This window comes from Flavobacterium sp. R1_16 (genome assembly GCF_057652095.1).
On the sequence record NZ_JBYFCG010000003.1, the window covers coordinates 115343 to 346028 of the forward strand.

Here is a 230686-nt window from a genome sequence, read left to right on the forward strand (position 1 = left end):
AACAGGTAAAACAAATAAAGTCAATAATGTAGAGGTTAATAAACCACCTATTACAACGGTTGCTAAAGGTTTTTGTACTTCTGCACCTGCACTGGTTGACAATGCCATTGGCAAAAAACCTAATGATGCTACAGTTGCAGTTGCCAAAATAGGTCTTAACCTAGCAGCACTTCCTTTGTAAATTCGTTTCAATAAATCATCTTCTCCCTCGTCTTTCAGACTGTTATAATAACTGATTAATACAATACCGTTGAGTACTGCCACGCCAAATAATGCAATAAATCCAACTCCTGCTGAAATGCTAAAATTCATTCCACGAACCCATAAAGCCAATATACCGCCAATAGCCGCTAATGGAATAGCCGAAAAGATAATAGTAGCTTCTTTAATGGATTTGAATGTAATAAACAGTAAAAAGAAAATCAGCAATAACGCAACAGGAACAGCCAATTGCAAACGCCCTTTAGCTTCCTGCAAGTTTTGAAACTGCCCTCCATAAGTGATAAAATAGCCTTCGGGAAGTTTTAATTTAGCATCTAACTTTTTTTGAATGTCTAAAACGACACTTTCTACATCACGACCTCTAACATTGGCTTCTATCACAATTCTGCGTTGTGCATCTTCACGGCTTATTTGCGATGGAGATGTTTTAAAAGTTACTTCTGCTACTTCGTTTAAAGGTATTTGATTACCGTTTGGAGTAGGAATCAATAAACTTTTAAGGGCATCAATATCTGTATTTTCATTTTTTGGAATACGAACTACTAAATCAAATTTTCTTTCTCCCTCATAAACAACTCCAGTTGTTCCTCCTGCATAAGCTGTATTTATAATTCGGTTCACATTGGCAATGTTCAAACCATATTGTGCAATTTTGTTACGATTATAACTGACTACCAAATTAGGCATCCCTGTCACTTGTTCAACTTTAATATCAGCTAAACCGTCAATTGATTTTAAGAGAGGAACTGCTTTGTTTGCTTCCGAAAAAAGACGGTCTAAATTGTCTCCAAATATTTTTATCGCAATATCCGATTTAACCCCTGCAATCAGCTCATTAAAACGCATTTGAATAGGTTGCTCAAAAGACAAATTACATCCCGGAATGGCACTCAACTTTTCATTCATTTTTTCTGCCAATTCTTCCTTGTCACTTGCAGTAGTCCATTCTTTTTTGTCTTTTAAAACCATAATTACATCGGCACTTTCAATTGGCATTGGGTCTGTTGGTATTTCACTACTGCCAATTTTACTTACTGCTTCATTAACTTCCGGAAATTGTTTTACAATATTTTCTAATTGTGTAGCTACTTCAATACTTTGTGGTAAACTACTTCCTTGACGAATAGTATAATTCATAGCAAAATCTCCCTCGTCTAATTCGGGGATAAACTCACCACCTAAAGAATTAAATATAAATAGTGATGCGATGAATAGAAAAATAGCACTCCCAACAACTATAAATTTTCGCTCCAAAGCTTTTACTAAATAGGGTTGATACCAGTTGTTCAACTTATTCATAAACCTATCGGTAAAATTAGGTTTGTCGTGGATTTGTTTACTTAAAAATAAACTACTAGCCCACGGCACATAAGTAAGGGAAAGTATTAATGCTCCCAAAATAGCAAAGCTTACAGTTTGCGCCATTGGCATAAACATTTTGCCCTCAACACCACTCAATACAAATAATGGAATGTAAACTATTAAGATTATGATTTGCCCAAAAATGGCACTACTCATAATTTTAGAAGAGTTACTGATTACTTCCTTGTCCATTTGTTTTTGGGACAGCATATTGTTTTTATAATGCTTGGAGAAAATGTGCAATGTGGCTTCAACAATGATAACAGCTCCATCCACTATAAGACCAAAATCCAATGCTCCCATACTCATTAGATTGGCACTTAATCCGAACATATTCATAATAATTATAGCAAAAAGCATCGCTAAAGGAATTACTGAAGCTACTATTAACCCAGCTCGCAAACTTCCTAAAAACAACACCAAAACAAGGATTACAATTAATGCACCCTCAAGCAAATTTGTACTTACCGTGTGAACTGTTCTGTCAATTAGTTTGGTTCTATCAATGAACACATCAATTTTTACTCCTTGAGGTAATGATTTTTCGATTGATTTTATTCTGTCTTTTACTCTTCCAATAACCCTCACAGCGTTTTCGCCTTTTTGCATCAAGACAACACCTCCGACAGTTTCTCCGCCTCCGTTTCTTGTCATTGCACCATAACGAGGTGCTGAACCAAATTTTACTTCGGCAATATCTTTTATTAGAATAGGAACACCAGTATTGTTTTTTACCACAATGTTATTGATGTCTTCCAAGTTTTGAATTAATCCTTCTCCTCGTATAAAGTAGATATTCGGACCTTTATCAATGTAACTTCCACCTGTGTTTTCGTTGTTGTTTTGCAGCGCATCAAAAACATCTATTAGGTTCAAATTATTGGCTGCTAATCGCTCTGGTTTTACCGAAACTTCATATTGCTTGAGTTTACCACCAAAACTACTTACATCTACCACGCCAACAGTTCCTAATAGCTGACGGCGAACAATCCAATCTTGAATAGTTCTTAATTCGGATAGGTCGTATTTTTTTTCATAGCCTTTTTGTGGCACTAACACATATTGGAAAATTTCTCCAAGCCCAGTAGTTGGGGGCAATAATTCGGGAGAACCGTATTGTTTGGGTATGTTTTCTGTGGCTGTTTTAATTTTTTCATCAACACGTTGACGAGCGATATTTACAGGCACGTTGTCCTTAAAAACAATTGTTATTACTGATAATCCCGAACGGCTTGTACTTCGCAATTCTACCATTTCCTGCAATGATTTGAATTCCGTTTCTAATGGATAGGTAATAAATTGTTCTACTTCTTGAGTAGCTAAATTTGGGGAATTTGTAATTACTTGAACTTGATTGTTGGTTACATCGGGTAGCGCATCTACACTCAACTGTGTAAATGAGTAGATTCCAAACGAAACAAAAATAGCAAGTAAAACCCCTGTAATCAGTTTGTTGTTTACTGAAAAGTTTATGATTTTATTTATCATTGTTATAGTATAATGAATGAGTAATTAGGCACGAATGCCCATTAAATACTGTGGAAAGTCCACAACTCTATAACCCAAAATTATTCGGGTTTCATTATGCTATTTGAGGAGGTTGCCATATACTTCCGAAGAAATTGGAAGCAAAAACCGATTTGTATTCGGGTATTTTTTTATCAATAATAGTCTTAATGGAAATCAGACTATATGAGGAAGCATTATTTAGTGAAAACCCTTGACAACCACAACAGCTACAAACACACATTGGAGAACAAACATCGTTATCGTGGTGTGGTGTAGATTGGTTACTTATCGCTACTTTTTTGGAAGTTGAGAAAGCCTCTCCATCTGCACAGGGAATACAGGAAAGTCCAATCAAATAGAATGATAATATGAGAGTTAGTATTTTCACAGGTGTAAAAATAGGATATTTATTTTTATGATTATCAATGTCATTAAAAATCCTTACAGTATTCTTACATAATTCGCAAAATATTAACTAATTTGGTAATCTAAATAAAGTGTTACTAAATGGCGTTATTCCAAGCATCTGTACTCAAAAAATATTTGAGCCAACAAGATACAGACCACATACAAAAAGCATATAAAAAGTATAGCAAGTATTTTCACAATACTGCTATTCAAGAAAACATTCGCAACAGTAAAGAAGAACAATTCCAAGAAGGTTTTTTGAGAGAGTTATTTGTTGACATCTTGGGTTATACACTCAATCCCGCACCAAAATTTAATCTAACCACCGAATTCAAAAACCTAAAAGGAGCTAAAAAAGCGGATGGAGCTATACTAAAAGACGGCAAAGCCATAGGAGTTATTGAACTTAAAGGAACTGATACCAAAGACCTCGAAAGTATTCGGCAACAAGCATTTGATTATAAGGCTAATCACATAGGATGCAATTATGTAATTACTTCCAATTTCGAAAAATTACGGTTCTACATTAATGATGCTGTTGAATATGAAGAGTTCAATTTATTTACACTTACTGTAAAGCAATTTGAATTGTTATATCTATGCTTGGCAAAGGAAAATATACTATCAAATAAACCACTCACAATAAAAGAAACCTCTATACTGGAGGAAAAAGAGATTACAAATAGATTTTATGGCGATTACTCTTTATTTAAGCGTGAGTTGTTTCGTGATTTGGTTAAGCAAAATCAAAATAATGGACTGTTTCGTGATTTAACTGAAAAGAATTTCAAATTGACACTTTTCAAAAAGTCACAAAAGCTTTTAGACCGTTTTCTTTTTATTTTGTTTGCTGAAGACAGAGGTTTATTAGCACCTAATACTATTACAACAATCAACAATGAATGGAAAGCATTGAAAGAGTTGGATGTGGAAATGCCATTATATGACCGTTATAAACAATATTTCAGTTTTCTCGATACTGGACGTAAAGGGACTGACAAGAAAGAAGAAGTCTTTGCTTATAATGGTGGATTGTTCCAACCCGATGCTATTTTAGATGCAATCATTATTGACGATGAACTACTATATCGTCATACAAAGCACTTGACGACTTATCATTTCGAAAGTCAAGTTGATGTGAATATACTTGGTCACATCTTCGAACATTCGTTAAATGAAATTGAAAGCATCAACGCTGAAATTGAAGGAACTGATTTTGACAAACAAAAAACCAAACGAAAAAAAGATGGTGTTTTTTATACGCCAAAATATATTACTAAGTACATAGTCGATAATACGATTGGAAAACTATGTACGGAGAAAAAACAAGAAATCGGTATCGTTGATGAAGAATATGCAAAAGGGCGTAAAAATCGCCACGAAGCCACAATTAAAAAACTAGACCAACAACTTAAAGATTATCGAGAATGGCTACTAGAGCTAACCATTTGTGACCCTGCTTGTGGTTCAGGTGCATTTCTTAACCAAGCATTAGATTTCTTGATAAAAGAACACAATTATTTAGACGAACTCAACAAGCAACTCTTTGGTGGCTTTTTTGTATTTCCCGATATTGAAAACCAAATTTTAGAGCACAATATTTATGGTGTTGACCTCAATGACGAAAGTGTAGAAATTGCAAAACTTTCCTTGTGGTTAAGGACTGCACAACCAAAACGAAAACTAACTAGTTTAAACAATAATATCAAATGTGGTAACTCACTTATAGAAAGTAAAACTATTGCCGGTGACAAAGCTTTCAATTGGAAAGAACAATTCCCAGAGGTATTTGCCAAAGGTGGTTTTGATGTCATTATTGGAAATCCGCCTTATGTTTTTGCAAGAGATAATTTTCGTCAAGAAGAAAAGGATTATTTTGTTTCGAAATATGTATCAGCTAAATATCAAATCAACACTTATTTGTTGTTCATAGAAAAATCAGTTCTTATCCTAAAAGATAGTGGGATATACGGTTTGATTATACCAAATTCTTGGTTAATGATGTATTCGGGAGAAGGATTAAGAAAGTTTTTGTTAGAAACCAATAAGCTAAATCAGATAATAAATTTGGCTGGATTTTCTTTTGAAACGGCAAATGTTGAAACAGTAATTTTATTAGCCGAAAAAGAAATCGTTAAAAAGGAAAACACTGTTGAAATATTATTAAACAATGGAAATGAATTCTATTTTTCGCATTCAAAAAAACAAACTGAATTTTCTAAAAACAAAGGGTATGAATTCAAAGTTTTCTTGGATGATGATAGCGATGAATTGAATGTGAAAATCAATAAAAATTCTGAAATATTAGACAATCTAGTTTTAATAAAAGCTGGTCTAAAAGCTTATGAGAAAGGCAAAGGAGAGCCAAAGCAAACTGCTTCTGATGTAGTAAATAGAATTTATGATTATAATTATAAATTTGATAATGATACTTATAAATATTTAGAAGGGAAAGATGTTGGAAGATATTTTACTAGTTGGGCTGGCTCCTATTTAAAGTATGGGAAACACCTCGCTGCTCCTCGAACTTTTAACTTGTTTAATGGTAAAAAGATTATCATTAGAGAGATTACAGGAAATTATCCAAAGTGCCTAATTGCTACCTATGATGAAGATATTTATTTATTCAATATGAGTAACATAGCTATTGTAGAAAAAGCAAACTCTGACATTTCTTTAAAGTATATTCTAGCAGTTTTAAACAGCAAATTATTATCCTATTACTTTGTAAAGAACACCGCAAAATCAGTTAGAAAATTATTTCCAAAAATCATTTTAAATGATTTAAGAAAGTTTCCAATCAAAAAAATAAATCCAGTTGAACAAGAACCATTTATTGAAAATGCTGATAAAATATTAGCCTTAAATAAAGAATTGCAACGAGTAAATACAAAATTCAACAATTACTTTTCAGGACAATACAAACTAGAAAAACTAACTAAAAAGTTAGAAAACTGGAGCGAATTAGCGTTTACAGAATTCATTGCAGAACTTAACAAAGCCATAAAGGCAACAGGAAAAACACCATTAACCAAAAAGGACGAGTTCGATTGGATAGAGTTGTTTGAGGAAAACAAAGCGAATGCACAAAACTTAATAACCGAGATTAATGAAACTGATGCCACTATTGATAAAATGGTGTTTGAGTTGTATGGGTTGAGTAAGGCGGAAAAAGAAATTATAGATAATAGTTAATGTAACAAAAACATAAATCTCAATAAACCTAATAAAATGGCAAATGCTATAGAGGACTTATCAAGATTATCATTTGATAAAAAAGAATGGATTACGGAACTTAAAAACAAGGTTTGTCAAAATGGTAAACTTGAACTTGAAGACATTCAAACAGCTTTTGATAAAATTCTTTCTGAAACTGAATTAGAAGATATTGAAATATTGAGTTCCGATTCTACTAATGCTGTGGTTGAAAAGACAATTTTAAGTATTTATGAAAATCAAAATATAGGCGGATTATATGATAATAAAAAAATTGATTTTAGTCCATTATTCACTCTAATTTACGGAAAAAATGGTAGTGGAAAATCAACCTATTATCGAGCTTTAAAAGACGCTTTTCACAGTAATCAGCACATCAAAGGGAATATATATAACGGTAGTAGTGCTGCATCAAAAGCAAAGTTTGATTTTACTAAAAAAAGCGAGCATTTAAGACTTCAAAAAAAAGGCATAAATATCAATTCAGGTGATATTGAAACTGTAGATTGGATTGCTGGCACACAACACAATTCAAAGATTAAATTTTGTGATAGTGAAATATTGAAAAGCTCTTTATCTAAAAAAGAAGCAGGGTGGAGCGTTGATAGATATAAGTTAGGATATTTTGATATTTTAAGAGACGCTGTAATAAAAGTTGAAGAAAAAGCAACAGTTAAAATTAACAGTCTATCAACTTCTTATACTTCTAATTTAACAACTATTCTTAATGGCTTGGTTTCCAATGAGCCAAATTCTATAAAAACATATTTTACAGTAAATCAAAATAACTTTGAATTACTGACTACAAAACTACGTGAACTTATTTCACTTGAATTAGAGACGAATCATGCAGAAAAAAAAGAAACTGCACAAAGAAAGTCAACAACATCAATTATTGATTTTACAACAAAAATTGAACTGCTAAAATCTAAAATCACTAGTTTAGATAAAATCGTTTCATTTTGTCATACAAAAAGCCAATTACTAAACGAAATAGAAAGTATAAAAGTAAAAATTGCTCGTTTAAAAGTATTGAAAGAGAGCTTAGATTTTTCAAAATTTGAACAATATCAATTAGTATTTAATCCCAACGAAAATAACGACAAGTTTATTGAATTAGTAAAAAAAATTACAGAAACAGCACTTGCTTTTAATTATGTAAGTTATCCAAATGATGTAGATAAATGTTTTTATTGCAATCAAGAATTACCCGAAGAAAATCTGAAACTTATTCAAGAAATTCATTCTATTGTTGGAAATGAAGTTAATACCGAAATCGAAACATTATCAAACGAAATTGAGTTATTCAAAACTAAAATAGATAGAATTAGTTTTGAATTCTTTGACTATGATTATAAAAGTATTGGAGAAATCCATTCCGTTTTATTAAAAACTATTGTCAATATCAAGGATGTTCACGAAAATGTTTTGGAAAATTCTGATTTAGCTGCTTTAAAAAATGAACTAGATGATTTAAACATTACAACTGACTTTACAGTAAATATAGAACTTACCGAACTGTTATCAATTATTGCATTATCTGATAAAAATAATTTAAAAACAGAGCTGTCAATTACCAGTAAAGAATTAGAAGAGATTGAGCTAACAAAAGCAAAAGCATTAAAAGAATTAAATGAACTTTTAGATGCAGAGTTTTGTTTTAACCAAAAAGAATTACTCAAAAAGATTTTAGACGATTTAGTAAATCACTCGAAGTATAAAACCCAAAGTGGTTTCTTTTCAACTTATAAAACCAAAATATCCCGAGAAAAAGGAAATGTTGAAAAAAGATTAATACAAGCTGATTACTTAGTTACTTTTAATCAAAACTTAGATTTCTTTGAACTTCCAAAACGAGACAAAATCGACAGGACATTTTCAAATCCTGATGGTAAAAGTAAAATAGATGTTAGTATTAAAAGTGGCGGTGATAGTTTTGCAATTAACTCAATTTTAAGTGAGGGAGAAGCAAAAGTTTACTCTTTGTGTGATTGGCTGACTGAATTAAAATACGATGATAATAACATTCTAGTATTTGACGATCCAATTACCAGTCTTGACCAAGTTAACATATATAAAGTAGTAGAAAAAATAATTGAATTAAGTAAAACATATCAAGTTATAGTTTTTACACACAATTTTGAATTCTATCATAGATTAGTTCAACAATCTTTAGGTGGCTCTCCAATTGATAAAGGGAAATGTGAAATATGTGATAATGAAATTATTGCAAATCAATGTATTGGATTTAATACTACAACAAGTAATACACACAAATGTTCGAGCTATTATACAATAAATAGTATTATTCAACCTGGACAAATAGTTGAAGAAGTTTTGTTTCTTACTCTCAATTGGGAAAAAAGGTTTGAGATTATTAGAAACAATCTTTTAGCTGGTGACATATCTGAAGTTGATAAACATTTAAGAACATCCATAAATAATTTTTTTGAAAGATTTGTTTTGAATGATATTAAAAGGCAAGTGTATAAAAACAACGACTTGATAAAAGAATGGAGAGACATGAGGGATATTGATGAAGCTGATTATAATACTTTAATGGATGTTCATAATAAAATATCAGGAGAAGGAACTGTTCACGAGCCATCGCCAGAGGTAAGAACTACTTTAGATGCTCAAGGATATATTATAGAATTTAATAAAGTGGTAAGAGCTGTAAATAATATAAGAAGTTATGGCAATCCTACGCCACCAAGAGCAATAGAAGAAATTCCTATTTGATAAATAATTAATAGCCTTATTTAAAAAGGATTGAGAAATATTGCAATAGTATTGCAATGATTTAGGATGATAATTGCAATGCCATTGCAATGCTTTATTTTTATTGGATAGTATTTATTTTTCTAAACACATCTTCCAAATCATTATTGTAAATACCCTCAAGTTTTAATTGTTCGTCAGTTTTACATTCGGTCATATCCCATATTTTGGTATTTATCCCCAACGAAATAAGAGTTGGTATTTTGTTTAAAATTATACTAACCGCATTTTCGCTCATATCGGGAATGATTAATACATTATGACCAATTAAAGGGCTTACTTTATTTTCTGTTAATCCGTTAATTCCACCATAAGCCACCCAAACATATTGAGGAAATAGAATGTACCCTATAATAGCTGTTTTTTCGCTTTCAGTTAGTACAATTGTTTTCTTTGTTTTGATTTTATCGTAAACCAAATGCTCTCCAAATAAGCAGTTGAAATAGCCATCTTCATTTTTATAGGGAACTTTAAATTTATTGGTTCTCTTACCGTTTGTATCATAGTAAGCTATTTTAGCTTTTTGGACTTTTAAATTACTATTTATGTTCCAAAAGATAATACCTCCGTCATTACTTGTCCCAAGAGCATAAATTTCTTTCGCATCTTCTGTTTTTAAATCTCCATACGTTTTGCGTAAATATTGAAGCAAATTATTTTCGGGAATTACTTTGTAATATTTCCATATTATTGATTCGTTTATGAATTTTTGAGCTGTTGTTTTTTGGGCATTAATGATGCTTTTTTTAGGAAGAATTAAATCTGTTTGAAATTTATTTTCTAATTCATTCCAAATGTATTGTACTCCGTTTTCATCAGTATATATAGTAGGAGGTAAGGAAGCTTTTCCGCAAGAATGACAATAACCGTATTCTTGACCTAGATTTTTATAGTTAATAAATTTTCCGTCTGAATTATTTCTGCCACAACAAGGAGTGATTAATTTATAATCTCTTTTGGAATTGAATGTAAGCTCTAATTTGGTTTTTTGAAGCATAATCGTATTATTTGGGTTTGCAACCTGCAACTTGAAATATTTTAATTAATCCTTGTTAAGTATTGATTTTATTAAGTGTTTAGAGGTTTTGTGTTTTAATCTCAAGTTGCAAGTTGCATCAATTCGTTATTCCATTTTCTTGATATTGATGATTTATTCATTCCGGTAATGGCAACAACATCTTTTTGACTGGCATTGTTTTTTATAGCCAATCTGATAATGTCTTCTGTAGTTGGTAATTTCTCTTTTTGATTGATGTTTTCATCTAAAACAATTTTGAAGTTTACGAAATAAAACTCAAGAATTAATATTGCAATTTCAATGGTTTCAACATTAATTTTACTCTGATATGTTTGCCTTTTTGAATTTAAAATTAAGTGTGTTAAAAGACTTATTTTGTGAATGTTTATCATCATTTTTGAGATATATTCTTTGCTTAAATCATTCACTTTGTTTTGACGATTTATTAATTCTTGGGAATAATCAAACAGCCTATTATTGGCACTTGAATCAAGTTCTATCTGCAAATCATCCATTTCAAAAGTGTTTTCTATTTCGGTGCGATAATTTAAAAGGTTGATTAAGGATTTTGAATAATTTTCTTTTACTTCGGTAGAAATATCATTTATAGATAATAGATTATTCATTGTCAACTTATTAGTAAAAAGAATTCTGTCTATTAATCCGCTTTCTAAATTTCCATCGCCAAATAACTTCGGAACAAATTGACTTTGGATTGAACCTAATAAAGTAGGATATGATTTTTCAATCCTAAAACTTTCTGTTGTTTTACGTGATATATCAATGTGCTTATTAGTATTTCCTTGCAAAAAGAAAGTTCTCCAAGCTGTGCCTTCTGTACTGCTTTTATTTGCCATTTTTTCAATAATGAAATAGAGTTCATCTATAAAAATTCCAATGGAATATTTGTTTTTATAATGCGTATAAATTGCTGATTCAATGGTAGCATCTTGTAGAAATAATTGCTTTCTGTCGCCTTTTTCAGTTTCTTCTAATTCAATATTGTTTTTTTTGAATTCTTTATATTTTTCGTTGTCATATTTTACCAAAGGAAATGTTGCTAAATCCATTGCTGGGGATTTAATGTCTCCACGACTTCCAATTATAGAAAAATATAAATTGGCATAATTTATATATCCCATCGCTTTAATTGAAAAGGCAAGACCACAAGCATTGCTGTAAGCAAACAATATTGAACTTAATAAATATTCTTTTGGAATCCTTTTTAATGCAAACGCATCATTAATTAGTGTTTTGATTTCAATTGGCATCTTGGAAATTATTTGTTCCAATTGATGAATTGCAATTTCTTTGTTTGTTTTAAAAGCATTCCCAATTTTATCATCAATATCTTTAAGATTTTTTACATCCATAATTAAAAAGTTTTAATATAGATGAAATGTTTAGTTTCTGAATCATAGAAAGGTTTTGCTCCATCATGCCTTAAATCCATATTTAAAATTGGATGGTATCTCTGTTTTAGTGATGAAGCTAAATTTTTCAAATCTTTTTTTGTAGCTGGTTTGTTTTCCTCACTTGTAAAAAGGCTAGTTGCTAGATTAACTGCAAGAGTACCAACCGCCGCATTTCCAACTCCTGCTATACTCATTTTTTCAACTTGAATTGGTTTTTTCTCTTGAATTTCTTTTGACGGAAGATTTAACCGTATTTCATTTTTTAGAACAAAAGCTCTTACCCTGCAACTGTTAGTGCAGTACTTTTGTTTCTTACGTCTGTTAGGTTTATATTGTTTTCCACAATACTTACAGGTATAAAAATAACTTTCCATATGCGTAAATGTTACGTTAGATTAACGATTAAACAGTTGATTTTTCATTAAATACTCATTGGCTTTTGTCTCTGTCTCATCTTTAGATTCTTTTTTGCCCGATTTTAGCCAATCAATAATTTGTGATTTTAAGAAGTACAAACGTTTCCCTTTTTTATGAAATGGAATTCTGTTTTGATGGACTAATCCATAAACACTTGGTTTTGCCAAATTGAGAAGTTTTGCAGTTTCATCAATGCTCATAAAGACATCCTCTGTTGAAGAAATAGAGGGATTCATTGCCTTTTTAATGTTTTCTGTAATTTGCTCTGCAAGTACTTTTATTCCTTCCTCCGAGAGCATGTAAATTTGTTGGTTCATTTTTCTGTTTTATGAGACAAACGTAAAATGAAAAAATCCCTAAAGGAATACTTTAGGGATAGCTTATGGATGCTTTATGGATAGATTAATGTATTGAAAAACAGTAATTTATATTGAATTTTGATTTGGTTTTTTTGTGTTATTTTGTTTCTTTTTGTTCAGAAATCAATGATGTTTTATGTTTTTTTAATGTTTGTTTTGTATGTACTAAATCAAATTCATCAATTTTAATTTTTATGCTGTCTATGGTATCTATCATTGTATTTGAACTACCTCTTCTTAAAATTCCTTTATTTACTTTTTGATACACTTTATTATTTGAAGACGATTCATATAAAATGGATTCGTCTTTTATTTCGCCAATAAGTATTATCAATTTTATTTTTTCGGTTAGTGGAATAGAGTTTTTATCTGATAAGCAAAGATTTAAAATCAATAGCTGTTCGTCAATTTCAAATGTTTGTTTTCTTATTTTGTCTTTCCTTTCAGAATTAATTACAGGAACGGTTAATTCTTCGCTTTCTTCAATTATATCATAAACGGTATTAAGATAATCATCAATTCGTTTTACTGCAATAGGGATTTTTTTATTAGGATAATTTTCAGAAAAGATTTTTCTAAATAATGTTGAATTGACTACATGCCCATCAAATTTTTCTAAAGTGAAATCTTCATAATTGTTTACTTCATAAAACAATTTATAAAGCTCAATATTGTCGCCTAATCTGTTATAGGAGTTTTGATAAACATTATATTTTAATAAATGTATAATGAAGCTTTCATAGTTAATATTATCAAAATCTTCATCGTAAGTATAATTTGAAACTTTCTTAATTTTTAATCTCTTTAAAAACTCTTCATGCGCTTCATTTTTTAAAACAGATTTTACAACATCTACTTTGTTTTTATTATAATTAGATAATGACAGCCTATAAATTCGATAGACTTCTTCAAAATGGTCTTTGTACTTATAAATGAAACTGGTTTCAATAAACTCATCCCAAATTCGTCTTCTCGTATCATCAATTGATTTAAGAGCTGTTCTTCCGTCTTCATAATCCGATTTAAAAGAAGTAATAGTATAGTCGAGTATTTTTTTTAATTCTGTATTTGTTATTTCTTGATGATTTTTAAGATATTCCATCTAATTGTATGTTTATTCGATTTGCGGCTTCAATTTTGTTTTTGTCCATTACTTTGGTATAAATCTGTGTTGTAGAAACGTTTTTATGACCTAATAATTTTGATACGGTATATATGTCTGTCCCATTTGCAAGTTGTAAGGTTGCGTAGCTATGTCGGAAATTATGAAATGAAATTTTCTTTTTAATACCGGACTTTGTTATCCATTCTTTTAAAGGTCTGGTTATTTGTGAATATTGAATACCTCCAAATATTAGTCCTGTATTTGTTTCTTGTGTTTTTAGAATATTATAAGCAGTATCCGAAATAGGATGATTTTTTATTGATTTTGTCTTTTCCTCTCTTAATGAAATGTAATATCCTTGATGTTTGTCTTTAAATATGTTTTCCCAGCAAAGATTGTTTATATCTACAAAACGTAAACCACTCAAAGCAGAAAATATTGCCATATATTTTACTTTCTCGATTTTAATTTCAGTTTTCCATAGTAAAGAGATTTCTTCTTCGGTTAAATACTCCCGATGTGTTTCTTCTTCTTTAATGTATTCAGCATCTTCGGCTAAATTCTTTTCAATCAAATTTTGTTTAAATGCAATCTTTAGGACAGATATAAAATTTTTAAAGTATGAAGAAGCAGTATTTTTTGCGAGGTCTTTGGCTATTTTTGAATTTCTTGTACTTTTTGCGTTTAAAAGATAGGCTCTGTATTTTTTAATATAATCGAGCGTCAGATTATTTGATGATATTATGCCACCACTAAAATTTTCCAAATGATTTAATGAAGCTTTCCAAGAGTTGTAATTGGATTCACTACCACTATTAAAATAATCATCAACAACGCTTTTGTATAGCGTTATAAAATTTACATTCAATACTACATTGTCTTTAAAACCAAATTCTTTGTTTTTAAGTTGAACATTTCTTTTGGATCTGATTATTTCAGCAAGCTCAAAATTTTCTGTATTCTGCTTTTTTTCTTCTATTGTTTTCGGGTTACTAAATAAATATAACTTTAAAAATTCTCTACGGGTTTCCGTTCCATTTTTAGGATTAATGATAGGAGGGTAGTAGTCTAAATAAAGACTTATTTTTCCAGTACTCAATTTTTTTTCTCTTAATGTTACTCTGCTCATATTTGGTTATTGAAAAATTCTGTTTAAATCTTCCTTTTTTACTAGTGTATATTTTCCGTGTTTCTCTTTTGGGATGTTGTGCCTTTTGATAATATTGTATAATGCGCCATTTGAAATATTAAATTTTTCAATCGCTTCATTAATGGTATAGGAATTTTTCAAATTTATTTCGCTTTTTCTTTCGGGGTTGATATAATCATCACTTATCAAATTCCTTTCAAAATAGCCATCAATATCTTTTCTTCTGATAAGTATTTTTCTAACCGAAAAATTGTATGCGTTTAAATCCTTTTGTTCAATTAATCTATAAATGGTTTTGGATGACATATTTAATAGTGTAGATGCTTCTTTAACGGTTAAAAAATCTTTTGAATTCACATCCACAACATAATTAGAAACTTTCGATTTTGTTTCAGTATTGCTCGTTTCAATTTTTTTCAATTTTTGATTTAATTTATAACCTCTGCTGTTACAAATATGAGAGCAATATTTAGTCTTTGTTGTTTTAGCATCAAAGGTGTTTTTACAATAATCACATATTCTTTTTACTGTAATATTTGAACTCATATTTAGTGGAATTAAAAGGATTTAAGGCGAAATAAGCAGAATTAAGGGTAAATAAGGGACATAATTTCGCCATTTCATTTCAAAAATAATAAAAATATATTTATGAGGTACAAAAATGGTACAAAAAATAGCAAAAAATAACAAAACAATACGAAGTCAATGTTTTAAATAAAATAAAAAATCCCTTTATTTAAAAGGGATTAGTGTATTTTTGTTTGTTTTAATTTTTGATGATTTGTGAATGCTATTTGCCGATACAGAAATTTGCAAAGATGTTGCCTAAAAGCTCATCATTTGTAACTTGTCCTGTAATCATCCCAAAATGGTACAAAGCCTCCTTGATATCAATCGCAATTAAATCACTAGATAGTTTTGATTGTAGTCCGTGTTTTACTTTTTGAATTTCGTCTAAAGCTTTTAGTAATGAATCGTAATGTCTTGTATTAGTGATAATTGTTTCGTTATTTCGTAATGCACCAGTAGCTACAAAGGACAGTAATTGATTTTCTAAATCTTTGATACCAATGCGCTCTTTAGCAGAAATCAAAATTAGTGTAACGTTTAACGTTTCAAGTTTCAGGTTAATATTCGAAACGTCTTCATCAGATAAAACGTCTTTTTTATTGATTAAAATAAGAAGTGGTTTTAGAGGGTATTTGTTTTTAATTTGCTCAATTTCAACAATAAACTGAGAACTTTGAACTTTAAACTTTGAACCATCGAACAAATAAAGAACAACTTGTGCTTGTTCTATTTTTTCAAAAGTTTTGCGAATTCCTATATTTTCTACTACATCACTAGTTTCCCGTATTCCCGCAGTATCAATAAATCGAAATCCAATACCACCAATAACCAATTCGTCTTCTATTGTATCTCTGGTAGTACCCGCAATTTCAGAAACAATGGCGCGTTCTTCATTAAGCAAAGCATTTAGCAACGTAGATTTCCCCACATTAGGTTCGCCAACGATAGCCACGGGTATTCCGTTTTTAATAACGTTTCCAACAGCAAATGAATCGATTAAACGTTTTAATACAAATTCAATTCTGTTCAGTAATTCGTTAAATTGAGTTCTGTCAGCAAACTCCACATCTTCCTCAGCAAAGTCCAATTCTAACTCTATTAGTGAAGCAAAATTCAAAAGTTCTTCACGCAATTTCGCTATTTCATTAGAGAATCCACCACGCATCTGCTGCATGGCAATTTGATGGCTGGCTTCATTATCTGAGGCAATCAAATCAGCAACAGCTTCTGCTTGTGACAAATCCATTTTACCGTTTAAAAAAGAACGTAAGGTGAATTCACCCGCATTAGCCATTCGACAACCTTTTCTAAACAATAACTGTATGATTTGTTGTTGAATATAAGTAGAACCATGACAAGAAATCTCAATGGTATTTTCACCAGTGTAGGATTGTGATCCCTTGAAAATAGAAACTAAAACTTGATCTATAACTTTGTCTCCATCAACAATATGACCAAGATGGAGTGTGTGCGTTTTTTGTTTGCTAAGGTCTTTACCTGAAACCGATTGAAATACCGATGCAGCAATAGTAATAGCTTGTTCACCTGAAATTCGTATAACAGCAATGGCACCTGCTCCCGAAGGTGAGGCTAAAGCTACTATAGTGTCATGTGAAATCATAGTCAATACATCAAGGTTGCAAAGTTACAAAGATTTTCGTGCTAATTTTTAACTTATTTTTTAGCTCGTACGATAGTGTTAAACTGATAGTTATCATGTTTTTAAACGAAATAGTATCGTAACTTTATGTATCCAAAAAAGACTAGAAATCATGAAAAAGATACTATTTCCCACAGATTTTTCTGAAACTGCAAATAATGCTTTTGTATATGTTTTAGAGATGGCGAAAACCTTTAAAGCAGAGGTTCTAGTATTGCACGTGTACAATTTGCCTATTGTTACCTATGAGGGATATCCAGCTTATGTGGCGGAGGTTTTAGATAGTGTAGAATTAAATACGTTTGAAAATTTTAAAGACCAGATTCCCTATTTAAAAAAAATAGCAGAGGAGCATCATTTTGATTCTGCCAAAATGAGTTACATTTTAGAACAAGGTGATTTGGTTAGCATAGTAAAAAAAATAGCAAAAAAAGAGCATGTCGATTTAATAGTTATGGGAACACATGGTGCATCGGGCTTGAAAGAAACGTTTTTGGGCTCTAACACAGGTTCAGTATTGTCAAACGTTCCTGTAACTTTACTTTGTGTTCCTGATAAAGCCAAATTTAATCCGATACAAAAAATAGTTTTTACTACGCGATTTAAAACTAAAGATTACACCGCATTGCAACAAGTGATAGATTTTGCTAAGGGTAGTAACGCAAAAGTAAAATGTTTGTATGTTCGAACAGCAGATTCTGATGCAGATGAATCGGTTATAGAAAAATGGCGTAAGGATTTTGAGAATGATTCGGTAGCCTTTTTTACCATTCCTGATAATGATGTAGAAACAACTGTGTTTGATTTTATAACGGGTCAAGAGATTGACATTCTCGCAATGTTGACGTATAAACGCAGTTTTTTTCAGGAATTGTTTAGAGAGAGTTTTACGAAAAAAATGTCCTATCATACTGAAATTCCATTATTGGTATTGCATGAAAAATAAATTGAATATTGTGTTTGTTTGACCACATAGACGAAGCTAATGAGTTTTTATACCAATCTAATGTCATTTAAAGTTCTTGAAAAAGATGAGTCTATGTGGTTAAAATTAGGCTTCTTACCATTTATTATTAAACTAAAATAATCGAGTTATGAAAAAGATATTGTTTCCCACAGATTTTTCAGATGTATCTAAAAATGCCTTTCTCTATGCTTTGCGATTGGCTAAGAACATCAATGCTGAAATCATAACCTTGCATGTATACGATATACCACAAATAGATATAATGGATATTCCCGTTCAATTATTTGAAATTTATGAGATTACTGAATGGAGTCAGTTTGAAAATTACAAACATCATATTCCAATGTTAAGAACTATTGCAGAGCAGCATCATCTGGAGCATGTTAAAATAAGCAATGTATTGGTACAAGGTGATTTGATTGCCAACATCGTAAAAATTAGTAAAGACGAACAAATTGACTATGTCGTGATGGGAACCAAAGGAAATACAGGTTTGGCAACTACTTTTTTAGGCTCGGTTACTACAAAAGTAATGAATGAAACACAAGCAGTCGTATTAGCAATTCCAGAAAATTGTAAATACAAACCAATTAAAAAAATTCTTTTCACAACTCAATACAGAACGGAGGATATGGCAATTCTTAATAAAATTTTAGTTTTAGCCAAAGTATTTCATTCCCATATTGATTGTTTATATGTTAAAAAAGACGAGAATGAAAATAGTCAATCAGTGGTTCAAGCTTGGACAAAAATTTTCAAGAACGATGCAATAGATTTTCATACCATCGAAAGTTCCGATGTGGAAGGTATTATTCTTAAATTTATTGAATTACACAAAGTCAATATGCTAGCCATGCACATTCATCACAGAGGATTTTTTGAAAGGCTATTCCATGCCAGTCTTTCTAAGAAATTGGCTTTTCATTCTGATATTCCTGTTGTAGCCATACACTAATAGCTTTGATTATACCATTTAGCCATAAAAAAATCCCGAATAAATCGGGATTTTTGGTTTAGGTTGGTTTATTGGTTGTATTAGTTATTTAGCATAACTGGCATTACTAACATGGTTACTGTTTCTCCGTCTTCAAGACCGTCAACAGGCGTTAAAATTCCTGCGCGATTAGGCAAAGACATTTCAAGCATAATCATATCCGATTGTAAATTGGTCAACATTTCTGTTAAGAAACGTGAATTAAAACCAATTTGCATATCATCACCTTGATAATCACAAGTCAAACGCTCTTCTGCCTTGTTTGAATAGTCTATATCTTCAGCAGAAATATTTAGCTCAGCACCAGCAATTTTTAAACGGATTTGATGTGTGGTTTTGTTAGAGAAAATCGCTACTCGTCGAACAGAGTTCAAGAATTGCGTTCTGTCAATCATTAATTTATTTGGATTCTCTTTTGGAATAACTGCTTCATAATTAGGGTATTTACCATCAATTAATCGACATAAAAGAACATAATTGTCAAATGAGAAGGTAGCGTTAGAATCATTGTATTCAATTTTCACTTCAGCATCTGAGGCTCCAAGAATACTTTTCAAGATATTTAATGGTTTTTTTGGCATAATAAAATCTGCAACTTGAGATGCTTTTACATCTGTTCGTGCATATTTTACCAGTTTGTGAGCGTCTGTGGCTACAAATGTTAAGCCTTCTGGAGAAAATTGAAAGAAAACTCCAGACATAACTGGACGTAAATCATCATTTCCTGCAGCAAATATAGTTTTACTTACCGCTGTTGCTAACACATCAGCAGGAACTAAAGTTGTTGATGGATTGTCTAGACTTACTGATTTAGGGAATTCATCTCCTGGCGCATAGGCTAATGCATATTTACCCGAATTAGAGCTGATTTCTATCGTACTATTTTCTTCTATAGTGAATGTTAGCGGTTGTTCAGGAAATGTTTTTAAAATTTCTAATAATAATTTAGCTGGAACTGCTACGCTTCCTTGACTTGTAGAATCAATTTCTAAGGTAGCTGACATCGTTGTTTCTAAATCTGATGCTGATACGGTTAATGTCTTGTTGTCTAATTCAAACAAGAAATTATCTAAAATAGGTAAGGTATTGCTACTGTTAATAACGCTACCCAATACTTGTAGTTGTTTTAGTAAGTACGAACTAGATACTATAAATTTCATTTTCTCTCTGTTTATTTTTTGTAAACTTTATAAGTAGTCTACGTTTTACAAATATATCTTAAACTCTCAAATATCAAAAAGAATTTTATTAACATTACTTGGCATATTTTCTCTTTCTAATATAGGTAAAGAGTAGTCCAAAAAAACCTAAGATTATAATTGGAAGTCCTACAGTTATGACTTGTGCTAAGGTGTAATTGGAATATACTTTTTCTTTATCGAGTAAGGGTAGGTCAACGGCTTTAGACCGAATGTTAATAAGTCCTGTATCGTCTAATAAATAATTCACACAATTCATCATGAATTCTTTGTTTCCGTAGAGTTTATTGGTCCATTTATCATATCCTAATTCTAGAGGTTGGTAGTTTTTATCCAATTGATTTCTTATGATATCTCCATCAGAAACTACAATCATTTTATTTGTTTTTCCAATACTTTTGAATGTTTTTTCGCTAAATGGCAGCACTCTATTTTCATACACAGAATGGAATTGCCCTTCGAGTAAAACAGCCATTGGAATATTGCCTGAGTTTTTGAATGCACTTTGTTCAGGACGATCGGTTACCATATTCAGAGATACTTCTACAGGAGTTCCAACTGCTTTTGAATAAGGTGATGATTGTAAAAGTACGGTTTTCTTAATTCCATTTTTTAAAGTGTCGATACTATTGGCAAACTGAAATTTTAAGGCATCTACATTACTCACAATAGGATTGCTCGAAGATGGATATACTAATGGAGAATAAAACCAGGGATACTGAGTGTATTGAGTTGCACTGCCTTGTTCACCGGTAGCTAGTGCGATTGGAGCAGCCATTACATCTTTGATAATTGTTGGATTAATACGAAATCCGTATTTAAAAAATAAGTCGTTGAGATTCAAATCGAATGGATAGGCTAAAGTTGCTCCAGCATCATTATACAAACTGTCCATCTCGATATTGACTTGGTCAATCAACCATAGGGTTTTACCACCATGGATAACGAATTGGTCTAAGGCTTCTTTTTCTTCGTCTGAGAATTTCTCTGTAGGCTTGGCAATAACCGCCAAATCGTATTTTTTTAGATAGGAAAGACTTTCATTAGGCTTTTTGGCTACTGAATCTAATGTAAAAGTACCAATGTAATAATTTTCACGCACTTGTTTAATAAAATCAGCCATTAGCAAATCATGGAGTTCGCCATTTCCTTTAATGATGGCAACTTTCTTTTCCTTGGCTTTAGAAATGGTATTAAACGCATTTGCGAAAGCATATTCTAAATGTTGAACCGAACTCACTACTTTTTCAGCAGTTGAAGCTCCCATCAAATTTTTAAGTAACGGAACTTTTACACTTCGACCATTGTAGGTGGCAATCGCCCACGGAAAGACCACTTCCTGAGTTTGTTTTCCTTTGTCTTCAATAGTTACATTGACAGGTGTTAATCCTCTTTCCATAAAAGATTGGATAATAGTGTCACGTTCTTCTTCGTTTTCTAAAGGATTCACAAACTGAAAAGTAATATTCTTGTTATAGGCCTTGAACTCTTCTAACAATTGTTGGGTTTCGGTTTGTAGTTTTTTAAATTCTCCGGGAAATTGCCCTTTTAGAAATACATCAACTATCAATGGTTCCTTTACCTCCTTTATAATGGATAATGAAGTAGGAGATAGGGTATATCTTTTGTCTTGTGTCAAATCAAAACGATGAAAAAATTGACTTCCTATACCGTTAACAAGCACCAAAATAGCGATACTGAATACTAACGATTTCAAGTTCTTATTTTTAGTAGGTATCATTAGGCTTTAGAAGATTTTAATTTGAAAACAGTTAATGAAAGAAATACGATTGTCAAACTAATAAAGTAGAGCATATCTCTAGTATCGATAACACCTCGACTCATACTTTTGAAATGATTATCCATACCCAAGGATGAAATAAAATTTTCTGCACTAGGAAAATAGGTCGATAAACCATCAAAAGCAAAATAGAAAACAAAACATAAAAATACAGATAAAATAAAAGCAACAATTTGATTTTCAGATAGTGTTGAGGTAAAAACACCTATAGAACAATAAGCAGCAATTAAGAATAACAACCCAAAATAAGAACCCATAGTGCTTCCCATATCGATATTTCCTTCAGGCATTCCCAAACTAGAAATAACATAAACATAAATAAAAGTAGGGATGATGGCGATAACAATTAAAAGCATGGCACCAAAAAATTTTCCATTTATAATTTGCCATATACTCAAGGGTTTGGTTAGTAATAATTCCAGTGTTCCTTGTTTTTTTTCATCAGAAAAACTGCGCATGGTTACTGCTGGAATAAGAAAAATTAATATCCACGGGGATAGTGTAAAAAAAGGGCTTAAGTCTGCAAATCCACTATTCAGAATATTGTAATCTCCATTAAACACCCAGAGAAATACCCCGTTGAGTAATAGAAATATGGCTATAACCAAGTATCCTATTGGCGAACCGAAGAAAGATTTTAATTCTCTTACTATAATTGACTTCATTTACTATTTTTTGTTTAAAATATTAAGTTAAAGAAACCAGTTTGTCTACACTCCAGGCTTCTGGTTTTGCATTGAATAATTTTTTTGTAAAAGTCCATACATCATAAAATAGCTCGGACTTTCTATAATTTTCCAAATCATTTTCAGTTTCCCAATAGCTGTAGGTAAAAAACAGACATTTATCGTTCCTATCTTGATACAATTCTAAGAAACGGTTTCCTGGAGCATTTCGTATTTTGTCTTTCATCAAATGAAAATTCTCCAAAAAAGCTGGGATATTCTCTTCGTGAAAACTCATTTTTACTATTCGTATAAACATTATTTCAGATTAATTTTAAAGAAAATTAATAACAATACTATCACGATACCCAAGACCCAATAAACTTGACGCACTTCCTACTGTCATTGGGTTACTTCTGTAAATAGCAATTTCCAGAAACCCTGCTTCATTGAAAATCGCTAATTTGTCGCCTTCATGATGTTTAATTCCGTAATTGCTGGTTGAAATGATATCAGAATATTTTGCCCAAATATTTTTGATTGGTTTGGACTCTTTAACACCTCTTTTTTGTATCATCGGAATTTCATAAGGCCTGCCTTTGGCTATTTCTAGGAATAATTTTTTAGTAATATTTGTGACAACGTTACCAAAGTGATCTATGTAAATGACATATCCTTTAATGGAGTTTTTATCCTCAGAAACTACCGCTTGTAATTCAGTAACTTGCTTTATCGAGTCTATTTCTTTTCCAATAACATTGAGAAGACCACCTTTTGCGATATGATTGGCTACGGTAACAAAAACATCCAAGTCAGTAGCATCAGTAGGTAACCTGTCGTGAATGTTAATTGCTACAATTTTTTCGGGAGCACTATTTTGAGTTAGCAGACCTAATATTCCATTATCGGCACAAATGAAAAATTGGTTGTTCCATTCGATGGCTATGTGTTGGTTTTCTTTATTCAATTCTGCATCCACTCCAATCAAATGTACTGTTCCCTTTGGAAAGCTTTTGTAGGCAGAGCCAATACAATAACTTGCTTCTACAGTATTAAAGGGGTCAATATCGTGTGATATATCAATAATTGTAGCTTCAGGATATTCTGATAGTATTTTCCCTTTCAGCGCTCCTACAAAGTGGTCTTTCAATCCATAATCGGTAGTAAGAGTAATTATTGACATAATTTTGTTTATAACTATTGGTGCAACGTAAACTTAAATTGTATTAAATTTGAGAATTGCAAAGCTAAAGTATTTTAGCCTTTAAATAAAATTTCAATTAAATCAATATATGGTTAAATCTCTTTTGTGTTTTTTGTTCGTTCTTTTTAGTTTTCAATCCTATTCCCAAGAATTGGTGTACAAGTCTAATGGAAATATTACCAATTCTAACGGTGAAAGAATTAGTCCAACTAAAATGAGAGAATTATTAGCAGATAACGAAAGATTATTATCCAATTATAATGTAGGACGCAGTCAGAAAACGGCTGGAAATATATTGATTATTGGCGGATTGGGTTTACTTGTGACTGACATAGCAATTGGAGCAAATGCAGATGTTAAATTTCCTTCAACTTTGACCTATATAGGACTTGGCTCTATTGCAATAGCTATTCCCATAAAAGTTGGTTTTTCAAAGAAAATAGCTAATGTTGTCTCAGATTACAACGCTCAAAAATCTGTTGGTTACTCTGAATCTAATCACAATAAATTTGAATTGATTACTAATTACAATGGTTTTGGTTTGAGATTGACACTAAATTAAAAATAGTAATACTAAATAAAACAGCTTTTGAACGAAAGAACTATCGAACTTATAGACATTGCTCCAAAAGATTTTTGGGGTGCTCAAGACACTCATCTTGAAACTATTAAAAAATACTATCCAAAGTTGAAAATCGTCGCACGTGGAACTACCATAAAGGCTTTTGGAGAAAAAGAGGTCTTAGACGAATTTGAAAATCGTTTCAACAGGCTCATGCTTCACTTTTCTAGATACAACAACATCGATGATAATGTTATTGAACGTGTCATTGAAAGTGATTTGCAAGAAGACAGAAAAGCCTTTGAGCATGATAAAATACTTGTTCATGGAGTAGGAGGGAAAATCATTAAACCAATGACGCCCAATCAGCAGATTTTGGTGGATATGATGAATAAAAACGATATGGTTTTTGCTGTTGGACCAGCTGGTACAGGAAAAACCTACACTGGTGTAGCCATGGCAGTCAAAGCTCTGAAAGAGAAACAAGTAAAACGAATCATTCTAACACGACCAGCTGTTGAGGCTGGAGAAAATCTGGGTTTCCTTCCTGGTGATATGAAGGAAAAATTAGATCCCTACATGCAACCTTTGTATGATGCCTTGCGCGATATGTTGCCAAATGAAAAATTGGAAGATTATATTTTAAAAGGAATAATTCAGATTGCTCCTTTGGCCTTTATGCGCGGAAGAACTTTGGATAATGCCTTTGTAATTCTTGACGAGGCTCAAAATACAACACATTCTCAAATGAAAATGTTTTTGACTCGTATGGGCAAGAACGCCAAGTTTATGATTACCGGCGACCCCGGTCAGGTAGATTTACCAAGACGAACTATTTCAGGACTAAAAGAAGCTATTCTAGTTTTAAAAGATATCGAGGGTATTGGGATTGTTTATCTCGATGATAAAGATATTGTTCGTCACCGTTTGGTCAAAAAAGTAATAGACGCCTACAAGCAAATCGAAAATCATGATTAAAAATTGTTTTTAATCACTAACAAAGATTTGAATGGCAAGAGAAAATAAATTTAAGGTTGTGATTTGCGATCTTGATGGGACTTTATTAAACAACGAACATAAGATATCGCCCTATACCAAAGCTGTTTTTCAAGAATTGTATCGTCAAAATTATACACTAATTGTTGCTACTGGAAGACATCATCTTGACGCATTACCAGTTATAGAAACAATCGGAGTACCTATCTATTTGGTAACCTCAAATGGAGCTAGAATACATTCACCAGAAAAGGAATTACTTTTTTCATTTGATATCAGTAATGAAAGTATTCAATCAATTCTGTCATTAGAGATTGATTCAGAAATTACCATTGTATTATTCAAAGAACATTTTTGGTTGACCAATAAACACAATGAGAAATTAAACAGTTTTCAAACAGAACTGAATTATGTCCCCCAGATAGTCGATTTTAAAACCGTTGAAGACCTCACTGCCATAAAATTATTATTTGTTGACGAAAATCATCACAAATTGGTAACTTTAAAAGATGATATCTTGATAAATCATTCAGATAATTTTAGTTATGCTTTCAGTCTTCCAATTTGTCTAGAAATCATGGATAAATCTGTGGATAAAAGTATTGCTATTGCTAAAATTTTAGAAAGAGAAAACTTGACTTATGACGAAGCTATATGTTTTGGAGATGGCTTTAATGATGAAAAAATGCTTTTAGCTGCGGCCAAGGGATTAATTATGGGAAATGCAGTTGAGAGTTTTAAAGAGAAGCTTTCACATTTAGAAATAATAGCAATAAATGACGAAGATGGTGTTGCAAAATACTTATCGAAAGAAATAATTCGTCAGGAATTTCATGTTTAAAAAAATAAATTAGTGGCAGATTAAAATTAATTGAACTTTTGATACCACCAATTTTCAAAATCGATGTAATTCATTTTCAAAGCTCCTTTAATATTCCATATTTTTTCATTGTTTTCTAACCGATTTCCGTCATAAACGTAGTAGTAGCTATTTCCAATTTTTTGTATATCAAGCTGATGCATTCCTGCATTAAATAGTTTAATGTTAGTATGTTTTTTTAGAAAGAAAGGTTTTTCTCTTTGAATTTTATAATTTCCATTTTTGAATGTTAATCGATAGAGTGATATGCCAAAACCGTAACCATTACTTGAGTTTTGAATCGGAACAAGTAATCCTTTAGTGTCAGCAAAAATACGTCCTCCACAGCGCGATTCACTACCAGAAATAACTTTGGGTTTTTTATGTAATTTCCATTTTCCAAAAAGGGAATCGGCTTGATACATGTGCATTGTTAGTTTGTTATCTGTGGCTAATAAAATAGTTAAGGTATCTGATAAATAAATTGTTGGGTCTTTTAATTTGATGTTTTTTAATAAGGTATCGCAAATTTTCCAATCATAGGGAAATCGATTGGCTTTGTACAATAATACTTGATTAGAACCCTGGCCTTCAGGAATCATATAATAGTTTTTTTTGTATTCAAAAACCTGAGGATAAGACAGATGAAATTTTTCTTTCAGAACGGTGCCTCTGTAGCTATATTTTTCCCCATCAATTGAAGTTAGCAAACCTATTTCTGCATAATCTTTATTTATTTTTTTATGTTCAAAAAACAAATAGAAAGTGTCTCTTACTTTTACAAAAAATGGATCGGCTAGAAATTGAGTACTGTCATTGTATGATTTAAGCTGTTCAAGTGAATAATTTGTATTTGTACTTACAGCAATACTATCAGGAAACACATTAGATTTGCCAAATCCAATAGACCAAGGTCCAGCATTTTGTTTTAAAATAGGAGTTCTATAATTGATTACAGTCAATAGAACAAGTATAGCGAATACAGCAAACAAAATATTTTTTTTCATTCAGAAGTAAAATTGAAATACAAATATATTTTAAAATAGTTGGCTTATTTCCTTTTTGATAAACTAAAAAAGTAAATACAATTTCAAGGTTTGTTTGTGCTCTGTTTACTATGAAGACGTCTCATTTTTATTTATATTTGCCACCAACACAACTACACAACAATGAACAACACAATTACTACTACAAATTTTAATTTTCCTAATCAAAAATCCGTTTATCGCGGAAAAGTACGCGAAGTCTACAACATCAATAATGAACTTTTGGTCATGGTTGCTACTGATAGATTATCTGCATTTGATGTGGTTTTGCCAAAAGGGATTCCTTACAAAGGTCAGATTTTGAATCAGATTGCTACTAAATTCATGGAACTTACAAAAGATATTGTTCCCAATTGGCTTCTTGCTACTCCAGACCCAAATGTTGCTGTTGGTTACTTATGTGAGCCTTTCAAAGTAGAAATGGTTATTAGGGGTTACCTGTCTGGTCACGCAGCTCGTGAATATGCTCTAGGCAAAAGAGAGCTATGTGGTGTTAAACTAGCTGATGGATTAAATGAAAATGATAAACTACCTGAACCCATTATCACGCCAACAACCAAAGCAGATAACGGAGAACATGATGCTGATATTTCTCGTGAAGAAATTCTATCTAAAGGGATTGTTTCTCAAGAAGACTATTTAGTTTTAGAACGCTACACAAGAGCATTATTTCAAAGAGGAACTGAGATTGCTGCAGATAGAGGATTGATTTTGGTAGATACTAAATATGAATTTGGTAAAACCAAAGATGGAAAAATCGTTCTAATAGATGAAATTCACACGCCAGATTCTTCTAGATATTTTTATGTTGAAGGCTATCAAGAAAGACAGGATAGAGGTGAAGAACAAAAACAATTATCGAAAGAGTTCGTTAGACGTTGGTTAATTGAAAACGGTTTTCAAGGAAAAGAAGGGCAACAAATTCCTAACATGACAGATGAATACATCGAATCAGTATCTGAACGATACATCGAATTGTATGAAAATATCCTTGGTGAAAAATTTGTAAAAGCGGATATTGCTAGTATCGAAAAACGAATAGAGAAGAATGTTTTAGAGTATTTGAGTAATAGCAAACTCTATTAACTTGAATTTAAAACGATTTTTTTAATCTGTCCAAATCACGTTTTGTATCTTGTTCTTTTAGGGATTCTCTTTTATCGTAGGTCTTTTTACCTCTACATAAACCAATCTCTAATTTTGCCATTCCCTTTTCATTGGTAAATAATTTTAAAGGAATAATGGTCAATCCTTTTACTTGAACATTTTTAGCTAAACTTTTCAATTCTTTTTTATTAAGCAAAAGCTTTCGTTCACTTCTGGCTTTATGATTAAATTGATTACCAAAAGCATATTCTTCGATATAGGTGTTTATGGCAAATAATTCGTTGTTGTTAAACTCACAAAAGCTCTCTGTAATATTGGCTTTACCTAATCGAATGGATTTAATCTCAGTACCTGTCAATACAATTCCAGCAGTATAGGTTTCGAGAATTTCATAATCGAATCGAGCTCTTTTGTTAAGTATGTTGACCGTTTTTAGCATAGGTTGGCAAATGTAGGAACAAAACAATGAAACAACAATAGTTATTACTATTTTTACATCTATGGAACAAAAACAGTCAAATAATCCGCTCCACGGTATTACTCTTCAAAGAATTGTAGAAACCCTTGTCGACTTTTATGGTTTTGACACTTTGGGTTCACTAATCAGAATCAAATGTTTTAATGAAAATCCAAGTGTGAAATCCAGTCTCACTTTTTTAAGAAAAACAGATTGGGCTCGAAAAAAAGTTGAAGCGTTGTATATAAAAACACTTCCAAAACTGAAATAAATGTTTTTTTAGTGGAGAATAAATTTTCGGGTTTAAGAGAGATATTTAGTGTTTTTCTTGAATTTACAATACTTCAATACTAAAATGACATTCAAATATTTTATCAGTTTCAACAAATTGAATAGCTTCTTTTTCCATAATATTTCCAGAACAATCAACTGCATCAGAATAGCCCAGCCAAGGTTCTAAACAAATAAACGGAGCGTTGTTTTTAGTCCAAATTCCAAAATGCGGAAAATCATTAAATGCAATGCGAAGTAATTCGGAATTATCTTCTAAAATGGTTATTTTTTTGGAATTCAATTTTTTAAAAATTAAGGCATCATGTTCAAAAAGAGAATAGGTAAGAGGCAATGTACCATTTGCTGTATGTATAGCGACTGTTTTATCTGAAAGTAAATCATTCTCCAATTGATGACTTATTAAAAGCTCTGATTCCTCAAATTGTAGATTATATTTTTCAAACGGTTTTGGTAAAGCAAATGCTGGATGGGCCCCTATAGAAAAAGGAATTTTTACAGCATCATTATTTATGACGGTATAGGTTAGTATAATCTTATTTTTTTCGAGGGTGTAGGTTAGTTGCAATTCGAAGTTAAAGGGATATACTTTTTTTGTCTCTTCGTTAGCTTTTAATGAAAAAACAGCTTGATTATCAGTTTGTTTGATTAACTCAAAATTAACATCTCTGGCAAAACCATGTCGCAATAAATGATATTTTTTATCGTTGTAAGAGTACTGATTGTTTTTTAAAGTGCCTACAATTGGAAATAAAATAGGCGAATGCTTTCCCCAAAACTCTGGATTGCCTTCCCAAATGTATTCTCGATTGTCTTTGCTTTTTAAAGAAATCAATTCAGCACCTTTATGATGTATTATGGCATTTAATTCGGAATTTTTTATGGATGTTTTCACGATAAATTTAAAATTTTATAAGTTTTTTATTGTTTTGTAAATATATTTTATTAATTTCACTATCCCAAATGCTATTATTAACTTAAACTTAACCGCTATGATTACCTATTTCGAAATCGTTGAGAAAGAAAAAATTCATTCTCTCAAGTTCCCCAATTCAGATGTTTTGCAAGACAAGAATGCTATTCATCAACGCAACAGTGATTTGCAACGTGCACAGTCATTAGGAAATTTAGAACACTCCAAAATTAGAATTTTCTTTGAAGATAATCAATCTAAAAAGGTAGTAGAGACAACAGTCTGGGCAGTAACTGATACTAGAGTAGTACTCAAACAAGGAATAGCCATACCTATTAATAGAATTTTTAAATCGATGTAAATTAATCAAATTGTAATATATGAGACACCAACTTTTAGTTGGTGTTTTTTTGTATATATCATTCCAAAATACAATGAATTCCTTAATTTTTTGATAAAAAAAATACTTTCTCCGTTTTCTTTTCATAAAATGTAGTTAGTTTGCGTAACTTTTCTCAAGAATAGTAGACTAAACATTAGATTCAAACAAAAAATTATACATGTATGAGAATTAACTATTTTAAAGTCACCTATGTTTTGACTTTTTTCTTTTCTATTACCACTCTTTTTGCTCAACAACCTACTGCAATCTCAAATTATGATTATCACGATGCATTCGCACCTCTTTTTTATACAAAAAATGGTACTGATACTCGTTCTGCTAGTGGGCAACCTGGAGCTAAATATTGGCAAAATAGAGCTGATTATCAATTGACAGCCAGCCTTGATGATAAAAAAAGTGAAATTACAGGTACTGAAATTTTGACTTACACTAATAATAGTCCAGATAAACTTACTTTTTTGTGGATGAATGTTGATCAAAATTTATTCAAATCGGATTCTCGTGGAAACGCTGTAATTCCTATTACAGGAAGTAGAAATGGTGCTCACGGCGAGATTTTTGATGGTGGTCATAAAATAAAATCAGTAAAAATCATCAGCTCCAATAAAGGTAAAATTACTGAAACTGAAGCAAAGTATTTTATCGTAGATACCAGAATGCAAATTCAGTTACCACAAGGTTTAAATCCTAATGGAGGAACGGTTAAAGTTAAAATCGATTTCTCTTATATTTCTCCAAAATATGGTTCTGATAGAACGGGAGTTTTGGAAACCAAAAATGGAAAAATTTTCACCATTGCTCAATGGTATCCTAGAATGTGTGTGTATGACGATGTAAAAGGATGGAATACATTGCCTTATACTGGTGCAGGTGAGTTTTATTTAGAATATGGTGATTTTGATGTTACCATAACAGCTCCGTCAAATCATATCGTTGTATGCTCAGGAGAATTGTTGAATCCAAATGAAGTGTATACTGCTGAACAACAAAAGCGTTGGGCTGCAGCTGCTCAAAGTGATAAAACAGTTGTGATTCGTTCGGCTAACGAAGTTACGAATCCTTCGTCAAGACCTTCTGGAAAATCAACATTGAATTGGCATTTTAAAATTAAAAATGCTAGAGACGTCTCTTGGGCTTCATCAGCTTCTTTCATTATAGATGCAGCAAAAATCAATTTGCCAAGTGGCAAAAAATCAATGGCTATTTCTGCGTATCCAGTAGAATCTGACGGAACTGGAGCTTGGGCACGTTCTACCGAATATACTAAGGCTTCCATAGAACATTATTCTAAACGTTGGTTTGAGTATCCTTATCCTGCCGCTACCAATGTTGCTGGAAATGAAGGTGGAATGGAATATCCAGGAATCGTTTTTTGTGGTTGGGAATCTAAAGGTGAGGATTTGTGGGGAGTTACCGATCATGAATTTGGACACTGCTGGTTTCCAATGATTGTAGGCTCAAATGAGCGTTTATTTGCTTGGATGGATGAAGGATTCAATACTTTTATCAACTCTCTAAGTTCACTAGATTTTAATAAAGGTGAATACAAAGATGCCCCAAAGGATATGCACAAAATGGCTAAACGCTATACCAATGATGAAATTGAACCTATCATGACTGCACCTGATGGTTTAAAAGAAGCCAATCTTGGAATCTTAGCTTACAGTAAACCTTCCTCAGGATTGGTTATGTTGAGAGAGCAAGTGTTGGGTGAAGAACGATTTGATTTAGCATTTAAAACCTATATAGCTCGTTGGGCATTCAAACATCCTACTCCAGATGATTTTTTTAGAACTATCGAAAATGTAGCAGGTGAAGATTTGAATTGGTTTTGGAGAGCTTGGTTTATCAACAAATGGCGTTTGGATCAGGCAGTTACTTCTGTGAAATACATTAAAAACGATCCTAAATTAGGAGCTATAATTTCTATTCAAAATTTAGAAAAAATGGCTATGCCTGTTGTGTTAGATGTTAAAACGACTGATGGTAAAACAACAAGAGTGAAACTACCAGTAGAAATTTGGCAAAGAAACAAAGAGTGGTCATTCATACACAACTCAACGGAATCAATAGAGAGTATCACTATAGACCCTGACCACGTATTGCCGGATGATAATGGAAATAACAATGTATGGACAGCAGCAAAAGGTGTTACGGAGCAAGATGTTATTCTTGATGGCTATCTAGGAACTTATTCTAATAGAAGTCCGATAAAAATTATTTTTACTGAGGAAAATTATAGTCTTACAGCTACCATTACAGATTATCCTTCCTTCACATTAACTCCAATTGGAAAAGATCTTTTCGAATCAGAACAAGCGGGAGTTAAATTCCAGTTTAATGAAGCAAAGAATGGACTTGATATGATTTTAGACAATGGAAAGAAAATCCCATTTACGAAAGAATAAAGAATTCATTTTCTAGATATAAAAAAACTCCAAATTTTAATTTGGAGTTTTTTTATTAACTTTTTTAAATCTTATTCAATATTAAAATTAATAGGATAGTTGTACAAACATCTTACGGTTTTACCGTCTTTAATTGCAGGTGTCCATATTTTCTTAAATAATTTAAGCACTCGAACTGTTTCTGCTTTCATAGTTTCTATTTGATCTAACTCATTTATTTTTTCATCTTCAGTGGCAATTTTTACCACATTGGAAGCGATGTAATCTTTCATGATGATATGAAATGCTTTTTGGTTGGTCATCGTTCCATCAGCTTCGATTACAAAACTTGAAAAGATGGTTATTTTTTTATTTTTAACCGCTTCAGGAAATTTGAAATTCTCACTAATGAATAAAGAAAGGGTGTACATTCCATCTTTTAGTTGTGGCTTAAAATCTACATCTGAGGCACGATATGTTTTTTCCGTACTCGGATTTTCGTTATCTGTAGAAGCTGTTTGGGCAGAGGCTGAGAATGCAACAGCAAGAAAAAGGAGAACTAAATGTTTCATGGAATGGTTGAACTTAATATTATCAAAAATAATGAATGAAGAGTTAAAAGTAGCTTATTTTTATTTTAAAAACAAATAACACTACTAATTATCAGTTTAGTACAAAAAAGCAACAGCAGTAGCTTTTGTCTCAAACAGGTATTACTCTGGAATTTGCTGACTTAAACAATGTAATGTTCCAAAACCCCAAATCAAATCGACAGCGCTAATTCCAATAATTTCTCTATCTGGGAAACAATCGGCGAGAATGTTTAAGGCAATTCTGTCGTTGCTGTCATTGAAAGTAGGAACCAAAACACAGTTATTTAAAATCAAGAAATTCGCATAGCTCAATGGCAAACGCAATCCGTCAAAATCCAAGCGTTTGGGCATAGGCAATTCTACTATTTTGGGAGATTTGCCATTTTCTAATTTAGCATTTTGTAAACGTTTCAAATTATCTTGCAACGGCTTGTAGTTATTATCTTTCGGGTCTGATTCTATTATGGTAACTATGGTGTCTTCATTTACAAATCGGCACAAATCGTCAATATGCCCGTGTGTATCATCGCCTTCAATTCCGTCGCCTAACCAAATGACATTGGTAACACCTAAATATTCTTTAAAAACCGCTTCATAATCTTCTTTGGTAAATCCTTGATTTCTTACTTGAATGGTTGGATGCATCAAACATTCTTCTGAAGTTAAAAGTGTTCCTTTTCCGTTAACATCTATAGCGCCGCCTTCTACAATTACAGGTTTTCCTTTGTAGGTTACTTGGGTAAGTGGAACCGACAGAAATTCGGCTACTTTAGCAGGAACCGACTTGTCTAATTGAAAGTTTTTATATTTTGCCCAACCATTAAAATTGAAATTAAGTGCTTCTCTTTGAGTTCCATTTTTTACAATAATAGGACCCGAGTCACGCATCCAACTTCGGTTGGTTTTATGAATGATAAAAGAAACATTTTTCATTGCAACATGGGCTGTTTGCAACTTGTCAATTACTTTAACTTTCAATTTTTCATCAGCAACAACTAGAAAAACCTGTTCATAGCTAGCAACTTTCTTTATAAATTCTACAAATGCCCATTGAATGGCTTCGTATTTTCCCGGCCAATCGTTACCATTGTGAGGGAAACACAATACAATACCTTGTTGCTTTTCCCATTCGGCGGGAAATCTTCTATTTGTATTCATATTAGTCGATGGCGCGTTTGGTAATATCTCCGAAAGCATCGATGCGTCTGTCTCTAAAGAAAGGCCAGTTCTGACGTACATTTTCTTGCAAATCCAAATCAACTTCGGCAATTAAAATTTCTTCTTTATCGTGTGAGGCTTGTGCTAAAATTTCTCCCTGTGGTCCTGCAATAAAGGAAGAACCCCAAAATTGAATTCCAGCAGTGTTAGGAATGTATTGCTCCAAACCAATTCGGTTAGCAGCGGCTACATATACGCCATTGGCAACAGCATGACCTTTCATCACACTCATCCAAGCGCCGTGTTGGTTTTCGCCATATTGTTCTTTTTCTTGTGGATGCCAACCAATAGCTGTTGGATAAAACAGAACTTCAGCACCTTTTAAGGCTGTTAAACGAGCCGCTTCCGGATACCATTGATCCCAACAAATTAAGGTTCCTATTTTTCCTTTTTGAGTAGGAATGGTTTTGAAACCTAAATCGCCAGGGGTAAAATAGAATTTTTCATAGAAATGAGGATCGTCTGGAATGTGCATCTTGCGGTACAAGCCTGCTTCTGAACCATCAGTATCAATAATATAAGCGCTATTGTGGTAAATTCCTGCCATTCTTTTTTCGAAGAACGGAACGATAATCACCACGCCTAATTCTTTTGCCAAAGCACTGAAAGCAACAAACGAAGTGCTATATAGAGGTTCTGCCAAGGCGAAATTATCTACATCTTCACTCTGACAAAAATAATGACTGCTGTACAATTCCGGTAGCGAAATGACTTCGGCACCTTGACTGGCAGCATCACGCACCCAAGACAAACATTTTTTTAGGTTGTTTTCGGCAACATCATTTAGATTCAATTGAATGACCGCTATTTTGTATTTTTTATTTGGCATGGCTAAAAAATTAGACTGCAAAAATAGTTATTTTTTGTAAAGAGTAGTGGTAAAGGGAAATGGATTTTTTTTATTCAATGTTTGTGAAAGAGTGCAAGACGATATTTCGATTTTGTGGCAAAATTTTTATTCTAAAAAAATGCCACAATTGCTGTATCAAAAAATTCTTTTTGAAAATTTTGCCATAGAACCCCCAAGTGTATATTCTTTGAAAGTTTTCTTGTTTCTAAAAAATAGGGTTGAAGCATTTTCTAGGGGTGGACTATTCAAAAACAACATTGTCAATATAAATATCCTGTGGTGTTCCATTGCTACTCGAGAATACAACCAAACCAGAACGAATACAGCTAAGGTCTAATTTCTTCACATTAATGGTGTATTTTTTCCATTTGGTATTTAATTTAACTTCAATACTTTTTTTGGTTGAATCTGGAAAAGGTTTGTCATTACCTATCAATCCAAAACCAATAGTTGCAGTCATATCCATACTTGCTTTTGCCCAAAAACTAAATGTTTTGGCTCCTATTATTTCGTAACCTCCAGCAACATCACCCCAATCATTTTTGGGATCTACAAAACCGATACCGCACCAATCATGGTCCTCTTTATAGCTGATTTTTATTGCAGCATTTCCTGATTGCACCTCCTCTTTAGAATTGATATTTACCGAAAGGGCTTTGTAGTTTCCCATAAATGCTGTGGGATTATAAGGCGAATCCTCTCCGTCTTTGTAAACATAAAATGGAAGTGCTGTTTTTGCTGCTATATTTTTTTTATTTTTTGCGTTTTCATCTGCAACGAGGATGGAATTAGAAGCAATTCCAACATTGTTATAGGAATCTTTGACATTCACATATACTTTGATGGCGCCATTTTCTTTAGGTAATTGAATCTCAAATCCAGAGGCTAAAGTACCTCTACTATTCAACTTGTTGATTTGGTTTTTTCTTTGCCGACCACCCGTTCGTTGATTGTAGTAGAAACTCACCGCTAAACTATCATTCTCGATATCGGATACTTTTAAAGTGATTGGAATCCAAGTGTCACTTTTTATTTCGGAATCGGGTACTTCAAAAGTTTCAATTTTAGGAACGGTATTGATAGGTTTTTGTCCTGTATAGGCTTCCCGAATAGCCCAATATTGTGGTCGAAGCATGCCGTTGTGGTGCGTCATTAACCAAGGTGTTCCAAAATCATTCCCATTGGAATAATGAAAAACATACACGCCTAAACAGCTGGGTTTGTTTTTAATCCAGTCATGGTAGCCTTTGGCTATAGCATCATATTTTTCGCTATCGGAGGGTTCTATGGCTATTCCGTTTTTTTTATTTTTTATATCCCATTCACCAGTAACGCCAAATTCGGTGACGATGTACGGTTTATCGATGCCTCTTTTGTCTAATTCAGCCGCTAAAAAATTGGCACCCGCTCCGTAACTATTCAAACCATAAATATCTATAGAAGGCACCAACTTTTGCCACCAATCGAGTCCTAAGGTCCAAGCGTCTACTGAGGTTACAGGATGATTGGGGTCTATGGTTTTGATGTTTTTACATACGCGCTCCAATAGTTTAGAATAGGCTTCTTTTTCGGCATCGGTGGCTATGTTTAAATAGACTTCATTACCCACAGCCCAAGTGAGTACGGCGGGATGTTTATAGTATTTTTCGACCGTTTTAATGGCATTGTTGTATTGGTCTTCTATCCCTGCATTGTCTTCCAGATAGTTGAAACTATCATCATCTTCCATGCCGGGTCGACCGTGTCTCATCCAGATGCCCATCATTATTTTGATACCATAGGTTTGGGCAGCGTCCAGAAGTTGTTGGGTATTTTCATTGGTGCCCCATATTCTAATGGTATTTACACCCAGAAATTGGAGGTCTTTAAAATAGGTATCATAGTTTCTTACGTCTTTGTCGTAGCCAAAAGTGACTCCTTTCACTTCAAACGGCTTTCCATCTACTAGTAAGCTCCATCCATTTTCTTTTTTAAGTAGGGTAGTTTGTGCTGTAGTATTCCAACAGAAACCGTAGACAAAAAAGATAGTAATCAATAGGTAGTTGTGTTGTGTTTTCATCTTTGAAGGTTTGTAAATGAATATCAACGTCATGCAACGAATGCCGTTTGCTACTAAAGTACTGTAATTTTTCGGACTAGCTGTTTTGATTGTACTTTTTATCTTGAACTAAATAAAAGAGCGAACCCGCATTTACAATTATTGTTATTAAAAAATACAGAATGGATAAGTAAATTTCCGTCTTCACCCGTGAGAAGCAAGAATAGCATAAAAGCCAAGCTTATCGTAACTAAAATACATACAACACCTTGTACAACTATTTTATAGTTACTGTTATTTTTTAAACGATGAAAAGTTGTGATTGCTATTAAGGTTATGATACTAAATACTAAAGCCCAAAAACCAAAATTATCTTTGTCTTGATTAACCTCAGAAAATAGTGAAGATAAAATTAGAAAAGCTACGATAAACAACCCGAGAATAATTCGGTAGGCTAAGGAAAATATTTTGTACCATTTTGTCATGTTCACGAAATTTAGTGTTGCTTTTTGATTCAAAGTATTTCGATACTAAAGATAGTGAACTACAGGATTGAACATGTTATTTTCTTTTCCAAAACTTTCTTTTTTCGTTAAAATTGGGTTTAAGATTTATTCCTTCTATAATTTCAATCTCGTTTTTTACTAATACATCTCTTATTCTATCTTCTTTATATTCAAATTGTAAGCTTAAATCTTTAATAGTAATACCTTTTAGAAAAGTATTAATAATTGCTTGTTCATCTTCTTTTTTTATAAAGTAATTGTCATTAATTTTTTGATTCAAAGCTATTTCTTCCTTAAAATTAATTAAGGTATCTATGATCCCATCTAAATTATTTGGATTAATTAGGATGGAACTTTTTAATATTTTGGATGATTTTAATGTACTCAATTCCAGTTTCTTGTTTGTAAATCTGAATGAAATAATTACTTTTTTCAAATTGCAATTTCTTTGAGCGAACTAACTCGTCCATATTCTCTTAAATTAATTTTATTAAAAAAATTAGCTTTTCGCGTGGATATACATCTTTATTTTATTTTCAATATCATAATATAAATCAAATAATTCAGATGGAATACCATGATAATTTCCACAATTATGTGGACATTTTTCATTATGGATAGATATATTCTCTTTAAAAGGAGAAAAATTCCCTCTAAGTTTAGATTCAAAAATAAAATCAATTATATTAAATAATTCTTTTTTATTGTTATGTTGGATTATTTCATCTTCAATTATTTCATCAATTGTTAAATTTAAAAATACTAGAAGAGATTTTAGTTCCAATAATTTTGGTTCTATTTCATAAGGAGTTTTTTCAATTTTACCATAAAATAAATTTCTAGATTTTTTCAGTAATATATATATTGCTTGTGGTCCCTTATAATCAAAATTATAAACGCCTCCGGCGGTATCACGATCAACGTATAAATACATAAAATTATTTATTTCATCTTTTACGGTATTAATTCTAAAATTAATCTCATCTATTCTAGTTCTATATATATCATCTTTTTTTTCTTTGCTGAATTGTTTTTGAACAAGCTTATTAGCATCAACTTGTGCTTTTAAAGCTAAATAAACTAATATAGAACCAAAAAAGCCAAGAAAAGGTGCGGTTACTCCACCTATTGTTCCTCCAACATCATCAATTGGGAAAATACCCCATTGCCGTGTAAATAGGTAAGGTATAAAAAAGAGTAGAATCCCAAATCCAATAAAAATAACCCATTCTTTTTTCGATAATTTAATTTTCATTTTTATATTATTTTTAATTTATAGAATTACAACTATCCAAAAATTTAATTATTGTTTTTTTAAAAGCTTATCAAATCCAATAAGATTTGAAAATTCACTCAATTCTTTTTTATTTGGATATTCTCTTATAATTTCGAGGATTGAGTTAATGTAATCATAATATGAATCCGTTGAGATTGAAGTTTGTTCAATTTGATTTTCGATTTTTTAATAGATTTTCAGAGTCTTTTTTTAGTATCTGTTTTTTCCATTCATCAATTGCATTTTTAAGAAGTTCATTTCGATTGGCATTATATTCATGATGATTTTTTGTTTTTTTACCTACTATGTTAAGGTTTTTATCAAACTGATTAATGGTAGGGTCTAAAATTGTATTCTCAAATTCTTTTAGATCTAACCAATAATGAGGAGTATTTTTGTAGAAGCCTATAATTAATGAATTTGGGATACTAATATTAGCGAGATATATTGATAATGGATAACAAACGGTAAAGCACATTTTTTCTACTTTTTTATTATCACCAAGTATTTCAGAATTGAAGTTTTTAACCGACTCCGTAATTTCTAGCTTAATTTTGTTGGTTAAATACTTTCTCATCAGAATTGTTAAAAATGTTATTATTAACTTTTTGCTCTTAAAAAGTCATACAACTAGCCTGATACAAATTAACTACTTTAAATAGAAATTTTGTAACTAAAGATATTAACTTTTACTTTTTCAGATATAAATACTTAACAAATCTTAATACAATATCATTTAAATATCTACCTTTTAATTAATAATTTCAAATTATATACTTCTCTCAAACCCTGTGGCAAAATTTTCATTCTAAAAAAAATGCCACAATAATTGTGGCAAAAAATTCGTTTTAAAAAAAATGCCACACGGTACACCCAAAATAAAAGTTACTTTATATGGAAAAGGATAGAAAAATAAGAGAGCTCTTCGGCATGAAGCAAGAGGACATGGCAATGTTGTTGCAAGTTACACGAACCCAATGGTCGATGTATGAAATAGGAGAGCGGGATTTGCCTCCTGCGGCAGTAAACCAATTGGCAAGCATGCTCGCTTTTATTCACCAAGCAGAAACGGAATCAACAGAAAATTTTCCGCACCTTGCACTTCAGCAAATCAAAATCAAAAAGATGTATGAGGATCAAAAGATGGTCAATACCCACCGCCAAATGATTGTAGCGCGAAAATTAGAGTTGGTCACTAGAAAATATGAGAACGCCATGGTGTGCTTAAAGTTTATTCGCTTTCTCGAACTTCAGGAAGGGCAGCTGTACCAAAAGCATCAAGAGCTATTGACGGTGTTACAGCATAGGGTAGAAGTGGCTGTTCACAAAAACGGTTTGCATGTGCAGGCGAAGTACCAATTGAAATTAAAGGTGTTGCAACAGCAAGAGGTGTTGCTTCATAACGCATTGTGAATGCATTGCTCATTTATTAAATCTAATTTTTTTTCGCCACAGATTTTCACAGATGGAACGGATTTTGGTTTGTGTTGATTTAAGAAATTGGGGTTCATTCGGCAATTTTGAAAACCTTTGTACATTTTGGAATTATCTTTCTATACTTTTCTCCCACATTTTGGTTAATGCTATCGTTTCATTTTTCATGAGGGGTATTTTAAATTTAGTGAAGTATTCTTCTGTTATAAAGACTTCCTTTGTTGTGATGCCTTTCTCGATTAGTGTGGCGTGAATGCGTCCAAAATTAATAATCACCATTTGATTTTCATTGTTTTGGATTATGTACTCGGGGTTATTGGGAATAGTCAAAACATAGGTATCCTTAAATTCTGATTTTGAATTAGGTTCTACTTTTAAAAATAATTTAATACTATCCGCATTTTTGACAATTTCCTTATTGACTATAATCCCTGAATAGGGTACTTTGTCTTTATTTAGTTCAAAACTTACATAATAGCCTGTATAGGATTTCTTAGTTTGTCCTTCGCCAGTTTCAAGATGAATGGTGCTATTGGAAAGAATGTATTCTGTTTGATCTTGGGCTTTTATCGCTGCGAGTTGAAGTAAAAGAAATAAAGTGAATAAAGATTTTACTATTTTCATGGGGTTGTTTTTATAGATTATAGTTTTTGCTACGGATTTTCACAGATGATAAGGATTTTTGTTTGTGCTAATTTAGTGAACTTTTATTGGTAATTGGTGGTATTACATCATTTTGAGGAGTTCCCTTTCTAATCTGTCGAAGTTTTCTTCGTTTTTGGGAGTAGCAAAGCATTTGATTTTGTTACATTCTTCGGCGTTTTCGAAAATCATTCGGAAGGAAATCTCGGTTTGGGTATCGCTGATTTTTTGGAAGCCCACTTCCATGTGGAACAGTGGTTTTGAAATTCGTGTCCAAGCGATTCGTTTATTTGGTTCTACCGTTTTGAAAATAGATTCGTTTTCGTAGTTGCCTTTTTCGGGGCCATGCATGGTGAGCTTCCATTTTCCGCCCGGCTGTAAATCAAACTCATGAATGGTATTAGTGAATCCTTCTGGACCCCACCATTCTTTTAAATACAAAGGATTTGCAAAGGCTTGATAGACTGTTGCTATGGGAGCGTTTAAAATTCGAGAACTGAAAATTTCGCGGTCTGGCTTAGAACTCATACAGGTAAAATTATATTTAGTAATGCAATTTATTGATTTCAAATATAGTTTAAAACTATGCACTTTTAGAATATCTACTTTTCAGGTTCTAAAAATTTTACCACGAATTTCACAAATTTCCACAAATTAATTAGTGCTAATTTGTGAAATTTGTGGCAAATAAATTAAGTTTTACAATTATGCAGATTTTTGTCTGCAAACCAAACTTAATGGACTTGTAGTGCCTAGTGGTTTATTTCTTTTTTAAAATCAGCGCACTAATCACGGAAACGATGATTCCTATGGGTAGAATTTCTGCGTAGGTAAGTAGAATAACCATGATGGGATTTTTGTACCATTCCTTCATTTGATTCATTTCGGCTGTTTTTGAAGCTAGCGCTTCTGGCGGTGTATTTTTTAGAACCATTTCGCTGTATTGTTCCATAAAGTTTGGAAAAAAGTTGTAAAAAATAACCAGCCAAACCAGTACGTAAATGGTTGCAATGACCAATGAAATTCCGAGACCTGTTAGGAATGCTTTTCCAAAACTAATTGTACCATTATTATCTAACCGTTCCCGCTTGATGCCTACTATTACAGTGATAAAAGCCAAGAGCATGCTAACAAATCCTACGATTGGATTGGGTTCTTCATTAGGATGGGTTTTCATGAAATAGGTCATCGCAATCATGACAATAGAAACGATGATACCTCCTATAATTCCATTTTTGAAGATATTTTTTTTCATAATTTATGGTTTTTGGTTACTTATTTTCAAGTACAGTGGTTGATGGTTTTTAGCTTTTTTGAATGTGCTTATAATGATGTTCAGTGTGATAATGGGTAAAATAGCCAAACTCTCGAATGGTAAGTTTCCCTAATAAGGGATGAGGTAGCAGGAGGGTAGAAAGCTCTTTTTCGCTGAATTGAGACAAGCGCTTTTCGAACTTTTGCTGTTGTTTTACATACTTTTTTAGTAGTTTTTCTTTGCTAACTTTTTCTACTTCTTTAATTTGAAACGGATTATTGGGGATAGCTACCAAAGCGAGTTTGTCTAAATATTTCGTAACGACTTGGTCATAGGTTCGTTCAACTCTGTTGTTGGTTCCAAATTTATATTTGATAAAAAACTTCGGCAACAACAAACCTTTGTTGCTTTGTTCTAAAGCATTGATGAGATGTCCTAATTCTTCAGCGATACTCCATTTTCCATTGGCTCTTGGCTCGTTAAGTTGTTGTTCATCACAAGTTGCAACAAATGAATTCACTTCTTGATGGAGCGAATGAAGGTTTTTGAGGAGTTCTTTGGTAGTCATTTCAGTATTTTTTCTCCATCAAAAATACTAAAAAAACTGAGCCAAACGCTTCTGTTCTGGATTATGTGAAGAGGCAAGTAATATCTGGTCGTCTTATCCTTATTTTTTCTTAGCTATTTTCTTAAATAGATTTACGATTAGTAAGGCAACACACCCAAAAAATAATCCCACAGCAAATTCAGTAATAAATGCTGGAATTTGAGGAAACAAATGGTGAAGAAAATCAATATTGTGTACAAATATACCTCCTGCTACAGAGAGTAAAGCAATAGTACCTATTACTGCCAAACTCTTAATGACTTTGGGTAAGGCTTGAACCAGTAGATTCCCAATTGTTTTGGAGAGACTTTTCTCTTTGGTACTCATTTGGATTAATTTTAAACCTACTTCATCCATTCGTACGATAAGTGCAACAATGCCATACACACCAACAGTAGCAATTAATGCAACAATAGAAACGACAACAATTTGTGAAGAAATAGGTTTCCCGATTACGGTTCCGAGTGCAATAATGACTATTTCGACAGAAAGGATAAAATCGGTTACAATGGCGGATTTGATTTTTTCTTTTTCATGAATTAGTATTTCTTCCTCGGTCATAGGTTGGAGGCTAACTTTAGGTTTTGCATGTTCGTGAGGGAAGAAGTATTCGTATATTTTTTCAGCTCCTTCAAAGGCCAAATACAATCCACCAAGTACCAAAATAACAATAATGGCTGACGGTAAAAAAGCACTCAACAAAAAAGCTATAGGTAGAATTATTATTTTATTCACCAATGAGCCTTTGCCAATTGCCCAAAGCACAGGAAGTTCACGCGAAGAGACAAATCCAGAGGCTTTTTCAGCGTTAACAGCTAAGTCGTCTCCTAGTATTCCAGCGGTTTTTTTGGTTGCAATTTTACTCATAGCAGCTACATCATCCATAATTGCTGCAATATCATCTAAGAGTACGAAAAATCCTGAGGCCATTGTATTTTTAAATTTAATTTACAGCTGCGAAACTACTATTTTTTTGCTGAAATGAGTAGTGTCTGTATACCATTTTTCGAGTATAGAGTAGTAAACAATTAAGGAAGTTAAGTTAAAAAATGACTTAATAAACTTAACTTTCTTAATGGTTTATGAAATCAAGTTATTCTATAATTTATGAATTGGTGAAATAGGTTGTTTATTCATAAAAAAAACACCAGCTCATTGGCTGGTGTTTCAATTAATTTTGGCAACGATTTTATAAACTAAGATTAATGAACCAACTCTCCTTGATTTCTAAATACCAATTTTCCATCAAAGGCATCTATCAAGACAATACTGTCGGTAGTGATTTTTCCAGACAGGATTTCTTTGGATAATTCATTGAGAACATCTCTCTGAATTACTCGTTTTACAGGTCTAGCACCAAATTGAGGGTCATATCCTTTTTCAGATAGATATTCGATGGCTTCTGGTGTTGCATCCATGGTAATACCTTGTTGAGCCAGCATTTTGGTGACTGATTTCAATTGTAAGCCTACAATTTGAGCAATATTAGCATTGGTCAAAGGCGTAAACATCACGATTTCGTCAATACGATTGATGAATTCAGGACGAACGGTTTGTTTGAGTAATCCTAAAACTTCCACTTTGGCAGCCTCAGTAGCAGCTTCGATACCACCTTTTAAATTCTCAAATTTCTCTTGAATAATTTGGCTTCCCATATTAGAAGTCATGATGATGATGGTGTTTTTGAAATCGGCTAGTCGTCCTTTGTTGTCTGTCAATCGTCCTTCGTCTAATACTTGAAGTAAAATATTGAAAGTATCAGGATGTGCTTTTTCAATTTCATCTAACAGAATCACAGAATAGGGTTTTCTACGAACGGCTTCTGTCAATTGTCCACCTTCGTCATAGCCCACATATCCTGGAGGCGCACCCACCAATCGGCTCACACTGTGGCGTTCTTGGTATTCGCTCATGTCAATTCGGGTCATGGCATTTTCATCGTCAAACAAATATTCTGCTAAGGCTTTCGCTAATTCCGTTTTACCAACACCAGTGGTTCCTAAGAAAAGAAAAGTCCCAACCGGTTTTTTCATATCTTGTAAGCCTGCACGACTTCTACGAACGGCATCACTTACGGCTTCGATAGCTTCTTCTTGTCCCACAACACGTTTGTGAAGTTCTTCTTCAAGTCTCAACAGTTTTTCTCTTTCTCCCTGAAGCATTTTCATTACTGGAATTCCAGTCCATTTAGCAACTACTTCGGCTATATCCTCTCGAGTTACTTCTTCTTTGATTAGTGAACTTCCAGATTGATTTTCTTGTAATTGTTTGGTTAAAACATCTAAACGCTCTTGCGCTTCTTTGATTTTTCCATATCGGATTTCGGCTACCTTACCGTAGTCGCCTTCTCGCTCGGCACGTTCGGCTTCGTATTTAAAATCTTCAATTTCGGTTTTTACAATTTGGATATTATCTACTACATCTTTTTCGGATTTCCATTTGGCGTAAATTTCGTTACGTTCTTCTTTGAGATTGGCTAAATCTAAACCTAAAACTTTTAGTTTACTTTCATCTTTCTCTCTTTTGATAGCTTCAATCTCGATTTCCAATTGCATGATTTTTCTATCCAAAACATCCAATTCTTCGGGTTTGGAGTTGATTTCCATTCGTAGTTTAGAAGCAGCCTCATCCATTAAGTCAATGGCTTTATCTGGAAGAAAACGATTGGTTATATAGCGTTGCGATAATTCGACAGCGGCAATAATGGCTTCGTCTTTGATTTGTACTTTGTGATGGGTTTCGTATTTTTCTTTGATACCACGCAAAATAGAAACGGCACTTTCAGTATCAGGTTCTTCAACCATAACTTTTTGGAAACGTCTTTCAAGTGCTTTGTCTTTTTCGAAATATTTTTGGTATTCATCTAAAGTAGTTGCTCCAATAGCACGCAACTCTCCTCGAGCCAGAGCTGGTTTTAGAATATTAGCAGCATCCATTGCGCCTTCGCCACCACCTGCACCTACAAGCGTGTGAATTTCGTCAATGAATAATACGATATCTCCTTCTGCAGCAGTTACTTCTTTTACTACTGATTTTAGTCTTTCTTCAAATTCTCCTTTGTATTTGGCACCTGCAATTAAGGCTCCCATATCGAGAGAGAAGACAACTTTATCTTTCAAGTTTTCAGGTACGTCACCATCCACAATACGATGGGCTAATCCTTCTGCAATGGCTGTTTTACCCACACCCGGTTCTCCTACTAACATTGGATTGTTTTTGGTTCTACGGGTTAGAATTTGAAGCACTCTACGAATTTCTTCATCACGACCTATTACTGGGTCGAGTTTGCCAGTTCGTGCTAACTCATTGAGATTTTTAGCATATTTGTTCAATGAATTATAGGTTTCTTCAGCTGAGGCAGATGTTACTCGTTCTCCTTTTCGAAGTTCGTCAATAGCCGCTTTCAATCCTTTTTCAGTTACGCCTTGGTCTTTTAGGATTTGGGTGACTTTGCTTTTAGAATTAAAGATGGCCAGAATTAAATGTTCTATTGAAACAAATTCATCAGTCATTTTTTTGGCGATGATTTCCGCTTCGTTTAGAGTAGTATTGGCTGTTCGCGATAACTGAATATCTCCACCAGATACTTTGGGAAAACTTTGAATGGTACTGTCTAAAATTTGAAGAAACAAAGGCACATTGACGTTTAGTTTTTTCAAAATAAAGGGTGCCACATTTTCATCGACTTCAAATATAGCTTTGAAAATGTGTTCGTTTTCTATTTGTTGTTGACCCAAACTCTGAACCAATTGTTGAGAAAGCTGAATGGCTTCCTGCGATTTAATGGTAAATTTATTAATGTTCATGATTACAGGTTTTATATGTTTTTATATTGTTTAATAATTAACTTTGCAATAAAAGTGTCAAATGCTATTCCACTATAAATTTACGGACAATTTGACGTTTAAACAATGATTTTTAGTAGTTTATAAAGACAAAAAGACATAAATCACGACAGAATGAGTATATTCAATTCCCTATTTGGTAATTCAGAAGAAACACAAAAAATAGAAAGTAATATCAATTGGATTCCAATGACCAACCTTGGTCAGTTGAATGAAATTATAACGCTTTCGGAAACAAAACCCGTTATTATATTCAAACACAGTACTCGTTGTAGTGTGAGCCGAATGGCACTAAGACAGTTTGAAAATGAATTTGATTGGGATGGAAACGTAGATGCTTATTTTCTTGATTTATTAGAGTATAGAGACATTTCTAATGAAATTACTTCTCGTTTTGGAGTATATCATCAATCTCCACAATTGATTTTAATTAAAGAAGGCAAAACCATTTATGATGTTTCACATAGTGGTATCGATGCTGAGGAGTTGAAGGGGAAACTTTAAAATTAATCTTTGTCAAAGTTCAAAACCTTGATAAAGATTAATTAAAAAGAACGGGACATTTTATTTTTTATTTCGTTTAAACAAAGGTTATTAATACTTCCCTCATGAGTATGTTTGGTTTCTTTTGGAGACTGATACGTTCCAGCTTCCAATTGTTCTGCAACAGCTTTATAAGCATCTCTAAAAGGTATTCCAGCGACTACCATTTCATTTAAAGTATCTACAGTAAATAGGTAATCGTATTTTTTATCGCTATGAATATTGTCTTTTACTTTAATGTCTTTAATTGCAAAAATGGCAATATCCAAACAGGCTTTTAAGTTTTGAATCGCAGGAAATAAACCTTCTTTTAATAATTGAAAATCTCTGTGATAACCGCTAGGCAAGTTGTTAGTAATAAGCGTAATCTCATAAGGTAAGGCTTGAATTTTGTTGCATTTTCCGCGAATTAATTCAAAAACATCTGGATTTTTCTTATGAGGCATAATGCTCGAACCCGTTGTAAGATGAGAAGGTAGACTGATAAAATCAAAATTCTGACTCATGTACAAGCATACATCCATCGAAAATTTGGCTAGGGTAGCGGCAACGCTACTCATGGCAAAAGCTACGGTTTTCTCAGATTTGCCACGACTCATTTGTGCAGCAACCGAATTGTATTTTAAGGTTTCAAAACCTAATTCCTCAGTGGTAAAAGTCCGGTTGATAGGGAAGGAGCTTCCATAACCCGCAGCTGAGCCCAATGGATTTTGATCTACAATTTTCAAAGCGGCATTCAACATTGTGATATCGTCAATCAAAGTTTCAGCATAGGCAGAAAACCACATTCCGAAAGAAGAAGGCATGGCAATTTGTAAATGGGTATAGCCTGGTAACAATACATTTTGATGTTTTTCTGCTGATTCCATCAATAAATCAAACAAGGTTTTTATTTGCGATTTAAATTCAGTAACGACATCTTTTAAATACAAATTGACATCAACCAAAACTTGGTCGTTGCGAGAACGAGCGGTGTGGATTTTTTTTCCAGCATCGCCTAATTTTATAGTTAACAAATATTCAATCTTAGAATGTACGTCTTCAAAACTGTCTTCAATTTCGAAATTGTCTTTTTCAATATCGGCTATTATCTCGTTTAAAGTAGCTACTAAGGAATCGGTTTCTGTAACAGTTAATAAACCTATTTGTCCTAACATTTTAGCATGAGCTATAGAACCCAAAGCATCGTATTTGGCTAAAATCAAATCCAATTCTCTGTCGTTTCCTACGGTAAAATGTTCGATTTGTTTATCGGTTGGTATTCCTTTTTCCCAAAGTTTCATAGTTGTATGTTTTTGGTTTATAGTTTATAGTTTGTTGTTTTTAGCCCCGATAGAAGCGTAAATCCTTTTGTTTTTTTCTTTAAAAAATAAAAGATTAAAGTGAATAGCGGAATTAGCTCCTAATTAATTGTAAAAAAATCATTTAATATGTTGATATATAATTGAATTCCTTCTTCTATTTCATGTAAAAATATAAATTCATCAGCGGAGTGCGAACGCAAAGTTTCACCTGGCCCTAATTTCAAAGATTGGCAACTCAAAACGGATTGATCAGAAAGCGTAGGGGAACCATAAGTAGTTCTACCTAGAGCAATTCCTGCTTGTACTAATTTATGTGAAATAGGGATAGATGACGCATTTAAATGCATCGAGCGAGGAGTGACTTCAGCATTGACATGAGTTCTTACGACTTCTAAAATTTCGGTATTGCTATAACAATCATTTACTCTGATATCAACAACCAAATGACATTCGGCGGGAACTACATTGTGTTGTTTTCCTGCATTAATTTGGGTCACAGTCATTTTTACAGGACCTAAAACATCGGATATTTTTTCAAATGCAAATGTTTTGAACCATTCAATGACGGGCATAGCATTGTAAATTGGATTGTCATCATTTTTATGCGCGGCATGACTTGCAGTTCCTTTTATAATAACATCCAATACCAATAATCCTTTTTCGGCTATGGCCAATTGCATTAAAGTTGGCTCTCCAACAATAGCGCAATCCAATTCAGGCAGGTGTTTTAAAACACTGTTCAAGCCATTCTTTCCGCTGCTTTCTTCTTCAGCAGAAGCAACCATAACGATATTGTAAGGTAAATTTGCATGAGTATAGAAATGAACGAAAGTGGCTAATAATGAAACCAAACAACCACCTGCATCATTACTTCCCAAACCATATAATTTTCCATCTTCAACAATAACTTTAAAAGGGTCTTTAGTATACCCTTGATTGGGTTTTACAGTATCGTGATGGGAATTCAATAAAAGTGTTGGTTTGGACGTATCAAAATGTTGATTGAAAGCCCAGATATTATTGTTTTCTCTTTTAAAAGGAATCGTATTTTGAGTAAACCATTGTTCAATTAGAAGCGCCGTTTGATCTTCTTCACTTGAGAAGGAAGGAGTTTCAATAAGCGATTTTAATAACGCAATAGCTTCTTCGGTAAGGGTTTGTATGTTTTTCATATTTTTTTAGTAAGAAAACATATTTGTTTTTCTTTTTAAACCATTAAGAAATTAAGGTAATTAAGATTTGTATGACTTAATGAAACTTAAAATAGTAATGGTTCATTTTTTTATAACTGAATTGTCGTGCAAATTGAATTTTCGTTTTTCAACATATTATGATGTCCAATTTTTATTTTCTGAACACCTTTGTTCAAGCTATTGAAACAGTTGTCTAGTTTTGGAATCATACCGGAATGTATTGCTTTTTCTTCTTTCAATTTCAAATAGAGTTCAGGATTTATTTTCTCAATCACAGATGAATCATCCTCGGCATCATACAAAACACCTGGTTTTTCAAAACAATAATTCAAAGTTACATCAAAAACTTCAGATAAAGCTATCGCCAATTCGCTCGCGATAGTGTCGGCATTGGTATTTAATAATTGTCCTTTTTTATCGTGCGTGATGGCACAAAATACTGGAACGATTCCATTAGAAATCAAAGTTTCTAATAGCGTGGTATTGACTTTTTGTACATCTCCAACAAAACCATAATCAATGGTGGGATGATTTCTTTTTGTGGATTGAATTAAATTGCCATCGGCACCTGAAAATCCCATGGAGTTGGTTTTATTGGCTTGTAATTGTGCCACAACTTTTTTGTTGATTTCGCCAGCGTAAATCATCACTACAACATCCAGCATTGCAGCATCGGTAATACGACGACCTTCAATCATTTGAGGGATGAGACCAATGCTTTGTGCCATTTTTGTAGCAGACTTTCCTCCACCATGAACTAATACCTTATTACCATCAATTTTAGAAAAATCAGATAGAAATTGTGATAATTCCGTTGGATTATCAATAATATTTCCGCCTATTTTGATTAGGGTTAAAGGTTGTTTATTTTCCATCTTCTAATATCTTTTTCAATACCAATTGAGCAGAATAGGTTCTGTTGTTTGCTTGTTCAATTACAATTGAATTTTCGCTGTCAATAACTTCGTCGGTTACGATTACATTACGTCTAACGGGTAAACAATGCATGAATTTCGCATTATTGGTCAATGCCATTTTTTCGGCTGTTACGGTCCAGTTGGGGTCTGAATTGGTGATTTTTCCATAATCATTGTAATTACTCCAATTTTTGGCATAGATAAAATCGGCATTTTCGAAGGCCTTGTTTTGATTGTATTCAATTTTAGAATCTTTGGTGATTTCTGGATTTAACTCGTAACCTTCAGGATGAGTAATTACAAAATCCATGTCCTGTAATTGCATCATTTGCACAAAAGAATTGGCAACAGCTTGTGGCAAGGCTCTTGGATGGGGTGCCCAAGTTAAAACTACTTTGGGTCTGTGTTGTGTTTTGTGCTCTTCCATGGTAATCGCATCTGCTAGTGATTGCAGTGGATGACCTGTACAACCTTCCATGTTTACGATAGGTACGGTAGCATATTTTAAAAATCCTGCCATTACTGTTTCGGCGTTATCTTTTTCTTTGTCAACTAAACCTGCAAAAGCTCTGATAGCGATAATATCACAATATTGAGAAATTACTTCGGCTGCTTCTTTGATATGTTCTGATGCGCCTTTATTCATTATGGCACCATCTTCAAATTCTAAGGTCCAACCTTCATTGGTAAAGTTCATTACCATTACGTTCATTCCTAGATTCAATGCTGCTTTTTGTGTGCTTAGACGGGTTCTTAAACTCGGATTGAAAAATAACATTCCTAGGGTTTTGTTTTTTCCTAGTTTTTTATTTTTTAGCGGTTTCTTTTTAATTTTAAGAGCCTCTTTCACCCATTGTGAGAGATTGTCGATGTCTTGTATAGAAGTGTAGTTCATTGTTAGTTATGTTGTTTTTGTACACGGAATAAACAATTCCGTATCATTTGTTTTCAATCTAAATAATTTTAGTAAACGCAATTTCATTATTTAATGCCTTCAAAATAAAATTATCTTTTAAACCATTAATTATCCATGTCTCAATATGAGCTGCTTTAGCAATAGCGGCAGAGTCAATTTTAGATTGCATTCCGCCTGTCCCGTGTGATGATTTTGATTTTCCAATTTCCTTTTGTAAGGATTCTAAATCATTCACCAGGGTTATGGTCTTTGGTGTTTTATCATTAATTGATTCTTTGGTGTAAATTCCATTTGTATTAGTTGCAATAATCAAAATATCGACATCTAGTAAAACAGCTGTTAATGCGGCTAATTTATCATTATCACCAAATTGAATTTCATCAGATGCTACCGTATCATTTTCATTGATAATAGGGATATAATTGTTTTTGACTAAGACATTTATGGTATTTACAATATTTACCTTAGTTTGTTCCTTTTCAAAATCGGAATAAGAAAGCAAACATTGAGAGGTAAGTAATCCCAAATCACTGAAATTTTCTTGGTAAATCCGCATTAATTGAGGTTGACCAATCGATGCTAAAGCTTGTTTTACAAAAACTTCTTTGTCTTGACTTTCCAGTTTTACAAATTGTTTGGCGGCTGCAATAGCTCCCGAGCTCACAATTACAAACTCATATTCGTCTTTCAGGGCTGCGATTTGCATGCCAATATCTTCAATCTTTCCTCTCGAAATGTGATTGGTTTCTTTGGTTAAGGTATTGCTTCCTAACTTTAATAAAATTCTTTTTTTACCTGATTTGTCCATGACCGTAAATATACCATTTATTAGTAACTAAATGTTGTAAACCAATAGGGCCGCGCTGGTGCAACTTGTCAGTACTGATTGCTAGTTCACCACCTAAACCAAATTGCCCACCGTCAGTAAATCGGGTAGAAGCGTTTTGATAGACTGCTGAAGCGTCAATGTTTTCCATGAAATCCTGAGCTACAGCATCGTTTTTTGTAATTATAGAAGCAGAATGTCCACCGCAATAGTGGTTGATTTTTTCAATAGCTTCTTGGTTTGAATTACTAGTTCCAATTACAATTTTATAATCCAAAAATTCTTCATACCAAATCAAATCGGATGTTATTTGAGAAACATTTGTAGTCTTAGAAATGGTTTCGTCGCCAAGAACGGTGACATTTCTTTGTTGTAATTCGGAAATTATTTTTTTTGCAAAGTCTTCCCAATGTTCCAAATTAGTATCGATTAAAACTTTATCTAAAGCATTGCAAACTGATATATTTGAGGTTTTGCCATTAATGATAATAGCTAAAGCTTGGTTGACATCTGCCTCTTCGTGTACATAAACAAAATTGTTGCCACGACCACTAACTATAACTGGGCAAGTAGCATGTTTTTTGACAAAATTAATTAGATTTTCTCCGCCACGAGGAACAATTAAATCGACTCTTTGAGTAGGTTTTTCAAGGAATTTCTGAGTTTCATTTCGGTCGTAATTTAAATATTCCACCCAATCTGTTGAAACGTCATTGTCTGCCAAAGCTTGATGCCAAAGACTTACAATCTTTAAATTGGATTGCAACGACTCTTTTCCGCCTTTCAATAAAATTTTATTTCCTGATTTGAATGCGATTCCTCCAGCTTCTACCGTTACATCGGGTCTGGATTCATAAATAATCAATATGGTTCCAAAAGCAGCTGTTTTGTTGTAAATTTTCATTCCATTATCATGAGTAAAATCAAATCGGATTTTCCCAACAGGATCTTCTTGACTAGCCAATTGCTGGAGTGAAAGAATCATTCCATCTACTTTTGAATCGTCAACCAATAGTCTTTTCTCCATAGCTAAATCTTCACCAGAATAATTATTCAAATCCTGTTGATTGATGCTTTTTAAACTAGCTCTTTCTTGTTCTAAAAGAATTGCCATTCGACTCAAAACAGCATTTCGTTTGTCTATGGGTAATAACTGATTCATAATTTTAAGATTGTATTTCCGTTAAGCTTTCTTTTAAAGCAACAATAAAAGTATCTATGTCTTTCTTCTTGATTGTCAGAGGAGGAAGTATCCTTAACAAGTTTTTATTATTGGCACTTCCTGTAAAAATATGCTTTTCGAGAATGAGTTTTTTTCGCAAGGCACTTACATCAAAATCAAATTCAACTCCTAGCATTAATCCTCTTCCTTTGACTTTTTTTACTTGAGGAACGCTTTTTATTTGTTCCTGAAAATAAGCAGAAATTGTAGTAGCATTTTCAATTAATTTTTCTTTTTCAATAATATCTAAAACTGCAATTCCAGCAGCGCAAGATAGATGATTTCCTCCAAAAGTGGTGCCTAACATTCCATAAACAGCCGCAATGTGATGACCAATCAAAACGCCTCCAATAGGAAAGCCATTCCCCATACCTTTGGCAACGGTAATAATGTCTGGTTTTATGTCGTGATGTTGAAATCCAAAAAACTTCCCTGTTCTTCCATATCCGGCTTGAACTTCGTCTAAAATAAGAATGACATCATACGTTTTACACAATCTCTCTAAGGCTTGAAAATATTCCGTAGAAGCTTGGTCTAAACCTCCAACGCCCTGAATGGATTCTATAATTATGGAAGAAACATCTCCTTTTTTTAGTTCATTTTCTAAGGTTTCAACATCATCAAAGGGTAAAAAAGTTACTTTTTGTTGCTTGTTCAATGGAGCATTAATTTTTTCATTATCCGTTACTGCAACAGCTGCAGAAGTTCTTCCATGAAAAGAGTTGTTAAAAGCAATCACTCTTGACTTACCATTGACGAACGAAGCTAATTTTAATGCATTTTCATTAGCCTCAGCTCCAGAACTGCACAAAAACAAATCATAATCTTCACAACCAGATAGTTTCCCTAGTTTAGTTGCTAATTCTTCTTGAATTGGATTTTGTATCGCATTCGAATAAAATGCTAAATTATCTAATTGATTTTTCAATTTTGCTACATATTCTGGATGGGTATGCCCAACTGAAATCACTGCATGACCACCATAAAGGTCAAGATATTCGACTCCTTTATCATCGGTAATAATACAGTCCAGCCCTTTTACGGGAGTCACATCATATAATGGATAAACGTTAAATAAGTTCATGTTTAATTATTTAAAGATTTAAAAATTGAAGAATTTAAAAATTTGTGTTTCACTTACTAAGATTTTTTTATCATTAAATCTTTCAATCTTTTAATTATTTTTAGAATCCACTTGGTTTCAAATGCAATCCAGTTGTTTCATCCAATCCAAATAGTAAATTCATATTTTGGATGGCTTGTCCAGAGGCACCCTTAGTTAAATTGTCAATTATTGAAGTAATCAAAAGCCGGTTCCCTTTTTTGAGTAAACTAATGATGCATTTGTTGGTTTGTACTACTTGTTTCATGTTAATAGGAGTGGTAGTTACGGTGACAAAAGGGTGTTTGGCGTAAAACGATTCATATTTAGTAACTACCTCTTCTACATTTTCTTCAATAGTTGTATATAGTGTTGCAAAAATACCTCTGGTAAAATTTCCTCTGTTTGGAACAAAAATTAATTCATTTTCAAAATTAGCCTGTAATTGGTTGATGCTTTGGTTTATTTCACCTAAGTGCTGGTGTTCAAAGGCTTTGTAATGAGACATGTTGTTGTTTCTCCAACTAAAATGTGATGTTTCTGAAAGTGAAACTCCAGCACCTGTACTTCCTGTAGTTGCATTAATATGAACATCGGAGGTAAGCATTCCATTTTTCGCTAATGGTAATAAAGCCAATTGAATTGCTGTAGCAAAACAACCTGGATTCGCGATATATTGAGCTTTTTTTATTTTTGTTTTATTCAATTCTGGCAAACCATAAACGAAAGTTTTTTCGTCAAAAGTGGCGTCCTTATTCAATCTGAAATCATTTCCTAAGTCGATAATTTTGGTATGGCTAGCGAATTGATTTTGTTCTAAAAAGGCTTTGGATTTTCCATGTCCCAAGCATAAAAAAACAACATTTACATCCGGATTTATAGTATCCGTAAAATTCATTTCGATATCGCCTAATAGGTCATGATGAGCTATCGAAAGAGGTTTACCAGCATTTGTGGTGCTGTAAACAAAATCGATTGTGGCATTAGGATGAAACATCAGTATTCTGATGAGTTCGCCTGCGGTATAGCCTGAACCTCCAATTATTCCAACATTAATCATAATCCAAATGATTTACAGATGAATAAATTTTTTGTGCATTGCCTAAAATTTTAATAAATCCTTTCGCATCATCAGACGTCCATGCATTATTCATTTCGCCATATTGCCCGAATCCCGTATTCATCAAATCGTTTTCGGATTCTATTCCGTCAAGCGAAAAATGATACGGTTTTAAAGATACTGTTACGGTTCCATTCACAGTTGTCTGGGTATCTTCAAGGAAAGTTTCGATGTTACGCATCACAGGATCTAAAAATTGACCTTCATGGAATAACATTCCGTACCAGTTTCCAAGCTGTTCTTTCCAGTATTGTTGCCATTTTCCAAGAGTGTGTTTTTCTAATAAATGATGCGCTTTGATAATAATTAATGGTGCTGCAGCTTCAAAACCAACTCTTCCTTTGATTCCGATAATCGTGTCGCCCACATGAATATCTCTACCAATAGCATAGGCATTAGCTAGTTTTTCTAAAGCAACAATATTATTTGAAGGTTTGTCTTTTTTACCGTTTACAGCAATCAATTCGCCTTTTTTAAATTCTAAAGTTACTTTCTCTTCGCCTTCTTTTGTTAATTGAGAGGGATAGGCTTCACTTGGAAGAGGTTTGTTTGAAGTCAAGGTTTCTTTTCCGCCTACACTAGTTCCCCATAATCCTTTATTGATAGAATATTGTGCCTTTTCCCAAGAATAGTGAACGCCATTTTTAGCTAAATAATCCACTTCTTCTTGTCTTGATAGTTTCAAGTCACGAATTGGAGTGATAATTTCAATTTCTGGAGCAATGGTTTGGAAAATCAAATCGAAACGAATTTGATCGTTTCCTGCACCAGTACTTCCGTGAGCAATAGCAGTAGCTCCAACCGATTTAGCATATTTTATGGCTTCAATCGCTTGAAAAACACGTTCAGCACTTACAGATAATGGATAGGTATTGTTTTTTAAAACATTACCATAAATCAAATATTTAATGGCTTTATCATAATATTTATCTAAAATGCTAAGATTAGCATGTTTGGCACTGCCTAGTTCATACGCTCTTTTTTCTATTGCAGAAAGTTCAGCATCATCAAATCCACCAGTATTAATTAATACTGTATGTACTTCAAATCCTTTTTCGTTTTTTAAATATTTAAGGCAATATGAGGTATCTAATCCACCGCTATAGGCTAATACAACTTTTTTCATAACTTTATTTTTTTAGGAAAAGGGCTTGTTTTATTGATTTTAATCTATTGAGAACCTTTACATTAAAAGGGTGTTTTGGAGGATCTTTCGCTTTTTCTTTAGGGTCGTATAGCATTCCAGTACAGAGACACATTTTGTTTTCTTTACTTTTTAGAATCTCATAATTGGTACACGTTTGACATCCTTTCCAAAAGCTAGGGTCAGTTGTTAATTCAGAGAAGGGAACGGGTTTGTATCCTAAATCGGAATTGATTTTCATTACCGCCAATCCAGTTGTGATTCCAAAAACTTTAGCATCAGGATATTTTTTCAACGAATACTCAAATACTTTAGATTTAATCTTCTTTGCCAAACCTAAATTTCTATAGTCAGGATGTACAATTAGTCCTGAATGTGCTACAAATTTTCCGTGTTGCCAACTTTCGATATAACAAAAACCAGCAAATTTTCCATTATCTAAGGCGATAACAGCATCTTTGTTGTGCATTTTCTTTTGGATATACTCAGGAGTACGCTTAGCGATTCCAGTTCCTCTCAATAGAGCGGAGGTTTCGATAGTGTCACAAATTTCTTGTGCATATTTATAATGTTCTTCTTGAGCTATAACTATGGATATTTTCATTTAAAAAGTTCAAGTTTTGGGTTAAAAAATGTAATGTAAATTAAAGCTGTAGAACCAATGTTCAAATTAATTTCTTTTAAATTCAGACAATTTAAAATACGTTGTAATAGTAACAATGTGATTGCAATTGTTATTGTATAAAAAATAAATCCAGAGGATAAAAAAGATGATTTCAAAATGGTAAAATGAAAAATGAATAAAAATAAACCTAACACTCTTTTGGTACTAAAATTAATTATAGTATCCGAACTTCGGGCGAAGTAAACCGTGGGTTTATCCTTGTAATAGAAGCGATATTTAAAACTGTTTTATTCATTGGTGCAAAATTACATTATTTTGCAAAAATAATTTTCGTTTTTGTGATTTATAACAAATTTTTAGTGCATTGTTATTTTCTAACAAATGGAGGTAATAACTTACTAGAAACTTCTCCAAATCCAATTCTCACATTATTTTTTTTGCAAAATCCTTTTATGATGACTGTATCATTGTCGTTAATGAATTTACGTTCAGTACCGTCATTCAATTTTAAAGGGTTTTTTCCGCCCCAAGTTAATTCTAACATCGAACCAAAACTGTTGGGACTAGCACCTGATATTGTTCCAGAACCCATCATATCTCCCGAATTGACCCGACAACCGTTAGAAGTATGATGCGCTAATTGTTGACTCATAGACCAATACATGTATTTAAAATTGGATTTAGAGACCACATTAGGCTCTCCATTTTCAGGTTCAATTGATACTTCAAGGTTAATGTCGAAGGTGTGTTTTCCCTTTTGTTGGAGATACGGTAGCGGGTTTGGGTCTTGCTTCGGACCTTTAGTTCTAAAAGGTTCCAAAGCGTCCATAGTGACAATCCATGGAGAAATGGATGTTGCAAAGTTTTTAGCCAAAAATGGTCCTAGAGGAACATATTCCCATTTTTGCATATCGCGAGCGCTCCAATCATTTAGCAGAACCATGCCAAAAATATAATCTTCAGCCTCATGAACAGGGATATTTTCTCCCATAATATTGACATCAGTGGTAATAAAACCCATTTCAAGTTCAAAATCTATGGAGCGTGAAGGTCCAAAAACAGGTGTAGTTTCTCCATTTGGTAAGGTTTGTCCCATAGGACGATGCACTGGAATACCTGATGGAATAATAGAAGAACTTCTACCGTGATAGCCAACAGGAATGTGAAGCCAATTTGGAAGTAGCGCATTTTCTGCATCTCGAAACATTTTTCCAACATTTGTAGCATGCTCTTTACTAGAATAGAAGTCGGTGTAATCACCTATTAAAACAGGCAATTGCATTTCAACATCTTCTACTTTACACACAACAATTTCTCGATGTTCTTTGTTGTCTCTTAATTCAGGATTCGTACTGTCAAAAATTGAGGCGATTCTATTTCTAACCAATCGCCATGTTTTTTTTCCATCAGAAATGAAGTCGTTCAGCGTGTCTTGCATGAACATATCATCAGTCAATTCAATGCCTTCAAAATAATTCAACTGCTGCAATGCACCCAAATCAATGGCGTAATCCCCAATTCGTGTACCGATGGTAATAACATCGTCTTTTGTTATAAAGACTCCAAAGGGAATATTCTGAATAGGGAAATCACTGTCTTTGGGAACGTCAAGCCATGATTTTCTTTTAGGATTGTTAGCTGTTATTGGCATCTTGTCTGTTGATATTATGTTGAAAATTCAATTACCAAATATATCATAATATGTGAATTTAACAAACTGTTTTTGTAATTTTGCATAGTTTTTAACGAAAAATTTTAAAATGCAACACGACGAACAGATTTTCAATTTAATACTTGAAGAACAAGACAGACAAATTCACGGAATTGAGCTTATCGCATCAGAAAACTTTGTTAGCGACCAAGTAATGGAAGCTGCGGGTTCTTGCTTAACTAACAAATATGCTGAAGGATACCCTGGTAAAAGATATTACGGAGGTTGTGAAGTGGTAGATGTAGTAGAACAAATTGCTATTGACAGAGCTAAAGAATTATTTGGTGCTGAGTATGCTAACGTTCAGCCTCACTCGGGTTCTCAAGCAAATACAGCGGTTTATCACGCTTGTTTACAACCAGGTGATAAAATTCTTGGTTTTGATTTATCCCATGGAGGTCATTTGACTCATGGTTCACCAGTTAATTTTTCAGGAAGGTTATACACTCCAGTGTTTTACGGAGTTGAAAAAGAAACAGGAAGATTTGATTATGATAAAATTCAAGAAATTGCTACCAAAGAGCAACCAAAATTAATCATTGCAGGAGCTTCTGCTTATTGCCGTGATATGGATTTTGCTCGTTTTCGACAAATTGCAGATAGCGTAGGAGCTATTTTATTGGCCGATATTTCGCATCCTGCAGGATTAATCGCAAAGGGATTGATGAACGATCCGATTCCTCATTGTCATATTGTAACAACAACTACTCATAAAACCTTACGTGGTCCTAGAGGAGGAATGATATTGATGGGAAAAGATTTCGAAAATCCATTTGGACTAAAAACACCAAAAGGAGAATTGCGCATGATGTCTAATCTTTTAGATTTAGCAGTTTTTCCAGGTAATCAAGGTGGACCATTAATGCACATTATTGCTGCTAAAGCGGTTGCTTTTGGTGAATGTCTATCTGATGAGTTTTTCCATTATGCAATGCAAGTTCAGAAAAATGCGAAAGCTATGGCTGAAGCATTCGTAAAAAGAGGGTACAATTTGATTTCAGGCGGAACAGACAATCACATGATGCTAATCGATTTAAGAAACAAAGGAATTACTGGAAAAGAAGCTGAAAATGCCTTAGTTAAAGCTGAAATAACTGTAAATAAAAATATGGTTCCTTTTGATGACAAGTCTCCGTTTATTACATCAGGAATCCGTGTAGGAACTCCAGCTATTACAACTCGAGGTTTGGTTGAAGAAGATATGGAAACTATCGTAAGCTTAATTGATAAAGTGTTAATGAATCATACTAACGAGGCCGTTATTGAAGAAGTGGCTGACCAAGTAAACGAAATGATGGGCGAGCGAGCAATGTTCGTTTTCTAAAAATTCAAACTATTTTAATAACAAATTTCACTTGTTTTCACTTTCTTTTTTGTGTTAATTAGTGAAATTTGTTTTTTAAATCTAATACTAAATTCATATGTCGATTTTACGATTAAAGTTACCAACCGACCCAAGATGGGTAAATATTGTAGAAAAAAATATTGAAGAGATTCTATCTGATCATGCTTGGTGTGAGCAAAAAGCAGCTTCAAATGCCATTACAATAATAACCATCAATTCAGAATATCCTGATTTAGTTTCAGATATGTTGGCATTGGCCAAAGAAGAAATTGAGCACTTTCAAATGGTGCATGATATTATTAAAAAACGGGGATTGACTCTAGCTCGTGAACGAAAAGATGAATATGTAGGCGAATTGGCTCAATATATGAAACGAAGTAATACGGGTAGTCGTGTTTCTGGTTTTGTAGAACGATTACTGTTTTCGGCTATGATAGAAGCCAGAAGTTGTGAACGTTTTAAAGTGCTTTCTGAAAATATCCAAGACGAAGAATTATCTAATTTCTACAGGGATTTGATGGAGAGTGAAGCAGGGCATTACACCACTTTCATAAGTTATGCACGAAAATATGGTCACGGAATTGACGTAGAACAACGTTGGAAGGAATGGCTTGAATTTGAAGCATCTGTAATTGCAAAGTATGGTAAAAAAGAAACCATTCACGGATAATTCATACCATGATTACAATAGTAGAGGCCACAGCTGAAGATTTTAAAGACATTCAAAATATTGCTTATACGACTTGGCCTACTACCTATGAAACGATTCTTTCAAAAGCTCAAATTGAGTATATGTTAGAATTATTTTATTCAGAAGATGCTTTGTTTAAAAATTTAAACGATGGTCATTATTTTTTATTAGCTAAGCAGAACCATGAAACTCTAGGATTTGCTTCTTATCAGCCTCATTATCAAAATAAAAATCAAACTCGATTACATAAATTATATTTACTTCCTAGCGCACAAGGAAAAGGAGTAGGGAAGCTCCTGATTCAAGAAATTGAGAAAAAAGCCAAAGAAAATCACGACCAAAGTATTTCTCTAAACGTGAATCGATTCAATAAAGCCTATCTATTTTATTTAAAAAATGGATTCCAAGTCATTACCGAAGAAAATTTGGAAATAGGTTCGGGCTACTTCATGGAAGATTACAAAATGGAAAAACGATTGTAATTCTGCTTTTTCTTGTAGTTATGTAACAATTGATACCACTTTAGATTCTATTTTTGTTGTACATTTGGATGTATAGTTTCTCCGTCATATCAATAGTTTAAAGAATTGAAAAATGAAATTCACAATAGTATCGTTACTCTATGTAATTATTTTTAGTAGTGTTTCTTGTTCAAAAAAAGATACAGAAGAAATTAAACCTACAATTGGAGATGTAACACAAAGTGTATACGCATCTGGTGTTATAAAAGCGGCAAATCAATACACCGTTTTTTCAACTGTAAACGGAATTTTAAACGAAATAAAAGTTACTGTAGGTCAAAATGTTAACAAAGGTGACTTATTGTTTAAGTTGGAAAACGAAAAAGCCGAATTGAATACTAAGAATGCTCAGTTAGCCTATCAATTAAGTCAAGAAGGCAATCGATACATTCAGGATAAAATTTCTGAAATGGAAATGAAAGTCCAAGCTACCAAAGATAAATTGGCACTTGACGAATCCATTTACAATAGAAACAAAAGAATTCACGAATACAAGATTGTCTCAGAAGTAGATTTTGAAAGGGTAGAGCTCGCTTACAAAAGTTCTAAAATTAATTATGAGACTGCTAAGAAGCAGTTGGAGCAACTAAGAGCTCAATTGAAAAATGATCAAAGTCGCACTAATATCAATTTAAAACTCAGTCAAACATCAGAAAATGATTTTAGCATTAAAAGTGCATTTTCTGGTAAAGTGTTTGACATACCAGTAAAAGAAGGAACACTAATCACTACCCAAACTCCTTTGGCTATCATTGGTCAATCAGATTCTTTTTTGATAGAACTTGAAGTGGATGAAAATGATATGGTTCAAGTGCAATTGGGACAAAAGGTTTTGGTAACTATGGACAGTTATAAAGGTCAGGTTTTTGATGCTATTGTAGATAAAATATATCCCATTATGGATGAGCGTTCTCGAACGTTTAAAATAGAGGCTCATTTTGTTAAGCCTCCTCAAAAGCTGTATCCAAACCTTACTACCGAAGCCAATATTATCATCAAAATAAAAAAAAACGTAGTAACCATTCCTAAAAGTTATTTGATTCATGGCGAATATGTTTTGGTCAATACAGATGAGAAACGAAAAGTTACTGTTGGCTTGAGCGATTACCAAAATGCCGAAATTTTATATGGATTATCAGCAGGTGAAACCATTTACAAACCTAAATAATGAACGTTAAACTCATTTTAAACATTGCTACTCACTTGTTAAGAGCGCGACTAAAACAAACCGTTGTGGCGGCTGTTGGGGTAACTTTTGGAATAGCCATGTTTATCACTTAGGTGAGTTTTATGAACGGAATGAATGATTTACTCGACGGATTAATGCTCAACCGCACTCCACATGTAAGACTTTATAATGAAATAAAACCATCAGAAGAACAGCCTATTTTACTTTCTGAAAAATACAAGCACAGCACTAATTTTATAAGTTCAGTTAAACCAAAAGATAGAGGCAAGGCCATATACAACAGTCAAGCCATTATTCATAATTTAAAGCAAGATCAACGCGTTATCGATGTTGCTCCAAAGATTACTGAACCTGTTTTTTTTAACTCAGGAACAATTCAACTTTCTGGAATGATATACGGAATAGATGTAGCCGCTGAAGAGAAATTATTTCAATTGAGTGATTATATTATTGAAGGAAAAGTATCCGATTTGAATCAGAATAACAGTATTATTATAGGTAAAGGTTTAGCCGATAAAATGCTTTTAAGTACTGGTGATATCATCAAAATTACTTCGGCTAGAGGAAATTTGGCCGCTCTTAAAATTGTTGGAATTACTCAAATTGGAATTGCAGATATCGATGACAAGATGAGTTATACGTCTTTGACAACAGCTCAAAAACTCGTAGGCGAACCCACAAATTATGTAACCGACATACAAGTTAAATTGTATGATATAACATTAGCGCCGGCATTGGCAAAAGAATATAAATCAAAGTTTGATTTGGATACTATAGATTACCAAACTACCAACTCACAGTTTGAAACGGGAAGCACTGTTAGGAGCATTATTTCTTATGCAGTTGGTATCGTTTTATTGATTGTTGCAGGCTTTGGAATTTACAATATCCTAAACATGATGATTTTCGAAAAAATGGACAGCATTGCTATTTTGAAAGCAACTGGTTTTTCGGGTAATGATGTAAAATGGATTTTTATCTCTTTATCATTAATTATCGGAGTTACTGGGGGTGTTTTTGGTTTGATTTTCGGATATATCTTTTCATCAATTATAGATATACTTCCTTTTAATACGGCTGCTTTGCCAACAGTCAAAACGTATCCAATTAATTACAATCCGTTATTTTATATCATTGGAATTGTTTTTGCACTTTTTACAACTACAATTGCAGGACTTTTTCCGGCATTAAAAGCGAGTAAAGTGGACCCTGTAGAAATCATTAGAGGAAAATAAGATGGGAAATAGAGTTTTAGAAACCAAAGGATTAACTAAATATTTCTATGACCCTGTTCAGTTTCAGGTGCTCAAAGAAATTAGCATGAATGTAGATCATGGTGAATTCGTTTCAATTGTTGGGAAATCAGGTTGCGGAAAATCTACTCTTTTGTATTTGCTATCTACGATGGACACAGATTATGAAGGAAAATTATACATTCATGAAGAATTGATTACAGGTAAATCGGATAAAGAATTGGCAGTAATTAGAAATGAAAAAATAGGTTTTGTCTTCCAGTTTCATTATTTGCTGTCTGAATACAATGTTTTAAAAAATGTAATGCTCCCAGGATTAAAACTTGGTAAATTGTCTGATGAAGAAGTCGAGTATAACGCTATGGAACATCTGAAAACTTTGGATATGCAAGACCAAGCACTAAAAATGCCCAATCAACTCAGTGGCGGGCAAAAACAGCGTGTGGCAATAGCGCGAGCCTTGATAAACAATCCTTTGATTATTATGGGTGATGAGCCTACAGGGAATTTAGATAAAAAAAATAGTGATTTGGTTTTTGATATTTTCAATAAGCTGACCAAGGAACAAAATCAAACGCTACTAATCGTAACACATGACAACGATTTTGCTCAAAGAACCAACCGTATCATTACCATGGAAGATGGACGAATAGTATCGTGTTAGGTCAAAATTCTTCAATAAAGTTTTTTTATATTTTTGTTGAAACAAGTATTAAAATCCTTCAAAAACACCCAATCCAAATAAAGCAAAATCATATTTAACAGGATCTTTAGGGTCAAGTAATCGTAGATTTTCATCTAATTCAAACAAAGCTTTAGCATCGTTTTGTTTTCTAGTAAGTATTCCTATTTTTCGAGCTACATTTCCTGAATGTACATCTAAAGGACATGATAGCTTTGCTGGTGAAATGGAGTTCCAAATGCCTAAATCAACTCCTTTTGAATCCTTTCTGCAAAACCATCTCAGCATCATATTGAGTCGTTTTGCAGCCGAATTATTAAGAGGGTCAGAGATGTGTTTTTGAGTTCGATTTTGATGTGGAACTTCGAAAAAAAGTTTTTTAAATTCGTGTATGCTTTTTTGCATACTGTCGTTTTCCTGATTCAAAGAAAAAACATTTTCTAAACCCTTATGATTGGTATAAATGTTTTGTAAGCCTTTGATAAAGGTTATAAAATCATTTCCGTTAAAAGTGCGATGAACAAAAGTTTCTAATCGTTCCAAATTAGTTTCATTGTGCGACATTACAAAATCATAAGGGGCATTTCCCATTAAATGCATCATTTGGTTTGCATTTTTGATAATCATTTTACGGTTACCCCAAGCAATAGTTGCCGCTAGAAATCCAGCAATTTCAATATCTTCTTTGATGGAAAATTGATGAGGAATTTGTATAGGATCACTTTCTATGAAGTTGGGATGATTGTATTGTCCCACTTTTTCATCTAAAAAAGATTTTAATTCCGATTTATTCATTTTCGATTAGCTCTTTGGCATAAAATCCGTCTTTTATGTCTTTGGTTCGAAGTTGTGGAATGATATGAAAATAGTTTTCAAAATATTCAATTTGCACTTTATTTACGGCCGGCAAATCTCCGTCACCAGATGCCCAAAAGAAATCATTTTGTACTGGTGAATGGTAGATTAAATTCCCGTTTTTCATGGTTTCAAATGCGGTGTCGTATTTTGTGTTTTTATATGGAAAAATGATGGTAGCGGATGAAAAGTTGCTGATTTTCATCATAAATTTATAATTTGAAAACAGATTTAAATTTACAGGAATAAACAACACAAATACTGTTGCTAATAATGAAAGTACCAATGTAAAATAAATCGGCTTTTTTCTTTTTATCAATAATGCAAAGCAGAAAAGAGAAAAAAATACTATAAAATTCATAAAGAATCGATACTGCGGTGAGGTCGCAAAAAGTAAAATTAATTGTATTACCATCAAGAAATACAATGTCCAATAGGCCTTTTTGTTTTGAAATTTATATATCAAAACAGGAATTATTACAACTAATAAGATGATGATTTTATTGAATAATCCATTCAATTTTGGTAATGTAAGCCATCTCAAAAATAAGTCTTTAGCCGACATACTATTGTATTGATTAAGGTCAATGAAATAACCATAATATTTCAATTGGTCATAATAAAATTGCTCAATTGTATCAGGAATTGAATACTCCATATTCAATGCATTAAACAATTTTGAAGGGAATACTAAAGAGCCGCAAATAATCATGTTTTTTGCTATAAATAAGCCCGCAACCATTATCGAAATTAGGGCTGGTTGTAAAAGGTTTTTAGAAAGCACCTTATAATTTGTGATTAGAACAAACAAAGGAATCAAGAAATAAGTGATAGTAGTATTTTTAATGTAGAATGTGAATACGACTAAAATGACTAGTAGGTTAAAAACCTTTGATGTCATTTTTTTAAAGTTTTCCAAATAATAAAAAAAGAGAACAAAAGTGAAAACATAAACTACAATATCAGGTGAAGGTGCACTTATAAATTGAAATAGAAATAAATTGAATAACGGAAATAATCCTATGATGAGGTATTTTTTTTCGTTATTTTCAAAAAAGATATTGAGTTTTTGAATCGCAAAAACATTCCCCAAAAGAAGACAAAATCCACTTAAATCATTAAAGTTTTTGTAGAGGAATGAAAAATTTAAAGCACTTTGAGTGATGTGCCAGCCACTAACTTGACCCAAGAAAAAATGTAAATTAACTAATCCTTTAACAAAACCGTATTCATTTATCCATTTTATGGTTTGAATATAATATGATTCATTGTCAATTACATACGGCATCGATGAACATTGAGCTATAATGAGTAGTGCAATTACAATTAGATAGTATTTTAAAAAAGTATTCAGTTTTTTAAATGCACTCCAAAAAGTAGTGTAGGCGAGAAAGATGTCTTTTTTATATACTATTGATGCTGCTAAATTTAAAACAGCGAGTCCAATATGAAATTCAACATTAATTCTTCCAAAGATTGCCCAAAAACTAGCTAAAAGAGTTACCGAAAACAGTCCTAAAATAGATGTTGTTATAAAGTCAGTGTTCTTTAATCTTGTTATTTTATCAAAAACAATTCCTAGATTGATAGTTGTAAACAGTATATAAATCCAAGAAAATAGAATCAATACCATAACAATCTATTTTGAGATTATTCCATCAACCATGATTAATTTTCTATCGGCCATGTTGGCTAAATCTTCGTTATGAGTTACAATCACAAAAGTCTGACCAAGCTCATCTCTTAATTTAAAGAACAATTGATGCAAGTTTTCTGCTGAAACCGTATCCAAATTTCCCGAAGGCTCATCAGCAAAAATAATTGAAGGTTTATTGATAAGAGCTCTGGCAACCGCAACACGTTGTTGTTCTCCACCAGACAATTCACTGGGTTTGTGATGAATTCGTTCTGATAACCCTAAATAGTTCAATAATTTTATGGCTTCTGCCTCTGTATCTGATTTTTTTTTACCTGCGATATAAGCTGGGATGCATACATTTTCTATTGCAGAAAATTCGGGTAATAATTGATGAAACTGAAAGATGAATCCTAGGTTTAAATTTCTAAATTGAGACAAAGATTTGTCATTCATTTTAAGAACATCTTTATCGTTGATTATCAATTCTATTCCTTCAGTTTTTGTGGGTTGATCTAAAGTTCCTAAAATTTGTAGTAAAGTAGTTTTTCCAGCACCAGACGCTCCAACAATAGATACAATTTCTCCCTTTTTAATATGTAAATCCACACCCTTGAGAACATGCAATTGTTCATAGTATTTATGGATATTCTTAGCGTGTATCATAAAAATCTCTTTTCACAAAGTAACAAAGTTTTTCATTAATAAATCTTCTCATGTAAGAATAAATAGAGCTTTTTTCGGTCATAGTATTTTCTTATAGCTGTGTAATTAATAAATATAAGTTAAAATTATTATTTTGTTTAGTTTATTTGTACATTTGTTAAACAAAATTAAAAATGGATTCAAATACATCGAATACAATTCCAGAGAAAACAGAAGAGCAAGCCATATTTGCCGGAGGATGTTTTTGGTGTACTGAGGCTGTTTTTTTAGAATTAGATGGTGTTACAAAAGTAGTTTCAGGATACATTGGAGGACATACTTCAAACCCAGATTACAAGTCTGTTTGTACTGGACAAACTGGTCATGCCGAAGCGATACAAATTACTTTTAATCCCCAAAAAATCAGTTTTGGAGAGTTGCTTGAAGTGTTCTTCGCCACACACGATCCAACTACTTTAAATCGACAGGGAAATGATGTTGGAACACAATATAGGAGCGAAGTATTTTACATTAATGAGGAACAAAGAAAAGTCACCCAGGATTATATTGATTTCTTAAACAAAGAAAATACTTTTAAAAGTCCTATAGTAACAACAGTTTCTCCGGCATCAACTTTTTTTGTTGCCGATGACTACCATCAAAATTATTACAACCAAAATCAATTTCAAGGATATTGCAGTTATGTTATAACACCAAAAATTGAAAAAGTGAGAAGCAAGTTTCAATCAAAATTAAAAACAGTATGAGCATAGTAACAGAAAAAGAATTGTATGAATTGATAGGGGATAATCATCAAATGACATCTGCAGATACTCCTTTGAGACCTGATGTCTTTATAAAATCGGATGCACAAAAAATGCAAACTATTGAGAAGCACTTTCATTCTATTATGGAAGAAATGGGTCTCGATATGACTGACGATAGCCTTAGAGGAACTCCTCATAGAGTTGCTAAAATGTTTATACAAGAAATATTTTCGGGATTAGACCCCAAAAATAAACCTAAAATTTCCGTTTTCGAAAACAGTTATAATTACGATAAGATGTTGGTAGAAGCCAATATCAGTTTTAATTCTACTTGTGAGCATCACTTTTTGCCAATTGTAGGTAAAGCACACATAGGTTATGTTTCAAGTGGAAAAGTGATTGGTTTATCAAAATTAAATAGAATTGTAGATTATTATTCCCGAAGGCCACAAGTTCAAGAACGATTGATTATGCAAATTTTTAATGAGCTCAAGTCAGTTTTGGAAACTGATAACGTAATTGTCGTAATGGAAGCAACACATCTTTGTGTTTCCAGTCGCGGAATTAAAGATGAATCTAGTTTTACTTCTACCATTCAATATGGAGGAATCTTCAATGAAAAGGAAAATAGGAATGATTTCTTTAACATGATTACATCTGAAAAATAATTGGCATCCATTTTGCACCATCTTTTTGAAAATAAATTCAAATAAATGGCACAAGAATTTCCTAACCCTATAGAATTCAGTAGTAAAACAAGAAATTTACTACTGGGTTTATTTTTTGATGCCATAGGAATGATGTCATTTTCCATTCCATTAATTGGAGAATTTTCAGATGTAATTTGGGCTCCAATATCAGGTATAATAATGATGAGAATGTATAAAGGAGAAAGAGGTAAGTTGGCAGCTATTTTTTCTTTTATAGAAGAAATTATACCCTTCACGGATTTTACACCTTCATTTACACTTATGTGGTTGTATACTTATGTGTTTCTAAAAAAACAATAGAAAATTAAGAGTTGTTTTCTTCTTTAGGTAATAAAAAACCTAGCTTCATGCTTCTAAGCATTTTTTTTTCGAAAGCCCAAAAGAATTTGAATTGTCCAAAAAGAAAACCAATCAACACCAGTAAAATTTGGTAAATAGGAAAAATCATCAGCAATCTAACTGGGGTAAACCAAATTCCCAAATATTCTTTTGAAATCCCTAGCCATAAACAAAACGGTTTTGATAACCAAGCAGATGCTGAACCGGTTATTGCAAAAACAATAAAAATGAGTGTAAGTTGTAAATTGGATTTGATACCCCAACGTTGTTTTAATCCTTGCATAACTTTTAATTCACTACAAATATAAAGGATTCTGATTTATCAAACCTTTATAATTTTTGATTGTATTTTCTCTGGAAATAAATAAAATAATTATAGAGTAAATAATTGACTTCGTAGCCGTAATGAATAGTAGAATCGTAGTCAATTCTCATTTCATAAAGATTCGGATTATAACGTTGTGGTTGTAAAGCACGAATATTCCACTCAGTTACAAAAAAATAGTTTTTATTTTCTAAGTAGGGTAGTGAGTAGAACCCTCTTGGCCTAGCATTACTCGCTAACCAAGTGTTGAAACCATTTTCTATGATGATAATTTCGTACTCAAGTTCTTCATTTGCAATTCGAATAGTGTCATTTTTTGGTAACTCTTTTTCTTTTGTATTAGAAATTGCAGTTGGCGAAGTTTTGCAACCTAGAGCCGCTATAAAAATTAGTGTAATAAGAAGTACGCTTTTCATGTCAATTTAATTTCAATAAAGTTATAAAAACTATGGGCATACTAATCAATCGTAAATGATTTTAACATAAAAAGCCGAACAAAAGAGTTCGGCTTTGATTTAATATAATTTTACTCTGAAAAGATTCTATTCTTATCCTAGAATTCCAATTATTTGAGAGGCAAGCTCTGTACCAATTCTATCTTGGGCTTCATCGGTAGCAGCTCCAATGTGTGGAGTCAAAGAGATTTTAGGATGCATTAAGATTTTTATTTCTGGTTTTGGTTCGCTTTCAAAAACGTCTAAACCAGCAAAAGCAACTTTGCCACTATCTAATGCTTCAATCAAAGCAATTTCATCAATAACACCGCCACGAGCACAGTTTACAATTCCAACTCCATCTTTCATAGTTGCCAATTCATTTGCGCCAATGATGTATCCATCTTGCGCAGGAACGTGTAAGGTAATAAAATCAGCTTCTTGAAATAAGGATTCTAAGGATTGAGAGACAATAGTAGTTGTTATAGATTGACCATCAAAGAAATCCACTTTTATATTCACTTTCGGAATAAACATATCGGCAGCAATAACTTTCATTCCAAGTCCTAAAGCCATTTTTGCAGTAGCTTGACCAATACGACCAATACCTACAATTCCTAGTGTTTTACCTCTTAATTCGGTTCCGTTAGCATAGGCTTTTTTCAAACCGTCAAAATTCGAATCACCTTCTAAAGGCATGTTTCTATTAGAATCATGTAGAAAACGAACACCAGAAAATAAGTGACCAAAAACCAATTCTGCCACAGATTCTGAAGAGGAAGCAGGCGTGTTAATTACATGTATTCCTTTACTTTTTGCATAATCAACATCGATATTATCCATACCAACACCACCACGACCAATTATTTTTAGTCCAGGGCAATTGTCAATAATATCTTTGCGAACTTTAGTTGCGCTTCTAACAAGAAGAACACTTACATCATTGTTATTGATATAATTAGCTACTTGTTCTTGTGCTACTTTGGTTGTGATTACTTCGTATCCTCCTTTTTCTAAAGCTTCTATACCACTTTTAGAAATTCCATCATTTGCTAGTACTTTCATTTTTAAAATTTAAAGATTGAATGATTGAAAATGTAAAGATTCAATCTGGTTTATTTACTTTTTTTAAACAAGATTATTTTTTTGAAAAAATAGTTGGTTTAAATACTAAACTTTGTTTTCTAATTCTTTCATAACATCAACCAATACTTGTACACTCTCCAGCGATAAAGCATTGTACATTGATGCTCTATATCCTCCAACTGAGCGATGTCCAGGTATTCCAGAAATTCCAGCTTCTTTCCACATAGCATCAAATAATGGAGCATGAGCTTGATCATTTAATAAGAAAGTGGCATTCATAACTGAACGGTCTTCAACAACTGCTGCTCCTTTAAACAGAGGGTTTCTATCGATTTCTGTATACAATAATTCCGCTTTGGCGTTGTTAATTTTTTCAATTGCAGCAATTCCACCTAATTTTTTTAACCATTGTAATGTTAGTAAAGAAGAATAAACAGGAAAAACAGGTGGAGTATTGTACATGCTTTCTGCTTTAATATGCTTGGTATAATCTAACATACTTGGTATCGTTCTGCCATTTTTACCTAAAATTTCTTCTTTTACAACTACAAGAGTAGTTCCTGCAGGTCCCATATTTTTTTGAGCTCCAGCATAGATGATATCAAATTTTGAAAAATCTAATACTCGAGAAAAAATATCCGAACTCATATCAGAGACAATAGGAATATTCAAATTTGGAAATTCTTTCATCTGTGTTCCAAAAATAGTATTGTTGCTCGTGCAATGGAAATAATCTGCATCGGCAGGCACTTCGTATCCTTTTGGTACATAATTGTAATTTTGTTCTTTTGATGAAGCTACAATAACAGTTTCTCCAAAAAATTTAGCTTCTTTGATAGCTGCACTGGCCCAAGTTCCAGAATCTAAATAGGCGGCTTTTCCGTTTTCTTTCATCAAATTATAAGGAACCATCAAAAACTCTAAACTAGCTCCACCTGCTAGAAAAAGAGCCTGATATCCTTTTCCAGTTAATCCTAAAAGTTCTAATGCTAAAGCTCTAGCTTCGTCCATGACAGCAACGAAATCTTTGCTTCTGTGCGAAATTTCTAAAATGGATAATCCAGAATTATTAAAATCTAGAATTGCCTCGGCTGATTTTTCAAAAACTTCTTGTGGCAAAACACAAGGTCCTGCACTATAATTATGTTTTTTCATGATATGAATTTAATTCAAAAAAATTAAGGTGCAAATTTCGGAAATAGAACTCGAAATAGCGTTTTTTTTCCTATTAATTATTCGGATGTTATTAACAAAAACGTTGTAGTAAAAAGTGGAATCAATATTACTTTTTAACAATTTTAAAGGTTTCACCTATTCCATTATTGTAATAAAGTTTAATAAAGTAAATTCCTTGGGATAGTTTTTCTAAAGATAACGGTTCAAAATCTTGGTCTTTGTTAAAAAGTAAATTACCCATTATTCCATGAATTTCAACTTTTTCAATTGGATTATTAGAATTATTTTTTATGTAAACAATATTTTGAGTTGGATTTGGAAATACAACACTTTGTTGTCTTTCAAACTTATTAGTAGTCAAAGTTGTAGTATCCATATAATATGCTTTTCCGTAACTTAAAATGTAACCTTCGCCACGCGCTCCAATAATTAGCGTATTTCCTTGACTAGCTATTGAAGAGCCAAAATAATCGTCTTGGTAGGGGCCACTTCCATAAAAAGTTTTTTGATAAGTCCAATTGGTATTTGTTCTTTGATAATACAGAAGAGGAAATTTTCTAGTCATACCTAACATATATAGAGTAGATCCAATAAACATATTATTACCATTAACTTTAATTCTAGTAAATTTTTGATCGCTTTTTGGTATTTCAAAAATGTCATCTAAATACAACCAATCAGGATTTTCTACAGGCATTATAGAAACGCTGTCATTACCTCCAAGATGATCTGAAATAAAATAAATTTGATTATTTGAAAGACTAAAATCATATACATTTTCCTCCAAATTTCCAACTTCTCCAAATCTTGTTAAGTCCCAATTCTTGTCATTCCATTTATAAATATTAAAATAGGAAATATCAGTTGGTAATTTTCCAAAATCTCCAGATGATATAACAATTATATTGTTTTCTGCTTCGATTTTATTGCCAAATTTATAAGGAGAATTTGATACTAATTTATCCGAAAATTCCCATTCGTTTCCATTTAGAGTATAGACATAAACAGCTCCACTATTGGTATTTACGTTTTGCCCATCTTCTTCATCATCTATCGCTGAAATGAATAATTGATTATTGTGAACTTTTACAAAACTGCCAAAATGGTCCTCACTACTTGCGTCGTTAGCAGTAATTTTTTGCATCAACCCCCACGAATTGTTGGTTCTTTTGTATACATAAACAGCACCTGAATTTTCAGAATTTGCATCATGATTGGGTGAACCAATGGCAATTAAATCATTTTGAATCGAAATTGAAGACCCAAAACCATCTGATGGTAAAGCATCAGTAGGGTAGAAGACATCTGTTTGAAGTAACTCGTTATTAGTCAATTTAAAAAGATATACTTTTCCAGCCATGTCAGGAGGCATAGTAGAACTTGAAACTAATACATCTGAATTATAAACATCTACAACTCCACCAAAGCTAACACCACTTGCATTTTCACTAGGGTAAAATGCCGTTTGAGAAAAACTATTTTGAAAAAATAAGAGTAGGGCAGCAAGGAAAATTTTCTTTTTCATGGTGGATTATTTTTATCAAAATTAATTCAAAAAAATCAAACTTTTAATAAAAACTCAATAGTATCTACATTATCTGCATAATCCCAAAGTTCGGGCTTTTGTGTTGTACCAAAAGGGATACTTCCTTCAATTATAGCATTAGATACAATGCATTGTATTTGTTCTTTATCAGTTTCTAAGCGCTTTTTAACCTCATCCAAATCATCATAATATTCATAAAAAACGCTCGATATTGGCGACGCATAACCAATATCTTCTTTGATGGTTAGGAATTCGTTATCTAATAATTTAAAATTACTCATCAGGAAAACAGCCTTGTTATAATCATAATTATTAGAATATTTCTCATATTTTATAATGTCTTGATAAGGAAACATTCCGTTGAAGAAGGCATCGAAATTATAGTTTCTTGGGACAAATAATTTAGATACATTTCTACAACCGAGACCAAAATATCTGAAAATATCTTCACCTAAAGCAATCATCTGTTCTTTAGATTCTGAGCCATTTAGCACTGCTACTGAATTTCTAGATTTTCGTATAATACTTGGTTTGTCTTTAAAATAGTATTCAAAATAACGTGAGGTGTTGTTGCTTCCAGTAGCAATTATGGCATCAAAATTTTCTAATTTACCCTCTACAAATGAAATTCTATCTTTAAACTTTGGTTCAATGGTAATTAAATAATTAGCTAAAAAAGGCAATAAGTGTTGGTCGCTAGATGATGTTTTTACCAGAACATTATGACCAGAAATAAGCACACATAGAAAATCATGAAATCCTACCAGAGGAATGTTACCAGCAAGAACTAAACCAATAGTTTTAGGTGTTGTAGTTTTGAAATCATAACTAGAAATCCATTGATTTAGTTTCTCAGGCGTTAAAGCTTGAGCCCAAGATGCTATTGCAAAACACACATTTTCAGTGGTGTACCAACCATTGTGTGATTGAGATAAATGTATTAAATCTAAAAAAGCATCAAAAAAAGCATCATTGGACAAAACACTTGAATCTTTAGAACTTTTTTCAATTGAAAATTGACTTAAAAATTTTCCTAATTCAATAAAAGTATTTTTTTTTTGTTCTAAAGTCATATTGATTTGCTTATGAATAGTTTTGGATGTAATTTTGCACAAAAATAGGAATAAACTAAATAGTATGCTTCTGTAAAAAAGCATAACTTTTAAAACAACACTATTCTTTAAACGTTTTTTTAATTTTTAAATAGAAAAAGATGGCAATTATAATAACGGATGAATGTATTAACTGCGGTGCTTGTGAGCCTGAATGTCCAAACACAGCAATTTATGAAGGTGCAGACGATTGGAGATACAAAGATGGAACTAAGATAAGCGGTAAAGTAATTTTACCATCGGGTGAAGAAGTTGATGCTGATGCGCCTCAAACTCCTATATCAGATGATATATATTATATTGTTCCTGGAAAATGTACCGAATGTAAAGGTTTTCACGATGAACCACAGTGCGCTGCTGTTTGTCCAGTAGATTGTTGTGTTCCAGATGAGAATCACGTTGAGAGTGAGGAAACCTTACTCAATAGACAAGCTTTTCTTCATAATGAATAAATCAAAAACCTGAGTTGAACTCAGGTTTTTTTATGCTTTTTATTGTTAAATAAATTTTCATTAAATAGTTAATAACAGCATAATTTGTATTTAGTTTTTATTAGATTTGTTAAAAACTAATTTTTTATGCTAAGAAATTTACTTTTTTTATTCTTTTTCGTATTGACTTTCAATGTTTCATCACAAAACATTGAAAGAACAATTATTTTAAAAGATGAAGAGAGTAAGCTTCCAATAGTAGACGCTACAGTTTTTGTTTTAAAAACGAAGCAAAATTTAATCAGTAATTCCGAGGGAGAAGTTAATTTTGTAATTAAAGGAAATACAAATATCGAAATAACCCACACTTCCTATGTTGGGACTACATTAAGATCAAATGCTCTTAAAGAAAAAGTTACAGTTATTTACCTCAAGAATAATGTAACGGGATTAGATGAAATTATTCTGACCAAAAGGCATCCTCAAAAAATACTTCTCTCACTGGTAGAAAATTCAAAAAAAAGATTGTCAGTTCCAGCAAGACTCAAAGTGTATTCGAGAGAATTTTTCAAACTCAATGGCAATTATTCGTATTACAACGACGGACTAATGAATTTTCAAATATTTGATAAGACCAGAAAAGTAAATTCGAATATTCTTGTGGAGCAAAATAGGTCCATAGGATTATTGGATGTTGATATAACTTCGGATTTATTGGGATACAATTTGAATGATATCATGGAAAATTATTACAACTTCAAATATTTAAGTCCGTTATTACAATCTGATGCCAAGAAAGAGTATGATTTTATAATTAAAGTGTATTCTAAAAATAAGGAATACAATATTATTAGTGCTATCCCAACTGAAAAAGCAAAAGGACTAGTGGATGATTTTTCGATAGTGTACGATCCTGAGGAAAAGATAATTATTGAAGTGAGTTCTGTGCTTTCTCCAAGTATAGTATCAAAAGTTGAAGATAAAAAAACTGTAGGCTCGAAGAATATTTATAAATCTTTTTTTAAGACAATTTATAAAAAAGAGTCTGAAAATTACTATTTGGTGAGTTCAAAAGAAGAAATTGGTTTTGAAAAAATAGAAAAAGATAAAACAAAAAATATAGAAGTTAAAAACTACTTCATAACTACTAATTTTAGCAATCAAAATTATAGTTTCAAAGAAAATGAAGTTTTTAAAGACAAAACATTATACAACAAAAAGAATGTCATTTTAAGTGATTATTGGAATGTTTCTGGAATAACTGCAACACAAGAGGAGCAAGAAATTATTGATACTATTAATGGGAGAGAGTAGTTAACTTTTGAAAATAAATGTACAAAATAATAAATCCTGAGTGTACACTCAGGATTTATAGTTTATTTTAAGGTTTTAATTAAAAATTAAATCCTAGTCTTGTGTAGTAGTAAGCACCGCTGAAACCCATCTGAACGGCGTCCCAATATCCACCAGCTTCTACCCAGTCATCTTGTTGGTCTGGGTAAACATTGAACAAGTTATTGGCACCAATACTAATTTTCGCTGATTTAGAAATTTTAAATCCCAATGTCATATCAGTGACAATTTTTGCACTATAAGTATCTGTCGCTGCTTTTATTTGATTGTCAAAAGATCCATAATCTGCAACATCTTCATATATTTGATAATCAATTAATTTCACTTCACTAAAACGAGTAAATGCTAGACCAGCATCAAACCATTTTCTAGCAAAATTCAAGTTCAATCCAAATTTATTATCAGGAGCAGAGGCTAGTAAAAATGCTTCTTCACGTTTTCCAAAGAAGGTTTCTTTATCCAATTCTCTGTTTTTTACTTTGTCAATTTTCATGTCGTTAATGTTTCCAACTAAAGTAGCACCAAATTTACTATCGCCAATTTTTTTCTTCCAAGAAAGAACTACATCAAGACCTGTGGTTTTGGTATCAACACCATTAACAAAAAATTGCGCTTCATCAACTCCAATGTTCAATGCTGATGCATCAAAATAACCGGTTAATACAATTCTATCTTTTACATTAATCATGTATCCATCTATTGTGGCTGTAAAGTCACTGAAATTAAAGGTAAATCCTAACGAACCATTAACCGCCTTTTCTTCGTTTAATTTATCAATTCCAAATGCCTTTGTAACAGGACTATTATTTGGCGAAAGTAAAATTTCAGATGCTCCGTTTGCAGAGAAATTTGTGAATCTTAGGTTGTAATAAATCTGAGCTAATGATGGCGCTCTAAATCCTGAACTTATTGAACCTCTGAAATTAATATTTTTTGAAGCTTTGAATCTTGCAGATAATTTCCCATTGATAGTACTTCCAAAATCACTATAGTTTTCAAAACGAGCAGCTGCACTTACTAAAAATTGATCAGTAACGTCTAATTCCCCATCAGCATATAAAGACAAGTTAGTTCGGCTTTGAGCTACTTCGTTGGCAGGGCTATATCCTGGGAAACCTTGAGAACCACCGGGTAATAAAATTGGATTTCCATCATCATCAAGTATTTTGTTACCTTCAGAGTCTAAATAATATTTTAAGTTATTAGGATTTGTATTGGCATTGGTTGGAAGTCCATTTACATCATAGGTAGCATAGGAACCTTCTTCACCAGCAAAAATATTGAATTTCTCAGTTCTGAATTCAGCGCCCAATGCAAAGTTAAATCCTTTAAGAATGGAGCTGTAATTTTTAGAAAAATCAAAATTGGTAGTATTTTGGCTCAAACTATGTCCTCCAGCATCGAATTCAGTTGGAGAAGCAATTCCAAGAGAAGCATTTAAAGTTCCTTTGATAAAATAATGAAAAAGGTTTTTACCAAATGTATTACTTATGTCTATTTTCCAACCACTTGATGTTTGTGTTCTAAATCCAGCCGCAATGGAATTATCAAGAATATTTGAAGTAATTCTTGGAGTATAGCCACCAGGATAAATAGATTCTACAACTCTTTCGCCGTCATTTCTTGTAAATGCATACGCATCGGTATCACGATAGTTTCTACCTCCAAACGCATAAAATTCGGTTTTGTCTGAAACTGGAATCAAAATATTTCCAAGAAAATTAAATCCATCTATTGATGCTTCTCCAAAACCTTTTCTAAAATCGAAGCCAGGGCGTAACGTTTTATTTTTGTTTAAATATTCTGTTGTGAAATTAGCATATCCTCCTTTTTTTCCAATCGATACTCCGTAGTTAGCAGATAATTTTAAAGATTCACCATCAAAGTTTCTGTCTTTTCCGAAGCTATTTCCATTACCATTTTGATCTAATCTATAACCTTCTGTATTGGCTGTTCCTTGAGGGAAATTGCCAGAGGCATTAGTGCTGTATGCACCATAGGTAACTGCTCCAGTCAATTCATCAACGTTGTCATTCAAGACGATATTTATTACACCGGCAATGGCGTCTGAACCATATTGAGCTGATGCTCCATCTCTTAAAATTTCAATTCTTTTAATAGCACTTGCTGGAATAGCATTCAAATCGGTTCCAGTATTACCTCTTCCTCTGGTTCCAAAAAGATTAATGAGTGACGATTGATGTCTTCTTTTTCCATTAATTAACACTAATGTTTGGTCAGGTCCCATTCCTCTCAAAGAAGCTGGGTCAACATGGTCGGCTCCATCAGACCCTGATTGTTTATTGGCATTGAATGATGGGGCAACATATTGCAACAATTCATTGATTTCAATTTTACCACTTTGGGTCGTAACATCTTTGACGTTGATGATATCAATTGGGACGGCAGAATTCACAACAGTTCTTTTGGAATTTCTGGATCCAACGATTTGAATCTCGTGTAATTCTTGAACCTTTGTTGTATCAGCCGAAGTTTGTTGCTGTTCTTTTTGAGCAAAAACATTTGAAAAGGAACACAGCAGTGCTAATAATGTAATTTTTTTCATAATAAATAAATGGTTTAGTTATGTATTTGGTTTAATGTCATGCAATTTAATAAAATTTTAACTTAGTGGTTACTCAAAAAGTAAAATTATATAAAATACTTATCAAGAAATATAAACCTTATATTTGCAAACTTTTAAAATAAATACTAACCGTTAACTCAATTGTTACCGTCAACTTATATAAAATGAAAGCAGGAATTGTAGGATTACCAAACGTAGGAAAATCAACATTGTTTAATTGTTTGTCAAATGCAAAAGCGCAAAGTGCAAATTTTCCATTTTGTACCATTGAACCTAATATTGGAGTAGTTAATGTTCCAGATCCTAGAATTGTTCGCTTAGAAGAATTGGTAAAACCAGAGCGAGTACAAATGGCAACAGTTGATATTGTTGATATTGCAGGATTGGTAAAAGGAGCCAGTAAAGGTGAAGGTTTAGGGAATCAATTTTTAGCAAACATCAGAGAGTGTAATGCTATTATTCACGTTTTACGTTGTTTTGACAATGACAATATTGTTCACGTAGATGGAAATGTAAATCCAATTCGTGATAAAGAAACCATTGATATAGAATTACAATTAAAAGATTTAGAAACAGTAGAAAAGCGACTTGAAAAAGTAAATCGTGCAGCCAAAACTGGTAACAAAGAGGCGCAGGTTGAAAAAACACTTTTAGACAGAATTCGTGAAGCTTTGTTACAAGCAAAATCAGCCCGAACGGTTATTCCTCAAAATCAAGATGAAGAAGCGTTGATGTACGATTTTCAATTAATTACCAACAAACCTGTTCTTTATGTTTGTAATGTTGATGAAGCTTCAGCGGTAAATGGGAACATATACGTTGATCAAGTTCGCGAATTAGTAAAAGATGAAGATGCAGAAGTAATCGTACTTTCAGTAGGAGCAGAGGCTGATATCAACGAGTTGGAAAGTTACGAAGAAAGACAAGTTTTTCTGGAAGACTTAGGATTGACTGAACCAGGTTCAGCGGTATTAATTCGTGCTGCTTATAAATTATTAAAATTACAAACCTATTTTACTGCTGGGGTCAAAGAAGTTCGTGCGTGGACAATTAACATTGGAGATACAGCACCAAAGGCTGCAGGAGTTATTCACACTGATTTTGAAAAAGGATTCATTCGAGCCGAAGTAATTGCCTATGAAGATTTTTCAAATTACGGTTCAGAGGCCAAGGTAAAAGAAGCTGGAAAGCTTCGTGTTGAAGGAAAAGAATATATTGTCAAGGATGGTGACGTTATGCATTTTAGATTTAATGTATAAGCAGCTAAAAATCAAAACACAATAAAAGTGAAACCTGTAATTATTTTACAGGTTTTTTTGTTTTTTTCATTAGATTTTCTTTCCTTTATAACTCCCAAATTCTCGTTAATAGTATTTATATGAAACTTCAACAACTACTAATCAATAAGAAAAATAGTCACCGTATAGTTTCTGCTTCTGATACTTTTGAACCATCTAAAGCTCAATTGGTTTTAGTTTTTGGTCAAAGAACACTTCTTGAAAAGACACTTCCATATCAAGGTTTACAATCTAGTTTTCCAAATGCCCAAATAGTGATTTGCTCCTCATCGGGTCAAATTTCTAATAATTGTAATGTTGAAAGTGATATTGTTGCTACAGCTATTTCTTTTGATAAATCAGTTATAAAAGCTACCGAAATAGATATTATAAGTAACAACAACATTGTTGATTTGGGAGAGAAAATAAAGCATGATTTACTCACACCAGACTTAAAATCAATTCTTATATTATCCGAAGGTAGTTATGTTAATGGAACCGAACTTATAAATGAACTTATTAGTCAAACTAATGGTATAGTTCCTATTTTTGGTGGATTAGCTGGCGATGAATACAGTTTCAAAAAAACTATTGTTGGATTAAATGCCGATGCTACTTCTGGAAAAATAGTTGCTGTGGGCTTTTATGGGAATCATATTCATTTTGGATACGGTTCTGAAGGCGGCTGGGGTGATTTTGGACCTGAAAGAGAGGTTACTCAATCAGAAAAAAATGTGTTGTATAAAATTGGCGATCGGTTTGCATTAGATTTGTACAAAGAATATCTCGGTAAATATGCAGAAGAATTACCGGGTTCGTCTCTTTATTTTCCACTGTCGATGAAAGAAAATATCGATTCAGCACCAGTTGTTCGAACCATACTTTCAATTGATGAAGAAAAAAAATCAATGACTTTCGCAGGAAACATTCCTGAAGGTTCTTATGTTCGGATGATGAAAGGGAATGTAGATAAGTTAATTGATGCTTCATCAAAGGCTGCTCAAAAAACAGCTAATGGACAGTCACAAAAAGCGCATTTGGCTTTGCTTGTGAGTTGTGTTGGGAGACGCATTGTTCTTGGAGAAAGAGTGTCTGAAGAGTTAGAGGTAGTAAAAGAATTTTTTGGTGATAATACGATTCTTTGTGGATTCTATTCTTATGGAGAGATTTCTCCAACATTAAAAAATGTAGCTTGTGAACTTCACAATCAAACAATGACAATAACAACTATTTTTGAGGATTAATCCAATGAATAAGGATCATTTACATAGACATCTTAAGCGTCAAATAGATAAGTATTTGACCGATGAAGACATTAGTAATAATCCAAATTTAGTCTCGTTTTTTGAAACTATAAATCAAACCTATTTGAATTATGAGAGAGATGCCGAGTTATTTGAACAATCAGCGCGACTTAATGACAAAGAATATTTTGAAATAAATGCCAAACTAAAAGAAGAACTAAACAAAAAAGAATTTTTTCAAAAAAAATTGATTGAAGCCATCAAACAGCTCAATGATGATGGGAAAAAACTAAATGGCGATGACAATTTATTAGATTTACTTCATATCCTTCACAAGGAAATAGAAATCAAGAAAGAGTTTCAAGAAAAATTGTTTAAATCTAAGGCATACGCAGAAGAAGCCAATGAAGCAAAATCGGAGTTTTTATCCATCATGAGTCATGAGATACGAACACCTCTCAACGCTATTATTGGTCTTATTTATATCATGGAAAAAGAAAATTCTTTACAAAGTTTCCATGAAAATATTGAAGTTTTAAAACACTCGGCACAGAATTTATTTTTGCTCATCAATAATATTTTAGATTTTAGCAAAATTGAAGCAGGCAAGGTAGATTTAGAAAGAATTCCATTCAATATAATAGATTTGGTAAAACAAATTGCACGTTCTCTAGAAGCTCGTGCCTCAGAAAATTTGAATACTATTGAGGTTATAGTTGATAAGGATTTTGTTCCAAATTTAATCAGTGATCCCCTTCGAATAAATCAGGTTATAACTAATTTGGTTTCTAATGCCATAAAATTCACTGAGGACGGAACTATCAAAATAAAGCTGAATCAAATTGCTATTCAAGGCAAAATGTCAACTTTTAAAATAGAAGTTATTGATTCTGGGATAGGAATTGACAAGGAGCGTTTTCAATCTATTTTTGAAAAGTTTGCTCAAGCAGAAACCAATACTTCGAGACAATATGGAGGTACTGGATTAGGGTTAGTCATTACCAAGAAATTATTGAATTTATTAGGTTCTGAAATCAAATTTGAAAGCGAATTAGGTTCGGGCTCTAACTTCTATTTTACACTTAATCTACCAATTGACACCAAACTTTCAGCTGTAAATACTAATGATTTGCACGAAGATTACAAAGAAGAAAATCTTAAAGGGCTTAGGGTTTTATTGGTAGAAGACAATATGATTAACACCAAAATTGCTCAAAAAATAATGGGGCAGTGGGACGTAATTGTCGATACAGCCGAGAACGGATTAGTTGGTGTAGAAAAATTCAATTCCAATAGCTATGATGTAATATTAATGGATCTTTCGATGCCAGTTATGGATGGATATGATGCGACAATTCGTATTCGACAAAACGATAAATTAATTCCGATAATAGCTCTAACAGCTTCTGCTTCCTTTGGTTATCTTGATAGAGCATTGCAAATCGGGATTAATGAATACATCATTAAACCATTCAACCCGAAAGAGCTTAACATGAAGTTGCGTAAGTATTATTTTCCGTAATTTTAGTTTCAAATCAAAGAGGTTTACAATACTCATAAAGTCACACAATTTTTCTTAAATAGTTGTCAATATCCTATTAATAACTTTGGTGTTTTCTTCTTTTAATATCTATCGATTTCCACTATATTAGCACTCCCGAGCTCGTTGAGATTAGCAACGAACGAATTGAACGCAGTTAAATCGTTATTTTTAAAATGTCAGAACAAAATCAATATACCGAAGACAATATCCGATCGCTCGACTGGAAAGAACACATTCGTATGCGTCCCGGAATGTACATTGGGAAACTCGGCGACGGTTCTTCTCCTGATGACGGTATTTATATCTTACTTAAAGAAGTCATAGACAACTGTATCGACGAATTCGTTATGGGTGCAGGTAAAGTCATTGAAGTTACCATTAAAGATAAAATGGTCTCTGTACGTGATTATGGTCGCGGAATACCTTTGGGAAAAGTAGTAGATGTTGTCTCCAAAATGAATACAGGAGGAAAATACGATTCCAAAGCCTTCAAAAAATCAGTGGGTTTAAATGGTGTTGGTACCAAAGCTGTAAATGCCTTGTCCGATTATTTTCGTGTAGAATCGGTTCGTGATAACCAACAAAAAGCGGCTGAATTTTCTGCAGGAAATTTAACGTTAGAAGAAGACATTCAAGAATCCACCAAACGAAAAGGAACCAAGGTGGCTTTCATCGCCGATGAAGCTATATTTAAAAACTACAAATACCGTAATGAGTATGTGATTCGCATGCTTAAAAACTATTGTTATCTCAACACAGGTTTGACGATTTATTACAATGGTGAAAAGTATTATTCAGATAATGGTTTAAAAGATTTGCTCGAAGAAACCATAACCGAAGAAGACATGCAATATCCCATTATTCATCTTTTGGGTGACGATATAGAAATTGCACTTACGCATAGCAAATCACAATATTCTGAGGAATACCATTCGTTTGTCAATGGTCAAAATACCACACAAGGAGGAACACATTTGGGTGCTTTCCGTGAAGCCATAGTCAAAACCATCAAAGAGTTTTACAACAAACCTTTTGAAGCATCAGATATTCGTAAATCCATAGTTTCAGCTATTTCGATAAAAGTAGAAGAGCCCGTATTTGAGTCGCAAACTAAAACCAAATTAGGTTCTACCGAAATAGGTCCAAAAGGGCCATCGGTTCGTACTTTTGTGAATGATTTTATCAAAACCAAACTCGATAATTTTTTACATAAAAACCCAGAAACAGCCGATTTATTATTGCGTAAAATTCTTCAAGCTGAACGCGAGCGTAAAGAATTATCTGGAATACGAAAATTAGCAAAAGACAGAGCCAAGAAAGCGAGTTTGCACAATAAAAAACTCAGAGATTGTAGAATACACCTTACCGATGCTAAAAACCCAAGAAGCTTAGAAAGTACACTTTTCATTACCGAGGGTGATTCCGCTTCGGGTTCTATAACTAAATCGCGTGATGTGAACACTCAAGCCGTTTTTAGTTTGCGTGGAAAGCCTTTGAATTCATACGGAATGACAAAAAAAATTGTCTATGAAAATGAAGAATTCAACTTGCTTCAAGCCGCATTAGACATAGAAGAAGACATGGGTGATTTGCGTTACAACAATATCGTAATTGCTACCGATGCGGATGTTGACGGGATGCATATTCGTTTGTTACTAATTACATTCTTTTTGCAATTCTTCCCAGAATTAATAAAAGACGGACATTTGTACATATTGCAAACACCTCTATTCCGTGTGCGAAATAAAAAAGAAACTATCTATTGTTATTCGGAACAAGAACGAGTTGATGCTATTGAAAAACTGAAACCAACCCGAGCCAACGGCGAACGGAGCGGAGCTAAACCTGAGATTACTCGATTTAAAGGATTAGGAGAAATTTCACCCGACGAGTTCAAACATTTCATAGGACAAGACATACGACTAGATCCAATAATGTTGGATAAGGCTACTTCAATAGAAACTTTATTAGAATTTTATATGGGAAAAAATACTCCAGACAGACAGGATTTCATTATCAATAATTTGAAAGTAGAATTGGATGTGATGGAGAAATAGTTGGTAGTGTTCAGTATTTAGTGCTCAGTTTAAATAATTAAATAGAAATAAATTAAAATTTTTAAGGTTTTTATCGGCACAATTTTAAACCAAATTAAACCTTAAATTTTTAAACTTTTATATGAAAGACGAAGAAGAAGACGATATCATTCCAAACGAAGACGACCCGAGCGATAGCGAACAGGCGGAGCAAAACAACGAACCGTTAAACGAATCTACAGATGATGAAGCTACGGAAGAAGGTTTTGAAGACGTAATTCGTCCTTCAACAGGTAGTCATTTTTATGAAAATGATGAGAATCCCGAAGATACTATTACCAAAGTTACAGGAATGTACAAGGATTGGTTTCTCGACTATGCTTCCTATGTAATTTTGGAACGAGCTGTACCCGCTATTGAAGACGGTTTTAAACCAGTGCAACGTCGTATCATGCATTCTATGAAAGAGTTGGATGATGGACGTTATAACAAAGTGGCGAATATTGTTGGGCACACCATGCAGTACCATCCACACGGAGACGCCAGTATAGGTGATGCGATGGTTCAGATAGGGCAGAAAGATTTGATTATCGATATGCAAGGAAACTGGGGAAATATCCTCACAGGAGACAGTGCGGCTGCTTCTCGTTATATTGAGGCTCGTATTTCTAAGTTTGGTCACGATGTGCTCTATTCCCCAAAAATAACCGAATGGGGTTTGTCTTATGATGGAAGAAGAGCAGAGCCTATAAATCTTCCTGTAAAGTTTCCGCTTTTGTTAGCACAAGGTGCTGAGGGTATTGCAGTAGGCTTATCTACCAAAGTATTACCGCACAATTTTAACGAACTTATAGATTGTTCGATTAAAGTTTTAAAAAATAAACCATTTACACTTTATCCAGATTTTCCAACCGCAGGTATTGCAGATGTTTCTGCTTATAATGATGGAATGCGTGGAGGTAGAGTTCGTGTGCGCGCCAAAATCAATCAATTAGACAAACAAACTTTGGTAATCACTCAAATTCCCTTTTCAACCAATACTTCAACTTTAATTGATAGTATATTGAAAGCCAATGAAAAAGGAAAAATAAAAGTTAAAAAAATAGAAGACAACACTGCTGCTGAAGTAGAGATTTTAATCCATCTTCCGCCGGGTGTTTCTCCTGACAAAACCATTGATGCCTTGTATGCATTTACGGCTTGTGAAACTTCGGTGGCGCCCTTAGGTTGCGTAATCGAAAATCATAAACCTCGATTTATTGGGGTTTCCGATATGTTGAAGATTTCAACGCATAGAACCGTTGATTTATTGAAACGAGAATTGGAAATTCAATTGGATGAATTAGAAAATAAATGGCATTTTTCCACTCTAGAAAAGATTTTCATTCGTGAAGAAATGTACATCGATTTCAAATTATACTCCGACAGAGAATCGCTTTACGTTTACATGTATGAGCGTTTCAAACCATTTGTAAAATCATTTGTTCGTGAGATTAATGATGACGATTTGCAAAAATTGACACAAATTCCTATGATTCGTATTACACGTTTCGACTCTGATAAAGCGGACGATGCTATTGCGAAGTTAGAAGCTGAAATGGAGCAGGTAAAGCATCATTTGGATCATATTATTGATTTTGCAATTGATTTCTTTCAAAAATTGAAAGATAAATACGGTAAAGGTCGTGAACGCCAAACTGAACTTCGAAATTTTGATACTATTGAAGCTACCAAAGTAGTATTGAGAAATACTAAACTTTACGTTAACAGAGAAGAAGGTTTCTTTGGGACTGGCTTAAAGAAAGATGAATATGTGGCTGATTGCTCTGACATTGACGATGTAATTGTTTTTCTTCGTGATGGAAAAATGATGGTGTCTAAAGTGGATGATAAAAAGTTCGTAGGTAAGGACATCATTCACATTGCAGTATTTGACAAAAACGATAAACGTACCATTTACAACATGATTTATCGTGATGGGAAAAATGGTTCGGCTTTTATCAAACGTTTTAATGTCTCAGGTATTACTCGTGATAAGTTCTATGATTTAACCCAAGAAAAGGCGGGTTCACAAGTTTTGTATTTTTCTGCCAATCCAAATGGAGAAGCTGAGGTTATTACGATTTTATTGAGACAAGTAGGAAGTGTGAAAAAACTAAAATGGGATGTCGATTTTAGTGACATTGCTATAAAAGGAAGAGCCTCACGCGGAAATACGGTGACTAAATATTCCATCAAGAAAATTGAGCTTAAAGAAAAAGGAATCTCCACACTTCGTCCCCGAAAAGTTTGGTTTGACGATACAGTTCAACGATTGAATGTCGATGGTAGGGGAGAGTTATTGGGTGAATTCAGACCTAACGATCGCCTACTCATCATCAATCAAAATGGAAAATTGAAGACGATTATTCCAGAGTTGACAACTCATTTTGATGAAGGAATGATTGTATTAGAGAAATGGAATCCTACAAAACCTATTTCTGCAATTTATTATGACGGTGAAAAAGAACGCTACTTCGTAAAACGCTTTTTAGTAGAAAATGAGAATAAAGAAGAAACTTTTATTACGGAACACGAAAAATCACAATTGGAGATAGTTTCTACCGATTGGCGTCCTGTTGCTGAATTAGTTTTTGCTAAAGTTAAGGGAGTTCAAAAAGAAAATATGAAAGTAGATATTGAATCCTTTATTGCTGTTAAGGGTTTTAAAGCTCTTGGAAACCAACTCACAACAGATAAATTAAAACAAGTGAATTTATTAGAACCTTTGCCTTACGAAATTCCCGAAGAGATTGTACCCGAGGAATCAGAAGCAGAATCTACTCCTCAAATAGATTCGATTGATGAAGATATTCAGTTGGACGAAGATGGTCAGATAACTTTATTTTAATAAAAAAGCTGTTACTTGTGTAACAGCTTTTTAGTTTAAACTATATTTTCCGTTCTAACAAAGCCATATAGAATCCATCAAATCCAGATTCAGAGGCTAAAATTTTTGAATCTTTGATAAAATTGAAATTTTTACCAGTATCAGTAGCTAAGAATTTTTCTACTTGTTTCTGATTTTCAGAAGGCAAAACAGAGCATGTCGCATATACTAATTTTCCGCCAGGCTTTACTATTTTAGAATAACTTTCCAAAACTTCAGCTTGAACTTTTCGTATGTTATCTATAAACTCAGGTTGTAATTTCCATTTGGCATCTGGGTTTCTTTTAAGAACTCCTAATCCACTGCATGGCGCATCAATCAATACACGATCTGCTTTTTCGTGTAGCTTTTTTATGACTTTCGTACTATCAATTATTCGATATTCGATATTGAAAGCTCCATTTCTTTTGGCACGTAATTTCAGTTGCTTTAGTTTACTTTCATATAAATCCATAGCAATTAATTGCCCTTTATTTTCCATTAAGGAAGCAATGTGTAATGTTTTTCCTCCAGCACCAGCACAAGTATCCACAACACGCATTCCAGGTTTTACATCAAGAAAATGAGCTACTAATTGTGAATTTGCATCCTGAACCTCAAATAAACCTTCTTTAAAAGCATCTGTAAGGAAAACATTTGCTCTTTCTTTGAGTACTAAGGCATCTGGCTGGTCATTTAAATAATCTGTTTCTATATTCAAATCCATTAAAATGGCTCGAAGTTTCTGTTTTGTAGTTTTTAGTGTATTGACTCTCAAAATTACTTTTGCAGGTTGATTTTGAGCGGCAATTTCTGTAGTCCAAACTTTTTCTCCTAATTCTTGAACGCCTAATTCGTCCATCCAATTAGGAATGGATTCTCGAAGCGCTCTTATTTTTGAAAGCTCATCAAAACGACCTTTTATTTTTCGTTCAGGAGTACCTTCTAATTGTCTCCAATCTGGAATAGGATATCCTCTTAAAACAGCCCAAACTGCAAAAATTCTCCAAAGATTGTCTCTGTCGTATGGTTCTTTTACCTCAGCAATTTCTGCATATAATCGTTTCCATCGTACGATTTCATAGATGGTTTCAGCAACAAATTTTCTGTCAGAACTTCCCCAACGTTTGTCTTTTTTTAAGGCTCTTGCAACAACTTTATCGGCATATTCTCCTTCGTTAAAAATTGCATGCAATGAATCTATTGTGGTGTAAACTAAATTTCTGTGTAATCTCATTTTTTGTAATTGAAGCGCAAAGGTACTACATTAATGATGAATGTCATAAAGGGTATCTTTATTCCCTAAAAAAAATACTGCCTAAGCAGTATTTGATATTATTTAATTCGAGTAAGATAGATTTTCTCTGGAGCATGCAATACTAGTGGGAATTGTTCAATTTTAACAGAACTACTATCTAATCCAAAGGCATTTCCTTCTGACAAACTGAATTTCTTAATAAAGAAATAAGTATTCATAATAATTTTTTCATGCCACAACATGTCGCTGTCGTTGGAAAGGAATTTTTCAGACAAGACAAATTTGAAGTCACCAAGTATGTTGTTTTTATTCAATGATTCGTAACGACTGGTAACATCAACTTCGCCATTTTTTACCATATCGGTCAGTACTTCCTTGAACATTAAATTTATTTTGGTTGGTTCTCTGAAACCTAAATTAAAGTCAATTCTAAATAAATCATCTTTGATAATTTCGGTTACTTTGTATTCTTTTTTATAAGGTTCATTTAAAATATTGACATGAACAAACCAGTAAATATCAGCTCTTTTTGGTCTTTTTTGAAGTATAGAATACATAACTTTCTCTTCAATTTCGTCTGTTCTTCCAGCATTGGTCATGTAGACTAAATGTGTAGCGTATTTTGGAATTGATAAATCTACAGATAGTTCCGCCATTACTTTTTTATAATCGTCAATTTTTACAAATTTGGTGTAGTTTTTACTAATTTGTTTGGCTAAATACCAAGTGGTCATAATTGATATTAAAAGGATTGCAATTATTAATGTCACATAACCTCCATCTGCAAACTTTGTAATATTAGCATAGAAGAAGCTGAACTCAATTAAGGTGTAAACTCCTATTAAAGGCATAATAAAATACAGTTTAACTCTTTTCATTATGAGATAATAATTGAGTAGAATAGTGGTCATTATCATACACAAAATAATCGCCAGTCCGTAGGCATGTTCCATATTACTTGATTCCTCAAAATGAATAACAACCCAAATACATCCTAATAATAGCAACCAGTTTATTGAGGGTATATATAATTGTCCTTTAAGTTCTGTTGGATATTTTATTTTTACTTTCGGCCAAAAATTCAATCGCATGGCTTCATTTATTAAGGTGAAAGAACCGCTAATTAATGCTTGAGAAGCAATTACAGCAGCAAGTGTAGCTACAATAATCCCTACAGGTTGGAACCAACTTTCCATAGTTAAATAGAAAGGATTGGCGTTAGAACCACCAAGACTTCTCAATGTTTCTCCTTCATGTTGAATTAAATAGGCACCTTGTCCGAAGTAGTTTAAAATCAGTGCTACTTTCACAAATATCCAACTGATTCTGATGTTTTTTCTTCCACAATGCCCCATATCAGAATATAAAGCTTCAGCTCCCGTTGTACACAGAAAAACAAAACCTAGTACAAAAAAACCTTCAGGATTTATGCCTTCATCGGCCATTAATAAGTTATATGCATAATAAGGATTAATCGCTTTTAAAACTTCAAGATTGCTTGAAATTTGGATGGCTCCAATTATTCCTAACATTAGGAACCATATTAGCATTACTGGAGCAAAAAATTTACCGACAAGCTTAGTTCCAAATTGTTGAATAGTGAATAAAACAAATAATATCCCAATAACGATAGGAATTGTATTTATTTGAGGATAAAATGTTCTAATTCCCTCCACGGCTGAAGACACAGAAATAGGAGGGGTTATTATTCCATCAGCGAGTAGAGCACTACCTCCAATGATTGCAGGTATGATCAACCACTTTATTTTGGTTCGTTTGACTAATGCATACAAAGCAAAAATTCCACCTTCACCATGGTTGTCTGCGCTCAAAGTAATTAGTACATATTTGATGGTTGTTTGTAATGTTAATGTCCAAAAAACCAATGAAATTCCACCTAATACAAGTGCTTTGTTGATGGCGAAGTCAAGTCCAAGAATCGCCTTCATAACATATAGTGGCGAGGTACCAATATCACCATAAATTATCCCTAAAGAAATCAATAAGCCGCCTATTGTTAATTTACTGTGAAGACCGTGATGTTGAGAGCTCATAAAAAGATATTAGAAAAAGCCAACAAATTTACTATTATAAAATATATAAATTATTAATTAGAATAAAAAAATATTAAATCAAACACGTTGGGTGTAATTATTAAAAACGTCAGTTTGAGTTTTTTTGTGTAGTCCCGACGCTTCGAGACGGGACAAAAAATGTATCGAGAACCGTTTTTAATGAAACTTTTCTTGTTCTCGACACGATTTTCTAGCAAAAATCACTCGAACTGACGAAAAATTTTAATCAAAAACTAATTACATCCAACGGGTTAAATCGAGTTATTGGTAATAAGAAAAGGGTAAACACTTATATGAAAAGTATTTACCCTCTTTCGGTTATTTTGAAACACAATCTATCTACGCATAGCTCCATTGCCTCTGTTTCCTCGAGAAGATGCATCCCTATTTTGTTGATTTTCTCTTTGTGGAGCTCTACTAGCTTGACCATTCGACCGAGTGGATTCAGTTCTGTTTTGAGAATAATTTTCTGAAGGTCTAGTATTGTTTCGTCTATTTACGTCTCTAGTAGTATTTGAATTCGATCTTTCGTAGGAAGATTGATTTTGCATTTTGGTTTCTGAATTAGAAAAAACTCTTTCTCTATTTATATTCTCCAGAGCATTTTTTTCTCTAGTCGTATTTGAATAATTTTTCTCATAGACAGATTCTCTCTTGCCGTTATTTGAATTGTATTCGGAGGGGTTTGTTCTTGAATAGGACCTATTGTTGTAATTCCTGTCGCTATTGTAGGCTAATTCGTTTCTTGAACTTACATTTCTATAAGTTCTGTGTTGGTCTAATTCATACCTGTTGACTACATTTCTATTTCTATGTGAAAAAGATCTATTAGGAAAATTTCTCTCACAATAGTTTTGTCTTACAGCATGGTGAATTTTTATTGCTCTATGACAATTTCTATACGTTACATAATTGTATTGGTTGTTAAAATTGATGTACACATTAATGTTATTTCTATATCTAAATAACGGATAAGGATTCCATACATAGTAATAACTTGGGTAATAGTTCCAATACCAAGTAGAGTAATAGGGTCTATAATTTCTAATCCAAAAATTGGAGTAAATAACTGGAGTATGAACATATACAGGCTCATAGATGTAATTTTCTCCATACATATAGACATCGCCAACTACTTGAACTTGAATTCTATTATTTCTGTCTTTTTCAACTTCAATAGTAGCAATATCTTGAAACATATCTTGACCAAGTACTGATTGAATAATAATTACATGGGTATTTTTTTCAACTGATTCAATAACGCGAAGATAATCTACTTGATTGTCGTTATTCAAATCTAGATTGGATATTTGAATTCTTGGGTCATTTAATTGTCTTTCAAAATCTTCTAAATTTTTTGCATCGCCAAAGAGTGAAGCCACAGCTCTTAAATCGAGATTATCACTAATTTCAGAATTAGTTGCATTTATAATTGTTCTATCCTGAGCAAAAACAATTACTGTTGACAGGAAGAATAAAAGTCCCAAGGAAATTATTTTAGTTTTCATGGTATACAAAATTAATTGGTTAATAAAAAGAGTTTCAAGTCTCTTTAAATAAACCAATTACTGTGCCATTATTTTACATTGAATAGGATTGCTTTACGCTGTTTTAAACTTTATGAATTATTTAAGAAGTACTTATTAAATAAAAAATATTTATACATTGTATATAAAACATTAATTATGTTAATGTTTAATCTTGTTATATGTTTGCCAAAACATTAAAACAAATTAGACATGAAAAAAATGACCACAATTGCCACAACTTTTTTAAGTATTGTATTTTCGGCATCTTCTTATGCTCAAGTTACAGCAGAACAAGCTTTGAATTTATTGAAAGAGGGAAACAAACGTTTTGTTGAAGGTAAAAGTATAAAACCCCATCAAAGTAAGGATAGAATAAAAGAATTAGCTACTGGACAAAAACCATTTGCAGTCATTGTTGGATGTTCTGATTCTAGAGTTCCAAGTGAAATTATTTTTGATCAAGGTCTAGGAGATTTATTTATAATTAGGACAGCAGGACAAGTATCGTCTTTTGCTTCTTGGGGAAGTATAGAGTTTGCCAATGCTGTTTTGGGAGCAAAATTAATAGTTGTTGTAGGACATACCAAATGTGGAGCAGTAGCTGCAGCATGTAAAGTTCCAGAAGTACCTGGGCATATTGTTACTTTAATAAATGCAATAAAGCCTGCAGCCCAATTAGCTAAAAAACATGAAGGAGATCTTGTGGAGAATGCAGTAAAAATTAATGTGGCTATGCAAGTTCAACAATTACAAAACATGGAACCTGTTTTAACTAAAGCCGTACAAAGTGGAGACACCAAAATCGTTGGTGCAGTCTATGATTTATCATCCGGAAAAGTAGAATTTCTAGACTCGGATTTTTTAAATACTTACAAATAATAGATTGAAAGTAGACTATTTAGGAATCCCTTGGTCTCGATATTGTTTTAACAATTTGCGATTGAAATCCTCTTCTACTTTTTTAAGTTTAATAATTTTAACAGGAGGCAATACATCTCTTAAATTTGACACGAATTTTTTGCGAAGCTGATACATTTCATCTTCGCTATTTTCCATCTGATTTAAAAGGGTTGTTGCCTCTTTTTCACTCATTTTTTCGACTTCACTACTTTCAAATCGTTTCATGTAAGAGCGAATTTTTTGTTGTTTCAATTCTCTCTGTTTTTCTTCAAAATTATTGTATAGGGGCCAAAATTTTGCAGCCTCATCAGTGGTGAGTTTTAATTCGTCTGTAATAAAAGCTATTTTTAAAGCTCTAATCTGCTCTTTTTTCTCTTTCAGGCGAGATTGAGCAAATCCATTTAAGGTAATTAAAAATAAAAAAAGTGGGAGCCATTTATTGATTTTCATGATGCGTATTTTTATATCAAAATTAATTTCTATTAGTTTATGATGTATTCTTCTAAATCAGAGTTTGTAGAAAGTATATCTTCTATGGTCTTATCTTCAATAGTGTAATCTAATTTCATTTTCTGAATATCCTCTTCATCTAGTAGTTCTACTATGTCATCGTTAGAAATTTCGGCATGATTGCTAAGGTAATTCTCTAGAGTCTCCTTGTCTAATTCAGTTGCAGAAGTTTTAAAAGTGTTAAAAATAGGAATAGAAAGTGAAATTACAAACACTGCTGCAATGGCAATTGTCCATATCCGTGTTTTGCTAAAAATAGGTATTACTTTCTTGGTATTTTCAGGTAACTGTTGTATTACTTTGTCTGAAAAAGTATCAAAATAGTGGTCTGGAATTTTAAATCCCGATTCTATTTTAGGTTCTTTATTTAATTCAAAATCATTCATAATCGTTAGACAGTATTATTTTCAAAAGGTTTAATTACTGATCATATAGTTCTCTATTTTTTTTACAGCGTGATGGTAGGAAGCTTTCAATGCTCCAACTGAAGTTCCTAAAATTTCAGATATATCTTCATATTTCATTTCCTCAAAATATTTCATTTTAAACACTAATTGCTGTTTTTCAGGAAGTGTGATGATGGCTTTTTGTAGTTTAATTTGAATCTCATTACCATCAAAATAGGAATCCGATTTTAGATTTTCTACTATTTTAGTTTGTAGTGCTTCACTTGTCGTACCGTTTTTTTTAGCTTTTTGATTTATAAAAGTGATGGCTTCATTCGTTGCAATACGGTATATCCATGAAAAAAGCTTACTATCACCTTTAAAGTTTTTCAAATACTGAAACACTTTTATGAAAGTATTCTGTAATACATCATCAGCATCATCGTGATTGAGAACAATATTTCTTATATGATTGTACAAAGGCTTTTGATATTGATTCAAGAGCATTCGAAACGCCTCATTCTGCGTTTTAGGATTCAATAGTTTTTGTATGAAATCTTTTTCTTCCAAAGAAATATTTTCTATTAGAATGCAACTAATGAAAAAAGTTTAAATTCCTTAAAAAAATAATTTATGGAGTTGCATTTTCAGTAGGAGTCTCAACGGGAGCTGCAGGTGTTACTTCTTCAGGTTTGGGTTTATAAACTACCACAGATTTTGGTTGTATCGGAATATAAATTTCAGTAATCCATTGCGAGGGATTTGCAATTTGATCCATATTTTTAGAATACAATTCTAAATAGGGGATAGCAGTATTTTGGGATAGATTATTTTTAGATATGTAATCAAAAGTTTTTTTCCAAGCTTCTTTACTGTGAGAGTAGTCACCAGTTAAAATTGTTTTTACTGCCTGAAAGGGATATAGTCTTCCAGAAGTGATGTCGCTTCCTTCACTCGTAAAAACGGCTTCTTTTATTGGAATGCAAACAGACAGTTTCGTAATTCCATTTGCAGTGTCGTAAGTGTGATAAATAACAAATGGTTTTCCGTACATGGCAAGCTTATTTTTCTTAAAAAAATGAATAAGCTTTGGAATCATGATTCTCAGATTTTTAGGTACATTACTTATTGTACTTGTAATTGTTTGTCTTAAGTAAAAACAACCTAATTTATTAACCGAACCTATTACTTTGATAGAATAGGTATTCAATTCGTAATCAAGCGTTTTGTCTAGATTAATCAAACTTTTTTCATACATAGTACCAATAACTTTGTCGGCGCCTCCTTTAAAAAAGCTGAAAATTTTAAAATCAAAATTCATAGAACCCACAGAACTCCATGTAACCTTTGTGCCTCCAACTGTATCTTTGAATGTCCAAAATACGTCTGAAGTGGAGCCATTAAAATTCATTTTTTGGTGTATACTTGCATTTTCTTTCACAGCAATAGTTTTCATATCACCATCTCCATCATTTCCTTTCCAAGAATATGAACCTCCTTTTCCCGACGTTGTAGCAGGGTAGTAAAATTTCATATCAGGATCATCTTTTTTCCATGAGCCAAATGTTTCCCAATTTCTATAATCGTTTACATAATTAAATACTGTTGACTTTGGAGATTTAATTATGATGCTTCGCGAAACGTTAAAATTTCCTTTTTGAGTAGCTACAAATACTGTTAATGCAAAAAAAGCAAGTAGAATAAGAAGAAAAATATATTTTAGAATTTTCATGCGAAATGACTGTTTGCTTTTGTAAAGTTAGAAATTTTATTAGGATTCTGAGTTATAGAAACGAAAAAAATTAAAATTATGATATGAAGAAATGCACTGTATATGTTTGAAAAAACATTTTAAAATTATTTTGAATACCAACATTTAATTGTAGTATTGGATTTCGTATTTGTTTTGTTAAAATTAAAATTTTGATAGATTATTGATTTGATTTTTATGATATATTCAAAGAATAAGTATATTTGTTTACTATTTACTATAGAAATAATTTAATTCAATACTAATGAAAATTTTTAAAATTACAGCTGTTTTACTAGCAACCTCAGTTTCATTTATTTGTAACTCACAAGTAACAAAAACTAAGGAAATTAAAAAAGCCAATGAAGCTCCATTTGAATACATTGTAGATCAATTTGCCGATATAAAGGTACTGCGATACCAAATTCCCGGTTGGGAAAATTTAACTCTTAATGAGCAAAAATTAGTGTACTATTTGACTCAAGCAGGAACAGCAGGAAGAGACATAATGTGGGATCAACATTACAAACACAATTTAAAAATTAGAAAAGCGCTTGAGCAAATTTATCAAAACTACAAAGGAGATAAAACTACTAATGATTGGAAAAATTTTGAAATTTACCTCAAGCGTGTTTGGTTTTCAAATGGAATTCATCATCATTATTCTAATGACAAAATTAAACCTCAGTTTTCGAAAGATTACTTTAATGCACTATTAGTTGCAACAAAAGTGAGTTTAGCACCTTCAATTGTTGATGTTCTTTTTAATGATATTGATTCTAAAAGAGTAAATCTTGATGAATCAAAAGGACTTTTAGAAGGCTCTGCAATAAATTTTTATGACAAAGGAATAACTGCAAAAGAGGTTGAAGAATTTTATGCTAAGATGAAAAGTCCAGATCCAGAAAAACCGTATTCCTTCGGTTTGAATTCAAAGTTAATCCGCAATTCAAATGGACAATTAGAAGAAAAAGTATGGAAAAGCAATGGAATGTATGGTTCTGCTATTCAAAAAATTATTTTTTGGTTAGAAAAAGCAAAGGGAGTTGCTGAAAATAAAAAACAGGCTGATGCTCTTGGTTTACTTATAGATTTCTACAAAACAGGAAATTTAAAAACGTGGGATGACTATAATATTGCTTGGCTTCAAGCCACAGAGGGTAATATTGATTACATCAATGGCTTTGTTGAAGTGTACAATGACCCGCTTGGATACAGAGGTTCTTATGAAGGTATTGTGCAAATCAAAGATTTTGACATGTCTGCAAAAATGGAAGTAGTTTCAAAAAATGCTCAGTGGTTCGAGGACAATTCACCTTTGTTACCCAATCATAAAAAGAAAAATGTAGTTGGAATTTCCTATAAAACAGTTATTGTTGCAGGAGAATCTGGTGATTCGTCTCCAAGTACACCCATAGGAGTTAACCTTCCTAATGCAGATTGGATTAGAGCAGCTTATGGTTCTAAATCAGTTTCTTTGGGGAATATTATTGAGTCTTATAATAAATCGGGAGGAAAGGGAAGGCTGCAAGAATTTGCAAACGACGAAGAAGAAATTGAATTAGCAAAAAAATATGGAGAGATTGGTGATAAATTACATACCGCCTTGCACGAAGTAGTGGGACATGCATCTGGTCAGATAAACCCAGGAGTTGGAACTCCAAAAGAAACTTTAAAAAGTTATGCATCAACTCTTGAAGAAGGCAGAGCTGATTTAGTAGGTTTATATTATGCCTATAGCCCAAAATTACAAGAATTAGGTTTGGTTGATGATTGGAAAAAAATGGGAATGGAATCCTATGACAGCTACATCCGAAATGGATTAATGACACAATTAATTCGTTTAGAATTAGGTTCTAACATAGAAGAAGCTCACATGAGAAATCGTCAGTGGGTAAGTGCTTGGGTTTTTGAAAAAGGACAAAAAGACAATGTAATAGAAAAATTAACTCGTAATGGTAAAACGTATTTTAACATAACGGATTATGATAAGCTTCATGAATTATTTGGTCAATTATTAAGAGAAGTTCAACGTATCAAATCTGAAGGTGATTACGAAGCAGGTAAAGCTTTAGTTGAGAATTATGGAGTAAAAGTAAATCAACAATTACATGCTGAAGTTTTAGAGCGAAACAAGCAATTTACTTCACCACCATATAGCGGATTTGTGAATCCAATACTAGTTCCTAAATTTGACAAGAAGGGAAAGATTATTTCTATTAGTGTACAACAACCTAAAACTTTCGTTGAACAAATGTTGAGCTACTCTAAAAATTTCAGTTTTTTACCTTTAGAAAATTAAAAAGAAGTCAATAAATATAAAAAGCCTCAAATAGCGTTTAGCTGTTTGAGGATTTTTTAATGAATTATCTTTGTCTTAGAAAAAATAGTTTTCGTTGAGCCAACGCTTAATTTTGTTGTGACCGTTCTTAGTATTAGGAAGATCTTCTTTGATAGCTTTTTCAATTTTGTGAAAAGTACTTATCATAGAATAGTTTTTTAAATTCATGTAACTATTTATAAACTGAAGTACTGCATAGCCATCTTCAGTATCTAAAATGTAAGTATCGTAAAAACGGATTTTCTTCGTACAATCAATGTTCTTACTTTCATCCCATTTATAAGAATATTTTAAATCAGATTTTTCAAAATTTCTCATAATCCTTGTTCATAAAAAACTTTTGCAATTTAAAATAAATTATTTAATAAAAACATCACTATTTATAGTGATATTTATCATTATCAATTAATTACCGTTTCATAGTTATTTTAATAACAAAAAGTAGGAATATGAAAACTAAGAAAGCTATTAAAACCTTATAACTTCCTTTGTAAAATTTCTGATGGATAATAGTATCCTTCCTATAAGAGAAAACAATAATTATTACAAAAGAAATTAAGAACAAAATCGCAAAAATCAACTGCCCCGTACTAAACATAACTTTAATTTATTTTTTACAAAAATAGACAATAATAAACAAAAGTTATTATTTTGCAGGAAATCAATAACAAACTAATTATGCAAAAACAACTTAACGCCGTTAAAGAATTTCATACTGCTTTTGCAATTGGACATAGCGAAACTCCAAGAGCAGATTTAGGAGAAACAAAGAATATACTTCGTTTCAATTTAATGAAAGAAGAAAATGAAGAATATTTAGAAGCAGTTCAAAATAACGATTTAATTGAAATTGCAGATGCACTTGGCGATATGATGTATATTTTGTGTGGTACAATCATTGAACATGGTTTACAACATAAAATTGAAGAGGTCTTTGATGAAATTCAAAGAAGTAATATGAGTAAATTAGGAGAAGACGGAAAACCTATTTATAGAGAAGATGGAAAAGTAATGAAAGGACCAAATTATTTTAAACCTGATTTCTCAAAAATACTAAAATAGTTTTTTGTCAATGTTGTAAAAACAAATAAGCGATTTCAAATTGAAATCGCTTATTTGTTTTAATAGTTTAAAAAACTAAATTTTAACGGTCCAACCGAAAGTGTCCTCAGACAATTTATGCTGAATATCTGTTAATTGATTTTTGAGTTGAGATGCATAAGTATTTTCAGTTTTTGGGAGTTCAAAATATTCCTCTTTGTATGAAAAGCCAACAATAGGGTTAACAACAGCTGCTGTACCTGCTCCAAAAATTTCTTTTAAAGTTCCATTTTTCGAAGCTTCAACAAGCTCAGCTACTAAGACAGGACGAACTTCTACTGGTATGCCTTGACTTTTTGCTAAATCTATAAGTGTTTTTCTAGTTACTCCATCGAGAATTCTCTCGCTAACAGGAGCAGTGAGTAGAGTATCATTAATTCTAAAGAAAACATTCATAGTTCCTGCTTCTTCAAGTTTTGTATGCGTAGCATCATCAGTCCAAATAACTTGTTGGAAGCCTGCTTTATTAGCCAAATTTGTTGGATAAAACTGAGCGGCATAATTTCCTGCAGCTTTTGCTGCCCCAATTCCACCGTTTGCAGCCCTACTAAAATGCTCTGCAATAATCACTTTTACTTCACCTGAATAATATGCTTTTGCAGGCGATAGAATAATCATAAACTTGTATTCATCAGATGGATTAGCAACAACACCTGCTCCTGTAGCAATCATAAAAGGTCTAATATACATTGTATTTCCTTTGCCTTTTTTAATCCAAGCTTCATCCAATTTTAATAGTTGATTCAAACCCTCCATAAAGATATCTTCAGGCACTTCAGGCATTGCCATTCTTACAGCTGAATTATTAAATCGTTTAAAATTTTCATCAGGTCTAAAGAGCCAAATGTCGTCATTGTCATCTTTGTAGGCTTTCATTCCTTCAAAAATGGCTTGACCATAGTGGAAAACTTTAGCGGATGGATCTAATAAAAAAGGAGCATAAGGCTTTATAACAGGTTTTTGCCATTCCCCATTTTTAAAATCACATTCAAATAAATGATCTGTAAATACAGCTCCAAAACTCAAGTTGTCGAAATCTACATCGTTTATTTTTGAAGTGGTTGCTCTTGTTATTTCAATTTTTGTGGTTTGAGTAGCACTCATAAGTATGATATTTTTTGTTGCTTGAATAGAATTATTTGTAGTTAAACGATACGTCGTGTTGTGCAAAATTAAATAAAAATTAGCAAAATCCTTGCCAAAATCCTATTATTTATAGTGTTTAATGATGATTTGTTTATATTTTAAAAAAGAGAAACGATTAGTTTAAATTTATATGAAATATTTAACGAAACATAGTTTTATTAGAATTATACATTGTTACTTTTGATAAAAATTTGTGAATCATGATTTCTAAATAGCAACATTATTCGAGCATGAAAAGAAAAATTATACAAACTCTCGACGGTTCAACTACTATCCAAATAGAAGAATGGGATGAATGTTATCATTCTAAACATGGTGCTATACAGGAGGCACAACATGTTTTTATAAAAAACGGTCTTTTGCTATTTCAAGATAAACAAGTTTCTATATTGGAAGTAGGTTTTGGAACTGGTTTAAACTGTTTTATTACGTATTTAGAATCGCAAAAAAGAAATCAACTTATTGATTATGTTGGGGTAGAGGCCTATCCAGTTTCGAGTAGTGAAGTACAATCTATGAATTATGTTCAAGAGTTAGATGCTCAAACAGAAAGTGCAATTTTTGAGAAAATGCATTCTTGTAATTGGGAAGAGAAGTGTAGACTGTCTAACGCTTTTACATTAACAAAAAGAAAGCAATTTTTTGAAACTATATCAGATATTCAACTATATGATTTAATATATTTTGATGCATTTGGATATAGGGTACAACCTGAGCTTTGGAGCACATCAATTTTTAGAAGTATGTATAACGCTTTGAAAAGTGAAGGGGTTCTTGTAACCTATGCTGCTCGAGGTGTAGTTAAAAGAAGCATGCAAGAAGTAGGTTTTATCGTCGAAAAATTAGATGGTCCTCCTGGTAAAAGAGAAATGTTTCGGGCGCTAAAATCATAATTTTTTTTGACTTTAAATTATTTCCCAATTAACATTTAATTTTTAAAAACAATTAGGATTTTCTATAAATTTGGATGCTTAATTAGTATACTTTAATTTCTTTAATTGACGCTCATACAACTCAAAAATAGTTATGAAAAACACCATGTTGGCCTACACCAAAAATATACTAGAAACGGTAAGTTTTGATTCTCAATTGTTTTGTAAAGAACTTGAGAAAGCCCTAAAAATACTTTTACCTTATGAAATTGAGCAACTTACAGAATGGCTTTTGATGTATACCATTGAAAAACCAGAGCTAAGGAGATGTCTTGTCTATATAAACAGCTAAAAAAATAATTGCAAACGACTCTTTTTTGTTATTGTACTACATTTTCTATAAAAAAGCAGTATTGTTTTTTATGATTTAAGTAAGATATTTCTCTAAAAATAATGTTAATTAACGTCAATAAACGTGTTTTTATGTATTTTATCGATTTTTTTTAACTCTTTTTGTTGGAGGTTACGTTTTTTTATTTTACTTTTACCTCACGTTCTTATTTAAGATAACCCCTAAATCTTATTGTTATGCCTAGAATGATCTACGATTACACCAAATCTGTGCTCGAGAGAGTGAGTTTTGATCCAGTTCTTTTTTGTAAAGAATTGAGAAAAGCATTAAAAAACTTATTGCCTTACGAAATTGAACAGTTAAAAAAATGGTTGCAAAACTTTACCTCGACGGAACATCCTGAGTTGCGACAATATATTGCTATTGTAAGTTAACAGTAGTAAAAAAGGAGCTTAAGCTCCTTTTTTATTTTATAGGTTTTGGACTAATAATTTCTACATTTTGAAAAACAATAGCGCCTTTTATTACCCCCATTATTGTAGAACGCAAGGCATCTATAATTTGTATTTTAAGCTCGCTTTTGGGAAATATGAGACTGACTTCTCGTGCGGGTTTGGGCTCTTTAAAATGTCTTAATTTTAATTTATCACTTTCTTTCAAATCCATTGTGTGTAAATACGGTAGCAAGGTAGTTCCAAGCCCTTCATCAGCTAATTTGATTAAAGTTTCAAAACTTCCACTTTCTATTTGAAAACGATTGGAATCATTTTTTGTATTGTTTTTACACAAATTCAATATTCCATCACGAAAGCAATGTCCATCTTGCAATAGTAAAATATCGTCCAAATTTAAATCTGAAACTTCAATTTCTTTTTTCTGAAAATGATGATGACTTTCAGGGATGTATGCAACAAATGGTTCAAAATACAAGACAATTTCTTTTATTTTTTCTTCCATCAACGGGGTGGCTGCTATTGCTGCATCAAGATGACCATTATTGAGTTTTGTGATGATTTCATCGGTATTCAACTCCTCAATAATCAGCTTTACCTTTGGGTATTTTTTTATAAAATTATTCAAAAACATTGGCAATAGAGTAGGCATAATAGTTGGGATTATTCCTAATCTAAATTCACCTCCGATGAATCCTTTTTGTTGTTCTACAATATCTTGAATTCTATCTGCCTCGTTGACAATATTTTTAGCCTGAGTAACAATTTTGAGACCTATGTCAGTAAGTTGAATTGGTTTTTTTGTTCGGTCAAAAATTTGAATATTTAATTCTTCTTCAATTTTTTGAATTTGCATACTCAAAGTAGGTTGAGTAACAAAACATTTTTCGGCTGCGAGTGTGAAATTTTTATGTTCAGCTACTGCTAAAACATATTTTAATTGTGTAATTGTCATACTTAATATTTATATGCAAATATAAAATTATCAATTTAACTTATGGCTTTATTGATAGGTTTTAATTTATAACATTTCGATTAATTAATGTTAAAAATTATATAATAGACTTCAATTGAACAGATGAAAAGTTACTTTTGCAACTATGAAATTAATAGCAGTATCAATACTATTTGTATTTGTTACTTTTCTATCAACACCAACTATTGTTACGTTAATAGAAAAGAATACGGATATTTCTCTTTTTTATAGTTTTTCTGAAGAAGAAGTTCATAAGAGTTATAATGAAATAAAAGCTGCTGTAAAAGAAAGTTCAGAGTATCATTTGTTGGACTCAAAAATAAATCCAAATACAATAATTGTTTCTGAAAACTTGTCTCGTCATGATAATGTTGCTGACGAAATATTTTCTCCTCCACCAGAATTAATGTAATACCTAATTTGAGATTTTTCACAATTTGTGAAAGACAGTTTCGTATTCAATTAATTCATGGGTAAATGACAAAAAAAATTAATCTTTTTGCAAACCTTAAATCTGATTTTTCTTCAGGTTTAGTGGTTTTTCTTGTGGCATTGCCACTTTGTCTCGGTATTGCATTAGCAAGCGGGGCACCATTATTTTCAGGAATTATTTCTGGAGTAATAGGCGGGATAGTTGTGGGCTATCTTAGTCAATCACATTTAAGTGTATCGGGTCCAGCTGCAGGTTTGACAGCTATTGTGCTAACAGCAATAACAGATTTAGGATCTTTTAACACATTTCTTTTATCGGTTTTAATTGCTGGAGTTATTCAACTTATTCTAGGCTTTATAAAAGCAGGCACAATTTCAAATTATTTTCCAAACAATGTAATAGAAGGAATGCTAGCGGGAATTGGGGTAATCATTATTTTAAAACAGATTCCGCATGCATTTGGTTACGACCCTGATTTTGAAGGTGATGAATCTTTTTTTCAGCTTGACGGAGAAAATACTTTTTCGGGATTATTAGAAGTTTTCAATCATATTCAATTGGGTTCAATAGTCGTAACCTTACTATCATTATCAATATTAATAATTTGGACTAAAATAGATTTTCTAAAAAAAATTAAATTAATTCCACCAGCATTAATTGCTGTTATCGTTAGTATTGCATTGAATGAATTTTTTATTCAATCCGGAAATGCATTAATCATCACATCCGATCATTTAGTACGTCTACCCATTCCCCAAACATTAGATGAACTGAAAAACATAATAATAACTCCAAATTTTTCAGCAATTTCAAATTCAAATGTTTGGATTGTAGCTCTTACAATAGCTATTGTCGCCTCAATTGAAACTTTACTTTGTATCGAGGCTTCGGACAGAATGGATTCTCAAAAGAGATATACAGATACCAACGTAGAGCTTAAAGCACAAGGTATAGGTAATATAGCTAGCTCATTGTTAGGTGGTTTACCTATGACATCTGTTGTTGTAAGAACCTCTGCTAATAATGCAGCTGGAGCTAAATCAAAGATGTCGGCGATTATTCATGGACTACTTTTATTAATAAGTGTTTTAACGATTCCTGCTATTTTGAACAAGATACCATTAGCGACTTTGGCTTCTGTTTTATTGCTAGTTGGTTATAAACTTGCTAATCCTAAGACGATACGCCATTTTTGGGAAAAAGATAAAGTCTTTCAGTTTATTCCTTTTATGTTGACTTTTCTAGCAGTAGTTTTTACAGATTTACTAAAAGGTGTGGCGTTAGGAATGATTGTTAATGTTTTATTCATACTAATTGGTAATTCTAAACGGGCTTATAAATTTAGAAAAGAAGAATATCAAGAAGGAGATATTATTCATATCGACTTGGCACAGGAGGTTTCCTTTTTAAATAAATCAGCAATAAAAGCTACTTTAAATGAGCTGCCTGAAAATTCAAAAGTGGTTATCAATGCTAGTGATACCGTTTATATTGCACATGATGTATTGGATTTGATTTATGAATTTGAAAAGATAAAATCTAAAGAATCGAATATTAATGTTAAATTAGTTGGCTTTAAAAAAGCATATAATTTAGAAAATAGCGATGATTATAAAAATACTGTTACATTTGAACACAAATACAATGTAATGAAGCGAAAATTAGAAGTCGTTGAAAAAAAGGATATACAATTCGATTAATTAAAACAATAGAATCATGGATGCAGATTTTTATAAAAAAATACTTGACAACAATAAAAAGTGGGTCGAAACTCAATTAGCAATTGATAAAGAATATTTTAAAGACCTAGCAAAAGGACAACAACCGCCGTTGCTTTGGATAGGTTGTTCAGACAGTCGTGTACCTGCTAATGAAATTATTGGCGCAAAACCAGGTGAAGTTTTTGTTCATAGAAACATTGCTAATATGGTGATTCATAGCGATATGAACATGCTTAGTGTTCTTGATTATGCAGTAAATGTTTTGAAAGTAAAGCATGTTATTGTATGTGGACATTACGGATGTGGTGGTGTTAAAGCTGCCATGGGAAATCAATCCATAGGCTTAATTGACAATTGGATCAGACACATAAAAGATGTTTATAGACTACATGAAGATTATTTAAATTCTATAACTGATGAGGATGAACGTTTCAATAAGTTTGTTGAGGTAAATGCTCAAGAGCAGGTTTTTGATTTAGCCAAAACCTCCATTGTTCAAAATGCATGGAGGAATGGCCAAGATTTAACCTTACATGGATGGACTTACGGACTAAATTCTGGATATGTAACAGATTTAGGAGTAAATATGAGTTCCAATTCAGAATTAGACGAAGTGTATCGTTTAAAGTTTTCAGTCTAGTAAATTTTAAGTATTCAAGATAACCGACAAGTAGATAGGCATACCAAAAGTAATATTAAAAGGAAAGGTAACTGCTAGTGCCATAGGAAGAAATAATCCAGGGTTTGCCTTTGGAGCAACTATTTTCATTGCAGCTGGAACAGCTATATATGAAGCACTAGCAGCTAGAATTGCAAAAATAAATCGATCTCCAACATTTGACGTAATCATTTGACTTAAAAAGGCAACAACACATCCATTTAAAAGAGGAATTATTATTGCAAAAAGTGCTGAAAACCAACCGCTTTTAAAGAAATCATTCAGTTTTTTTCCGCTTACTATACCCATGTCAAGTAAAAAAATTGCGAGGAATCCTTTAAAAATATCAGTTGTAAATGGTTTTATACCCATTGCCTGTTGTTCACTTGCCATAAGGCCAATAATCAAACTTCCTAAAATTAATATCACGCTTCCATTTGTTAATGAATGTTTTATAACCGAACTTAATTTGGTTGAAGTAACATCCTCTTTTTTATACAATCGCATTAGTATTACCGCGATAATTATTGCAGGAGCTTCCATTAATGCCATAACGGCAACCATATGTCCACTGAAGGTGTATTTTTGAATTTCTAAAAAAGTTATCGCAGTGACAAATGTTACTGCACTGACTGAGCCATAAGCAGCAGCAATAGCTCCTGAATTTTCAATATTAAATTTACGTTTTAAAATAAAAAAACAGTAGGAGGGTATTATAATCGCGATGAGCACTCCAAAAAGGATTGACCATATAATTTCAACATGAAAATCGCTATGGGCTAATTCTTGTCCACCCTTAAAACCTATTGAAAATAATAGATACAAGGAAATGAATTTTGATGTATTGTTAGGGATTTCTAAGTCGCTTTTTAATCTAGTTGCAATAATTCCTAATAAGAAAAATAGTAATGCAGGGTTCGTTAAATTATCAAAAAGTAAGTCTAAATTCATAGTTAATTTATTTTTTAGTTGCACGTGTTAATCTATCATTTATTGATTTTCCCAGACCTAAATCAGGAAATATCTGGGCTATGATGATGTCTAAATTCATTTTATCAAGTCGGTGCAGAGCAGCATATAAATTTGCGGCTGCTTCTTTTAAATCGCCATCCTTCGATAAAATTTCTTGATGCTGTATCATATCACTGTTTATTGGATGATTAAAGAGTAGCAATCCTATCTTTTTATCTTTATTTTTTTGGATAAATGATGTTATATCCTCTGCCAAAAACGTAGGCGTTGTAGGTGCATAATGCTTGGATAACATTCCGGGGGCATCTGGATTTTTTTCTTTATTGTTTTTAATTTTAATGGTACCAATTACATTCTCAATATCTTCAATAGAGAGCGAACCTAGCCGATATAAAACAGCTTCATTGTTTTCAAATCCAATGATGGTGGATTCTATTCCGTTTTGACAATTTCCTCCATCTAAAATCATAGGTAAATCATCTTTGAAGTACTCTGCCACATGCTCTGCATTAGTAGGACTTATCAATCCAAATAAATTGGCACTTGGTGCTGCTAATGGAAAATCAAGTGATTGTAATAGCTGTAATGTAATGGGATGATTCGGAATTCGAACAGCTACAGTGGTCTTTCCTGCCGTAACGCTATCAGGAACTATTTCTTTCTTTTTTAGAACCATTGTCAAAGGACCTGGCCAGAACGTATTTGCCAGTATCTTGGCTTTTTTTGGAATGTCATCAACTAATTCGTCTAGTTGTTGCAATGAGCTCACATGAACAATTAAAGGATTATACAGGGGTCTTTTTTTTAATTCAAATATTTTTTTTATGGCTTTTTCGCTGTAAATATTTCCAGCTAAACCATAGACTGTTTCTGTAGGTATCGCTACAAGGTCATTTTGATTTAAAATTTGAACGGCTTTATTAATATCGGTAGATAATAGTGACATTATTCGTTTTAAGGATTGCAAAAATCACAATACATTGGATCTTCAGTTGTTTTTTTATTTGGATATAATTTTTCTAAAGTATAATCACATTTCTTACATTTTGAAATATAACTTAAAATAGAACGAGTTGGCAATTTACACGAGTTGCATGGTAAACCTGAATTTGAATCCGTAATAACAAAACCAGGAGTGCTACAAACAGGGCATTTTGAATGCATTGCCTCGACTAACTTTAAAGTAGTTTTTTCAATCAACTTCATTCGTGTTGGATTGTACAAAGCTCTCATATCAGTTTCGACATAGGCTGTTCCAAATTCGTCTATCATTTCTTTGAAACTTTTCTTTAAAGTAATTTCATCAGTAATGCCTTTGACTATTTTAGAAAAATTATTTTCAGAGGGTTTCAAAATAAGACCATGTGAAGGAAATTGTACTTTATAAGCAAATTCCATTAATTCTAGTTCATTTTTTACTTCAGAGGCATTAAAATTTGTTTCTGTGCTGATTTCTCTAACTACTATTTCTAAGTCATTTTTAGTGTCCATCAACATGATTATTTCTTCATTAGCTTGTGCGAAGAAAATTACTGGATGCGAACCAAATGAGCCTTCACTGGCGACTACTAAATCGCAATTAGTTGTATCTAATGATAGAAAACACTTTGCTCGAAGAGTTGTTAAGGCGTCTTCTTTTCTGGGTATTTCTCCTGAAAACGTTCCTAGTAAATCAGTGTCAAACGAGTTTGAGGTGTGACACTGAACTCCAAATTCTTTTTCTAAAATAGGAGCGATAACTTCTTCTTTTTTGTGCTTGGTTGCTATAAGTAATTTTCTACCTTGAAACATGGTTTATTTGCTGAACTTAATTTCTATAAAACTGTTTACAGTCAAGTTGACCCCATTTGCTTTTGCTAATTCAACAATTTTATCAATCTCATCTTTTGCTTCATTTAGTTCTTGTACTCTCTTTTTAGAATGAGAAAGAGTATTGTTAAAACGGATGTGGTTACTGAAATCCTCGAGATTGTGATAATTAATTTTATTATTTATCAACGATATGAGAACTTTTCCAGCTTCAGATGGTGTAAAAACACTATCTATTAATTTGATGTTGTATTGATTGTCCATAGTATTTATTAAAGTTTAATTTTCATTTTTTTTAATTGAAATACACAAATAAGTATTATTAATCCTAAGAAACCCACAGTTGCTAGGTTTCCTTCATATTTGACACTCAATAGTACACCCAAGAGGAGACTTATTACAATCAGTGTCAATTTGATGTTGTCGTGATTTAGATTTAAAAATTCTTTCATTGTAAAATTCTTTTTGATTTATGTCGGCACAAAATTGAAAAGATTTATTTATATATTTTTATTTATATTTGTAATGATATATATAAATGTATTTTATGAACTATACTTTACACCAACTACAAGTTTTTTTGAAAATCACTGAAACGAAGAGCATTACAAAGGCAGCTGAGGAATTGCATTTGACTCAACCTGCAGTTTCTATACAGCTAAAAAATTTACAAGATCAATTTGAAATTCCTCTGACAGAAATTATAGGAAGGCAATTGTACGTGACCGATTTTGGGAAAGAAATTGCAATAGCTGCTGAACGAATCTTAGAAGAAGTGAATGCAATTAACTATAAAACGCTAGCCTATAAAGGAATTTTGTCAGGTAAACTTAAAATTTCTGTGGTTTCAACGGGCAAATATGTGATGCCCTACTTTCTATCTGAGTTTGCCAATAACAACAAAGGAATAGAAATTGAAATGGATGTTACCAACAAGTCGAAGGTAATTAAATCGCTAAAAAACAATGAAGTAGATTTTGCTCTTGTATCTATAATACCCAATGACATTCAAGTTGAATCTCAAATTTTGATGCAAAATAAGTTATTTCTAGTTGGGAATAAAAAAACTGCAGTAAATCAAAAAATCAAAATTGATAATTTGCTTTCTGAAATTCCTCTCATTTACAGAGAAGACGGTTCAGCTACAAGAATTTCGATGGAAAAATTCATGACTGATAAAGGAATTAAAGCTAAAATGAAATTGCAATTAACATCAAATGAAGCTGTTAAACAGGCTGTTATTGCTGGTCTTGGATTATCAATTATGCCTTTAATTGGTTTAAAAAATGAATTAGAAAAAGAAGACATTCAAATTTTGCCAGTAAAAGGGTTACCAATTATTACCAACTGGAGATTGATTTGGCTCAAAGGAAAAAAATTAAGCCCAATTGCCTCAGCTTATTTGCAGTTCATTACAAATGAAAAAGAAAGAATTAATTTAGAAAATTTTTCTTGGATTCAGTCGTATTAATCATCTAAGTTTTCATTGAAAGCAGAAGGCAATAGAGTAGGTATAAATTTAATCAGTATTGGAAGTAATAAACTTCCTCCTGGCAGTAAAAAAATAGTAAGAGAAGGAATTGTTTTGCAAATGTCTAATAGCTGTTTTTTTACTTTTTTCTTTTCTTTTTCATTCAAATCTCTTCGAGTAGAATAGGCGAGCAGAATCATTAATTCTTTACTTTGAATAATTTCTTTTACTAATCTTTTTTTATTCCGAGTGATTAAGGTAATTACCCCTTGGGTGGTGTGATCGTAAAAATGTTTTACTGGATTTGAATAATTAAAATAAGGAATTTCACTTTTATATTTTGTAATAAAATGATCTGTTTCCAAGATACTTTGTTTTACAAAATCATCTGAAATAGAAATGGTTTCGGCTAATTTATGTAAAAAAAAGGCTTCGTTATTTTCAATGACTCCGTCACTCCATAATGCCATTCCAGCAATATCGATTATGTATTTTTTTTCTAAATCATTGGTAAAAAAATCCAATTGCAATGCTTCTAGACTTTGAGTTGAAACTTTAGAAAATTTACTGTACCGAATGGATGCCTCAAAGAGTTTGATTAATAAATCATCATGCTGCGATTTATTTAATTTTGTTTTTAAGGCTAAGGTTACCACGTTTACAACTGTTTCTTCAATTTTCTTTAAGTATTTTTCAGGAATTGAACCATGAATTAAATATTGATGAAAAGCCAAAACATCAACAAACAACAAAGCATTGGTCACAAGATGAGAAAAGTTTTTGCTTACTATATTTTCATTTGTTTGAACCCGTTCGTCAATAATTTTTTCTAAGGTTAGTGAAGGTGTATTTTTAGGTAATATTTTTTCAAATAAGTTAAAACCCTGTGGGCTCATTTGATTATAAAAGAGTACTGCTTGAGAGATAAAAGTGGTTGAGTCAATTTCTTTTTTTGTCAAACAATAAACGTTATACAAGCTGTTTAATAAGGCTAGTTTGGAAATTTCTGATTTGAACCAATCATCAATTGGAATGGGAGTAGTCGTATCAATTGAAATGATATGTCCGTAAATAAATCCAGTTTTTCTAACATTATAATAAAAGTCATCATAATTATTAGAAACAGATTGCTTTGTAAACTTTTGTTCAATAAAAAATTTGTCTATCCAACCTGCTGCTGATGGGTTTATCATAGTTTGATTTTAGTCTTACAAATCTATTATTTTTATATTCAGGAAAACAAATTTTGTTACATTTTAATTCGCTTGGAACTAATATCTTGATTTTATATTCTGAGCACAAAGTTGTATAATTTCTTCGATTCTTTTTCTTCTTGTTTCTGCACCTTTTGCTAGATTAAGCCAATATAAATAATTTTTCCGATACGAAGGGCTAAAGTTATGATAGTTGTCAAAGGCTAGTTTATTTTGGTGAAACGCTTCCAGTAAATCCTCTGGAATTAACAAATCTTCTACAGCATCAAGAGATTCCCAGGAACCATTTTGTTTGGCAATTTCAATCTTTTTTAAACCACTTTCATGCATTAAACCACTTTCTAGTAGTTTCTCAATGTAGCTTTTATTCAGTTTACTCCAAACACTTTTATCTTTTCTTGGAGAAAAGAATTGCTTTCGACTTTCTTCATCGATTTTTCTCACAGTGGAATCAATCCAGCCATAGCAAATTGCAACTTGTACAGCTTCTTCCCAACGTATACTTTCCAAAGCACTGCTTACTTTATAAAAAATGAGATATACGCCTTTTGAGGAATGGTAGTTTTCGTGTAACCAATTCCGCCATTCAGTTGCATTTTTAAAATAGTGATGCTGTTTTTCTTCCAAATGTCTTATCGTATAATCGCTGAGCAGGCTACTCTAGCTCCTGAATTTCCTGAAGGTTGGGTAACATAATCATCAGGGCCTTGATGAACTATTAAACTTTTTCCTAGTATGTCTTTTGTAGCGTCACCACAACCTATACACCATTCAGATGTTGTTATGGTAACAGTTCCGTTTCCATATTCATCAGTAGGGAAATTTCCGATATCGCCTTTATGAGCTTCACCTTCACCTAATTTCCCGTGTTTTTTGAAAGTAGGATTCCAATGTCCACCAGCTGAACTACCATCTGCTGCAGAACAATCTGCTTTTTCATGAATGTGTATAGCATGAATTCCAGGTTTCAATCCTTTGAAATTTGCTGTGAAGGTTACCGAACCATTTTTTTCGGTAAATGTACCTTCTCCAGAAACTTTACTATCACTCTTAGGTTCAAATGTAACGTTTAGTTTATTTGATGGAGAATTTGGTGTAGAGGTTTTGCATCCCAAATTAACTACTACAAGCAGAACGGTTGCTAGAATTATTTTTTTCATGATTTGAAGTTGATTTAATTTGACTCTAAATTTAAGTATAATTTCTTCAGAATGAATTAAATTTAACTTAAAATCTACTTCGTTTTTTCACCAACAAAATAATCATTTTGCGATTTAAATAGTACGTTAAAAGTGGTTAAACTTCCATAAATTCTAGTAATGTATTGTTGTAATTCTATTTTCTCAATTTCTTCTAAGTTGCTGGCATTAATTTTTTGTTCCATAACTCTAATTCGATCGCGAACCATGATAATTTTATGAAAAAAGGTATCTATGGGAATTTCTTTTGATGCCAATCCCGCCTGACCTGGGTCTAAAATTATTTTTCCACCTTTCCATTTGTCACCTATAGCTACGGGCTCGGCCAAACCGTTCCATTTTTTTAATATCGATAGTAAACTTTGTTCTACATCATAAAAGCTAATTGTATCCACTTCATTTTCAGCGGCTTCAATAACTTCAAATTCGCTATCAATTGCTATGGTTTCTAATCCCTTGTCGATAAAAGTTACCCAATATTCTCTTGAAGATACATTTGTTATTACTCCTTTACCGTATTCGGCATGATTGATTCTTGAACCTATTCCTAGTATTTTCATTATAGTTGATTTTTTTTAACGAAAATAAGCAACTAAATACTAACTAGCAAAAAGAGCATAAATAATATGAACATAAAAATTCAAGATGGTATAAAATTGAATTCGTAGTATTATTTTAAGAAATAAAGTAAATGGATATTACGTTAGCTTTTTATAGCAATTTGAAGGCTTTAGTAAATTGTAGAAAAGATAATTGATTAGATATGAAAATAGTCTTTTGTTTCCCTATTTTTGCAATTCTTAACTTCGTATAAAAAAAGTCTTTAGAATAAAGGTTTAGTATTACAGGAAGAGCAATTTACACTTAAATAGTATGTTATAAATTCTATAGTCTGATAACACTATTTGAGATATATTGTGTTGAGTAGCACATTAACAAGGAAAATGAAAATTATTTTTAAAAACAAATATCGGTTACAAACTAATCTACTTCTACTATTTGTTTTTATGCAATTCAGTAGTGTAGCTCAAATACAGAACGATTCGATTGTTGGCTGTGCTGTAAAATCACTTCCTGATATTTTTAAGAAAAGAGATTCAATACAAGTTATTAAGCCCTCAAAGAACAGTTTTTTTCTGATTATTCCAATTATTGGAGTTCAACCAGCAAACGGTTTTATGTACGGTGCAGTGGCTCAATGTACGTTTAAAGGAAAAAGTATAATAGATAAATATTCTTCGGTTAATTTAGGGGCAACCTACACGACTAAAGATCAATTATTGGTTAACTTAAAAAATAATTTAATTCTTAACAACAACAAAATCTATTTGAGTGGAGACTGGCGTTATTATATTTTTTCACAAGGAAATTTTGGATTGGGAACCGATATCATACCTCGAGACAGAAAGAATACTGATTTTCAGTTTGAAGCTATTGACGAGCCTATGAAATATAATTACTTTAAGTTTCACCAAACGATTTCTTTTCAAGTAATTAAAAACTTATATGTTGGTTCTGGCTTGCATTTAGATGGTTATACTGACATTCAAGACCAAAATTTAGATGTTGAGAACAATCAGTTTACAAACCATTACAATTACAACAAGAAATACGGTTTTAATGACAAAGAGTATTATGTAAATGGATTGAGTTTTAATATGGTATTTGATTCTAGAGACAATCAAGTGAATACTAACTCTGGTTGGTTTGCCAATATCAATTATAGAGTAAATCCTGAGATTGGAAGAAATCAACAGTCAAGTCAGGTAATTTTCTCTGAATACCGCTATTTTATTCCGTTAAGTAAAACTAATTTTCAACACGTTCTTGCTTTTTGGACGTATGGTCAGTTTTTAATTGGTGGAAATGTACCCTATTTAAATTTACCCGCCATAGGATGGGATCAGAGAAGTAGAGGAGGGAAAGGATATACACAAGGATTATTTAGAGGTTTTAATTTGGTATATTTTGAAACCGAATACCGATTTCCAATTAGTTGTAACAAACTATTTAGCGGAACCGTTTTTTCTAATTTTACTACTGCTAGTAACAAAGAAAACAACATTCAGTTGTTTCAATACGTTCAACCTGCCGTTGGTGTAGGCTTACGTATTTTAATTGATAAGCCAACACGAACTAATATTATCGCCAATTATGGATGGGGAAGAGATTCCGAAGCATTTTATTTGAATGCGGGTGAAACTTTTTAAACAGAGTTTGATAGTGTAAATTGATGCTATAAAAAAAGCCGTATTGACAAATACGGCTCTTAACAACAAACTATTAACTAAACTAAAAACAATAACTATTTTCTGCCACCAACTTAGCAGTAATAGTTTCTCTTAAACCAACAATATTGGGCATATTGGTATATTTTGTAAAACGTCGTAAACCCATAAGCATCATGCGTTGTTCGTCGCCTTCAGCAAAAGAAATGATACTTTCTTTTCCTTTTTGAGTAACGATATCTACGGCTTTGTATAAGTACAATTTGGCCATTGCAATTTGTTCTTTTACGTTGGCTTCGCCTTGTTTTTTTGCTAATTTTTCTGTTCGTAAAACGGTACTTTCAGCCATGTAAATTTCAATCAATATATCAGCGGCGGCAGTCAATAATTGTTGATGTCCTTCTAAATCTGGACCATATTTCTGTACAGCACCACCCGCAACCATTAAGAATGCTTTTTTCAATTTTCCTATCAGTTCTTTTTCTTCTGAAAATAATTCAGAATAATCAGGAGTTTCAAATGATGGAATACCCATTAGCTCTTCCTGTACTTTTGAAGCTGGACCCAATAAATCAACGTGACCTTTCATGGCTTTTTTGATTAACATTCCCACGGATAACATTCGGTTGATTTCGTTCGTTCCTTCATAAATACGAGCAATACGAGCATCACGCCATGCGCTTTCCATAGGAGTATCTTCAGAGAATCCCATTCCGCCATAAATCTGGATTCCTTCATCGGCACAGTTTTGAACATCTTCTGAAACCGCTACTTTCAAAATGGAACATTCAATAGCAAATTCTTCAACTCCTTTCAACTCGGCTTCTTGGTGTGAGGTGCCTTCGGCTTCTCTTAATTTGATTCGGGTTTCAATATCTTTAGCAGCACGATAGGTTGCACTTTCACCCGCATAGGCAGATGTTGCCATTTCGGCTAATTTATAGCGAATTGCTCCAAAACTTGATATAGGAACATTAAACTGAATTCTTTCATTAGCATAATTCACCGCGTTGGAAGTGACACGACGTTGAGCATCTAAACAAGCCGCAGCCAATTTGATTCGACCAACATTCAAAGCATTCATTGCAATTTTGAAACCTTCACCACGACCGGCTAACATATTCTCTACAGGAACTTTAGTTTCGTTGAAGAAAACTTGTCGGGTAGAAGAGGCGCGAATTCCTAATTTGTGCTCTTCTTCGTTCATGGTGATTCCATTATTAGGGTCATTTTCTACAATGAAACCCGTAATGTTTTTATCGTCTTCAATTCGTGCAAAAACAATGAATAACGAGCAGAAACCAGCATTTGAAATCCACATTTTACCTCCTGTGATTTTGTAATATTTTCCATCTTCTGATAAAACCGCTTTGGTTTTTCCTGAATTGGCATCTGAACCGGCACCCGGTTCAGTAAGGCAATAGGCACCAAACCATTCTCCTGAAGCTAATTTTGGAACGTATTTTTGTTTTTGTTCTTCGGTTCCGTATAAGGTAATGGGCATAGTACCAATTCCAGTATGGGCTCCAAAAGCTGTCGAAAACGAACCTGTAGCTCCCGAAATGTAGTCGCAAACCAAACAGGTATCCACAAATCCCATTCCCATTCCGCCATAGGCTTCTGGAACGGCGACACTTAAAAATCCCATTTCACCAGCTTTGCGCATTGTTTCTTCTGTGAAGGCATAATCTTTAGCCTCGAAACGGTTTTTGTAAGGCCAAATTTCTTTGTCAACAAATTCTTTCACCGAATCGCGCATCATGATTTGTTCTTCTGAGAAATCTTCGGGTGTGAAGATGTCTTCACACTTTGTTTCTTTTACGAGGAATTGTCCTCCTCTGGTTATATCGTTCATTTTTTTATTGTTTAGAGAAAAGAAAATAGAGAATAGAAAAAAGACTTTACTTTAGTCCATTTTGAAACGACATTGTCATTCTTTGAAATTCTTCTATTTTAATTTCTAGTTGGTTAAAAATTGTTTCATTTATATATTTTCTATGTTTTGCAACAATTAGTTGCGTAGTTAACTCAAATGATGATCCGAGTGAGATATCTAAAAAATGACTAAAAGATTTATCAGTTCTTGATGAACCCTCAGCAATATTACTAGGCATGGATACTGAACATCTACTTATTTGAGAGCTTAAATCATATCTTTCATGTTTTGGAAATTCTAATAAAATATCTGAAATATCATTAGCGATTTCTATTCCCAACTGCCATATTTTCAAATTTTTATAATTATGCCTCATAGTAAGTCTAAGCTCTATATTCTGTTTTCTATTTTCTTCTAAATCAACTCAAAAATCCCAGCGCTTCCTTGTCCTGTTCCCACACACATACTCACTATTCCGTATTTATCTCCTCGGCGTTTCATCTCGTCAAATAGTTGAACTGATAGTTTTGCTCCAGTACAACCAAGTGGATGTCCTAAAGCAATTGCACCACCATTTACGTTTACGATATCAGGATTTAATCCTAACTCACGAGTTACGGCTAATGCTTGTGATGCGAAAGCTTCGTTTAGTTCTATTAAGCCAATATCGTTTAGCGATAAACCAGCTTGTTTTAGTGCTTTTGGAATGGCTTTTACTGGACCAATTCCCATGATTCTGGGTTCTACTCCAGCAGAAGCAAAATTTACTAATCGTGCGATGGGAGTAACGCCTAATTCTTTAACCAATTCTTCACTCATAATCAAAACAAAGGCTGCTCCATCACTCATTTGTGATGAATTTCCTGCGGTAACCGAACCGTCTGCTGCAAATACGGGTTTAAGTTTTCCCAATGCCGCTATAGTAGTATCTGCTCTTGGACCTTCATCTTTTGTAACAGTGTATGATTTTGTTTCTTTTTTACCGTTTTCATTGATGAAGGTTTGTTCTACAGTAATAGGAACAATTTGTTTGTCAAATTTATTTTCGGCTTGTGCTTTCAATGCTTTTTGGTGTGAATTAAAAGCAAATTCATCCTGATCTTCACGAGAAATATTGAATTGTTTTGCTACAGCTTCTGCAGTTAATCCCATTCCCCAATAGTAATCTTCGTGTCCTTCTTTTGCTACGGCATAATCAGGAGTTGGTTTGTAACCACCCATAGGAATAAATGACATACTTTCGGCACCACCGGCAATGATACAATCGGCCATGCCACTTTGGATCTTTGCGGTTGCCATTCCGATAGTTTCTAGTCCAGAAGCGCAGTATCTATTTACGGTAACGCCAGGAACATCGGTTACTTTTAATCCCATCAAGGAAATTAAACGACCTACATTTAACCCTTGCTCTGCTTCTGGCATGGCGTTGCCAACCATAACGTCGTCGATGCGTTTTTTGTCGAAATCAGGCAGTTCATTCATCATGAATTGAATGGTTTCGGCAGCTAATTCATCAGGACGTTTAAAACGAAAAACTCCTTTAGGTGCTTTACCAACGGCTGTTCTGTATGCTTTTACGATATATGCTGTTTTCATATTTTTTATTTTAAGAGTAAAGAAAATAGAATATAGAGAATAGACTTTTCAGTTTTGTCTATATTCTTTTTTCTATGTTCTAATTTCTCAACGGTTTTCCCTTAGTTAACATAAACTGAATTCTTTCTAATGTTTTTCTTTCTGTACATAATGATAAGAAGGCTTCACGTTCGATGTCTAATAAATATTGTTCGCTTACTAAAGTTGGTTCGGATAAATCACCCCCCGCCATTACATAGGCTAGTTTATTGGCAATTTTTAAATCATGTTCAGAGATGTATTTTCCAGCTACCATTTGATTGGTTCCTACCAAGAACATTCCGAGTGCTTGTTTTCCTAATACTTTTACGTCTGTTCTGCGGATAGGTTGTGTATATCCTGCTTCTGCCATTAAGAGCGCATGTTTTTTTGCTTCGGCTATTTGTCTGTCTTTATTGACTACCACAACATCTTTTCCTTTTTGTAAAATACCTAAATCAAAAGCTTCATAAGCCGATGTTGATACTTTAGCCATGGCTACGGTTAAGAAATATTCTTGTAACACATTCAACTCCACATCGTTTTTACGGAACAAATCGGAAGCGCGTAAAGCCATTTCTTTGGAACCTCCGCCGCCAGGAATTACGCCAACGCCAAACTCCACCAAACCAATATAACTTTCGGCAGCAGCCACCACTTTATCAGCGTGAAGTGTCATTTCGCATCCGCCACCGAGTGTCATTCCGTGAGGAGCAACAACTACTGGAATAGAAGAATAACGCACGCGCATCATGGTATCTTGGAACATTTTGATAGCCATATTCAATTCGTCGTATTCTTGTTCAACAGCCATCATAAAAATCATTCCGATATTGGCACCTACAGAGAAATTTGCTCCTTGGTTACCAATCACTAATCCGCTGTATTCTTTTTCAGCAAGGTCTATGGCTTTATTGATTCCAGCTAAAACATCGCCACCAATGGTGTTCATTTTACTTTGGAATTCTAAGTTTAAAATACTATCTCCTAAATCGTGAAGGACAGCACCACTATTGCTCCATACTTTTTTGCTTTCTCTGATGTTGTTCAGTATGATAAAACTATCTTGACCTGGAACTTTAACTTGTGATTTTGTCGGAATATTGTAGAAATAGGTAGCACCCTCTTTTACAGTATAAAAACTGTTGCTTCCTGAAGCTATCATATCTGTAACCCATGCTGCAGGTGTATACCCTTCCGCTTGCATGAGTTCGATTCCTTTTTGAACTCCTATAGCATCCCAAATTTCAAAGGGTCCATTTTCCCATCCGAAACCTGCCTTCATGGCATCGTCTATTTTGTAGAATTCATCGGTTATTTCTGGAACACGATTGGAACAATAGGCAAACATAGCAGCGAAATTCTTTCTGTAGAAATCACCCGCTTTGTCTTTTCCTTTTACTAAAACTCGAAATCTATCAATGGGTTTTTCAATAGTTTTAGTCAATTCTAATGTGTTAAAAGAGGCCTTCTTTGCAGGACGGTATTCTAAGGTATCTAAATCCAAAGACAAAATATCTTTGTCTACTTTTTTGTAAAAACCTTGTCCCGTTTTGCTACCGAGCCATTTGTTTTCCATCATTTTGTTAATGAAATCTGGCAATTTAAATAATTCGTGTGCTTCGTCGTTCGGGCAACCTTCATATAAACCATTGGCAACATGAACCAATGTATCTAAACCAACGACGTCCACCGTTCTGAAGGTAGCCGATTTTGGTCGGCCAATAACAGGACCCGTTAATTTATCCACTTCTTCAATAGTTAATCCCATTTCTTTTACCAAATGGAATAAACTTTGAATTCCAAAGATTCCAATTCGGTTTCCAATAAACGCAGGAGTATCTTTAGCTATAACTGATGTCTTTCCTAAATATTTTGAACCATAATCGAATAAGAAATCCAATACTTCTTTTGAAGTTTGTGGTCCTGGAATGATTTCGAATAATTTTAAATAACGCGCAGGATTGAAGAAGTGTGTTCCACAGAAATGCTTCTGGAAATCCTCGCTACGACCTTCGCTCATGAATTTTATTGGAATTCCTGAAGTATTTGAAGTTACTAAGGTTCCGGGTTTACGGAATTTGTCAATTTGTTCGAACACTAATTTCTTGATGTCTAAACGTTCCACCACCACTTCGATAATCCAATCGCAGTTGGCAATTTTAGCCATGTCATCGGTGATGTTTCCAGTGGTGATTCTAGAAGCAAATTTTTGGTTGTAAATAGGAGAGGGTTTGGACTTTAAGGCATTCGCTAGGTGTTCGTTGACAATGCGGTTGCGAACGATTTTACTTTCGAGCTTCAATCCCTTTTTTTCTTCTATTTCGGTTAAAGCATTCGGAACAATATCCAACAATAATACTTCTAGTCCGATGTTAGCAAAATGGCAAGCAATACCAGAGCCCATGATTCCGGAGCCGACAACTGCTATTTTTTTTATGTTTCTTTTCATGTTTTTATTTTTGAAGAGCATAGAAAATAGAGCATAGAAAAAAGACTTCTCTCAGTCTAGCTCACCCTCTATATTCTATTCTCTATGTTCAATATTCTTAATTTTAAAATATCTTCTTCTCACTAATCAATTCATTTATGGTATCTGCTACTTCTATAAAGTGATTTAGTTTTTCTTCTGTTATGTTGTTTTTAATGGTTTCGTTGAACTTTATAACCGTTAGTTTAGATTGTGCTCGCATTTCTTTGCCTAAATCGGTGAGGTAAATGAGTACACCACGACCGTCTTCGGGGTTTTTCTTGCGAATGATTAATCCTTTTTCTTCTAATGTTTTGAGTGTTCTTGTTAAACTTGTTGCTTCCATTCCCATTCGTGAACTGATGGCCGTAGAGGGCGTTCCGTCTTCTTTGTCGATGCTTAAAAGCGCAAATCCTATCGCCATGGAGCCATCAAACTTGGAGGCTTCTTCGTTGTACATTCGTGATACCGCTTGCCAAGTAGCACGAAGGATGTAATCTATTGTTTTTTCTTTCATGGGAATACTATAACGATTTCAAAGATATAAAAATTTTATTATGCACGCATACTATTTGTGTTAAATTTAATAGTTGTCGTTATTTATGCTCAGGAGTGATTTACTATTTGTTTATAGTATCCATAATAAAAGGAATTCTTTATTTAAAAAAAAGTGGTGGTGGTGGTGGTAAGCTTGAACAATTGGACTTGTTTTAAAGGAAAGTAATTTGTATCTATTTTGATGAGTTGACTGTTAATTTTATATATTAGCTTTATGTAAAGTATGACTTGCTTTATACTTATCTACCCGAAATAATGGTGATAGGTTTGATAAAATCATACATATATACAAGTTAGCTGTCATGGCAAGAAATCCGGATTCAAATTGAGACAATTCTAAATAATAAAATATGAAAATCGAATCGGTCAGAATCGAAAACTTTCGTTCATATAAAGACGAAACAGTTTTACTCGATGATTACACCTGTTTTGTTGGCCCAAATGGCGCAGGAAAATCAACAGTTTTTAATGCATTAAATATCTTTTTTCGACAATTTAAAGATAGTAAAACTGATTTAAGCAAATTAAGCGAAAGTGATTTCCATCATAAGGATACTTCACAAGACATAAGAATTACTGTAACATTTTGCGACTTATCAGAACAAGCTCAAATTGACTTAGCAGATTATTTTAGGCAAGATAAGTTGATAGTTACAGCGGTAGCCCGTTACGATGCAAATTTGCAACGCGCAGAAATAAGACAGTATGGAAATCGTTTAGGGCTTGATGATTTTAGAAGTTTTTTTGAAGCAGATAAAAACGGCCAAAAAGTATCTGACCTAAAAGAAATCTACGGAAACTACCAGCAAAAATATACTGATTTGCGGAATGCGACATCCAAAGCAGATATGATTGAAGCGTTACAAGATTATGAAGCTAATAACCCTCAAAAATGTGATTTGATTCCAAGTGAAGATCAATTTTATGGTGCAACTAAAGGAGCAAATAGACTTGCGCCACACATACAATGGGTTTTTGTTTCTGCGTCAAAGGATGCAACGGAAGAAAGCGAAGAATCTAAAACATCGTCTTTAGGACAATTGTTATTAAGAACTGTACGTTCTAAAGTGAGTTTTGATGACAAAATTTCAGGTTTGAGAGAATTAGCGAAACAGCAATATCAAGCTCTACTTGATGCCGAGCAATCTGTTTTAAATGATATTTCTATAGCTTTACAAAATAGACTATCATCATGGGCGCATCCAAATATAAGTGCTCAAGTGTTATGGAAACAAGATCCTGAAAAATCTGTAAAAGTAGAGGAACCTTCAGCTTTTATAAAAATTGGAGAACGTGGATTTGAAGGAGATTTAGCCCGATTTGGTCATGGCTTACAACGTTCATATATGTTGGCATTACTTCAAGAGCTAGCATTAATTGAGGATGAAAATGCGCCAACTCTAATAATGGGAATTGAAGAACCAGAATTATATCAACATCCACCGCAAGCTAGATATTTAGCCGAAACACTAATAGACCTATCAGAAAAAGAAACACAACTTTTGATTTGTACTCATAATCCACTTTTTATTCCAGGCGACAATTTTGATAAAATAAGAATTGTTAGAGAATGTGGGAATCCAAGCTTCACAAAAGTTACTTCGGTATCATATGATGATTTAGCACAATTATTACAGCAAGTTGGAGAAAAGCATCTTAAAGAATCTGGAATGGTTGCAAAACTTTACCCTTCATTAAATCCAGTTATAAATGAAATGTTTTTTTGCAAAATTTTAATCTTAGTTGAAGGACAAGAAGATATTGCTTACTTAACATCATATTTGATGCTAGCCGAAAGAATAAATGAGTTTAGAAAGTTTGGTTGCCATATTGTTCCTGTTGATGGAAAACACAGATTAATAAAGCCTGTTGCTATGGCTAGATTACTGCAAATCCCAACTTTAGTGATATTCGATTGCGATACAGACAAAACCCGCGACTTTGAAATAACTCAACATAAAAAAGAAAATAAAGCACTATTAACTTTACAAGGACATGACCAAGAAAGCGAATGGTCAACGGCAGATATACACAAAATAAATTTACACGCATGGAAAACCAATCTAACAGACACTATAAAAATAGAGTTCGGCGTCAACTGGCAAAAATATAGAGATAAAGCAGCCTTATTTTATGACAATGCTGGAGATTTAGAGAAAAACCCTTTAGCGGTTGCGAAAATGTTGGAACTAGCATGGAACGATGGAATTAAATCACAAATTTTATTAAACTTAATTGATCAAATTATAGCTTTTGCAGAAAAAGCCACGAACAGCTAACAAATGCTAAAACTCACGTCTATTTTTTCGATAAATAGTTCTTTTCATTTTCATAACTTCGTTTGTCGGTTACAAATAAAATTTCATCAACCGTTAACCCAATTCCACCACATGAAACCTACTGTATTAATGCTTCTAACCCTTTTGATTTTAGGAACTACTACACATTGTACGTCTAAGAAACAAAAGGCATTCCAACCCAAAGTGGTGTACCAATCTGAGGATTTGATTATCACTCAACTTACTGAAAATTCATTTCAACATACCTCGTACAAACAAACCAATGATTTTGGGAATGTACCCTGTAATGGTCTCATTGTTAGAAATAGTGATGAAACCATTATTTTTGATACTCCTACCAATGATAAAAGCTCCGAAGCCTTACTTCAGTGGATCAAGGGAACACTTCATTGCAAAATAAACGCTATTATTCCCACTCATTTTCACGACGACTGTCTGGGAGGGCTCAAAGCATTTGAAGACCATGATGTTCCTTCTTATGCCTATTTCAAAACTATTGACTTAGCAAAAGAAAATAATTTTGTTGCTCCTAGAACCAGTTTCCGTGATGCTCTAGTTTTAAAAGTGGGCAATGAAAAAATCATTGCAAAGTTTTTTGGAGAAGGGCATACTAAAGATAATATCGTAGGCTATTTTCCGAGTGAAAACGTATTGTTTGGAGGTTGTTTGATAAAAGAATTGGATGCGAATAAAGGCTATCTAGGCGATGCTACTCTTGCAGATTGGTCCAATACGGTGCAAAAAATCAAAAAGGAATATCCTAAGGTGAAAATTGTTGTTCCGGGTCACGGTGCTCATGGCAATGCCAAATTATTGGATTATACTATTAACTTATTCAAGACTCCATAAAAGCATTTGCTTGAAGCAGTATACGGTGTTTACTTATTTGATGCCGTACTATAACAAAGTTTGGAGGGTACAGAAATTACACATTACAATTAGAAAAAACTTTACATTTTGTTTTGTATATTTGATTTGCAATCGTAGTTAAGATTGTAAAACCTTCACTATCAACGTAAACAGTACTTCTATGAAACGCTATTTTATTATTCTGTTTTTTTTAGGTTCAACAATTCATTCTTTGGCACAATTCAATTATCCATCAACAAAAATAGTTGATAGTGCTGACACTTGGCACAATATCACTGTTAAAGACCCTTATCGATGGATGGAAGATTTAAAAAGTGATGAAACTAAAAATTGGTTCAAGGCTCAGAACGATTTTACTACTAAAATCATGGATCAATTGCCCATGACGGATGAATTATATAAAGGGTTTTTAATGTTAGATTCCATACAACCCGACAAAATTGGGAAAATAAGACAGGTAGGCAACACCTTATTTTACTACAATCTTAAAGTATCTGATGCAAAGCCTAAAATTTACAAACGGTTAGGTGAAAATGGCAAAGAGGAACTAGTAGCAGATGATGCCATGTGGGGCAAAAATTATACGTTCAGTGATTATGAAATTGACCCTTATCAAAAATATATTGCCATTACTGCAGGCGAGGGAGGCAAAGAAATAACAGCTGTTACTAAGTTTTATGATATTGCTAAAGGTAAATTTGTAACCGACAGCATACCTGGAAGGTATATCGGTTATGCGCCTGGTGAAGGCAATGTGTATTATATGCAACAACCAAGTTTAGACGTGCATGTAATGATACAAGATAAAGACAGAGTTTTTAAAGTACACCATCTGGGAACACCAATTGATACTGATAAGGTGGTATTGTCGTATCAATTAAATCCTGAATTGTATGCTTTAGATAATACGAAACAGCTTTCTCCTGCTTGGTTAAACATAGACAGTAATTATGAAGTGGTATATTCTAGTAGTGTGTCACCGTTTATTGAGTTGTATTATCGAAAAATAAACAGCGGTGCCGCATGGAAAAAAATAATTAGCATTGACGATGAGATAGCTTCAATCAATGCTAGCGGGACAAAGTTATTTCTTGTTTCCAAAAAAAATGCTCCCAACGGTAAAATTCTACTGATGGATATGACCAATCCTGATATCAAAAAAGCAGTAGTAATTGTAGCAGAAAAGAATATTCCATTACAATCGGGTGATGGTTTAACCCAGTCTAAAAATTTCTTGATTGTGCCTTACATGAAAAATGGTGTGCAAATACATCATTATACTGTTGACATGCGTACTAATACTTTTTCTAAGATTCCATTTCCTGAAACGACAAATTTGATGTATGTAACTCCATTTAATAAAAACAACGATGATGTACATATTGTAAGAAGTGGATGGACTACACCAATCACTTTTTCTTATAATAGTCTTGCTAAACCTTTGGCAAAAGAAAAAACATTCTCATTTCGTAAAAATCCAAAGTTTCCTTATACCGACGAACTGGTAGTAGAAGAAATTGAAATTGCCGGACATGACGGAGTGCAGGTTCCTGTTTCGATAATTCATAAAAAAGGGGTAAAACTGAATGGTGAAAATACAGCCTATGTATGTAGCTATGGCGCCTATGGAATTAGCACGACTGCAGGATTTAATCCGCTTTTTCTGTTACTAGCACACAAAGATATTGTTATTGCGGTGGCACATGTACGAGGTGGTGGAGAGAAAGGCGAAAACTGGCATTTGAGCGGTTACAAACAAAGCAAGCCTAATACATGGAAAGATTTAAACAGCACTGCGGAATATCTTATTAGCAAAGGATATACCACATCTAAACATCTTGCTTGCGAAGGAGGTAGTGCAGGAGGAATCTTGATAGGTAGAGCAGTTACCGAACGTCCAGATTTGTGGGCATGTGCAGTGCCACAAGTGGGTTGCCTCAGTATGGTGCGACAAGAATTTGCGCCTAATGGTCCTGTGAATACTCCCGAGTTTGGTTCGGTAAAAAATATCAACGAATTTTTTGCTTTGATGGAAATGGATGCTACTCTTCATGTTCAAAATGGAGTTAAGTACCCAGCCATGTTAATCACCACGGGATGGAACGATCCTAGAGTAATAAGTTGGCAACCGGCAAAATTTGCTGCTGCAGTTCAAAAAGCCAATACTTCGGATAAACCTATTTTATTACAAGTAGATTACAATGGTGGTCATGGTGATAGCGAAGATAAATTTGCGGGCTATAAAAAAGAAGCTCAAAAATGGGCCTTTATACTAGAACAGACAGGATATAAAAAACAATAGGGTTGTTTTTTCTTGTAAAATGACTTTAAAAATCCCACGCTATTTTGATTGTAATAGTTTGGGATTTTTTTGTTATCACTAGTACTACAACATTTCTTAATTAACACTTAAATCTTATTACTAGCCCCAAACAATCGACTTTTTTGTCTATTTTTGCAGGACTTTTTAAATTAGTTATTCCTGCATACATGGAAAAAAAAATATTCTCGTTTTTGTTCTCCACACGATTAATGGCTGTTTTGTTTCTTGGCTTTGCGATAGCGATGGCTACTGGGACTTTTATCGAGAGCAAATACAATACTGATACGGCAAGAATTTGGGTGTATAACGCTTGGTGGTTTGAGGCTATCATGTTATTTTTTATGATTAATTTCATTGGAAATATCCAGAGATACCAATTGTGGAAAAAAGAAAAATGGGCTACACTCATGCTGCATTTGGCTTTTATTTTTATCATTTTGGGTGCTTTTATTACCCGCTATATTAGTTATGAAGGTATGATGCCCATTCGTGAAGGGGCTAGTGAAAATCGATTCTTTTCTGATAAAACTTTTATCACTATTAATGTCGATGGGCAATACCAAGGAGAATTGAAAAGACGTGTTTTTGAACAACCTGTTTTGTTTTCGGCGGTAACTTCAAATGATTTTTCGCTTTCTAATTCTTTTGACACCATTCCGTTCAAGATTAAGCTAAAACGCTTCATTATGGGAGCAAAGGAAACCATTCAAGAGGATAAAAACGGTGCGGTATTTATTAAGTTGGTCGAATCGAGTTCAGGAACTCGACACGAACATTTCCTGAAAGAAGGTGAAGTTCAAAGCATTCACAATATTCTTTTTTCGGTGAACAAATTTACAAAGGGTGCTATAAATATTAATACTGCGCTCGGAACTATCAGCACACCTTTTGAAGGAAGTTTCATGCGAATGGCCGACAAGCTACAAGGTAGAGTGGTGAAAGATTCCGTTCAACCCTTGATGATGCGTTCTTTGTATAATGTGGGAGGTATTCAATTTGTTTTTCCAGAACCTGCTAAAAAAGGAGTGATAGGCTATGAGTCCAGCAATGATTTTAAAGCGAAGAATCAGGACGATGCTGTCGTGTTATCTTTACAATCTAACGGTGAGGAGCACGAAGTGACTTTAGTTGGTTCAAAAGGTAAAATGGGAGAGCCTAAGATTTTGAAAATAGGTGGATTAGAATTTACGTTGTTTTACGGAAGTAAGGTGTATGAATTGCCTTTTAGCATTCAATTGAATGATTTTGTGGCTCAAAAATATCCTGGAACTGAAAAAAGTTTTTCTGCTTTTGAAAGTAAGGTCACCGTTAAAGATACTCCAAAAGAATTTGACACACGAATTTATATGAACCATGTTTTGGATCACAAAGGGTATCGTTTTTTTCAGGCTTCATTCGACCCTGACGAAAAAGGAACTGTACTTTCTGTAAACCATGATTTTTGGGGAACCTGGGTGACTTATATTGGTTATTTCCTTTTGTTTTTTGCTATGATGGCAATCATGTTCACTAAACATTCTCGATTTGCGGATGTAAAAAGAAAGTTAGAAGTGGTAAAAGCTAAAAAAACACAACTTACCGTTTTGGTTTTGTTGTTTTCTTTGAGTGGTTTTGCCCAAAATCATCAAGGCAAAATGCCTACTGAAAAGCAAATTGATTCTTTGCTTACCGTTTATAAAGTAAGTGAGAAGCATGCCGAAAAGTTTGGGCGGTTGATTATTCAGGATAATGGCGGAAGAATGAAGCCTGTGAATACTTTTTCGTCTGAATTGTTGCGAAAAGTGAGTCATAAAGACACCTACAAGGAGATGAATTCTGATCAGGTATTTTTATCGATGACGCAATTTCCAACGATTTGGTATGAAGTCCCGTTGATTCATATTAGTGCTGGTAATGATAGTATTAGAAAGATTATTGGCATACCAGCAGATCAGAAAAAGGCTCGATTCATTAACTTTTTCGATGAAAAAGGAAATTATAAATTGTCGAAATATTTAGACGAGGCGTATAAGGCGGCTAATCCGAATCAGTTTGAAAAAGATTTTGTAGAAACTGATAAGAAAATCAATCTTCTTAATTCGGCATTATCAGGCAGTATTCTTAAAATATTTCCGATACCGAATCACGAAAACAATAAATGGGTATCGTATCCTGAATTAGGCGAAGCAGATCTGAAAGGGATGGATTCTGTTTTTACCCGACAAATACTCCCAATTTATTTGAATTCGCTTTCTAGTGCTGCTTTGTCCAAGAAGTATAAAGAATCTGATTTTTACTTGGATGGGATTATTAAATACCAAAAACGATACGGTAGTAAAGTGATGCCGAGTGAGGACAAAATATCTTCTGAAATTTTGTATAACAAATATGATGTTTTCAAAAAGCTGTTTTATTTGTATATGATGGCGGGTGTTTTAATGATTTTCTTTACCATTATCAAAATTTTCAAAGAAGGAAAAGTCATTAGCTTTTTGGTCAATACCATGCATGTTATTGTTGGGGTGTTGTTTGGGTTGCATACCTTAGGATTAATTGTTCGCTGGTATATATCAGGTCATGCGCCATGGAGTAATGCCTATGAATCGATTATTTATGTGGCTTGGGCAACGATGTTCTTTGGATTGGCTTTTGATAGAAAATCCAAGCTTACTGTTGGAGCATCGGCATTTGTAACTTCTATTATTTTGATGGCTGCTTATATGAATTGGGTTGACCCAGAAATAGCCAATTTGCAGCCTGTTTTGAATTCGTATTGGTTGATGATTCACGTGGCTGTTATTGTAGCGAGTTATGGACCCTTTGCTTTAGGAATGATATTAGGTTTGGTTTCTTTGATTCTTATCTTTTTTACAAATGATAAAAACAAAGCCAAGATGGAATTGAATATTCAGGAGATTAGCTACATCAACGAAATGGCTTTAACCATTGGTTTGATTATGCTAACGATAGGTAATTTTCTCGGAGGGCAATGGGCCAATGAAAGTTGGGGTCGCTACTGGGGATGGGACCCAAAAGAGACTTGGGCCTTAATCAGCATTATGGTTTATGCTTTTGTAATTCATGCCCGTTTTGTTCCCTTGCTAAGAGGAAAATGGATTTTCAACTTGATGAGTATGTATGCGTTTCTTTCTATATTGTTTACCTATTATGGCGTTAATTTTCATTTGGTGGGTTTACATTCGTATGCTAGTGGTGAAGCCAATTCTCTGAGTTGGATATGGATGACTTTAGGAGCTATTACTTTCATAGGGATTGTAACTTATCCGAAATACAGAAAATATTATAGGAAATAGTTTTAATAAGCTAAAAAACTAGAGGCTGTTCTAAAAAGACAGCCTCTTTTTATTTTAAACATTAATAAAACTTTAAGCATTGTTAGTCCTAAATGCGTTGAATTTTAATTATTTTTAATAAAAATTTAAAATGATGAAAAACGTATTTATTCTTAATCTAAGCTTGTTGCTTTTTTTGAACTTCACGACTCAGGCTCAAACACAATCAAACAAAAAACACAAAATGGAAATACAAACTATTTATCAATTTAAGGTTCAAGATTTGTCGGGTAAAGAATTTGATTTTGCCAGCTTAAAAGGTAAAAAAGTGATTATCGTAAACACCGCTTCCAAATGTGGATTGACCCCACAGTATAAAGAGTTAGAAGCCTTGTACAAAAAATACAAATCTAAAAATTTAGTTATTTTAGGGTTTCCTGCGAACAATTTTGGTGCTCAAGAACCAGGAACCAATTCAGAAATCGCCTCATTCTGTCAAAAGAATTATGGAGTTACATTTCCTATGATGAGTAAGATTTCTGTCAAGGGAAAGGACATGCATAAAGTGTATCAATTTTTGACACAAAAAGCTAAAAACGGACTGCAAGATTCGGAGGTAGAGTGGAATTTTCAAAAATATTTGATTAATGAAAAAGGGGAATTAGAAAAAGTAATTTCGCCACAAGTGCTCCCTACAGACGCTTCAATAGTGAATTGGATTAACGGTTAATTTGTTTTAGAAAAAAATATAAAAGAGGTTCAATAGATATTGAGCCTCTTTTTATTTTGAGTTTTTATTGGAAATTATTAAAACCATTAAGGTATTAAGGAAATTAAGTTCTGTTTACTTAATAAATCTTAATGCCTTAATGGTAAAATTTTAAAAACCAAAGTTTCATATAAAATTCAGATGAACCTTACTTTATAATCAATTGCATAAACAGTAAATCCAACCATTTGTCAAATTTGAATGCTGCTTCTTTTACAACACCACAGGCTTCAAAGCCAAACTTTTTGTGAAAGGCAATGCTCTCAAGATTATCAGCATCAATAGCGCCAATCATGTTGTGATAACCTTGTGTTTTTGCTAGTTGAATCAATTCGGTTAGTAGTAATTTTCCAATTCCTTTTCCGGTGAAGACATCAGAAACATAAACGGAATGTTCTACGGTATATTGGTAGCCTTTTTTTTCTCTAAAAGTGCCATAGGTGCCATAGCCTACAATTAGCCCGTCGTATTCTGCTACAATAACAGGAAATTGATGTAATTGTTTGTCTTCAAACCATTTGTTTTGGTCTTCAATAGTTTGAGTATCATAGTTATAATTTGCTGTGGTATGCAGGATAGCATAGTTTACAATATCTAAAATAGCTGTTACATCATTGAATGTTGCAGGTCTAATAGTTACGTTCATCGGATTTTTTTATACTTTCATCAAATATAAAGAAAGTTTCTGCCTTTTTTGTAAAAAATTAACAACCGAATAGTAAATTTGTTATCCAATTTATTTATTCAGACCAATTTCATTGAAATGATTTATCCAAAAATTCCTTTAGCTCAAAGTATCGTTCAAATTTGTTTAGCCAAAGGCGTCACTCAAATTGTAATTTCTCCGGGCTCCAGAAATGCACCTTTAACTATAGGGTTTGTAAATAATCCTCAATTTGAATGTTACAGTATTGCTGATGAACGTTCGGCAGCCTTTTTTGCTTTGGGTATAGCACAACAAACAAATAAACCAGTAGCACTAGTTTGTACTTCGGGTTCCGCCTTATTGAATTACTATCCTGCTTTTGCGGAAGCATTTTACAGTCAAATTCCGTTGATAGTTATTTCAGCTGACAGACCTTATAGTAAAATTGATATTGGTGACGGACAAACTATTCGTCAAATGAATGTGTTTCAAAATCACTCGCTTTACAATGCTAACCTTACCGAAGGGGAATCAACAGAAAATGACAATAAAATTAACGAAGCCATCAATATTGCTTTTGCGAAAAAAGGGCCTACGCATATTAATGCGCCCTTTGAAGAACCTTTGTACCTTACAGTTCGAAAAATGACGGTTGACCCAACGATTTCTGCTTTTTCTAAGGTGTACAAGACCATTTCCATTGATGATATTATTGCGTATACCAATGTGTGGAATTCAGCAAAGAAGAAGTTGATTTTAATTGGTACGAATCCACCTAATGAATTAGATGAAGAAATTATTAGCACATTGGCGAATGATCCTTCGATAGTAGTAATGACAGAAACTACTTCCAACATTCATCACAATACTTTTTTAACAAATATTGATACTATAATCACTCCTTTTAAAGAGAAAGATTTCAAAGCGTTTCAGCCAGATATTTTAATAACATTTGGAGGAATGATTGTTTCAAAACGGATAAAATCTTTTCTAAGAAATTACAAGCCACAGTACCATTGGCATATTGATCCTTTGAGAGCCTATAACACTTTTGGATGTACGCCTCATCATTTTCAGTCTAGTCCTAATGACTTCTTTCATCAAATACTACCGTTTACTAAGATGGTTTTAAGTGATTATTTTGATAAAGGACAAGCTGTAAAACTAACAAGGCGATTCAAACACCAGCAGTACTTGGATAAAATTCCATTTTCTGATTTAAAGGTTTTTGAAATCGTTTTACAGAAATTACCCAAAGAATCCATGTTGCAACTGAGTAATAGTTCACCCGTAAGGTATGCTCAATTGTTCCCAATTGACCCAAGTATTGTTGTTTACAGCAATAGAGGTACTAGTGGTATTGATGGAAGCACTTCAACAGCCATTGGAGCGGCGCTTGCTAGTGACAGACCAACTACTTTAATCACGGGAGATATTGGTTTTTTATACGACAGTAATGGTTTGTGGAACAATTATATTCCTAAAAATTTCAAGATTATCCTCATTAATAATGGTGGAGGAGGTATCTTTAGAATTTTACCTGGTCATCAAGAGAATAAAGTTTTCAATACTTTCTTTGAAACATCACATTGTCTCACTGCCGAACATTTGGCAAAAATGTATGATTTTGAATATTCAATAGCTAGTGATGAGGCGAGTTTAACAACTAGTTTGAACGCTCTGTATTCTCAAAACGAAAAGCCATGTATCTTAGAGGTCTTTACGCCGACTTTACAGAACGATAAAATTCTATTGCAGTATTTTAAAGAGTTGGTGTAAGCCTAATTTCATTTGAACATTAATCCAAAACATTGAATTCCTCTTTGTACCTTTGCAGCTGAATCTCAGAAGAACAAGAAATGATTGAAATAGGCAAATACAATACCTTAACGGTATTACGCGATACCAAAGTAGGACTATTTTTAGGAAATCCAGAGGCAGACCCTGATGGTATTCACGATATTCTTTTGCCTAATAAATATGTTCCTAATGTATTTGAAATAGGAGAGAAGCTAACGGTATTTATCTATTTAGATCACGAACAACGTCCCGTTGCTACCACGCTTGAACCATATATTTTATTGAATGAATTTGCGCTTTTGCGTGTGAATTATGTCAATCAAGTAGGTGCTTTTATGGATTGGGGCATGGAAAAAGATATTCTGGTTCCATTCAAAGAGCAGGCGAGACCAATGGAAAAAGGAAAGCGCTATTTGGTGTATTTGTACATGGACGAAAAGACCAACCGTTTAGTAGCTTCTAGTAAAACCAATCAGTTTTTGAACAACGATGTTTTGACCGTTGAAAAAGGGGAAGAAGTCGATTTAATTGTTTCTCATATTACTGAAATTGGTATTAATGTTATCATCAATGAAAAACACAAAGGCTTAGTTTATAAAGATGAAGTGTATGACGATGCCATTCGGACAGGTGATAGAATGCGTGGCTATATTAAAACCATTCGCCCTGATAACAAAATAGATGTTTCACTTCAAATACAGGGCTACCTCAATATTGAACCTAATGCCAAAGTTATTTTAGATGAACTGAAAGCTAGCCGAGGTTTTCTACGTTTAAATGACAACAGCCATCCTGAAGACATCAAAACTGTGCTGAAAATGAGCAAAAAAACCTTCAAAAAGGCTATTGGCTCATTGTATAAAGACAAATTGATTGAAATTAAGGAAGACGGTATTTATCTTTTATAAAAGTAGCAGTTCCTGTTTCTAAGTTGTACTGTTAATTATTTCTTATATAAAATGTTTTATAAAGTATTCATTGTATATTCGTATGTACAAATGTTGTTATTTTGGAACGAAAAGATTTTATAAAAACACTACTAGGAGGAATAGCTATGACGTCATTACAGCCCTTATACAGTTGGTCAAAAGATTTAAAAGTTCAGGATCAAAAACTTCCTGTTATATTTATAGGTCACGGTTCGCCAATGAATGCCATTGAGGACAATGAATTTTCTAGAACGTGGTCAAAATTTGGTAAAGAAATACCAAAACCAAAAGCAGTGTTAGTAGTATCAGCCCATTGGTTGACTAACGGTACCTTTGTCACGGCCATGGAACAACCCAGAACCATTCACGATTTTGGAGGTTTTCCTCAAGAATTGTTCAATGTGCAGTATCCTGCAAAAGGAAGTCCTGAATTGGCAGCAGCAACTTCAAAACTAATTACTTCTACCTCGGTGGGTTTAGACCACGAATGGGGTTTGGATCACGGAACTTGGTCAGTGGTGAAACACATGTATCCAGATGCTGATATTCCCGTTTTGCAATTAAGCATCGATTATAATAAACCTGCTCAATACCATTATGATTTGGCGCAGCAACTGAAATCTTTACGGAGTAAAGGTGTTCTTATCATTGGAAGTGGCAATATGGTACATAATCTCCGAATGGTAGCTTGGGATAAATTGCAAGAACCCGAATACGGATTCGATTGGGCGATTGAAATGAATACCATTTTTAAAGAAAAAATAGGCAATCGCGATGTTCAATCTTTAATAAATTATGAAAAATTGGGTGCAGCGGCTAAACTGGCGATTCCTACGCCAGACCATTATTATCCTTTGATTTACAGTCTTGCCTTGCAGGATAAGCAGGACGAGATTAGCTTCTTCAATGATAAACTAGTGGGTGGCTCTTTGAATATGACTTCGGTGAAGTTTGGGTAAAGTCTGATTGCGGGAAATAGCTTTTAGCAGTAGTAACCTATTTCTATGTTTTACTTTTCAATTCGAGTAATTCCACTACAGCAACTTTGGCTTCTTCAGTTAGTTTTTGTTCAGTTAATTTTCTATTAAGTTCTGTTTGAGTTAAATTTTTAAATTCTCTTTTAAACATTTCAATTTTTCTGAGTTTTCCATTTTCTATTTCTTCCTCATCTTCCGCAAACCATTTTTCTTTTATGTTCATTAATTCTCGCAATCTTGAGAAAATTAAAATTACTGATAATAAAAATGGAATTAGATATACAAAACCAATCCGAGCTTCAAATGCATCGCCAAATTTTACAGCGTTAAAAGTGGAAAGAATCAGAGAGAATGTTAATATTCCAAGTGCTAAATCATTTTTTCTTAATAAAAGGGCAGTTGAAACAAATGTAAGTCCAAATTATTCCAAATATTGATTGAATTCCAATATGCGGATTATATATTATTGAGCCTATAATATAAGTCCAAAGTATTGTCACTATTATTATTTCAGTTGTTATTTTTCGCATTTTTTTTGGTATTACTGCTGACTAGTAAATATACTATTTTTTATATATCATCAAGCGAACTCTTTATTTGTATAACAATAGTAGGATTTATTTATTAACCTGTATAGCTATTTTAGGACGAGTCAATACTTCCAGCTTCCAACCTCGTCCATACCTTAAGCATACCAAAGGCATAGATAAAGCATACATAGTGTATATGGAGTGTATTAGAATGCATATAAAGCTAAATTAGGTACGCTACCTAAAATACAACATCTTTTGAACACTGATTTGCAGAAAAAATAAACAACGCACTCATCGTCTTTCAAAAAAACTTTAATTTCCTATAACTAAACTTTTTTCCTAATTTTAGCACTTCAACAAGAACCATCATGATTTCTGAAATACAATTTCAAAACGAGTTAGAACAAATTATTCAAAATGCTATCCGTGAAGATGTGGGCTCTGGCGACTATAGTTCCTTGTCCTGTATTCCGGCCACTGCCATAGGAAAGGCCAAATTACTCGTAAAAGACAATGGAATTATTGCGGGAGTGGACTTTGCCAAAATGATTTTCAACCATGTCGATCCCAATCTTCAAATAGAGACTTTTATCAACGACGGTGCACAAGTGAAGTACGGAGACGAAGTTTTTCATGTTTCGGGCAGTTCACAATCTATCCTCAAAGCAGAGCGATTGGTGCTAAACTCCATGCAACGCATGTCGGCCATTGCTACCAAAACTAATGGTTATGTTCAGTTGCTAGCAGGAACCAAAGCGAAAATTTTAGATACTAGAAAAACGACTCCTGGTTTTCGCGCTTGCGAGAAATGGGCGGTAAAGATTGGTGGTGGCGAAAATCATCGGTTTGCGCTCTACGATATGGTAATGCTCAAGGACAATCACATCGATTTTGCTGGTGGAATTACACAAGCAATAGCCAAAACAAAATCATTCTTGAAACAAAATCAGCTCGACTTAAAAATTATTGTCGAAGCCCGTACACTCGATGAAATTAAAGAAATCTTGCAAAGCGATGGAGTTTTCAGAATTCTAATTGACAATTTTAATTATGACGATACCCGAAAAGCAGTCGAATTAATTGGAAATAAATGTGCTACGGAGTCATCTGGAAATATTAATGAAGAAACCATTCGCAACTACGCTGATTGTGGCGTTGATTACATTTCATCTGGAGCATTGACGCACTCTATTTATAATATGGATTTGAGTTTAAAAGCATTTTAATCATAGCAATACACTAATGTCAACAGAAATAGAAATAAAATTAGAACGCATACCCATTGTTCGAAATCTGGTGCATTTGTCCAAGCGCATTCGCCTGCCGTGGTTGCAAGGACTATCGCTTTACGATTTATTAGAACTCTACATTCTAGGAATTGTAGAAGGCGCCTTGAGCTATCATGCCAGTGCGGTAGCGTTTAGTTTTTTTATGGCATTGTTTCCTTTTGCCTTGTTCATTTTAAACTTGATTCCTTACATTCCCATTGAGGGATTTCAAGCCGATTTTTTACAATTCGTAAAAGAAGGAGTACCTCCCAATACCTACGATGCCATTTATAAAATCATCAATGATATTCTCAATAACAGTCATTCTGGATTGCTTTCTTCTGGGTTTTTATTGTCTATTTTCCTTATGGCCAATGGCTTGAACGGTATATTAGGAGGATTTGAGTCTTCCAAGCATGTGCTAATCAAAAGAGGATTTTTCCATCAATACCTGGTGGCATTGGGGATGTCGTTAGTATTGTCATTGTTATTATTGGTTACCGTTGCAACCATCGTTGTTTTTGAAGTATTCATTCAAAAAACGATTATCCAAGACGTGCTCAGCGATAGAATTCCATTAATCATTCTTGGTCGATACGTCTTTATTATTCTAATGATTCTCATCACGACTTCGGTACTTTTAAAATTTGGTACTAAGCACCATGAAAAAAGAGCATTTATATCTATAGGTTCCGTATTTACAACTGTATTAATTATTTTGTCCTCTTATGGTTTTGGAATTTGGGTGATTAAATTTTCCAAATACAATGAATTATACGGCTCTATTGGGACATTACTCATTATGATGTTTTACATTTGGATAAACTGTATGATTCTATTGCTAGGATTTGAATTAAATCAGTCTATCAATAAATTGAAAATGCAAAAAAAGAGCGAATGATTTTTAGCTTGATGATATAAAAAGATGAAAGCCCTAACCTCAGCAGCGCTTATGTTGGTTTCAACATTCAACTTTTCTCAGTCTGTAGTTGGAAAGTGGAAAACTATTGATGATGAAACTGGAAAAGCAGTCTCTATTGTTGAGATTTATGAACGTGCAGGTAAAATCTACGGGAAAGTTCACGATATAATCGATCCTAGAGACCGCAATAAACTATGTTCGAATTGCACAGGAGATGACAAAGACAAACCATTGATAGGATTAATTGTGATTAAAGGACTTGTTAAGGAAGGTTCAGAGTACAATTCAGGTAAAATTTTAGACCCTAAGCACGGAAAAATCTATAAATGTTCTATCACTCTTGAATCCAAAGACAAACTCAAAGTTAGGGGATACATAGGGATTTCATTATTTGGAAGGACTCAATATTGGCATCGAATAAAAGGTTAAATTTACAGTCACTTAATCATCTTCTAAATCCGTAAAATGTTTTTCTTCGCAGAAGTAATTGTACCCTTAGCGCTTTCTAAAACCTTTACCTATAGTATTTCTGAGGCGGAATTCCATTACATTCAAGTTGGAATGCGGGTGGCAGTTCCTTTTGGCAAATCAAAAATATACACTGCACTTGTGGTCGAATTACATCAAAGAGAACCTCTTTTGTATGAAGCCAAAGAAATTCATCAAATTTTAGACGAAAAACCTATTGTTAATGAAATTCAAATCAAGCATTGGAAATGGATAGCTTCCTACTATATGTGTGCCATTGGCGATGTATATCGTGGAGCTTTGCCTAGCGCACTATTGCTAGAAAGCGAAACAATTATTTCGCAAAAAAGTAACCAATTCATCGATGAATCTCAACTTACCGACGATGAGTTTTTAGTCTACCAAGCACTACAGCAACAATCGTCATTGAAGATTCAGGATATCATTAAAATTCTCAATAAAAAGAGTGTTCTGCCAATAATCCAAAAACTGATAGCTAAAGAAATAGTAGTACTGCAAGAAGAAATATCGGAAGTCTATAAGCCCAAATTAGTTCGTTATATTCGTCTTAATTCAATATATGATTCTAGCAAAGGTTTGACTGAACTACTTGAAAAAGTAAAAAGATCAGACAAACAAAAAGAAATAGTATTGAGTTATTTCCAATTAACCGCATCTGAAAAAAAGCCGATAACCGTAAAACAACTGATTGAAACAAGCAATTCAACTTCGGCTGTTGTAAAGGCGTTAATCGATAAAACCATTTTTGAAGAGTATTATATCAAGGAAGACAGAATTCATTTTGCAGGAATAGTAAAAGAAGAAGCCTTACAATTGAGTAGCGCTCAAGAATTGGCATTTCAAGAAATTGAGAAAAGTTTCGCTAGTAAAGAGGTCTGTCTCTTGCACGGAGTAACCTCAAGTGGTAAGACAGAAATTTACATTCAACTCATCGAACGGTATTTGCAACAGCAAAAACAAATTTTATATCTACTACCAGAGATAGCACTAACCACTCAATTGGTGGGTAGGTTGCGCGAGTATTTCGGAGATAAAGTGGCTGTTTATCATTCGAAACACAATAATAACGAAAGGGTAGAAGTCTGGAAACAAGTTCTAGAGAATGCTCCTAAAGCACAAATTGTAATAGGAGCTAGGTCGGCATTGTTTTTACCCTTTTCAAATTTAGGGCTTATCATTATCGATGAAGAACACGAGCAAACCTTCAAGCAACAAGACCCAGCTCCACGTTATCATGCCCGAGATGCTGCTATTATTTTGTCTAATTTACATCAGGCAAACCTTGGCAAAGATGGACAGGGTAGAGCTAAAGTGCTTTTAGGCTCGGCAACACCAAGTATTGAAACCTACTTCAATGCGCAATCCGGCAAGTATGGTTTGGTAGAACTATTTGAAAGGTATGGAAAAGCTGTAATGCCCGATATTGAGTTGGTTGATTTGAAAGATAAATACTTTCGAAAAAAAATGACAGGTCATTTCAGCGATACTTTAATTGAAGAAATTACTACTACACTAGCTGTAGGCGAACAAGTTATTTTATTTCAAAATAGAAGAGGTTTTTCGCCCATAGTAGAATGTATGACTTGCGGACATGTACCACAATGTCAACAATGTGATGTTAGTTTGACCTATCACAAGCATAAAAATCAATTGCGATGTCATTATTGTGGGTATTCAATGGCAAATCCAACGGTCTGCCATGCCTGTTCTAGTCCACACTTAACCACCAAAGGATTTGGAACCGAACAAATTCAGCAAGAATTGGTTACCCTTTTTCCAAATGCCAAAATTGGAAGAATGGATCAGGATACTACCAGAGGAAAATTTGGATTCGAAAAAATTATAGACAGCTTCAAGAATAGAGAAGTTGATATTTTGGTAGGAACACAAATGCTAGCCAAAGGATTGGATTTTGATAACGTGAGTTTAGTTGGAATCATGAACGCCGATACGATGCTCTATCATCCTGATTTCAGAGCTTTTGAAAGAAGTTTTCAGATGATGACTCAAGTATCAGGGCGTTCTGGTCGTTCAGAGAAAAAAGGAAAAGTAATCATTCAAACCTATAATGTATTTCATAATACCATACAGCAGGTTACCCACAATGATTACACAGGAATGTACAAGGAACAACTCTACGAAAGGCAAATTTATAAGTACCCTCCTTATTATAGATTGATAAAATTGACTTTAAAACACCGCAATTTAGATACGCTTAAAGAGAGTTCTAAATGGTTGTATGAGGTATGTTCTCAGAATTTGAAGGTTCCTGTTCTTGGTCCTGAAGAACCTGCAATTGGTCGCATCAGAAATGAATACATTCGAACCATCATGATTAAGATTCCTCAAAATCACTCTTTACAAGGCACAAAAAAAACTATCCAGAAGATACTGGATAGTTTTGATACGGTTTCGCAATTCAGAACAGTTAAGGTTGTTGTGAATGTTGATTTTTATTAGGTTATTGCCAAAGCTCGAACTAGGTCTTCTTTCTTGTTTCGGCTCAAAGGTATTTTTGTAATTCCAATTTCTGCAAATTTACTGTTGAAACGTTCTACTTTATCAATATTAATAATATACGATTTGTGTACTCTAATAAACTTGTCTTTAGATAAATCTTTTTCAAAAGACTTCATGGTAGAGAGTACAAGATTGCTATCTTCCTCAGTAACGACTTTTACATAGTCGCCAAACGCTTCAATCCATTTAATTTTAGAAGTGAACACTTTAAGTTTTTTAAGATTACTCTTAATAAATATATGTTCTCCATCTTCTTCTTGATTTTCTTTTTTAAGTAAATGAAAATCCATAGCACGTTTTACAGAAGCATTAAAACGATCAAGAGCAATTGGTTTTTGTAGGTAATCCGTTGCATCATAATCAAACGCTTTCATAGCGTACTCCGCTTTAGACGTGATAAAGATGATTTGAGGTTTCGTCTTTAATCCGTCTAGAAAATCAAAACCACTAATGACTGGCATTTCAATATCTAGAAATATCAAGTCAACAGTATGTACCGACATGCAATTTTTTGCTTCAATTGCATTAGAAAAATCTCCAATTAAATTTAAATTTGGATGATTATTCACTAACTTTGCAATGATCATTCTCTGAATGGAACTATCATCAACAACAACACAATTTAGTTTCATAATTTTATTTTATTATAGATTTGGTTCGACGAAAGTATAACCATTTTTTCAATTAACCTAACTTTTGTCGGTTTTTTTTGCTATACAACGACAAAAAATCATTTTTTCTTGTTTATTTAAAAAAAAAGATTACTTTTGCAAAAATTAACATTTTAATACAATATTTTTATGAATCATTATGAAACTGTTTTCATTTTAAATCCCGTTTTATCTGAAGTTCAGGTAAAGGAAACAGTGAGCAAATTCGAAGAATTTCTTACGTCCAGAGGAGCAGAAATGATATCAAAAGAGGATTGGGGCTTGAAAAAGATGGCTTACGAAATCCAAAACAAGAAAAGTGGTTTTTACCATTTATTCGAATTCAAGGTAGCGGGAGAAGTTCTTATTGCTTTTGAAACTGAGTTTAGAAGAGATGAAAGAGTAATGCGTTTCCTAACTGTAAGTATGGATAAACATGCTATTTCTTGGGCAGAAAGAAGAAGAACTAAATTAAAAGCAGCAAAAGCGTAACATCATGGCAACATTACAACAATCGGCTTCAGGAAAAAAAGATGGAGATATCAGATATCTTACACCTTTAAATATAGAAACAAACAAAACTAAAAAGTATTGTCGTTTCAAAAAGTCAGGAATTAAGTATGTAGATTATAAAGATGCAGACTTTTTATTGAAATTTGTTAACGAGCAAGGTAAAATTCTTCCTCGTCGTTTAACAGGAACTTCATTGAAATACCAAAGAAAAGTGTCTGTAGCAGTAAAAAGAGCAAGACATTTAGCGTTAATGCCATATGTGGCAGATTTACTAAAATAATAATTAATAAAGTTGTTGCCTCGCCATTGGTGGGCTAACTTCTAATAACAAAGGACATCAACATGGAAATTATATTAAAAAAAGACGTTCAAAATGTAGGCTTTAAAGACGATGTAGTATCTGTAAAAGCAGGTTATGGTCGTAACTTTTTAATTCCTCAAGGATTTGCTCAATTAGCAACTCCTTCTGCAAAGAAAGTTTTAGCTGAAAATTTAAAACAAAAAGCACACAAAGAAGCTAAAATAGTAAGCGATGCAAAAGCATTAGCTGAAACATTAAAAGCTCTTGAAATAAAAATTGCTGCAAAAGCAGGTGGTGAAAAATTATTTGGTTCAATAACAAACACTGACATTGCTGAAGCATTAGAAAAAGCAGGTCATGTTGTTGATAGAAAATTCATCACTAGCGGAATTGTAAAAAGAACTGGTAAATATTCTGCATCTATTCGTTTACACAGAGATGTTGTTATCGATTTACCTTATGAAATTATCGCTGAGAAAGCATAATTCTATAAATTAAATTAAAAAATCCCGTATCGTTCTAAAACGAGATCGGGATTTTTTTTGTTTTCAACTGAAATTATTTTGATTCAAAATTTTAATGATGAAATATTCGAGATTAACTAAAGAACAATTTGAAGAATTGCATCCCGAGTTTATAAATTTTCTAGCCACGCAAGCTATTGATAAAGCGGAATGGGATACCTTGAAAATCGAAAAACCTGAAGTAGCAGAACAAGAACTGGATGTCTTTTCCGATTTAATTTGGGATGGAGTATTGACTAGAGCACAGTTTTTAGAAAACTTTTCTAAAAATCATATATTCCTTTTTCAATGTTTTGATACTTACATTGAGTCCATAGTGTTAAAATCATTGGTGGCAGAAGTTGATTTTCTGACAAAAGAGGGATTGCAATGGTTGAGCGATAATATGTTTACTGAGACAATTGAAATGAAAGTAGGAAGAAAAGAATTTACCAACGAAAGAAATACTTCTATTTTTGAATTAATTCAGCAAGGTTCTTTTTTGAGTGATGGTCAATTGTACAAACAAATTAAAACAATCATAGATTCTTAATTTTTTTGTTAAGCTTCCTTAAATTGGTTATTTTAGTACACGTTTTCAAATACTACAATAGCCAATTTTTATTTTCATGGATAGTAAACAAACCATTTTATCGTTGCGAGAGGAATTAAATCGTCACAATCATAATTATTATGTTTTAGACAAACCAACTATTTCAGACTATGAATTTGATTTGAAACTAAAAGAGCTTCAGGATTTAGAATCAAAACACCCAGAATATTTTGATGAAAATTCGCCTACACAGAGAGTAGGAGGAGCGATTACCAAAAATTTTAAAACCGTTGCTCACGACTATAGAATGTATTCTTTAGATAATTCTTATTCAAAAGAGGATTTGATAGATTGGGAAAACAGAATTCAGAAAGTTTTAGGAAATGTTGTCATAGAATATACATGTGAATTAAAATACGATGGTGCCTCTATAAGTATTACTTATGAAAATGGAAAGTTAAAACGGGCTGTTACACGTGGTGATGGATTTCAAGGCGATGACGTTACCGCCAACATTAAAACGATTAAATCAATTCCGTTACAGTTAAACGGAACCAATTATCCCGAAAAGTTTGATATTCGAGGAGAAATCATTCTGCCGTTTGAAGGTTTTGAAAAAATGAACCAAGAGTTGATAGAAATCGGTGAAACTCCTTATTCTAATCCCAGAAATACGGCCTCTGGGAGTTTAAAACTACAAGACAGTAGTGAAGTAGCAAAACGACCTTTGGATTGTCTTTTGTATTTTTTAATTGGAAATAATTTACCTTTTAACACACAGTATGACGGATTAGAAACTGCTAGAGAATGGGGCTTTAAAGTGCCAAAAGAGGCAAAGTTAGCTTATACCTTAGACCAAGTATTTCAATATATTGATTATTGGGATGTTCATAGACATGATTTGCCCTATGAGACTGATGGAGTGGTGGTAAAGGTGAATCGTTTTCAGTACCAAGAGGAGCTAGGCTATACCGCAAAATCTCCTCGTTGGGCAATGGCTTATAAATTTAAATCTGAACAGGTAGCTACAAAACTTCACTCTATTTCATATCAAGTTGGAAGAACAGGAGCCATAACACCTGTTGCCAATTTAGAGCCTGTACAACTAGCAGGTACAGTAGTCAAAAGAGCATCACTACATAATGCCGATCAAATAGAAAAATTGGATATCAGAATTGGAGATACTGTTTTTGTTGAAAAAGGAGGAGAGATTATCCCAAAAATTATAGTTGTTGACCTATCTAAAAGGCAAGAGAATTCTACACCTACACAATACATTACACATTGTCCTGAATGCAATACGGAATTAGTAAGAACCGAAGGCGAAGCCAATCATTATTGTCCTAATTTTTATGGATGTCCACCACAAATTATTGGTAGAATTCAGCATTTTATTTCTCGGAAAGCCATGGATATTGAAGGGTTAGGAGGAGAGACGGTGGCTTTATTATTCAATAACGGATTAGTTCGTAATTATGCGGATTTGTATGAATTGACCGTTGAACAAATTTTACCTTTGGAACGAATGGCTCAGAAATCGGCTGAAAATTTGGTAAAAGGTGTTGAAAAATCTAAGGGCATTCCATTTGAAAATGTTTTGTTTGCCCTGGGAATTCGTTATGTAGGGGAAACTGTAGCCAAGAAACTAGCAAGGCATTATAAGAATATCGATGCTTTAAGTCATGCTACAATAATGGATTTAATTTTAGTAGACGAAATTGGCGATAGAATCGCTCAAAGTGTGATTGATTTTTTTGCAAATGAAGAAAATAGAATCATCATAGAACGTTTGAAACAATACGGCGTTCAATTTGAGGTAGTTGAAAAAGTAAATCCCAATGCGACCGACAAACTATCGGGTAAAACGTTTGTAGTTTCTGGGGTTTTCGAAAAATTTTCTAGAGACGATTTAAAAAAAGCTATTGAAGATAATGGTGGAAAAGTAGGAAGTTCAATCTCTGCAAAAACCGATTATGTAGTTGCTGGAGAGAATATGGGACCTGCAAAATTAGAAAAAGCCAATCAGTTAAAAATCCCAATTATATCTGAGGATGATTTTATACAATTAGTAAATGAAAGTTAGTACACCTTCATTGATTTTTTATTTTTTTGTTTGTGCATTGACTATTTTTTTTAGTCTGATGGGTGATGATATGTCAGCTATTTATGCAAAGTCAATTGTTGTACCTTCCATCTTTATTTATTTTTTTATTGAAAATAATTATCGGCTAGATGTAAAAAAAGCATTCATTTTTTTATTGAGTTTTATAGGTGAAATTTATTACATACTAGATAATAATTTGACAGAAATTACTCCAATGATTTGTTTCATGCTTGTCTATATTCTATTGATACTCATGATGCTTCGTAATCTTGATTCATTCAAGTTTATTAAAGAAAAAAGTATGCAAATTGTACTTGTAGTTCTTTTAATTTGTGGATTCATGCTGACTATTTTGAATTTAAAATTTGAAGATGTACAATTTAATTTTTCCTATTTTATAGTCTATGGTATTGTTCTAGGAGTAGTTACGCTATTGACTTTTACCAATTTTATTTTGAAACCATCCTACTCTTTTTTTAACCTAGTTTTGATGTCTATTTGCTTTGTGTTTTCGGATGTATTTTATCTAATCCATAATTTTTATTTTCCTCTTACAGCCTTTAAGGTTTTGGGTATCAGCACCCAGGTTTTTTCCTATTATTTTATGGTTAAGTATTTTCAACAGCCTAAATAATTAGAAAACAGTTTTTTATAATTACAACTATTCATTGTTTATAAAGCTTTTTTTTTCTTAATATTGTTAAATAATTATGTTTTTTTAACAGTATTCAAGTTGAATTAAATGCAAATCAGGTTTTATTATTGGTAAATAATTATCATGGGAAAAATAAAATTAGTGTCGAGCGAATTAAGAAGAAATGGTTTTGTAAACGGTTTGTTAGGCATATATCTTTTCATGGCTTTGGTTGAAGTAGTGGCTGAATATAGTTTGAGTACTTTTTTTGTCCTCATAACAAAACCTTTTTTGATACCCCTACTTTTAATAATGTATCTCATCAAAAGACGAAAGCCTAATCTAATTTACATTGCGTCATTACTTTTTGCATGGCTATCTGGTTTCTTTCTAATGTTTGCACATTACCAGTTCATACTTATTGGTGCTTTTTTTTCTATGCTTTTTTTCGGAACAATAGTTTATTTGATTTACAAAATTTCTAAAATTTCAAGTTCAGTTTTTTTCATTATTTGTTGCGCTCCATTTTTATTAGGATATACTTTTTTTATTGTTATGGCCCATGAACAATTAGAAAATATATACTATTTGTTTATTTTACAGAGTATTTGCATGATTTTTCTGGGTGGCTTTGCTTCTAGTAGTTATATTATGCATCCTAATAGATCGAATACAAATCTATTTATATCTATCACGCTCTTTATTGTATCTCAGTTTGTTTTAATTTTAAAGACTCGAATTTCGATTCACTTTTATCAACCTATTCAGACACTTTTGTACGTTTTTGCTCAATACATTTTTTATGAATATGTTGTTTTTGAGGAAAAAAGAAGGAGATATTATGAAATTAGAAATGCTATTTAAAAATTAGCCTTGTTTTTTGTACTTTTATAGCAAATTAAATTATGATGAAAAATAATGATAAGACACTAATTACAGTAATTAGTAGTTTTTATTTTATAATCGCGCTGTACGAGATTCTTGCTTATTTTATATTCAATGAAGTAGTCGTATTTTCAACTATTTCAATTCCCGTTTTGTTGATTGGTCTTTACTTCATGTCATCTGCAAAGCGAAATTTTCTTTTTTTTGGTGTTCTCTTTTTTTTATTGCTAGAAAATCTCTGTTCGCTTTTTTGTGACTCAAAATTGTATGTAGGTGTCATTTGCTCAACTTTACAAAAAATAGTACTTATAGTACTAATCTATAAGCTAGTCAAGGAAAGAAATTATCTGTACCTTTCAATTGTCTCTATTGCTTTTTTATTGATTTTTCTATACCTGTTTTCCACAACAAATGAGACTTCATATGTTGATTTTAAATTTTTAATGACACACAATATTTTGACATCTGTTTTAGGAGGACTAGCTGTATCAAATTATATAGTTGATGATAACAGACAAAATTCTTGGCTATTAATTAGCGTTCTCTTGTTTATTGGACTTAGATTTATGCTTTTTATTCAAAGTTTTTATTTGACGGATTTGACCTTACCTGTAATAAAACCTATTATTATTACTTTAAATATTTTTGCGTATTTTACTCTGTATAAATTCGTTATTGAAGCTGAAAAGAATGAAATAGAATAACTTACTATAAAAAGAGAATCGCCATGGTGAATTATCTAAAACAAAACAATAAGTCGGCATTATTTATCAAAATATATTTTTTGATAACTGTTGTTTTAGTTGTTGCAGAGGCTTTTAAAATAAAAAGCTTATTGTATTGTAGTAAGCCGTTATTAATTCCTTGCTTAGTTGCTCTTTATATGCTGCACTCTAATAACAGAAGTTTTTGGTATTTAATTTCGCTGTTTTTTGCTTTAGTTTCAAATATTCTATTTATCTCTACGGAGCAAAACTTTTTATTGTTTGGGATAATCTCTTTTATGATTTACAGGATACTTTCCATTTTAACGATAATACAACTAACAGATAAAGTTTTAATTTTTCCACTAGTTTTAGCCACACTACCGTTTGTTTTTATTTTTTCAGGTTTGATAAATTTAACCATAAGTACAAGTTCAACTAGTTTTTACCCAGTGGTTGCAAATGGTTTTTTCATTTCAATTTTCAGCGGTATTGCATTATCAAATTTTGTGATGGACGACAATAAACAGAATTCATGGTTGATAATAAGTGCGTTGTTATTTATGGTATTGGTGTTTTTATTTATGTTTCAAAAGTATTACATCACAAATATTGTTTTTCAACCTTTATCTGCTTTAATTTTTTCATCTGCACACTATGCATTTTATAAATTTGTTGTCGAATCAGAGGAACAAGTCAGACAACAATAGCTTTACCTTCATGTAGTTTTGATTGATCATTGTCAAAGTAAAAATCGATTCTTCCGAGGTTAATACCATAGCATCCAACTTGATTGACAATAACATCTTTGTCATCAGCATTTTTTACAACTGTGGGTTTTTCTAAAAAAGTGTGTGTATGCCCACCAATAATTAAATCAATATCATTAGTAAGGGTTGCCAATTTTAAGTCACAAATTTTATCTGGCTCATTTTTATATTGGTACCCTATGTGTGATAGGCAAATAACTAAATCACATTTTTTATCATGTTTTAAAATTCGTGCCATATCCTGAGAAATCTCAACAGGATTCAGATACACTGTTTCCTTGTAGTTTTTTTTATCGACAAGTCCAGCCAATTCTACACCAAGTCCAAAGATTCCGACTTTAATCCCGTCTTTGTATATTATTTTATAAGGTTTTACAATTCCATTTAAAACGGTGTTCTTAAAATCATAATTTGCAGAAACAAAATCAAAATTTGCATTGTGCATCTGGGAATAGAAACCATCAATTCCATTGTCAAAATCGTGATTGCCTAAAGTTGCCAAATCATATTTCATCATGCTCATTAATTTCAGTTCCAATTCGCCACCATAATAGTTGAAATAGGGAGTACCTTGAAAAATATCACCTGCATCCAACAGTAAAACATTCGAATTCTCTTTTCTGATGCTATCAATTAAGGCTGCTCTTCTTGCTACTCCACCCATATTAGGGTTTTTCGGATGATTTGCTGGAAATGGGTCAATATAACTATGTACATCATTAGTATGAAGAATAGTCAAGTGTTTCTTTTTTAATGTTTCAAAGCTACTCAACGATAACCCTAAACCCATAAGAGCAGTACTTGCGGCAGTTTTTTGAATGAAATCTCTTCTTTTCATATGCTGAATTTATTGTTTTTCATCGGTCATATGTAATTTGCATATCATTATTGTTGTTAGCGACAAATTTGAAATAATGCTCATTTCATATTATTTTGGTGGTATTTACTCGATAATTTTTTTAAAATTATTCAACACTTATTCTTTTATCTTTAACGAGAGGAATTGTGTCTACTTCTTTAAAATAGTCAATTAATATGTTTCTTAGTTTGTAGTCTATGGGATAGTTAGTAACACCTTTTTTAAAGAAATTCATATTATCACCACCATTGGCCAAATAGTCTGAAGTTACAACATAATACACCATTTCATTTTCAAGAGGCTTGCCTTGAATCAGTATATTCTTGGCTGTAGCATCTTTTCCTATGGTAAAAGTCAAACCTGACAATGGATGTGGTTTTTTTTCCGTGATTATATAGTTGGCAATTTCAAGTATTTGTTCACCCTTCAGCGCTACAACAATTGCTGCATTTTCAAAAGGCATAATTTCAAATGCTACTCGCGTAGTAACAGCTCCCTTAGGGATAATTGAACGAATCCCTCCGTGATTAAGTAGGCATATATCAATGTTTTTTTGTTCTCTTTTATTGAAAATAGAATTGCTCCTTTCTAAAGTAACATCAGCAAGCAAATTGCCAATTGACGATTGCCATTCTCCCGTCTTGTCTATCGTTTCAGGAGCATAGGCCAAAACTGTATTCAAATCTTTATCGATGTTTTCTCTGTAAGGCTTTATAACATCTTCAAATGTTGCTAAATCTATATTTTCATTGGTAATGCCAATTTTTTTACCTTCAATTCTGCTAACAAATAATGGAGTATTTGCACAAGAAACAAAAAGAAGAAGTGTTAAGAATATAACAAAATGTTGTAATAATGAGTTATAGTTTTTTAGTTTTGCCATCTTAGTTTGCAACTTATTTAAGTAATTTTGTAATTCAAGTAAATGTACTATGTTTTTAAATTATCTCAAGAATTTTTTCACAAAAAAAATTGTTAAAGACACGATTTCAAATGTAAAAACCATTGAGTCTGATGATTACATAAAAACAGTTGGGATTGTTTTTGATGAATCTTATTTCTATGAAAAAGAGGCATTAGTACAGGAATTGGTTAAAAATGGAATAGTAGAAAACAACATCAAAATACTAGTCTTTAAAGACAAAATAAAAAAGAATGAGGTTTTCGATTATCCAACATTTAGTCATAAAGATTTGAGTTGGACGGCAACTTTTGACAAATCTGAAGTTAAAGATTTCATAGCTCAAAAATTTGATTTATTAATCAATTATTATGACACTGAAAAATCAGCTTTGTTGTTAGTTAGTAACCAATCTAAAGCTAGTTTTAAAGTAGGTTTTTCATCAATTGATAAAAAATTAAATCATTTTATGATTAACACTAATGCAGAGAATTATCAAATTTTTATAGAAGAATTATTTAAGTACTTAAAAATATTAAACAAAATATAATATGCAATCATTAATTGGAACTGGAGTTGCACTAGTTACACCCTTTAAGAAAGATTTATCTGTTGATGTAGAGGCTTTAAAAGCAATAGTAAATTATCAGATAGATAACGGAGTAGACTATCTGGTGGTTCTTGGAACTACAGCTGAAAATGCTACTCTGAATGAGGAAGAAAAAGAACTAGTAATTCAAACTATTATTGACGCTAATAATGATAAATTACCCTTAGTTCTGGGAGTAGGAGGTAACGATACTCGAGAGATAGTGACTGAACTGCAAACCAGAGATTTTTCTAAATTTGCAGCAATACTCTCTGTTTCACCTTATTATAATAAGCCTTCTCAAGAAGGAATATATCAGCATTTTAAAGCAATAGCCCAAGCATCGCCAATACCTGTAATTCTATACAATGTTCCTGGACGAACAGCAAGTAATATGTTGCCATCAACAGTAATTCGATTGGCCAATGATTTTAAAAATATTGTTGCTATCAAAGAAGCATCTGGAGATATTGTCCAAGCAATGAAATTGATTCAAAATAAACCAAAGGATTTTCTAATCATTTCAGGTGATGATGATGTAACGTTACCTATTATTTTAGCAGGTGGAAGTGGAGTGATATCAGTTATTGGTGAGGGTTTCCCAAAACAAACTTCAGAAATGGTACATTTGGCCTTAAACAGACGAGTGGACGAAGCGTATCAGTTGCAGTACCTTTTGGCAGATAGTATTGATATGATTTTTGAACAAGGTAATCCAGCTGGAATAAAAGAGATATTTAAAGCACTTGGCCTATCAGAAAATACAGTTCGATTACCACTTGTAAATGTTGATGAAGAGTTGGCAAAACGATTGCACCAAGAAGTATCTAGAATCAATAATTTGAATTAAATTTCTTAGGCAAAAAAATATTTTGTAGTCTCTAATTATTGACTAAATTTGCAGTTGGTTTTTTGAAATTTAAAAAACGTACAAATAATTCAGATTCTTCTAAGTGAAAAAAAATAAAATTTTAAGTTTATTGCTTGTTGTAGTTTTCTTCTACTCCTGTAGCGATTATCAGAAAGCATTAAAATCTGAGGATGTATCTGTTAAGTTTGAGATGGCCTCGAAGCTTTATGAAGAAGGAAAATATGCTAAAGCGATTCGTCTTTTTGAAGAAATTGCGCCTGCTTACAGAGGCAAGCCTCAAGCTGAAAAAATGTTTTATATGTTTTCACAATCTTATTATAAAACACATCAATATTATTTAGCGGGCTATCAATTTGAAAGTTTTGCTTCTAGTTATCCAAAAAGCGAAAAAGTGGAAGAGGCCTCTTTTTTAGGTGCAAAAAGTTATTCTAAATTGTCTCCTGTGTACAGTCTAGATCAAACTGATACTAATAAGGCTATCAATAAATTACAAGAATTTATAGATGTATATCCAAATTCTGTTTATCTAGATGAAGCAAATGCAGATTTAAAGAAACTTACCGATAAAATAGAAAAGAAAGTTTTTGAAAACGCAAAGCAATACAACACGATTTCAGATCATAAATCGGCATTGGTAGCCTTAGATAATTTTATTTCTGATTATCCAGGTACCATTTACAAAGAAGAAGCTTTATTTTACAAACTCGATTCTTCCTATCAACTGGCCATTAATAGTGTTCCTTCAAAAATGGAAGAGCGCTTGAATAATGCTAAAATTGCCTATAATAATTTGATACGTTCCAGCGAAAATAAAGAATACAAAGCAAAAGCTGATGAAATGTTAGCTAGAATAGATAAAGATTTACAACAATTTTCTAAATAAATTAAAGTCATGGATTTAAAAAAGACGAATGCTCCAGTGAACACAATAACCTATAATAAAAGCGTTATTGAAGAACCAACTGGAAATGTGTATGAAGCGATAACAATTATGGCTAAACGTGCAAATCAAATCAACTCTGAGATTAAAAAAGAATTAACTGAAAAGTTAGATGAGTTTGCAACGTACAACGATAGTTTGGAGGAAGTTTTTGAAAACAAAGAACAAATTGAAGTTTCTAAATTTTATGAAAAACTACCAAAATCTCACGCTCTAGCTGTTCAAGAATGGCTTGACGATAAAATCTATTACAGAGACGCTAACAAATAACAAAATGTCAGTTTTAAGCGGTAAAAAAGTAGTGCTGGGTATTTCTGGCGGAATTGCCGCATATAAAACAGCTCATTTGGTTAGACTTTTTATAAAAGCAGGTGCTCAGGTCCAAGTGATTATGACACCTGCTTCTAAAGATTTTATAACTCCCCTCACATTATCTACACTTTCTAAAAATCCTGTACATTCTACTTTCTACAATGAAGAGGAAGAGGGTGCTCAATGGAATAACCATGTTGATTTAGCACTATGGGCTGATTTTATTCTTATCGCACCAGCCACAGCAAACACATTATCAAAGATGGTCAATGGAAATTGTGATAATCTTTTGATTGCTACGTATTTATCTGCAAAGTGTCCTGTTTATTTTGCTCCAGCAATGGACTTAGACATGTACAAACACCCTTCAACAATTGCTAGTTTTAAAGCATTAAAAGCTTTCGGAAATATCATTATTCCTGCTGAAAGTGGTGAATTGGCGAGTGGTTTATCGGGTGAAGGAAGAATGGCCGAACCAGAAAATATTATAGCTTTTCTGGAAGCCGATTTTGAAAGTAAATTACCCTTAAAAGGAAAAAAAATTCTAATAACTGCTGGACCTACATACGAAGCTATAGATCCTGTACGTTTTATAGGAAATCATTCTTCAGGAAAAATGGGTTTTGATATTGCTGAAAGTGCTGCACGTTTTGGAGCTGAAGTTATTTTGGTTTCTGGACCAACTCATTGTAAAGTTGCGAATGAAAAAATTAAACAAGTTCCCGTAGTTTCTGCCCAGCAAATGTATGATGCTTGTCACTTGTATTTTGATGAAGTTGACGTTGCTATTGCTGCAGCTGCCGTTGCGGATTACCGACCAAAAACAGTGGCTAGTCAAAAAATAAAAAAATCCGATGCTAATTTTTCAATAGAGTTGGAAAAGACAAAAGATATTTTAGAATCTCTAGGGAAAATCAAGAAAAATCAGTTTTTAATTGGCTTTGCCTTAGAAACTGAAAATGAAATAGAAAATGCAAAGGCAAAAATTCAGAAAAAAAACCTAGATTTGATTGTTCTTAATTCTATGAATGATGAAGGCGCAGGATTTGGAAAATCAACAAATAAGGTTACCTTTATAGACAAACATTTTACTATTGAGCACAAGCAATTAAAATCGAAAGAAGATGTTGCAACTGACATTATTAATAAAATTATAGTTCACTATGAATAAGGTTTTAAGTTTTATTTTATTCTTTACCATAACTTTTGTAGAGGCTCAAGAGCTGAATTGTATTGTAAAAGTTAATGCAGAGCAAGTAGCAATAACCAATAATCAGGTGTTTAAAACACTTGAAAAATCATTAACTGATTTCATTAATAAGACTAATTGGACAAGTCAGGTTTACAAGCAAAATGAAAAGATAAACTGTTCGATGTTTATCAATATTACTTCATACGATTCTCAAAATTTTACAGCCACAATTCAAGTTCAGTCTTCAAGACCTGTTTTTAATTCTAGTTACTCATCTCCAATTTTTAATTATAACGATAAGGATTTTAATTTTTCTTACACTGAGTTTCAAAATCTAAATTTTAACCCAGCAACATTCGACTCTAATTTGGTTTCTGTAATTTCGTTTTACAGTTATATCATTATGGGAATGGATGCTGATACTTTTTCTTCTAAAGGAGGTACTTCAAGTTTTGAGACAGCACAAGAGATTGCTAGTGTAGCTCAAACAAGTGGCTACAAGGGATGGTCTCAAGGCGATGGCAATCAAAATAGATTTCATTTAATCAATGATTTATTATCAAATACTTATAGTCCTTTTAGAGAAGCAATGTTTCATTATCACATGCTTGGTTTAGATACAATGACTAAAGATTTGAAATCTGCAAAAACTGAGGTTAAAACAGCGATTAAAATGTTTTCAAAGATTAATTCTGTAAGACCAAACGCTTTTTTAACTAGGATATTTTTTGATGCCAAATCTGATGAAATTGTTTCTATTTTTTCTGGTGGACCAAGTGTTACTATAGATGATTTGGTAGAAAATTTAAATAGAGTTTCACCTACAAATTCAACCAAATGGGTTGAAATAAGATACTAGTTGCTAATTTATTCATAGTGCCTTACATTTTTGAACAACTGTAAATGATAACCTCACTTTCTATTGAAAACTTTGCCTTGATTGAAAAATTGTCTATCGATTTTTCTAGTGGATTTTCGACAATAACTGGTGAGACAGGTGCTGGTAAATCCATTTTGCTAGGTGCTTTAGGATTAGTCTTAGGAAAAAGAGCCGATTTGACTTCTCTAAAAAATAAAAACGAGAAGTGTATCATTGAAGCTCATTTTCAAATAGCAAACTACCATTTACAATCCTTTTTTTCATCTAATGATTTAGATTATGAAGATGAAACTATCATAAGGCGAGAAATTTTACCATCAGGAAAATCCCGAGCTTTTATCAATGATACTCCAGTAAATCTTCAAGAATTACAAGATTTGAGTTTGTTTTTGATTGATATTCACTCTCAACATCAAACACAAGAATTGTCTGAAGAAGATTTTCAGTTCCAAATTATCGATTCTATTGCTAACAATCAGGATTCAATTGCTCAATATGAACTTTTTTTAAAGTCTTTCAAAAAACAAAAAAGCGATTTAGTACTATTGCGTTCTCAAATGCAACAAGCTTTAAAAGAACAAGATTATAATTCATTTCTGCTACAAGAATTGCTAGAAGCGGATTTGATCTCTTGTGACCAATCAGAATTAGAAGCTACTTTAGAAAAACTTACTAATGTTGAAGTCATCAAAGAAAATTTGGTAAAAGCCTCATTATTAGCCAATGAAGAGCAATTTGGAGTATTACATAATTTAAAAGAAATGAAAATCGCTTTGCAAAAAGCATCTAGTTTTTCTTCTGTATATCATTCTTTATTTGAGCGATTGAACAGTGCTTTAATTGAATTGGATGATATTGTAAAGGAAATGAATAATGAATTAGAAAATCTCACAAATGATCCTGAACTTCTGGAAAGTATCAACCAAAAACTACAGTTAGTTTATACACTTCAAAAGAAACATCAAGTTGTAACCATTCCAGAATTACTTGAAATTCAAAAGGAGTTAGACAGAAAAGTTATTTCAGTTACTGATTTAGAAAATCAAATAACATCTTTAGAAAATAGCATCAAGGAAAATGAGTTTCAATTGGATAAACTTTCAAATGTAATCCATGAAAATAGAGTAAAAGCAATTCCTATTTTGTCAGAAAAATTAATTCAAATCCTAGAACAGCTCGGAATGCCAAATGTTCGTTTTAATATAGAAATTAATCCGTCATCAACCTATTTTAAGAATGGTAAAGATGAATTACAGTTTTTATTTTCGGCGAATAAGGGTTCTGATTTTGGAGTATTAAAAAAAGTGGCATCTGGTGGAGAACTTTCCAGAATAATGCTCGCTGTAAAAGCTATTTTAGCCCAATATTCAAAACTACCAACAATTATTTTTGATGAGATTGACACAGGTGTTTCTGGTGAAATTGCTATCAAAATGGGAGATATAATGAAGGAAATGAGCAAAACAATGCAGGTTTTTACTATTACGCATCTTCCACAAATTGCTGCAAAAGGGACTACACATTTTAAAGTCTTTAAAACTGTTTTCAATGAGCAAACACATTCCGAATTAAAATTGTTATCTAGCGAAGAAAGGGTTATCGAAATAGCTCAAATGCTGTCAGGAATGCAGGTATCAGATTCTGCCATAAATCATGCGAAAGCCTTGCTAGACTAAAAAAATGAGCTATATTTACAAAATTAAATATCCAATAAATTCAATTTAGCATAAACAAAATAACGATATAAGTATGATTATAGAGCCAAGAATGAGGGGATTCATTTGTTTAACATCGCACCCAAAAGGATGTGAACAAAATGTCATCAATCAAATCGAATATGTACAATCAAAAGGAACTATTAACGGGGCAAAAAAAGTACTAGTAATAGGAGCTTCGACAGGTTTTGGTTTAGCATCAAGAATAACAAGTGCGTTTGGTTCAGATGCTGCAACAATTGGAGTGTTTTTTGAAAAACCACCAACGGAAGGAAAAACGGCTTCACCAGGCTGGTATAATTCAGCGGCTTTTGAAAATGAAGCTCACAAAGCAGGATTATATGCTAAAAGTATCAATGGTGATGCCTTTTCTGATGAAATAAAAAAACAAACATTAGACCTGATAAAAGCTGATTTAGGGCAGGTGGATTTGGTCATTTATAGTTTGGCTTCTCCAGCTCGTCTTCATCCAAAGACAGGAGTATTGCATCGTTCTGTTTTAAAACCAATTGGACAAACATTTTCAAATAAAACCGTTGATTTTCACTCTGGATTGGTATCAAACGTATCGATTGAACCATGTAATGACGAAGATATTCTTAACACAATTGCTGTAATGGGTGGTGAAGATTGGTCCATGTGGATTGATGCGTTAAAAGCTGAAAATTTACTAGCTGATGGAGCTGTAACAGTAGCTTATTCTTACATTGGACCATCATTAACTGAGGCTGTATATAGAAAAGGAACAATCGGACGAGCAAAAGATCATTTAGAAGCGACTGCTTTTGAAATTACGGACAGCATATCCTCTATTAATGGTAAAGCTTATGTTTCTGTCAATAAAGCATTAGTTACCCAAGCTAGTTCTGCGATACCAGTAATTCCTTTGTATATTTCGTTATTGTATAAAATAATGAAAGAGAAAGGCATTCACGAAGGTTGTATTGAGCAAATTCAGCGTTTGTATCAAGAAAGGTTGTATACTGGTAAACCCATACTTTTGGACGAAAAAGGAAGAATTCGAATTGATGATTGGGAAATGAGGGAAGATGTTCAAGATCAAGTAGCCAAATTGTGGATTGAAGCTACCTCAGATAATTTAAACGAAATAGGAGATTTAGAAGGATACAGAAAAGACTTTTATAATCTATTTGGTTTTGACGTTCCAAAGGTCGATTACAAGGCAGATACTAATGAATTAGTTGCCATTCCGAGTATTCAGTAAACGGTCGTAATTAGTTATCATTCAACATATCATCCTAATTATCTTAATTCATTTTTAAGACATTAGGATGTTTTTTTTGAATACTATTAAAATTAATTTTCACAATTATGTACAATTTATTAAAAGGGAAAAGAGGAATTATTTTTGGAGCTCTAGATGAGAATTCAATAGCATGGAAAACGGCAGAGCGAGTTCATGAAGAAGGAGGTGTTTTTGTTTTAACCAACGCACCTGTAGCAATGAGAATGGGTACTATAGATCAATTAGCAGAAAAAACAAATTCTAAAATTATTCCTGCAGATGCAACATCAATTGAAGATTTAGAGCAGCTTGTAGATACGTCTATTGAAATTTTAGGTGGAAAAATTGATTTTGTTTTGCATTCCATAGGCATGTCAGTCAATGTTAGAAAAGGAAATCATTATACCAATCAAAATTATGATTTTACTCAAAAAGGTTGGGATGTATCGGCAGTTTCTTTTCACAAAGCGCTACAAGTTCTTTACAAAAAAGACGCGATGAACGAGTGGGGAAGTATAGTAGCACTATCTTATATGGCTGCACAGCGCGTTTTTCCAGATTACAATGATATGGCAGATAATAAAGCTTTTCTTGAATCAATAGCCAGAAGTTTTGGGTATTTTTTTGGAAAAGATAAAAAAGTTAGAGTCAATACTATTTCTCAATCTCCAACACCTACCAAGGCAGGTCAGGGAGTAAAGGGATTTAATGGCTTTATTACTTATGCAGATAAAATGTCTCCCTTAGGAAATGCTACAGCCTTAGACTGTGCTAATTATACTGTTGCCATGTTTTCCGATTTGACAAAAAGGGTAACGCTTCAAAATTTATATAACGATGGTGGTTTTTCTAACATGGGTGTGAGCCAAGAAATTTTGGAATCGTTTGAATAAGGATTTATAGAATTCTGTTAATTGTTAAAACTCGAGATTTTTTCTCGAGTTTTTTATTTATTTTTACAAATAATAATCATAAACGAACTAAATTATGAAAAAAATTACATTATTATTGATGCTTTTCGTTGGATTTTCTGCTTTTGCACAATTCCCTCAAGATTTTGAAGGAACTTTTCCACCAGATGGTTGGCAAGTTTTCAGAGGAGTGAATGATCTTGGCGTTGAAAGTGATTGGACATCAACTACAGTTGGGGCAGCTACGGGCGAGCAAGCAGCTTATGTAGAATATGAGGCTTTAGGTGACGGTGAATTGGCTGAAGATTGGTTGGTTTCTCCAGCATATACTGTAACTGCACCAAATACATTCTTAGCGTTCTATCAAGGTCAAGATTACGAAGATGTATATGGGTCTACTTATACAGTAAGGGTTTCTACAACTTCTCAAACGGATATAAGTTCGTTTACAATTGTTGATACACAGACAGAAGAAGATTTTGGAGTGGATATGACTTCAAAAAAGATTGATTTGAGTGCTTATATTGGACAAACAATCTACATAGCTTTTGTTATGGAAAATAATGATGGAGATAGTTGGGTTATTGATGGAGTTGATTTTATTAGCAATATATCTGCTCCTGATTGTGTTTCAAATCCTGTTCCAGCTAATGAAGCTACGGTTCCTGTAGGAGAAACAACATTTTCATGGTCAGTACCTTCTAGCGGAAGTGCCCCAACTTTTTATACTATTTTATCTGGGTCAACTCCTGACGCTGTTACAGATTTTGTTGCTAGTACTACAACACCTTCAATCGATTTGTACTTATCTAATTACAGCACTACTTTTTATTGGAAAGTTATTTCAGTTAATTTAGCAGGAGAATCAATAGAGTGTCCAGTTTGGAGCTTTTCTACTCAATCACCTCCTGGATATTGTTTGATAGGAAGCCAATATCCTGATGGGAATTATGTTATTGAAACTTGTGATGGTGTCACAGAAAATGAAATTGTACCAGATGGTTATGCAGGTGAATATTCAGTTGTAGAAGTAACCGCAGGCAATACTTATACTTTTACTAGTGGAGAAACTGATTTTATTACAATTTCCAATGAAGCTGGTGATACTTCTATTATAACAGGTACTACACCTTTAACATGGGATGCTACACTAACAGGCGCAGTACGTTTTTATTCTCATACTGATGATCAATGTGGGGAAGAGCAAGCAGGAAGAATTAGAGCAGTAGTTTGTAGTGAAGCGTTATCAACAAAAGGTTTTGATAATGCAGCTTTCAATGCCTTTCCAAATCCTGTGAGAAACATTTTGAATATTTCATACAGTAAAGATATTTCTAAAGTTACAGTTTTTAATATGTTAGGTCAAGAAGTTTCGGTAAAATCCTCTTCTTCGAATTTGTCTAAAATTGACATGTCAAATTTATCCAGAGGGTCTTATTTGGTTAAGGTGATTGCTGGCGGCAGTACTAAAACAATAAAAGTTTTTAAACAATAATAAAATGTATTATTTGGATTCAAAAGCTGCCATTTTGGTGGCTTTTGTTTTTTATAAAGTTTATATTTGTTAAAAAAATCTAGATGTACTTTTCCTTAATAATACCTGTTTACAATCGTCCAGATGAGATTGATGAACTTTTAGAAAGTTTAGTAATTTCAGACTACAAAGAAGCTTTTGAAGTCGTAATTGTCGAAGATGGTTCGTCTATTCCATGTAAAGATATTTTAGAAAAATTTGAAAACAGATTGAATATTTCATATTATTTCAAGGAAAATTCTGGTCCAGGAGATTCTAGGAATTTTGGAATGAAAAAAGCAAAAGGAGATTATTTTTTGATTTTTGATTCAGATTGTATTATCCCTAAAGAATATTTATCAGAAGTTTCTAAAAGTTTGCAGAGTACCTACGTAGATTGTTTTGGAGGGCCAGATAAAGCATTAGATTCATTTTCTGATATTCAAAAAGCAATTAATTTTGCTATGACCTCATTCTTAACTACTGGAGGAGTTCGTGGCGGATCGGAGAAAATAGATAAATTTCAGCCTAGGAGTTTCAATATGGGACTTTCTAAGAAAGCATTTGAAGCCTCTGGAGGATTTGGTAACATTCATCCCGGAGAAGATCCCGATTTGTCGATTCGATTGTGGAATTTAGGATTTGAAACCAAATTATTTACGAATGCATTTGTTTATCATAAACGAAGAATTGATTGGAATAAATTTTCAATTCAGGTTAATAAATTTGGAAAGGCTAGACCAATTTTAAACAGTTGGTATCCTAAATACAGTAAATTAACCTATTTTTTTCCGTCAGCTTTTATTATTGGCTTTTTTATTTCAATACTACTTTTACTATTCAATCAGGATTTATTTTTACAGCTATATTTTGCATATTTCATATTAATCTTTATCGTTGCTACTATTCAAAATAAAAGTTTGAAAATTGGTTATCTTTCTGTAATTGCCGTTTGGAAACAATTTTTTGGATATGGAATAGGATTCATTGAATCATACGTTAAAGTATTGCTTTTGAAACAAAAACCTCAAGAGGCTTTTCCTGAATTATTTTTTAAATCATGACAAAAATAATAGGTTTAACGGGCGGTATAGGAAGTGGTAAAACTACTGTAGCAAATTATTTTGATAAGCTAGGGATTCCTGTTTACATTGCAGATGTTGAAGGAAAAAAAATCACCGAATTTCCACAAATTTTGGAAACAATTAAAACTGTATTTGGCAGTGCTGTTTTTGATAAAGGAAAATTAAATCGGAAAAAACTGTCTCAAATTGTTTTTAATGATTCTAAAAAATTGCAGCAACTTAATGCAATTATTCATCCTGAAGTAGAAAAACATTTTACACAATGGGTCAATAATCATTCAAATTTTCCGTTAGTAGTTAAAGAGACAGCACTACTGTTTGAAAGTGGTAGTTATAAAAAGTGTGATTTTGTCATAACGGTAATAGCGCCCCTAGAAGAAAGAATAAATAGAGTGATAAAAAGAGATGCTGTAACTCGTGAAGAAGTTCTTGAACGTATTGAAAATCAATTATCTGACGAGTATCGAATTAAAAATAGCGACTACATTATTGACAATACAGACAGTGAAACTATAGAGAGTCAAGTCAAAGAAATTCTTAAAAAAATTACAATTCAATAAAATTATTAAGATTTGTTAATCTTTGGTTAATGTATTAATAGTACAAATGTTAAATTGTTTAACTTTGTTACGATGAATAAATTGTTTTTCCGATTACTTGTAGTTTTAATGAGTTTGTCCTTGATAGGAATAATCCTTGTTCAAGTATATTGGTTCAATACTTCTTTCAAAAATAACGATGAGCAATTTCGGTTTCATGTTACTCAAGTAATCGGGAATGTTGCCGATAAATTGCAAAAAGAGGAAGCTTTTAGTTTTATTGATAAGTATAAAAAACTTAAAGACATTATAGGTAAAGAGCCTGAGAAAAGTGATTTTCTCGAGTTTGGATACTATCAAAGAGATTTCAGAACCAACGAAACAATTATTTATTCCAATAATATCATTTCAGAAGATTTCAATGTATCTTCTTCGTTCTTTGATAAAAAAATTGATAGTATAAAGAAGCTCAAAAATTTTTCTTCAAAAAGAGTTACCGAAGTATATAGTAATAGAGATATCGATAAATCTCAAATTAATAAAGATATTTCTCCAGATATCAAGATTCAAAAATCAGGAAAACTCGATATTTTAGAAAACGCTCAATTTGAAATTTTTTTCAAGGATATAGCAGCAGCGAAGCCTTTGCAAGAAAGAGTATCTAAGGAAAAACTTCAAAAATTGCTCGAAAAAGAATTGAAAGAATATGAGGTGAAAACGCCTTTTGAGTTTGGGATTTACAGTAATGGATTGGCAACAAAAGTAAAATCTGAAAGATTTAAATTTGATAAAAATGCCACTTATTCCATTCCTATTTTCACAGACAACGAAGGAAATAATAAATATGAATTATTAGTTAGTTTTCCTCACAAAGAAAGATTTTTATTTTCTGAGCTTCTTGGGATTACTTTATTGTCAGTAATTTTTACGCTAATTATTGTAATTGCATATACGAGTGCTTTAAATCAACTAATAAGGCAAAGACAGATATCTGAGATTAAAACAGACTTTATTAATAATATGACGCATGAATTTAAAACACCAATTGCCACAATAAATTTGGCTCTTGATGCAATAAAAAATCCAAAAGTTATAGAGGATAAAGAAAAAATTAATCGATACCTGCAAATGATTCGTGATGAAAATAAAAGAATGCATGCACAGGTCGAAAACGTACTTCGAATTTCTAAATTAGAGAAAAGAGAACTGGAGATTAGTAAAGAGTCAAATGCTATTCATGACATTATTGAAGATGCAATTGAGCATGTTAATTTAATAATTGAAGATCGACAAGGAACAATAACAACTCATTTTGAAGCTAGTAGAGATACTGTTTTAATTAATGATGTACATTTTACAAACGTAATTGTAAATATATTAGATAATGCAATAAAATATTCTCCTGAAGCGCCAAAGATTGATGTGTATACTGAAAACATAAAAGATTTCGTTATAATCAAAATAAAAGACCAAGGTCTAGGGATGAGTAAAATAGCTCAAAAAAGAATTTTTGAAAAATTCTATCGAGAGCATACAGGAGATTTACACAACGTAAAAGGTCATGGGTTAGGTTTAGCTTATGTTAAACAAATAGTTGACGACCATAACGGAGAGATATTCGTCGAAAGCGAAAAAGGAAAAGGAAGTACATTTATAATAAAAATACCACTAATTAACTAGTAATATGGAAACAGAAAATAAAAAAATTCTTTTAGTAGAAGATGACCAAAATTTTGGAGCGATATTAAAGGACTATTTATTGCTTAATGACTTTGATGTTACATTGGCAAAAAATGGAATGGAAGGCTTTGAAAAATTTAAAAAAGACACCTACGATTTGTGCATTCTCGACGTCATGATGCCTTACAAAGACGGCTACACATTGGCCAAAGAAATCAGAGAAAAAAATAAAGATGTGCCAATTATTTTTCTAACAGCAAAATCGATGAAAGAAGATGTGTTGAAAGGATATAAAGTAGGAGCAGATGATTATTTAAATAAGCCATTTGATTCTGAAGTTTTATTAATGAAAATTAAAGCAATTATTCAAAGAAAAACAACAGATATCAAAAACGATCATGTGAAATTTGAATTTCAAATTGGTAAATTTCATTTGAATTCGAAATTACGTTTCTTGACCTATAAAAACGAAGAGCCTATAAAGTTATCTCCAAAAGAAAATGAATTATTGAAAATGTTAGCTATCTATGAAGATGATTTAATGCCAAGAGAATTAGCATTGACAAAAATTTGGAGAGACGATAACTACTTTACTTCAAGAAGTATGGATGTTTATATTGCCAAATTAAGGAAATATTTAAAACCAGATGAGAATGTAGAAATTCTCAATATCCATGGAGAAGGATTTAGACTTGTAGTCAAAAATAAAGCAGTAGCATAAATACAAAGGCTTCGAGAAATCGGAGCCTTTTTTATTTCCAATTCAATTGTAGTGCGCAACTGGTTTTGTCGTTTTTAGTAATACTAAAAATAGTTGATTCTTCAGCCATACATTCATGAAGAATAATAGCATCGCCTAAAGATAATTCTTTAAGAAAATTCATTTCAAAACTTCTAATTTCTTGATTTAGAATTAGATTATCATCAACCAAGTCCAGGCACCATTCCAAGTATTTTATATTATTTACATGATTTACAATGTCCAAATCAGATAGACATACTGTTTTTTCAAAAAGAATCTCTTTATCTTTTGATATGTCTATTTTGGAGAATGATTCCTTTGTAGCTTTTTCATTTGGAAATAATTCAAAATGCTCATAGGGTAGAGCTAATGCTTCAGGTCTTCGTGTTTGCGTATTAAAAACTGCCCAAAATGTCTCAGAACCAATGATTTTCTTTCCATTGACGTACATTTCTAATGCACGAACCGAACGAGAATTTTCTAGAGAATTAATCCAAGTTTTTACAGTTACAATATCTCTCCATTTAGGTAATGCTGCAATTTCAACTCGCATTCTACTCAATACCCAAGCTTGATGGAATTCTTGCATGTCAGTAAAACTAATGCCACCAATTTCTGAATGAGCCGCAGCAGTCAATTGCAAAAGATTACACAGTTCAGTGTATTTTAAAAAACCATTTGGGGCACATTGCGTAAAATTGATTTCCCAATCTTTGCTTAATATGGATGTAAAATTAGGAGCTATTGGCATTTCGAGTTAAATTTATATAAATGTAAAAATGTTTTTTCCATTTTCGTCAAATTAATATTTTTGTTAGCATTAACAACATATTGTATTTTTATTTAATTATTTTTACATAGCTGATTATTAATTTCTTAAAAAAAATTACTTTGAAAAAATATATTTTACTAATTTTTCTTTTTCCTTTTATTAGTTTCTCTCAAGCTCCAAATTTACAATGGCAAAAGTCTTTCGGAGGAAGTGAGTTTGATGTAGCAAATGCCGTGGTAGCAACTTCCGATGGTGGAATTGTTTTTGCTGGAGAAACCAATTCAGCATATGGAGATACTGGTGCTAATAATAATGGAAAATTTAACCTTTGGATTGTAAAAGTTGACGCTGCTGGAGCAATTCAATGGCAAAAACCATTAGGTGGTACAAAAAATGATAAGGCATATAGTGTTATAGAAACGAATGATTTAGGTTTCATTGTCGCTGGATTTACAAGCTCAAATGATAATGATGTAACATTAAACAAAGGAAATAGTGATTATTGGATTATCAAATTTAGTTCATCTGGATTTATTGAATGGCAAAAAACTTATGGTGGTTCTGGTTCAGAAGAAGCTTATACTATTCAACAAACTGAAGACAGTGGTTATATTATTGCTGGCGTAACCAATTCTACTGATGGAGATATAACTAATGCAAAAGGCGATCAAGATTATTGGATTATAAAATTGAATAGCTCAGGGGATTTGATTTGGCAAAAAATATTTGGAGGTACTCAAACGGATCAACCAAGTAAACTTTTAGTAACTAAAGATGGTGGATGTATTATTACTGGTAGAACAAATTCTATTAATGGAGATGTAACTAACACATCATTAGGTTATTGCGGATGGATAGTCAAATTAAATAATTCAGGAGATATTGAATGGGAAAAATGTTTTGAAAACGCAGTAATGGCTATTCAGTACATTCCTAACTTGGATCAATATGTTGTTATTGGATATGGAGAAGGACTTGGAGGTGATTCTTGGATTGCAAAAATTGATAATTCGGGTACAGTTATTTGGCAAACTATTTATGGAGGGTCAGGTTATGAACTTGCAAGAGCGGTTGCATTGACAACTGATGAAGGTTTTTTAACTTGTGGCGTAACATACTCGGCAGATGGAGATATTACTAATTATAAAGGGAATGGTGATTTTTGGTTAGTGAAATTTGATAAAAGTGGACAATTAGAATGGGAAAAAACTTTTGGGGGATCAGGTGGAGATATTCCATATGCAATGACACTTTCTGCATCAGGAGAAATTGTTTTAGCAGGTTCAACTACTTCAACTGACGGAGATATAACCGATGTAAAAGGTAAATCTGATGTTTGGATTATTAAACTAGAAACAGAAACGTTACAAAATGAAAGTTTCAATAATGATCTTTCTGCATTATATCCAAATCCAGTTTCTAATTCTTTAAATCTTACTTTTTCTAATTCAAATCAAGAAAAACAAATATTGATATTTGACGTAAATGGTAAAATAGTATTCAATAAAAGTCAAAAATCAAATACTGTCGTCGTCGAAAATTTAACTAAAGGAACTTACATTATACAAATCAAAATAGGCTCCCAAAATTATATAAGTAAATTTATAAAAAAATAGCATCTAAATAGTTAAAGCTTTTAGCAATGCCTTAAAGTGATTAGGCATATTATGAACTGTGAATTATTTCAGTTATATAATTAATGATTTCATTTTTGTCAGTCGAATAATCAAACCATTTTGTCTTTTCATTTCTTTTAAACCAAGTCAATTGTCGTTTTGAAAATCTACGAGTGTTTTTCTTGATTTCTTCGATGGCAAATTCAAGAGAAAATTCGCCTTCAAAATAACTAAATAATTCTCTATAACCCACAGTTTGAAGTGCATTTAATTCTTTATGAGGAAATAACTGTTTGGCTTCATCCAATAGACCTTGGTTTATCATTATAGCAACGCGCTGATTGATTCTGTCATAAATGACATTTCTCTCAGATTCTAATCCGATGAGAATAGGGGTGAAGTTTCGACTGTTTTGCTTTTGATTTAAAAATGAAGAATAGGGTTTTCCCGTTCCCAAACCCACTTCTACAAACCGCATCATGCGTTGTGGATTTTGTAATGTTTGTGGATTCTCCTCAGATATTTTTTGGAAATAACTAGGATCTAGAGTTTTTAGTTGTTCTTGTAAATAGGTAATTCCCAGTTTTTCATAATTTGAATTTACAGCTTTACGAACAGAAGCATCAATATTTGGGAATGCATCAAATCCTTTTAAAACTGCATCAACGTACAAACCAGATCCACCGACGAGAATTGCAAAATCATTTTTTAAGAATAATTCATCTAATTTTGAGATGGCTTCTTTTTCAAAATCGCCAACGGTGTATTCATCAAAAATGGATTTATTTTGAATAAAGTGATGTTTTGCCGAAGCCAATTCCTCTGGACTTGGAACAGCGGTTCCAATAGACATTTCTCTGTAAAATTGTCGACTGTCGCAAGAAAGAATTTCACATTTGAAATAATTGGCCAAAGCAATACTTAAAGCTGTTTTTCCAATAGCAGTTGGGCCAACAATCGTAATTAGAAATTTTGCCATTCTAGAATCGTTTGATTTTTAAACTTTTACTTTTTCTAATATGACTTTGTATGATATTTCGAGTATCGCGATTGTTTTGCATTGGAATGATGATGGTTCTTAAAATATCAATGGTATTAATTTGATAATTCAAATCATAAAAAGCATACCCTTTATAAATACCATTTTCTATCAATACGGCACTGCGTTCATTAATAGTTCGTCCACGGTCAATAAGAACCATATTTTGGTTTTCAAAACTGTAGCTATTGATAAACTCTTGAACTCTACTATTGTATTCTTCTGGAGAAATTTTGCCAATACAAGCACCATCACATTCTTTAATTTTATATTGAAAACATTCCGCTTTTGTTTCGTATAAACCAGTTAATTTTTGACATAAATTAAACTGAGATGTAATTCTAAACAAGGTGTTTTTTCCTTCTTGTAGCGTTGTAAATGAAGTGATTTCTTTTTTTCGACCATCGGCTTTTTGTAATTTTAAGTTGATGTAGCCATTGGAATCCATTTCATGATACAAAGCCCATTCGAAAATGCTTTTTCGTTGCGCTCTATTGAGAATAGGCTTATTAATTTTTATCTCTTCGCTTTCCTTTAACAGCGCTATTAACTCGCTTCCAGTTTCATCATAAGTAACCGAAAATACTGTAGCTTGAATTTTTTTACTTTTAGTTGATGTACCCGTAAAATGCTGATTGATTCGTTTTTTGATATTCCTGCTTTTGCCAATATAAATTATATCACCAGTCTGATTATAAATATAATACACTCCTGTTTTTGAAGGCAAACTTTCAATAATATCTAGTAATTTTGGAGCAATTCCTTTAATTACTTCGGTCTTAACTAATTCTTTTACAATTACTTTTTCAACATCTTTATCTAAAAGCATTTTGAATAATTTTACTGTAGCCAAGGCATCTCCACTAGCACGATGCCTATCGGCCATAGGTATGCCAAGTGCACGAACCAATTTGCCTAAACTATAGGAAGGTTGGTCGGGAATCAACACTTTTGCCAATTCTACAGTACACAAGGTTTTAGCTTCGAAATTATAACCTAAACGACGAAATTCAGTTCTTAATATTCTAAAATCAAAACTAGCATTGTGCGCAACAATGATACAATCTTGAGTAATTTCGATAATCCGTTTAGCTACTTCATAGAATTTTGGAGCCGATCGTAACATGGCATTGTTAATTCCAGTCAGTTTTACCACAAACGGTTGAATAGGAATTTCTGGATTAACCAAGCTAATAAACTGGTCTACAATTTCATGCCCATCAAATTTATAGATAGCAATCTCTGTAATTCCTTCTTCATTGAATTGTCCTCCAGTGGTTTCTATGTCGAGTATGCAGTAAATTTTGTTTAAAGTTTAAAGTTCATGAAAGTTAAAAATTGTTCTTAACGACTACCAAATATACTACTCCCAATTCGAACCATGGTACTACCACACTCTATTGCGAGTGGATAATCGCCAGACATTCCCATAGATAAAGTTTGAAGTTTGAAGTTAGAAGTTGGAAGTTGGTTTGTTTTATCAAAAATAGCTTTTAAATGAGTAAATTCTTTTTTGATTTGCTGTTGATTCTCGGTAAAAGTTGCCATTCCCATTAGTCCTACAATTCGAATGTTTTCTAAATTTTTGAAAGTTTCGGATTGTACTACATTATTCAATTCACTTTCGCTTAATCCAAATTTAGTCTCTTCTTCGGCGATATGAATTTGCAGTAAACAATCAATAATTCTATTATTTTTTAATGCCTGTTTGTTAATTTCTTCTAATAATTTCAAACTATCAACACCATGAATTAAACTCACAAATGGAGCCATAAATTTAACTTTATTCGTTTGAACGTGACCAATCATGTGCCATTGAATGTCTTTTGGCATTTGTTCCCATTTATCAACCATTTCTTGGATTTTGTTTTCACCAAAAATACGTTGACCAGCTTCGTAGGCTTCCATCAAATCGGAAACGGGTTTGGTTTTTGAAACGGCAACAAGAGTAACATTCTCAGGTAAAGACGATTTTATTTTGAGAAGATTTTGTGTAATTGACATATTAAATAAACTGTTTAGAAATTTTCTCTGCCTTTTTACTTTCACTATAATCATAAAAACCTTCACCTGATTTTACACCTAGTTTTCCAGCTCGAACCATATTGACTAATAAAGGACAAGGTGCATATTTTGGATTTTTAAAACCGTCGTATAGTACATTAAGTATTGCCAAGCAAACATCCAATCCAATAAAATCTGCTAATTGTAATGGTCCCATTGGGTGTCCCATTCCGAGTTTCATAACGGTATCAATTTCATAAACACCAGCCACTTTATTATACAGCGTTTCAATAGCCTCATTAATCATGGGCATCAAAATTCTATTGGCAACAAAACCTGGATAATCGTTGACTTCGACTGGAGTTTTTCCTAGTTTTTCGGATAGTGTCATGATGATTTCGGTGACTTCATTGCTGGTATTGTATCCGCGAATAATTTCTACCAATTTCATAATTGGGACAGGATTCATAAAATGCATACCGATAACACGTTCAGGATGTGCAACTACTGCACCAATTTGTGTAATAGAAATAGAAGAAGTGTTAGTAGCTAAAATGGTATTATGAGCGCAAGTTTCATTTAATTGCTTGAAGATATTTAGCTTTAAATCAACGTTTTCAGTAGCTGCCTCAACCACCAAATCTACGCCAACAACTCCGTCCTTAATATCGGTGTAAGCAATAATATTACTAATGGTCTTGAATTTCTCTTCTTCAGAAATAGTTCCTTTTGCTACCATTCGGTCTAAATTAGTAGCAATAGTAGCCATGCCTTTATCTAGTGCTTTCTCGGAAACATCAATTAATTTTATAGTAAAACCACTTTGTGCAAAAGTATGCGCAATTCCATTACCCATTGTTCCAGCACCTATCACGGCTATTGTTTTCATAATGTTAGTTTGTTTTATTGTTTATTCATCGAATCAATAATCATATAGGCTACTCGTAATGCTTCAGTTCCATCTTCTAGAGTTACAATTGGGGTTGTATTATTTACAATTGCATCTGCAAAAGTTTCTAATTCGTCTAATATTGCATTATTTGAGGAAACTTCAGGATTGGCAAAATAAATTTGCTTTTTTTCTCCTTCTGCATTTTGCAAGATAATGTCAAAATCACCAGGAACTTCTTGCGCATCTTTCATTTTTACTACTTCACAAATTTTATCTAAATAGTCAACCGATATGTAAGCATCTTTTTGAAAGAAACGAGATTTACGCATGTTCTTCATTGAAATTCTACTAGAAGTGATGTTGGCTACACAACCGTTTTCAAATTCAATTCGAGCATTAGCAATATCAGGTGATTGACTCAAAACCGAAACGCCACTGGCATGAACCGATTTTACTTTAGATTTTACTACACTAAGAATGGCATCAATGTCATGAATCATCAAATCTAGAACAACTGGTACATCTGTACCACGAGGATTGAATTCGGCTAGGCGATGGGTTTCAATAAACATTGGGTTTTCAATCTGATTTTTCACAGCTATAAATGCTGGATTGAATCGCTCAACGTGACCGACTTGACCTTTTACCTTATATTCATTGGCAAGTGCAATGATTTCTTCGGCTTCTTCAACAGTGTTTGAAATGGGTTTTTCAATAAACACATGCTTGCCAGATTTGATAGCTACTTTAGCACATTTATAATGCGAAAGCGTTGGCGTTACAATATCAATGACATCAACAGCATGAATTAATTTGACAATAGTATCAAATTGTTTGTATCCAAATTCGGCAGCTATTTTAGCTCCATTTTCTTGATTTTCATCATAAAAACCTACCAGTTCGTATTTATTAGATTGTTGCAACAATCGTAAATGTATTTTCCCAAGATGACCAGCACCTAAAACGCCAACTTTTAACATAAAAATGATTTTGAACAAAAATAGGAATTTATTGATAAAGCATAATTGATAATTGGTAATTTGTTTTCTATTTTTACCAAAATAAATTAACCTACATTTTGAAAGATACCGCTAAACATCAAGGACTTCGTAATCAATTGGTTTCCATTTTAAAAGAAAAGGGAATTACTGACAAAAATGTCTTAGAAGCTATAAAAATAATACCAAGACATTTGTTCTTAAACTCAAGTTTTGCTGATTTTGCCTATCAAGATAAAGCCTTTCCGATAGGAGCTGGACAAACGATTTCTCAGCCTTATACCGTAGCTTTTCAATCTCAATTATTAGAAATAAAAAAAGGACATAAAGTACTGGAAATAGGAACAGGTTCAGGATACCAAACAGCCGTTTTGTGTGCTATAGGAGCCAGTGTTTATAGTATAGAGCGACAGAACGAATTATTTAAACAAACATCTGTTTTGTTACCTAAACTAGGAATTCGTCCAAAGCATTTGTCTTTTGGAGACGGTTATAAAGGCTTACCTAATCATGCTCCTTTTGACAGTATTATTGTTACTGCTGGGGCGCCAATCATTCCTAAACCTTTGATGGCACAATTAAAAATAGGAGGTAGGCTAGTCATTCCGTTAGGCGAGGAGGTTCAGATTATGACTTTGTTGATTCGCAAAAATGAAACTCAATTTGAGAAACACGAATTTGGCGAGTTTCGATTTGTGCCTTTGCTGGTCGATAAAAATTGAGGAAATTAACAGAATCAAAATCTAATAAATGCTATGTGGAAAAGATTTATAAAAATTGGTATCTTTTAATTGGTAAGAAAAAATAATAAACATACATTTGCATATAATTCAAAAAAATTCCGGAAAACATGTTTGAATTTTCACAGTATTTAGGCTTTTTACTTTTTTTAACCATTCTTACTATAGGATTTTGGTTAATGTTTTTTTTGGTAGCCTTTGTCCAGTATTGGGTTGGAGGTGTTTTTTATCAAATGTATAAAGAGAAAAAAGCAAGAAAAAATTCGTCTGCGTAAAAACAGACTTATAAAAAAAGGAACTCAATTGAGTTCCTTTTTTTATCCCTGAAAATCTTCTCCGCCATTATCGCTATCACGTTTCTGATTTTTTTCTCTTTCAGTTTTTGATTTATTGAATCGATAGGTAAAAGATAAGGTAAATTGCCTTTCACGCCATTGCATTTCGCTATAAGAATGAACAAGGGGCAAGGTTAAGTCATTAATTCTTTTTCTTGAATTAAAAATATCGTTAATGTTAAAAGTAATTGTTGCTTTGTCTTTTAGAACATCTTTACTCATAGCCATATTGGCACTAGCATTTGCTTTAGTAATTCCTTGAGCCGTTTTTTGAGCAGCATTATAGGTTCCATTGACTTGAAAGTCAATTTTGTACGGCAAATTAAATTTTGAATTTAATCTAGTGAACCAAGTTGATGCATTGTAGTTAAAGTCAATAGTTTCAACTTCGTTGGACGATTTAGTATAGGTAAATTTCCCATCTGTTTTGTTGCTAAAAAAATTGAAATTTCCATTCAATTTCCACCACTTAAATGGACTATAATTCAAGGTAAATTCAAAACCTATTTTGTTATCTGTGGCCAGGTTAAATGGTGTATTTAAAACTACAGGTATATCTCCAATATATCTACCAGATTCAATCCTTACAACTTGAAAGGAGCCCGAAGTTTTGTTATAATATAAGGAAGTACTTAAAGTTACTTTATTCCATTTTTTTAAATATCCCATATCAAAAGCGTCACTGTAGGAAGGATCTAAATCTGGATTTCCTACAAAAAGATTGATGTTACTGGAGTAGGAGGAAAACGGATTGATAAATCTGCCTCTGGGTCTTGTAATTCTCTTACTATAATTCAATGAAATGCTACTTCCGTCACTGATTTCGTAGGTTAGAAAAGCACTTGGAAAGAAATTATTATATTTCTTAGTGTTAAAATCCTGTGTTGTTAGTTGGTTAATGACAATCTTAGAATCTTCAAATCGCATTCCGAATAAATAAGAAAATTTATTGATTTTCGACCCAAATTGTGAATATAAGGCTGATACATTTTCTTTGTACTCTAAGGTGTTAGTAAAATTGGTATTTACTGTAAAAGTACCATTCCCTAAAAAATCTTCTTCTACTCGATATTCTGACAAAAGAGTGAGGTAATTTCCTCTAAAACCTGCTTCAAACTGACTGTTTTTACCAATTGGCAGAACATAATCGGACTGAATAGTATTTCTGTTTTGTTTTTGATTGTTGTATGTTGATTCAGAAGAAATAAAGCTTTTTACAGGCTCGATTCCCGTTCCTGTTATAATTGAATTTTCTAAATCATTGTTTTGAGAAAATGAGCCATCAATAGTGAATTTATGTCCGTCTTTTTTGAATTTTTTCGTGAAATTTGTTGAATATTCATAATCAATACTTGTTCGTGATAAGTCATTATATCGCTGTGTTTTGCTAAATGGGTCAAAGCTTGAATATTTAGAATAGATTACTTTTTCAGGATTAGCACCATCATTGTTTCTGAAGGAAAATGTATTGATCCAAGAAGAACTTTTGTCAAGAAATAGTTCTATTCCAAAATTTCCATTTATTCCTTCTCTTTTTCTATCGTTATTTCTACGTTCTTCAATGTAGGAAACTAAATTTTGATTTGAATCGTAATTTTCCTGATTTATTTTAGTGTTTCCTGGGTTATTACTCTTGTTGTATCCTAATGATGTAAAAATATTTGATTGTTTGTTTTTTATATTTAAAGTTCCTGAAACGCCTGTATTTTCTGGAGAACCTGCAGATAGCATCAGAGTTCCATTTAAACCTAGATTTTTGCCTCTTTTTAAAATAATATTCAAAATACCACCACCTCCTTCAGCATCATAACGAGCTGACGGGTTTGTTATAACTTCAACTTTGTCAATGGCATCAGCAGGAATAAGGCGCAAGGCGTCAGTAATATTAATTGCATTTGAAGGTCTACCATCAATTAGAATTTGAACATTTTGATTTCCTCTCAGACTTACATTTCCTTCCACATCAACAGAAACAGAAGGAATATTGTCCAATACATCACTTACTGTTCCTCCTTTAACAATTAAATCTTGCCCAACATTGTATACTTTTTTGTCTAGTTTTATTTCTACAGTACTTTTTTCAGCACGTACCTCTACTTGATTCAGTTTAGTGGCATCTTCATCTAATGCGATGACTCCTAAATTTGTGTTTTCAGATAACTTTCGTTCTTTGATTTCAGTGGGTTTGAAAGAAATAAACTCGATTTTAATGTTGTAAATTCCTGGAGTAACTTCTACATCAAATTCACCTTTCGAATTGGTAATTCCTCCTGAAATTGCCTTAGGATTCTTTACATTGGTTAACGTTATTGTTGAATATTCTAATGGTTGTTTGCTTACTTTTTCAATAACTGAACCTTTAATTTTTATTTTTTTTGATAAAGGTTTATCTTGTGCGAAAACTGTAACGGAGATTATTAGTAATAGGGCTATTAAAGAAAATTTAAAATTTGTCATGCTTTTTTGATAAGAATTTCTATATATGATTACAAAAGTAGTTTTTGGTTTAATGGGCATATCATAAATCTTTGTTAATTGAAACTATCAAATATTACAGTATAGTATTTATATTTTCTAATGGTCTTGCAATTGTAGCTTTATCACCATTAATTACGATTGGTCTTTCAATTAAAATTGGATTTGTAATCATGGCTAGAATAATTTCTTCATCAGTCATGGGAATATCTTTGAAATTTTCAATCCAGATTTTTTCTTTTTGACGTACTAATTCTAGTGGTTTTATATTTAATTTTTTGATAATTGTCTTTAATTCATTAAGTGTTGGAATAGTTTCTAAGTATTTAATCACTTCAAATTCCTTTCCAGATTGTTCAAGAAAAGCAAGACAATCTCTAGATTTTCCACATCGGTTATTGTGATAAATTTGTATCATACAGTATGTTTTAAATTTTATGTAAAGGAATTGAATTTAATTTTAAAAATTAAACTAAATTCGTGCTTTTAAAAGTAAGTTGTATTCAAACTATGTTTATAGAGCAAGGTTGCAAGCCTGAAAATAAATTTTGGAAATATATTTTAGGTTCTTTGTTAATTATTTTAGCTTCGAGTATTGGACAAGTTCCATTATTTTTAGCAGTTTTAGCAAAATCCATATCTCAAGATAAAGCAATTCCGTCCAATTCAGATGAATGGATGAAAATACTCGATTCAAATCTTACTTTATTTTTGATTATGTTATCTTTTGTTTTTGCATTTGCTGGTATTTTATTTGTCGTTAAATATTTTCATAAACAATCCTTTTTCGAACTAACAACGTCAAGAAAAAAAGTAGATTGGAATAGAATTTTCTTTTCTTTTTCAATTTGGGCATTGTTTACAGTTTTTTCTACTTTAGCGATGTACTATACTAGTCCTGAAGACTTTGTTGTACAGTTTAAACCAATACCATTTTTGATTTTATTTGTTATTGCTACACTAATGATTCCTATTCAAACAAGCACTGAAGAATATGTTTTTAGAGCCTATTTGATGCAAGGTTTTGCAAATTTATCTCTGAATAAATGGTTTCCGTTAATCATGACTTCAATAATTTTTGGATGTCTTCATATTTTCAATCCAGAAGTGAGTAAAATGGGATATATTGTTTTGGTTTACTACATAGGTACTGGACTTTTACTTGGAATAATGACTTTAATGGATGACGGAATCGAGCTTTCATTAGGATTTCATGCAGCGAATAACATGGTAGGAGCTTTATTGGTAACTTCTGATTGGTCCGTTTTTCAAACAAATTCAATTCTCAAAGACATGTCTGATCCATCTGCTGGATTTGATGTAATTTTACCAGTAATTCTTGTTTATCCTATACTTTTATTTATCTTTAGTAAAAAATACAATTGGACCAATTGGACTGAAAAACTAACAGGAAATATAGCTAATTCAGATACAAAATTAAATACTAACATACATAACGAATATCACCATGATACCAACTTATCATAATGTACACAACAGTTTTAAATTGAATGGTTTTCATTTTAATCGTGAAAATTTATTACGAGTGGCTTATAGTTTTATAAAAGAAGGAGAAGATTTTGAAAAACCAATTGGAGAGTTTCTCCTTGATTGGTTTGATGATCGCACTTATATTGATTTGCAAACTTCTGGAACTACTGGCGCCTCAAAAACAATTCGAACCTCTAAACAAGCCATGGTAGAATCAGCTATTGCAACTGGAGACTTTTTTGATTTGCGTCCAGGAAACAAAGCTTTACAATGTTTACCAGTAAAATATATTGCCGGAAAGTTAATGTTTATTAGAGCATTTATTTTAGGTCTTGATATGGATTTTGTTGCACCTAGCGCCCATCCTCTCGAAAATAAAAGTGACGTTAAATATGATTTCATTGCGATGGTACCCTTGCAAGCTAAAAACTCTTTGAAAGAATTAAAAAACGTAAAAAAATTAATAATAGGAGGCTCAATGATTAGCAAGGCTTTAGAAAAAGAGTTACTAAAACTCCCAACTAAAGTATACGAAACCTATGGTATGACCGAAACAATTACTCATATAGCCGCAAGAGAAGTTGGTGAGAAAGTATTTACAGTTTTACCAGATATAACTATTTCTTACGATTACAGAAACTGTTTGGTAATTCATGCTCCAAGGATTTCTGATGATTTAATTGTTACCAATGATATTGTTGAACTAACCAACGAAAAGCAATTTAAATTTATAGGAAGATTTGATAATATCATCAATAGTGGAGGTATTAAACTTATTCCAGAACAAATTGAAGAAAAACTATCCGGTAAAATAGCGGCTCGATTTTTTGTAACTGGCAAGGCCGATGAAAAATTAGGAGAAAAATTAGTTTTAGTTATTGAAGGAGAAAAACAAAAAATAGAAGATGCGGTATTTAATGCATTGGATAAATATGAAAAACCTAAAGAAATACTCTTTATTCCTAAGTTCAAACAAACGGAAAACGGAAAAATTCTCAGAAAAGAAACCGCTGAAAATATAGCCTAAAAACAAAACGCACTAAGAATTTATTTTAGTGCGTTTTTTTAATCAACTATTTTTCCATTTTAAAAAAGTAATCCGCTGAATGTTTTCCGCTACCATAAATCAAGAAGAAAACACTAACGATTAAAACGATTAGAGCCATTATCAGATTACCAACATTCATTTCTCCGAAAAAATTGATAAGAATTGCTCCCAACAAAATAGGAAGTTGTGCTATAATTGCCCATCGGGTGAGTAACCCAAATACGATAATCGTACCTCCAACTATATGTGCTGCTGCAATATAGTGAAAAGCAAACATACCCCCGAGAAAATTACTAACGGGAGCGATTAAATCTTCAAAGTCTCTATTATTTGTTATAAAAGAGATTCCTTTTAAAACTAAAAAAACACCAAGTGCAACCCGTAAAATGTCGATGGGGTAGGAAGTATGCCTATTGGCCCACTTGTTTAATCCTTTAACTGAAGTATCCATAGTAATTAAGTTTTATTTATACTAAATTACTAATTTTAAAGTTAAAAAATAACATTTTAATAAATTAATTAACAAATTAAATACATGTAATTTGGATTTCATGTCGAATATCCAATGATATTCAGTTACTAATACGATACATTTTTGAAAGAAATTTTAGTCAATTAATTTAGACTTTCTTTTAAAATAGAAAATAAAAAAAATACTTCCGATTATGTTAAATGTATTTAAGATGCTACTATTGTCAATTAATAATCCTATTGTGCCTATTATTGAGGTTAAAACTAGCAAGACTTTGTACTTTGTATTTTTTTCTTGAATACTGTAGTAAATATAATTCATAGTTAATACTGTAAACATCAGTTTATTGGCATAAAATACAAAATCAGAACTTTCATTATATGAGTAAGAAATAATTTTTACAATCAATACTATAACTGCAAGTAAAAGAAGAATTATCTGAGTTTTTTTCATGAGCCAGTTACTTAGGTTTAAAGGTAAAAATAGTTTTTTTAATTTAGTAATTAAACCTGAATGACTCCCAAATTAAACTTTTTTTCAATAGGAGAGTGATTCGCTGCTTCAATTCCCATAGAAATCCAGGTACGTGTTTCAAGAGGATCAATGATGTCGTCTGTCCATAATCTTGATGCAGCATAGTAAGGCGATGTTTGTTCATCATATTTTGACTTTATGGCATTAAACAATTCTTTTTCTCTTTGTTCATCAACCAGTTCTCCTTTGGCTTTTAATGAATTAGCTTCAATTTGTGCCAATACTTTCGCAGCTTGAGTTCCTCCCATGACCGCCAATTCAGCACTTGGCCAGGCAAAAATCAAACGAGGGTCATAGGCTTTTCCGCACATGGCATAATTTCCGGCTCCATAGGAATTACCAACAATTACAGTAAATTTTGGCACAACTGAATTGGATACAGCATTCACCATTTTAGCACCGTCTTTTATAATACCTCCGTGTTCAGATTTGGAACCTACCATAAAACCTGTCACATCTTGAATGAAAACTAAAGGGATTTTCTTTTGGTTACAATTGGCTATAAATCGGGTGGCCTTGTCTGCTGAGTCAGAGTAAATCACACCTCCAAACTGCATTTCTCCGTTTTTTGTTTTTACTACTTTGCGTTGGTTGGCAACGATACCAACTGCCCAGCCATCAATTCGAGCATAAGCAGTAATTAGCGTTTGTCCATATCCTGCTTTGTATTCGTCAAATTCTGAATTATCAATGAGTCGTTTAATAATTTCATACATATCATAAGACTCATTTCTGGCTTTCGGTAGAATTCCGTAGATTTCATTTTCGTTTAATGCGGGTTTTTGTGGAGCAATTCTATTGAAACCTGCTTTGTCAAAATCACCTATTTTATCAACGATGCTTTTAATTCTGTCAAGGGCATCTTTATCATCAGTAGCCTTGTAGTCGGTAACTCCCGAAATTTCGCAATGAGTTGTAGCACCGCCTAAAGTTTCATTATCAATACTTTCACCAATGGCTGCTTTGACCAAATAACTTCCTGCAAGGAAAATACTTCCCGTTTTATCAACAATCATGGCTTCGTCGCTCATAATCGGGAGATAGGCACCGCCTGCAACACAACTCCCCATTACTGCTGCTATTTGAGTGATACCCATGCTGCTCATTATAGCATTATTTCTAAAAATCCGACCAAAATGTTCTTTGTCAGGAAAAATTTCATCTTGCAAGGGAAGATATACTCCAGCACTGTCTACTAGGTAAATTATAGGAAGCCTGTTTTCTATGGCAATTTCTTGAGCTCGAAGATTTTTTTTTGCAGTAATTGGAAACCAAGCCCCTGCTTTTACAGTAGCATCATTGGCAACTACAATACATTGTTTCCCTTTGATGTATCCAATTTTTACCACCACACCACCAGATGGACAACCTCCATGATTTTCATACATTCCTTCTCCAGCAAAAGCTCCAATTTCGATACTTTTAGCTTTTTTATCCAACAAATAGTCAATGCGCTCTCGAGCAGTCATTTTACCTTCAAGATGTAATTTTTCAATTCTTTTTTGACCTCCACCAAGTTTTACTTTAGAAAAATGTTTTTTTAAATGGGATAGGAGAAGTTTATTATGATCTTCGTTTGTATTGAAGTTGATATCCATAATTTCTTTTTTGTTGTTGGGTTATTTCTTTGAATTAATTTTGGAGTAGAAATTTTATATTTAATTGCTAAAATACGAAAACGATTGAAATATTGTGTAATATTGTATTGGTCAATGTTAATTAAACATTAAATAATTATTATTAATGATAACAGCAAGTTATTTGTAAGTTAACGATAATTTAACATTGTAAGTCTAAGTTTGCTTAAATTTTAAAAACATATCAAATGTCATTAAACAACATTTTTCAATTTTTAGTTCCTAAGGATAAAAAGTTCTTTCCATTATTCGAACAAGCCTCCACTAATTTGATTACTCTTGCAGAAACTCTTCATGAAGCGGTTAATGCTCCTAAAGATCAAAGAGAGGAATATTTCAAAAAAATTGAAGATTTAGAAGCTACCATTGAAGAAATTACTCATAAAACACATTTAGAGTTAAGCAGAAATTTCATTACCCCTTTTGATAGAGAAGATATACATTCACTAATTAAAGCAATAGACAATGTCGCTGATTACATGCATGGTGCAGCGAGCAGAATGCGTTTGTATCAGGTTGAAAAGATAACAAAATCTATCCGTAAATTAACTGAGATTAATTTAGAGGCTTGTCAACTCATAGGTGAGGGAATCAAGCAACTAAAGGATATGAATCATAAAGTAATTAAGGATACTTGCAAGAAAATCAATAAATTAGAAAGTAAAGCTGATAACGTTTTTGATAAAGCAGTTGCAGATATTTTTGAAAATGAAACCGATGCTAAAAACATTATTAAATACAAAGAAGTATTGTCAGCGCTAGAATCAGCTTCTGATAAATGTAAAAGTGTTTCCAATGTTATGGAACAAATTTCTGTAAAACATTCATAGCATTTTACTAAAAAAAATACTTTTATGGATTTTACTCTACTCATAATAATCATTGTACTTGCATTAGTTTTTGATTATATCAATGGTTTTCACGATGCAGCAAACTCTATAGCAACCATAGTAGCTACAAAGGTTTTAACACCTTTTCAAGCTGTGCTTTGGGCTGCTTTTTTTAATTTCATGGCCTATTGGGTTTTTGGATTTGGTGTTGCAGACACTGTTGCTAAAACTGCACATACCTCTAGTATCGATTTAGTAGTAATTTTAGCTGGTGTTATTGCTGCGATTATTTGGAATTTAATCACTTGGTGGAAAGGAATTCCTTCTTCTTCATCACATACATTGATTGGTGGTTTTGCTGGAGCTGCCATTGCTCATGGATTCTCAAGTGTAACTGACCCAGAAAATTTTGGATTTAAAATTGTAAACTGGTTAAAAGCAGCCAAAGAGGGTGAATTATTACCAAGTGGTGTTTTTATAGTAATTCTATTTATTGTGTTTGCTCCTTTATTAGGAATGATTATTTCGTATTTTCTATCGTTATGGTTGATGTATTCTTCTAAAAAGAATATCTATCCAAAAATTTTAACAATAGTATTGATGGTATTGGTATTCTGGTTTTTATCTTCGGTTTTGGTAGGATATGAAGGAATTAAAAAACCAAGATTCGAAAGTCATTTTTGGAGTGTAATAACTGAACCTTCTAATATTAAATGGTTTCTAGTAGCTTTTATTTTCTTCAGCTTAGCCATTTTTAATTTATTTTTCAGTAAATTATCAGTAGGAAAAGCGGAAGCAGTATTAAAAAAAATGCAATTATTATCCTCTGCAGCTTTTAGTTTAGGACATGGTGGAAATGATTCTCAGAAGGTAATGGGTATTATAGCCGCTGCAGTAGCTGTATATTTAAGGATGAACCCTCATGTAGATATGTCGGCTGGATGGTTGGATTTAAATGTTATACTTCCTGATGAAGATAAAGGAATCAAATCACACATGCCCGCTTGGATTCCCCTAACTTGTTATACCGTAATTGCATTAGGAACTCTAAGTGGTGGTTGGAAGATTGTAAAGACTATGGGGTCAAAAATTACCAAAGTAACTGCATTTGAAGGAGTAGTAGCCGAATCTGCTGGAGCATTAACATTGTTTACGACAGAGCATTTTAAGATTCCGGTTTCAACAACACATACCATTACAGGATCAATTATTGGGGTAGGAGTAACTAAAAGAGTATCTGCTGTTCGCTGGGGTGTAACAGTAAAACTTTTATGGGCTTGGATTTTAACGATTCCTGTTTCGGCAATTTTAGCAGCTCTAGTATACCATCTATTAAAATTGTTTATCTAAAATATAATTCAAAGCTAACCTCAAAGTTGGCTTTTTTTGTGACATAAATTTAGCTCTTTTTTTTAAATTATATTATTTCAAAGAGCAATTAAAACCTTTCAAATGAAAAGAATACAACTCATACTATTACTATTTACTTCAATTTCTATTTATTCACAGGTTACTATTGAGCAATCAAAACACGATAATGATGTCAAATTATCTGCTTTGCCGTACTATAGTTTTGGAAAAGGAGTTGGTTTGACTTCGCCAGATAGTTTATTTCAATTAAACATTCGTTTTCGCTTACAAAACAGGGTTAGTTATGTTGAAAATGATGGTGAAAATGGAGCTTATGACGGGCAAATACGTCGTTTGCGTCTTCGTTTTGATGGTTATGTGGGTAATCCAAAATTTTTATACGCCATACAATTGTCTTTTGCTCCTGGTGATGTTGGGGAAATTCGTGAGGGAGAAAATATCAATATTATCCGAGATGCAGTGGTTTTTTATAGACCTAATAAACATTGGAATATCAGCTTTGGACAAACCAAATTACCAGGTAATCGTCAACGGGTAAACTCATCTGGAGGATTACAACTTACAGATAGAACCATAAACAATGCTAAATTTACTATCGATAGAGATTTCGGATTTCAGGTTCATCATTTGAATGAATTCAAAGATACATTTTCGTATAATTTTAAGGGTGCTTTATCTACTGGAGAAGGAAGGAATGTAACAGGTAAAGCCGATGATGGAATTGCAGCTACAGGAAAAATTGAATTATTTCCACTTGGAGCATTTACTAAAGACGGAACCTATTTTGAAGGAGATGTTATTAGAGAAAAGACTCCAAAGCTAATGGTATCTGGAGCTTTTCAACAAAATAATCACGCCAGAAGAACACAAGGTCAACTAGGAAATGATTTATTTGAAAAACGTACTATGAGATCGGTTTTACTTGATGCTATGTTCAAATACAATGGCTGGGCTGCTATGTCTAGCTTTATGTCAAGAACCACAACAGATAATGCTATAACTTACAATCCAGATGATATAGCAGAATCTAATTATGTTTTTGTAGGAAACGGATTTGATTATCAAATAAGTTATAATACCAAGAAAAACTATGAGTTTATCGGAAGATATTCACTTCAAAATGTAGGTAACGATATTGAAAAGTTAGCCCCTAAAGTAAAAGAATACTCTTTTGGAGTTACAAAATATATTTGGGAACACGCATTTAAGTTACAGGCAGAAATTAATTATGATACATTGGAATACTTCAATGGAAACATAAAAAATAACTGGTATTTACGTTTTCAAGTGGAAATCGGAATATAATTTTTAAGAAATTATTTATTTGAATCTCTAACCAAGCGTTTTAAAATCGCCCATTGTTTAAGAGCATCACGCGCTTCTACTGCAGGATACCCAAGCATTACTTTCCCCGCTGGAATATCACAAGTAACACCAGAACCAGCACCAACTGTTGCGCCATCTCCAATTGTAGTATGATCTTTAATTGAAGCACTACCGCCAATAATAACACCATTTCCAAGCGTCACAGAACCGGCCAATCCGCTATTACCAGCCATAATACAAAAACGACCTAACTTGCTGTTATGACCTATCTGTACTAAATTATCAATTTTACAGCCATCACCCAAAACAGTAGAACTAAATTTACCTCTATCGACACAGGTATTAGCACCGATTTCAACATTATTACCGATAATTACATTTCCAATTTGAGGGATTTTTACCAAACCTTTTTCAGGGTCAGGTCGAAATCCAAAACCATCTGCACCGATAGTAGCATTAGGATGAATGATACAATTATTACCTACATGACAACGCTCACGAATGACAGCTCCTGACCAAATAATAGTATTTTTCCCGATGCTACATTCGTCTAAAATCGTAACGTTAGGGTAAATGATTGTATTATCTCCAAGCTGTACCTTAGGTCCGATGTAACATCCTGCACCAATTTTGACTCCATTACCCACTTGAGCGGTAGAGTCGACTACTGCGGTTGGATGGATGTCTGAGTGGAATAATGGACTTGGTGGTGCAAAAAGAGATAAGACCTCTGACATAGCTAAATCGGCATTCTTTACTTTTATAAAAGCTCTATTTTCACCAGGTTCAATAGAAATATCCTCGTTAACTACAGCTGCACATGCTTTTGAAGTCGTCCAGAATTTTTCATATTTTTTACTGCCAATAAATGAAATTTCGGTTTCATTGGCATTTTCTAATTGTTCGGGAGCAGTTATTTTTTGAGAAGTATTTCCAATAATAACGCCTTTTAATATGGTATTTATTTCTTGTAGTGAATAGGATTTCATTAATTGTGATGAATTTTATTTGAAGATTGACATCAAATTAAGGGAACTTACCATGAAATACCTAATAAATTTCATAATAATATAGTAAGAATACTATTTACGAATGAACATACACAACAAAAGCTTAATACGATGAAGTTAGTCTGAGTAAATTAGTTTTCTTCCATGGTATGATAGACGTTCATCACGTCATCATCTTCTTCAATTTTTTCAATTAGTTTTTCTACATCAGCCATTTCAGCCTCGGTTAATTTTTTGGTGATTTGTGGAATTCGTTCAAAGCCAGAAGAGAGAATTTCTAGTTTTCTGTTTTCCAATTCTTTTTGAATGGTTCCAAAACTTCCAAAAGGGGCATAAATTAAAATTCCATCTTCATCTTCAAAAACTTCTTCAGCACCGAAATCAATCAATTCCAATTCTAATTCTTCAGGGTCTAAACCTTCTTTTGGGATACGGAAATTACAGGTATGGTCAAACATAAACTCAACAGAACCTTGAGTTCCCATGGTACCGTTACATTTGTTAAAATAACTTCTGATGTTGGCAACCGTACGATTATTATTATCTGTGGCTGTTTCAATTAACAATGCAATACCATGTGGTGCATAACCTTCAAAAAGTACTTCTTTATAGTTTGCTGTATCTTTATCGGTAGCTTTTTTTATGGCACGTTCTACATTTTCTTTCGGCATATTCGCAGCCTTAGCATTTTGGATAACGGCTCTTAATCGAGAGTTGGCATCTGGATTTGGTCCGCCTTCTTTAACGGCCATTACAATATCTTTACCAATTCTAGTAAATGCTTTGGCCATTGCCGACCAACGTTTCATTTTTCTACCTTTTCTGAACTCAAACGCTCTTCCCATTTCTATTTTATTTTAAAGTGCAAAAATAACTTTTTCATTATCAATTTTCAAAATTTTAATTTAATGTAGTTTTCTATTTTAATTCACTCATAATTTTAATGGACTCAAAAACACGAAAGTTGGATTTTAAATTTTTTATTTGTGTGCTATTTATAGATTTTAAGTAGCTACTCAACTGCATTCTTTGTATTTCATTTGAAGTATTGCTTATAAGAAATGGGTAATCGGTCTTACTAAATATTTCTATTTCTTTCCAACTTTTTATAAATTCTCTCGTTTGACTAAAAACAGAATTGAATTGCAAAGGAATTGCTAAAGACGTTTTATAAAATTGATTAAATCTTACCTTCATACTGATAATTTTTTGTAAATCTGTATTCGTTTTTTTAGTTAGGGAATATTTTAAAATCGCTTCTTTTTGTTTTTCATTCATAGGATATTTATTGGTATCAACAACACTTTCAATTTTATCGTTCTTAAATGCGGTTTTACAATCTTTTTCTTTAGGCATTTGATCATCAAATAAATTTGGAATTTCGATATCAGGTATGACACCATTGTACTGATTACTTTTGCCAGTAACACGGTAAAATTTCCCAATGGTAATTTTAAGAAATTGATTCTGTTCATCATTTAATGGAACAATTTCTTGAATTGTTGCTTTTCCTAACGATTTTGTTCCAATAATAAGAGCTAAATTGTAGTCTTGCATTGTATTAGCAAAAAATTCACTTGCAGAGGCAGAAAAACCATTGATAATAATAATGATTGGACCGGAATAAATGTTTCTGGGTTTTTGATTGCCAATAATTTCTTTTTTACCTGATTTTGTAACAATTTGTGCTAAAACAGGAGCGTTCATAAATAAACCGCAAAGATTTATTGCTTCTAGCATTGAACCACCTCCGTTATTCTCTAAATCAATAATTAATCCACTAATTTTATCTTCCTTTAGTTTTTTTATTTCATTGGCTACATCATCACTTACATTTGTTTTCCCATTCTCTAAAGTGGAATAAAAACTTGGAATTTTGATATATCCTGTTTTTTGATTTTCTCGTTCTAATATATAACTAAAAACGCTATTTTGATAATTTTTCATTACTTGTTTGTAGAGATTTGAGGTGTAAACTTCTCCACTTTTTTTCTTCATTGTTAAAGAAACATTTTTGTATTCACTGGAGTTTAAAATTTTTCCAATTTTTTCAAAATAGTTACAATTTACCGAGTATACTTCTTGTTTTGATTTTATTTTGATAACTTGGTCTCCTACTTCTAATTTTTCAGAAAAAAAGCCTGGTCCACCCGGTAATATTTCATCTATAACTATATTATTTTTATCTTTTACTGAAAAACTTAAACCTAGAGTAAAATCATCGGAACTGATAGTTGATAGAAAATCAGATTTCTCATTGGTTGAAAAAAAAGTTGTATGCGGGTCGAAATAGGAGCAAAATACGTTGAAAAAGAGATTGCTGAACTCCTCGATTGTTAGGTTATAATTGTTTGCTTCACAAGTAAAATCTTCAAATACTTTTTGTTTTGAAGCTTCCGAAATGATAGAAAATAAGTTTTGTATAGAATCCTTGTTAGAACTAATTTCTGTTATTTCTCTTAGTATATTATAAAGCATTATTTTTTTATTGAATTTTTTCAAATCGCTCTCTGTTTTTAAATAAGGCATAGTATTTTTAGAAGACCTTATTATTTCGAGACTACTTAGCGGAAATTTTTCCTTTTTTACGTTTTCAATAATTGCAATGTGTCTATTAACTGCTTTTTGGTAGCTGCTGTAAAATTCATTTAGGAAACTGCATTTAGCATTGATGATGTTATCGTCTAGTTTATATTTATATTTTTTTAAACTATTAATTTCTGATTCTAGAAACAATTCATTTTTTCGATCTATTGTTTTTAGAAATTGGGTAAAAACATAAGCCGATAAACTATCGTTTATGGGTTTTGGTTTGAAATGAAACTCTTTAATTAATTCATTAATTTTGGATAAAGTAGTGCAGGCATCCGTTTTAGTCTGTGCAATACCATCATTTAGTAAAAATAGGAGTAGTATAATGAATGTTTTTTTCAATTCTTATTTCTTATAAAACGGTAATTTGACCACTTTTGCTGGAACATCATTTTTTCGAATTCTAACAAAAATGTCATTTCCTATTGCACTGTTTTCGGAGTTAACATATCCTAATCCAATACCAACATTCATTGAGGGAGACATGGTTCCAGAGGTTACTATTCCTATAGTATTCCCATTCTTGTCAACAATCTCATAATCATGCCTCGGAACGGCACGCTCTTGCATTTCAAATCCAATTAATTTTTTTGAAACACCAACTTCTTTTTGCTTTTTAAGGTTGTCTGAATTGGTAAATTCTTTAGTAAATTTAGTAATCCATCCCAAACCTGCTTCTATTGGAGAAGTGGTATCATTAATGTCATTTCCATATAAACAAAATCCCATTTCTAAACGCAAGGTATCTCTGGCAGCCAATCCAATGGGCTTGATGTCAAAAGATTTTCCAGCTTCAAATACTTTGTTCCAAATGGTTTCTACTTCTGAATTTTTGCAGTAAATCTCAAAACCTCCCGAACCCGTATAGCCAGTAGCTGAAATGATAACATGGGGAAACCCTGCAAAATCGCCCACTTCAAAATGATAGTAGGGTATGGCTGATAGTTTTACAGACGTTAATGATTGCATGGCTTCAACAGCTTTAGGCCCTTGAATGGCTAATAATGAATAGTCATCGGAAAGGTTTCTCATTTCGACTCCTAAATCGTTATGAGTTGAAATCCAATCCCAATCTTTATCTATGTTTGAGGCATTGACTACCAATAAATACTGGTCGTCTTTTATTTTATAAATGATTAAATCATCTACAATTCCACCTTCATAGTTGGGTAAACAGGAATATTGAGCTCTACCTATAGTTAAGGTTGATGCATCATTAGATGATACTTTTTGAATTAAAGCCAAAGCATTAGGTCCCGATAGTAAAAATTCTCCCATGTGTGATACATCAAAAACTCCCACACCGTTTCTGACGGTTTCATGTTCTGCATTGACACCTTCATATAGGATAGGCATATTGAATCCTGCAAAAGGAAGCATTTTGGCTCCTAAACTCTCGTGAATGTGCGTTAATGCTGTATTTTTCATATTAGTTTGGTGTAAAATTTAAAGGGACTAATGTATTCATTTTATTCAGAGTGGCAAAGATTTTTTGGCAGCTTTTTGTGACTCTTACTTCATCATAGCTTGGTAATTTTATCTTGTCAAACTTGATATTTGTATTTCTGTATATTGAATTCTTAATTTTGACACAATTATTTTATTAGTTTCACTTTTTTTAATACTTTTATTAAAGAATTCAACATAGCAAAGTTGAAAAGCAATTTTATCCAATCTTAATTTTAATTTAATTACTATGATAGTACAGTATCAAGGGGAACAAAAAGGAGTTCCTACCACATTTACCATAAGAATCATTGGAAACAATTTGTCGAAAAGTAGTTCTAATTACCAACTTGATTTATTGGTAGGAGACAAGCAATTACCAACTTTTACAACTGCGATTCATCAAAGTTTGTCTAATTGTTTAAAGGAAATTTATTTATTCAGAAAGCACAATCATATCACGTTTAATCCAGCTTCAGAAAAGATAGCTCCTAAACTAGTTCCTTATGATTTGGTCTTATACAATTACAACAAGCACGCTTTGTTTATGGCATAAATCAATTCTTAAAAAAAGTAAAAGACTGCAAAAAGGCAGTCTTTTTTTATGCATTATTTTTAATAATCTATAAAATCTGCTTTTTCTGTGAGCTTTTTGATATTTAGTAATTATTTGTAATTACACTCTTAGACAAGCACGAAACCCTCTTGCGGCATAATAAGATTCAGCGCCGTTATGATAGATAAAAACATGATCGTAACGAAAATCTGCAAACAAAGCACCTCCTAATTTCCGAATGGCTACGGGTGTTTGTATCCAGCTTGACGTTTTGGTGTCAAATTTTCCAAGTTGTTGCAGATTGCGGTATTGTTCCTCCGTTAAAAGTTCTACACCCATTGAGGCGGCTCTATCTAAAACACAATCTTTTGGTTTGTTTTCTTTTCTGGCGTCAAGCGCTTGGCGATCGTAGCAGAGGCTTCTTCGTTCTTTGGGACTTTCTACAGAGCAGTCATAAAAAATATATTCTATTGTTGATTCATCAAAACCAACGCAATCGGGTTCTCCTCCTGTTTGTTCCATTTCATTAAGTGACCATATTTTTTCTGGATAGGCTTCTAGCTTTGCCTTTATTTTGGCCCACTCTAAACCCATATGCCGATTTATATTTTTCTCAAAACGAGTTTGTAAGATATTGAGTAGTTCCTCACGTTGTTTGGGGTTTAACTCTTTTTTGGTGGTATTCATGGTATTTATAAAATTTTGCCAATAGCTTTTCGGCCTACTTTCTTTATATAAAATATAAAAATACGGTTATGTTTTGACTTTACAAATTACTTTTTGTTTTTGAGAGATAAGCAAGATACTCGTATTATATTAGATTTGTCTTATACAAGTATCCCTATCTTTCTCAAATATATAAATAAACTTTCAAAAAAATCCATCAAAATATTAGAAGTAGCAAATACGAATTTTATCGTATTTTTTTTATTTCAACATCACAATATATTTGTTTTTAGTAATCATTAAGTACAATACAATGAAAACCTTTTTAATTTTAGTAGCAAGTGTACTAATAATCACATCTTGTTCGTCAGACTCCTCCAATGAGGGCGGAGGTTCAACTGCTGGAAGTACCGTCTCCCAAGAAATCAATCCCGTAAAAGATTTTTATGCTTCAAACGGAGCCACTTTCAAATACAGACTTTACAATTTTCCTCCAACAGAGGGAAATACCAACAATAACAATATTCATACCGCTGAAATTTATAAAATACTGGAAGAAGGCGGAATTTTTTCGGTAGTGGCAAAGTTTACCCTGCCAGCCATTGATCTTGTTAGTTATGGCGCTACGCTCAATTGTCAAGGCGATTACAACAATCCCGAAATAAAAAATTATGTGCTTATTCAAGCCTCGTCTGCCTTTGATGATTTTGAAATTGACAAAAATTTCACCCGATTGGTATCTTACAATTATTCGGCTGGAGCTCATGGTTCTTATGGTTTTTCGGGTGCCAGAATTTATGTTCACAATCCTACCTATTTTTCTGGAGCTGTTTCTGCTAGTGCCAATCAAGGATATCTACATACTTTGAGCGATAGCAATTTTATGTTAAGCATGGGATTGAATTCTAATGTGGGCAAGCCAACTTTCTATCAATACAATCCTACAACCTATACTTGGACGGGAACTGTTGTGCCTCAAATGGATTATGTGCAAGGCAGCGGTATAAACATCCCGACTACAAATGATGCTTCCAAAGCGGGAAATAGCGATAAGGTATTTTGGGCTTGGTTGTCCTTTACGGGCACTCCCGACACTGGAAAAATAAACATCATTTCGTTTAATTACACTAGCGGTTTTAGTGCGGTTACTTCACTTTCTGGTATTGGCAGTATAGGAACGGGTTTGAGTATGGAATACAAGCACACCATTACGCTTTGTAAAAATCCCAACAATCTAAATCAGCCCTATATGGTGGTGAGGCGTTATAATACGGATATTTTAGACATTTATAAATTTACAGGAACTGCCATTGAAGTGGTTAAAACGGGAGTGACCTTGCCAAGTGCTATTCCGTTGTTTCCTGGAAATACGATTCGCTCATTCAAAGAAATTAAATTCACTGGAGACAATGTGTACTTGATTACGGGATTAGACAAAAATCTCTACAAATTATCAGGCTCGACCTTTGTAATCGACAAACCTAATTTGACCCTAGCAGAAGAGAAAATATCTGCCATAGAATCTACCGCTAGCGGGATTTTGATTTCGGTAATAAAAGAAGTTGACTCCAAGCCGTTAACCAAAGTAGTTTCGGATGTTGTATTGCTCCCCAATTAGTGAAGCGATAGCGGTATGAAAACAAACAACCCTTTCAACATAGAGATGAAAGGGTTGTTTGTGTTTTATGACGGTTTCTTGCTAGGCGAACGTTGCGGAAAAGCGAAACGATTTATTTCCAGTGAAGACAGGAAATTATTCGTGAGAATAATGTTGAAGCTACGAAAATCAAGCGATTGCGCTTATTAGCTGTTATATGCAGCTTTATTAATCTGTTTTTTCGTTGAACTCACTTGTTGCTAGAGAATTGAGTTCTTCATTTTCTCGTAACTCATCAAATATTGGCCATTCCAAATAATCAGCTATTGAAAATTCGTCAACTATTATAGCTTGTTTAAATAATAGAATTCCTTCATTAAATTCGTCCTTAAGTATATGATTTACAATTCTAAAAATAGGAGAAAGAGTACTTATTCTAATTTCATTTAATTTTTTTTGACAAGCTTCTTTCTCGCCTAATCTTTTAAGTGCTATGCAATGATTGAATTTTGATCTTAATACACAATTGTCTTCATTATCGTTAAGAGGTTTTATATGTGTTTCAACATATTCACAAACTTTCGTAGTAATTAAATATTTTTTTTGTTTTAGCAATTCAAAAGAAGTTGTCAATAATTCAACTATTGCTTCTGTAGTGGTATTTTTTTCCCATTTACCCCAGCTATTCATTATTAATAAGATTCCAGCTATTCGAATCTCATCTATAGCTTTTTGGAAATATTTAACTTTAATTTTTGCAGTGTCACCTATAGCTAAGTTGAATGGGTTTCCAGATTTAGTGATATACTTCTTATTAACGATGGAATTATTATGAACTAAAATGTGCCTTCTTTCTCTTATTTCATTGATATAGTTCCAATCAACAAACTCTTCTGATAAACCTACTTTTAAACTCTGAAAATACTTTTTGATTTCTTCAAAGTTTAAATCAATTAGAAGTTTCTCTACTTCTTTAAACAATATTTCATTATATGCCTCATCTATTGTAGAATAATTTTTCAATTCGCTAAGTGAAATTGAGATATTTTTTTCTTCAATCTGATTTTTGTTATTTATAAAATAATACGTTAATAAATCCGCGAATAGAAATTCAAAGTAATTATTAAGTGTAATAAATGCCCCACTAGCTAATATTTCAAAATTTTTATCTCTTAATTTTGGAGCTTCATCTATTTTTAAAAGTAAATATGCATATTTTTCTTTTGAAATAGATGTAAATAATTCTCTTTCCGCATTTTGATCGTTTATATTATCGTCCAGTAATTTAAGAAATTTTTTCAACACTTCTTCGCCAAAAATTTCTTTAATGGAATCTTCATAATATTTTGTTCGATTCTCTAGACTGGACTTATCTTCTTCTAAAGCTTTCATAGCAAGCTTTTTAAAGAAAGTTTCGACACTTTCAATATTTTGCACAAAATTCTCAAAAATAGAAATCATTTAGTTCTTTTTTTCTTCTGACATTTGATGAATTGTTTAATGTTTGGCAAAAGTTGCACATAACTTGTATATATGAGCTAAAAAGTTGCGCCAATCTACCCAAAATAGGGATGATATACGCAACTCACTAGCGCATTATTTTCAAATATACTATTTTTTTACACATCATCAAATGGACTTTACTTTGCTGAATACCATAACCATCAAACAAACAACCCTTTCAAAATTGTTCTGAAAGGGTTGTTTGTTTTTATCTGCGGTGTTTCCATCGTTTATGTGTCCAGAGGTAATATTCTGGTGCTTCGTGGATTTGTTGTTCTACCAGTTTTAGGAATTGATCGGTGATTTCATAATTGGGAACTTCGTTGGCATTCTCGGATAGCGTTTGAAATTGTGCTTTATAATAGCCTCGTTTTACTTTTTCTACTTTTAGGAAAACTACGTTCATATCATATTTTTTGGCCAACATTTCGGCACCTGTATGCACAGGAACTTCTACACCCATAAAGGTATTCCAATGAAATGCAGATGAAATTCTTGGAGATTGATCGCTGGCAAAGCCGTAAATTCCTAAAACATTATTTTTAAAATTTTCGCGAATAGTGGGAATAGTTTCTTTGGTGGTGATCAAATTCGCCTTGAATTTAGAGCGAATGTCACGTACCAATTTATCAAAATATTTGTTATTGATTCTCTTGTAAATAGCAAAACCTTTAAAATTGATCTTACTGTTGATAGAAATTACCCATTCATAGCTTGCATAATGCGCACACATCAGGGCAATGCTTTTGCCTTTTTTTTCTAAATCTTTGTATATTTCTATATTGACAAATTGAAATCGTTTGTCCATTTCCGATTCAGAAATAGTCATGGTTTTTATCATTTCAAGAAACATATCACACATGTGGTGGTAGGATTTTCTTTCGATAACTAATCGTTCTTTTTTAGATAAATGGGGAAGGGCTAGAGCTATATTTTCTCGAACTGTTTTTTTTCGGTAGCCAATAATGTAGTAGATAATAACATAAACAAAATCAGAAAACAGGTATAACAATCTAAAAGGCAATATGGATAATAACCAAAGTAGAGGATATAAAAAAAGATAAAGTAAAAACTGCATTAAGTTAAATTTTGCACAAATATACATCTAAAACTATATTTAAATGACTCTGTTTAACAAAAGCTAAACAAACAATATCTATTTTTACAACAACTAAAATCAAATTAAATGAGTAGTATTCTTATAATAATTATTGTTTTAAATCTAATTGTCAGTTTCAAGGGTTTCAATGATTTGTATTTCTTTAGAAAATATGAATTTCATATTGGAAGCATTCGCTCAGGAGAACAATTTAGGATGATTTCATCTGGTTTTCTGCATGCTGACCTCGGACATTTATTCTTTAATATGTTCACGCTGTTTATGTTTGCACCCGTTGTGACTAGTTATCTGGGCGATTTTTCTTTTCTTCAAGTTTATGCTGCTAGTCTAGTTTTTGGAAGTTTATTGACCTTATATTTTCATAAAAATGATTACAGCTATCGAGCAATTGGAGCTTCGGGTGCTGTTACTGGAGTTTTATATTCGGCTATTTTATTGCAGCCTGATATGAGTTTGTTTCTGTTTTTTATACCAATTCCCATTCCTGCTTATCTTTTTGGGATAGGGTATTTATTGTATTCTATTTATGGAATGAAAGCTAAAAATGATAATATAGGTCATACGGCACATTTTGGTGGAGCCATTGGAGGATTTGCAATAACACTTGTAAAAGAGCCTCAAATGCTTACTGAAAACACATTTATGGTTGTCCTTTTAGCGATACCAATTGTGATTCTTTTTGGTATGGCTAAAGCAGGAAAATTATAATTGGCACAACATTTGAATACTCAAAACAAAACTATTTAATTTTATAAAAATGAAAAAAGCAGCACTTATTTTAATTTTAACCTGTACCACTTTATTAGAAGCTCAAGAACTCAAACAGGTTCCTATGATTAACGTATCGGGAGAAGGGAAGGTAAAAGTAACTCCAGACCAAGCGTTAATTTCTATTTCTTTAGAAACAAAAGGGCTTAAGGCTACAGATGTAAAAAAAGAAAACGATACCAAGATGGATGCTGTTATCAAGTACATCAAGAAATGGAATATTACCAAAGAAGATTTTCAAACCCAACGTGTTTCCTTGTATCCAAATTATGATTACGAAAAAAAGAAACACAATTATGTCGCCACACAATCGGTTCAAATACTTCTAAAAGATTTAACAAATTATGATGCTATAATTGATGGTTTGGTTGATATTGGAATCAACAGAATTGATAATGTAGAATTCAAATCGTCTAAGTTTGCGCAACTTCAATCTGATGCTCGAAAATTAGCTATAAAAAATGCTAAGGCTAAGGCAGAAGATTTTGTTTCTGTGCTTGGGCAAAAAGTGGGGAAAGCCATTACCATTTCAGATAATTCACAAAATTACAATCCACAACCTATTCGTTATATGGAAATGAAAACTATGGCAATGGCAAACGACCAAGCTGCACCTAGAGAAACATTAGCGGTTGGAGAAATAGAAATTGTAACTAATGTAAGTGTCAGTTTTATTTTAGAATAGCATAGAAATATATAAGAAACAAAAAAGCTCATTTCACAATGAGCTTTTTCTATTTTAATTTATTTGTACATCTTAGTATAATATTCATCCGCCATTCTATCGGAATCAAAGAACGGAACAACTTGTTTCATACTTGTTTCCACCAAATCCCACCATTTCTTTGGTTTGTTGTAATACAAAGGAAGGATTTCTTTTTCCAACATTTCATATAGATTGTCCAAATCCATTTGGTCTTGTTGGTAAGCAGGTAAAGTATGATCTACAATTGGTAATACAAAAGAATTCTGCGTTTTGTTCATATCTTTAAACTCTCGAACCCAACCATCGTTGGTAGAAAAATTAATCGCTCCATTCATCGCTGCAGTCATACCTGATGTTCCAGAAGCTTCTCTAGTAACTCTAGGATTGTTCAACCAAATATCGGCACCTTCTTTTAATTGACGGGACAATTTCAATTCATGACCTGTTAGAACCGCCATGTTTTTAATATTCTTACTGATGTGTGTTAGATTATCAAAATTATGAATAGCACCAAAATCCATAGGGTAGGGCTTTCCAGCAAAAATAATCTGAACGGGTTTATCGGTATTAGACAATAATTTGATAAAGCGATTGTAATCTCTTGTAATCAAATCAGGTCTTTTGTATTCTGCAAATCGTCTCGCCCAAACAATAGTTAGAATTTTTGGGTCGAATAATTTCCCTGTTTGATCGGCTACAACATCAAAAAGTTTCGATTTTAATCTTGTTTTTCTTTTGATTAGAGCTTCTCTGTCTTTGTTTTGTAATGCTTCATCTAACCAAGCATCTGCCCAATATTTTTTGTTTTGTGCATTAGTGATGTGAGTTATTGGACAAATTCCTGAAAAGTCTTTCCACATATCTCTTGAAACTTCACCGTGAAGTTTAGAAACACCATTGGCATAATGACTCAATCGTAATCCTACCAAAGTATGATTGAAGGTATTGTCATAAATTCCTGTTATTTCTCTAACTTTTTCTAATGGAATTCCATCAAAGAAACTCAAAGAATGTAGCAAATTAATGTCATGTTTTTCATTACCAGCTTCTTCAGGTGTATGAGTAGTAAACACCATTTTTTTCTTGATAGCTTCTACATCATTGTATTTGTTGTACAAGTGAAACACACATGATAAAGCATGCGCTTCGTTTAAATGATAAATATCTGGATCATAATCCAAAGCATCCAATAATTTGGCACCACCTAATCCCAGAACCATGGTTTGAGCTATTTTGGCAATTGGGTCAGAATCGTATAATTTGAAAGTAGTCGACTTAGCTAGATAATCATTCTCAGGCAAATCAGTTGAAAGGAAAAACATTGGTACAGTTCCAAATGTTTTTGGATTCAAATAATAAGCCGTAACCCAAACATCATGATTGTTAATTTTTATGGTAAACTTGATATTGGTTTCTTCAAGGAAATGATAGATTTTTTCTTGAAAAAGAACACCCATTGATAGGTCTTCTTTTCTGTATTGGTCATAATATCCTTTTTTCCAAAGAATGCCAATACCGATTAGATTCTGTTTTAAATCATAAGCACTTCTCATATGAGAACCTGCTAAAAAACCTAGTCCTCCAGAATATATTTTTAACGATTGATCAATTGCAAATTCCATTGAAAAATAAGCAGCTGGTTTGCTGTATTTTTTGTTAAATGCATAAGGATGTTTGTATTTTTCAGGTAGTGTTTTACTCATTTTTACTTTATTTTTAAAGTTAACATACAAACAAATTTAAAAGATAATATTAATTTTAAACTAGTGAAAACATGAAAAATAGATAAAAAACCGTCTTTTTTTGCAAAAAAATCTACTACCTCGTTGTAGTAAAGTAAGATTTGTTTTATAAAATAAAAGAACCTTCTTTTGGAAAGTTCTTTAACATTACTTTTAGAAATAGATTTTGGATTTAATCTTCGCTTTTTTGTCCCATCATCATAAGAAAAGCTTTCAGGAAGTCGTCAATTTCGCCATTCATAACTCCTTCTACATTACTGGATTCGTAGCCCGTTCTCACATCTTTGACTAATTTATAAGGATGCATGACGTAATTTCTAATTTGGGAGCCCCATTCAATTTTCATTTTACCAGCTTCGATATCGGCTCTTTGTTCTTGCTGTTTTTTTAATTCAATTTCATATAGTTGTGAACGCAACATTTGCATAGCACGTTGTCTATTATCTTGTTGCGAACGTGTTTCCGAACACTGAATCTGAATACCTGTAGGTTTGTGGACTAATTGTACTTTTGTTTCTACTTTATTGACATTTTGACCTCCAGCACCACTGGAGCGAGAAGTAGTAATTTCGATATCAGCAGGATTAATTTCAATTTCAATGCTATCATCTACCAAAGGATATACATAAACAGAAGCAAATGATGTATGACGCTTGGCATTACTATCAAAAGGAGAAATACGAACCAGTCGATGTACTCCATTTTCCCCTTTTAAATAGCCGAAAGCATATTCGCCCTCAAACTCCAGAGTAACGGTTTTTATTCCTGCAACATCACCTTCTTGGTAATTGAGTTCACGTATTTTATACCCTGATTTTTCAGCCCACATTAAATACATACGCATCAGCATTGAGGCCCAATCACAACTTTCTGTTCCACCTGCACCAGCTGTTATTTGCAGAACAGCACTCAGGTTATCACCCTCGTCAGACAACATATTTTTAAATTCGATATCTTCGATATGGGCATTAGTAATTCGAAATTGTTCGTCTAATTCCTCTGCGGTAAGTTCACCTTCCTTATAGAATTCAAAGGCTAGTTGCAATTCGTCAGTCATATCGACTGCTTTGTTGTAATCTTCAACCCATTTTTTTTTTGAGCGAAGATTCTTGATATAGATTTCGGCTTCCTTCGGATTATTCCAAAAATCAGGAGCGAGTGTTTTTTCTTCTTCGTTAGTAATTTCAATTAGTTTGGCATCAACGTCAAAGATACCTCCTCAACGCACCAAGGCGTTCTACAATACCTTTTATTTGTTCGGTAGTTGTCATAAATTATGTAATTTTGAACCACAAAAATAAGACATAGTTTTTAGATAATGGAAATAAATTTAGTTAGTGATACCGTAACCAAGCCTACTGAGGAAATGTTGCGCTACATGTTCAATGCCAAAGTAGGGGATGATGTTTACAAACAAGACCCAACCGTGATTGACTTGGAGGCTAAAGTAGCAAATATGTTCGGAATGGAAGCAGCCCTATTTTTCCCTTCAGGAACTATGGCAAATCAAACGGCAATTAAATTGCATACTCAACCCGGAGAACAACTAATTGCTGATAAATGGGCGCATGTATATAATTATGAAGGAGGCGGTGCTTCTTTTAACAGTGGTGTTTCTTGTTGTCTTTTGGATGGAAATAGGGGAATGATTACTGCAGAACAAGTTACAGTTGCAATTAACAATCCTGAATTTTACCATAGTCCTTTAACAAGTTTGGTTTGTGTTGAAAACACTACTAATAAGGGTGGTGGAGCTTGTTATGATTTTGAGGAATTGAAACGAATCAAAAAAGTGTGCGATGCGCACAATTTGAAATTTCATTTAGATGGCGCCAGAATATGGAATGCTTTGGTTGCCACCAATGATAATCCAGTTGAATATGGGAAGATTTTCGACACGATTTCTGTTTGCTTGTCAAAAGGATTAGGAGCACCTATAGGTTCGCTTTTAATTTCTGATGCAAAGACTATTCATCGCGCTTTGCGAATTAGAAAAATTTTGGGTGGTGGAATGCGACAAGTTGGCTACTTAGCAGCCGCAGGTATTTATGCATTAGATAATAACATCAATAGGCTAACAGATGATCATCGTAGAGCAAAAGAATTAGGAGCAGTTCTTTCTAAGTTGCCTTGGGTAGCAAAAGTAGAACCAGTAGAAACTAATATTCTAATATTTTCATTGAAAGAAGGATTTGACGAAAATCTATTTGTTGAAAAATTAAAAGAGCGTAATATACATATCAGTTCAATGGGTCATGGAAAATTAAGAATGGTAACTCATTTAGATTACCGTGAGGTTATGCATAGTTATGTTTTGGAGACCTTTGAGAGAATTGTTGTTAAATAACGATTTACAGTTTAAAGCAATAGATTACAATTTTAAACACAAATTTCACCGATTCACACTAATTGGTCTGCGTAAATTTGTGAAATCTGTGTTTTGTGTTTTTACTTAAACAATTGATCCATTCCGGGAATCATTGGCATATCCATTTTTGCAACAGCATCTAATTCTGCTTGATTGACATTGGATGCTTTTTCGATAGCTTTGTTTAAAACTAAAATTAAATAATCTTCCAATTGCTCTTTGTCTTCTAATAAGGCATCATCAATTGAAATGGACTTTATTTTTCGATTGGCGGTTAATGTTACTTTTAATAAACTGTCATTGCTTTGTTCGTCAATCAAAACAGTATCCAATCTTTTTTTAGTATCTTCTATTTTTTGCTGGGTTTCTTTCAGTTTTCCCATCATTCCCATTAAATCCATAATAATAATTTAAAATTGAACCGTAAAATTACTATATTGCAGGGTAATATTCAATTAAATTTTAATGAGAAATAAATTAATCGTAAGAAGTCTTTATGCTATTTTTGCATGCACATCCATTATGACAAATGCTCAACAAATGACTGAAAAAATAAAAGCACCCCTTGCTAAAATTATTCCTACCACTTTAGAAAAACATGGAGATATTAGAATTGATAATTATTTTTGGTTAAACGACAGAGAAAATCCAGAAGTTATAGAATATCTCAATAAAGAAAACGATTACTATAATACTGTAACTGCAGATTCAAAAGCGTTTCAAAAAGAATTATTTGAGGAAATGAAAAGCCGCATCAAAGAAGATGATGCATCAGTTCCCTATCTGTACAACGGTTACTACTATATCACTCGTTTCGAAAAGGGAAATGATTACCCAATCTATTCCAGAAAGAAGGGGAGTCTTGATGCTAAGGAAGAAATCATGTTCAACTGCAATGAAATGGCAAAAGGTCAAAAGTACTTTCAATTGAGCGGTATCTCTATTAGTATGGACAATCAGTTTGCAACATTTGCATTAGATACTATAGGAAGACGTATTTATACTTTACAAGTTAAAAATTTAGTAACCGGAGAAATTCTATCGGATAAAATTCTAAACACTTCAGGAAATTCTACTTGGGCAAATGATAACAAAACTATTTTTTACACCAAACAAGACCCAAAAACCTTACGCTCTGATAAAGTTTACAAACATAAATTAGGAACTGATTCCTCAAAAGATGAATTGGTCTATTTTGAAAAAGATGATACTTTTAATGTCTCTGTTTCCAAAGAAAAATCTAAAAAATATATTGTTATTGAAGCATCAAGTACGTTAACAACAGAGTCCAGAATACTTTTAGCGGATGAGCCTGACAGTCAATTTAAAGTTTTTCAAAAAAGAGTTCGAGGTTTAGAATATAGTATTTCACACTATGGAGATAGCTTTTATATTTTAACCAATAAAGACAAAGCTATCAATTTTAAATTGATGAAAACTCCAGAAACCAATACATCTAAAGAGAATTGGACCGATTTAATTCCGCACAGAAAAGATGTTTTGATTGAAGATATAGAAATTTTCAAAGAATATTTGGTCGTTACAGAGCGTAGTAATGGTCTGAATAAAATTCAAATCAGGCCATGGAGTGGAAAAGGGGAGTACTATCTTCCTTTTGAGAGTGAGACCTACACTGCCTATACTTCTACTAATGTAGATTTTGATACTGAAATTTTGCGATATGGTTATCAATCTCTGGCAACTCCATCCTCAGTTATTGATTTCAATATGAAAACCAAAACCAAGGAAATTAAAAAAGAGCAAGAAGTTCTTGGTGGAAAATTTGATAAAAACAATTACATTGAAGAACGCATCTGGGCAACTGCAACCGATGGCACAAAAGTTCCTATTTCTATGGTTTACCGAAAAGAGCTTAAAAAAGACGGTACAAATCCATTATTGCTCTATGCTTATGGATCCTATGGAATTTCGATGGACCCTTATTTCTCATCAACACGATTATCACTTTTGGATAGAGGCTTTATATTCGCCATAGCACACATTAGAGGCGGTGAAGATTTGGGAAGACAGTGGTATGAAGACGGTAAATTATTAAAAAAGAAAAACACATTTACCGATTTTATTGATTGCTCAAAGTTTGTAATAGAACAAAAATATACGTCTCCAAAGCATTTATACGCCGAAGGCGGTTCCGCAGGAGGACTACTAATGGGGGCTATAGTAAACATGGCACCGGAATTATACAATGGAGTAATTGCTCAAGTTCCCTTTGTAGATGTTATGACCACTATGCTGGATGATAGTATTCCATTAACAACAGGAGAATATGATGAGTGGGGAAATCCAAATGTTAAAAAATATTATGATTACATGAGATCGTATTCTCCTTATGATAATGTAAAATCACAGGCATATCCTAATATGTATGTTTCGACAGGTTTGCATGACTCACAAGTACAGTATTGGGAACCAGCAAAATGGGTTGCAAAATTAAGGATGTTGAAAACAAATGATAACTTACTTTTTTTAAATACAAATATGGATGCTGGTCACGGAGGCGCATCAGGGCGGTTTGAAGCGCTTAAGGAATTAGCAAAAGAATTTAGTTTTTTAGTAGATTTAGAAAGAATTAAAGTGAATTAGAATTTTTTTTGTTAAATTTGCAAGGTTTTGAGGTCAGTACTTTTTAAAAATGATGCCTTGATTAACTATTTTTTTATGAAAGAAGAAATAAAAGCCTACAATAATGTCTTGGAATTAATTGGTAACACGCCACTTATAAAACTCAACAGAGTTACCGAAAATTTAGAAGGTAACTTTTATGCAAAAGTGGAAGCATTTAATCCAGGTCATTCAACTAAAGATAGAATTGCATTATTCATATTAGAGGAAGCTGAACGAAAAGGCATTCTTACTCCAGGCGATACTATCATAGAAACCACATCTGGAAATACAGGTTTTAGTTTAGCCATGGTAAGCATTATAAAAGGTTATAATTGCATTTTGGCAGTTAGCTCAAAATCTTCAAAAGACAAAATAGACATGCTCCGAAGTCTCGGTGCCAAGGTATATGTTTGTCCTGCCCATGTTTCTGCAGATGATGAAAGATCATATTATAGTGTTGCAAAACGCCTGCACGAAGAAACTAAAGGTTCAGTTTACATCAATCAATATTTTAATCAACTAAACATTGATGCTCATTATAATTCTACTGGTCCAGAGATTTGGAAACAAACTGGAGGTAAAATTACACACCTAGTAGCTTGTAGTGGAACTGGCGGAACAATCTCAGGAACTGCAAAATATTTAAAAGAACAAAATCCAAATATTAGAATTTTAGGTGTTGACGCTTTTGGTTCAGTTTTAAAAAAATATCATGAAACAAAAGAGTTTGATAACAACGAAATATACCCTTACAGAATAGAAGGTTTAGGGAAGAATTTAATTCCAACAGCAACTGATTTCGATGCTATTGACTATTTTATGAAAGTGACCGATGAAGAAAGTGCTCATAGTACTAGAGAAATAGTAAAAAAAGAAGGTCTTTTTGTGGGATATACGTCAGGTGCAGTTTTACAAGCTATTAAGCAATATGCGGCTGAAGGAGAATTTGATAAAAATAGTAATGTAATTGCCATATTTCCAGATCACGGTTCACGATACATGAGCAAGGTGTTTAGTGATGATTGGATGAATGAACAAGGATTTTTTGACAGTATTAATGCCGAAGAAGCTCAAAAAATTGAATTTATAAAGTAGTAGTCTTTATTTAAAATAAAAAAAGGGAAAACTCAATTTTTCCCTTTTTTTATATGTATTAGTTTTATTGTTCCTCTTGCTGTTTAATTTTCTCAAGTAAATTTTGTTGAAAATCTTTCATACCATCCTCTCCAACTACTGCAAATATATAGATGGTAAATAGTAAATATATAGAACTTAAAATAATTCCGATAATAGCCAATATTTTACCCGTATTTAAATTAGAGTATCCATCGTAGACTTCGGGATTTTCATTGTATAATTGGATGTCTTTTTTAGCCAAAATTATGGCAACAATTCCCAAAATCAAACCTATTATACCATAGCAACAACAAGTTACTATAGAACATATTCCTAATATTAGTACTGCTGATGCGTTTGGTAATTTTTGCTTTTTCATAAGTAAAGAAGGTATTTAAAGGTTAGTCATTTTGTAAATATAGGAAACAATCATAATCACGGCATTAATAATTGCTAGGCTGACAATGATTTTGTGGTAATTTCTACTTTTGTCAATAAAATGCAAACCAAGAACTCCAAAAAATAATATTGTAGTAAAAATAGCTGGAAACATATGAAAGGCTGCATTAAATTCTCCTCTAAGGAGTAATAAAAGTGCCCTTTGTGTGCCACAACCTAAACATTCTACACCAAATAGTTTCTTGTTTACGCAGGGAATCATGTATTTTTCGATGTCCAAAATCTAAAGCATTTGATATACAATTTTACAAAAAATATTTATAAAAATAGGTAAGCCGTTATTTTAAAGTTTGCTACTTTTGAAATCAGATACAAATAAATTATGAAAAAAATCTTGATTCCAATAATGATTGTCTCAATAGTAGTTGCTCTATACGAACAAAGTTCGGAGCAGGGAAATGTTTATGTTAAAGTTTTAGCCATCGCAGTTTTTATGTTTGGAATGATGCAATTGAGTGCAAAAACACCAAGTAAAAATCAAGATAACGAAGATCAAAATGTTTAACAAAGGTGATAAGGTATCTGTTTTGGATGAAGCGATAAACGGAATTGTGTTATCTGTTCAAAACAATGAAATTAGTATTGAAACTGAAGATGGTTTTGTAATGAAATTTACTTCTAAGGAGTTGATTAAAGTGCAGAATACTAATGACTTAAATAGCGACACTAGAAATATTGATTTCAATAAAATTAAAAAGGAAAAGGAAATCCCTAAGCCAAGAAGTTTTGTAAAAGAAAAGAAAGTAAAAGGTGAAATTCCGCCACCAGAATTTGATTTGCACATTGAAAAATTAGTTCCTAATTATAAAAGAATGAGTAATTATGATATTCTTACCTTGCAAATGGAAACTGCCAAACGACATATAGAATTTGCCATTAAAAACCGAATTCCTAAAATTGTTTTTATTCACGGAGTTGGTGAAGGAATTCTTAAAGCAGAACTTGATTTTATGTTAGCTAGATACGACCAAATTAATTTTCAAGATGCTAATTATCAAAAATATGGTCTAGGTGCAACTGAAGTTTACATCAAACAAAATGGTAGATAATTAGTTAGGCAATAAGAGCTCACCATATAAAATATCATTTCCGTAATAAAAAGTACTATTACCTCTACTGAAAGTAACATTTTTCAATCTAATAGTATGTAAAAAACCTCCCGAAGTTGTGTTAACAATTTCGATAGTTCCATCCGTTGCAATCCATTCTTCTTTAATTGTTGGTGTTATTGGAGTTGCTGTTCCGCAAAAATAGTCTACAAGTGAAGTAGGTAATGATGTGTTATACAAACGATAAATAAGCTTGTTAGTTGTACTACCAATTGGTCGTGTAACTGTTCCAGAATTTTGAATCAAATCTGAGTCGGGATTTTCAATTACCAAACTTTCAATACCACTATTTCTTGCATTATATATTTTAGAATTTTCTGCACAACTAGCGACCAATTTCGAATCAAAGCTGAACGGTAAGGATGTAGCATTAGTTAAATAATCTCCAAAAATAAAAGTTTCATATTTTATATCTGTTCCATCAGGCTTAGCAAAAACAATATTTTTAAAAACAATGTAATGATTGTATTTCACTATTTTTCGTTGTCCAGTAGTTGCATCGGGATTTGCATAAAGAGCAGTGGTAGTGATTTCGATGGTTCCAGAGGTAGCAACCCATTCTTCAATTGCAACTGGAGTAATAGGACCAGCTATCATGCAAATATTATCGGCAGATACTTTACCATTATAAAATCTATATTTTACGGTTACATCACCACCTATTTGAATTTTCTTTGGAGTTCCTGAAACTGTTGCGTCATTTGGAAATGCATTTTGACTTGATGGGATGTTCATGAATAAGGATTCTTCATCTTTCAATTTATATATAATTTCTCCGCAAGAGTTTGCTGTAATATCACTGAAATTAATGGTTTCTACTGATACATTACCATCATCACAAGCATTTAAAAGTAAGACAAGAATCAATAATTGCAGAATTTTTTTCATATATAAATTTTTTATGAGTCACAATTAATATGTAAAATTTGACTCTCAGTATAGCTTATTCAACGATTTATAATTGTGACAAAAATAGTATTTTAATTTACAATCTCAATCAAATTCAATTCTGAAGGCATTGCTAAAATTTATAACTTTGCATCAATGAAAAAAGTATATCTCGATAGTGCCTCTACCACGCAAATTAGAACTGAAGTTATTCAAGAAATGACAAAAGTTTTAACTGAAGATTATGGAAACCCTTCTTCAACACATAGTTTTGGGCGAAATGCCAAAAACATTTTGGAACTTTCTAGAAAATCTATTGCGAAACAACTGAACTGTTCTTCACAAGAAATTATTTTCACTTCTTGCGGAACGGAATCTAACAATTGGATTCTTCGATCTGCGGTTAAGGATTTAAAAGTAAAAAGAATCATAACCAGTAAAATTGAGCATCACGCGGTATTGCATGCTGTTGAAGCATTACAAAATGAATATGATATTCAGGTAGATTATGTAGCTATTAAATCTAACGGAGAAATTGATATCTCAGATTTAGTAGAATTGCTTTCGCAAGAAAAGAAAACCTTAGTTAGTCTAATGCACGTTAATAACGAAATTGGAACTGTTTTAGACCTAGAGAAAATTGGAAATATTTGCCAGCAATATAACGCCTTATTTCATTCTGATACAGTACAATCAGTGGGAAAGACTGAGCTTGACTTGCAAACACTTCCTGTTGATTTTATAGTGGCAAGTGCTCATAAATTCCATGGACCTAAGGGGATTGGGTTTGCTTTTATTAGAAGGAGATCGGGTTTACGACCTCTTTTTTTTGGAGGTGAACAAGAAAAAGGGTTGCGTCCAGGCACCGAGGGTGTGCATCAAGTTGCAGGTATGGCAAAAGCTTTAGAACTTTCTTATGATAATTTACAAACTGATAGAAAACATATTTTAGAATTAAAAGACTATTTAATTGAACAACTCGAAATGGAATTTCCTGATTTTAAAATCAATGGAAGTAAGGATGGTTTCTACACCGTTGTAAATGTATTGTTGCCTTTCCCGGAAGATAAAACGGCGATGATTTTATTCTATTTAGATATGAAAGGAATTGCGGTTTCACGTGGTAGTGCTTGCCAATCAGGCAGTATTACTCCTTCTCATGTTTTAGATGAAATTCTCGCTAGGGAAGAAATCAATAAACCCAGTTTACGAATTTCGTTTAGTCATTTCAATTCGAAATCAGATATCGATTATTTGATAAATTGCTTGAAAACGATATGATTTTGAACTTTTGTTACAGCGTTTTGATAAATTATTGTAGCAACTTTTTTATTTTTTCTTTTTCTCTTTTTCCTGTTTTTTAAAGTAGCCTTTCAAAAGGAAGCTATGCTTTAGAGCTTCTAAATCTTGATTCAAAAGTTTGCTAGCCTCATTGATGTTGGTTATAGTAGTGTCTATTTTTTTAACAAGATTAGGATCATTTGAAAGATAATTGATGGTTCCATTTCCATCTTTTGCATTCAGAATTGTTTCGTTAAGATTGTTAACCACTTTTTCAATTTCATTGCTTGTTTTATGCAGATTGACAACTATTTTTTTCATTTTAGTTGCTGTTGCAGAGTCGTTTAGAACACCTAATACGTTTTCTTTTTTATTCAAAGAGCTAATAATCAAATTTAAATTTTTGACACTTTCGGAAGTTCCTTGCGTGGTTATTTTTAAATTCTTTAGAGTTTGTTTCAAGTCATTACTCATTATTGTGTCGTTAAGAAGTAAGCCGAAAGTACCTCTACCGTTTTTAATTTTTTTAGTTATCTCCAGCAAGTCTGAAGTAAGGAGAGCGGCATTCTTATTAGTGACATTAAGTGTACTTAAAATATCATCAGTACGAACCCTGTTCAAAGAATGAATAGTATCTCCAGGTTGAACTGAAGAGGCGTTTGAATTTCTTGGTATGATATTAATAATCATATTACCCACCAATCCATCTGAACTTATTGTTGCTACAGCATTTTTTTTGATGTGAGGAAATATGCTTTCATCGATTATCATATCTATTTTTATTACGGTGTCGTTTATCATTTCGATGTTGCGAACAGTGCCAACATTTATCCCAGAATAACGAACGTTGTTACCAAGTTGTAATCCATTTACATTATTGAAAATAGCGATTAAATGATTTGTTTTTCCAAACATTTTTTGTTTATCGCCAATGAAATAGATGGCGAGTATAAATAGCAGTAAACCAAGTATTACAAATAAACCTAGTTGTATTTTTTGAGAGATTGTTTTTTCCATTATGAATATTATTTAAAAAAAGCTTGAACTTTAGGATCGTTAGAATTCGATAATTCTTCAAATGTTCCCTCGGCATAATTAATTCCGTCAACCAGCAAAATCATTCTATTTGAAATCATCCTTGCACAATCAACATCATGTGTGATAATTATTGAAGAGGTGTTGTATTTTTTTTGAATAGACATCATTAACAACAAAATTTCTTTTGAAGTTATCGGGTCTAAACCTGTTGTGGGCTCATCATATAAAATAATCTTAGGTAATAATATCAATGTTCTAGCCAGAGCTACTCTACGTTTCATTCCTCCAGAAAGTTCGGATGGCATTAATTCAATGGTATTTCCTAAACCTACATTTTCCAATGCTTCCATAACTAGGGGAGTAGTGTCCTTTATTTTTCCAAATTTTTTGGTGTGACGCCTTAGAGGGAATTCTAAATTTTCTCTAACGGACATTGAATCATATAGCGCACTTCCTTGAAATAAAAAACCAACTTCTGTTCTCAAATCGTCTAATTCTTCATGTTTGAGTTGGCTAATGTTTTTATCCATGACAATAATAGATCCGCTATCGGGCTCTTCTAATCCAATCAAACATTTTATCATTACCGATTTTCCTGAGCCTGATTTTCCCATGATAACTAGATTTTCTCCTTCATATAAATTCATATTAAATCCAGCTAGAACATGATTATTACCATAGCTCTTTTTTAAATCTTTAATTTCGATTACGGGTTTTTTATTTGAAACGAATGTATCCATTACACATCATAAAAAATATTAGTAACAAAAACGGCAACAAAGTCAATAATAAAAAGCAACATGGACGTAAAAACAACAGCAGAATTTGCAGCTAGTCCTACACCAGCAGTTCCTTTTTTACAATTGTAACCTTTATAACAACCCACTAATCCTATAGCAAACCCAAAGAAAAATGTTTTGATTGTTGTTGGTATCAAATCACTAAACTCGAGACTATTAAAAACTTGGTTGAAATACAATAAAAAGGATACATTTCCCTTAATATTTTCAACAAGTGCAGAACCATATATTGCAATAGCATCACCAAAAAAAACTAATATTGGTAACATAAGTGTAGTGGCAAAAATTCGGGTGACAACCAAATACTTGAATGGATTTGTGCCCGATACTTCCATGGCGTCTATTTGTTCAGTAACTCTCATAGAACCAAGTTCAGCTCCAATTCCTGAGCCGATTCTCCCTGCACAAATTAAAGCAGTTATAATAGGACCAATTTCTCTAATGATGGAAATACTTACCATTGAAGGCATCCATGAAACAGCACCAAATTCTAAAAGCGTAGGTCTCGATTGAAGAGTAAAAACAAGTCCAATAATAAAACCTGTAACAGCAACAAGTAAAAGCGAACGATTCCCCATATTATAACATTGACGAAGAAACTCTTTAAACTCAAAAGGTGCTTTAGTTGCTTCTTTAAAAAAACGACTCGCAAAAAAGGAAAGTTCGCCAATTTCTATTAGGAAGTTTTTAAATAATTCAATACTTCTAAAAATACTATTCATAACAGAGATGAATTAATTTTTTAAGCACATACCTCTATCAAATATACGAAATTATCTGCTTTTTTTCTAGTTTATCCTAATCTTTATCTCTTGAATTTATTTCCAAATGCGAAAGTTGAATCTAAACTGTTTGGTTTGTACTAAAGTTCTCCAATCGATAAAAAGTAATGAACAAATTAAAAATAAACCAATAAAGAGGCTTGTTATTGACTGCCATGAAATTGCTCCACGAAGCACTTGATCTATATTTTCGGTTCCATATTTCCCCATGTATACAAGTACTGTATCACTAGTGAATTTGCCAACAAAAAAAGCAGGAATAATGTATATTGGCTTGAGATTTGCCATTCCTGCAGCTACAAAAAGTGGGGTAGTGGGTAGTGGTAATAACGAGTAAGCAATAATGACTAATTGACTTTTCCATCCTTTATTTTTGAGAATTTTCCCTAGATATTGTACATCTTCATTTTTAGATGGTTTAAAGATTTTACCAGCTATTATAGGAATATATAGTGTAAGAATGTATCGACCTAAAATTGAACCAGCAACTCCCACAGTAATTACTAACCAAATGTTTAAATCAAACATAATTTGCATGAATACCATTATAGTGAAAGCTGGAGGAAAAGGAAAAGGAACTACATCAAAAAGGAATGCACCTAAGAATACAAATACATATTTCCACCACATAATAATTTCTTCAAATTAAATTAAACCGCTTGTAAGTTTTAAATTCTTCAATTAAAGATACTAAATTAAGAGGAGAAAAAATAATTAAAGACGGTATTTTATAGTCGTATAATGATTTAAAAACGAAATTGTATTTTTATTACAATTACACCTTTCCAATCATAAGAAACATAATAAATATCACTAAATTTAGGGATTGTACAAAACTTCTGAAAAGATTACATTTGGAATCTAAATTAAGTTTGAAAATTTAGTTAAGTATTTATGGATGATGCGTTTCAAATATATGAACAAAAAATAAAGAAAGCTGCAGAAAAAATAGGCATCTTAAAGGGTGAATTGTCTCAAGTCAAGGATAAATTAAAAGCAAATCGAAAAAATTCAGAACTTTTACATGAGTTTAAAAGAATAAGTATAAAAATCACAAAAGCCACATACGAATTAGAACATAATCAATCTATTTTAAAAATAAGAAACGAATTGATTAACAGTAATGATAAATCATAAAAGCATGAATGATTCTTGTCAAATTTACCAGCAACAAGTAAATAAAGCAAAAGAAACCATTGGTATTCTTGAAGACAAATTGCATGAAATCAGGCTAAAAATTCAAAAAAACAATAGGGCTGAGGATTTACAAGAATTAAGAAAAATCACTCTGGACATGACTATTACTTTGAACGAATTAGAGCATTGTCAAGATAATCTTGAACGATGCATGAATCAAAAGAAAAACCTAATTAAAGAATAGTTAATAAAAGGATTTAATTTAATAAGGATTTAGAATTATCTGAATCCTTTTTTATTTGGAGTTAGTTTAGTATCAAATAGACACAATAGTAGCATATCAACAAAATATAACATAAAATTAAGTCGTAAAATTATATATAACTTATATTTTTAAATACTTTTGCAAACCTAATCCAAAATTTATTTCAAATGAAATCGAACCTGTTCGAATGTAAAAATGTTTCAAACATGACCAAAAAAATTCTTTTAGTACTTTCTATTGTTTTAGTTTTAATTTCTTGTAATAAAGCAGGTGAAAACGAGTATATTGTTTCAGGTACCATTAAAGGTATCGATAATGGTAAAAGTGTAACTCTTGAAGTTCAAGACGAAAAGACAGGACAATTAAAACCAGTTGATACTGTTAAAATTGAAAATGGTAAATTTGTTTTTAAAGGATCAGCCAAAGAGCCAGAATTGTATTTAATTCAAGTAGAAAAAGTACAAGGAAAAGTTCCTTTTATACTAGAAAATGGCGATATCGAAATGACCATAAACAAGGATAGTGTTGCTATCACCAAAGTTACTGGAACATACAATAATGACGAGCTAACTAGCTATAAAGAAAATGGAATGAAAATTCAAAAGAAGATGATGAAATTCCAGGAAGATAATATGGCAAAAATGAATGAAGCTCAACAGAAAAATGATACTGTTGTAATGAATTCATTGAGAAAAGAATACAGTAAGTTTCAAGATGAATTTGCAAAACAATCAGAAGATTACATCAAGACACATCCAAAAGCTTTTATCTCTGCTTTAATCATCGAAGGAATGTTCAATCAAATGATTCCAGATGTTAAAAAAATCAATCAGTATTATACCGCTTTAGATAAATCATTGAAAGATACTAAGCACGGAAAATCAATTAAAACCAAACTAGATAAATTAATGAAACCTGTTGCTTCAGTTGAAGTTGGTAGCCTTGCACCAGATTTTACGGCACCCGATCCAAACGGCAAACCAATTTCTTTGAAACAGAGTTTAGGAAAAGTAACCATAATCGATTTTTGGGCTTCTTGGTGTAATCCTTGTAGAATGGAAAATCCAAGTAACGTAGCTTTATATAACGAATATCACTCAAAAGGGCTTACTATTATTGGCGTATCATTAGACAAAGATGCTGCTAAATGGAAAGAAGCGATAGCCAAAGACAAACTAACTTGGCCACAAATTTCAAATTTAAAAGACTTTGAAGACCCTATTGCTACAGCTTATAATGTTAACCAAATTCCATCAACATTTATTTTAGATGCTTCAGGAAAAGTGGTTGCTAAAGATTTAAGAGGGCCAGCTTTGAAAGCAAAAATTGCTGAACTTTTAGGAAAATAATTGTAGTACATCATTATAATGAACAAATCCCCAAATTGGGGATTTTTTTATTGTATTCAATACCAAAGGCTTAAATATTATGTCACAAATTATGTGATAAATAGTTTGGTAACACCAAAACAGTTTTTATATTTGCATCCGTTAAAGAAAACATATACATGCTTCTTTAACTAGGAGGGGAGATACTCAAGCGGCCAACGAGGGCAGACTGTAAATCTGCTGTGTGAACTTCGCAGGTTCGAATCCTGCTCTCCCCACAAAAAAAGTCCCGATACTTTCGGGACTTTTTTTATACAATAAACTTGAACTTTTAATCATTCATAGAAATCAAAAATTCTTCATTATTTCTGGTTTTTTTGAAACGATCGTTTATAAAATCCATTGCTTCAACAGGATTCATGTCAGAAAGGTATTTTCTCATAATCCACATACGTTGTAACGTTTTCTCATCAAGAAGTAAATCATCTCTTCTGGTGCTTGATGACGTTAAATCGATAGCTGGGAAAATACGTTTGTTAGCAATTTTTCTGTCCAACTGTAATTCCATATTTCCAGTTCCCTTGAATTCTTCAAAAATAACTTCATCCATTTTAGAACCTGTTTCGGTCAATGCTGTTGCGATAATACTCAATGAACCACCATTTTCAACATTACGGGCGGCACCAAAGAAACGTTTTGGTTTTTGAAGTGCATTAGCATCAACACCACCACTCAATACTTTACCAGATGCAGGTTGAACCGTATTATAAGCTCTTGCTAAACGCGTTATCGAATCTAAAAGAATGACAACATCATGACCGCATTCTACCAATCTCTTTGCTTTTTCTAAAACAATATTTGCAATTTTTACATGCTCTTGAGGTTCTCTATCAAAGGTAGAAGCGATTACTTCTCCGCGAACACTGCGCTGCATGTCGGTAACTTCTTCTGGACGTTCGTCAATTAATAATACGATTAAGTATACTTCTGGATGATTGGCAGCAATAGCATTTGCAATGTCTTTTAGCAACATTGTTTTTCCCGTTTTGGGCTGTGCTACTATCATTCCTCTCTGTCCTTTTCCGATAGGAGAAAACAAATCAATGATTCGGGTAGATACAGAACTTCCTTTCTCTGCTAATCGGAATTTTTCAGTAGGGAAGACAGGAGTTAAATGCTCAAATGAAACTCTGTCACGAACTACTTGAGGGTCATGTCCGTTAATTTTTAAAACACGCACTAATGGAAAGAATTTTTCACCTTCTTTAGGTGGACGAACTACACCTTTTACAGTGTCGCCAGTTTTTAAACCGAATAATCGTATTTGAGAAGTCGATAAATAAATATCGTCTGGAGAGGCCAAATAATTGTAATCTGAAGATCGTAAAAAACCATAGCCATCAGGCATCATTTCTAAGACTCCTTCGCTTTCTATAATTCCATCAAATTCAAAATCGGCATCTCTGAAATTATTTTTTTTATTCTTGAAATTTGCTTCGCCAGTTCGACCTCTGGTCTCGTGCGGGTTTTGGTTTCCGTTTGAATTAGTTTGGTTTGGATTTGGATTCCCGTTTTGGTTATTTTTATGAAGTTGATTAGGATTTATCTTCTTTTCAGGAAGTTTATTCTCAGTTGGAGCTATTTCTTCTGAAACAATGTTTTCTTTGGATGGTGTTTTGTTGGGTGACTCAGTAGAGGCTGGAGCCTTTTCTAATTGTATTGCAATCTTTTTTTCGTAATCTGATTTTTTAAATTTGACAGCCTTAGCTTTAGCTGGTGTTGCAGATGAATTTTTAGTTTCGTCTTGCTTTTCTTCTACATTTGGAACATTATCTGTTACCGATTCTTCTGGATTAGAAAATAATGTTTGAGTAGATTTTTTTTGATTGGAGGCTTTTTTTTCAGAGACAATTCGAACTCTTTTGGGTTTATCTTCACGCGTACCAGTTTGCTCTTTTTTTTCGGAGTCGCCGTTTTGAGTTGCGTTTTGGTGCTCTAAAATTTGCTGAATTAAAGCTTCTTTCTTAACGCCATTAATTTTTATAGTTGTAGCTAATTTAGCTATTTCTTGAAGCTCAGAAAGCTTCATTTCTTTTAATACAGAAATATCAAACATGAATGTTATTTGAATTTAGTTGATGTGGAATACGATATAAATGAGTAGTGTATTTATTCTTTAGGAACTATTCGTAAAATGAAGTACTTACGATTTGTTATGCAATAATACGAATAAAAATTAATCATACAATAGTATTTATAAAAAAGAAAATATATTTTTGCGTCAGAAAAATAGGTTATATGATTCAGAGAATTCAAACGGTTTACTTGATTTTTGTTTTTCTAATAAGCGGAGTTTTACCTTTCTTTTTTCGTTTATGGACGTTAAACGATGGTAAACACTTTTACTTCATGGAAAACCAATTGTATATCATCTTGTTTGGTTTGAGCACTTCATTATCACTATTGAGTATATTATTTTATAAAAAGCGACAACATCAATTTGTTATCAACAGATTGAACATCATATTAAATTTAATTTTATTAGGATTATTTGTATATCATTCACTAAATTTATCTGGAGAAACCGTAGTTTCTGAGAAAGGTATTGGGATGTTTCTACCTATTATTTCTATCGTTTTCTTAGTTTTGGCTAACAAAGCTATCAAAAAGGATGAAGATCTCGTAAAATCTGTGGATCGATTGAGATAAACCTATAAACTTAGTTTATTAGTGCGAAGAGAAGCCCGAACGATGTTCGGGCTTTTTTTGTATAAATAGTCATAATTTATCAGAAAAATCACTAAATTTAGTGATATGAATCCTGTTAAATTTAGGTTAAGTTTGTTAAACAAATATCCACAATGAAAGAAAAGATAAAAGTGTATTTAGCAGACGACCATCAAATGCTAATTGAAGGGATGAAGGCGGTGATAAAAACAAATGCCGATTTTGAAGTTGTTGGATTTTCATTAAATGGGGTCAATCTTGTTGATAATGCAATTGACGTCAAAACGGATATCTTAGTTATGGATATCAATATGCCTGAAAAAGATGGATTGCAAGTATTGAAGGAGTTATCAAAATCCAAAATGCATTTTAAAGTTATCATTCTTTCGAGTTATGATGATTTAAAATTAGTTCGTGAGGTTATAAAATTAGGAGCAAAGGGTTATTTAACCAAGCAATGTGTTGCGGAGAGTATTGTTGAAGCGCTATATGAAGTTCAAAATGGTGAAGAATATTTCTGTAGAACTATGCGTGAGAAGATATTTGAATCCTTCTCACAAGAGGATGAAAATAATGAGGAAGAACAAACAGCTACAGTTAGTTTAACCGAGCGAGAACTGGTGATAATCAAACTTATTGCACTTGAATACAGTGGAAAAAAAATAAGCGAAAAACTATTCATAAGCACCAACACCGTCGAAACACACCGTAAAAATTTATTAAAAAAATTGAAAGTGAAAAGCTCCATAGGTCTAGTGAAATATGCTATTAAAAATAATTTAATTTAAAAGAATATTTAGGTTCATTCCAATTCTTAAGTTAATTTCTTCAAAGCTAATTAATTGTATATTTAGTGTTTTTAATATCCCAGAAGAACTCTTTATGATTAAAAAGTGCTTTATTTTTTTTCTGCTGTTTGTGCTAAATCCTTTTAGCATTCCTTGTTTTGCTCAGGAAAAAATACTTACTCACAAACAAATAACCTTACTGGCAAAAGAAGCAAATGAATTATTCAAAGCGGGAGAATACGAAAAATCACTGATAAAAACCCGACTCGTTTTACGCCAAGCAATTGCTATTAAAGACAATTATTTAATAGCATGTTGTTACAAGATAATAGCCTCAAATGTAGATGAACTGAATCAGTTCGAAAAAGCCCTTTTTTATTATAAAAAGAGTCTAGTTTATGCTAATCGAACGGATAATGATACTATAAAAAACAAACTAAATAACAATCTTGCTAATATCTATTGTTTTGATAAAAAGCAGTTTAAAACAGGAATTAATTTCTATAAAAAATCAATTGAATATGCTAAAAAGGTAAATGATACAAGTAGTATCGTATTTACAACACTCAATATGACATGGGCATATTTTGAAAATAACCTTTTCAAAGAAGGCTCTCCTTATTTAACGTTTGTTAATACTCATCATAAAAAGTTTGGTGATGAATCGACTGTTGTAGTTTTATACATGCTCAATGGAATGTATCATAGCTACATGAATGATAATGAAAAAGCCAATTTTTATTTTTTGAAGGCAAAAAACCTAGGACTCAAAGGAAATGAAAAATCGGATTTGTCATTTGCTTGTCAGGAATATTCTAAGTTTTTAGTAAAAATTGGAAAGTATAAAGAAGCCTACGAAAATCTTGTAATTTATTCTAAAATAAACGATGAGTTGTATAATGAAGAAATACTAACAACTGTTAATGCAGCTGGAATAAATCTTGAGTTAGATGAAACCAAAAGAGATTTAAAAAGAGTAGAAACGGGATACAAACAAAAACAATATTTATTACAAGAAAAGGCATCAAAAAAGCAGAAAGTACTATTAATAATAATTGGCTTATGCATTTTGACGGCTATTATGCTGTATTTTTTCTTTCAAAACTCTAAACTTAAACAGAAAAATAAATTCAATAAAATACAAAGTCAGTTACAAAAAAAAATTATCAATGCAACTATTGATGGACAAGAATTAGAGCGAAAAAAAATAGCTGCATTTTTACATGATAACATCAGCGCAAAACTATCATCTGCAGGCTTGCATTTATTTGCATTTTCGGCTACTAAAAATATAGAAGCAGAGGAAATTACCAAGACCAGACTAATACTCAAAGATGTTCACGACGAAATTAGAAATTTATCACATGAGTTGTTGCCAACACTTTTGGCAAAATTTGGGTTGTTTTATGCAATTCAGGATTTGTGCGAAAAAAATTCTAATGCAATAATGCAATTTGAATATTCCAGTAATGTCGATTTAACAAAACGATACGATGAAGATTATGAGACAAAAATTTATTTTATCATTACAGAGCTATTCAATAATATTTTAAAACATAGTCAAGCAAGTAATGCAAGAATAGATCTGACTGAAGATAAAGAGGATCTTATTATTACTATAGAAGATAATGGTATAGGTTTTACTACGAATAAATTCAAAAAGAATGAAGGCTTTGGATTGACTCAAATTCGTGCTCGAATATCTAATATGAAAGGAAATATTACAATTAGTTCAACTCCAAATTCTGGAACATTTGTACAAATAAAATTGCCCATCAAAGAGAAAAATTAAATTCGTTTCTCAATTTCAATAATCTCCAAATCCTTAATTTTGTCTCCATCAATACTAAATCGAAGCATCGTTCGTATTTGATGAAAGCCACTTTTGCCTGCTGCTCCGGGATTCATGTGTAACACATTTAGCTTCTTATCAAACTGAACTTTCAGTATGTGTGAGTGTCCACAGATGAATAATTTAGGTGGATTAATTACTAATTCTTGCCGAATAGTTGGATGGTATTTACCGGGATAACCACCAATATGTGTTATCCAAACGTCAACATCTTCGCAATAAAATCGATGGTGTAATGGGAATTCTAAACGAGCTTTGTCATCATCAATATTCCCATAAACAGCTCGTAATGGTTTTCTCTTTTTGATAGTATCAGAAACAACCAAGTCTCCAATGTCTCCAGCATGCCACACTTCATCAGCTTGATCAACATATTTTAGTATAGTTTCATCAATGTGGCTGTGGGTATCGGAAAGGAGTAGAATTTTTTTCATATAAAAAAGGACCTATTTAAGCACAAAAATAGGCATTACAATTCCTAATTCAAATTAACACTTTCTTGTATTTTCAAACTCTAAAAATTATATTTTAATAAGTATCTTTGTTCAATCAAAATAAACGTACTTGCGCTACTTCATCAAATTTTCTTACAACGGTACACACTATCACGGATGGCAAATTCAGCCTAATGCTCTATCTGTTCAAGAAACTTTAAGCAAGGCACTTTCGATTGTGTTGAATTTTGATATCAATTTAATGGGAGCAGGTCGCACAGATACTGGAGTTCATGCCAAGGAAATGTTTGCTCATTTTGATGTAGAAAAATTAATAGATACTCAAAGTAGCATTCACAAACTCAATTCATATTTACCAAAAGATATTGCAATTCATGATATTATACTTGTTCATGATGATGCCCACGCACGATTTGATGCAACAAAAAGAACTTACGAATATCATATCAACATTTTCAAAGATGTTTTTTTGGAAAATTTAAGTTGGTATTATCAAAAAGAGTTAGACATTCATGCAATGAATCATGCTTCAGAAATACTACTACAGCATACTGATTTTAAATGTTTTTCAAAAGTGAATACTGATGTAAACACCTTCAATTGCAAAATTTTTGAAGCATATTGGAAAAAGGAAAATAACAAATTAATTTTTACCATATCAGCCGATAGATTCCTCAGAAATATGGTAAGAGCTATAGTTGGGACATTAATTAATGTTGGTTTACATAAAATAACTACAACAGATTTCAATACAATCATTGAAAATAAAAACCGAAATGATGCAGGGTTTTCTGTTCCTGCACATGGATTGTATTTAACAAAAATAGAATATGATTTTTTATAGCAAGATAAAGCTATTTCACACAAAAAGATGAAGGCAAAAGCATTTGATACAAAAGTATTTAAACGAATTTTAGAATATACTAAACCTTACCAAAGACGATTTAATGGTGTAATTCTATTTGCAATTTCGCTTTCAGTTTTTGCAGCCGTACGTCCTTATTTGTTAAAACAAACAGTGGATGGTTATATTAAAACTCATGATGCACAAGGCTTGTTGTTTTATGTGACAATGATGGGAGTAGTGCTTTTGATGGAAGTTTTTTCTCAATTTTATTTTGTGTTTTGGGCAAACTGGTTAGGTCAGGATATTGTAAAAGACATTCGTATTAAACTTTTTAAGCATATGTTGAGTTTTCGCATGAAATATTATGACAACGCACCAGTTGGCCAATTAGTAACACGATCGGTTTCGGATATTGAGGCTATAGCTAGAATTTTCAGTCAAGGGCTTTTTATGATTATTAGTGATTTGATGAAAATGCTTGTTGTGATGGGTTTTATGTTTTACATGAATTGGAAGCTTACTTGGATAGTTATTATTGCTATGCCAATCTTAGTTTTTGTAACAAGAATATTTCAGCGCAAGATGCAACTCGCTTTTGAAGAAGTTCGTACGCAAATTGCAAACATGAACACTTTTGTACAAGAGCGAGTAACGGGAATGAAAATCGTACAACTTTTTAATCGTGAAGATATTGAGGCTGAAAAATTTAGTGAAATCAATCAAAAACACAATAAAGCTTGGATAAAAACAATACTTTACAATTCTATTTTTTTTCCAATTGCTGATATTATTTCTTCACTTACCTTAGGATTTGTAGTGCTTTACGGTGGAATTAAAATTTTAAACGGTGATCATTTTACCACTTTTGGGGATTTATTTTCTTATACCATGTTCATCGGAATGCTATTTAATCCGTTGCGACAAATTGCTGATAAATTCAATGAGATGCAAATGGGAATGATTGCTGCCAATCGTGTTTTTGATATTTTAGATACCAGAGATCAAATTCAAGATACAGGAACAATTGAAGCACCATTATTTAAAGGGAATATTCAATTTGCAGATGTCCATTTTAGTTACATTGACAATGAAGAAGTCATAAAAGGTATAGATTTAGAGGTGCAATCAGGTCAAACCATTGCTATTGTAGGAGCCACAGGAGCAGGAAAGTCTACGATAATTAATTTATTAAATCGTTTTTACGAAATTAGTAAAGGGGCTATTTATATTGATGGGCACAACATTAATGAATACAGTTTGAGTTCCATTCGAAAGCAAATTGCTGTGGTTCTGCAAGATGTATTTCTTTTTGCCGATACTATTTTAAATAATATTACATTAAACAATCCTGCTATTTCTCGTGAAGATGTTATTAACGGAGCCAAAAAAATAGGAGTTCACGATTTCATAATGAGTTTGCCAGAAGGTTATGATTATAATGTGAAAGAGCGAGGAGTAATGCTTTCTTCTGGTCAACGTCAATTAATTGCTTTTCTGAGAGCCTATGTGAGCAATCCGAGTATTTTAATTTTAGATGAGGCCACATCATCTATTGATACGTATTCAGAGGAATTGATTCAAAGTGCAACAGAAAAGATTACTAAAGGTAGAACCTCAATAGTTATTGCGCATCGCCTAGCAACTATTATAAATGCCGATAAAATAGTGGTTATGGATAAAGGTAGGATTGTAGAACAAGGTTCTCATCTTGAGTTATTAAATATTGAAGAAGGATTTTATAAAAATCTGTATTACTCACAGTTCTTGGTTGAAAACAATTCCTAATTCAAAATTCAACAATTAAATAATAAATCCTTAAATTCGCAACCGAAAATCATTAAATAAATGACAAGAGTTCATGCAACTGCATTTTTAAAATAACAAATAAAATAAAAAAATGAAATACGATATTATAGTTTTAGGAAGCGGTCCAGGAGGTTATGTTACTGCTATTCGTGCCTCTCAATTGGGTTTTAAAGTAGCTGTGATTGAAAAAGAAAATTTAGGTGGAGTTTGTTTGAATTGGGGTTGTATCCCTACTAAAGCTTTACTTAAATCCGCTCAAGTTTTTGATTATCTGAAACATGCATCTGATTATGGTTTGAGTATTGCCGCTTTCGATAAAGATTTTAATGCCGTAATTTCTAGAAGCCGAGGTGTTGCTGAAGGAATGAGCAAAGGCGTTCAATTTCTGATGAAAAAAAATAAAATTGATGTCATTGATGGTTTTGGTAAACTCAAACCAGGAAAGAAAATTGATGTTAAAAAAGCGGATGGAACTGTCACTGAATTCAGTGCTGACCATATCATTATAGCTACTGGTGCTCGTTCTCGTGAACTTCCAAATTTGCCTCAAGACGGTGTAAAAGTAATTGGATATCGCCAGGCAATGACTTTGCCAACTCAACCCAAGTCAATGATAGTAGTAGGATCTGGAGCTATTGGATTAGAGTTTGCCCATTTTTATAATGCAATGGGAACAGATGTAACTATTGTTGAATTTTTACCTAATATCGTTCCATTAGAAGATGAAGATATTTCTAAACAAATGGAACGTTCTATGAAAAAAGTTGGTGTTAAAATCATGACCAGCTCTTCTGTAGAAAGAATTGATACTTCTGGTAGCGGAGTAAAAGCATTTGTAAAAACAGCTAAAGGAGAAGAAATTCTTGAAGCTGATATTGTACTTTCTGCAGTTGGAATCAAAACCAACATTGAAAATATTGGATTAGAAGAAGTAGGTATTGCTACCGATAGAGATAAAATTTTAGTGAATGATTTCTATCAAACAAACATCCCTGGCTATTATGCCATTGGAGATGTTGTACCTGGACCAGCATTAGCTCACGTAGCCTCTGCTGAAGGAATTACATGTGTAGAAAAAATTGCAGGATTACATGTTGACCCAATCGATTACGGAAATATTCCAGGTTGTACCTATGCCACACCAGAGATCGCTTCTGTGGGACTAACTGAAAAACAAGCTAAAGAAAAAGGATACGAAGTGAAAATTGGAAAATTCCCTTTTTCAGCCTCAGGAAAAGCGAAAGCTGCTGGTACACCTGATGGATTTGTTAAAGTAATTTTTGATGCTAAATATGGTGAGTGGTTAGGCTGCCACATGATAGGTGCCGGTGTTACCGATATGATTGCAGAAGCAGTTGTAGCTCGTAAACTGGAAACTACAGGCCATGAAATATTAAAAGCTATTCATCCACATCCAACGATGAGTGAAGCTGTCATGGAAGCTGTTGCAGATGCTTATGGAGAAGTGATACATTTATAATATCGTATATATTAAAAAGAAGGAGGCTGTTTTATATAAAACAGCCTCTCTCTTTTTATAACCACAGATATGGTTTATTCTTGATTGCTAACTTTTCTGTAAGGATAAGCATTAAAAATGTGTCTTTTTGCAAATCTACTAGGTGAATCAGCATTGACCATCTTGATATATATAGCTTTTGGGACGCTTATAAATTCATATACACTTCCATTAGAAAAATTTACTGACAATCTAATATTCTCGTATTTATAATCCGTAATAGTTGAACTCGCAATAGTTTCATTGAATTCTGGTAAACCATTTTTAATCGTCTCAGGATTTATACTAACAAGAAAATGGTAGGCCTCAATAATTTCTTTGCTTTTTTGTTCTGCTTCTAATAATCCAGCTTCATCACCTTGAAATTTATCAGGATGACTTTCTTTCATGGCATTTCGATAGATGGTTTTTAAATCTTTTAATGCTACAGTTTTATCTACATTCAGCAGCTTTCGGTATTCAACAATTTTTTTCATAAAAAAGGGTAACGTATTGTCTTTTAGTATTTAAATATGTGATGAAATTTATAAATCACATTTTTTTTGCAAATGTACATTATTTAAAAAGAGTTCCTAAACTTTTTTTATAAAGTACAAAAATTTGATTTTTAAAGCTCAAAAATTGCATTTTATTCAATATATAAATTAATTCATTACATTTGTCGAACTAAAATCTACAAAAATGATGAAAAACCTGTTTTTCGCATGGTCTTTCTTGTGCTCGTTTATTTCTTACAGTCAAGTAGTAATTAATGAACTAGATGCAGATACACCATCGACAGATACAAAAGAATTCATAGAATTAAAATCAACAACACCTTTTTTCTCTTTAGACGGATATACAGTTGTTTTCTTTAATGGGACATCAACAGGAACATCTAATTTGAGCTATTATGCTATTGATTTGGACGGATTAGTTACAGATGGGAACGGTATTATTCTATTAGGTAATTTACAGGTTGTTCCATCTGCATCTTATACAATTCCTCAAGCTACTATTGAGAATGGGCCAGATGCCGTGGCTATTTATCTTGCAGACGCTACTGATTTCCCAAAAAATACTGTTGGAACAACAAATAATTTAATAGATGCTTTTGCATACAGCAACAATAGCACCGCAAAAGCTACACAATTAATGTCTGATTTAGGAATATCAGTAAGTTATAATGAGAATATAAACAGTTTAGCTGCGAGTCAATCTTTTCAAAGAAAAACTGATGGTACTTTTGAAGTAAAAACTCCAACTCCAAGAGCTAATAACGATGGTTCGGGAATAATTTATAACGGTATAACGACATCATTTAGTCCTGTGAGCCCCTTGACAGAGGGACAAAGCATTACAATAACATTCAAAACAGATGCTGTTGTATCATCTGATTTGAATTTTGCAATAACTTTAAAAAACGGATCTTTTACTACGTCTGATTATTCAGGAAATTTAAATATCAAAATACCATCAGGTTCTGATACCGCTTCAACGGTGATTCAATTGCTTAATGATGGCGTAAATGAAGGAGATGAAGAAATGGTAATTAAAGTGGGAACTATTCCATCAACTTATATTGTACTAAATAATAACATTACAGTAAGAGTTAATGATATCAATTTTGAGGTATCATCTTTTGGAACACCAGCAACTCCTACTTATGGAAATGTTACTAGTACTGCACCAATTGGATATTATAGTTCTATTGAAGGACTATCTGGAACTGCTTTAAAACAGGCTTTACAAAATATTATAGCGAATCCTTCCGTGGTTAGAGCACATACCTATGGAGATGTATATACCATATTGAATAAAGCAGATCAAAATCCTGCCAATAGCAATCAAGTATGGTTGATTTATACCGAACAACCACGCTCAAAAATTGATTTACAATCTGGAAATAGTATTGTTGGAAAATGGAATAGAGAGCATATTTATCCTCAATCAAGAGGCAACTATGGCGATTTATACAATTTACCACCAGCAGGAATTAATAAATGGACTTTGTCTAGTCCTGATGATATTGGTGCTGGTCTTACTGATGCACATCATCTTAGAGCTGCTGATGGCCAAGAAAATTCTTCAAGAAATAATAGAAATTACGGAATTGATTACAATGGCCCAACTGGAAATCCTGGAACGTGGAGAGGAGATGTAGCGCGTGCTGTTTTTTATATGGCTGTTAGGTATAATGGGCTAAGTGTGGTAAATGGTAATCCAAGTGAGAGTATTATTGGACAGATAGGGGATTTAGCAACATTACTAGATTGGAATAAATTAGACAAGTCTGATGATTTTGAAATGAATAGAAATAATTACATCTATACTTGGCAAATGAATAGAAATCCATTTATTGATTATCCAGATTTAGCCGATTATATTTGGGGAACTAAAGTAGGGCAGAAGTGGTATTCAACCTTGTCAACTTCTACTTTCTCAAAATCAAAAATGAGTATATATCCCAATCCTGCTAAAAATTATATTACAGTTTCTGGTATTTCTAATACTGGTACTATTCAAATTTATAATATTTCAGGAGCAAAACTATATGAGAATCAAATTAAGGGAGAAACTCAATTGAATATTAATTTGGCATCAGGAGTTTACTTAGTAAAAATTTCATCAGATACGAATATAGAAATTAAGAAATTGGTTATTGAATAATGTTCCTCTTTAAGTATAAATAACCCTTACATCATTGAAAAGGTTATTTAATTCAATTGAAATACTTAATTTTGAATATGAATATTCTTGAATTACCCAAACCAGGCACCTTCAAAAATACGTTTTGTGTTTTTAGAGAAAAGACTTTAGAAGAAGTAGCTAATAAAAAGGTTGATTTTATCAGTAAATCGGGGAGTAGCTATTATTATACTGAATCTGGGATGTACAGATTATCCAATCATTGGGGTAGATTAGCAAATAGTAAATGGCGATTAGAACCAATATTACCAGAAACAGCATCTAAAGTAAAATTAGGATTTGCTTTTTGGACAGATTTTTACCCAGATAATAGTACAGATGAGTTGTATTACCTCGAAGTAAATTTTGATACAAAAATCGTGACCTATCAACACAAGGATAATCCAGAATACAATCGGAAAGCAGTGCTGAGAACCAGTTTTGAAACAACAAAAAAAATCAAGCAAATACGGAATTTATTAAATTTGTCTTCATGGGCTAAGTATTTTGATTGTGATGATTTGGATTATTTAAGAAAAAAAATAATTACAGAATTGATACACAGTAATGCATCATTAGAAGACATAAAAAAGAAGTTTTTATGAGTAGAAACAACGAAAAAAACATCAAAAAATTTAACGATAAATTACACAAGGTTCGAGAAAAAAATAAAAAGGCTGAAGTTCTTCGTAAAGAAAAATTAAAAGCAATTAGTAGGAAATTTAATTCTACTATTTTATAAATTTATGATGTATGATAAACAATAAGTTTACGATTTTAAAAGATAGTGTTCAGGAAATAATTGATTTGATTGCTAATAAGCAAAATAGGGAAGCTAATAATAAATTGCTGGAAGTAAGTGAGTTATTGGATGAATTATTAGATTTCTCTGATACTGATGAGGATTTGGTTGAAATAAGTAAGTATCAGGTTTTATTAAATCAATTGCATCAAAAAATTAATTCATAAAAAAAGCACCAAGAATCCAATTATTAAGATTCTTGGTGCTTTTATGAATAGATAAATTATTTCTTAATTAATCCTAAGTCTACTAGACGTTCGTGAAGAAATTCACCAGCAGAAATAGCTTCATACAATTTTGGATTTTCTTCGTCAATGCAATTTTCCAAACAATCTAATGGCATATCACTCACAGGGTGCATGAAAAAAGGAATTGAAAAACGAGATGTTCCCCACAATTCTCTCGGTGGATTTACCACTCTGTGAATAGTAGATTTCAATTTGTTATTGGTATGACGTGAGAGCATATCGCCTACATTAATAACTACTTCATCAGGTGCAGCAATGGCGTCGATCCAGTCTCCATTATGATTTTGAACCTGTAATCCTTTACCTTGTGAACCCATTAATAGGGTAATCAAATTAATATCTCCGTGGGCAGCAGCTCTAACGGCACCATCTTTGGGTTCATCAGTAATTGGAGGATAATGAATAGGTCGTAAAATACTATTTCCGTCTTTGATAAAATTATCAAAATAAAATTCATCCAATCCTAAATAAATTGCCAAAGCTCTTAAAACATAAACTCCAGTTTTTTCTAGCATCTGATACGCTTCTTTTCCAACTACATTGAATCGAGGCAATTCTTCTACTTGAACGTTTTCAGGATAGACATCTTTATATTTAGAATTTTCTGAAACATATTGACCAAAATGCCAAAATTCTTTCAAATCTCCAGCAGATCTCCCTTTGGCATGTTCTTTGCCAAAAGAAATGTAACCCCTTTGTCCACCTATACCCGGAATTTCATACTTTCCTTTTACTTCAAGAGGAAGATTGAAAAAATTTTTCACTTCTTCATAAAGTTCATCAACTAATTTGTCATCTAAAAAATGACCTTTTAATGCTACGAAGCCAATATCTTCGTATGCTTTTCCGATTTCATTTACAAATTTTTGTTTACGTTTCGGGTCATCCGAAAGGAAATCACGCAAGTCTACACTTGGAATGTTTTGCATACTACAATTTTATTGTTAATAACTAAAAGGTTGTTAAGCCTTGTTATTACAAAGGTAGATAATATTTTTAAAAGCAATTTTGAAAACTTATTAACATCTTAAAAAAAAGAAACATTTTAAGTTCAAACTGTTATTTTTTTATACTTTTGGTAAAATTAACAATAGCGATACAGTATATATAATGAACTTTGAAAGAAAGAACCTAACTGATAATCAATTATTAGATTTATATAAAAGGTTACTTAAGCCCAGACTTATTGAAGAGAAGATGCTCGTTTTGATTCGTCAAGGAAAAGTTTCAAAATGGTTTTCTGGAATTGGTCAAGAGGCAATATCTGTAGGTGTGACTGCAGTATTAGACAAAGACGAATACATCTTACCAATGCATAGAAATTTGGGTGTGTTCACAGGTAGAGATATTCCATTATACAGGTTATTTTCACAATGGCAGGGAAAAGCTAATGGTTTTACAAAAGGAAGAGATCGAAGTTTCCATTTTGGAACTCAAGAATATAAAATTATAGGAATGATTTCGCACCTTGGTCCTCAACTAGGTGTTGCTGATGGAATTGCATTAGCTAATAAATTGAAAAAAAATGGTAAAGTTACAGCTGTTTTTACCGGTGAAGGAGCTACAAGTGAAGGCGATTTTCACGAAGCATTGAATATAGCGGCCGTTTGGGATTTGCCAGTTTTATTCATAATAGAAAATAATGGTTACGGGCTTTCAACACCAACAAATGAACAATATCGTTGTGAGAATTTAGCAGATAAGGGTGTGGGCTATGGAATGGAAAGTCATATCATCGATGGTAATAATATTCTTGAAGTTTTTGAAGAATTAACAGAAATAGTAAATTCG

At 32.6% G+C, this 230686-nt stretch carries 218 protein-coding genes and 1 tRNA gene (2 of these 219 cut by a window edge); 107 read left to right on the forward strand and 112 right to left on the reverse strand.

What is annotated here, in order from left to right; all coding sequences use genetic code 11:
* Together AC23L6_RS06665 and AC23L6_RS06670 are read right to left on the reverse strand one after the other, a co-directional pair.
* Positions 1 to 3072, reverse strand: partial view of a CusA/CzcA family heavy metal efflux RND transporter gene (locus AC23L6_RS06665; protein WP_487561492.1) — the 5' portion only. The gene continues 1233 nt to the left of window position 1, outside the view; 3072 of the gene's 4305 nt are visible here — the first part of the coding sequence; its start codon is at positions 3070 to 3072; its stop codon lies off the left edge, out of view.
* Positions 3073 to 3166: 94 nt separating this feature from the next.
* Positions 3167 to 3481, reverse strand: a complete 315-nt coding sequence (locus tag AC23L6_RS06670; protein ID WP_487561490.1) for a DUF6660 family protein — start codon at positions 3479 to 3481, stop codon at positions 3167 to 3169.
* Positions 3482 to 3600: 119 nt separating this feature from the next.
* Between AC23L6_RS06670 and AC23L6_RS06675 the strand changes: the two genes are divergently transcribed.
* Positions 3601 to 6696, forward strand: coding sequence for an Eco57I restriction-modification methylase domain-containing protein (locus tag AC23L6_RS06675; protein WP_487561489.1), 3096 nt, complete (start codon positions 3601 to 3603; stop codon positions 6694 to 6696).
* 36 nt (positions 6697 to 6732) lie between these two features.
* Entirely contained in the window at positions 6733 to 9459 is a 2727-nt protein-coding gene (locus AC23L6_RS06680; RefSeq protein WP_487561488.1) for an AAA family ATPase, read from the forward strand.
* Positions 9460 to 9559: 100 nt separating this feature from the next.
* On the opposite strand, the gene AC23L6_RS06685 is transcribed toward AC23L6_RS06680, so the two are convergent.
* The 8 genes from AC23L6_RS06685 to mnmE form a co-directional block, all read right to left on the reverse strand.
* On the reverse strand, positions 9560 to 10495 hold the full coding sequence (locus tag AC23L6_RS06685; protein ID WP_487561487.1) for a DUF6371 domain-containing protein: 936 nt from the start codon (positions 10493 to 10495) through the stop codon (positions 9560 to 9562).
* A gap of 101 nt (positions 10496 to 10596) precedes the next feature.
* Complete coding sequence (locus AC23L6_RS06690; protein ID WP_487561486.1) at positions 10597 to 11889, reverse strand: DUF3987 domain-containing protein; 1293 nt, start codon at positions 11887 to 11889, stop codon at positions 10597 to 10599.
* A gap of 2 nt (positions 11890 to 11891) precedes the next feature.
* Positions 11892 to 12305: a hypothetical protein gene (locus AC23L6_RS06695; RefSeq protein ID WP_487561484.1), complete on the reverse strand. Its 414-nt coding sequence runs from the start codon at positions 12303 to 12305 to the stop codon at positions 11892 to 11894.
* Between the two features lie 21 nt (positions 12306 to 12326).
* Positions 12327 to 12665 carry a helix-turn-helix domain-containing protein gene (locus AC23L6_RS06700; RefSeq protein WP_487561483.1) on the reverse strand — a complete coding sequence of 113 codons (339 nt, stop codon included), beginning with the start codon at positions 12663 to 12665 and terminating at the stop codon, positions 12327 to 12329.
* Between the two features lie 139 nt (positions 12666 to 12804).
* Positions 12805 to 13809, reverse strand: coding sequence for a hypothetical protein (locus AC23L6_RS06705; protein ID WP_487561481.1), 1005 nt, complete (start codon positions 13807 to 13809; stop codon positions 12805 to 12807).
* Entirely contained in the window at positions 13796 to 14941 is a 1146-nt protein-coding gene (locus AC23L6_RS06710; protein ID WP_487561480.1) for a tyrosine-type recombinase/integrase, read from the reverse strand. Before AC23L6_RS06710 ends, AC23L6_RS06705 begins: the two co-directional genes overlap by 14 nt.
* Before the next feature lie 6 nt (positions 14942 to 14947).
* Positions 14948 to 15508, reverse strand: a complete 561-nt coding sequence (locus AC23L6_RS06715; protein WP_487561479.1) for a helix-turn-helix domain-containing protein — start codon at positions 15506 to 15508, stop codon at positions 14948 to 14950.
* Between the two features lie 244 nt (positions 15509 to 15752).
* Positions 15753 to 17153, reverse strand: a complete 1401-nt coding sequence (gene mnmE, locus AC23L6_RS06720; protein WP_487561478.1) for a tRNA uridine-5-carboxymethylaminomethyl(34) synthesis GTPase MnmE — start codon at positions 17151 to 17153, stop codon at positions 15753 to 15755.
* Positions 17154 to 17304: 151 nt separating this feature from the next.
* On the opposite strand from mnmE, the gene AC23L6_RS06725 reads away from it, so the two are divergent.
* Positions 17305 to 18138: a universal stress protein gene (locus tag AC23L6_RS06725; protein WP_487561476.1), complete on the forward strand. Its 834-nt coding sequence runs from the start codon at positions 17305 to 17307 to the stop codon at positions 18136 to 18138.
* A gap of 148 nt (positions 18139 to 18286) precedes the next feature.
* On the forward strand, positions 18287 to 19114 hold the full coding sequence (locus AC23L6_RS06730) for a universal stress protein (protein ID WP_487561474.1): 828 nt from the start codon (positions 18287 to 18289) through the stop codon (positions 19112 to 19114).
* An 80-nt stretch (positions 19115 to 19194) separates the two neighbouring features.
* Here the strand turns inward: AC23L6_RS06730 and dnaN are convergent, their stop codons facing one another.
* The 5 genes from dnaN to AC23L6_RS06755 form a co-directional block, all read right to left on the reverse strand.
* The gene (gene dnaN / locus AC23L6_RS06735) at positions 19195 to 20313 is read right to left on the reverse strand and encodes a DNA polymerase III subunit beta (RefSeq protein WP_487561473.1); all 1119 of its coding nucleotides are present in this window, start codon (positions 20311 to 20313) and stop codon (positions 19195 to 19197) included.
* A 94-nt stretch (positions 20314 to 20407) separates the two neighbouring features.
* A complete protein-coding gene (gene gldG / locus AC23L6_RS06740) occupies positions 20408 to 22093 on the reverse strand; it encodes a gliding motility-associated ABC transporter substrate-binding protein GldG (RefSeq protein ID WP_487561472.1) in 1686 nt (561 codons plus the stop codon).
* Positions 22093 to 22818, reverse strand: coding sequence for a gliding motility-associated ABC transporter permease subunit GldF (gene gldF / locus AC23L6_RS06745; protein ID WP_487561471.1), 726 nt, complete (start codon positions 22816 to 22818; stop codon positions 22093 to 22095). The genes gldG and gldF overlap by 1 nt, the downstream gene beginning before the upstream one ends.
* A 22-nt stretch (positions 22819 to 22840) precedes the next feature.
* Positions 22841 to 23137: a putative quinol monooxygenase gene (locus AC23L6_RS06750; RefSeq protein ID WP_487561469.1), complete on the reverse strand. Its 297-nt coding sequence runs from the start codon at positions 23135 to 23137 to the stop codon at positions 22841 to 22843.
* Positions 23138 to 23152: 15 nt separating this feature from the next.
* Complete coding sequence (locus AC23L6_RS06755; RefSeq protein ID WP_487561468.1) at positions 23153 to 24001, reverse strand: SAM hydrolase/SAM-dependent halogenase family protein; 849 nt, start codon at positions 23999 to 24001, stop codon at positions 23153 to 23155.
* A gap of 109 nt (positions 24002 to 24110) precedes the next feature.
* Here AC23L6_RS06755 and AC23L6_RS06760 point away from each other — a divergent pair, with 109 nt between their 5' ends.
* The 3 genes from AC23L6_RS06760 to AC23L6_RS06770 are packed head-to-tail and all read left to right on the forward strand — an operon-like array spanning position 24111 to position 26421.
* A complete protein-coding gene (locus AC23L6_RS06760; RefSeq protein WP_487561466.1) occupies positions 24111 to 24584 on the forward strand; it encodes a hypothetical protein in 474 nt (157 codons plus the stop codon).
* Positions 24585 to 24611: 27 nt separating this feature from the next.
* Positions 24612 to 25562: a PhoH family protein gene (locus tag AC23L6_RS06765; protein ID WP_487561465.1), complete on the forward strand. Its 951-nt coding sequence runs from the start codon at positions 24612 to 24614 to the stop codon at positions 25560 to 25562.
* Positions 25563 to 25593: 31 nt separating this feature from the next.
* On the forward strand, positions 25594 to 26421 hold the full coding sequence (locus AC23L6_RS06770) for a Cof-type HAD-IIB family hydrolase (protein ID WP_487561464.1): 828 nt from the start codon (positions 25594 to 25596) through the stop codon (positions 26419 to 26421).
* Positions 26422 to 26447: 26 nt separating this feature from the next.
* Here the strand turns inward: AC23L6_RS06770 and AC23L6_RS06775 are convergent, their stop codons facing one another.
* Positions 26448 to 27446 (reverse strand): glucosamine inositolphosphorylceramide transferase family protein, encoded by a 999-nt coding sequence (locus AC23L6_RS06775; RefSeq protein ID WP_487561463.1) that lies wholly within the window; start codon positions 27444 to 27446, stop codon positions 26448 to 26450.
* A gap of 162 nt (positions 27447 to 27608) precedes the next feature.
* Here AC23L6_RS06775 and AC23L6_RS06780 point away from each other — a divergent pair, with 162 nt between their 5' ends.
* Positions 27609 to 28571 carry a phosphoribosylaminoimidazolesuccinocarboxamide synthase gene (locus AC23L6_RS06780; protein ID WP_487561461.1) on the forward strand — a complete coding sequence of 321 codons (963 nt, stop codon included), beginning with the start codon at positions 27609 to 27611 and terminating at the stop codon, positions 28569 to 28571.
* A gap of 7 nt (positions 28572 to 28578) precedes the next feature.
* On the opposite strand, the gene smpB is transcribed toward AC23L6_RS06780, so the two are convergent.
* Entirely contained in the window at positions 28579 to 29031 is a 453-nt protein-coding gene (gene smpB, locus AC23L6_RS06785; RefSeq protein WP_487561459.1) for an SsrA-binding protein SmpB, read from the reverse strand.
* A 61-nt stretch (positions 29032 to 29092) separates the two neighbouring features.
* Here smpB and AC23L6_RS06790 point away from each other — a divergent pair, with 61 nt between their 5' ends.
* Positions 29093 to 29320 carry a VF530 family protein gene (locus AC23L6_RS06790; protein WP_487561458.1) on the forward strand — a complete coding sequence of 76 codons (228 nt, stop codon included), beginning with the start codon at positions 29093 to 29095 and terminating at the stop codon, positions 29318 to 29320.
* Positions 29321 to 29383: 63 nt separating this feature from the next.
* Here the strand turns inward: AC23L6_RS06790 and AC23L6_RS06795 are convergent, their stop codons facing one another.
* On the reverse strand, positions 29384 to 30235 hold the full coding sequence (locus AC23L6_RS06795; RefSeq protein WP_487561457.1) for an aldose 1-epimerase family protein: 852 nt from the start codon (positions 30233 to 30235) through the stop codon (positions 29384 to 29386).
* Positions 30236 to 30332: 97 nt separating this feature from the next.
* Here AC23L6_RS06795 and AC23L6_RS06800 point away from each other — a divergent pair, with 97 nt between their 5' ends.
* Complete coding sequence (locus AC23L6_RS06800) at positions 30333 to 30614, forward strand: hypothetical protein (RefSeq protein WP_487561456.1); 282 nt, start codon at positions 30333 to 30335, stop codon at positions 30612 to 30614.
* A 203-nt stretch (positions 30615 to 30817) separates the two neighbouring features.
* On the forward strand, positions 30818 to 33064 hold the full coding sequence (locus AC23L6_RS06805) for a M1 family metallopeptidase (protein WP_487561455.1): 2247 nt from the start codon (positions 30818 to 30820) through the stop codon (positions 33062 to 33064).
* Between the two features lie 71 nt (positions 33065 to 33135).
* On the opposite strand, the gene AC23L6_RS06810 is transcribed toward AC23L6_RS06805, so the two are convergent.
* The 8 genes from AC23L6_RS06810 to AC23L6_RS06845 all read right to left on the reverse strand — a co-directional run bounded on the left by AC23L6_RS06810 (position 33136) and on the right by AC23L6_RS06845 (position 40101).
* The gene (locus tag AC23L6_RS06810; RefSeq protein WP_487561454.1) at positions 33136 to 33615 is read right to left on the reverse strand and encodes an energy transducer TonB; all 480 of its coding nucleotides are present in this window, start codon (positions 33613 to 33615) and stop codon (positions 33136 to 33138) included.
* Between the two features lie 141 nt (positions 33616 to 33756).
* On the reverse strand, positions 33757 to 34794 hold the full coding sequence (locus tag AC23L6_RS06815) for an agmatine deiminase family protein (protein ID WP_487561453.1): 1038 nt from the start codon (positions 34792 to 34794) through the stop codon (positions 33757 to 33759).
* A gap of 1 nt (position 34795) precedes the next feature.
* The gene (locus AC23L6_RS06820; RefSeq protein WP_487561451.1) at positions 34796 to 35683 is read right to left on the reverse strand and encodes a carbon-nitrogen hydrolase; all 888 of its coding nucleotides are present in this window, start codon (positions 35681 to 35683) and stop codon (positions 34796 to 34798) included.
* Positions 35684 to 35945: 262 nt separating this feature from the next.
* Positions 35946 to 37763, reverse strand: coding sequence for a glycoside hydrolase family 2 TIM barrel-domain containing protein (locus AC23L6_RS06825; RefSeq protein WP_487561450.1), 1818 nt, complete (start codon positions 37761 to 37763; stop codon positions 35946 to 35948).
* A gap of 98 nt (positions 37764 to 37861) precedes the next feature.
* Positions 37862 to 38227, reverse strand: a complete 366-nt coding sequence (locus AC23L6_RS06830) for a hypothetical protein (RefSeq protein WP_487561449.1) — start codon at positions 38225 to 38227, stop codon at positions 37862 to 37864.
* Positions 38228 to 38303: 76 nt separating this feature from the next.
* Entirely contained in the window at positions 38304 to 38684 is a 381-nt protein-coding gene (locus AC23L6_RS06835) for a hypothetical protein (protein WP_487561448.1), read from the reverse strand.
* 63 nt (positions 38685 to 38747) lie between these two features.
* Positions 38748 to 39503: a hypothetical protein gene (locus AC23L6_RS06840; protein WP_487561447.1), complete on the reverse strand. Its 756-nt coding sequence runs from the start codon at positions 39501 to 39503 to the stop codon at positions 38748 to 38750.
* Positions 39504 to 39690: 187 nt separating this feature from the next.
* Positions 39691 to 40101, reverse strand: a complete 411-nt coding sequence (locus AC23L6_RS06845) for a hypothetical protein (RefSeq protein ID WP_487561445.1) — start codon at positions 40099 to 40101, stop codon at positions 39691 to 39693.
* A gap of 317 nt (positions 40102 to 40418) precedes the next feature.
* Between AC23L6_RS06845 and AC23L6_RS06850 the strand changes: the two genes are divergently transcribed.
* A complete protein-coding gene (locus AC23L6_RS06850) occupies positions 40419 to 40937 on the forward strand; it encodes a helix-turn-helix domain-containing protein (RefSeq protein WP_487561443.1) in 519 nt (172 codons plus the stop codon).
* Between the two features lie 132 nt (positions 40938 to 41069).
* Here AC23L6_RS06850 and AC23L6_RS06855 read toward each other — a convergent pair whose 3' ends face one another.
* The 6 genes from AC23L6_RS06855 to clpB all read right to left on the reverse strand — a co-directional run bounded on the left by AC23L6_RS06855 (position 41070) and on the right by clpB (position 47268).
* On the reverse strand, positions 41070 to 41582 hold the full coding sequence (locus tag AC23L6_RS06855; RefSeq protein ID WP_487561442.1) for a hypothetical protein: 513 nt from the start codon (positions 41580 to 41582) through the stop codon (positions 41070 to 41072).
* Between the two features lie 102 nt (positions 41583 to 41684).
* Entirely contained in the window at positions 41685 to 42128 is a 444-nt protein-coding gene (locus AC23L6_RS06860; protein WP_487561441.1) for an SRPBCC family protein, read from the reverse strand.
* Positions 42129 to 42360: 232 nt separating this feature from the next.
* Positions 42361 to 42855, reverse strand: coding sequence for a DUF4199 domain-containing protein (locus AC23L6_RS06865; RefSeq protein ID WP_487561439.1), 495 nt, complete (start codon positions 42853 to 42855; stop codon positions 42361 to 42363).
* 49 nt (positions 42856 to 42904) lie between these two features.
* A complete protein-coding gene (locus tag AC23L6_RS06870; RefSeq protein WP_487561438.1) occupies positions 42905 to 43423 on the reverse strand; it encodes a DinB family protein in 519 nt (172 codons plus the stop codon).
* 99 nt (positions 43424 to 43522) lie between these two features.
* Positions 43523 to 44392 (reverse strand): DUF808 domain-containing protein, encoded by an 870-nt coding sequence (locus tag AC23L6_RS06875; protein ID WP_487561437.1) that lies wholly within the window; start codon positions 44390 to 44392, stop codon positions 43523 to 43525.
* Between the two features lie 272 nt (positions 44393 to 44664).
* Positions 44665 to 47268 (reverse strand): ATP-dependent chaperone ClpB, encoded by a 2604-nt coding sequence (gene clpB / locus AC23L6_RS06880; protein WP_487561436.1) that lies wholly within the window; start codon positions 47266 to 47268, stop codon positions 44665 to 44667.
* Positions 47269 to 47421: 153 nt separating this feature from the next.
* Here clpB and ytxJ point away from each other — a divergent pair, with 153 nt between their 5' ends.
* Complete coding sequence (ytxJ, locus tag AC23L6_RS06885; protein WP_487561434.1) at positions 47422 to 47811, forward strand: bacillithiol system redox-active protein YtxJ; 390 nt, start codon at positions 47422 to 47424, stop codon at positions 47809 to 47811.
* A gap of 41 nt (positions 47812 to 47852) precedes the next feature.
* On the opposite strand, the gene argH is transcribed toward ytxJ, so the two are convergent.
* The 11 genes from argH to fahA all read right to left on the reverse strand — a co-directional run bounded on the left by argH (position 47853) and on the right by fahA (position 59870).
* A complete protein-coding gene (gene argH / locus AC23L6_RS06890) occupies positions 47853 to 49133 on the reverse strand; it encodes an argininosuccinate lyase (protein ID WP_487561433.1) in 1281 nt (426 codons plus the stop codon).
* Between the two features lie 119 nt (positions 49134 to 49252).
* Entirely contained in the window at positions 49253 to 50326 is a 1074-nt protein-coding gene (locus AC23L6_RS06895) for a M20 family metallo-hydrolase (RefSeq protein ID WP_487561432.1), read from the reverse strand.
* A 110-nt stretch (positions 50327 to 50436) separates the two neighbouring features.
* Complete coding sequence (argB, locus tag AC23L6_RS06900) at positions 50437 to 51222, reverse strand: acetylglutamate kinase (protein ID WP_487561430.1); 786 nt, start codon at positions 51220 to 51222, stop codon at positions 50437 to 50439.
* Positions 51212 to 52159: an N-acetylornithine carbamoyltransferase gene (locus AC23L6_RS06905; protein ID WP_487561429.1), complete on the reverse strand. Its 948-nt coding sequence runs from the start codon at positions 52157 to 52159 to the stop codon at positions 51212 to 51214. Before AC23L6_RS06905 ends, argB begins: the two co-directional genes overlap by 11 nt.
* Before the next feature lie 58 nt (positions 52160 to 52217).
* Entirely contained in the window at positions 52218 to 52988 is a 771-nt protein-coding gene (gene proB / locus AC23L6_RS06910) for a glutamate 5-kinase (protein ID WP_487561427.1), read from the reverse strand.
* Positions 52972 to 54168, reverse strand: a complete 1197-nt coding sequence (locus AC23L6_RS06915; RefSeq protein ID WP_487561425.1) for a glutamate-5-semialdehyde dehydrogenase — start codon at positions 54166 to 54168, stop codon at positions 52972 to 52974. Before AC23L6_RS06915 ends, proB begins: the two co-directional genes overlap by 17 nt.
* A 4-nt stretch (positions 54169 to 54172) precedes the next feature.
* Positions 54173 to 55312: an aspartate aminotransferase family protein gene (locus tag AC23L6_RS06920; protein ID WP_487561424.1), complete on the reverse strand. Its 1140-nt coding sequence runs from the start codon at positions 55310 to 55312 to the stop codon at positions 54173 to 54175.
* Positions 55313 to 55412: 100 nt separating this feature from the next.
* Positions 55413 to 56390, reverse strand: coding sequence for an N-acetyl-gamma-glutamyl-phosphate reductase (gene argC, locus AC23L6_RS06925; protein ID WP_487561422.1), 978 nt, complete (start codon positions 56388 to 56390; stop codon positions 55413 to 55415).
* Complete coding sequence (locus tag AC23L6_RS06930) at positions 56383 to 57576, reverse strand: argininosuccinate synthase (RefSeq protein WP_487561420.1); 1194 nt, start codon at positions 57574 to 57576, stop codon at positions 56383 to 56385. The genes argC and AC23L6_RS06930 overlap by 8 nt, the downstream gene beginning before the upstream one ends.
* Before the next feature lie 4 nt (positions 57577 to 57580).
* Positions 57581 to 58198, reverse strand: coding sequence for a GNAT family N-acetyltransferase (locus AC23L6_RS06935; protein ID WP_487561419.1), 618 nt, complete (start codon positions 58196 to 58198; stop codon positions 57581 to 57583).
* A 388-nt stretch (positions 58199 to 58586) separates the two neighbouring features.
* A complete protein-coding gene (gene fahA, locus AC23L6_RS06940; RefSeq protein WP_487561417.1) occupies positions 58587 to 59870 on the reverse strand; it encodes a fumarylacetoacetase in 1284 nt (427 codons plus the stop codon).
* 109 nt (positions 59871 to 59979) lie between these two features.
* On the opposite strand from fahA, the gene glyA reads away from it, so the two are divergent.
* The 6 genes from glyA to AC23L6_RS06970 all read left to right on the forward strand — a co-directional run bounded on the left by glyA (position 59980) and on the right by AC23L6_RS06970 (position 65593).
* Entirely contained in the window at positions 59980 to 61254 is a 1275-nt protein-coding gene (glyA, locus tag AC23L6_RS06945) for a serine hydroxymethyltransferase (protein ID WP_487561416.1), read from the forward strand.
* Between the two features lie 103 nt (positions 61255 to 61357).
* Positions 61358 to 61945: a MiaE family protein gene (locus tag AC23L6_RS06950; RefSeq protein ID WP_487561602.1), complete on the forward strand. Its 588-nt coding sequence runs from the start codon at positions 61358 to 61360 to the stop codon at positions 61943 to 61945.
* Between the two features lie 8 nt (positions 61946 to 61953).
* Positions 61954 to 62448: an N-acetyltransferase family protein gene (locus AC23L6_RS06955; protein ID WP_487561415.1), complete on the forward strand. Its 495-nt coding sequence runs from the start codon at positions 61954 to 61956 to the stop codon at positions 62446 to 62448.
* Positions 62449 to 62560: 112 nt separating this feature from the next.
* Positions 62561 to 63655: an efflux RND transporter periplasmic adaptor subunit gene (locus AC23L6_RS06960; protein ID WP_487561413.1), complete on the forward strand. Its 1095-nt coding sequence runs from the start codon at positions 62561 to 62563 to the stop codon at positions 63653 to 63655.
* Between the two features lie 131 nt (positions 63656 to 63786).
* Positions 63787 to 64911, forward strand: coding sequence for an ABC transporter permease (locus AC23L6_RS06965; protein WP_487561412.1), 1125 nt, complete (start codon positions 63787 to 63789; stop codon positions 64909 to 64911).
* Position 64912: 1 nt separating this feature from the next.
* Positions 64913 to 65593: an ABC transporter ATP-binding protein gene (locus AC23L6_RS06970; RefSeq protein ID WP_487561410.1), complete on the forward strand. Its 681-nt coding sequence runs from the start codon at positions 64913 to 64915 to the stop codon at positions 65591 to 65593.
* 48 nt (positions 65594 to 65641) lie between these two features.
* Here AC23L6_RS06970 and AC23L6_RS06975 read toward each other — a convergent pair whose 3' ends face one another.
* From AC23L6_RS06975 to AC23L6_RS06985, 3 genes are read right to left on the reverse strand one after another with little or no spacing between them, the layout of a single operon-like run.
* On the reverse strand, positions 65642 to 66406 hold the full coding sequence (locus AC23L6_RS06975) for a TIGR02757 family protein (protein ID WP_487561409.1): 765 nt from the start codon (positions 66404 to 66406) through the stop codon (positions 65642 to 65644).
* A complete protein-coding gene (locus tag AC23L6_RS06980) occupies positions 66399 to 68099 on the reverse strand; it encodes an LIC_10190 family membrane protein (RefSeq protein WP_487561407.1) in 1701 nt (566 codons plus the stop codon). Before AC23L6_RS06980 ends, AC23L6_RS06975 begins: the two co-directional genes overlap by 8 nt.
* Before the next feature lie 6 nt (positions 68100 to 68105).
* Positions 68106 to 68768: an ABC transporter ATP-binding protein gene (locus tag AC23L6_RS06985; protein WP_487561406.1), complete on the reverse strand. Its 663-nt coding sequence runs from the start codon at positions 68766 to 68768 to the stop codon at positions 68106 to 68108.
* Positions 68769 to 68941: 173 nt separating this feature from the next.
* Between AC23L6_RS06985 and msrA the strand changes: the two genes are divergently transcribed.
* Genes msrA through AC23L6_RS07000 form a run of 3 tightly spaced genes read left to right on the forward strand, consistent with a single transcriptional unit; the run spans position 68942 to position 70524 of the window.
* A complete protein-coding gene (gene msrA, locus AC23L6_RS06990; RefSeq protein ID WP_487561404.1) occupies positions 68942 to 69514 on the forward strand; it encodes a peptide-methionine (S)-S-oxide reductase MsrA in 573 nt (190 codons plus the stop codon).
* Entirely contained in the window at positions 69511 to 70182 is a 672-nt protein-coding gene (gene folE / locus AC23L6_RS06995) for a GTP cyclohydrolase I FolE (protein ID WP_487561403.1), read from the forward strand. Before msrA ends, folE begins: the two co-directional genes overlap by 4 nt.
* Positions 70183 to 70227: 45 nt before the next feature.
* Positions 70228 to 70524, forward strand: a complete 297-nt coding sequence (locus tag AC23L6_RS07000) for a hypothetical protein (RefSeq protein ID WP_487561402.1) — start codon at positions 70228 to 70230, stop codon at positions 70522 to 70524.
* Positions 70525 to 70528: 4 nt separating this feature from the next.
* Here the strand turns inward: AC23L6_RS07000 and AC23L6_RS07005 are convergent, their stop codons facing one another.
* From AC23L6_RS07005 to AC23L6_RS07030, 6 genes are all read right to left on the reverse strand, one after another.
* Positions 70529 to 70846, reverse strand: coding sequence for a DUF6787 family protein (locus tag AC23L6_RS07005; protein WP_487561401.1), 318 nt, complete (start codon positions 70844 to 70846; stop codon positions 70529 to 70531).
* A 47-nt stretch (positions 70847 to 70893) separates the two neighbouring features.
* Positions 70894 to 71304 (reverse strand): DUF6146 family protein, encoded by a 411-nt coding sequence (locus AC23L6_RS07010; RefSeq protein ID WP_487561399.1) that lies wholly within the window; start codon positions 71302 to 71304, stop codon positions 70894 to 70896.
* A gap of 132 nt (positions 71305 to 71436) precedes the next feature.
* Positions 71437 to 72387 (reverse strand): D-2-hydroxyacid dehydrogenase, encoded by a 951-nt coding sequence (locus AC23L6_RS07015; protein ID WP_487561397.1) that lies wholly within the window; start codon positions 72385 to 72387, stop codon positions 71437 to 71439.
* Positions 72388 to 72492: 105 nt separating this feature from the next.
* Positions 72493 to 73563, reverse strand: coding sequence for a 3-phosphoserine/phosphohydroxythreonine transaminase (gene serC / locus AC23L6_RS07020; RefSeq protein ID WP_487561396.1), 1071 nt, complete (start codon positions 73561 to 73563; stop codon positions 72493 to 72495).
* A 127-nt stretch (positions 73564 to 73690) separates the two neighbouring features.
* Positions 73691 to 75109: a T9SS type A sorting domain-containing protein gene (locus tag AC23L6_RS07025; protein WP_487561394.1), complete on the reverse strand. Its 1419-nt coding sequence runs from the start codon at positions 75107 to 75109 to the stop codon at positions 73691 to 73693.
* Between the two features lie 35 nt (positions 75110 to 75144).
* A complete protein-coding gene (locus AC23L6_RS07030; protein WP_487561393.1) occupies positions 75145 to 76203 on the reverse strand; it encodes an acyl-CoA reductase in 1059 nt (352 codons plus the stop codon).
* A 140-nt stretch (positions 76204 to 76343) separates the two neighbouring features.
* Here AC23L6_RS07030 and AC23L6_RS07035 point away from each other — a divergent pair, with 140 nt between their 5' ends.
* On the forward strand, positions 76344 to 76694 hold the full coding sequence (locus AC23L6_RS07035; protein WP_487561391.1) for a 4Fe-4S dicluster domain-containing protein: 351 nt from the start codon (positions 76344 to 76346) through the stop codon (positions 76692 to 76694).
* A gap of 126 nt (positions 76695 to 76820) precedes the next feature.
* Positions 76821 to 77987 carry a hypothetical protein gene (locus AC23L6_RS07040; protein ID WP_487561390.1) on the forward strand — a complete coding sequence of 389 codons (1167 nt, stop codon included), beginning with the start codon at positions 76821 to 76823 and terminating at the stop codon, positions 77985 to 77987.
* Positions 77988 to 78066: 79 nt separating this feature from the next.
* Here the strand turns inward: AC23L6_RS07040 and AC23L6_RS07045 are convergent, their stop codons facing one another.
* Positions 78067 to 80592 (reverse strand): TonB-dependent receptor plug domain-containing protein, encoded by a 2526-nt coding sequence (locus AC23L6_RS07045; RefSeq protein ID WP_487561388.1) that lies wholly within the window; start codon positions 80590 to 80592, stop codon positions 78067 to 78069.
* A 185-nt stretch (positions 80593 to 80777) separates the two neighbouring features.
* Here AC23L6_RS07045 and ychF point away from each other — a divergent pair, with 185 nt between their 5' ends.
* The 5 genes from ychF (at position 80778) to AC23L6_RS07070 (ending at position 89603) form a co-directional block, all read left to right on the forward strand.
* On the forward strand, positions 80778 to 81872 hold the full coding sequence (gene ychF / locus AC23L6_RS07050; protein WP_487561386.1) for a redox-regulated ATPase YchF: 1095 nt from the start codon (positions 80778 to 80780) through the stop codon (positions 81870 to 81872).
* Between the two features lie 119 nt (positions 81873 to 81991).
* Positions 81992 to 83134, forward strand: a complete 1143-nt coding sequence (locus AC23L6_RS07055; RefSeq protein WP_487561385.1) for an FIST signal transduction protein — start codon at positions 81992 to 81994, stop codon at positions 83132 to 83134.
* A gap of 4 nt (positions 83135 to 83138) precedes the next feature.
* On the forward strand, positions 83139 to 84656 hold the full coding sequence (locus AC23L6_RS07060) for an ATP-binding protein (RefSeq protein ID WP_487561383.1): 1518 nt from the start codon (positions 83139 to 83141) through the stop codon (positions 84654 to 84656).
* Between the two features lie 194 nt (positions 84657 to 84850).
* Complete coding sequence (locus AC23L6_RS07065) at positions 84851 to 86734, forward strand: DNA topoisomerase IV subunit B (RefSeq protein ID WP_487561382.1); 1884 nt, start codon at positions 84851 to 84853, stop codon at positions 86732 to 86734.
* A gap of 121 nt (positions 86735 to 86855) precedes the next feature.
* Complete coding sequence (locus AC23L6_RS07070) at positions 86856 to 89603, forward strand: DNA gyrase/topoisomerase IV subunit A (RefSeq protein WP_487561380.1); 2748 nt, start codon at positions 86856 to 86858, stop codon at positions 89601 to 89603.
* 40 nt (positions 89604 to 89643) lie between these two features.
* Here AC23L6_RS07070 and AC23L6_RS07075 read toward each other — a convergent pair whose 3' ends face one another.
* The 3 genes from AC23L6_RS07075 to AC23L6_RS07085 form a co-directional block, all read right to left on the reverse strand.
* Positions 89644 to 90858, reverse strand: coding sequence for an RsmB/NOP family class I SAM-dependent RNA methyltransferase (locus tag AC23L6_RS07075; protein WP_487561379.1), 1215 nt, complete (start codon positions 90856 to 90858; stop codon positions 89644 to 89646).
* 98 nt (positions 90859 to 90956) lie between these two features.
* Positions 90957 to 92933, reverse strand: coding sequence for a KUP/HAK/KT family potassium transporter (locus AC23L6_RS07080; RefSeq protein WP_487561377.1), 1977 nt, complete (start codon positions 92931 to 92933; stop codon positions 90957 to 90959).
* Between the two features lie 356 nt (positions 92934 to 93289).
* The gene (locus AC23L6_RS07085; protein WP_487561376.1) at positions 93290 to 94462 is read right to left on the reverse strand and encodes a hypothetical protein; all 1173 of its coding nucleotides are present in this window, start codon (positions 94460 to 94462) and stop codon (positions 93290 to 93292) included.
* A 231-nt stretch (positions 94463 to 94693) separates the two neighbouring features.
* On the opposite strand from AC23L6_RS07085, the gene AC23L6_RS07090 reads away from it, so the two are divergent.
* Positions 94694 to 95362: a carbonic anhydrase gene (locus AC23L6_RS07090; protein WP_487561375.1), complete on the forward strand. Its 669-nt coding sequence runs from the start codon at positions 94694 to 94696 to the stop codon at positions 95360 to 95362.
* Between the two features lie 15 nt (positions 95363 to 95377).
* Here AC23L6_RS07090 and AC23L6_RS07095 read toward each other — a convergent pair whose 3' ends face one another.
* The 4 genes from AC23L6_RS07095 to AC23L6_RS07110 all read right to left on the reverse strand — a co-directional run bounded on the left by AC23L6_RS07095 (position 95378) and on the right by AC23L6_RS07110 (position 98011).
* A complete protein-coding gene (locus AC23L6_RS07095; RefSeq protein ID WP_487561374.1) occupies positions 95378 to 95833 on the reverse strand; it encodes a sensor of ECF-type sigma factor in 456 nt (151 codons plus the stop codon).
* A gap of 32 nt (positions 95834 to 95865) precedes the next feature.
* The gene (locus AC23L6_RS07100) at positions 95866 to 96279 is read right to left on the reverse strand and encodes a hypothetical protein (RefSeq protein WP_487561373.1); all 414 of its coding nucleotides are present in this window, start codon (positions 96277 to 96279) and stop codon (positions 95866 to 95868) included.
* Between the two features lie 30 nt (positions 96280 to 96309).
* Complete coding sequence (locus tag AC23L6_RS07105) at positions 96310 to 96786, reverse strand: RNA polymerase sigma factor (protein ID WP_487561601.1); 477 nt, start codon at positions 96784 to 96786, stop codon at positions 96310 to 96312.
* A 124-nt stretch (positions 96787 to 96910) separates the two neighbouring features.
* Positions 96911 to 98011 carry an SRPBCC family protein gene (locus AC23L6_RS07110; RefSeq protein ID WP_487561372.1) on the reverse strand — a complete coding sequence of 367 codons (1101 nt, stop codon included), beginning with the start codon at positions 98009 to 98011 and terminating at the stop codon, positions 96911 to 96913.
* 283 nt (positions 98012 to 98294) lie between these two features.
* On the opposite strand from AC23L6_RS07110, the gene AC23L6_RS07115 reads away from it, so the two are divergent.
* On the forward strand, positions 98295 to 100331 hold the full coding sequence (locus AC23L6_RS07115; RefSeq protein WP_487561371.1) for a dipeptidyl-peptidase 3 family protein: 2037 nt from the start codon (positions 98295 to 98297) through the stop codon (positions 100329 to 100331).
* A gap of 75 nt (positions 100332 to 100406) precedes the next feature.
* Here the strand turns inward: AC23L6_RS07115 and AC23L6_RS07120 are convergent, their stop codons facing one another.
* Positions 100407 to 100688, reverse strand: a complete 282-nt coding sequence (locus tag AC23L6_RS07120; RefSeq protein WP_487561370.1) for a hypothetical protein — start codon at positions 100686 to 100688, stop codon at positions 100407 to 100409.
* A 360-nt stretch (positions 100689 to 101048) separates the two neighbouring features.
* Here AC23L6_RS07120 and AC23L6_RS07125 point away from each other — a divergent pair, with 360 nt between their 5' ends.
* Positions 101049 to 101432: a pyrophosphohydrolase domain-containing protein gene (locus tag AC23L6_RS07125; RefSeq protein WP_487561369.1), complete on the forward strand. Its 384-nt coding sequence runs from the start codon at positions 101049 to 101051 to the stop codon at positions 101430 to 101432.
* Positions 101433 to 101507: 75 nt separating this feature from the next.
* Here AC23L6_RS07125 and AC23L6_RS07130 read toward each other — a convergent pair whose 3' ends face one another.
* Positions 101508 to 102575, reverse strand: a complete 1068-nt coding sequence (locus tag AC23L6_RS07130) for a branched-chain amino acid aminotransferase (protein WP_487561368.1) — start codon at positions 102573 to 102575, stop codon at positions 101508 to 101510.
* 272 nt (positions 102576 to 102847) lie between these two features.
* Here AC23L6_RS07130 and mnmC2 point away from each other — a divergent pair, with 272 nt between their 5' ends.
* From mnmC2 to AC23L6_RS07145, 3 genes are all read left to right on the forward strand, one after another.
* Complete coding sequence (mnmC2, locus tag AC23L6_RS07135) at positions 102848 to 103510, forward strand: tRNA (5-methylaminomethyl-2-thiouridine)(34)-methyltransferase MnmC2 (RefSeq protein ID WP_487561367.1); 663 nt, start codon at positions 102848 to 102850, stop codon at positions 103508 to 103510.
* Positions 103511 to 103643: 133 nt separating this feature from the next.
* The gene (locus AC23L6_RS07140) at positions 103644 to 103841 is read left to right on the forward strand and encodes a hypothetical protein (RefSeq protein WP_487561366.1); all 198 of its coding nucleotides are present in this window, start codon (positions 103644 to 103646) and stop codon (positions 103839 to 103841) included.
* Between the two features lie 236 nt (positions 103842 to 104077).
* Positions 104078 to 104275, forward strand: a complete 198-nt coding sequence (locus tag AC23L6_RS07145) for a hypothetical protein (protein WP_487561365.1) — start codon at positions 104078 to 104080, stop codon at positions 104273 to 104275.
* Between the two features lie 31 nt (positions 104276 to 104306).
* Here the strand turns inward: AC23L6_RS07145 and AC23L6_RS07150 are convergent, their stop codons facing one another.
* On the reverse strand, positions 104307 to 105248 hold the full coding sequence (locus AC23L6_RS07150) for a LysR substrate-binding domain-containing protein (protein ID WP_487561364.1): 942 nt from the start codon (positions 105246 to 105248) through the stop codon (positions 104307 to 104309).
* 145 nt (positions 105249 to 105393) lie between these two features.
* Between AC23L6_RS07150 and AC23L6_RS07155 the strand changes: the two genes are divergently transcribed.
* From AC23L6_RS07155 to can, 3 genes are all read left to right on the forward strand, one after another.
* Positions 105394 to 105681, forward strand: a complete 288-nt coding sequence (locus AC23L6_RS07155; protein WP_487561363.1) for a hypothetical protein — start codon at positions 105394 to 105396, stop codon at positions 105679 to 105681.
* 65 nt (positions 105682 to 105746) lie between these two features.
* Positions 105747 to 107402: a SulP family inorganic anion transporter gene (locus AC23L6_RS07160; RefSeq protein ID WP_487561362.1), complete on the forward strand. Its 1656-nt coding sequence runs from the start codon at positions 105747 to 105749 to the stop codon at positions 107400 to 107402.
* A gap of 16 nt (positions 107403 to 107418) precedes the next feature.
* Positions 107419 to 108063 (forward strand): carbonate dehydratase, encoded by a 645-nt coding sequence (gene can / locus AC23L6_RS07165; protein WP_487561361.1) that lies wholly within the window; start codon positions 107419 to 107421, stop codon positions 108061 to 108063.
* Positions 108064 to 108069: 6 nt separating this feature from the next.
* Here the strand turns inward: can and AC23L6_RS07170 are convergent, their stop codons facing one another.
* Genes AC23L6_RS07170 through AC23L6_RS07185 form a run of 4 tightly spaced genes read right to left on the reverse strand, consistent with a single transcriptional unit; the run spans position 108070 to position 111126 of the window.
* Positions 108070 to 109032, reverse strand: coding sequence for a sodium-dependent bicarbonate transport family permease (locus tag AC23L6_RS07170; RefSeq protein WP_487561360.1), 963 nt, complete (start codon positions 109030 to 109032; stop codon positions 108070 to 108072).
* 7 nt (positions 109033 to 109039) lie between these two features.
* A complete protein-coding gene (locus tag AC23L6_RS07175) occupies positions 109040 to 109999 on the reverse strand; it encodes an L-threonylcarbamoyladenylate synthase (RefSeq protein WP_487561359.1) in 960 nt (319 codons plus the stop codon).
* A gap of 8 nt (positions 110000 to 110007) precedes the next feature.
* Entirely contained in the window at positions 110008 to 110844 is an 837-nt protein-coding gene (locus AC23L6_RS07180) for a DUF6671 family protein (RefSeq protein ID WP_487561358.1), read from the reverse strand.
* A 3-nt stretch (positions 110845 to 110847) separates the two neighbouring features.
* Complete coding sequence (locus AC23L6_RS07185; protein ID WP_487561357.1) at positions 110848 to 111126, reverse strand: hypothetical protein; 279 nt, start codon at positions 111124 to 111126, stop codon at positions 110848 to 110850.
* A gap of 283 nt (positions 111127 to 111409) precedes the next feature.
* Between AC23L6_RS07185 and AC23L6_RS07190 the strand changes: the two genes are divergently transcribed.
* Positions 111410 to 112333 (forward strand): LysR family transcriptional regulator, encoded by a 924-nt coding sequence (locus AC23L6_RS07190; protein WP_487561356.1) that lies wholly within the window; start codon positions 111410 to 111412, stop codon positions 112331 to 112333.
* Here AC23L6_RS07190 and AC23L6_RS07195 read toward each other — a convergent pair.
* From AC23L6_RS07195 to AC23L6_RS07210, 4 genes are all read right to left on the reverse strand, one after another.
* The gene (locus AC23L6_RS07195) at positions 112330 to 113526 is read right to left on the reverse strand and encodes an LETM1-related biofilm-associated protein (RefSeq protein ID WP_487561355.1); all 1197 of its coding nucleotides are present in this window, start codon (positions 113524 to 113526) and stop codon (positions 112330 to 112332) included. The genes AC23L6_RS07190 and AC23L6_RS07195 overlap by 4 nt on opposite strands.
* 78 nt (positions 113527 to 113604) lie before the next feature.
* Complete coding sequence (locus AC23L6_RS07200; protein ID WP_487561353.1) at positions 113605 to 114174, reverse strand: YdeI/OmpD-associated family protein; 570 nt, start codon at positions 114172 to 114174, stop codon at positions 113605 to 113607.
* 5 nt (positions 114175 to 114179) lie between these two features.
* Complete coding sequence (locus AC23L6_RS07205; protein WP_487561352.1) at positions 114180 to 114707, reverse strand: superoxide dismutase family protein; 528 nt, start codon at positions 114705 to 114707, stop codon at positions 114180 to 114182.
* Positions 114708 to 114781: 74 nt separating this feature from the next.
* Entirely contained in the window at positions 114782 to 115306 is a 525-nt protein-coding gene (locus AC23L6_RS07210) for a hypothetical protein (protein WP_487561351.1), read from the reverse strand.
* A gap of 384 nt (positions 115307 to 115690) precedes the next feature.
* Between AC23L6_RS07210 and AC23L6_RS07215 the strand changes: the two genes are divergently transcribed.
* Entirely contained in the window at positions 115691 to 116956 is a 1266-nt protein-coding gene (locus AC23L6_RS07215; RefSeq protein WP_487561350.1) for a BamA/TamA family outer membrane protein, read from the forward strand.
* A gap of 82 nt (positions 116957 to 117038) precedes the next feature.
* On the opposite strand, the gene AC23L6_RS07220 is transcribed toward AC23L6_RS07215, so the two are convergent.
* The 5 genes from AC23L6_RS07220 to AC23L6_RS07240 all read right to left on the reverse strand — a co-directional run bounded on the left by AC23L6_RS07220 (position 117039) and on the right by AC23L6_RS07240 (position 123451).
* Complete coding sequence (locus AC23L6_RS07220; protein ID WP_487561349.1) at positions 117039 to 118829, reverse strand: acyl-CoA dehydrogenase family protein; 1791 nt, start codon at positions 118827 to 118829, stop codon at positions 117039 to 117041.
* Positions 118830 to 118875: 46 nt separating this feature from the next.
* On the reverse strand, positions 118876 to 119226 hold the full coding sequence (locus tag AC23L6_RS07225) for a four helix bundle protein (protein WP_487561348.1): 351 nt from the start codon (positions 119224 to 119226) through the stop codon (positions 118876 to 118878).
* A 38-nt stretch (positions 119227 to 119264) separates the two neighbouring features.
* Positions 119265 to 120446 carry an acetyl-CoA C-acyltransferase gene (locus AC23L6_RS07230; protein ID WP_487561347.1) on the reverse strand — a complete coding sequence of 394 codons (1182 nt, stop codon included), beginning with the start codon at positions 120444 to 120446 and terminating at the stop codon, positions 119265 to 119267.
* Positions 120447 to 120525: 79 nt separating this feature from the next.
* Complete coding sequence (locus tag AC23L6_RS07235) at positions 120526 to 122916, reverse strand: 3-hydroxyacyl-CoA dehydrogenase NAD-binding domain-containing protein (protein WP_487561346.1); 2391 nt, start codon at positions 122914 to 122916, stop codon at positions 120526 to 120528.
* Positions 122917 to 123019: 103 nt separating this feature from the next.
* Complete coding sequence (locus AC23L6_RS07240) at positions 123020 to 123451, reverse strand: MarR family winged helix-turn-helix transcriptional regulator (protein WP_487561345.1); 432 nt, start codon at positions 123449 to 123451, stop codon at positions 123020 to 123022.
* Positions 123452 to 123842: 391 nt separating this feature from the next.
* Between AC23L6_RS07240 and AC23L6_RS07245 the strand changes: the two genes are divergently transcribed.
* The 5 genes from AC23L6_RS07245 to AC23L6_RS07265 all read left to right on the forward strand — a co-directional run bounded on the left by AC23L6_RS07245 (position 123843) and on the right by AC23L6_RS07265 (position 132987).
* Positions 123843 to 125771 carry an ATP-dependent nuclease gene (locus AC23L6_RS07245; RefSeq protein ID WP_487561344.1) on the forward strand — a complete coding sequence of 643 codons (1929 nt, stop codon included), beginning with the start codon at positions 123843 to 123845 and terminating at the stop codon, positions 125769 to 125771.
* Between the two features lie 111 nt (positions 125772 to 125882).
* Complete coding sequence (bla, locus tag AC23L6_RS07250) at positions 125883 to 126641, forward strand: subclass B1 metallo-beta-lactamase (protein WP_487561343.1); 759 nt, start codon at positions 125883 to 125885, stop codon at positions 126639 to 126641.
* Between the two features lie 181 nt (positions 126642 to 126822).
* On the forward strand, positions 126823 to 128964 hold the full coding sequence (locus tag AC23L6_RS07255; protein WP_487561342.1) for a prolyl oligopeptidase family serine peptidase: 2142 nt from the start codon (positions 126823 to 126825) through the stop codon (positions 128962 to 128964).
* A gap of 188 nt (positions 128965 to 129152) precedes the next feature.
* A complete protein-coding gene (locus AC23L6_RS07260) occupies positions 129153 to 132278 on the forward strand; it encodes a cytochrome c biogenesis protein (protein ID WP_487561600.1) in 3126 nt (1041 codons plus the stop codon).
* 133 nt (positions 132279 to 132411) lie between these two features.
* Positions 132412 to 132987 (forward strand): glutathione peroxidase, encoded by a 576-nt coding sequence (locus tag AC23L6_RS07265; RefSeq protein WP_487561599.1) that lies wholly within the window; start codon positions 132412 to 132414, stop codon positions 132985 to 132987.
* A gap of 187 nt (positions 132988 to 133174) precedes the next feature.
* Here the strand turns inward: AC23L6_RS07265 and AC23L6_RS07270 are convergent, their stop codons facing one another.
* Positions 133175 to 133672: an N-acetyltransferase family protein gene (locus AC23L6_RS07270; protein WP_487561341.1), complete on the reverse strand. Its 498-nt coding sequence runs from the start codon at positions 133670 to 133672 to the stop codon at positions 133175 to 133177.
* A gap of 117 nt (positions 133673 to 133789) precedes the next feature.
* Here AC23L6_RS07270 and menD point away from each other — a divergent pair, with 117 nt between their 5' ends.
* From menD to ygiD, 3 genes are all read left to right on the forward strand, one after another.
* On the forward strand, positions 133790 to 135451 hold the full coding sequence (gene menD / locus AC23L6_RS07275; RefSeq protein WP_487561340.1) for a 2-succinyl-5-enolpyruvyl-6-hydroxy-3-cyclohexene-1-carboxylic-acid synthase: 1662 nt from the start codon (positions 133790 to 133792) through the stop codon (positions 135449 to 135451).
* An 80-nt stretch (positions 135452 to 135531) separates the two neighbouring features.
* On the forward strand, positions 135532 to 136380 hold the full coding sequence (locus tag AC23L6_RS07280) for a CvfB family protein (RefSeq protein WP_487561338.1): 849 nt from the start codon (positions 135532 to 135534) through the stop codon (positions 136378 to 136380).
* Between the two features lie 146 nt (positions 136381 to 136526).
* Positions 136527 to 137360, forward strand: coding sequence for a 4,5-DOPA-extradiol-dioxygenase (gene ygiD / locus AC23L6_RS07285; protein ID WP_487561598.1), 834 nt, complete (start codon positions 136527 to 136529; stop codon positions 137358 to 137360).
* Positions 137361 to 137403: 43 nt separating this feature from the next.
* Here ygiD and AC23L6_RS07290 read toward each other — a convergent pair whose 3' ends face one another.
* Positions 137404 to 137601 carry a hypothetical protein gene (locus tag AC23L6_RS07290; RefSeq protein WP_487561337.1) on the reverse strand — a complete coding sequence of 66 codons (198 nt, stop codon included), beginning with the start codon at positions 137599 to 137601 and terminating at the stop codon, positions 137404 to 137406.
* A gap of 678 nt (positions 137602 to 138279) precedes the next feature.
* On the opposite strand from AC23L6_RS07290, the gene nadC reads away from it, so the two are divergent.
* Genes nadC through priA form a run of 4 tightly spaced genes read left to right on the forward strand, consistent with a single transcriptional unit; the run spans position 138280 to position 143050 of the window.
* Entirely contained in the window at positions 138280 to 139137 is an 858-nt protein-coding gene (gene nadC, locus AC23L6_RS07295) for a carboxylating nicotinate-nucleotide diphosphorylase (protein WP_487561335.1), read from the forward strand.
* Between the two features lie 16 nt (positions 139138 to 139153).
* On the forward strand, positions 139154 to 140080 hold the full coding sequence (locus AC23L6_RS07300) for a YihY/virulence factor BrkB family protein (protein WP_487561334.1): 927 nt from the start codon (positions 139154 to 139156) through the stop codon (positions 140078 to 140080).
* 24 nt (positions 140081 to 140104) lie between these two features.
* Positions 140105 to 140530, forward strand: a complete 426-nt coding sequence (locus AC23L6_RS07305; protein ID WP_487561333.1) for a DUF2147 domain-containing protein — start codon at positions 140105 to 140107, stop codon at positions 140528 to 140530.
* Positions 140531 to 140566: 36 nt separating this feature from the next.
* The gene (priA, locus tag AC23L6_RS07310) at positions 140567 to 143050 is read left to right on the forward strand and encodes a replication restart helicase PriA (RefSeq protein WP_487561332.1); all 2484 of its coding nucleotides are present in this window, start codon (positions 140567 to 140569) and stop codon (positions 143048 to 143050) included.
* Here the strand turns inward: priA and AC23L6_RS07315 are convergent.
* A complete protein-coding gene (locus tag AC23L6_RS07315) occupies positions 143047 to 143742 on the reverse strand; it encodes a LytR/AlgR family response regulator transcription factor (protein WP_487561331.1) in 696 nt (231 codons plus the stop codon). The two genes, priA and AC23L6_RS07315, sit on opposite strands and share 4 nt — an antisense overlap.
* Positions 143743 to 143910: 168 nt before the next feature.
* Here AC23L6_RS07315 and rpsF point away from each other — a divergent pair, with 168 nt between their 5' ends.
* From rpsF to AC23L6_RS07360, 9 genes are all read left to right on the forward strand, one after another.
* Positions 143911 to 144252, forward strand: coding sequence for a 30S ribosomal protein S6 (gene rpsF / locus AC23L6_RS07320; RefSeq protein ID WP_487561330.1), 342 nt, complete (start codon positions 143911 to 143913; stop codon positions 144250 to 144252).
* Positions 144253 to 144256: 4 nt separating this feature from the next.
* The gene (gene rpsR / locus AC23L6_RS07325; RefSeq protein WP_026715037.1) at positions 144257 to 144553 is read left to right on the forward strand and encodes a 30S ribosomal protein S18; all 297 of its coding nucleotides are present in this window, start codon (positions 144257 to 144259) and stop codon (positions 144551 to 144553) included.
* Positions 144554 to 144615: 62 nt separating this feature from the next.
* The gene (rplI, locus tag AC23L6_RS07330) at positions 144616 to 145059 is read left to right on the forward strand and encodes a 50S ribosomal protein L9 (protein ID WP_487561327.1); all 444 of its coding nucleotides are present in this window, start codon (positions 144616 to 144618) and stop codon (positions 145057 to 145059) included.
* Positions 145060 to 145156: 97 nt separating this feature from the next.
* A complete protein-coding gene (locus tag AC23L6_RS07335; RefSeq protein ID WP_487561597.1) occupies positions 145157 to 145630 on the forward strand; it encodes a DUF6495 family protein in 474 nt (157 codons plus the stop codon).
* A 76-nt stretch (positions 145631 to 145706) separates the two neighbouring features.
* Positions 145707 to 147713: an NAD-dependent DNA ligase LigA gene (ligA, locus tag AC23L6_RS07340; RefSeq protein ID WP_487561326.1), complete on the forward strand. Its 2007-nt coding sequence runs from the start codon at positions 145707 to 145709 to the stop codon at positions 147711 to 147713.
* The gene (locus tag AC23L6_RS07345; RefSeq protein ID WP_487561325.1) at positions 147703 to 148368 is read left to right on the forward strand and encodes a lysoplasmalogenase; all 666 of its coding nucleotides are present in this window, start codon (positions 147703 to 147705) and stop codon (positions 148366 to 148368) included. Before ligA ends, AC23L6_RS07345 begins: the two co-directional genes overlap by 11 nt.
* 144 nt (positions 148369 to 148512) lie before the next feature.
* On the forward strand, positions 148513 to 149232 hold the full coding sequence (locus tag AC23L6_RS07350; RefSeq protein WP_487561324.1) for a lysoplasmalogenase family protein: 720 nt from the start codon (positions 148513 to 148515) through the stop codon (positions 149230 to 149232).
* Positions 149233 to 149273: 41 nt separating this feature from the next.
* Entirely contained in the window at positions 149274 to 149957 is a 684-nt protein-coding gene (locus tag AC23L6_RS07355; RefSeq protein ID WP_487561323.1) for a hypothetical protein, read from the forward strand.
* A gap of 23 nt (positions 149958 to 149980) precedes the next feature.
* Positions 149981 to 150667, forward strand: coding sequence for a lysoplasmalogenase family protein (locus AC23L6_RS07360; protein WP_487561322.1), 687 nt, complete (start codon positions 149981 to 149983; stop codon positions 150665 to 150667).
* Here the strand turns inward: AC23L6_RS07360 and AC23L6_RS07365 are convergent.
* Complete coding sequence (locus AC23L6_RS07365; RefSeq protein ID WP_487561321.1) at positions 150654 to 151565, reverse strand: metallophosphoesterase; 912 nt, start codon at positions 151563 to 151565, stop codon at positions 150654 to 150656. The two genes, AC23L6_RS07360 and AC23L6_RS07365, sit on opposite strands and share 14 nt — an antisense overlap.
* 127 nt (positions 151566 to 151692) lie before the next feature.
* On the reverse strand, positions 151693 to 152469 hold the full coding sequence (locus AC23L6_RS07370; protein ID WP_487561320.1) for a 5'-nucleotidase C-terminal domain-containing protein: 777 nt from the start codon (positions 152467 to 152469) through the stop codon (positions 151693 to 151695).
* A gap of 49 nt (positions 152470 to 152518) precedes the next feature.
* Here AC23L6_RS07370 and AC23L6_RS07375 point away from each other — a divergent pair, with 49 nt between their 5' ends.
* The 14 genes from AC23L6_RS07375 to AC23L6_RS07440 all read left to right on the forward strand — a co-directional run bounded on the left by AC23L6_RS07375 (position 152519) and on the right by AC23L6_RS07440 (position 166681).
* The gene (locus tag AC23L6_RS07375) at positions 152519 to 153037 is read left to right on the forward strand and encodes a DUF6913 domain-containing protein (RefSeq protein ID WP_487561319.1); all 519 of its coding nucleotides are present in this window, start codon (positions 152519 to 152521) and stop codon (positions 153035 to 153037) included.
* A 1-nt stretch (position 153038) separates the two neighbouring features.
* The gene (gene dapA / locus AC23L6_RS07380) at positions 153039 to 153926 is read left to right on the forward strand and encodes a 4-hydroxy-tetrahydrodipicolinate synthase (protein ID WP_487561318.1); all 888 of its coding nucleotides are present in this window, start codon (positions 153039 to 153041) and stop codon (positions 153924 to 153926) included.
* Between the two features lie 103 nt (positions 153927 to 154029).
* Positions 154030 to 154830: an outer membrane protein assembly factor BamD gene (locus tag AC23L6_RS07385; protein ID WP_487561316.1), complete on the forward strand. Its 801-nt coding sequence runs from the start codon at positions 154030 to 154032 to the stop codon at positions 154828 to 154830.
* 9 nt (positions 154831 to 154839) lie between these two features.
* Positions 154840 to 155157: a DNA-directed RNA polymerase subunit omega gene (locus AC23L6_RS07390; RefSeq protein WP_487561315.1), complete on the forward strand. Its 318-nt coding sequence runs from the start codon at positions 154840 to 154842 to the stop codon at positions 155155 to 155157.
* Between the two features lie 4 nt (positions 155158 to 155161).
* Positions 155162 to 156370: a bifunctional phosphopantothenoylcysteine decarboxylase/phosphopantothenate--cysteine ligase CoaBC gene (gene coaBC, locus AC23L6_RS07395; protein WP_487561314.1), complete on the forward strand. Its 1209-nt coding sequence runs from the start codon at positions 155162 to 155164 to the stop codon at positions 156368 to 156370.
* Positions 156363 to 157250, forward strand: a complete 888-nt coding sequence (porD, locus tag AC23L6_RS07400; protein ID WP_487561313.1) for a type IX secretion system protein PorD — start codon at positions 156363 to 156365, stop codon at positions 157248 to 157250. Before coaBC ends, porD begins: the two co-directional genes overlap by 8 nt.
* A 44-nt stretch (positions 157251 to 157294) precedes the next feature.
* The gene (gene recN, locus AC23L6_RS07405; protein ID WP_487561312.1) at positions 157295 to 158947 is read left to right on the forward strand and encodes a DNA repair protein RecN; all 1653 of its coding nucleotides are present in this window, start codon (positions 157295 to 157297) and stop codon (positions 158945 to 158947) included.
* 73 nt (positions 158948 to 159020) lie between these two features.
* Positions 159021 to 160211, forward strand: coding sequence for an enoyl-ACP reductase FabV (fabV, locus tag AC23L6_RS07410; protein ID WP_487561311.1), 1191 nt, complete (start codon positions 159021 to 159023; stop codon positions 160209 to 160211).
* 104 nt (positions 160212 to 160315) lie between these two features.
* Positions 160316 to 161125, forward strand: a complete 810-nt coding sequence (locus AC23L6_RS07415; protein WP_487561596.1) for an enoyl-ACP reductase FabI — start codon at positions 160316 to 160318, stop codon at positions 161123 to 161125.
* A 94-nt stretch (positions 161126 to 161219) separates the two neighbouring features.
* Entirely contained in the window at positions 161220 to 162638 is a 1419-nt protein-coding gene (locus tag AC23L6_RS07420; RefSeq protein ID WP_487561310.1) for a choice-of-anchor J domain-containing protein, read from the forward strand.
* 83 nt (positions 162639 to 162721) lie between these two features.
* Entirely contained in the window at positions 162722 to 163720 is a 999-nt protein-coding gene (locus AC23L6_RS07425; protein ID WP_487561309.1) for a glycosyltransferase family 2 protein, read from the forward strand.
* Positions 163717 to 164301, forward strand: coding sequence for a dephospho-CoA kinase (coaE, locus tag AC23L6_RS07430; RefSeq protein ID WP_487561308.1), 585 nt, complete (start codon positions 163717 to 163719; stop codon positions 164299 to 164301). Before AC23L6_RS07425 ends, coaE begins: the two co-directional genes overlap by 4 nt.
* Positions 164302 to 164373: 72 nt before the next feature.
* The gene (locus AC23L6_RS07435) at positions 164374 to 165960 is read left to right on the forward strand and encodes a sensor histidine kinase (protein WP_487561307.1); all 1587 of its coding nucleotides are present in this window, start codon (positions 164374 to 164376) and stop codon (positions 165958 to 165960) included.
* Positions 165961 to 165964: 4 nt separating this feature from the next.
* A complete protein-coding gene (locus tag AC23L6_RS07440; protein ID WP_487561306.1) occupies positions 165965 to 166681 on the forward strand; it encodes a response regulator transcription factor in 717 nt (238 codons plus the stop codon).
* A gap of 31 nt (positions 166682 to 166712) precedes the next feature.
* On the opposite strand, the gene AC23L6_RS07445 is transcribed toward AC23L6_RS07440, so the two are convergent.
* Complete coding sequence (locus AC23L6_RS07445) at positions 166713 to 167453, reverse strand: acyl-[acyl-carrier-protein] thioesterase (RefSeq protein WP_487561305.1); 741 nt, start codon at positions 167451 to 167453, stop codon at positions 166713 to 166715.
* A 140-nt stretch (positions 167454 to 167593) separates the two neighbouring features.
* Here AC23L6_RS07445 and AC23L6_RS07450 point away from each other — a divergent pair, with 140 nt between their 5' ends.
* Positions 167594 to 169090 carry a T9SS type A sorting domain-containing protein gene (locus AC23L6_RS07450; RefSeq protein WP_487561304.1) on the forward strand — a complete coding sequence of 499 codons (1497 nt, stop codon included), beginning with the start codon at positions 167594 to 167596 and terminating at the stop codon, positions 169088 to 169090.
* A 49-nt stretch (positions 169091 to 169139) separates the two neighbouring features.
* Here the strand turns inward: AC23L6_RS07450 and miaA are convergent, their stop codons facing one another.
* From miaA to AC23L6_RS07475, 5 genes are read right to left on the reverse strand one after another with little or no spacing between them, the layout of a single operon-like run.
* A complete protein-coding gene (gene miaA, locus AC23L6_RS07455) occupies positions 169140 to 170069 on the reverse strand; it encodes a tRNA (adenosine(37)-N6)-dimethylallyltransferase MiaA (protein ID WP_487561303.1) in 930 nt (309 codons plus the stop codon).
* A 1-nt stretch (position 170070) separates the two neighbouring features.
* The gene (locus tag AC23L6_RS07460; RefSeq protein WP_487561595.1) at positions 170071 to 171432 is read right to left on the reverse strand and encodes an exonuclease domain-containing protein; all 1362 of its coding nucleotides are present in this window, start codon (positions 171430 to 171432) and stop codon (positions 170071 to 170073) included.
* Positions 171433 to 171473: 41 nt separating this feature from the next.
* On the reverse strand, positions 171474 to 172133 hold the full coding sequence (locus tag AC23L6_RS07465; protein ID WP_487561302.1) for a YggS family pyridoxal phosphate-dependent enzyme: 660 nt from the start codon (positions 172131 to 172133) through the stop codon (positions 171474 to 171476).
* 1 nt (position 172134) lies between these two features.
* Positions 172135 to 173022 (reverse strand): 3-hydroxybutyryl-CoA dehydrogenase, encoded by an 888-nt coding sequence (locus AC23L6_RS07470; RefSeq protein ID WP_487561301.1) that lies wholly within the window; start codon positions 173020 to 173022, stop codon positions 172135 to 172137.
* A 14-nt stretch (positions 173023 to 173036) separates the two neighbouring features.
* Positions 173037 to 174005, reverse strand: a complete 969-nt coding sequence (locus AC23L6_RS07475; protein ID WP_487561300.1) for a Gfo/Idh/MocA family protein — start codon at positions 174003 to 174005, stop codon at positions 173037 to 173039.
* 98 nt (positions 174006 to 174103) lie between these two features.
* On the opposite strand from AC23L6_RS07475, the gene AC23L6_RS07480 reads away from it, so the two are divergent.
* Entirely contained in the window at positions 174104 to 174745 is a 642-nt protein-coding gene (locus AC23L6_RS07480; protein ID WP_487561299.1) for a protein-L-isoaspartate(D-aspartate) O-methyltransferase, read from the forward strand.
* Positions 174746 to 175080: 335 nt separating this feature from the next.
* Here AC23L6_RS07480 and AC23L6_RS07485 read toward each other — a convergent pair whose 3' ends face one another.
* Both AC23L6_RS07485 and arsC read right to left on the reverse strand, forming a co-directional pair.
* On the reverse strand, positions 175081 to 177555 hold the full coding sequence (locus tag AC23L6_RS07485; protein ID WP_487561298.1) for a TonB-dependent receptor: 2475 nt from the start codon (positions 177553 to 177555) through the stop codon (positions 175081 to 175083).
* 94 nt (positions 177556 to 177649) lie between these two features.
* Positions 177650 to 177991 carry an arsenate reductase (glutaredoxin) gene (arsC, locus tag AC23L6_RS07490; protein WP_487561297.1) on the reverse strand — a complete coding sequence of 114 codons (342 nt, stop codon included), beginning with the start codon at positions 177989 to 177991 and terminating at the stop codon, positions 177650 to 177652.
* A 92-nt stretch (positions 177992 to 178083) separates the two neighbouring features.
* On the opposite strand from arsC, the gene AC23L6_RS07495 reads away from it, so the two are divergent.
* A complete protein-coding gene (locus AC23L6_RS07495; protein ID WP_487561296.1) occupies positions 178084 to 179061 on the forward strand; it encodes a CPBP family intramembrane glutamic endopeptidase in 978 nt (325 codons plus the stop codon).
* Positions 179042 to 180091 carry an AMP-binding protein gene (locus AC23L6_RS07500; protein WP_487561295.1) on the forward strand — a complete coding sequence of 350 codons (1050 nt, stop codon included), beginning with the start codon at positions 179042 to 179044 and terminating at the stop codon, positions 180089 to 180091. The genes AC23L6_RS07495 and AC23L6_RS07500 overlap by 20 nt, the downstream gene beginning before the upstream one ends.
* Positions 180092 to 180137: 46 nt before the next feature.
* Here AC23L6_RS07500 and AC23L6_RS07505 read toward each other — a convergent pair whose 3' ends face one another.
* A complete protein-coding gene (locus tag AC23L6_RS07505; RefSeq protein WP_487561294.1) occupies positions 180138 to 180563 on the reverse strand; it encodes a DoxX family protein in 426 nt (141 codons plus the stop codon).
* 524 nt (positions 180564 to 181087) lie between these two features.
* The gene (locus AC23L6_RS07510) at positions 181088 to 182716 is read right to left on the reverse strand and encodes an acyl-CoA carboxylase subunit beta (protein ID WP_487561293.1); all 1629 of its coding nucleotides are present in this window, start codon (positions 182714 to 182716) and stop codon (positions 181088 to 181090) included.
* Positions 182717 to 182943: 227 nt separating this feature from the next.
* Here AC23L6_RS07510 and AC23L6_RS07515 point away from each other — a divergent pair, with 227 nt between their 5' ends.
* The 3 genes from AC23L6_RS07515 to AC23L6_RS07525 all read left to right on the forward strand — a co-directional run bounded on the left by AC23L6_RS07515 (position 182944) and on the right by AC23L6_RS07525 (position 186261).
* Positions 182944 to 183585, forward strand: coding sequence for a DUF47 domain-containing protein (locus AC23L6_RS07515; protein ID WP_487561292.1), 642 nt, complete (start codon positions 182944 to 182946; stop codon positions 183583 to 183585).
* Between the two features lie 24 nt (positions 183586 to 183609).
* The gene (locus tag AC23L6_RS07520) at positions 183610 to 184935 is read left to right on the forward strand and encodes an anion permease (RefSeq protein WP_487561291.1); all 1326 of its coding nucleotides are present in this window, start codon (positions 183610 to 183612) and stop codon (positions 184933 to 184935) included.
* A gap of 102 nt (positions 184936 to 185037) precedes the next feature.
* Positions 185038 to 186261 carry a porin gene (locus tag AC23L6_RS07525; RefSeq protein WP_487561290.1) on the forward strand — a complete coding sequence of 408 codons (1224 nt, stop codon included), beginning with the start codon at positions 185038 to 185040 and terminating at the stop codon, positions 186259 to 186261.
* Positions 186262 to 186272: 11 nt separating this feature from the next.
* On the opposite strand, the gene lpxD is transcribed toward AC23L6_RS07525, so the two are convergent.
* The 4 genes from lpxD to gcvT all read right to left on the reverse strand — a co-directional run bounded on the left by lpxD (position 186273) and on the right by gcvT (position 191312).
* Positions 186273 to 187271: a UDP-3-O-(3-hydroxymyristoyl)glucosamine N-acyltransferase gene (gene lpxD, locus AC23L6_RS07530; RefSeq protein ID WP_487561289.1), complete on the reverse strand. Its 999-nt coding sequence runs from the start codon at positions 187269 to 187271 to the stop codon at positions 186273 to 186275.
* 152 nt (positions 187272 to 187423) lie between these two features.
* Positions 187424 to 188137: a YebC/PmpR family DNA-binding transcriptional regulator gene (locus tag AC23L6_RS07535; RefSeq protein ID WP_487561288.1), complete on the reverse strand. Its 714-nt coding sequence runs from the start codon at positions 188135 to 188137 to the stop codon at positions 187424 to 187426.
* 73 nt (positions 188138 to 188210) lie between these two features.
* The gene (locus AC23L6_RS07540; RefSeq protein ID WP_487561287.1) at positions 188211 to 190226 is read right to left on the reverse strand and encodes a S41 family peptidase; all 2016 of its coding nucleotides are present in this window, start codon (positions 190224 to 190226) and stop codon (positions 188211 to 188213) included.
* 3 nt (positions 190227 to 190229) lie between these two features.
* On the reverse strand, positions 190230 to 191312 hold the full coding sequence (gene gcvT, locus AC23L6_RS07545) for a glycine cleavage system aminomethyltransferase GcvT (RefSeq protein WP_487561286.1): 1083 nt from the start codon (positions 191310 to 191312) through the stop codon (positions 190230 to 190232).
* A gap of 268 nt (positions 191313 to 191580) precedes the next feature.
* Here gcvT and AC23L6_RS07550 point away from each other — a divergent pair, with 268 nt between their 5' ends.
* Positions 191581 to 191886, forward strand: coding sequence for a hypothetical protein (locus tag AC23L6_RS07550; protein ID WP_487561285.1), 306 nt, complete (start codon positions 191581 to 191583; stop codon positions 191884 to 191886).
* A gap of 120 nt (positions 191887 to 192006) precedes the next feature.
* Here AC23L6_RS07550 and AC23L6_RS07555 read toward each other — a convergent pair whose 3' ends face one another.
* Positions 192007 to 192573, reverse strand: coding sequence for a DUF4256 domain-containing protein (locus AC23L6_RS07555; RefSeq protein WP_487561284.1), 567 nt, complete (start codon positions 192571 to 192573; stop codon positions 192007 to 192009).
* 292 nt (positions 192574 to 192865) lie between these two features.
* Between AC23L6_RS07555 and AC23L6_RS07560 the strand changes: the two genes are divergently transcribed.
* On the forward strand, positions 192866 to 194170 hold the full coding sequence (locus tag AC23L6_RS07560; protein WP_487561283.1) for a hypothetical protein: 1305 nt from the start codon (positions 192866 to 192868) through the stop codon (positions 194168 to 194170).
* A gap of 207 nt (positions 194171 to 194377) precedes the next feature.
* Here AC23L6_RS07560 and AC23L6_RS07565 read toward each other — a convergent pair whose 3' ends face one another.
* Positions 194378 to 195610, reverse strand: coding sequence for a hypothetical protein (locus AC23L6_RS07565; protein ID WP_487561282.1), 1233 nt, complete (start codon positions 195608 to 195610; stop codon positions 194378 to 194380).
* 250 nt (positions 195611 to 195860) lie between these two features.
* Entirely contained in the window at positions 195861 to 196730 is an 870-nt protein-coding gene (locus tag AC23L6_RS07570; RefSeq protein ID WP_487561281.1) for a lysophospholipid acyltransferase family protein, read from the reverse strand.
* Between the two features lie 108 nt (positions 196731 to 196838).
* On the opposite strand from AC23L6_RS07570, the gene AC23L6_RS07575 reads away from it, so the two are divergent.
* Together AC23L6_RS07575 and AC23L6_RS07580 are read left to right on the forward strand one after the other, a co-directional pair.
* A complete protein-coding gene (locus AC23L6_RS07575) occupies positions 196839 to 197480 on the forward strand; it encodes a rhomboid family intramembrane serine protease (RefSeq protein WP_487561280.1) in 642 nt (213 codons plus the stop codon).
* 49 nt (positions 197481 to 197529) lie between these two features.
* Positions 197530 to 198225 carry an SIMPL domain-containing protein gene (locus AC23L6_RS07580; protein ID WP_487561279.1) on the forward strand — a complete coding sequence of 232 codons (696 nt, stop codon included), beginning with the start codon at positions 197530 to 197532 and terminating at the stop codon, positions 198223 to 198225.
* A 59-nt stretch (positions 198226 to 198284) separates the two neighbouring features.
* On the opposite strand, the gene glgP is transcribed toward AC23L6_RS07580, so the two are convergent.
* Together glgP and prfB are read right to left on the reverse strand one after the other, a co-directional pair.
* On the reverse strand, positions 198285 to 199949 hold the full coding sequence (gene glgP, locus AC23L6_RS07585) for an alpha-glucan family phosphorylase (RefSeq protein ID WP_487561278.1): 1665 nt from the start codon (positions 199947 to 199949) through the stop codon (positions 198285 to 198287).
* A gap of 211 nt (positions 199950 to 200160) precedes the next feature.
* A protein-coding gene (prfB, locus tag AC23L6_RS07590; RefSeq protein WP_487561277.1) for a peptide chain release factor 2 occupies positions 200161 to 201259 on the reverse strand; the annotation gives its coding sequence in 2 pieces (ribosomal slippage) (positions 200161 to 201195 and positions 201197 to 201259; 1098 coding nt in all).
* Between the two features lie 47 nt (positions 201260 to 201306).
* Here prfB and AC23L6_RS07595 point away from each other — a divergent pair.
* The gene (locus AC23L6_RS07595) at positions 201307 to 202335 is read left to right on the forward strand and encodes a threonine aldolase family protein (RefSeq protein WP_487561276.1); all 1029 of its coding nucleotides are present in this window, start codon (positions 201307 to 201309) and stop codon (positions 202333 to 202335) included.
* Between the two features lie 101 nt (positions 202336 to 202436).
* Here the strand turns inward: AC23L6_RS07595 and AC23L6_RS07600 are convergent, their stop codons facing one another.
* Positions 202437 to 202757, reverse strand: coding sequence for a YbaB/EbfC family nucleoid-associated protein (locus tag AC23L6_RS07600; protein ID WP_487561275.1), 321 nt, complete (start codon positions 202755 to 202757; stop codon positions 202437 to 202439).
* A 139-nt stretch (positions 202758 to 202896) separates the two neighbouring features.
* Here AC23L6_RS07600 and AC23L6_RS07605 point away from each other — a divergent pair, with 139 nt between their 5' ends.
* Both AC23L6_RS07605 and capA read left to right on the forward strand, forming a co-directional pair.
* Positions 202897 to 204960, forward strand: a complete 2064-nt coding sequence (locus AC23L6_RS07605) for a S9 family peptidase (RefSeq protein WP_487561594.1) — start codon at positions 202897 to 202899, stop codon at positions 204958 to 204960.
* A gap of 75 nt (positions 204961 to 205035) precedes the next feature.
* Entirely contained in the window at positions 205036 to 206076 is a 1041-nt protein-coding gene (gene capA / locus AC23L6_RS07610) for a cysteate synthase (RefSeq protein ID WP_487561274.1), read from the forward strand.
* Positions 206077 to 206140: 64 nt separating this feature from the next.
* Here the strand turns inward: capA and AC23L6_RS07615 are convergent, their stop codons facing one another.
* A complete protein-coding gene (locus tag AC23L6_RS07615) occupies positions 206141 to 206476 on the reverse strand; it encodes a CCC motif membrane protein (protein WP_487561273.1) in 336 nt (111 codons plus the stop codon).
* A 15-nt stretch (positions 206477 to 206491) separates the two neighbouring features.
* The gene (locus tag AC23L6_RS07620; RefSeq protein ID WP_487561272.1) at positions 206492 to 206776 is read right to left on the reverse strand and encodes a DUF2752 domain-containing protein; all 285 of its coding nucleotides are present in this window, start codon (positions 206774 to 206776) and stop codon (positions 206492 to 206494) included.
* Positions 206777 to 206878: 102 nt separating this feature from the next.
* Here AC23L6_RS07620 and AC23L6_RS07625 point away from each other — a divergent pair, with 102 nt between their 5' ends.
* Complete coding sequence (locus AC23L6_RS07625) at positions 206879 to 207061, forward strand: hypothetical protein (protein WP_487561271.1); 183 nt, start codon at positions 206879 to 206881, stop codon at positions 207059 to 207061.
* Entirely contained in the window at positions 207054 to 207605 is a 552-nt protein-coding gene (locus AC23L6_RS07630) for a Smr/MutS family protein (RefSeq protein ID WP_487561270.1), read from the forward strand. Before AC23L6_RS07625 ends, AC23L6_RS07630 begins: the two co-directional genes overlap by 8 nt.
* On the opposite strand, the gene AC23L6_RS07635 is transcribed toward AC23L6_RS07630, so the two are convergent.
* A complete protein-coding gene (locus AC23L6_RS07635) occupies positions 207606 to 208553 on the reverse strand; it encodes a hypothetical protein (protein ID WP_487561269.1) in 948 nt (315 codons plus the stop codon).
* 156 nt (positions 208554 to 208709) lie between these two features.
* On the opposite strand from AC23L6_RS07635, the gene AC23L6_RS07640 reads away from it, so the two are divergent.
* Positions 208710 to 209834 carry a cysteine desulfurase family protein gene (locus AC23L6_RS07640; RefSeq protein WP_487561268.1) on the forward strand — a complete coding sequence of 375 codons (1125 nt, stop codon included), beginning with the start codon at positions 208710 to 208712 and terminating at the stop codon, positions 209832 to 209834.
* A 48-nt stretch (positions 209835 to 209882) separates the two neighbouring features.
* Here AC23L6_RS07640 and AC23L6_RS07645 read toward each other — a convergent pair whose 3' ends face one another.
* The 4 genes from AC23L6_RS07645 to AC23L6_RS07660 all read right to left on the reverse strand — a co-directional run bounded on the left by AC23L6_RS07645 (position 209883) and on the right by AC23L6_RS07660 (position 213084).
* Positions 209883 to 210851, reverse strand: a complete 969-nt coding sequence (locus AC23L6_RS07645) for an MlaD family protein (RefSeq protein ID WP_487561267.1) — start codon at positions 210849 to 210851, stop codon at positions 209883 to 209885.
* A gap of 8 nt (positions 210852 to 210859) precedes the next feature.
* Complete coding sequence (locus tag AC23L6_RS07650) at positions 210860 to 211612, reverse strand: ABC transporter ATP-binding protein (protein WP_487561266.1); 753 nt, start codon at positions 211610 to 211612, stop codon at positions 210860 to 210862.
* On the reverse strand, positions 211612 to 212394 hold the full coding sequence (locus tag AC23L6_RS07655) for an MlaE family ABC transporter permease (protein ID WP_487561265.1): 783 nt from the start codon (positions 212392 to 212394) through the stop codon (positions 211612 to 211614). Before AC23L6_RS07655 ends, AC23L6_RS07650 begins: the two co-directional genes overlap by 1 nt.
* A gap of 96 nt (positions 212395 to 212490) precedes the next feature.
* On the reverse strand, positions 212491 to 213084 hold the full coding sequence (locus AC23L6_RS07660; protein WP_487561264.1) for a hypothetical protein: 594 nt from the start codon (positions 213082 to 213084) through the stop codon (positions 212491 to 212493).
* A 264-nt stretch (positions 213085 to 213348) separates the two neighbouring features.
* On the opposite strand from AC23L6_RS07660, the gene AC23L6_RS07665 reads away from it, so the two are divergent.
* From AC23L6_RS07665 to AC23L6_RS07680, 4 genes are all read left to right on the forward strand, one after another.
* Positions 213349 to 213591, forward strand: a complete 243-nt coding sequence (locus AC23L6_RS07665; protein ID WP_487561263.1) for a hypothetical protein — start codon at positions 213349 to 213351, stop codon at positions 213589 to 213591.
* 4 nt (positions 213592 to 213595) lie between these two features.
* The gene (locus AC23L6_RS07670) at positions 213596 to 213835 is read left to right on the forward strand and encodes a hypothetical protein (protein WP_487561262.1); all 240 of its coding nucleotides are present in this window, start codon (positions 213596 to 213598) and stop codon (positions 213833 to 213835) included.
* Positions 213836 to 214023: 188 nt separating this feature from the next.
* Positions 214024 to 215205: a redoxin domain-containing protein gene (locus tag AC23L6_RS07675; protein WP_487561261.1), complete on the forward strand. Its 1182-nt coding sequence runs from the start codon at positions 214024 to 214026 to the stop codon at positions 215203 to 215205.
* 176 nt (positions 215206 to 215381) lie between these two features.
* Positions 215382 to 215462 (forward strand) — tRNA-Tyr (locus tag AC23L6_RS07680).
* A 53-nt stretch (positions 215463 to 215515) separates the two neighbouring features.
* Here AC23L6_RS07680 and rho read toward each other — a convergent pair.
* A complete protein-coding gene (gene rho, locus AC23L6_RS07685) occupies positions 215516 to 217300 on the reverse strand; it encodes a transcription termination factor Rho (protein ID WP_487561259.1) in 1785 nt (594 codons plus the stop codon).
* 182 nt (positions 217301 to 217482) lie between these two features.
* Here rho and AC23L6_RS07690 point away from each other — a divergent pair, with 182 nt between their 5' ends.
* The 3 genes from AC23L6_RS07690 to AC23L6_RS07700 all read left to right on the forward strand — a co-directional run bounded on the left by AC23L6_RS07690 (position 217483) and on the right by AC23L6_RS07700 (position 220491).
* Positions 217483 to 217893, forward strand: a complete 411-nt coding sequence (locus tag AC23L6_RS07690; RefSeq protein ID WP_487561258.1) for a DUF4293 family protein — start codon at positions 217483 to 217485, stop codon at positions 217891 to 217893.
* Between the two features lie 152 nt (positions 217894 to 218045).
* Complete coding sequence (locus AC23L6_RS07695; RefSeq protein WP_487561257.1) at positions 218046 to 218699, forward strand: response regulator; 654 nt, start codon at positions 218046 to 218048, stop codon at positions 218697 to 218699.
* 94 nt (positions 218700 to 218793) lie between these two features.
* A complete protein-coding gene (locus AC23L6_RS07700) occupies positions 218794 to 220491 on the forward strand; it encodes a sensor histidine kinase (RefSeq protein ID WP_487561256.1) in 1698 nt (565 codons plus the stop codon).
* On the opposite strand, the gene AC23L6_RS07705 is transcribed toward AC23L6_RS07700, so the two are convergent.
* A complete protein-coding gene (locus tag AC23L6_RS07705; RefSeq protein WP_487561255.1) occupies positions 220488 to 220985 on the reverse strand; it encodes a metallophosphoesterase family protein in 498 nt (165 codons plus the stop codon). The genes AC23L6_RS07700 and AC23L6_RS07705 overlap by 4 nt on opposite strands.
* 130 nt (positions 220986 to 221115) lie before the next feature.
* Here AC23L6_RS07705 and truA point away from each other — a divergent pair, with 130 nt between their 5' ends.
* From truA to lpdA, 3 genes are all read left to right on the forward strand, one after another.
* Positions 221116 to 221850 (forward strand): tRNA pseudouridine(38-40) synthase TruA, encoded by a 735-nt coding sequence (gene truA, locus AC23L6_RS07710; RefSeq protein WP_487561254.1) that lies wholly within the window; start codon positions 221116 to 221118, stop codon positions 221848 to 221850.
* 27 nt (positions 221851 to 221877) lie between these two features.
* Entirely contained in the window at positions 221878 to 223638 is a 1761-nt protein-coding gene (locus AC23L6_RS07715) for an ABC transporter ATP-binding protein (protein WP_487561253.1), read from the forward strand.
* Between the two features lie 112 nt (positions 223639 to 223750).
* Complete coding sequence (lpdA, locus tag AC23L6_RS07720) at positions 223751 to 225139, forward strand: dihydrolipoyl dehydrogenase (RefSeq protein ID WP_487561252.1); 1389 nt, start codon at positions 223751 to 223753, stop codon at positions 225137 to 225139.
* A gap of 74 nt (positions 225140 to 225213) precedes the next feature.
* Here the strand turns inward: lpdA and AC23L6_RS07725 are convergent, their stop codons facing one another.
* On the reverse strand, positions 225214 to 225654 hold the full coding sequence (locus tag AC23L6_RS07725) for a KTSC domain-containing protein (RefSeq protein WP_487561251.1): 441 nt from the start codon (positions 225652 to 225654) through the stop codon (positions 225214 to 225216).
* Between the two features lie 205 nt (positions 225655 to 225859).
* Here AC23L6_RS07725 and AC23L6_RS07730 point away from each other — a divergent pair, with 205 nt between their 5' ends.
* From AC23L6_RS07730 to AC23L6_RS07745, 4 genes are all read left to right on the forward strand, one after another.
* Positions 225860 to 227827, forward strand: coding sequence for an endonuclease (locus tag AC23L6_RS07730; RefSeq protein WP_487561250.1), 1968 nt, complete (start codon positions 225860 to 225862; stop codon positions 227825 to 227827).
* 77 nt (positions 227828 to 227904) lie between these two features.
* Positions 227905 to 228450, forward strand: a complete 546-nt coding sequence (locus AC23L6_RS07735; RefSeq protein ID WP_487561249.1) for a hypothetical protein — start codon at positions 227905 to 227907, stop codon at positions 228448 to 228450.
* The gene (locus AC23L6_RS07740; RefSeq protein ID WP_487561248.1) at positions 228447 to 228587 is read left to right on the forward strand and encodes a hypothetical protein; all 141 of its coding nucleotides are present in this window, start codon (positions 228447 to 228449) and stop codon (positions 228585 to 228587) included. Before AC23L6_RS07735 ends, AC23L6_RS07740 begins: the two co-directional genes overlap by 4 nt.
* 11 nt (positions 228588 to 228598) lie before the next feature.
* Positions 228599 to 228814 carry a hypothetical protein gene (locus tag AC23L6_RS07745; RefSeq protein WP_487561247.1) on the forward strand — a complete coding sequence of 72 codons (216 nt, stop codon included), beginning with the start codon at positions 228599 to 228601 and terminating at the stop codon, positions 228812 to 228814.
* 56 nt (positions 228815 to 228870) lie between these two features.
* Here the strand turns inward: AC23L6_RS07745 and AC23L6_RS07750 are convergent, their stop codons facing one another.
* Positions 228871 to 229824, reverse strand: a complete 954-nt coding sequence (locus tag AC23L6_RS07750; RefSeq protein ID WP_487561246.1) for an isopenicillin N synthase family dioxygenase — start codon at positions 229822 to 229824, stop codon at positions 228871 to 228873.
* A 181-nt stretch (positions 229825 to 230005) separates the two neighbouring features.
* Between AC23L6_RS07750 and AC23L6_RS07755 the strand changes: the two genes are divergently transcribed.
* Positions 230006 to 230686 carry the start of an alpha-ketoacid dehydrogenase subunit alpha/beta gene (locus AC23L6_RS07755; RefSeq protein WP_487561245.1) on the forward strand. 1296 nt of this gene lie beyond the right edge of the window, so 681 of the gene's 1977 nt are visible here — the first part of the coding sequence; its start codon is at positions 230006 to 230008; its stop codon lies off the right edge, out of view.

Excerpts from the sequence above, each read along its gene's own strand:
- AC23L6_RS07655 (WP_487561265.1), bottom strand. The coding sequence starts at position 212,394 with ATGAATAGTATTTTTAGAAGTATTGAATTATTTAAAAACTTCCTAATA.
- AC23L6_RS07600 (WP_487561275.1), bottom strand. The coding sequence starts at position 202,757 with ATGGATTTAATGGGAATGATGGGAAAACTGAAAGAAACCCAGCAAAAA.
- AC23L6_RS07630 (WP_487561270.1), top strand. The coding sequence starts at position 207,054 with ATGTTTAACAAAGGTGATAAGGTATCTGTTTTGGATGAAGCGATAAAC.
- AC23L6_RS07090 (WP_487561375.1), top strand. The coding sequence starts at position 94,694 with ATGAAAAAAATGACCACAATTGCCACAACTTTTTTAAGTATTGTATTT.
- AC23L6_RS07745 (WP_487561247.1), top strand. The coding sequence starts at position 228,599 with ATGATAAACAATAAGTTTACGATTTTAAAAGATAGTGTTCAGGAAATA.
- gldG (WP_487561472.1), bottom strand. The coding sequence starts at position 22,093 with ATGATACCTACTAAAAATAAGAACTTGAAATCGTTAGTATTCAGTATC.
- ychF (WP_487561386.1), top strand. The coding sequence starts at position 80,778 with ATGAAAGCAGGAATTGTAGGATTACCAAACGTAGGAAAATCAACATTG.
- AC23L6_RS07055 (WP_487561385.1), top strand. The coding sequence starts at position 81,992 with ATGAAACTTCAACAACTACTAATCAATAAGAAAAATAGTCACCGTATA.
- AC23L6_RS06675 (WP_487561489.1), top strand. The coding sequence starts at position 3,601 with ATGGCGTTATTCCAAGCATCTGTACTCAAAAAATATTTGAGCCAACAA.
- AC23L6_RS07105 (WP_487561601.1), bottom strand. The coding sequence starts at position 96,786 with ATGCTCTTGAATCAATATCAAAAGCCTTTGTACAATCATATAAGAAAT.
- AC23L6_RS07130 (WP_487561368.1), bottom strand. The coding sequence starts at position 102,575 with ATGAGTGCTACTCAAACCACAAAAATTGAAATAACAAGAGCAACCACT.
- AC23L6_RS06680 (WP_487561488.1), top strand. The coding sequence starts at position 6,733 with ATGGCAAATGCTATAGAGGACTTATCAAGATTATCATTTGATAAAAAA.
- AC23L6_RS07210 (WP_487561351.1), bottom strand. The coding sequence starts at position 115,306 with ATGAAAATACTAGGAATAGGTTCAAGAATCAATCATGCCGAATACGGT.
- AC23L6_RS06875 (WP_487561437.1), bottom strand. The coding sequence starts at position 44,392 with ATGGCCTCAGGATTTTTCGTACTCTTAGATGATATTGCAGCAATTATG.
- menD (WP_487561340.1), top strand. The coding sequence starts at position 133,790 with ATGATTTATCCAAAAATTCCTTTAGCTCAAAGTATCGTTCAAATTTGT.
- AC23L6_RS06800 (WP_487561456.1), top strand. The coding sequence starts at position 30,333 with ATGATTACCTATTTCGAAATCGTTGAGAAAGAAAAAATTCATTCTCTC.
- AC23L6_RS07120 (WP_487561370.1), bottom strand. The coding sequence starts at position 100,688 with ATGAGAAATTTTGAAAAATCTGATTTAAAATATTCTTATAAATGGGAT.
- AC23L6_RS07535 (WP_487561288.1), bottom strand. The coding sequence starts at position 188,137 with ATGGGAAGAGCGTTTGAGTTCAGAAAAGGTAGAAAAATGAAACGTTGG.
- AC23L6_RS07155 (WP_487561363.1), top strand. The coding sequence starts at position 105,394 with ATGAAATTAATAGCAGTATCAATACTATTTGTATTTGTTACTTTTCTA.
- smpB (WP_487561459.1), bottom strand. The coding sequence starts at position 29,031 with ATGCTAAAAACGGTCAACATACTTAACAAAAGAGCTCGATTCGATTAT.
- AC23L6_RS06920 (WP_487561424.1), bottom strand. The coding sequence starts at position 55,312 with ATGAACTTATTTAACGTTTATCCATTATATGATGTGACTCCCGTAAAA.
- AC23L6_RS07125 (WP_487561369.1), top strand. The coding sequence starts at position 101,049 with ATGCAAAAACAACTTAACGCCGTTAAAGAATTTCATACTGCTTTTGCA.
- AC23L6_RS07070 (WP_487561380.1), top strand. The coding sequence starts at position 86,856 with ATGAAAGACGAAGAAGAAGACGATATCATTCCAAACGAAGACGACCCG.
- porD (WP_487561313.1), top strand. The coding sequence starts at position 156,363 with ATGAATAAGGTTTTAAGTTTTATTTTATTCTTTACCATAACTTTTGTA.
- AC23L6_RS07595 (WP_487561276.1), top strand. The coding sequence starts at position 201,307 with ATGGAAATAAATTTAGTTAGTGATACCGTAACCAAGCCTACTGAGGAA.
- clpB (WP_487561436.1), bottom strand. The coding sequence starts at position 47,268 with ATGAACATTAATAAATTTACCATTAAATCGCAGGAAGCCATTCAGCTT.
- AC23L6_RS07195 (WP_487561355.1), bottom strand. The coding sequence starts at position 113,526 with ATGATAAACCCATCAGCAGCAGGTTGGATAGACAAATTTTTTATTGAA.
- AC23L6_RS06915 (WP_487561425.1), bottom strand. The coding sequence starts at position 54,168 with ATGAATCAGTTATTACCCATAGACAAACGAAATGCTGTTTTGAGTCGA.
- AC23L6_RS07315 (WP_487561331.1), bottom strand. The coding sequence starts at position 143,742 with ATGAAACTAAATTGTGTTGTTGTTGATGATAGTTCCATTCAGAGAATG.
- AC23L6_RS07570 (WP_487561281.1), bottom strand. The coding sequence starts at position 196,730 with ATGCAGTTTTTACTTTATCTTTTTTTATATCCTCTACTTTGGTTATTA.
- AC23L6_RS07025 (WP_487561394.1), bottom strand. The coding sequence starts at position 75,109 with ATGAAAAAGAAAATTTTCCTTGCTGCCCTACTCTTATTTTTTCAAAAT.
- argC (WP_487561422.1), bottom strand. The coding sequence starts at position 56,390 with ATGATTAATGTTGGAATAATTGGAGGTTCAGGCTATACCGCAGGCGAA.
- AC23L6_RS06985 (WP_487561406.1), bottom strand. The coding sequence starts at position 68,768 with ATGATACACGCTAAGAATATCCATAAATACTATGAACAATTGCATGTT.
- AC23L6_RS07015 (WP_487561397.1), bottom strand. The coding sequence starts at position 72,387 with ATGAAAGTACTAGCAAATGATGGAATTTCTAAAAGTGGTATAGAAGCT.
- AC23L6_RS06855 (WP_487561442.1), bottom strand. The coding sequence starts at position 41,582 with ATGAAAATAGTAAAATCTTTATTCACTTTATTTCTTTTACTTCAACTC.
- serC (WP_487561396.1), bottom strand. The coding sequence starts at position 73,563 with ATGAAAAAACATAATTATAGTGCAGGACCTTGTGTTTTGCCACAAGAA.
- AC23L6_RS06840 (WP_487561447.1), bottom strand. The coding sequence starts at position 39,503 with ATGAAAATTAAATTATCGAAAAAAGAATGGGTTATTTTTATTGGATTT.
- AC23L6_RS07220 (WP_487561349.1), bottom strand. The coding sequence starts at position 118,829 with ATGAACGATATAACCAGAGGAGGACAATTCCTCGTAAAAGAAACAAAG.
- AC23L6_RS07225 (WP_487561348.1), bottom strand. The coding sequence starts at position 119,226 with ATGAGGCATAATTATAAAAATTTGAAAATATGGCAGTTGGGAATAGAA.
- AC23L6_RS07170 (WP_487561360.1), bottom strand. The coding sequence starts at position 109,032 with ATGAATTTAGACTTACTTTTTGATAATTTAACGAACCCTGCATTACTA.
- AC23L6_RS07355 (WP_487561323.1), top strand. The coding sequence starts at position 149,274 with ATGATGAAAAATAATGATAAGACACTAATTACAGTAATTAGTAGTTTT.
- AC23L6_RS07365 (WP_487561321.1), bottom strand. The coding sequence starts at position 151,565 with ATGAAAAGAAGAGATTTCATTCAAAAAACTGCCGCAAGTACTGCTCTT.
- AC23L6_RS06825 (WP_487561450.1), bottom strand. The coding sequence starts at position 37,763 with ATGAAAACACAACACAACTACCTATTGATTACTATCTTTTTTGTCTAC.
- ligA (WP_487561326.1), top strand. The coding sequence starts at position 145,707 with ATGGATAGTAAACAAACCATTTTATCGTTGCGAGAGGAATTAAATCGT.
- AC23L6_RS06695 (WP_487561484.1), bottom strand. The coding sequence starts at position 12,305 with ATGGAAAGTTATTTTTATACCTGTAAGTATTGTGGAAAACAATATAAA.
- AC23L6_RS07335 (WP_487561597.1), top strand. The coding sequence starts at position 145,157 with ATGAAATATTCGAGATTAACTAAAGAACAATTTGAAGAATTGCATCCC.
- AC23L6_RS07040 (WP_487561390.1), top strand. The coding sequence starts at position 76,821 with ATGCTAAGAAATTTACTTTTTTTATTCTTTTTCGTATTGACTTTCAAT.
- AC23L6_RS06865 (WP_487561439.1), bottom strand. The coding sequence starts at position 42,855 with ATGAAAAAAAATATCTTCAAAAATGGAATTATAGGAGGTATCATCGTT.
- AC23L6_RS07010 (WP_487561399.1), bottom strand. The coding sequence starts at position 71,304 with ATGAAAAGCGTACTTCTTATTACACTAATTTTTATAGCGGCTCTAGGT.
- AC23L6_RS07470 (WP_487561301.1), bottom strand. The coding sequence starts at position 173,022 with ATGAAAACAATAGCCGTGATAGGTGCTGGAACAATGGGTAATGGAATT.
- fahA (WP_487561417.1), bottom strand. The coding sequence starts at position 59,870 with ATGCCAATAACAGCTAACAATCCTAAAAGAAAATCATGGCTTGACGTT.
- AC23L6_RS07245 (WP_487561344.1), top strand. The coding sequence starts at position 123,843 with ATGAAAATCGAATCGGTCAGAATCGAAAACTTTCGTTCATATAAAGAC.
- AC23L6_RS06770 (WP_487561464.1), top strand. The coding sequence starts at position 25,594 with ATGGCAAGAGAAAATAAATTTAAGGTTGTGATTTGCGATCTTGATGGG.
- lpdA (WP_487561252.1), top strand. The coding sequence starts at position 223,751 with ATGAAATACGATATTATAGTTTTAGGAAGCGGTCCAGGAGGTTATGTT.
- AC23L6_RS07005 (WP_487561401.1), bottom strand. The coding sequence starts at position 70,846 with ATGCAAGGATTAAAACAACGTTGGGGTATCAAATCCAATTTACAACTT.
- nadC (WP_487561335.1), top strand. The coding sequence starts at position 138,280 with ATGATTTCTGAAATACAATTTCAAAACGAGTTAGAACAAATTATTCAA.
- AC23L6_RS07420 (WP_487561310.1), top strand. The coding sequence starts at position 161,220 with ATGAAAAAAATTACATTATTATTGATGCTTTTCGTTGGATTTTCTGCT.
- AC23L6_RS07605 (WP_487561594.1), top strand. The coding sequence starts at position 202,897 with ATGACTGAAAAAATAAAAGCACCCCTTGCTAAAATTATTCCTACCACT.
- AC23L6_RS07510 (WP_487561293.1), bottom strand. The coding sequence starts at position 182,716 with ATGGATATCAACTTCAATACAAACGAAGATCATAATAAACTTCTCCTA.
- folE (WP_487561403.1), top strand. The coding sequence starts at position 69,511 with ATGAGCATAGTAACAGAAAAAGAATTGTATGAATTGATAGGGGATAAT.
- arsC (WP_487561297.1), bottom strand. The coding sequence starts at position 177,991 with ATGATACAAATTTATCACAATAACCGATGTGGAAAATCTAGAGATTGT.
- dnaN (WP_487561473.1), bottom strand. The coding sequence starts at position 20,313 with ATGAAATTTATAGTATCTAGTTCGTACTTACTAAAACAACTACAAGTA.
- AC23L6_RS07440 (WP_487561306.1), top strand. The coding sequence starts at position 165,965 with ATGGAAACAGAAAATAAAAAAATTCTTTTAGTAGAAGATGACCAAAAT.
- AC23L6_RS07725 (WP_487561251.1), bottom strand. The coding sequence starts at position 225,654 with ATGAAAAAAATTGTTGAATACCGAAAGCTGCTGAATGTAGATAAAACT.
- rplI (WP_487561327.1), top strand. The coding sequence starts at position 144,616 with ATGGAAATTATATTAAAAAAAGACGTTCAAAATGTAGGCTTTAAAGAC.
- mnmE (WP_487561478.1), bottom strand. The coding sequence starts at position 17,153 with ATGATTTCACATGACACTATAGTAGCTTTAGCCTCACCTTCGGGAGCA.
- AC23L6_RS06700 (WP_487561483.1), bottom strand. The coding sequence starts at position 12,665 with ATGAACCAACAAATTTACATGCTCTCGGAGGAAGGAATAAAAGTACTT.
- AC23L6_RS06965 (WP_487561412.1), top strand. The coding sequence starts at position 63,787 with ATGAATGATTTACTCGACGGATTAATGCTCAACCGCACTCCACATGTA.
- gldF (WP_487561471.1), bottom strand. The coding sequence starts at position 22,818 with ATGAAGTCAATTATAGTAAGAGAATTAAAATCTTTCTTCGGTTCGCCA.
- AC23L6_RS06905 (WP_487561429.1), bottom strand. The coding sequence starts at position 52,159 with ATGAACTACACTTCTATACAAGACATCGACAATCTCTCACAATGGGTG.
- AC23L6_RS07305 (WP_487561333.1), top strand. The coding sequence starts at position 140,105 with ATGAAAGCCCTAACCTCAGCAGCGCTTATGTTGGTTTCAACATTCAAC.
- AC23L6_RS07075 (WP_487561379.1), bottom strand. The coding sequence starts at position 90,858 with ATGAGATTACACAGAAATTTAGTTTACACCACAATAGATTCATTGCAT.
- AC23L6_RS07555 (WP_487561284.1), bottom strand. The coding sequence starts at position 192,573 with ATGAATACCACCAAAAAAGAGTTAAACCCCAAACAACGTGAGGAACTA.
- AC23L6_RS06750 (WP_487561469.1), bottom strand. The coding sequence starts at position 23,137 with ATGTTTATACGAATAGTAAAAATGAGTTTTCACGAAGAGAATATCCCA.
- AC23L6_RS07695 (WP_487561257.1), top strand. The coding sequence starts at position 218,046 with ATGAAAGAAAAGATAAAAGTGTATTTAGCAGACGACCATCAAATGCTA.
- AC23L6_RS06790 (WP_487561458.1), top strand. The coding sequence starts at position 29,093 with ATGGAACAAAAACAGTCAAATAATCCGCTCCACGGTATTACTCTTCAA.
- AC23L6_RS07185 (WP_487561357.1), bottom strand. The coding sequence starts at position 111,126 with ATGGACAATCAATACAACATCAAATTAATAGATAGTGTTTTTACACCA.
- AC23L6_RS06685 (WP_487561487.1), bottom strand. The coding sequence starts at position 10,495 with ATGCTTCAAAAAACCAAATTAGAGCTTACATTCAATTCCAAAAGAGAT.
- AC23L6_RS06895 (WP_487561432.1), bottom strand. The coding sequence starts at position 50,326 with ATGAAAAACATACAAACCCTTACCGAAGAAGCTATTGCGTTATTAAAA.
- AC23L6_RS07260 (WP_487561600.1), top strand. The coding sequence starts at position 129,153 with ATGGAAAAAAAAATATTCTCGTTTTTGTTCTCCACACGATTAATGGCT.
- AC23L6_RS07505 (WP_487561294.1), bottom strand. The coding sequence starts at position 180,563 with ATGGATACTTCAGTTAAAGGATTAAACAAGTGGGCCAATAGGCATACT.
- AC23L6_RS07625 (WP_487561271.1), top strand. The coding sequence starts at position 206,879 with ATGAAAAAAATCTTGATTCCAATAATGATTGTCTCAATAGTAGTTGCT.
- AC23L6_RS07750 (WP_487561246.1), bottom strand. The coding sequence starts at position 229,824 with ATGCAAAACATTCCAAGTGTAGACTTGCGTGATTTCCTTTCGGATGAC.
- ygiD (WP_487561598.1), top strand. The coding sequence starts at position 136,527 with ATGACGTCATTACAGCCCTTATACAGTTGGTCAAAAGATTTAAAAGTT.
- AC23L6_RS07550 (WP_487561285.1), top strand. The coding sequence starts at position 191,581 with ATGATAGTACAGTATCAAGGGGAACAAAAAGGAGTTCCTACCACATTT.
- AC23L6_RS07575 (WP_487561280.1), top strand. The coding sequence starts at position 196,839 with ATGAGTAGTATTCTTATAATAATTATTGTTTTAAATCTAATTGTCAGT.
- AC23L6_RS06710 (WP_487561480.1), bottom strand. The coding sequence starts at position 14,941 with ATGAGCAGAGTAACATTAAGAGAAAAAAAATTGAGTACTGGAAAAATA.
- AC23L6_RS07290 (WP_487561337.1), bottom strand. The coding sequence starts at position 137,601 with ATGAACATAAAAGAAAAATGGTTTGCGGAAGATGAGGAAGAAATAGAA.
- AC23L6_RS07475 (WP_487561300.1), bottom strand. The coding sequence starts at position 174,005 with ATGTTAAAAGTTGGCGTTTTAGGTGCTGGTCATCTTGGGAAAATACAT.
- AC23L6_RS07030 (WP_487561393.1), bottom strand. The coding sequence starts at position 76,203 with ATGACTTTAGAACAAAAAAAAAATACTTTTATTGAATTAGGAAAATTT.
- AC23L6_RS07435 (WP_487561307.1), top strand. The coding sequence starts at position 164,374 with ATGAATAAATTGTTTTTCCGATTACTTGTAGTTTTAATGAGTTTGTCC.
- dapA (WP_487561318.1), top strand. The coding sequence starts at position 153,039 with ATGCAATCATTAATTGGAACTGGAGTTGCACTAGTTACACCCTTTAAG.
- priA (WP_487561332.1), top strand. The coding sequence starts at position 140,567 with ATGTTTTTCTTCGCAGAAGTAATTGTACCCTTAGCGCTTTCTAAAACC.
- AC23L6_RS06705 (WP_487561481.1), bottom strand. The coding sequence starts at position 13,809 with ATGGAATATCTTAAAAATCATCAAGAAATAACAAATACAGAATTAAAA.
- AC23L6_RS07255 (WP_487561342.1), top strand. The coding sequence starts at position 126,823 with ATGAAACGCTATTTTATTATTCTGTTTTTTTTAGGTTCAACAATTCAT.
- glyA (WP_487561416.1), top strand. The coding sequence starts at position 59,980 with ATGCAACACGACGAACAGATTTTCAATTTAATACTTGAAGAACAAGAC.
- AC23L6_RS06815 (WP_487561453.1), bottom strand. The coding sequence starts at position 34,794 with ATGAATACAAATAGAAGATTTCCCGCCGAATGGGAAAAGCAACAAGGT.
- recN (WP_487561312.1), top strand. The coding sequence starts at position 157,295 with ATGATAACCTCACTTTCTATTGAAAACTTTGCCTTGATTGAAAAATTG.
- AC23L6_RS07560 (WP_487561283.1), top strand. The coding sequence starts at position 192,866 with ATGAAAACCTTTTTAATTTTAGTAGCAAGTGTACTAATAATCACATCT.
- AC23L6_RS07740 (WP_487561248.1), top strand. The coding sequence starts at position 228,447 with ATGAGTAGAAACAACGAAAAAAACATCAAAAAATTTAACGATAAATTA.
- AC23L6_RS07525 (WP_487561290.1), top strand. The coding sequence starts at position 185,038 with ATGAAAAGAATACAACTCATACTATTACTATTTACTTCAATTTCTATT.
- AC23L6_RS06980 (WP_487561407.1), bottom strand. The coding sequence starts at position 68,099 with ATGGTATTGATTCTATTTTCTTGGATTTATATACTGTTTACAACTATC.
- AC23L6_RS07110 (WP_487561372.1), bottom strand. The coding sequence starts at position 98,011 with ATGAAAATTCTAAAATATATTTTTCTTCTTATTCTACTTGCTTTTTTT.
- AC23L6_RS06960 (WP_487561413.1), top strand. The coding sequence starts at position 62,561 with ATGAAATTCACAATAGTATCGTTACTCTATGTAATTATTTTTAGTAGT.
- AC23L6_RS06730 (WP_487561474.1), top strand. The coding sequence starts at position 18,287 with ATGAAAAAGATATTGTTTCCCACAGATTTTTCAGATGTATCTAAAAAT.
- AC23L6_RS06930 (WP_487561420.1), bottom strand. The coding sequence starts at position 57,576 with ATGAAAAAAGTTGTATTAGCCTATAGCGGTGGATTAGATACCTCATAT.
- AC23L6_RS07425 (WP_487561309.1), top strand. The coding sequence starts at position 162,722 with ATGTACTTTTCCTTAATAATACCTGTTTACAATCGTCCAGATGAGATT.
- AC23L6_RS06780 (WP_487561461.1), top strand. The coding sequence starts at position 27,609 with ATGAACAACACAATTACTACTACAAATTTTAATTTTCCTAATCAAAAA.
- AC23L6_RS06755 (WP_487561468.1), bottom strand. The coding sequence starts at position 24,001 with ATGTCAATAATTACTCTTACTACCGATTATGGATTGAAAGACCACTTT.
- AC23L6_RS07095 (WP_487561374.1), bottom strand. The coding sequence starts at position 95,833 with ATGAAAATCAATAAATGGCTCCCACTTTTTTTATTTTTAATTACCTTA.
- bla (WP_487561343.1), top strand. The coding sequence starts at position 125,883 with ATGAAACCTACTGTATTAATGCTTCTAACCCTTTTGATTTTAGGAACT.
- capA (WP_487561274.1), top strand. The coding sequence starts at position 205,036 with ATGAAAGAAGAAATAAAAGCCTACAATAATGTCTTGGAATTAATTGGT.
- rho (WP_487561259.1), bottom strand. The coding sequence starts at position 217,300 with ATGTTTGATATTTCTGTATTAAAAGAAATGAAGCTTTCTGAGCTTCAA.
- AC23L6_RS07660 (WP_487561264.1), bottom strand. The coding sequence starts at position 213,084 with ATGTGGTGGAAATATGTATTTGTATTCTTAGGTGCATTCCTTTTTGAT.
- rpsR (WP_026715037.1), top strand. The coding sequence starts at position 144,257 with ATGGCAACATTACAACAATCGGCTTCAGGAAAAAAAGATGGAGATATC.
- AC23L6_RS07175 (WP_487561359.1), bottom strand. The coding sequence starts at position 109,999 with ATGTCACTATTATCTACCGATATTAATAAAGCCGTTCAAATTTTAAAT.
- rpsF (WP_487561330.1), top strand. The coding sequence starts at position 143,911 with ATGAATCATTATGAAACTGTTTTCATTTTAAATCCCGTTTTATCTGAA.
- AC23L6_RS07145 (WP_487561365.1), top strand. The coding sequence starts at position 104,078 with ATGCCTAGAATGATCTACGATTACACCAAATCTGTGCTCGAGAGAGTG.
- AC23L6_RS07465 (WP_487561302.1), bottom strand. The coding sequence starts at position 172,133 with ATGTCAATTACACAAAATCTTCTCAAAATAAAATCGTCTTTACCTGAG.
- AC23L6_RS07150 (WP_487561364.1), bottom strand. The coding sequence starts at position 105,248 with ATGACAATTACACAATTAAAATATGTTTTAGCAGTAGCTGAACATAAA.
- mnmC2 (WP_487561367.1), top strand. The coding sequence starts at position 102,848 with ATGAAAAGAAAAATTATACAAACTCTCGACGGTTCAACTACTATCCAA.
- AC23L6_RS07500 (WP_487561295.1), top strand. The coding sequence starts at position 179,042 with ATGATACCAACTTATCATAATGTACACAACAGTTTTAAATTGAATGGT.
- AC23L6_RS07065 (WP_487561382.1), top strand. The coding sequence starts at position 84,851 with ATGTCAGAACAAAATCAATATACCGAAGACAATATCCGATCGCTCGAC.
- AC23L6_RS06955 (WP_487561415.1), top strand. The coding sequence starts at position 61,954 with ATGATTACAATAGTAGAGGCCACAGCTGAAGATTTTAAAGACATTCAA.
- AC23L6_RS06725 (WP_487561476.1), top strand. The coding sequence starts at position 17,305 with ATGAAAAAGATACTATTTCCCACAGATTTTTCTGAAACTGCAAATAAT.
- AC23L6_RS07675 (WP_487561261.1), top strand. The coding sequence starts at position 214,024 with ATGAAATCGAACCTGTTCGAATGTAAAAATGTTTCAAACATGACCAAA.
- AC23L6_RS06820 (WP_487561451.1), bottom strand. The coding sequence starts at position 35,683 with ATGCCAAATAAAAAATACAAAATAGCGGTCATTCAATTGAATCTAAAT.
- AC23L6_RS06690 (WP_487561486.1), bottom strand. The coding sequence starts at position 11,889 with ATGGATGTAAAAAATCTTAAAGATATTGATGATAAAATTGGGAATGCT.
- AC23L6_RS07235 (WP_487561346.1), bottom strand. The coding sequence starts at position 122,916 with ATGAAAAGAAACATAAAAAAAATAGCAGTTGTCGGCTCCGGAATCATG.
- AC23L6_RS06715 (WP_487561479.1), bottom strand. The coding sequence starts at position 15,508 with ATGAGTTCAAATATTACAGTAAAAAGAATATGTGATTATTGTAAAAAC.
- AC23L6_RS07085 (WP_487561376.1), bottom strand. The coding sequence starts at position 94,462 with ATGAAAACTAAAATAATTTCCTTGGGACTTTTATTCTTCCTGTCAACA.
- AC23L6_RS07375 (WP_487561319.1), top strand. The coding sequence starts at position 152,519 with ATGTTTTTAAATTATCTCAAGAATTTTTTCACAAAAAAAATTGTTAAA.
- AC23L6_RS07270 (WP_487561341.1), bottom strand. The coding sequence starts at position 133,672 with ATGAACGTAACTATTAGACCTGCAACATTCAATGATGTAACAGCTATT.
- AC23L6_RS07445 (WP_487561305.1), bottom strand. The coding sequence starts at position 167,453 with ATGCCAATAGCTCCTAATTTTACATCCATATTAAGCAAAGATTGGGAA.
- AC23L6_RS07350 (WP_487561324.1), top strand. The coding sequence starts at position 148,513 with ATGGGAAAAATAAAATTAGTGTCGAGCGAATTAAGAAGAAATGGTTTT.
- ytxJ (WP_487561434.1), top strand. The coding sequence starts at position 47,422 with ATGAGTATATTCAATTCCCTATTTGGTAATTCAGAAGAAACACAAAAA.
- AC23L6_RS07215 (WP_487561350.1), top strand. The coding sequence starts at position 115,691 with ATGAAAATTATTTTTAAAAACAAATATCGGTTACAAACTAATCTACTT.
- AC23L6_RS07035 (WP_487561391.1), top strand. The coding sequence starts at position 76,344 with ATGGCAATTATAATAACGGATGAATGTATTAACTGCGGTGCTTGTGAG.
- AC23L6_RS07645 (WP_487561267.1), bottom strand. The coding sequence starts at position 210,851 with ATGGAAAAAACAATCTCTCAAAAAATACAACTAGGTTTATTTGTAATA.
- AC23L6_RS07730 (WP_487561250.1), top strand. The coding sequence starts at position 225,860 with ATGATGAAAAACCTGTTTTTCGCATGGTCTTTCTTGTGCTCGTTTATT.
- AC23L6_RS06860 (WP_487561441.1), bottom strand. The coding sequence starts at position 42,128 with ATGAGTTCTAAGCCAGACCGCGAAATTTTCAGTTCTCGAATTTTAAAC.
- AC23L6_RS06810 (WP_487561454.1), bottom strand. The coding sequence starts at position 33,615 with ATGAAACATTTAGTTCTCCTTTTTCTTGCTGTTGCATTCTCAGCCTCT.
- AC23L6_RS07735 (WP_487561249.1), top strand. The coding sequence starts at position 227,905 with ATGAATATTCTTGAATTACCCAAACCAGGCACCTTCAAAAATACGTTT.
- AC23L6_RS07000 (WP_487561402.1), top strand. The coding sequence starts at position 70,228 with ATGGCACAAGAATTTCCTAACCCTATAGAATTCAGTAGTAAAACAAGA.
- AC23L6_RS06850 (WP_487561443.1), top strand. The coding sequence starts at position 40,419 with ATGGAAAAGGATAGAAAAATAAGAGAGCTCTTCGGCATGAAGCAAGAG.
- AC23L6_RS06975 (WP_487561409.1), bottom strand. The coding sequence starts at position 66,406 with ATGAATAAATCGGAATTAAAATCTTTTTTAGATGAAAAAGTGGGACAA.
- msrA (WP_487561404.1), top strand. The coding sequence starts at position 68,942 with ATGGATTCAAATACATCGAATACAATTCCAGAGAAAACAGAAGAGCAA.
- gcvT (WP_487561286.1), bottom strand. The coding sequence starts at position 191,312 with ATGAAAAATACAGCATTAACGCACATTCACGAGAGTTTAGGAGCCAAA.
- AC23L6_RS07650 (WP_487561266.1), bottom strand. The coding sequence starts at position 211,612 with ATGGATACATTCGTTTCAAATAAAAAACCCGTAATCGAAATTAAAGAT.
- AC23L6_RS06760 (WP_487561466.1), top strand. The coding sequence starts at position 24,111 with ATGGTTAAATCTCTTTTGTGTTTTTTGTTCGTTCTTTTTAGTTTTCAA.
- AC23L6_RS07140 (WP_487561366.1), top strand. The coding sequence starts at position 103,644 with ATGAAAAACACCATGTTGGCCTACACCAAAAATATACTAGAAACGGTA.
- argB (WP_487561430.1), bottom strand. The coding sequence starts at position 51,222 with ATGGAAAATAAACAACCTTTAACCCTAATCAAAATAGGCGGAAATATT.
- AC23L6_RS07665 (WP_487561263.1), top strand. The coding sequence starts at position 213,349 with ATGGATGATGCGTTTCAAATATATGAACAAAAAATAAAGAAAGCTGCA.
- AC23L6_RS07190 (WP_487561356.1), top strand. The coding sequence starts at position 111,410 with ATGAACTATACTTTACACCAACTACAAGTTTTTTTGAAAATCACTGAA.
- AC23L6_RS06805 (WP_487561455.1), top strand. The coding sequence starts at position 30,818 with ATGAGAATTAACTATTTTAAAGTCACCTATGTTTTGACTTTTTTCTTT.
- AC23L6_RS07580 (WP_487561279.1), top strand. The coding sequence starts at position 197,530 with ATGAAAAAAGCAGCACTTATTTTAATTTTAACCTGTACCACTTTATTA.
- AC23L6_RS07230 (WP_487561347.1), bottom strand. The coding sequence starts at position 120,446 with ATGAAAACAGCATATATCGTAAAAGCATACAGAACAGCCGTTGGTAAA.
- AC23L6_RS07060 (WP_487561383.1), top strand. The coding sequence starts at position 83,139 with ATGAATAAGGATCATTTACATAGACATCTTAAGCGTCAAATAGATAAG.
- AC23L6_RS07080 (WP_487561377.1), bottom strand. The coding sequence starts at position 92,933 with ATGAGCTCTCAACATCACGGTCTTCACAGTAAATTAACAATAGGCGGC.
- argH (WP_487561433.1), bottom strand. The coding sequence starts at position 49,133 with ATGAAACTTTGGGAAAAAGGAATACCAACCGATAAACAAATCGAACAT.
- AC23L6_RS07495 (WP_487561296.1), top strand. The coding sequence starts at position 178,084 with ATGTTTATAGAGCAAGGTTGCAAGCCTGAAAATAAATTTTGGAAATAT.
- AC23L6_RS06970 (WP_487561410.1), top strand. The coding sequence starts at position 64,913 with ATGGGAAATAGAGTTTTAGAAACCAAAGGATTAACTAAATATTTCTAT.
- AC23L6_RS06830 (WP_487561449.1), bottom strand. The coding sequence starts at position 38,227 with ATGACAAAATGGTACAAAATATTTTCCTTAGCCTACCGAATTATTCTC.
- fabV (WP_487561311.1), top strand. The coding sequence starts at position 159,021 with ATGATTATAGAGCCAAGAATGAGGGGATTCATTTGTTTAACATCGCAC.
- AC23L6_RS07345 (WP_487561325.1), top strand. The coding sequence starts at position 147,703 with ATGAAAGTTAGTACACCTTCATTGATTTTTTATTTTTTTGTTTGTGCA.
- miaA (WP_487561303.1), bottom strand. The coding sequence starts at position 170,069 with ATGGCAAAATTTCTAATTACGATTGTTGGCCCAACTGCTATTGGAAAA.
- AC23L6_RS07205 (WP_487561352.1), bottom strand. The coding sequence starts at position 114,707 with ATGAAAAAAATAATTCTAGCAACCGTTCTGCTTGTAGTAGTTAATTTG.
- AC23L6_RS07280 (WP_487561338.1), top strand. The coding sequence starts at position 135,532 with ATGATTGAAATAGGCAAATACAATACCTTAACGGTATTACGCGATACC.
- proB (WP_487561427.1), bottom strand. The coding sequence starts at position 52,988 with ATGGACAAATCAGGTAAAAAAAGAATTTTATTAAAGTTAGGAAGCAAT.
- AC23L6_RS06775 (WP_487561463.1), bottom strand. The coding sequence starts at position 27,446 with ATGAAAAAAAATATTTTGTTTGCTGTATTCGCTATACTTGTTCTATTG.
- AC23L6_RS07635 (WP_487561269.1), bottom strand. The coding sequence starts at position 208,553 with ATGAAAAAAATTCTGCAATTATTGATTCTTGTCTTACTTTTAAATGCT.
- AC23L6_RS07700 (WP_487561256.1), top strand. The coding sequence starts at position 218,794 with ATGATTAAAAAGTGCTTTATTTTTTTTCTGCTGTTTGTGCTAAATCCT.
- AC23L6_RS07670 (WP_487561262.1), top strand. The coding sequence starts at position 213,596 with ATGAATGATTCTTGTCAAATTTACCAGCAACAAGTAAATAAAGCAAAA.
- AC23L6_RS07690 (WP_487561258.1), top strand. The coding sequence starts at position 217,483 with ATGATTCAGAGAATTCAAACGGTTTACTTGATTTTTGTTTTTCTAATA.
- AC23L6_RS07240 (WP_487561345.1), bottom strand. The coding sequence starts at position 123,451 with ATGAAAGAAAAAACAATAGATTACATCCTTCGTGCTACTTGGCAAGCG.
- AC23L6_RS06935 (WP_487561419.1), bottom strand. The coding sequence starts at position 58,198 with ATGAAAATATCCATAGTTATAGCTCAAGAAGAACATTATAAATATGCA.
- glgP (WP_487561278.1), bottom strand. The coding sequence starts at position 199,949 with ATGAGTAAAACACTACCTGAAAAATACAAACATCCTTATGCATTTAAC.
- AC23L6_RS07160 (WP_487561362.1), top strand. The coding sequence starts at position 105,747 with ATGACAAAAAAAATTAATCTTTTTGCAAACCTTAAATCTGATTTTTCT.
- AC23L6_RS07515 (WP_487561292.1), top strand. The coding sequence starts at position 182,944 with ATGTCATTAAACAACATTTTTCAATTTTTAGTTCCTAAGGATAAAAAG.
- AC23L6_RS07265 (WP_487561599.1), top strand. The coding sequence starts at position 132,412 with ATGAAAAACGTATTTATTCTTAATCTAAGCTTGTTGCTTTTTTTGAAC.
- AC23L6_RS07565 (WP_487561282.1), bottom strand. The coding sequence starts at position 195,610 with ATGATTTCTATTTTTGAGAATTTTGTGCAAAATATTGAAAGTGTCGAA.
- coaE (WP_487561308.1), top strand. The coding sequence starts at position 163,717 with ATGACAAAAATAATAGGTTTAACGGGCGGTATAGGAAGTGGTAAAACT.
- AC23L6_RS07115 (WP_487561371.1), top strand. The coding sequence starts at position 98,295 with ATGAAAATTTTTAAAATTACAGCTGTTTTACTAGCAACCTCAGTTTCA.
- AC23L6_RS06870 (WP_487561438.1), bottom strand. The coding sequence starts at position 43,423 with ATGACTACCAAAGAACTCCTCAAAAACCTTCATTCGCTCCATCAAGAA.
- can (WP_487561361.1), top strand. The coding sequence starts at position 107,419 with ATGGATGCAGATTTTTATAAAAAAATACTTGACAACAATAAAAAGTGG.
- AC23L6_RS06845 (WP_487561445.1), bottom strand. The coding sequence starts at position 40,101 with ATGAGAAAGTATTTAACCAACAAAATTAAGCTAGAAATTACGGAGTCG.
- AC23L6_RS07615 (WP_487561273.1), bottom strand. The coding sequence starts at position 206,476 with ATGAAAAAGCAAAAATTACCAAACGCATCAGCAGTACTAATATTAGGA.
- AC23L6_RS07100 (WP_487561373.1), bottom strand. The coding sequence starts at position 96,279 with ATGAATGATTTTGAATTAAATAAAGAACCTAAAATAGAATCGGGATTT.
- AC23L6_RS07485 (WP_487561298.1), bottom strand. The coding sequence starts at position 177,555 with ATGACAAATTTTAAATTTTCTTTAATAGCCCTATTACTAATAATCTCC.
- AC23L6_RS07370 (WP_487561320.1), bottom strand. The coding sequence starts at position 152,469 with ATGGCAAAACTAAAAAACTATAACTCATTATTACAACATTTTGTTATA.
- AC23L6_RS07520 (WP_487561291.1), top strand. The coding sequence starts at position 183,610 with ATGGATTTTACTCTACTCATAATAATCATTGTACTTGCATTAGTTTTT.
- AC23L6_RS07390 (WP_487561315.1), top strand. The coding sequence starts at position 154,840 with ATGGATTTAAAAAAGACGAATGCTCCAGTGAACACAATAACCTATAAT.
- AC23L6_RS07360 (WP_487561322.1), top strand. The coding sequence starts at position 149,981 with ATGGTGAATTATCTAAAACAAAACAATAAGTCGGCATTATTTATCAAA.
- AC23L6_RS07300 (WP_487561334.1), top strand. The coding sequence starts at position 139,154 with ATGTCAACAGAAATAGAAATAAAATTAGAACGCATACCCATTGTTCGA.
- AC23L6_RS07705 (WP_487561255.1), bottom strand. The coding sequence starts at position 220,985 with ATGAAAAAAATTCTACTCCTTTCCGATACCCACAGCCACATTGATGAA.
- AC23L6_RS07180 (WP_487561358.1), bottom strand. The coding sequence starts at position 110,844 with ATGTTTCAAGGTAGAAAATTACTTATAGCAACCAAGCACAAAAAAGAA.
- AC23L6_RS07045 (WP_487561388.1), bottom strand. The coding sequence starts at position 80,592 with ATGAAAAAAATTACATTATTAGCACTGCTGTGTTCCTTTTCAAATGTT.
- coaBC (WP_487561314.1), top strand. The coding sequence starts at position 155,162 with ATGTCAGTTTTAAGCGGTAAAAAAGTAGTGCTGGGTATTTCTGGCGGA.
- lpxD (WP_487561289.1), bottom strand. The coding sequence starts at position 187,271 with ATGAAATCCTATTCACTACAAGAAATAAATACCATATTAAAAGGCGTT.
- AC23L6_RS07715 (WP_487561253.1), top strand. The coding sequence starts at position 221,878 with ATGAAGGCAAAAGCATTTGATACAAAAGTATTTAAACGAATTTTAGAA.
- AC23L6_RS07640 (WP_487561268.1), top strand. The coding sequence starts at position 208,710 with ATGAAAAAAGTATATCTCGATAGTGCCTCTACCACGCAAATTAGAACT.